Origin of the sequence: Pedobacter sp. MC2016-24 (assembly GCF_015223055.1) — a bacterium.
Classification (GTDB): domain Bacteria; phylum Bacteroidota; class Bacteroidia; order Sphingobacteriales; family Sphingobacteriaceae; genus Pedobacter.
The window spans coordinates 57672-288357 of sequence record NZ_JADFBX010000007.1 but is presented as its reverse complement, the minus strand read 5'-3'; the positions used below and the strand labels follow the sequence as shown (position 1 = coordinate 288357).

General features: G+C 41.8%; 145 protein-coding genes and 1 tRNA gene (2 of these 146 only partly in view). 45 read left to right on the top strand and 101 right to left on the bottom strand.

What is annotated here, in order from left to right; genetic code table 11:
- Positions 1–1214, top strand: partial view of a lactate utilization protein B gene (locus tag IM797_RS17835; protein ID WP_194128512.1) — the 3' portion only. Its footprint begins 166 nt before the window's first position; 1214 of the gene's 1380 nt are visible here — the last part of the coding sequence; the start codon falls outside the window, past its left edge; it ends in the stop codon at positions 1212–1214.
- A complete protein-coding gene (locus IM797_RS17830; protein WP_194128511.1) occupies positions 1207–1791 on the top strand; it encodes an LUD domain-containing protein in 585 nt (194 codons plus the stop codon). The genes IM797_RS17835 and IM797_RS17830 overlap by 8 nt, the downstream gene beginning before the upstream one ends.
- Here the strand turns inward: IM797_RS17830 and IM797_RS17825 are convergent.
- Entirely contained in the window at positions 1788–3032 is a 1245-nt protein-coding gene (locus tag IM797_RS17825) for an MFS transporter (protein ID WP_194128510.1), read from the bottom strand. The genes IM797_RS17830 and IM797_RS17825 overlap by 4 nt on opposite strands.
- Positions 3033–3288: 256 nt before the next feature.
- On the opposite strand from IM797_RS17825, the gene IM797_RS17820 reads away from it, so the two are divergent.
- The 12 genes from IM797_RS17820 (at position 3289) to IM797_RS17765 (ending at position 22613) form a co-directional block, all read left to right on the top strand.
- Positions 3289–4032 carry a FadR/GntR family transcriptional regulator gene (locus IM797_RS17820; protein WP_194128509.1) on the top strand — a complete coding sequence of 248 codons (744 nt, stop codon included), beginning with the start codon at positions 3289–3291 and terminating at the stop codon, positions 4030–4032.
- A gap of 59 nt (positions 4033–4091) precedes the next feature.
- Positions 4092–6227: an alginate lyase family protein gene (locus tag IM797_RS17815; protein WP_194128508.1), complete on the top strand. Its 2136-nt coding sequence runs from the start codon at positions 4092–4094 to the stop codon at positions 6225–6227.
- 5 nt (positions 6228–6232) lie between these two features.
- Entirely contained in the window at positions 6233–6574 is a 342-nt protein-coding gene (locus IM797_RS17810; RefSeq protein WP_194128507.1) for a cupin domain-containing protein, read from the top strand.
- Positions 6575–6592: 18 nt separating this feature from the next.
- Entirely contained in the window at positions 6593–7465 is an 873-nt protein-coding gene (locus IM797_RS17805; RefSeq protein WP_194128505.1) for an alpha/beta hydrolase, read from the top strand.
- 15 nt (positions 7466–7480) lie between these two features.
- Positions 7481–8764, top strand: coding sequence for an MFS transporter (locus IM797_RS17800; protein WP_194128504.1), 1284 nt, complete (start codon positions 7481–7483; stop codon positions 8762–8764).
- A gap of 11 nt (positions 8765–8775) precedes the next feature.
- On the top strand, positions 8776–9528 hold the full coding sequence (locus tag IM797_RS17795; RefSeq protein WP_194128503.1) for an SDR family NAD(P)-dependent oxidoreductase: 753 nt from the start codon (positions 8776–8778) through the stop codon (positions 9526–9528).
- A gap of 146 nt (positions 9529–9674) precedes the next feature.
- A complete protein-coding gene (locus tag IM797_RS17790; protein WP_194128502.1) occupies positions 9675–12722 on the top strand; it encodes a TonB-dependent receptor in 3048 nt (1015 codons plus the stop codon).
- Between the two features lie 15 nt (positions 12723–12737).
- Positions 12738–14132, top strand: coding sequence for a RagB/SusD family nutrient uptake outer membrane protein (locus IM797_RS17785; RefSeq protein WP_194128501.1), 1395 nt, complete (start codon positions 12738–12740; stop codon positions 14130–14132).
- Positions 14133–14175: 43 nt separating this feature from the next.
- A complete protein-coding gene (locus IM797_RS17780) occupies positions 14176–17379 on the top strand; it encodes a TonB-dependent receptor (protein WP_194128500.1) in 3204 nt (1067 codons plus the stop codon).
- A gap of 26 nt (positions 17380–17405) precedes the next feature.
- Positions 17406–18995 carry a RagB/SusD family nutrient uptake outer membrane protein gene (locus IM797_RS17775; RefSeq protein WP_194128499.1) on the top strand — a complete coding sequence of 530 codons (1590 nt, stop codon included), beginning with the start codon at positions 17406–17408 and terminating at the stop codon, positions 18993–18995.
- Positions 18996–19005: 10 nt separating this feature from the next.
- A complete protein-coding gene (locus tag IM797_RS17770) occupies positions 19006–20295 on the top strand; it encodes a hypothetical protein (RefSeq protein WP_194128498.1) in 1290 nt (429 codons plus the stop codon).
- A gap of 2 nt (positions 20296–20297) precedes the next feature.
- Positions 20298–22613, top strand: coding sequence for a chondroitinase-B domain-containing protein (locus tag IM797_RS17765; protein WP_194128497.1), 2316 nt, complete (start codon positions 20298–20300; stop codon positions 22611–22613).
- A gap of 21 nt (positions 22614–22634) precedes the next feature.
- Here the strand turns inward: IM797_RS17765 and IM797_RS17760 are convergent, their stop codons facing one another.
- The 11 genes from IM797_RS17760 to IM797_RS17710 form a co-directional block, all read right to left on the bottom strand.
- A complete protein-coding gene (locus tag IM797_RS17760; RefSeq protein WP_194128496.1) occupies positions 22635–24773 on the bottom strand; it encodes an ATP-binding protein in 2139 nt (712 codons plus the stop codon).
- Between the two features lie 138 nt (positions 24774–24911).
- Positions 24912–26390 carry a TlpA disulfide reductase family protein gene (locus tag IM797_RS17755; RefSeq protein ID WP_228098934.1) on the bottom strand — a complete coding sequence of 493 codons (1479 nt, stop codon included), beginning with the start codon at positions 26388–26390 and terminating at the stop codon, positions 24912–24914.
- 8 nt (positions 26391–26398) lie between these two features.
- Positions 26399–27733, bottom strand: coding sequence for a RagB/SusD family nutrient uptake outer membrane protein (locus IM797_RS17750; protein ID WP_194128495.1), 1335 nt, complete (start codon positions 27731–27733; stop codon positions 26399–26401).
- Positions 27734–27777: 44 nt separating this feature from the next.
- Positions 27778–31392: a SusC/RagA family TonB-linked outer membrane protein gene (locus IM797_RS17745; RefSeq protein WP_194128494.1), complete on the bottom strand. Its 3615-nt coding sequence runs from the start codon at positions 31390–31392 to the stop codon at positions 27778–27780.
- Positions 31393–31573: 181 nt separating this feature from the next.
- Positions 31574–32704: a FecR family protein gene (locus tag IM797_RS17740; protein WP_194128492.1), complete on the bottom strand. Its 1131-nt coding sequence runs from the start codon at positions 32702–32704 to the stop codon at positions 31574–31576.
- 113 nt (positions 32705–32817) lie between these two features.
- Positions 32818–33405, bottom strand: coding sequence for an RNA polymerase sigma factor (locus IM797_RS17735; RefSeq protein WP_194128491.1), 588 nt, complete (start codon positions 33403–33405; stop codon positions 32818–32820).
- A 176-nt stretch (positions 33406–33581) separates the two neighbouring features.
- A complete protein-coding gene (locus IM797_RS17730; protein WP_228098933.1) occupies positions 33582–34187 on the bottom strand; it encodes a hypothetical protein in 606 nt (201 codons plus the stop codon).
- Positions 34168–34977, bottom strand: a complete 810-nt coding sequence (locus IM797_RS17725) for a metallophosphoesterase (RefSeq protein WP_228098932.1) — start codon at positions 34975–34977, stop codon at positions 34168–34170. Before IM797_RS17725 ends, IM797_RS17730 begins: the two co-directional genes overlap by 20 nt.
- Before the next feature lie 14 nt (positions 34978–34991).
- Positions 34992–38180, bottom strand: coding sequence for an efflux RND transporter permease subunit (locus IM797_RS17720; RefSeq protein WP_194128490.1), 3189 nt, complete (start codon positions 38178–38180; stop codon positions 34992–34994).
- 6 nt (positions 38181–38186) lie between these two features.
- The gene (locus tag IM797_RS17715; protein ID WP_194128489.1) at positions 38187–39302 is read right to left on the bottom strand and encodes an efflux RND transporter periplasmic adaptor subunit; all 1116 of its coding nucleotides are present in this window, start codon (positions 39300–39302) and stop codon (positions 38187–38189) included.
- A 2-nt stretch (positions 39303–39304) separates the two neighbouring features.
- A complete protein-coding gene (locus IM797_RS17710; RefSeq protein ID WP_194128488.1) occupies positions 39305–40648 on the bottom strand; it encodes a TolC family protein in 1344 nt (447 codons plus the stop codon).
- A gap of 228 nt (positions 40649–40876) precedes the next feature.
- On the opposite strand from IM797_RS17710, the gene IM797_RS17705 reads away from it, so the two are divergent.
- Both IM797_RS17705 and IM797_RS17700 read left to right on the top strand, forming a co-directional pair.
- Entirely contained in the window at positions 40877–41965 is a 1089-nt protein-coding gene (locus IM797_RS17705; RefSeq protein ID WP_194128487.1) for a sensor histidine kinase, read from the top strand.
- 10 nt (positions 41966–41975) lie between these two features.
- Complete coding sequence (locus tag IM797_RS17700) at positions 41976–42734, top strand: LytTR family DNA-binding domain-containing protein (protein ID WP_194128486.1); 759 nt, start codon at positions 41976–41978, stop codon at positions 42732–42734.
- 6 nt (positions 42735–42740) lie between these two features.
- Here IM797_RS17700 and IM797_RS17695 read toward each other — a convergent pair whose 3' ends face one another.
- On the bottom strand, positions 42741–43466 hold the full coding sequence (locus IM797_RS17695) for a head GIN domain-containing protein (protein WP_194128485.1): 726 nt from the start codon (positions 43464–43466) through the stop codon (positions 42741–42743).
- Between the two features lie 286 nt (positions 43467–43752).
- Between IM797_RS17695 and IM797_RS17690 the strand changes: the two genes are divergently transcribed.
- Entirely contained in the window at positions 43753–45780 is a 2028-nt protein-coding gene (locus tag IM797_RS17690) for a glycoside hydrolase domain-containing protein (RefSeq protein ID WP_228098931.1), read from the top strand.
- Here IM797_RS17690 and IM797_RS17685 read toward each other — a convergent pair.
- Complete coding sequence (locus IM797_RS17685) at positions 45767–46516, bottom strand: hypothetical protein (protein ID WP_194128483.1); 750 nt, start codon at positions 46514–46516, stop codon at positions 45767–45769. The two genes, IM797_RS17690 and IM797_RS17685, sit on opposite strands and share 14 nt — an antisense overlap.
- Positions 46517–46603: 87 nt before the next feature.
- On the opposite strand from IM797_RS17685, the gene IM797_RS17680 reads away from it, so the two are divergent.
- Positions 46604–47824, top strand: coding sequence for a dicarboxylate/amino acid:cation symporter (locus IM797_RS17680; protein WP_194128482.1), 1221 nt, complete (start codon positions 46604–46606; stop codon positions 47822–47824).
- A 24-nt stretch (positions 47825–47848) separates the two neighbouring features.
- Here the strand turns inward: IM797_RS17680 and IM797_RS17675 are convergent, their stop codons facing one another.
- The 12 genes from IM797_RS17675 to IM797_RS17620 all read right to left on the bottom strand — a co-directional run bounded on the left by IM797_RS17675 (position 47849) and on the right by IM797_RS17620 (position 64904).
- On the bottom strand, positions 47849–48610 hold the full coding sequence (locus IM797_RS17675) for a glucosamine-6-phosphate deaminase (protein WP_370583091.1): 762 nt from the start codon (positions 48608–48610) through the stop codon (positions 47849–47851).
- Positions 48611–48620: 10 nt separating this feature from the next.
- On the bottom strand, positions 48621–49808 hold the full coding sequence (nagA, locus tag IM797_RS17670; protein WP_194128481.1) for an N-acetylglucosamine-6-phosphate deacetylase: 1188 nt from the start codon (positions 49806–49808) through the stop codon (positions 48621–48623).
- Positions 49809–52379, bottom strand: coding sequence for a family 20 glycosylhydrolase (locus IM797_RS17665; RefSeq protein ID WP_194128480.1), 2571 nt, complete (start codon positions 52377–52379; stop codon positions 49809–49811).
- Positions 52380–52402: 23 nt separating this feature from the next.
- The gene (locus tag IM797_RS17660) at positions 52403–53950 is read right to left on the bottom strand and encodes a family 20 glycosylhydrolase (protein ID WP_228098930.1); all 1548 of its coding nucleotides are present in this window, start codon (positions 53948–53950) and stop codon (positions 52403–52405) included.
- Positions 53951–54037: 87 nt separating this feature from the next.
- Entirely contained in the window at positions 54038–55546 is a 1509-nt protein-coding gene (locus IM797_RS17655; RefSeq protein WP_194128479.1) for a DNRLRE domain-containing protein, read from the bottom strand.
- Positions 55547–55558: 12 nt separating this feature from the next.
- Entirely contained in the window at positions 55559–57016 is a 1458-nt protein-coding gene (locus tag IM797_RS17650; RefSeq protein WP_194128478.1) for a RagB/SusD family nutrient uptake outer membrane protein, read from the bottom strand.
- 4 nt (positions 57017–57020) lie between these two features.
- The gene (locus tag IM797_RS17645; RefSeq protein WP_194128477.1) at positions 57021–60107 is read right to left on the bottom strand and encodes a TonB-dependent receptor; all 3087 of its coding nucleotides are present in this window, start codon (positions 60105–60107) and stop codon (positions 57021–57023) included.
- 136 nt (positions 60108–60243) lie between these two features.
- A complete protein-coding gene (locus tag IM797_RS17640; protein ID WP_194128476.1) occupies positions 60244–61029 on the bottom strand; it encodes a glycoside hydrolase family 16 protein in 786 nt (261 codons plus the stop codon).
- 128 nt (positions 61030–61157) lie between these two features.
- Positions 61158–61820, bottom strand: a complete 663-nt coding sequence (locus tag IM797_RS17635; RefSeq protein ID WP_194128475.1) for a carbohydrate-binding family 9-like protein — start codon at positions 61818–61820, stop codon at positions 61158–61160.
- A gap of 34 nt (positions 61821–61854) precedes the next feature.
- Positions 61855–63144 carry a sugar MFS transporter gene (locus tag IM797_RS17630; protein WP_194128474.1) on the bottom strand — a complete coding sequence of 430 codons (1290 nt, stop codon included), beginning with the start codon at positions 63142–63144 and terminating at the stop codon, positions 61855–61857.
- A gap of 141 nt (positions 63145–63285) precedes the next feature.
- The gene (locus IM797_RS17625; RefSeq protein ID WP_194128473.1) at positions 63286–64347 is read right to left on the bottom strand and encodes a substrate-binding domain-containing protein; all 1062 of its coding nucleotides are present in this window, start codon (positions 64345–64347) and stop codon (positions 63286–63288) included.
- A gap of 158 nt (positions 64348–64505) precedes the next feature.
- The gene (locus IM797_RS17620) at positions 64506–64904 is read right to left on the bottom strand and encodes a glyoxalase (RefSeq protein ID WP_194128472.1); all 399 of its coding nucleotides are present in this window, start codon (positions 64902–64904) and stop codon (positions 64506–64508) included.
- A 138-nt stretch (positions 64905–65042) separates the two neighbouring features.
- Between IM797_RS17620 and IM797_RS17615 the strand changes: the two genes are divergently transcribed.
- The gene (locus IM797_RS17615) at positions 65043–66020 is read left to right on the top strand and encodes a GlxA family transcriptional regulator (protein WP_194128471.1); all 978 of its coding nucleotides are present in this window, start codon (positions 65043–65045) and stop codon (positions 66018–66020) included.
- Between the two features lie 47 nt (positions 66021–66067).
- Positions 66068–66814 carry a trypsin-like serine protease gene (locus IM797_RS17610; protein ID WP_194128470.1) on the top strand — a complete coding sequence of 249 codons (747 nt, stop codon included), beginning with the start codon at positions 66068–66070 and terminating at the stop codon, positions 66812–66814.
- Between the two features lie 95 nt (positions 66815–66909).
- Here IM797_RS17610 and IM797_RS17605 read toward each other — a convergent pair.
- A tRNA-His gene (locus tag IM797_RS17605) sits at positions 66910–66986 on the bottom strand.
- A gap of 181 nt (positions 66987–67167) precedes the next feature.
- Here IM797_RS17605 and rnhA point away from each other — a divergent pair.
- Positions 67168–67641: a ribonuclease HI gene (gene rnhA, locus IM797_RS17600; protein ID WP_194128469.1), complete on the top strand. Its 474-nt coding sequence runs from the start codon at positions 67168–67170 to the stop codon at positions 67639–67641.
- 56 nt (positions 67642–67697) lie between these two features.
- On the opposite strand, the gene fbp is transcribed toward rnhA, so the two are convergent.
- The 3 genes from fbp to IM797_RS17585 are packed head-to-tail and all read right to left on the bottom strand — an operon-like array spanning position 67698 to position 70009.
- Positions 67698–68762, bottom strand: coding sequence for a class 1 fructose-bisphosphatase (gene fbp / locus IM797_RS17595; protein ID WP_194128468.1), 1065 nt, complete (start codon positions 68760–68762; stop codon positions 67698–67700).
- Between the two features lie 21 nt (positions 68763–68783).
- Positions 68784–69275, bottom strand: coding sequence for a metallophosphoesterase (locus tag IM797_RS17590; protein WP_194128467.1), 492 nt, complete (start codon positions 69273–69275; stop codon positions 68784–68786).
- Between the two features lie 29 nt (positions 69276–69304).
- Positions 69305–70009 (bottom strand): tRNA1(Val) (adenine(37)-N6)-methyltransferase, encoded by a 705-nt coding sequence (locus IM797_RS17585; RefSeq protein WP_194128466.1) that lies wholly within the window; start codon positions 70007–70009, stop codon positions 69305–69307.
- Between the two features lie 79 nt (positions 70010–70088).
- On the opposite strand from IM797_RS17585, the gene purL reads away from it, so the two are divergent.
- Positions 70089–73754 (top strand): phosphoribosylformylglycinamidine synthase, encoded by a 3666-nt coding sequence (gene purL / locus IM797_RS17580; RefSeq protein ID WP_194128465.1) that lies wholly within the window; start codon positions 70089–70091, stop codon positions 73752–73754.
- 39 nt (positions 73755–73793) lie between these two features.
- On the opposite strand, the gene tkt is transcribed toward purL, so the two are convergent.
- Positions 73794–75800 (bottom strand): transketolase, encoded by a 2007-nt coding sequence (gene tkt / locus IM797_RS17575; RefSeq protein WP_194128464.1) that lies wholly within the window; start codon positions 75798–75800, stop codon positions 73794–73796.
- Between the two features lie 35 nt (positions 75801–75835).
- Here tkt and IM797_RS17570 point away from each other — a divergent pair, with 35 nt between their 5' ends.
- Both IM797_RS17570 and IM797_RS17565 read left to right on the top strand, forming a co-directional pair.
- Entirely contained in the window at positions 75836–76042 is a 207-nt protein-coding gene (locus IM797_RS17570) for a hypothetical protein (RefSeq protein WP_194128463.1), read from the top strand.
- A gap of 41 nt (positions 76043–76083) precedes the next feature.
- Positions 76084–76722, top strand: coding sequence for a hypothetical protein (locus IM797_RS17565; RefSeq protein WP_194128462.1), 639 nt, complete (start codon positions 76084–76086; stop codon positions 76720–76722).
- A 22-nt stretch (positions 76723–76744) separates the two neighbouring features.
- Here the strand turns inward: IM797_RS17565 and pelA are convergent, their stop codons facing one another.
- From pelA to IM797_RS17540, 5 genes are all read right to left on the bottom strand, one after another.
- A complete protein-coding gene (gene pelA, locus IM797_RS17560; protein ID WP_194128461.1) occupies positions 76745–77890 on the bottom strand; it encodes a pectate lyase in 1146 nt (381 codons plus the stop codon).
- 59 nt (positions 77891–77949) lie between these two features.
- Entirely contained in the window at positions 77950–78570 is a 621-nt protein-coding gene (locus IM797_RS17555; RefSeq protein ID WP_194128460.1) for a GyrI-like domain-containing protein, read from the bottom strand.
- 310 nt (positions 78571–78880) lie between these two features.
- A complete protein-coding gene (locus IM797_RS17550) occupies positions 78881–79357 on the bottom strand; it encodes a hypothetical protein (protein WP_194128459.1) in 477 nt (158 codons plus the stop codon).
- Positions 79358–79595: 238 nt separating this feature from the next.
- The gene (locus IM797_RS17545; RefSeq protein WP_194128458.1) at positions 79596–79970 is read right to left on the bottom strand and encodes a hypothetical protein; all 375 of its coding nucleotides are present in this window, start codon (positions 79968–79970) and stop codon (positions 79596–79598) included.
- A 561-nt stretch (positions 79971–80531) separates the two neighbouring features.
- A complete protein-coding gene (locus IM797_RS17540; RefSeq protein WP_194128457.1) occupies positions 80532–80852 on the bottom strand; it encodes a hypothetical protein in 321 nt (106 codons plus the stop codon).
- 33 nt (positions 80853–80885) lie between these two features.
- Between IM797_RS17540 and IM797_RS17535 the strand changes: the two genes are divergently transcribed.
- The 7 genes from IM797_RS17535 to IM797_RS28520 all read left to right on the top strand — a co-directional run bounded on the left by IM797_RS17535 (position 80886) and on the right by IM797_RS28520 (position 93773).
- On the top strand, positions 80886–81449 hold the full coding sequence (locus IM797_RS17535; RefSeq protein WP_194128456.1) for a hypothetical protein: 564 nt from the start codon (positions 80886–80888) through the stop codon (positions 81447–81449).
- 146 nt (positions 81450–81595) lie between these two features.
- The gene (locus IM797_RS17530) at positions 81596–82117 is read left to right on the top strand and encodes an RNA polymerase sigma-70 factor (protein ID WP_194128455.1); all 522 of its coding nucleotides are present in this window, start codon (positions 81596–81598) and stop codon (positions 82115–82117) included.
- A 57-nt stretch (positions 82118–82174) separates the two neighbouring features.
- The gene (locus IM797_RS17525; protein ID WP_194128454.1) at positions 82175–83134 is read left to right on the top strand and encodes a FecR family protein; all 960 of its coding nucleotides are present in this window, start codon (positions 82175–82177) and stop codon (positions 83132–83134) included.
- A 177-nt stretch (positions 83135–83311) separates the two neighbouring features.
- Positions 83312–86659, top strand: a complete 3348-nt coding sequence (locus tag IM797_RS17520; RefSeq protein WP_194128453.1) for a TonB-dependent receptor — start codon at positions 83312–83314, stop codon at positions 86657–86659.
- A gap of 18 nt (positions 86660–86677) precedes the next feature.
- Positions 86678–88201: a RagB/SusD family nutrient uptake outer membrane protein gene (locus IM797_RS17515; protein ID WP_194128452.1), complete on the top strand. Its 1524-nt coding sequence runs from the start codon at positions 86678–86680 to the stop codon at positions 88199–88201.
- The gene (locus IM797_RS17510) at positions 88195–90063 is read left to right on the top strand and encodes an alkaline phosphatase (RefSeq protein WP_228098929.1); all 1869 of its coding nucleotides are present in this window, start codon (positions 88195–88197) and stop codon (positions 90061–90063) included. Before IM797_RS17515 ends, IM797_RS17510 begins: the two co-directional genes overlap by 7 nt.
- 152 nt (positions 90064–90215) lie before the next feature.
- On the top strand, positions 90216–93773 hold the full coding sequence (locus IM797_RS28520) for a PAS domain S-box protein (RefSeq protein WP_194128451.1): 3558 nt from the start codon (positions 90216–90218) through the stop codon (positions 93771–93773).
- 105 nt (positions 93774–93878) lie between these two features.
- On the opposite strand, the gene IM797_RS17500 is transcribed toward IM797_RS28520, so the two are convergent.
- The 15 genes from IM797_RS17500 to IM797_RS17430 form a co-directional block, all read right to left on the bottom strand.
- Positions 93879–96029 (bottom strand): hypothetical protein, encoded by a 2151-nt coding sequence (locus IM797_RS17500; RefSeq protein ID WP_228098928.1) that lies wholly within the window; start codon positions 96027–96029, stop codon positions 93879–93881.
- Between the two features lie 7 nt (positions 96030–96036).
- Entirely contained in the window at positions 96037–97266 is a 1230-nt protein-coding gene (locus tag IM797_RS17495; protein WP_194128450.1) for a polysaccharide lyase family 1 protein, read from the bottom strand.
- 58 nt (positions 97267–97324) lie between these two features.
- The gene (locus tag IM797_RS17490) at positions 97325–97825 is read right to left on the bottom strand and encodes a hypothetical protein (protein ID WP_194128449.1); all 501 of its coding nucleotides are present in this window, start codon (positions 97823–97825) and stop codon (positions 97325–97327) included.
- Positions 97826–97890: 65 nt separating this feature from the next.
- On the bottom strand, positions 97891–99603 hold the full coding sequence (locus tag IM797_RS17485; protein WP_194128448.1) for a RagB/SusD family nutrient uptake outer membrane protein: 1713 nt from the start codon (positions 99601–99603) through the stop codon (positions 97891–97893).
- Between the two features lie 18 nt (positions 99604–99621).
- Positions 99622–102819 carry a SusC/RagA family TonB-linked outer membrane protein gene (locus tag IM797_RS17480; protein WP_194128447.1) on the bottom strand — a complete coding sequence of 1066 codons (3198 nt, stop codon included), beginning with the start codon at positions 102817–102819 and terminating at the stop codon, positions 99622–99624.
- 16 nt (positions 102820–102835) lie between these two features.
- A complete protein-coding gene (locus IM797_RS17475) occupies positions 102836–104338 on the bottom strand; it encodes a fasciclin domain-containing protein (RefSeq protein ID WP_194128446.1) in 1503 nt (500 codons plus the stop codon).
- Positions 104339–104387: 49 nt separating this feature from the next.
- Positions 104388–106025, bottom strand: coding sequence for a fasciclin domain-containing protein (locus tag IM797_RS17470; protein WP_194128445.1), 1638 nt, complete (start codon positions 106023–106025; stop codon positions 104388–104390).
- 131 nt (positions 106026–106156) lie between these two features.
- On the bottom strand, positions 106157–107710 hold the full coding sequence (locus tag IM797_RS17465) for a RagB/SusD family nutrient uptake outer membrane protein (protein WP_194128444.1): 1554 nt from the start codon (positions 107708–107710) through the stop codon (positions 106157–106159).
- A gap of 11 nt (positions 107711–107721) precedes the next feature.
- Complete coding sequence (locus IM797_RS17460; RefSeq protein ID WP_194128443.1) at positions 107722–111024, bottom strand: SusC/RagA family TonB-linked outer membrane protein; 3303 nt, start codon at positions 111022–111024, stop codon at positions 107722–107724.
- Between the two features lie 15 nt (positions 111025–111039).
- Entirely contained in the window at positions 111040–113319 is a 2280-nt protein-coding gene (locus IM797_RS17455) for a fasciclin domain-containing protein (RefSeq protein ID WP_194128442.1), read from the bottom strand.
- Between the two features lie 166 nt (positions 113320–113485).
- The gene (locus IM797_RS17450) at positions 113486–117922 is read right to left on the bottom strand and encodes a hybrid sensor histidine kinase/response regulator transcription factor (protein WP_194128441.1); all 4437 of its coding nucleotides are present in this window, start codon (positions 117920–117922) and stop codon (positions 113486–113488) included.
- 1 nt (position 117923) lies between these two features.
- Positions 117924–119396, bottom strand: a complete 1473-nt coding sequence (locus IM797_RS17445) for a sialate O-acetylesterase (protein ID WP_194128440.1) — start codon at positions 119394–119396, stop codon at positions 117924–117926.
- Positions 119397–119528: 132 nt separating this feature from the next.
- Complete coding sequence (locus IM797_RS17440) at positions 119529–122927, bottom strand: DUF4450 domain-containing protein (RefSeq protein ID WP_228098927.1); 3399 nt, start codon at positions 122925–122927, stop codon at positions 119529–119531.
- Positions 122928–122944: 17 nt separating this feature from the next.
- Positions 122945–124363 (bottom strand): glycoside hydrolase family 28 protein, encoded by a 1419-nt coding sequence (locus IM797_RS17435; protein WP_194128438.1) that lies wholly within the window; start codon positions 124361–124363, stop codon positions 122945–122947.
- 124 nt (positions 124364–124487) lie between these two features.
- Positions 124488–124700: a hypothetical protein gene (locus tag IM797_RS17430; RefSeq protein ID WP_194128437.1), complete on the bottom strand. Its 213-nt coding sequence runs from the start codon at positions 124698–124700 to the stop codon at positions 124488–124490.
- A 244-nt stretch (positions 124701–124944) separates the two neighbouring features.
- Between IM797_RS17430 and IM797_RS17425 the strand changes: the two genes are divergently transcribed.
- The 5 genes from IM797_RS17425 (at position 124945) to IM797_RS17405 (ending at position 133668) form a co-directional block, all read left to right on the top strand.
- Complete coding sequence (locus IM797_RS17425; protein ID WP_194128436.1) at positions 124945–127464, top strand: DUF2339 domain-containing protein; 2520 nt, start codon at positions 124945–124947, stop codon at positions 127462–127464.
- Between the two features lie 2 nt (positions 127465–127466).
- Entirely contained in the window at positions 127467–128339 is an 873-nt protein-coding gene (locus tag IM797_RS17420) for a hypothetical protein (protein WP_194128435.1), read from the top strand.
- Between the two features lie 168 nt (positions 128340–128507).
- Complete coding sequence (locus IM797_RS17415; RefSeq protein ID WP_194128434.1) at positions 128508–130694, top strand: glutamine synthetase III; 2187 nt, start codon at positions 128508–128510, stop codon at positions 130692–130694.
- A gap of 84 nt (positions 130695–130778) precedes the next feature.
- Positions 130779–131960 carry an AIR synthase-related protein gene (locus IM797_RS17410; RefSeq protein WP_194128433.1) on the top strand — a complete coding sequence of 394 codons (1182 nt, stop codon included), beginning with the start codon at positions 130779–130781 and terminating at the stop codon, positions 131958–131960.
- 118 nt (positions 131961–132078) lie between these two features.
- A complete protein-coding gene (locus IM797_RS17405; RefSeq protein WP_194128432.1) occupies positions 132079–133668 on the top strand; it encodes a solute:sodium symporter family transporter in 1590 nt (529 codons plus the stop codon).
- 29 nt (positions 133669–133697) lie between these two features.
- Here IM797_RS17405 and IM797_RS17400 read toward each other — a convergent pair whose 3' ends face one another.
- From IM797_RS17400 to IM797_RS17350, 11 genes are all read right to left on the bottom strand, one after another.
- Positions 133698–134927: a glycoside hydrolase family 27 protein gene (locus IM797_RS17400; RefSeq protein WP_228098926.1), complete on the bottom strand. Its 1230-nt coding sequence runs from the start codon at positions 134925–134927 to the stop codon at positions 133698–133700.
- An 8-nt stretch (positions 134928–134935) separates the two neighbouring features.
- The gene (locus tag IM797_RS17395; protein WP_194128431.1) at positions 134936–136921 is read right to left on the bottom strand and encodes a sialate O-acetylesterase; all 1986 of its coding nucleotides are present in this window, start codon (positions 136919–136921) and stop codon (positions 134936–134938) included.
- Positions 136922–136951: 30 nt separating this feature from the next.
- Positions 136952–139159, bottom strand: a complete 2208-nt coding sequence (locus tag IM797_RS17390) for an alpha-galactosidase (protein WP_194128430.1) — start codon at positions 139157–139159, stop codon at positions 136952–136954.
- Between the two features lie 29 nt (positions 139160–139188).
- Positions 139189–141204 carry an alpha-galactosidase gene (locus tag IM797_RS17385; RefSeq protein ID WP_194128429.1) on the bottom strand — a complete coding sequence of 672 codons (2016 nt, stop codon included), beginning with the start codon at positions 141202–141204 and terminating at the stop codon, positions 139189–139191.
- 44 nt (positions 141205–141248) lie between these two features.
- A complete protein-coding gene (locus IM797_RS17380; RefSeq protein ID WP_194128428.1) occupies positions 141249–143576 on the bottom strand; it encodes a glycoside hydrolase N-terminal domain-containing protein in 2328 nt (775 codons plus the stop codon).
- 2 nt (positions 143577–143578) lie between these two features.
- On the bottom strand, positions 143579–145759 hold the full coding sequence (locus IM797_RS17375) for a glycoside hydrolase N-terminal domain-containing protein (RefSeq protein WP_228098925.1): 2181 nt from the start codon (positions 145757–145759) through the stop codon (positions 143579–143581).
- A 26-nt stretch (positions 145760–145785) separates the two neighbouring features.
- Positions 145786–146994, bottom strand: a complete 1209-nt coding sequence (locus IM797_RS17370; protein ID WP_194128427.1) for a DUF4998 domain-containing protein — start codon at positions 146992–146994, stop codon at positions 145786–145788.
- A gap of 36 nt (positions 146995–147030) precedes the next feature.
- The gene (locus tag IM797_RS17365) at positions 147031–148251 is read right to left on the bottom strand and encodes a DUF4959 domain-containing protein (RefSeq protein WP_228098924.1); all 1221 of its coding nucleotides are present in this window, start codon (positions 148249–148251) and stop codon (positions 147031–147033) included.
- Between the two features lie 22 nt (positions 148252–148273).
- Positions 148274–150211 carry a RagB/SusD family nutrient uptake outer membrane protein gene (locus IM797_RS17360; RefSeq protein WP_194128425.1) on the bottom strand — a complete coding sequence of 646 codons (1938 nt, stop codon included), beginning with the start codon at positions 150209–150211 and terminating at the stop codon, positions 148274–148276.
- Positions 150212–150231: 20 nt separating this feature from the next.
- Positions 150232–153510 carry a TonB-dependent receptor gene (locus IM797_RS17355; protein WP_194128424.1) on the bottom strand — a complete coding sequence of 1093 codons (3279 nt, stop codon included), beginning with the start codon at positions 153508–153510 and terminating at the stop codon, positions 150232–150234.
- A gap of 382 nt (positions 153511–153892) precedes the next feature.
- Complete coding sequence (locus IM797_RS17350; RefSeq protein ID WP_194128423.1) at positions 153893–154915, bottom strand: GntR family transcriptional regulator; 1023 nt, start codon at positions 154913–154915, stop codon at positions 153893–153895.
- A gap of 265 nt (positions 154916–155180) precedes the next feature.
- On the opposite strand from IM797_RS17350, the gene IM797_RS17345 reads away from it, so the two are divergent.
- Complete coding sequence (locus tag IM797_RS17345) at positions 155181–156155, top strand: hypothetical protein (RefSeq protein ID WP_194128422.1); 975 nt, start codon at positions 155181–155183, stop codon at positions 156153–156155.
- Between the two features lie 141 nt (positions 156156–156296).
- Here IM797_RS17345 and IM797_RS17340 read toward each other — a convergent pair whose 3' ends face one another.
- The 12 genes from IM797_RS17340 to IM797_RS17285 form a co-directional block, all read right to left on the bottom strand.
- Positions 156297–157064 (bottom strand): SDR family NAD(P)-dependent oxidoreductase, encoded by a 768-nt coding sequence (locus IM797_RS17340; RefSeq protein WP_194128421.1) that lies wholly within the window; start codon positions 157062–157064, stop codon positions 156297–156299.
- 83 nt (positions 157065–157147) lie between these two features.
- Positions 157148–158089, bottom strand: coding sequence for an AraC family transcriptional regulator (locus IM797_RS17335; RefSeq protein WP_194128420.1), 942 nt, complete (start codon positions 158087–158089; stop codon positions 157148–157150).
- 158 nt (positions 158090–158247) lie between these two features.
- Positions 158248–159561 carry a TlpA disulfide reductase family protein gene (locus tag IM797_RS17330; RefSeq protein WP_194128419.1) on the bottom strand — a complete coding sequence of 438 codons (1314 nt, stop codon included), beginning with the start codon at positions 159559–159561 and terminating at the stop codon, positions 158248–158250.
- Position 159562: 1 nt separating this feature from the next.
- A complete protein-coding gene (locus IM797_RS17325) occupies positions 159563–159901 on the bottom strand; it encodes a hypothetical protein (RefSeq protein ID WP_194128418.1) in 339 nt (112 codons plus the stop codon).
- Positions 159902–159910: 9 nt separating this feature from the next.
- Positions 159911–161041 carry a TlpA disulfide reductase family protein gene (locus tag IM797_RS17320; protein ID WP_194128417.1) on the bottom strand — a complete coding sequence of 377 codons (1131 nt, stop codon included), beginning with the start codon at positions 161039–161041 and terminating at the stop codon, positions 159911–159913.
- A 170-nt stretch (positions 161042–161211) separates the two neighbouring features.
- Entirely contained in the window at positions 161212–162603 is a 1392-nt protein-coding gene (locus tag IM797_RS17315; protein WP_194128416.1) for a RagB/SusD family nutrient uptake outer membrane protein, read from the bottom strand.
- A gap of 11 nt (positions 162604–162614) precedes the next feature.
- Complete coding sequence (locus IM797_RS17310) at positions 162615–166040, bottom strand: SusC/RagA family TonB-linked outer membrane protein (RefSeq protein WP_194128415.1); 3426 nt, start codon at positions 166038–166040, stop codon at positions 162615–162617.
- Positions 166041–166314: 274 nt separating this feature from the next.
- Complete coding sequence (locus IM797_RS17305; protein ID WP_194128414.1) at positions 166315–167580, bottom strand: FecR family protein; 1266 nt, start codon at positions 167578–167580, stop codon at positions 166315–166317.
- Positions 167581–167631: 51 nt separating this feature from the next.
- Positions 167632–168228, bottom strand: coding sequence for an RNA polymerase sigma factor (locus IM797_RS17300; RefSeq protein WP_194128413.1), 597 nt, complete (start codon positions 168226–168228; stop codon positions 167632–167634).
- Positions 168229–168391: 163 nt separating this feature from the next.
- Positions 168392–169894, bottom strand: coding sequence for a DUF5010 domain-containing protein (locus IM797_RS17295; RefSeq protein WP_194128412.1), 1503 nt, complete (start codon positions 169892–169894; stop codon positions 168392–168394).
- A gap of 121 nt (positions 169895–170015) precedes the next feature.
- Positions 170016–173372 carry a glycoside hydrolase family 2 protein gene (locus IM797_RS17290; protein WP_194128411.1) on the bottom strand — a complete coding sequence of 1119 codons (3357 nt, stop codon included), beginning with the start codon at positions 173370–173372 and terminating at the stop codon, positions 170016–170018.
- A gap of 66 nt (positions 173373–173438) precedes the next feature.
- Entirely contained in the window at positions 173439–174032 is a 594-nt protein-coding gene (locus IM797_RS17285; RefSeq protein ID WP_194128410.1) for a hypothetical protein, read from the bottom strand.
- Between the two features lie 222 nt (positions 174033–174254).
- On the opposite strand from IM797_RS17285, the gene IM797_RS17280 reads away from it, so the two are divergent.
- The 7 genes from IM797_RS17280 (at position 174255) to IM797_RS17250 (ending at position 187218) form a co-directional block, all read left to right on the top strand.
- Positions 174255–174995 carry a ThuA domain-containing protein gene (locus tag IM797_RS17280; protein WP_194128409.1) on the top strand — a complete coding sequence of 247 codons (741 nt, stop codon included), beginning with the start codon at positions 174255–174257 and terminating at the stop codon, positions 174993–174995.
- A gap of 21 nt (positions 174996–175016) precedes the next feature.
- On the top strand, positions 175017–176282 hold the full coding sequence (locus tag IM797_RS17275; RefSeq protein ID WP_194128408.1) for a sugar MFS transporter: 1266 nt from the start codon (positions 175017–175019) through the stop codon (positions 176280–176282).
- Positions 176283–176690: 408 nt separating this feature from the next.
- Positions 176691–180068 carry a SusC/RagA family TonB-linked outer membrane protein gene (locus IM797_RS17270; RefSeq protein ID WP_194128407.1) on the top strand — a complete coding sequence of 1126 codons (3378 nt, stop codon included), beginning with the start codon at positions 176691–176693 and terminating at the stop codon, positions 180066–180068.
- A 10-nt stretch (positions 180069–180078) separates the two neighbouring features.
- A complete protein-coding gene (locus IM797_RS17265) occupies positions 180079–182094 on the top strand; it encodes a SusD/RagB family nutrient-binding outer membrane lipoprotein (RefSeq protein ID WP_194128406.1) in 2016 nt (671 codons plus the stop codon).
- Between the two features lie 40 nt (positions 182095–182134).
- The gene (locus tag IM797_RS17260) at positions 182135–183403 is read left to right on the top strand and encodes a glycoside hydrolase family 99-like domain-containing protein (protein WP_194128405.1); all 1269 of its coding nucleotides are present in this window, start codon (positions 182135–182137) and stop codon (positions 183401–183403) included.
- Positions 183404–183456: 53 nt separating this feature from the next.
- The gene (locus IM797_RS17255) at positions 183457–184917 is read left to right on the top strand and encodes a BACON domain-containing protein (protein WP_194128404.1); all 1461 of its coding nucleotides are present in this window, start codon (positions 183457–183459) and stop codon (positions 184915–184917) included.
- 114 nt (positions 184918–185031) lie between these two features.
- The gene (locus tag IM797_RS17250; protein WP_194128403.1) at positions 185032–187218 is read left to right on the top strand and encodes a DUF5703 domain-containing protein; all 2187 of its coding nucleotides are present in this window, start codon (positions 185032–185034) and stop codon (positions 187216–187218) included.
- Between the two features lie 64 nt (positions 187219–187282).
- Here the strand turns inward: IM797_RS17250 and IM797_RS17245 are convergent, their stop codons facing one another.
- From IM797_RS17245 to IM797_RS17125, 25 genes are all read right to left on the bottom strand, one after another.
- Positions 187283–188251 (bottom strand): family 43 glycosylhydrolase, encoded by a 969-nt coding sequence (locus tag IM797_RS17245; RefSeq protein ID WP_194128402.1) that lies wholly within the window; start codon positions 188249–188251, stop codon positions 187283–187285.
- Positions 188252–188255: 4 nt separating this feature from the next.
- A complete protein-coding gene (locus IM797_RS17240; RefSeq protein WP_228098923.1) occupies positions 188256–191888 on the bottom strand; it encodes a sugar-binding domain-containing protein in 3633 nt (1210 codons plus the stop codon).
- A 35-nt stretch (positions 191889–191923) separates the two neighbouring features.
- On the bottom strand, positions 191924–193162 hold the full coding sequence (gene fucP / locus IM797_RS17235; RefSeq protein ID WP_194128401.1) for an L-fucose:H+ symporter permease: 1239 nt from the start codon (positions 193160–193162) through the stop codon (positions 191924–191926).
- 20 nt (positions 193163–193182) lie between these two features.
- Positions 193183–195144, bottom strand: coding sequence for a sialate O-acetylesterase (locus IM797_RS17230; RefSeq protein WP_194128400.1), 1962 nt, complete (start codon positions 195142–195144; stop codon positions 193183–193185).
- Positions 195145–195150: 6 nt separating this feature from the next.
- Positions 195151–196410 carry a glycoside hydrolase family 71/99-like protein gene (locus IM797_RS17225; RefSeq protein ID WP_194128398.1) on the bottom strand — a complete coding sequence of 420 codons (1260 nt, stop codon included), beginning with the start codon at positions 196408–196410 and terminating at the stop codon, positions 195151–195153.
- Positions 196411–196412: 2 nt separating this feature from the next.
- Positions 196413–198692 (bottom strand): GH92 family glycosyl hydrolase, encoded by a 2280-nt coding sequence (locus IM797_RS17220; protein WP_194128397.1) that lies wholly within the window; start codon positions 198690–198692, stop codon positions 196413–196415.
- A 97-nt stretch (positions 198693–198789) separates the two neighbouring features.
- Complete coding sequence (locus IM797_RS17215) at positions 198790–201012, bottom strand: c-type cytochrome (protein ID WP_194128396.1); 2223 nt, start codon at positions 201010–201012, stop codon at positions 198790–198792.
- 15 nt (positions 201013–201027) lie between these two features.
- Complete coding sequence (locus IM797_RS17210) at positions 201028–201384, bottom strand: c-type cytochrome (RefSeq protein ID WP_228098922.1); 357 nt, start codon at positions 201382–201384, stop codon at positions 201028–201030.
- A 296-nt stretch (positions 201385–201680) separates the two neighbouring features.
- On the bottom strand, positions 201681–204233 hold the full coding sequence (locus IM797_RS17205; protein ID WP_228098921.1) for a galactose oxidase: 2553 nt from the start codon (positions 204231–204233) through the stop codon (positions 201681–201683).
- A 50-nt stretch (positions 204234–204283) separates the two neighbouring features.
- Positions 204284–205144 (bottom strand): ROK family protein, encoded by an 861-nt coding sequence (locus IM797_RS17200; protein ID WP_194128395.1) that lies wholly within the window; start codon positions 205142–205144, stop codon positions 204284–204286.
- Between the two features lie 318 nt (positions 205145–205462).
- The gene (locus IM797_RS17195) at positions 205463–207664 is read right to left on the bottom strand and encodes a S46 family peptidase (protein ID WP_194128394.1); all 2202 of its coding nucleotides are present in this window, start codon (positions 207662–207664) and stop codon (positions 205463–205465) included.
- Positions 207665–207880: 216 nt separating this feature from the next.
- Positions 207881–208768, bottom strand: coding sequence for a hypothetical protein (locus IM797_RS17190; RefSeq protein ID WP_194128393.1), 888 nt, complete (start codon positions 208766–208768; stop codon positions 207881–207883).
- Positions 208765–209925, bottom strand: coding sequence for an AGE family epimerase/isomerase (locus IM797_RS17185; RefSeq protein ID WP_194128392.1), 1161 nt, complete (start codon positions 209923–209925; stop codon positions 208765–208767). The genes IM797_RS17190 and IM797_RS17185 overlap by 4 nt, the downstream gene beginning before the upstream one ends.
- A 7-nt stretch (positions 209926–209932) precedes the next feature.
- Positions 209933–210871 carry a DUF4434 domain-containing protein gene (locus IM797_RS17180; protein WP_194128391.1) on the bottom strand — a complete coding sequence of 313 codons (939 nt, stop codon included), beginning with the start codon at positions 210869–210871 and terminating at the stop codon, positions 209933–209935.
- Positions 210868–211566, bottom strand: a complete 699-nt coding sequence (locus tag IM797_RS17175) for a GDSL-type esterase/lipase family protein (RefSeq protein WP_228098920.1) — start codon at positions 211564–211566, stop codon at positions 210868–210870. The genes IM797_RS17180 and IM797_RS17175 overlap by 4 nt, the downstream gene beginning before the upstream one ends.
- Positions 211563–212243 (bottom strand): GDSL-type esterase/lipase family protein, encoded by a 681-nt coding sequence (locus IM797_RS17170; RefSeq protein ID WP_194128390.1) that lies wholly within the window; start codon positions 212241–212243, stop codon positions 211563–211565. The genes IM797_RS17175 and IM797_RS17170 overlap by 4 nt, the downstream gene beginning before the upstream one ends.
- 31 nt (positions 212244–212274) lie before the next feature.
- On the bottom strand, positions 212275–213561 hold the full coding sequence (locus IM797_RS17165; RefSeq protein WP_370583090.1) for an MFS transporter: 1287 nt from the start codon (positions 213559–213561) through the stop codon (positions 212275–212277).
- A gap of 36 nt (positions 213562–213597) precedes the next feature.
- Positions 213598–214992, bottom strand: coding sequence for a DUF5009 domain-containing protein (locus IM797_RS17160; RefSeq protein ID WP_194128389.1), 1395 nt, complete (start codon positions 214990–214992; stop codon positions 213598–213600).
- A 5-nt stretch (positions 214993–214997) separates the two neighbouring features.
- Positions 214998–216296, bottom strand: a complete 1299-nt coding sequence (locus IM797_RS17155) for an alpha amylase family protein (protein ID WP_194128388.1) — start codon at positions 216294–216296, stop codon at positions 214998–215000.
- 15 nt (positions 216297–216311) lie between these two features.
- Positions 216312–217223, bottom strand: coding sequence for a DUF5017 domain-containing protein (locus tag IM797_RS17150; protein WP_194128387.1), 912 nt, complete (start codon positions 217221–217223; stop codon positions 216312–216314).
- A 35-nt stretch (positions 217224–217258) separates the two neighbouring features.
- Entirely contained in the window at positions 217259–219058 is a 1800-nt protein-coding gene (locus tag IM797_RS17145; RefSeq protein WP_194128386.1) for a RagB/SusD family nutrient uptake outer membrane protein, read from the bottom strand.
- 17 nt (positions 219059–219075) lie between these two features.
- Positions 219076–222264 carry a TonB-dependent receptor gene (locus tag IM797_RS17140; protein ID WP_194128385.1) on the bottom strand — a complete coding sequence of 1063 codons (3189 nt, stop codon included), beginning with the start codon at positions 222262–222264 and terminating at the stop codon, positions 219076–219078.
- A 40-nt stretch (positions 222265–222304) separates the two neighbouring features.
- Entirely contained in the window at positions 222305–224182 is a 1878-nt protein-coding gene (locus IM797_RS17135) for an FAD-dependent oxidoreductase (protein WP_228098919.1), read from the bottom strand.
- Between the two features lie 23 nt (positions 224183–224205).
- A complete protein-coding gene (locus IM797_RS17130; protein WP_194128384.1) occupies positions 224206–225216 on the bottom strand; it encodes a phosphodiester glycosidase family protein in 1011 nt (336 codons plus the stop codon).
- A 184-nt stretch (positions 225217–225400) separates the two neighbouring features.
- Positions 225401–227269 carry a beta-N-acetylhexosaminidase gene (locus IM797_RS17125; RefSeq protein WP_194128383.1) on the bottom strand — a complete coding sequence of 623 codons (1869 nt, stop codon included), beginning with the start codon at positions 227267–227269 and terminating at the stop codon, positions 225401–225403.
- Positions 227270–227433: 164 nt separating this feature from the next.
- Here IM797_RS17125 and IM797_RS17120 point away from each other — a divergent pair, with 164 nt between their 5' ends.
- Positions 227434–228654 carry an ROK family transcriptional regulator gene (locus tag IM797_RS17120; protein WP_194128382.1) on the top strand — a complete coding sequence of 407 codons (1221 nt, stop codon included), beginning with the start codon at positions 227434–227436 and terminating at the stop codon, positions 228652–228654.
- Positions 228655–228657: 3 nt separating this feature from the next.
- On the opposite strand, the gene IM797_RS17115 is transcribed toward IM797_RS17120, so the two are convergent.
- Both IM797_RS17115 and IM797_RS17110 read right to left on the bottom strand, forming a co-directional pair.
- Positions 228658–229845 (bottom strand): copper amine oxidase, encoded by a 1188-nt coding sequence (locus IM797_RS17115; RefSeq protein WP_194128381.1) that lies wholly within the window; start codon positions 229843–229845, stop codon positions 228658–228660.
- 22 nt (positions 229846–229867) lie between these two features.
- Positions 229868–230686 carry the 3' portion of an alpha/beta hydrolase family protein gene (locus IM797_RS17110; protein ID WP_228098918.1) on the bottom strand. The gene runs 33 nt beyond the window's last position, so only the last 819 of its 852 coding nucleotides appear in the window; the start codon falls outside the window, past its right edge; it ends in the stop codon at positions 229868–229870.

Genomic DNA, 230686 nt, shown 5'->3' with positions numbered 1-230686 from the left:
TCAAGAACAATGTGCTTTCGAACCTGCACGATTACCTGGTTGAATTTGAAGAGAACGCCAGAAAAAATGGCGTGACCGTACATTGGGCTGCAGATGCTGCAGAACACAACCAGATTGTTCACAACATCCTAAAAGAACAGGGCGTAAACCGGTTAATCAAAAGCAAATCTATGCTGACCGAAGAATGCCATTTGAATGAATATTTAAAGAAAAATGGCGTAGAAGTTATTGATACAGATCTTGGGGAACGTATTGTGCAGCTTGCAGAAGAGCCACCCAGCCACATTGTACTTCCATGTATCCATAAAAAGAAAGAAGAAATCGGGGATTTGTTTCACGAGCATCTGGGTACACCGGCAGGCATGGCAGATCCGGTATTTTTAACTGCAGCCGCAAGAACACATTTAAGGGAAACCTTCATCACCCGCAAAGCAGCCATTACAGGAGTCAATTTCGCTGTTGCTGAAACTGGTGAATTTGTGGTTTGCACCAATGAAGGAAATGCAGACATGGGTGCCCACCTCGCAGATGTACACATTGCCTGCATGGGGATTGAAAAGATCATTCCCAAACGCAGAAATCTTAGTGTATTTTTGAGACTGTTAACCAGGAGTGCAACTGGACAACCGATTACTACCTATTCCAGTCATTTCAGAAAACCAAGACCCGGACAACAGATGCACCTGGTGTTGGTAGATAATGGCCGCACTACCCAATTGAGCAGACCTGATTTCAGAAACTCTTTAAAGTGTATCCGTTGTGCAGCCTGCATGAACACTTGTCCGGTTTACCGCAGGAGCGGTGGACACAGTTACCATACGGCCATTGCAGGTCCGATCGGCTCCATTTTGGCTCCGAACCTGGACATGAAAGAATATGCAGATTTACCTTTTGCCTCTACCCTATGTGGTTCCTGCAGCAATGTATGCCCGGTAAAAATCAATATCCATGAGCAACTGTATAAATGGAGACAGGTTATTGTGAAGGAAGGTTATGCTCCAGCTAAAAAAGCCATGGCCATGAAGGTGATGGAATTTACCTTATCCAGCCCTTTTATTTATAAAAACGCAGGAAAAGCTGGCCGCTGGTTCATGAAACATGCGCCATTTACGGTGAACAACAAATTGAACTTATGGTATGATCATCGGGAAATGCCTGAAGTTCCTAAAGAATCTTTTGGTGAGTGGTACAATAAAAATGTAAAGAATGACTAACAGCAGAGCAGAAATATTAGCCAAAGTATTGAAGAATCAGCCAGAATTACAGCCACTCCCGGCCGACCTGGTTACCGTTACGCACTACGATAATCCAATCGAAAATTTTAAAACCATATTGACCAATATCGGCGGATCGGCTGTAAATGTACCCGATTACCAAAGTATCCAGGACTACATCAAAACACATTTTCCCAATCAGCGGATCGTTTCAACACTCGCAGAATTGTCTGCTATAAGCGAGCAGGGATGGGAAAATCAGGATCCCCACAGCTACGAGAATGTAGACCTTGCAGTCATCAGGGCCCATTTTGGAGTGGCAGAAAATGCAGCTTTATGGATCACTGAGGATTTAATGCACCAGCGTGCCGTGCCTTTCATTTGTCAGCAACTTGCGGTGGTTATCCAAGCCAAAGACATTGTTGAAACGCTGCACGATGCTTATGTCAATATAGCGGATTCTGTTTACGGTTTTGGAACATTCATTGCCGGCCCTTCTAAAACGGCCGACATTGAACAATCGCTGGTACTAGGTGCACACGGTCCGAAAGGAATGACCGTGTTTATCCTGGACTAAACTTCCTCAATAAAATCAAGATCTTTATGATGTGTTTCCGGAATGGTTTTTACACAATAGAAACCTATTCCAAAACACAATAAGCCTAAAATACCGGCCGCGTTAAGCTCCAATACATGGGGCTTTAACGTGGTATATATCGTCGTCATCAAAACCACCGTACCTCTTACCATATTTGGAATCGTTGTTGCCGCAGTTGCCCTGACATTGGTTCCAAACTGTTCCGCACCAATGGTTACAAACATCGCCCAATAACCAATACCGAAGCCAACCCATAAGCACATGGCATATAAACCGGTAGCTGTACTGATCCCTCCATATAAATAAATCACGGTACCAATTGCTGTAAATATCATGAGGTAGGCTACCGCTCTGCGCCTGGATTCCAGCCAGTAACTGATCAAACCGCTCACCAGGTCGCCGCAAGCCAGTCCGACATAACACCACATCACGGCAAGTCCAGGTTTAATGGCTTCTTCAATGTGCAGCGCTTTACCGAACTCGTTACTGAAAGTAGCCAGGATTCCGATCACATACCAGGTCGGCAGACCAATACCTATACACTTCAGGTACAAGATCAATCGGCTTTTCTTAGTAAAGAAAGCCAGAAAATTACCCTTACTTACTTTAGTTTTCTCTTTCATGGCATTGAACATACCCGATTCAAAGACACCGATACGAAGTAATAGTAAGGCGATCCCCATACCTCCGCCAATAAAATAAGCATTTCTCCAGCTGAACAACTCCACGGTGAAATACCCAACAACAGCCCCCAAAAGGCCTACACCTGCAACTACCGAGGTTCCTATGGCTCTTAATCTTTTTGGTAAACTCTCTGAAACCAGGGTAATCCCGGCTCCAAGTTCACCCGCCAGGCCAATACCTGCTACAAAGCGCAATGCTTTATACACCGTCACATCATGTACAAAACCGCAGGCAAAATTGGCAATTGAATACGTAATGATCGATCCAAATAAAACAGACAAGCGTCCCTTTTTATCACCCAATACACCCCACAATATCCCGCCCAGTAACAAACCCGTCATTTGCCAGTTTAAAATACTCGCTCCTTCTATAGATCTTGCCGCTTCATCAAGTCCCAACTCCGTTAAACTGGGAATACGTACTATCCCAAATAATAACAGGTCATATATATCTACGAAATAGCCTAGTGAGGCTACAATAACAGGCGCACTAAACAGATAGGCTAGCGCGGTTTTCTCTTTTACAAGATTGCTCATTGGTTTGGTTGGTTGATTATTTAGTTAAAACTAAGCTATTTTTCTGATAGCTAAGATATATAATAATATTACTAACTACTTAATCATTTTAAAAAATAAAATTAAGTGGTCTGTTTTCTGACTGAAAGCTTTTACCCTACGCGATAAAAGGGCAAAAGTTTTTTAGTCTTGGAAAAGAACGCGCATTTTTTATTTTGTTTCCTCAAATTAATCTCTATATTTGGTAAACCAATTATTGGTTAACCAAATTATTTGTATGAAATCATTTATAGAGACGATCAAATCTATTGAAGTTGAATCTCCTGCAGACAAGATTATCGGGCAACTGAAACAACTGATTACTTCAGGACAATTACAACCGGGCGACAGGTTACCTGCGGAAAGAATTTTAGCAGAAAAATTTGGTGTTGGCCGGAGTTATGTACGCGAAGCCATATTGAAACTCGAATTCTACGGTTTATTAAAAACTAACCCTCAAAGTGGTACTTATGTAGCAGGCCTGAGCATCAAAGTGATGGACAACATCATTACCGATGTAATCAAATTCAACAAACAGGATTTTAATGCCTTATTGGAAGCGCGGTATTACCTGGAACTGGATGCTGTAAAATTAGCTGCAGAAAGAAGAACTGAGGAAGACCTGAAGAACATCCGTGAGGCCATGATCGATTATGAGAATAAAATCAATAGCGGACAAGATGCAGTAGAAGAGGATATGATCTTCCACATTAAAATTGCAAAGGCATCCAAAAACTCTGTGATTGAATCCATGATTCTCATCCTGATTCCAGATCTGATTAAAAACATTGTAGAAAATAAAATTTGCGGCGAGAACAGGGGAAAAGTAGCCATACCAGAACATCGGTTAATTTTAAAGGCTATTGAGGACCAAGATATTGATGCCGCCGAGAATGCCGTTGCTGCGCATTTAAATGACATGTTCCAGATCAGTAAGGCCGGATATGATGCGCAAAGTATAATTAACCAATCGTCTAACTAAAAAGAACAATTGCTGATTAAATAGATATTTTTCTTTTATAAACCTTTTTTACTCAAATTATGAACTATCTGAAAAAGCTGGTACTGTACTTCTTTTGCCTAAGTTTTCCTGCTGCATTAACGGCACAGGTCCACCCTTCTTTGATGTTGACCAAGGCCAATGTAAGCGCAGTGAGAAAAGGCATACAAGAATACCCATTGCTCAAAAAGTCTTATAAAAAGATACAAAGCGATGCGGATAAAGCATTAATGACCGAAATGAGTGTACCCCTGCCTAAAGATGGCGGAGGCGGTGCGAGCCATGAACAGCATAAGAAAAACTACATCAACATCCTGAATTGTGGTGTTGCCTATCAAATGACCGGTGATAAAAAATATGCCGCTTATGTAGGTAATCTATTACTTAAGTACGCAGCCGACTATGAAAAATGGCCACTACATCCCAAACGCAAAGAAGGCCATCAGGGTGGAAAAATTTTCTGGCAAAGTTTAAATGATTTTGTGTGGCAGGTATATACCATCCAGGGTTATGACCTGGCCTTTGATGCCATTCCGGCAAAAGACAGGAAGACCATCGAAGACCATTTATTTATCCCGATGCTGAAATTTTTCACCGTCGATTGTAAAGAAACTTTTGACAAAATCCACAATCACGGCACCTGGGACATTGCAGCGGTAGGCATGACCGGCTATGTTTTAAATAAGCCTGAATATGTTCAAATGGCCATTAAAGGTTCCAATAAAGATGGAAAAACCGGCTATCTGGCACAAATAGACCAATTGTTTTCTCCTGATGGATACTATACTGAAGGCCCCTATTATCAACGTTATGCTTTATTGCCATTCGTTATTTTTGCAAAGGCCATCAACAATTATCAGCCAGAACTTAAAATATTTGAATACCGCAAGCAATTGTTGTCTAAAGCCATTGCAACCTGTTTGCAACTAACCTATACCGATGGTGCCTTCTTTCCGTTCAATGACGCCATCAAGGATAAAACCTATGAATCTGCTGAGCTGGTATATGGCGTAGACATCGCTTATGCCGACATACAGGCCCAACCGGAACTGTTAGATGTAGCCAAAAAACAAAATGAGGTTATTGTGTCTGATGCAGGTTTAAAAGTAGCTGCCGATCTGGCTGCCGGTAAAGCCAAACCATTTGCCTATTTACCGCAGCTGATCAACGACGGCGCGAAAGGCGATGAAGGTGGCCTGGGCATATTAAGGTACGGCAGCAATGAAGATCAGCAATGCTTATTGCTTAAAGCCGCCTCTCAAGGCATGGGACATGGGCATTTCGACCGCCTAAACATCCTTTATTACGACAATGGTGTGGAAGTATTTCCAGATTATGGCGCAGCGAGATTCATCAATATTGAAGCTAAAAAAGGTGGAGATTATTTACCGGAGAATAAAACCTGGGCGAAACAAACGGTTGCGCACAACACACTCGTGGTAGACGAAACTTCGAACTTTAAGGCCAATGCCGATGCTGCACAGTTGAAGCACCCGGATATCCTGTATTTCAAAAACGACAATACCATCCAGGTGGTTAGCGCCAGGGAAACAAATGCCTTTCCAGGCGTTGAAATGACCCGCACAACAGCCTTAATCAAGGTTAAAGAATTAGATAAGCCATTACTTGTCGATGTTTTCCAGGCGATCTCGGACAAAAAACACCAATATGACCTACCCTTTTGGTACAAGGGACATATTGTGGATTCTTCTTTTAATCCTACTGCAGAAAGCACTAACCTGAAGCCCCTGGGCACTAAATATGGCTATGAGCACATTTGGTTAAATGCGGTAAAAACAGCCGGAGCTGAAGGCGGTTATGTAACCGTATTGAACAACAAACGTTTTTATACCACACATTTCGTGGCCGACTCTGCTTTACAGGTCAAATTACTTTCGCTCGGTGCCAATGATCCGGATTTGAATTTACTGGAAAGCAAAGCCTTTATGCTGAGTCAGCCCAATACTGCAAAACAAACATTTTTCAGCATTACAGAAGCCCATGGAAAAGTAAATTCAATAAATGAAACCACTACCGGAGCATCGAGTGCAGTATCCGAGCTCAAACTGATCAGCGCTTCAGCTACCCAGGTGACTGTATCATTTAAAGTTAAAAACAAAGTATATCACTATCAGATCGATTATAACAATAAGTCCCAATTCGTAAAATTAAATTAAGAGCTATGTTACAAAGCAGTTTATTCCAGATAGAAGCAGATACCGAATGGCAAGATTTAGGTAATGGCGTTTCCAGACAAATCTTCGGTTATGACGGTCAGATCATGTTGGTAAAGGCCCGGTTTGAAGCGGAAGCAATTGGCGTGCTTCATGAACATTACCACTCGCAGGTGACCTATGTAGAAAGCGGGCTTTTCGAAATGACCATTGGTGATGAAAAGAAAATGCTTAAAAAAGGCGATGGCTTTTATGCACCCCCACATGTAATGCATGGTTGTGTATGCCTGGAACCCGGAATTTTAATTGATGTATTTAGCCCGCACCGTGAAGATTTTTTGACCAGTTAACTTAATATAAACTAAAATATGAAACATTTTTTTCTAATGATCTGCCTGATTTGGGCGGGGCAGCAAAGTATTGCCCAGGAAATTAAGAAAGTAACGTATCCGGAGGGCTTCACAGAGCAACTTAATGTGACCTATACTACCGTAAACGGCTGGGAAGGAAAACTGGATTTATACCTGCCTCCTGCCGGTAAAACCACAACGCCACTGGTGATAAACATTCATGGTGGTGGTTGGAACAAAGGCACCAAGGAATCCCAAACCGGGTTCAGCAATTTCTTTAAAAAAGGCTATGCAGTAGCCAATATCGAATACCGCTTAACCGGCGCTGCAACCGCTCCTGCTGCTATAGAAGATACCAGGTGTGCTTTGATTTATCTCATTAAAAATGCAAAACAACTGAACATCAACACCGATAAAATTGTGATCATGGGCAGTTCGGCAGGTGCACACCTGGCCTTGATGGGCGGTTTATTGGAAAATGACCATATTTTTGACACCAATTGCAAAGGCACAGAAAACATCAAAGTTGCGGCAATTATTGACAAATATGGCATTACAGATGTGTGGGACTGGGGTTATGGTGTACACAAAACCAGCAAGTCGGCAACCAGCTGGTTGGGAGATAAAGCAAAAGACCAGGATTTCGCAAAGTCTGTTTCTCCGCTATACCAGGTTAAAAAGAGCAGTCCACCAACATTCATTGTACACGGGGATGCAGATCCAATTGTACCCTACGAACAATCTGTGGCACTTAAAGCCAAACTGGATGAGCTTGGGGTAAAAAACGAGTTTATGACAGTTAAAGGCGGCGACCATGGTAAGTTTAGTCCGGAAGACAACAGAGAAATGAACGCACGCATAATGACCTTTTTAAAAGGTTTGGGTATATAAATAATAAAAAAACTAATGAAGGTAAAAGGATTAAGATGGTACATCATTGCGCTGATAGCTTTTGCTACCGTAATTAACTATATAGACAGAAGTGCGATCAACATTATGTGGCCTTACATCTATAAAGAGTTTGGCATTGCCGATATAGACAACAAAAATGCATTGGCATTGATTACCACATTCTTTATGATTGCCTATGCACTTGGTCAAACTTTTACCGGTAAACTGATGGATGCCGTGGGTACCAGATTGGGTATGACCATTTCAATCATTGGCTGGAGTATTTCAATTGCTTTACACTCCTTTGCCAGATCGTTAATGTCGTTTAACTTGTTCCGTTTTATGCTTGGGTTTAGCGAGGCGGGCAACTGGCCGGGTGCGACCAAAAGTAATGCAGAATGGTTTCCGGCAAAAGAGCGGGCAATTGCACAAGGTATATTTGGTGCCGGAGCCTCTTTAGGCTCTGTCATTTCAGCGCCGATTATTGCCTTGTTATACATAGCCTTCGGCTGGAAAATGACCTTTGTACTGATCGCTGTGCTTGGCTTGATTTGGGTGATTCCATGGTTGATCATCAACAAAGCCACCCCTGAGAAACACCCCTGGCTGACGGAAAAAGAACGTAACTATATCCTGGATACAGAACCAGGAGCAGAAAGCCAGGTAGAAGTAGCCCCGGTATTGAGCTGGAAAGAACTGCTTCGTTTTAGAAATACCTGGGGAATCATTATGGGCAGATTCTTCATCGATCCTGTATGGTGGCTATTCGTCACCTGGCTACCTACCTTTTTAAAAGAACAGTTCCTTTTTGACATTAAACAAATTGGCGCATTTACCTGGTTACCCTATCTTTTTGCAGCCATTGGCAGTTTACTGGGGGGTTATCACTCTTCCATGCAAATCAAAAGAGGTGTACCTGCGGTAAAGGCGAGAAAGAATTCAGTGGCCTTTGGATGTGCAGTGATGCTGTTGTCGTTGGTCGCCATTGTGTACAAACTGGACACCTTAAAAGAACAGCCTACCCTGGCCATGGTATTGATCGGCCTTACTTTATTTGGATTTCAATTCCTGATCGGCAATATACAAACCTTACCCAGCGACTATTTCAATGGTAAAAATGTGGGTACAGTAGCCGGCATGGGCGGTACCGCAGCTGTGGCAGGCACACTATTAACCACCTGGGCAGTACCTGTGCTGACTAAAACCAGTTATGTATCCTTTTTTGTATTGGCCGCAGTGCTGGTACCAATCACCTGGATCTGTATCAAATATATAACCTCTAAAAAAATAAATTCTTAATACTTATGAACATGCGTTTAAAAAACAAAGTAGCAATTGTAACCGGTGGTTCCAGAGATATAGGCAGAGCAGTTTCTTTACAACTGGCCGCGCAAGGTGCCAAAATTGTGATCAATTACCTGAGTAATGTAGACAATGCCAATGAAACCCTCAACCAGATTAAAGCACAAGGTGGCGAAGCCATTATTGTGAAGGGAGATGTGACCAAATCTGCAGATGTTGCCCAATTGGTTGAAGAGAGCCGTAAAGCTTTTGGTGATCAGATCGATATCCTGGTTAACGTAGCTGGTGGTATGGTAGCCAGAAAACCAACTTTGGAATTGGACGAAGATTTTTGGGATACGGTGATGAACCTCAATTTAAAGAGTGTGTACCTGGCCAGCAAGGCAGTAATTCCGTACATGACTTCCGGAGGATCGATCATCAACCTGTCTTCCTTAGCCGGACGTGATGGCGGTGGCCCTGGAGCAAGTGCATACGCAGCAGCAAAGGGTGGTGTGATGACCTACACACGTTCCCTGGCTAAAGAGCTGGGGCCAAAAAATATCCGTGTCAATGCTGTATTGCCGGGAATGATTGCTACCACCTTTCACGACACTTTCAGTAAACCCGAGGTACGTGTAAATGTAGCCAATGCAACCTTATTGAAGCGTGAAGGTCAGGCTTCGGAAGTCGCAGACCTGATTGTTTACCTGGCTTCTGACGAATCCAGTTACATCACGGGGACAAACATAGACATCAATGGTGGCTTAAACTTCTCCTAACAAAAAATACAACCTGCAGGGATTCCAGGTATTCCCTGCAGGTTACAATACCTGCTTTGCTCTGGAAAGAAAAAGCGCAACGCCCAAGTTTTAATGAAAGCTGAAGCGATAATCACCAACAAAAACCAAATATAAATCGTACAAATATGAATTCGAAAGTTTACTTACGGAGTGTACTCCTCATTGTATTTTCCTGTTTTCTGATTTTTAAACCAGCGTTTTCTCAAACTAAAGTAATGATTCAGGGTATTGTAAAAGATGAACAGGGCGGCGTATTGCCCGGAGCTTCAATTACCGTTCAGGATACCAAACTTGGAACCGTTACCGATGAAAAAGGAAGCTTTTCCATCAATGCAGAAACTGGGAAAACCCTGGTCATCAATTATGTTGGCTATCAACAAAAAACGTACCTGATCAATAAAGCGGAAACCATCAACATTACGCTTGCCGCCTTAGAAAACACCATGAATACGGTGGTGGTTATCGGTTACGGTACCCAGAAGAAATCTTCAGTAACCGGTGCAGTGGCTAAGCTGACCAATGACAACCTCAACCAAATTCCGGTATCCAGAGCAGATCAGGCCCTGGCAGGTAAACTGGCCGGCGTGCAAATTCAAACTACAGATGCAACCGCAGGTGCAGCGCCTGTCATCAAAATACGTGGCGCAGCATCCATTACCGCCGGTACCAATCCATTGATTGTAATTGATGGCTATCCGGTACCTACCGACTTGTCGGCTGTGGACATGAACAATGTCGAAAGCATTGAAGTGCTAAAAGATGCCGCCTCGGCTGCTATATATGGTTCAAGAGGTGCCAACGGGGTTATCCTCATCACCTCCAAATCCGGTAAAAACGGCAAAACCGTAGTCGGAGTAAATACCTCTGCCGGTTTTAAAGATGTTTACCGCAGATTGGACTTCCCTACCCTTTCACAATGGTCTGATCATGTTAAATCTGTCAACAACGGTGTATTGTCCCCAGAAATCCTGGCCGCACAGCAATTTGATGTACCTACCGATCCTCAGGACATTGTATTCAGACGCGGCAATTTTTCAAATGCACAGGTGAATGTAAGTGGCGGCAGCAATACCATAAAATATTACGTATCCGGAGAAGCTTTGTTTGATAAGGGCGTAATTGTAACCAATGATTACAAGCGTTATGGCGGTCAGGCCAATCTGGACATTACTCCAAACAAAAAATGGAAGATTGGCATTAGCCTTACTCCATCCTATACCAAGCAAAATGCACCAGTTTATAAAATCCATGATCTACTAAGGGGATTTGCAACCTGGCTTCCATTGTATGCCACGCAAAGTATTTCAGATGCCACCGGGCTTCCAGTTGGAAACATTGTGCACCAAAGGGCCTTTGATCCGGCAACAAATACCAGGTACAAAGGAATCAACTTGTCTGCAACAGCCAACAACAATGGCTACACCAATTTGTACGGGATCGACAATGCCACCTTTATTTCAAAAACACTGGCTAATGCCAATGTCCAATACAATTTCTCCGATTACCTCTCTCTAAAAGTTTCTGGCGGTGCTTTCATCAGCAATTCCAGAAACGAGTTTTTCCAAAAATCATGGGCAACCCGGGATCCTTTCCTTCAAGGTGCTGCAGTAGCCCAGGCCTCAACCAAAGCTACGCTGGCCAATACAGAAACGATCGACCTTTTAAATGAGAACATTTTAAATTACACCAGATCGTTCAACAAACATGACCTGAGTGTCATTGCAGGATTTACAGCGCAAAGCACCAAGATCAGCAGCAGCAATTCTGCAGCAACCAATTTTGCGACGGACAATATCCCAACTTTAAATGCTGGAACGCTAAGTGCTTTAAGTTCAACTCAGGAAAGAAGTGCGTTAGCCTCAGTACTGTTCCGTGCAAATTATGCCTATGACAACAGGTATCTGATCTCTGTGGGATCCCGATGGGATGGCAGTTCCAGATTTGGTGCCGATAACCGCTGGGGTTATTTCCCTTCGGCTTCCATCGGCTGGAGGCTAAGTAATGAAGCTTTCTATCCACAGGAAGCCATTGTTAACGATTTAAAAATCAGGGCCAGTTACGGTGCTACCGGTAACAACAACATCGGCAACTACCGTGCATTTGCCAATGTTAGTCCCGTAGGTGCGATATTGGGCGACGGCACCAGCCTGGGCTTCAACTCCAGTTTTTATGACAACCCGGATCTGGGCTGGGAACGCAGTTTCAGTTTCAATGGTGGTATTGACATGGCCTTCTTTAAAAATAGGTTTACGCTAACCGTTGATGCCTACCGTTCTACCACCAAAGACCTGCTGTTTTTTCTGCCAATTAACACCATTACAGGGAGTAATGGGGTATGGACCAACATTGGCGAAGTACAGAACCAGGGTTTAGAATTTGAATTGAGTGCTAAAATTATTGATAAGGAAGATCTGAAATGGAGTTTAAGTGCCAACGGTGCAACCAATAAAAACACGGTCAAAGCACTGGGCAACAGCAGCTCGATCATCAGTATCGGCGATCCTAAAAGATTAAACTATTTCCTGGCCAAAGTAGGCCAGCCACTGGTGCAGTTTTATGGGTATGAATACGACAGTGACATCCAGGTTGGTGGCAACTTCTGGCCTACAAACGTACATTCCGACAGGATTATTGCCAGGGACATCAACAACGATGGCGTTGTCAATGAGCAGGACCGTGTGGTACTTGGACAGCCTACACCTAAATTTACCTGGGGATTAACCAGTAACCTCAAATACAAAGATTTTGACCTGAGTTTTGTCATACAAGGCTCGCAGGGAGCCAGTGTATTCAATGCCGATCCGAATTATTACGAAACACAGTTCTCCGCAACGGGAACCTCGGCTTATTTAAGCTTACCGACAGACCTGCAGGCCAAAACAAAATATAAAACAGAGAGCCGTTATTCGATAGAAGATGCCTCATTCATTGCTTTACGTAATTTAAATGTGGGCTATACGCTAAATGCGAAATGGTTAAAAGCCATTAATGCGAGTAATCTTCGCTTATATGTCTCTACAGCGAACCTGTGGTACAAATTCGCCAAAGGCTATTCCAGTTACAATCCTGAGGGTGTAAATGAGTATACAGACGATCCATTGAAAAACGGGTATCAACGCGGTTCAGCTCCAGTGACAAGAAACATCACTTTCGGTATAAATGCTAATTTTTAATTTAAAACTTAACCCATGAAACATACAATATTGATCGCAGCAATAATGATCTTAAGTTTTACCGGATGCAAAAAGTTTCTGGACGAAAAACCGATTTCAAACCTGATTGAAGAAACCTATTACCGCAATACCGATGAGGTGGAGACTGGTGTGATTGCCTGTTATGACGGCTTGCAAAAAGTATATGATATTGAATTTAAACTGACAGAAATCCGGGCAGACAATACTTCCGGTGTTTCGCTTGAAGGTGATTGGGGCGCCATTAAGTTTTTCAGAGATGCACCATCCAACTTCTTCCTGCTTGATTTCTGGCAACGCAGCTACAATACGATAGCCCGTTGTAACCTGGTGCTCAAATACCTGGATAATGTGACTGACCCTGTAAAAAAGAAATACTTTGAAGGTGAGGCTAAATTTATCCGCTCCCTCATGTATTTCAACCTGGTTCGCTTATATGGTGATGTACCTTTGCTTACTGCTTCCATCAAATACAACGATTTTGAGAAGTTTAAACGCATCAGCAAAGCGCAGATCTATACACAGCTCAAAACTGATCTGCTGACTTCAGTTGACGCTTGTCCGCCTTCCTGGCCAACAGCACAACTGGCCAGGGCAACCAGAGGCGCATCACAAGCTTTACTTGCCAAAGTATACCTGACCTTAAAGGATTATCCGAGTGCAAAATTGCAACTGGATCCCTTGGTTGGTACCAATTTCAAAGGCAGTACTTACCAGCTAAACCCTTCCTATGCTGCCATCTTCAGCACGGCTTCAGAAATGAGTAAGGAAATCATTTTCGCTGTCCGCTATAAAGCCAGTGCAAATGGCGAAGGAAATTCATTTTCATATGAATACAGCAATAATGGTGATGCCAGAAATGTGAAAGCCTCTGCGCCTTACCAGGCATTATTTGAAGCTACTGACCTGAGAAAAGCCAGTACTTTTAACAGTGCCAATGGCTTATGTACCAAATTTCTGGATGCAACAGCACCACAACGGGATGCCGGTAATGATTTCCCTGTGATTCGCTTTGCAGATGTATTGCTCATGTCGGCCGAAGTGGCCAACGAGCTTTCAGCAACGCCCGGAAACGATGTATTGACGCCGTTAAATGAAGTGCGCAGCCGGGCAGTAGCATCCATCTACAATGCAACAAACTTAAATACCAAGGAAGCCGCCAGAGCTGCCATACTTAAAGAAAGAAAACTGGAGTTTGGTTTTGAAAATCAACGTTGGTATGACCTGGTACGCTTAGAAGAAAGCAATACCATTTCGATTCTGAATGCGTATTTGGTTGCGACAGGAAACTCCAATATTACAGTGCCTGCATTCCGTTTAATTTACCCGATTCCACAAACTGAAATTGACTTAAGTAAAGGAAACTTAAGCCAGAATACCGGCTATAATTAATTAACGTTCAGGGCTTAGCCAAGCCCTTTAAAATGAAATAAACATGAATAGAAAAGTTTACATCAAGTGCTTTTTACTGGTTATGGCAAGCTGTTTTTGCTGTATCAGTTCAGCATTTTCGCAGAACAGGGTAAAAATTCAGGGCCTGGTAAAAACCGCTGATGGCGCCCCCCTACCCGGAGCTTCAGTTAAAGTGAAAGATTCAAAGCAAGCTACCGTAACCGATAACAAAGGAGCTTTTAGCATTACGGTGGACAATGGAAAGCTGTTACTCATCAATTACCTGGGCTATCAGCCGCAGGCCTATGCAGCAAAAAAGAGTGAAAGCGTGACCATTACTTTAGTTGAGCTGCAAAATAACATGGAAACCCTGGTTGTCATCGGTTACGGAACACAGAAAAAGTCGTCGGTTACGGGAGCGGTAAGCAAGCTAAAAAATGACAACCTGGATGAGATTCCGACAACGAGACTGGACAATGCCCTGATCGGAAAGATTGCCGGGGTAACCATCCAGAATGTAAGCTCAGAATCTGGTGCAGAGCCAATCGTACGTGTCAGGGGCTTCAGCTCCATCAGTGCCAATTCACAGCCCCTGGTAGTGGTAGATGGTTATCCGGTACCGGATGGTTTGTCTTTCGTCAATCCACAAGATGTGGAATCCATTGAAGTACTTAAAGATGCGGCTTCCAGTGCCATTTACGGATCGAGGGCAGCCAACGGTGTCATTCTGATTACCACAAAAAGCGGTGTTTCAGATAAGCCGAGGTATAGCTTCAAAAGCTATTATGGTTTTAAAAAACCATATGCACTTAATGAAATCATGAGCATTACCGACTATACCAAAATGCTATTTGATGAAGCCGCACTGCGTGAAAACGACCCCACTGTTCCGACTGCGCAAAAGAACCTGATTACACCAGCAGAAAGAGCGGCTTATGTAATTGAAAATCAAATCAGCGGCAGGCCGACAGACTGGCAACAGGAAGCCCTGCAAGATGCTTCCATACAAAACATTCAGGTGGGAATTTCAGGTGGTAAAAAAGAACTGAAATACTACATCTCAGCCAGCGGACAAAAAGATCAGGCGGTATTGAAGTTCAGCAACAACAGCCGTATCAATATGAAAACCAAACTGGACGGTACATTGGGTAAAGCAGTAACATTTAGTGTAAACTTTAATCCTTCTTACATTAAAACACAGCGACCAGCGGTTAATTTTACCGATTACTTCCGTTTTGGATCTTTTCTTCCCGTGCGACACAATGAATTCACTGCAGCATATGTTCACCAAAACGCACAATGGGCAGACATTTTACCAGGAGATTATGTACAAGCCAGGCATTTTAACGGTCTGCAATATTCGGGTACCATGCCCGATGGCACACTCTGGACCAGTAGCGGTGTGGTTGAACCTTTTGCTACCAGCAACAATACGCCGGTTTCCATTGCCGGAAGAGAAAACCGGGACCAGGAAACCTACAGAATGCTGGGTGGAGGTGACTTGAGCGTTAAAATATTACCCAATCTGATTTTTAAAACTTCTATAGGTGGTTATTATACCCAACAGGAGAACAATACTTTTACCCAGACCAGTGCACGTAAAGACGGTGATGTGAATGAAGCTACAATTTATACCCGCCAATACCTGGATCTGCTTTTTGAAAATACCTTAAACTACAGTCTGAAAAAAGGCAACCACAGCTTTACCGGATTATTGGGTTATACCACCCAGCAAACTAAAATTAAAGAGTCGACTATCGTAGGGCGGAATTTCCCGACAGAGAATTTCGAGACCTTAAACCAGGCCGGACAAATTGACCAGGCCTTAACCAATACCTTAAAAGACCGGGTTGGCCTGATCTCTTATCTGGGTCGTGTCACGTACGATTACAAAGACAAATACCTGTTATCGGCCAGTTTCCGTACCGATGGCAGTTCTTACTTTTACAAAGGGCAAAAATATGGCTCTTTCCCAGCCATTTCAGCAGGATGGGGAATTGCCAATGAGCCCTTTATGAAAAAGGTGGATTGGATCAGCAACATGAAACTTCGCGCCAGCTACGGTGCTACCGGCAATAACAAAATCCAGAGTTTCGCTTTCACCAACTTACTTTATCCTGGTAATTATTCCTTCGGTAACGGTACCGGATCGGTAAACCTGGGCCTTTCGCCAAATGGTGATGTATTGGCTAACCGCAACATCACCTGGGAAAGAACCTTTGAATACAATACCGGTTTGGATGTGAGTTTTTTAAAGAACCGTTTTTCTTTAACCCTGGAATACTACAGCTCCTTAACCGACCGATTGCTTTACAAACAAGCAACCCAATCGTTTAGCGGTTCTTTTGAATACATCAACAATGCTGGGAAAATCAAAAATCATGGTTTTGAAGTAGAGCTCTCCTCCAACAACTTCAAAACACCTGCTTTTCAGTGGACGACTACTTTGAACCTATCTGCCAACAGGAATAAACTGGTAGAGCTGGGTGGTGAGCCCTACCAGTACAATTATGGCGAGCGCAATGAGATTTATGCTGCAATTCTTGGTCAGCCTGCCATCCAGTTTTTCGGATACAAAACAGATGGCATCTGGACCTCACAGGCCCAGATTGACGAAGCTAAAGCAGCCGGACAAACGTCTACCCTATCCAAATATTTCCAGGCTGGCGGTTTAAAGTTTGTGGATGTAAATGGCGACAATAAAATTGACATCAACGACCGCACTACCCTGGGCAGTCCGTTTCCAGACTTTACCTGGGGCATCACCAATACCTTTAAATACAAAGGTTTTGACCTGAGCATTTTGCTGCAGGGCGTGCAGGGTGGCAAACTGATCAATGGCGACGCCAATTATAATGAATCCAGAAGATACAATGTGAAGTTCAACGAAAACCGATGGATCAGTGCAGCCAATCCGGGCGATGGTAAAACCCCGTATTATACCAATGGTGAAAATTGGTTGCTAACAGACTACGTATTGGAAGATGCGTCTTATGCTTCAATCAGAAACGTCATCCTTGGTTATGCCATACCGCAGAAGTTCAGCAAAAAACTTGGTCTTAGTGGAATCAGAATCTATAGTTCGGTAGATAACCTGCTGTACCTGATGGGCAGTTCTTATCGTGGCATTAATCCAGAAGCAAGGGCTACGTCTTCACAGTATGCATCACCGTTGATTGATGGTTATCAACGTGGGGCCTTCCCAATAGCCAGGACCTATACTTTCGGACTAGATGTTAATTTCTGATCATGAGCACCTTTAAAAAATCGAAAATGAAAAGTTTAAAATATATCACACTGGGGTTTTTATTGGTAGGAACACTCCATGCCTGCAACAAAATCATTGACATTGATCCAATCTCTAATGTTGGCGTAGACAACTTTTACAAAAACTACGAAGAGACAAAGACCGCATTGACGGGAAGTTATTACGGACTTCAAAAGCCTTTGGAATATGAGTGGATGCTGACTGAACTGCGCAGTGACAATTCCAAGCAGGGTGTTGCCAACAGTACCGCATCAATCAATGTGGAATTCAATGAGCTGGATATGTTTACGCTGAACTCGGCCCATGATAAAGTGTATCAATATTGGTTGAGTACCTATAAAAATATCCGCTCCATTAACTATGTATTGCAAAGCCTGGGCGTAAAATATACAGGCAATAAAATTGAAATCGGTGATGGAACGGCGAAAATGACTGCAGGTCAGAAAAATCAATTGGCTGGAGAAGCGCTTTTCCTGCGTGCCTACCATTATTTCAATATGGTACGCTTGTACGGGGGCGTTTTCCTCATTACAGAACCAGTTGACCCCCAGGAGTCCCGGAGTATCCAACGTGCTTCATTAAGTGACTGTTATACCTTGATCAAAGCAGATTTACTTGCGGCTAAAGACCTCTTGTCGCCCACAACCTATCAAAACACTGCCAATGGCGATGTTGGGCGTGCGACCACCTGGGCAGCTAAAGCATTACTGGCTAAGGTATACCTTACCTTACAGGATAAGGGAAATGCAATACCACTATTGGATGATGTCATCAGCAACAGTGGTTATGGCCTCCTTCCGGCATATGCCGATGTGTTCTCCATCAACAATGAAATGAACCGGGAGATACTTTTTGCGGTACGCTTTAAAGCCGGAGGTTTCGGTCTGGGTAATTCCATGGCCAATAACTTTGCACCAACCTCAAGCGGTAGTGCAGTCATCAATGGTGACGGTACAGGCTATAATTTTCCGACAAACGAGTTGGATGGAACTTTTAAAACACCTGCCACAGGTGCAACAGATCAGCGTAAAAATGTAACCATGGCCAAATATGGTTCAAAACTATATGTCAAAAAGTTCCTTTCCCCGGTATTGGTGAAATTTGATGCAGAGAACGACTTCCCGGTGATCCGCTTTTCTGATGTCCTGTTGATGAAGGCCGAGGCTACCGGTTACAACGGAGCCAGTGGGACTTCGGTAGGACTGATCAACCAGGTCAGAGAACGGGCTGGCGCGGTGAATTACGCATCTGGTGATTTTAACGCTGGTTTTTATAAATACCCTGGTGATGCCGCTGCAAGCGGGGCAATTACGGATGACACTAAGTTTTTGAATGCCTTACTCAATGAACGACGGGTTGAACTGGCTTTTGAAAACCAACGTTATTTCGATCTGATCCGTACAGGACAAGCCATCACCGTAATTAAAAATCATTTTGCCGCTGAGTTTGATTCCCATTATAAGGCCTACAGACCCGCAGTAACCCTGGCTGAACTGCAATCCAACGTGGTTGCCGATAAGTTGCTGCTGCCTGTTCCGCAACGGGAGATTGACACCAACAACCAAATAAAAATCACACAAAATCCAGGCTATTAATCAGAGGGATATGACTATAAAAAACACCTTAAAACTGTCTGTATGCCTCTTGGGTATATTGATTTGCAGTGCCTGTAAAAAGGATAAAACTGCCGCTTCAGTTCCGGACACCCTGAACACAAAAGATTTTGTTTTCAATACCGCAAACAAGCAAATTACACCGGATGCCGAAATTGGTGCGGAACTCAACTCCCCTGCCGGGATCCAGTTAATTTATGCCTACCTGGTTCGGAACAACACCACAGATTCACTCATTTACATTGGTACCCCAACTGTGGAACAGCAACATGCCTACGCATTTAAAATTCCTGCAGCCAACTATGCACAGGCAAAAATGCAGGCTGTAAAAGGAATCCGCATTATGGTGAAACACCTGGACAATACCTCTTATGAAGGATTTATCAAAGTTACCGCCTTTACACCACCCCTACCTAAGCTGGAAAATGTGCCGGCTAGTTTATTGCCGGATCTGAATGATAAAATCACCATTACCGGTAAAGCGGGTTCCGAAAATGGCTTAAAGGAAATCAACATTTACGATGACTACCAGGGTACTTTTGCATTGGTCAATAAAATTGCAATCAGTGGCAGTCCAAAAACTCAGGACATCAGTTATGTGTATACCTATCGTAAAAATGCGGCCAATCTCAAAATTGTGATTGTCGATAACTTCGATTTGACGGCCGAGGCTGCAATTAAAATCCCACTAAAGGCCTTCAACTTTTACCAGGACATCACCATGATGGCCAATGGTACCGCAGCGGCACCTTCTACCAACAGCTTCTTTGTTGGCGAAACCGGCACTACGCTGGGCACCTGTAATGTGAGCGGACAGGAAGCTAAGGTCGACTTTTTAGGCTACTGCACCAGCACCAGCATTTATACCATTTATACGCCAACCAATACCAGCACCATTGCCAAGAACTATAAATGCGGAACCCTGATCTGGGAGCCAAATACTGCTGACCTGAAAGCAACCAGGTTCAGGGTATTGATTCCAGGAACAGCGGATGCTGACCGCATTTACGCGGCTTACACAGCCAATACCATCACAGAACTCAGCGATGAATTCTTCGGAAATATTGCTGTTCCGGGTAGCAGTACTGCCAAATTTGATCCGATTGTAGCCAATCAGGCTGCTGCCGTATTTAACCTGACCCAGGCCTACCTCATCTGGATCAGGGTACCAAAGGCAGATGGCACCTTTACCAATCAGCTGATGCGAGCAAAAGAGGTTAACATTGCTTCTACCGCAGCGCTTTCCACGATGAAATTTGACATTATGGTTTCTAAAAAATAACGATGAGGATATTCGCAATATGTACCCTGCTTGGCCTGAGCTTAAATGTTCAGGCTAAGTCTATCCTGGTTGAAACGCCCCAGGAATTGAAAAATGCAGTTTCCAAAGCCATTCCAGGCGATACGATTTATCTGAAAGATAAAGAATGGAAAAATGCCGTCATTCAGCTCACAGGACGGGGTACCGCAGCAAAGCCGATTGTGGTGCTGCCGCAACATCCTGGTGGCGTAACCTTCAGCGGCAACTCCTATGTCCAGCTGGGCGCTGAATATTTAATTTTCAGCGGCTTTCATTTCAAAAACGGTTATACCCCGAAAAGAGAAGTCATTTCTTTCAGGATCAATAACGATCAGCTGGCCAATCACTGCAGGGTAAGCAATATTGTGATTGAAGATTATAGTCAGCCACAACGTTTCAAATCAGATACCTGGATTACACTTTACGGGAAAAACAACCGTATTGACCATTCCACATTCGTCAATAAATTGAATGCCGGTCCGGTCATCATAGCAGAACTGGACGACGAACGCAGTCAGCGCAATCAACATAGTATAGACAGCAATTATTTCAAGGGCAGGCAAAGATTTGGCAGCAATGGCGGAGAAACCATCCGCATCGGTGTTTCCAGGTACTCCCTTACCGCATCGCAAACCCAGATCTGTTACAACTTTTTTGAACGCTGCAATGGAGAGGTTGAGATTGTATCCATCAAATCTGGAGAAAACAAGGTCAGCTTCAACACTTTCCTGGAGTGTGAGGGTGGATTGGTTTTGCGGCATGGATCCGGAAATATGGTATCCGGCAACTTTTTTATTGGCAACAACAAACCTTTTACCGGGGGTGTGAGGGTCATTAATCCAAAACAAACTGTAGTTAACAATGTATTTTATGAACTTCAGGGGACAAACTTTCGTGCGCCGTTGGCGGTATTAAATGGAGTTCCCAATTCGCTCATCAACCGCTACTACCAGGTAAAAGATGCCCTGATTGAGAAAAATACTTTTATCAATTGTTCCAGCATTCTTTTTGGTGCAGGCAAAGACGCAGAGCGTACACTCGGACCTGAAAATGTATCGTTTAAAAACAACCTGATCTTAAGTAAAAACGCTACATTTTACACCGATGCCAATCAGGACAAAGGCATTATTTTGTCTGACAACGGACTGGAGGCTGGTTATCCGGGCCAGGCCGGGCCAGGCTTTAAAAAAGTAGCCCTCAAAACGGTGAACCTAAAAGGTTTCGATCTTCCGTACCATGCTTTTTATGGCGCAGACATCAGGAAATTGCCTTTGATCCAGCAGCAATTTACCGGTGCTACATGGTATCATCCTAAAACCATACCTCCTGTACGTAAATCGAAAAGCTTTAGGGTGAGTGCCGAAGAAAGCAGTTCACTAGCAAAAATTATTCATTCGGCTATACCTGGTGACACCATTGTACTGTCAAGCGAAGGGCGCTATAAAATGAGCGAAGAACTGGTGATCGACAAACCACTCACGATCATGGCAGACACCAGGTTAAAAAGCAGACCGATATTCGTCAATGGCTATTTTAAATCCTTCGATGCCTTCATCAGCATAGCCAATGGCGGTGACCTGGTTGTCAAAAACATTTCCTTCCAGGGAACGTATGAAAGTTTTTCAGCAGTAGATGCAGGTATCCGCTCTACAGATCTGCCAATGAACAGGCCCTATAAACTGACAATAGACCATTGCGAGTTTTACGATTTTAACGAAAGTACCAATGCGGGTTTTAAAGCTTCAAAAAGCACACTGGCCGATAGCCTTATCGTGCAAAACTCCATTTTCCACCACATGTCGGGCTCCGGCATTGACCTTTCTGCAGAGAAAGAGGACAAAGGAATTTACAATGCTGAAAACACCCTCATTAAAAATTGCGTGTTTACGAATTTACTGGGCAGTGCCATTAACATTTACCGTGGTGGAAACGATGAAAGCACTTTAGGGCCCTTTGTAACGATAGACCACTGTACGTTTAACGAAGTGGAGAACCGGGAACAAGGCACTGTAATCCGCCTGATTGGGGCACAGCAGGCTTCGGTTACCAATAGTAATTTTTCTTTCAGTGGTCAGGGCGGACGCTCTATACAGTTCCAGGAATATCGTTGGGATCAGCTGCTGGTTGACTACTGCAATTTTTATGAATCCGGTAAAGTAGAGTCCTTTTACAACAAAGCTACCGGCGGCCACGTTTACCATCAGAAACCCGGTTACGCTGATCCTAAAAACTTAAACTTTTTCTGGAAAGCAGCACCATTGGCCAATGACCAGCAACCCCTGGGCATCTTACCAAACTGATGCCCCTGATCCGGCAATGAATTAAGGCAGGTAATCCAGAATTTTCTCCATCAATTCCGTTTCGGAAAAAGGCTTGATGATGTAATCATTTAAACCGGAGGACAAATAAATCGCATGTGATTCCGCAGAAATCTGACCAGTAATGGCGATAATTGGCACATGCGATTTTGCGCGATCGTCAATCGCCCTGATCTTTTGAGTCAATTCTAAACCATCCATTTTAGGCATTTGGATATCTGTCAGGATCATATCATACTGTCGCCCTTCTATGCAGCTTAAAGCATCAAATCCATCCACAGCAGTATCAAAACTAATTCCCTGTTTTTTGAAGATCATTTTGATCACCAGCAGGTTCATTTCTGAATCATCTACAACCAGTAAATGAATATTTTTGAACCTGTCGCTGCTAATTACAGGAGCCTGTTGTGTTTCCATACCTGCTTTCTGATCTGCAGCAATGACATAAGGCAATTCCAAATGGAAGGTCGTCCCCTTGCCTACTGAACTTTCTACAGAAATCTTGCCTTTATGCAGGTCTACCAATTTTTTGCTGATTGATAAGCCAAGTCCCGATCCCTTTTGCCAATCTACCCGCTTGGTATTGATCACCTGCGAAAATTCGTTAAACACGACGCTCAGGTTGTCTGCCGATATGCCAATACCAGTGTCAATAACGCTAATCAGCAAGGTGACGTGTTCCGCATCCACTTCTTTCAGCCCCACTTTAATGGTTACTTTGCCTTTATCAGTGAACTTAATGGCATTTGCAGTCAGGTTCATCACAATCTGTTTCAACCGGTACGGATCACCATACAAAATCAGATCCTTTGCTTTGGTTTGGTCCAACTCCAGCAACAGGTTCTTCTGGTCGGCAAGTACTTTTGTCGTATCTACAATTTCTGATAAAATTCGTTTATAACTGAAAGGCGTCTTGGCTAAAGACAGTTTTCCGGTTTCCAGTCGCGAGAAATCCAGTACTTCGTTTACAGCAGACAACAACATGGAAGATGAGGTATCTAAAAGCTTGGACATCGCTTTTTGATCTTCATTTAAAGGTGTCGATTTGAGTTGTTCCGAAACGCCGATGATGGCGTTTAGCGGAGTTCGCATTTCGTGACTGATGTTGGTAAAGAAGCGGGATTTACTAACCACCTGTTCAGCGGCCAGCCTATTGGCTTTAAGTGTCCTGTCGTATGCGCGATAAAGCTTATAAAGCAACAACAAAATCACAACATAAGATAAAATATTCAATGCAAAGTTCATTTTATCTGAAAGATCGATAGCCGCCAAGGAGTTTTTAGCCTGGTCTTTTAATGCAACCGCCCTCCGTGCCTTTCCAGTTGCTTCGTTATCCTTAAACTCGTTAAACAAGCGTTTGATATTGGCAAAGATCCGTTCATTCAGTTTTAAAATCCGTTGTTCCTGATCAGTGAGTTTTACATAATTGTCCCGTTGCTTTTCCAGTAAGCTTTTATAATATTTGCTGATTCGTTCCAGCTGCTTCTTATTGTAGGCCTCAATTCCATTGTCAATATTTACATAGGAAGTTTCTGTTTTCTTCAGTGTCGCAGCACTGTCTTTTTGATCCGATTTGTTTAGAATTGCACTTTTTAAGCGTTGAAAAAATTTCTTCTTTTTCGCTTCCGGTTCCTTCTTTTTTTCTTCAACAACTACTGTTTTTCTATATTTTGGTATGGGATAAGGCTTTACGGTCAGTAGTCTTTCGTTGATGTCCCCGGTATTGATTTGCAAACTGATATTGGCTATCGAGTCAACCAGTTTTTTGATTTCACCATATAAAACCATCTGGTGACGCTTGCTTTTCAGGTCATCGACTATGGCACCGGAAATCTGTTCCTGATCCTGTTGCGCAATACGCTCCAGCATACCAGATATAAATTTAATTTCTGAAGTATACCTGACAAAGTATTCAGGTTTCCACAAAGCGGTATACATCCTGAAATTATTCTCGGCAGTTTGTAAACTTAAAGTAATGGTATCCAACCTGGAAACGTTGATATTATTGGTTTCCAATTCAGCTAATGTAGCGAGGAGCGTCTTTTGTTCAGATCTTTGAATGACAGAGTTTCTAAACAATAAGACAATAAACAAAATGATTAGCCCAAAGATCAGTAGAAAAGAACGTTGCTTATTTTTCATTATTTATTTGAAATAGTTCATGGAATGACCATAACACCTCAAAGTTAAGCATTAAAAATTAACAAAATCCCTTGCCGCCAGGGGAATTCTAATGACGACAAGGGATTGGTAAAAAAACAATGGGATATAAAAGCTGTTTTAGTTCAACAGCTCATCAAATTGTTTCTGTAATTCAGGATCTGAAGGTCTTTTGGCGTTTGCAGAGACAATTTTTCCTTTTGGATCGATCAATATAAATCTCGGAATGGAATTGATGTTAAATTTTTTAACGAAATCAGCATCAAAAGCGCGATCAGCGATCAACTGAATTCCTTTCAAATGATTATCTGCTACGAAATCTTTCCATTTTTGTTTGTCTTTCTGAACATCTACAGAAAGGCTCACAAAATGAATATTTTTGTTTTTATACTTTTCTTCTATTTCTGTCAGGTGCGGAATTTCACGTTTACATGGTCCACACCAGGTAGCCCATACATCAATGTACACATATTTTCCGAGTAAAGAAGTTAAAGATACCCGATCTCCATTGGGCTGTTCATAATCAAATGCTGGCGCCAGGGCATGATCAGAAAATCGTTTGTAATTGTTATAAACCTGTTCCAGTTGCTTTTTATAAGCTTTATTTTCAACTTTAGCCGCATAATCCAGGTATACAGAATCTATAAGTGCTGTATTTCCACCCTGTTTAATCAAATTGCTGATTTCATAATATTGAGCCGAAGATTTGATAAAAGGATTGGTCAGCAGATCATTAATGATCGCCAGTTCCACCAGGCCCCGGGTATTGCTTTTTAACAAGTTACTATATTTAGGCTTGTACTTCAACTTACCAATACCAGCTGTAACCAGGCTACGGTACATCGCAGAGTTGCGATACAATTCTTCATTGTTTAAATCCAGGCCCTCAGTAGTAAAATCTTCCATTTTCCGCTTTTCTTCAGCTGTCATTTTCACCTTGTACATGTCATTGAAAAGAGAATCCCATTTGAGCTTTGAATGATCTCCGGGAGCTTCCAGTATTTTATAAAAACGAGCTTGTTTTGCTGAATCCACGCCATAATACAAGGTATACAAACCTGAAACATCGCGTGTATACGCATCGGCATCACCGATCATAATCCGTTTGAAAAACTCATTTTTTGAAGCTGAGGCCAGCTTAGGTACCAGCGCTTTATAATCGGCTATTCCCGCAATATATTTTTGCACCGGAACATCATACAATTCATAATTCTCCCCTCTTCTTTTTACCGGAAGAAACCTGGTAATGGATTTTTGTATTTCCGGAATTAAGTTGTTTTCAAGTGCACCCTTTCCTGAAAAAGTATATCCTTTAAGCGGCGAAAATGCAACAGTCAAATCATATCCCGGCTCAAGAAATACATTACCTATTTCGGTCAGTGCGTAAAACCCTTTATTGATCTTTGGAAGATTGGCATTGAAAGTACCGTCTTTGGCAACTGGAATGGATTTGATCCGTCCGGAAACATCAGAAAGATACATGCTATCTAATCCTGGTTTTTCCAGCTTACCATGTAAACGTATAGATCCGCTTTGAGCAGCAGCATCAACAACACCCGCAAAACACAACAGGGCTAATAATTTAATTTTATTCATCATTGGTTTCTTTAATTGATTTCCATTTTAGGATTAAACTGTCTTACCCTCGCCGGTATCTGCAAAGTATACATTTTGCTATGCGGCTTTAAAGTGGCCAGCACCGCTCCGGTTTGCTTATTGGTCCGGATTACCTCAGGCATACGTCCTTCTTTATCCAACCGCTTCATATCCATCCACCGCAATCCGCTATAAGCCAGTTCCCTTCTGCGTTCAGCAAGTACAAGGGCAAGCGCAGCTTCTGGATTGGCTGCTGTGGCAGCCTGATAAGCCGCAGTTTTGATCCGTACCTTTCTGATTTTATTCAGCATCTCCATCGCTTTGCCAATGTTTTCTGCACGCGCAGCAGCTTCAGCAAGCGTTAGATAAAGCTCAGGAAAGGTCACACCAAAATTTGCCCGCCCGGGAGGAGCTGCCCGGTTTAAACCTTTGGAATTGCTTACCGTCAGAAAAGCATAACGGATATCGTTTGCATTAAAAAAGGTTTTCAACTGATCCGAATACAACATAAAAGTAGGCACGCCGTATTCTTCACTGGCCCGCTGCCACAAAATCTCTGGGTTTAAATCAGAGATCGGTATGCCGTTCTTATTAGAAATCGCATTGTAATCTATCAGGGCATGACTTGCTTTTAAAGCCAGATCTGCATATTTCGCAGCATTTGGGTAATCCCCCATGTACAGATACACCCTGGACAGAAAGCCCTGCGCCCCGGCTTTCGTAGCGCGATAACGGTTGACCGAACTTAAAGGCAGGTCTTTTTCTGCCTGTAGTGTATTGCTGATGATTGTATCCATTGTTGATTTTAATGTAGACCTGCCCGGAGCAGTTTCTGTGACAACAGTAGAGGAGACAAGTGGCAATCCCAAGTCGTTTACTGCTGTTGCTGGGTCATAAGCCTTGGCAAAAGCGGTAAGCAAGGTAAAATAGGCATCCGAACGAACCAATAGCGCTTCGGCAAGTACTTCTTTTTTCTTCTCCGTGCTGCCATCTTTTGCAGCCATCACATGCTTAACAATGACATTGGCATCGTAAATCACGCGGTACAACTGCCCCCAGATTACAGGACTTACCTGATCGTTCAGATCCAGTTCCTCGCGCCAGTAATATGAGTTTGCGGCAATACTTCTATCCACAGCACTATAATCCCCATAAAAGTCGTCTGTACAATATAACAAGGCTGAAGGGAAAGTCTGTGTCATGGTAAATGAGAACAGCATACTTTCGTAATCTGAAACCTTTTCAGGAAGGATTACCCCTTTCGGCTTTACTTCTAGAAAGTCCTTGCAGGAGCTCAGACTAAACAGCACAAGTGCACTAAAAATGCAGTATAATATTTTTTTCATGTGTTTGTGATTAACAGTAAAATATTCTAAAATAATATGGATCGTTAGAAGTTCGTTGACAAGGTTAAACTGTAGAACGGACGCTGTGGTAAACTCCGCTCACCAGTTCTTTTGTCGATAAACTCTGGATCCACATCATTACCACTAAACGTATATTTAAATGGATTCTGAGCCTGAAAACGGATCTGACTGTTGCTCAATCCAATCTTTTTGAGCATGGCATTTTTCAGGTTATAGGTCAAAATTACATCCCTCAATCTGATGTAATCGGCCTTCCTTACAAAAGTATCTCCATAGGTATATCCATATCTGGCCGCATAACTAAAATCCCCTGGAGTTCCGTACTCAGGAAATCCGGGTATATTGGTTTTGAGTTCATCCCCTTTTACTTTCCAGTAACCGGCAGAACCCTGTAGCGGGAAATTGTAATTCATATCATCCGGATTGGGTGCTTGTACGCGCATGATATGCCCTCCGTAATACATAAACAGGAAAGAGAAATCAAATGCGCCAATTGTGAATTGATTATTTAATCCGATGACATATTTGGGGGTTGTTGTACCGCTGTACTTCAGGTCTTCAAAATCCACATCGACGATGGCATCACCATAGGTGTTCATAATTTTAATGTCGCCATTCCGATCGTACACACCAGGTTGGCCCAATGCATTTAAACCTGCATATTTATAACTGAAAACGGCATTCATCGGATATCCTTTCTGAAGATCAGTTCCGGTAACAATGTCATAAGACGAAGTTTTGTCTTTAGGCTGAACGGCAAGTACTTTATTTTTATTGAAAGCAGCCGTCAAACCTGTACGCCAGTTGAACCCTGAAGTAGCTACATTCAAACTACTGATCATCAATTCCAAACCTTTATTTTCTATAGCAGCAGTATTCGCGTTATACTGGTTAAATCCAAGTGTCGGATCTGCAGACAGAATTCCGAATACATCCTTTGTTTTTTTATAGTAGACATCTACCGATCCCGTCAAGCGATTGTCCAATAATCCATAATCTAACCCCACATTGTAATTGTGTGTAGTTTCCCAACGGATGGATTGATTTTCCGGAGAAAGTACATCGTAAAATAACTCCGTCGAACTAAACATGGTATTCAATCTGGAATTCAACAACAAGAACGGGCCATTGAAACTACTTGGCACATTTCCATTAAATCCGGTTGCCGCGCGAAGTTGTAGCGTATTTACCCATTCCAGGGGCTTCATAAAAGCCTCTTCATTAATTACCCAGTTTAAGCCGGCAGACCACAATGGCTTGTTTTTATATTTTGGATCTACCCCGAAAAGGTTCGACTGGTCTATACGCAAGCTTCCCGTTGCCACATAACGACGGTCATACACATAAGTAGCCTGTCCATACAACGAACGAAACCTCCGGTCATCATAAGTTTCACTGTAATAGCTGGCACTGTTAAACCTGGATCCATAACTACCCACCTCAGGAAATACAGGGGTGATGGTAGAATTCAGAACCTGCAGGTTAACGGGTTTGTTGATGAGCGATTGACCATCATATCCAAAAAAAGTAGTTTTATAGGAGTCTGACTGGGTTTTTCTTTGCTCCATCCCTAAAATACCGGAGATGTTGTGCTTGCTGTCTTTGGAATAATAGTTGGCATTGAACTGTCCACGCAGGGTATAATCAACCTTTCTCAGTGTTTGCTTGGTTAAAAAATCACCTTTTGGCAAATCAATAAATAAAGGTGTACCCTTTACCGGATCTTTTTTTGCTTTAGAATTGATGAGGTAACGCACACTGTACGCTTTCTCCGTCCGAAGCTGATCATTTATCCCCTGCTCGTTTTCATAAGCTCCGCCCAGATCTAAATTCAACCAACTTGTAATTTTCGCATTCAAGCGTCCCTGACCTCTGAATGAATTTAAAGATTGTTTGTTGGTGTTGGCAAACAACTCTTCATAAGGATAATAAGCCTGATCATACAAACCAACTGCCTTAGCTTTGGCATTGTAAGCTGCATTGATGGCATAAAATGATTCCTTAAGCTCCCCAAATGTAGCTGGCAAGGCAGTTCCGGTGGCATCAATTAAACGATCATATGGAAGCAAATCAGCGTATGGTGCCGTTTTGCCAGACTCCTGTTGGTTATTGGTGTAAATACCTTTAAAATCAAAAGAGAAAGTTTTGTTAAACTGATAGGTATTGGCGACATTCAAAATGACGCGATTATTTTTAGATCTGATTTCGTCAGGTCTTTCACCTACATAATTCAATCCTAAAAGATACGTGCTTTTATCACCTCCGCCGCTTACATCCAGGTTGATTTGTTTGACTAAACGATTCTGATAAAACAGGCGTTTATAATCAGACAAATTATTGTAAGATCCAATGGCAGCAATTTTTTCATTGGCCTGTTGTTCTGTCAATAATCCATCCTCCTGATCAAACAGCACTTTCCTTACCGGATCCATTGGGGTATAATCGTCATAAAAATAACTTGCATCGTTACCTGTTTTTACATAATCCCTATTCAACTGCACAAATTCTTCAGAGCCCATGTATTTCATATAACCAAAATCCGGTTTAGATTGAAATGCGGAAGTGCTTCTGAAATTAAATACGGGTTTACCGGATTTACCACGACGGGTTTCTACAACAATTACCCCGTTAGATGCCTGTACACCGTAAATAGATGCGGCGGCGGCATCACGAAGTACGGATACTGAGACCACATCATTTGGGTTAATTGTACTCAGATCGATTTCAGTAGGAAAGCCGTCAACCACAATTAAAGGACGTTTAACAGCATCAAAAGTACTCACCCCCCTGATGGAAATCTCTCCAGAAATACCATTATAGACTAACCCAGGCACTTTACCTTCCAGATTTTCTAAAAAATTACCCGTTACGGCTACACGCTGGTTGTAATCCTTTTCACCAATGGTGCTTGCTGCTCCTGTCAGCTGGCTTTTATTTACTTTTTGATAACCTGTAGAAATAACGGCCACCTGCTGCAGCTGGGTAATATCTCTTTGTAAAACGACAACAATAGGCTTGTTTTCATTACCGTTGATCCGACGATCTACAGGTTGAAAACCCAGATAAGAAATCCGCAACACATCACCGCTTTGTACATTTTCAAGTATAAATTCTCCATTGCTATTGGTAGAGCGCGAAACATTTTGTCCTACAATTTTAACACTTGCACCTGCCAACGGGTTACCTACAGAATCAACAACCTTCCCCTGAACCCGCATCCGCATGAGGATGTCATTCACCTTATCCCAAATTGAGGCTCGCTTCTCGATGATGAGAATTGTCTTTTCATTGAAGCTATAATTCAAAGGTTGTGCTTTAAAAACATCATTTAAAGCATCCTTAATCACCACGTTATTCAGTTCAACAGAGACTTTATTGGCTTTCTTCATCAGCTCATTACTGTATAAGAAAGTGTACCCCGTTTGCTTTTTGATTTCTTTCAGTACATTTTCCAGCGCCACGTTATGCGCTTTCAAGGTAACTTTTTGTGCATATGTGGTGGCTCCAACCTGTAAACAGGCTATAAGAATGAGAACAGCAGTTAGCTTCATGATTCTTAGTATTCTTTTTAACTGCCCATTTTCTTTGGGCAATAGCGTTTGTAAAGCAATCTTTCGGGATTGCGTAAATAGTTTCATACCTTCGTTTGGTTTTGGGTTTTAATTGAGTTGGTTTCGCAAAATTAATCTCAGGAATGCCCAGAATTACGGATTTCGATGCCAGTCGGAGTCCGTTCTTTTTTAGAGGCAATTCCTGTCTTATTGGGGTTAGTAAATCTTTTATCCGCTTTATTTCTCCTTTCTTTTTTTACCGTTGTATTTATCTTTTATTCACAAAAACTGTCCTATTGTCAATTTTGAATCTTACAGATCCTGTCTCTTCCAGCATCTCCAGCACCTCTGATATTTTACTCTTACGTGGAATCCTTCCTGTATAATGGATGTCGGGTACAGCACCCTTGTACTTGATTTCCACATCATACCAGCGCTCCAATTGCCTCATGATAGAGGCGAAATCTGTTTCATCGAACTGAAAGGCCCCATTTTTCCAGGCCACCACCTGATCTACAGCTACAGGTGCAATATGGATCAGTCCGCGCTTAGAAAGTATGGATTGTTCGCCAGGAACAAGAACAGCCGCATTTACCTTGACCGATCCTTCCAGTAAAGTTGTGGTTACAGCAGCCTCATCCTCATAGCTATTGATGTTAAAATGCGTACCCAGAACTTCTACAACCTGCCCCGATCCCCTGACTTTAAATGCTTTACTTTTATCTTTGGCCACTTCAAAATATGCTTCACCACTTAAATCAACCTCCCTGCTTAAAGAACCTGCAAAGCTAACTGGAAATTTAAGGGAGGAGGCCGCGTTTAACCAAACCCTGGTACCGTCTGGTAACACAACTTCATATTGTCCGCCCTTGGGTGTGCTGATTTGAATTGTACGTTTTGCAACTTCATACGGTTCAGGAACATCGCTGCTGAGTAAAGTACCATCGTTATAGGTTAAGGCAGCAGCATTGATCACCACGCCTTGCTTTGCAGCACTTAATGCAATGGTTTTACCATCGGCCAAAGTCAATGTAGCCGAATTTTTACCAGGTGCGATATCCTTTCCAATTAAACGGGTTATTTTGAGGTCGCTGCCAAATGGATTGTATTGATTCACGTATAAGATCAGCCCAAGGGATAAGGTGATCAGCAAAAGGGCAGCGGCTGCATACCTGTAATTGAACCTAAACCCTCGTTTAACTTTTTGCAGGGGCAGACCGGCCTGAGTTCTTACCGACAACCAAATTTCTGAGCGCAGGTGTTCAAAGCCCTCAGCATCGCTTAACACTTGTTGATCAGCTTCCTTTAAATACCAGCGTTCGACCAAAGCAGCTTCATCAGCATTTGCCTTCCCTTGTAAATATCGTTCTAAAAGTACCTCGGTCTCTGCCTTATTCATTGCCTGTTGATAAAAAATTATTCCGCTTTAATAACAAAACACATGAAAACATCCCAGGGGGTATGCTCTGAACAGAAATAATTTTATTTTAACATTCAAGCGAAACAAAATGCTTAACGAAGCATCAACATCATGAATAATGAAGCACCGGTAACATCTTTTAAACCAGTTCTGATGAGCTTTAAAGATTTATTGATCTGCTTTTTTACCGTTTCATCAGAAGTTCCAAGTCGCGTCGCAATTTCTTTATGACTGAGATTTTCTTTTCGGCTCATTTCAAAAACCTGTCGCATCCTTGGCGGTAAATTTTGGATCTCACGTTCTATAGCCATCGCCAAATCCCTTTCATCCAGTGCTTCCAGGGTTACATTACTCATTTCTGTCGCAAAACCTGCCAGCGAGCCCAGGTAGTCATTGTGATATTTATGCTTTCTGATTAAATTCAAGACGCGGTTCCTGGCAGATACAAAGAGATAGCCGGCAATATTTTTGTTGTCCGGAATTGCCGCCGAATTGATCCATAAATTGCTAAACAATTCTTGTATGATATCCTTGGTTTCATCCTCATTCCTGATCATTTTGTAAACATGGGCATACATGATCCGCCAGTAGCGATCGTAAATTATGGTAAACGCACCTTCATCACCGGCTTTCAATAAATCGGTCAGTTCCGCATCAGAAACGTCACTGTATAATGGCATAGGATAAATTCAGGTCAAATTGTACCCCAATATTAAATATTTGTTTTCAATACCGCACCATGCCGGGCTATTAATCTGTCATCGCATTAGATTATCAACAGCGTAAATAAACAATTCCTACACATGAGCTCATATCAGTCCATAAAAAAGAGCAACAATGAATAACTTAGTATGGATTAGAATTTCAATTTCAGCCCCAAACCGAGCTGAAATACGTCAGGTAAGGATAAGGTAGAAGTATTCTGGAGGTAATTAATCAGATAATAGTCGTTGGTATTGAACTCGGTGTATACACTGATCGCTTTAAAGCCAGAACCGGGAATTAGTTTCCTCGCGTCCAGTTCAACCTCATTGGAAAAGGAAAGGTGTGGGCGCAAGGCTTCAGACCAGTAATAATAATCCTTAGCGTACCGGGTACGGTTAAAAATGAAGGACAGGTCTTTTTGAAAAGTATAGGTGGCAAAAAAGCCTGGGTTAATCGGATAGATCTTCCCCCAATCTTTCAACTTAATCACTAATGGCCGATAGGCAAATTTCGCGGTGACAATATTCAATTCACCGCCTTTGCTTTTTGGTACATAGCCGTAACTAAAATCCAGGCTTCCCCGCTGGTTCTTAAAAAGATCGTAGCCAATGCCGCCACTTAAATAGCCAATACTACCTGCAAACTGCACTACAGCAGCATCTGGCACTAGAAACCGGAGCTTTTGTGCCTGTGTTTTAGGAATCAAAAGCCCCGAAAACAACAACAGGCCATATATTTTAGAAAGATATCCGCTCAAAACTAACTTTATGATTAACAATTTCTACCAATAAAAATTCATTATTCCCTACTGCACTCGTAATGACATAAGGAATACCGGATTTATCGGGATAAAACAATTCGTAATTGTGTGTGTGCGCATGCAGTGATGCTAAAAAACCAGGCGTAGCTGCAAATGCAGCGGTATAATCTGTGACCAGTTTAGGATCAAAATCTTCAGAAATTGGTGGAACGTGTGATATGGTTACATAGTGCTCCACACCAGCTTCGGGTTTTAACTGGGTTTTTAACCAGTCTACATCAGGTACTTTGCCGTTGAAACCGTACTCGCGGCTATTGCTATCGTGACAGATGAATTTAATACCGCCATACACAAAAGAATAATTGAGCGGCCCAAACATGCGGAGAAAAACATCTTTGCCCCTTGAGGTCAGGTCATGATTTCCAATTACGGCAAGATAAGGCATATTCAATTTCTCCAGCTCACGGTCTATCCATTCCATTTCCTTGAGTACACCAAATTCAGAAATATCCCCGGCCACTACGACGAAGTCTATTCCGGGTATCTGATTTACTTTTTGATATAATTTTACCGTTTCGTCCCTGGATTTCTGGGTATCACCTGTCAGTACAAAGCGAACAGTATCATCCCCTTCACCTTTCCCAAGTGCTTTAAGGTTCGCCGCATTGATATCCTGTCGGGAGTCTTTATCAAAAATCTGGTTTGGGCTATATTCAAACTGATTGCAGCTGACAAGCACCAGGCTTGTCAGCAACAACATTAAACTTCTTTTACCGAAAATCATCATAGGTTGTCATTCTTTTAATCTTCTATATCCGGATCAGCATGTAAAGTATCCTGATGTGCTTCCGGCTGGTAAGCGGCTTCAAGCTCAGCTAGTTTTTGCTTGCCATAAGCCAGTTTTGTGATCAGTACAAACAAAACTGGTACGATGAAAATCGCCAATATGGTGGCAGAAAGCATACCCGCAGCTACCGTCCAGCCAATCGTTTGTCTGGACACAGCACCAGCACCTACAGATAATACCAAAGGCACAACACCTAAAATAAAAGCCAGTGAGGTCATGACAATCGGACGTAGCCTGAGCTTAACAGCCTCCATCGTTGCAGGGATGAGTCCCATTCCCCAATCCACCCTTTCTTTGGCAAATTCTACAATCAGAATCGCATTCTTTGCAGAAAGGCCAATCAGGGTGATCAGCCCAACCTGAGCATAAATGTTATTGTCCAGGTGCGGTAAAAACATTAAGGCAAGAATTGCACCAAACAAACCTAAAGGAACGCTGAGTAAAATTGAAAAGGGAACAGACCAGCTCTCATATAAAGAGGCCAATAAAAGGAATACGACAACAATAATTAATGCAAATATAACTGTGGTACTGTTCCCAGCTTCTTGTTCCTGCTGACTCAAGCCTGCAAAATTATAACTATAGCCCGCTGGCAAGGTTTGTGCAGCTACTTTTTCTAAAGCAGCCAATGCCTCACCACTACTTTTACCGGGTTTTGCGGCACCACTCACTTCAATGGACCGAAACAGGTTATAGTGATTGATTACCGAAGGATTCTCAACTTTTTTATAGGATACCAATGTGCCTAAAGGTACCGGAACACCTTTCATGTTTTTAACATACAACTGGTTCAAATCTTCAATCCGGCTCCTGTGAGCTGTATCAGCCTGGGCAACCACCCTAAAGCTTCTGCCGTACTTGGTAAAATCATTGATATAGCTGCTGCCAAAGTAGGCAGAAATGGTACTGTAAACCGCACCAATAGATACCCCCATCTTTTTAACCTGATCTCGGTCTACCTGAATCTTGTAATTGGGTGTATTGGAACTGAACAAGGTATAAGCCATACCAATGGCTGCGTCCTGATTGGCGGCGCCTAAAAACTTACCCACGACACCTTCAAACCTTTTGATATCACCTGCCTGCTGTTCCTGAATCTGCATGGTAAAACCGCCACTGATCCCCAAACCCGGAATTGGAGGTGGTTGCACAGCAATGATATTCCCCTCTTTATCTCCGCCAAAGGCTTTATATACATTGGCCAGTACCGCAGTTACATCTTTTTTACGGTCATCCCAATGGTTTAACTGTACAAAGAAAGTTGCCGCATTGGATTTGAATGAACTGTTTAAGATGTTCATCCCCGAAATAGAAGTGACACTTTTAATTTCCGGGTTTTCTTTACGAATCGTTTCGGTAATCCTTTTTACAAAAGCATCTGTACGTACAGCTGAAGCACCTTCCGGAAGTGTAGCCCCCATTAAAAATACGCCTGCATCTTCGTTGGGAATAAATCCAGATGGTTTGGTGGCAAACATACCGATGGTACCCACATAAATGCATACCAAAAGTACCACCACCAGGGCTGCTCTTTTCAAACACCATTGTACCCCTTTTGAATATTTGCTGGTTACCCGTGCAAACCACTGGTTAAACTTGTAGAAAAACTTGTTTAAACCCTTAGATTCTTTATCCAGATGTGTTGGTTTCAACAACAATGAACATAATGCAGGTGTTAAAGACAGGGCAATAAATGCGGATATGATTACGGATATCGCAATGGTAATGGCGAATTGCTGATACAACTGACCAACCATACCCGGAATAAAACCTACCGGAACAAATACCGCGGCCAAAATTAAAGCAATCGCAATAACCGGAGCCGTAATGTCTTTCATGGCTTTAAGTGTAGCCTCCTTAGCCGACAAACCTTCATGATCCATGTAATGTTGTACAGCTTCTACCACCACAATGGCATCATCAACCACAATACCGATGGCGAGCACAAAACCAAACATCGTCAATACGTTTACCGAAAAGCCGAGTATGGTAAAGAATATGAAGGTACCAATGATAGACACCGGAATAGCCAGCACGGGAATGAGCGTTGCCCTCCAGCTTTGCAGGAATAAGAACACCACAATCGTCACCAGCACCAAAGCTTCAATCAACGTATGTACAACACTATTGATGGATACATTGACAATAGAAACTGTTTCATAACCTATGGTATAATCCATATCAGCTGGAAATGATTTCTTCAGTTTATCCAGTGTTTCAATGATGGCATCGTAAGTCTGCACGGCATTCCCTCCTGGTGTCTGGTTCACACCCATCATGGCTGCCGTTTTACCATTAATCTCTGCTTTAATACTGTAAGCAAATTCACCCAATTCAACCCGGGCAATGTCTTTTAAATACACTGCAGATCCCTGATCTGATGTTTTGACAATGATATTTTTAAATTCCTCTTCTGTACTGAGGTCGCCATCCATAATGACAGAAAACTCAAAAGTCTGGTTGTCTTTTTGAGGCGGGCCACCTACACTTCCGCCCGGAATACGGGTGTTTTGTTCCTGAATGGCCGCAGAAACTTCTGCAGGTGTGATGCCCATTGATGCCATTTTGTTGGCATCTAACCAGATCCGCATACTAAATGGCTGACCAAAGGCCATCACATCACCTACTCCTTTTACCCTCAAGAGGGCATCTTTCAGATATAGATTGGAGTAGTTAGACAAGAACTTCTGGTCGTAGGTTCCCTTTGGCGAATATAAACCCAGTACCATCAACATGTCTGTGTTTGCTTTCTTGGTGGTTACCCCTAGCCTGCGTACGGCCTCAGGTAACGAAGGTTCGGCAATGCCTACCCTATTCTGAACATCCAGCGCGGCGACATCGATATCGGTTCCTACTTCAAAAGTCACCGTAATGGTCGAACGCCCATCGGCTGTACTTGAAGAAGTGAGGTATTTCATTCCTGGCGTACCATTAATCTGACTTTCGATAGGAGTTGTTACGGTTTGTTCCACCGTTTGCGCGTCTGCACCGGTATAGGTTGCGCTCACCGTTACAGTTGGCGGCGCGATATTGGGATATTGGCTGATCGGCAATCCGGTAAGCACAATGATCCCCACCATTACAATGAGTATGGAGATCACAATCGCCGTTACCGGACGTTTAATAAATACTTCTGAAATCATAATCTCTTATTTAGATGTTGGCTGTACTACAGCACCTGGTCTTAAATTTTGTGCACCTTCTGACACAATCACTTCGCCTGCTTTTAATCCGCTCAGTACTACAATCTGCTCGTTAGCCTGTACACCAAGTTTAAGGATCCGCTGCTCCGCTTTGCTACTGTCGCCTACTACGTAAACCATGTACTCGCCCAATTGCTCTGAAACTGCTTTATAAGGAATCGTCAATTGTTTATTTTCAAACTTGTTCAGCACTTTCACATTACAAGTCATGCCGCTAAATAAAGTGCCCTTAGCATTGGGGTAACTGATCCGCACTTTAATGGTTCCGGTACCCGGATCTACCGCACGGTCAATGGCCACAATCTTCCCTGGCAACTGGTAGCTGCTTTTATCCTGTAATTCGATACTGAAGACTGCATCTTTGACCACCGATTGGTCATGTTGCAATTTGCTGAAACGTGATATGTCATTCTGGTTTACCGCAATATCCACCGCTATCGGATCGTTTGCAGATACGGTATTCAGCAGGGTTGAGCCTTGTGTAACCAATGCGCCCGGTTTTACCTGCGAAATGCCAATCGTCCCGTTCATTGGAGAAAAGATAACCGAGCGGTTTAGATTCGCTTTTGCCGTGGCCAGACTGGCTTCAGCTACAGCTACCTGCGAAGCCGCGTTGGCCAGATCGGTCAATGCATAATCTACCCTTTGTTGTGCAATGGCTTCTTGTTTGGCCAGATTGGTATAACGCTCGGCATCCTTCTTTGCCTTGTTGTGATTGGCTTTAGAAACTTCCAGGTTTGCTTTTGCAGAATTGTAAGCTGCCAGGTAATTGGTGCGGTCTATTTCATACAGTTTCTGTCCTTTACTTACTTTTTGTCCGTCTTGTACAAAGATTCCGGTAATGTAGCCACCAACCTCCGCACGCAGTTCCACCTCATTTAAAGCGACCACCACGCCCGGATAAGCGTCAACTGTGCTAAACTCTTGTTCAGTTACTGTATACACACTCACTGGTGTTGCTGCAGGCCCGGTTGCCTGTGCTGGTTTTTCCGAACTTCCGCAGGAAGTTAAAACTGCTGCACTGAATAGTAAAATACCTGGGGTTATAAATTTGAATTTCATGTTTATTGCGTGATGGTTATTGTTCCTAAAGCCTGTTGCACATCCAGTTTTGCCGAAAGCAAAGTGTACAATGCATTTAAATAATTAAGTTGAGCCGTTCGCAGATCACTCTCTGCTGTCATCAGATCCAGATAAGTTTTAATGCCTTCATCATACTGAAGTTTGATTGTTCCATAAACCTGTTTGGAGATGTCTACATTTCCGTGAGCAGTTCTCCAATCGTTTAAGCTGGCTTTATAAGTAGCCATGGCTTGCTCGTATTGGCTATTGATCTGATTTTTTGAATTCTCCAGATCCAGATCTATGCGTTTTTCCAGCAATTGCGATTTGCGAATCTCCTGGGTACGTTTTCCACCCTGAAAAATCGGGATATTTAATTTCAGGCCCACGATAGCGCCCGGAAAGGACTGGTCATACAGCTTACTGAAATCATTGGCCATGTAGTTCCAGCTGTAATTTACAAAGCCGGACAGTTTCGGCATATAAGCCAGTTTATTGTAACTGGTGCTAATGTGTTGCAACTCACGTTGGGTCTGCAGCAAGCGATACTCTATCCTATTCTGGTGATTCAATACCTGCGCGGTATCGACCAATACGTTTTGCTCCATCGCTTCATTGTTAAAAGCCAGGCTCAAATCTTTCTCCGGCTTATAACCAATCAATGATTTCAAATAGGCATACTTGTATTTTAAAAGTTCCTGTGTTCTTTTTTGATCCGCTTTCGAATTGCTTAAACTGATCTGTGCACGCTGATAATCGGTTTTATCAACCAGCCCTACCTCATACTGTGCTTTTGCATCTCTAAATTGTTTCTCCAGTCGTGCAATGTTTTCGGCGATGATCTTAAACTGTTCCTGACTGGTTAGAATGTCATAAAAAGCTTTGCTCACCTCTACAATCGTATTGATTTTTACATTTTCGGCTGTCTGACTATATTGCTGTCTATAGTATTTTGCCGATTTAGAAGCCTGGATCAGTCCGGCGTTCAAAAACTGCTGATCGGCCTGCAATGTCAATGCAGAGGTATTCTTAGTTCCAAATGTGATGTAAGAAGTCTCGCCGTTTGTAGTCAGCGCATTGACCTGTTGTTTCAGATTGTGGTTAAAATTCGCATCCGCATTAATTTGAGGCAACCAGCCCGACAAAGCAGATTTGATATCACGTTCTCCAATTTCCTGATCAATTAAGGCCTGTTTCACACCGGGCTTATTTTTAAGGGCATAATTGATCACCTGGCTCAGATTGGCATTGGTTAAATCAAGCCCCGTACTGTCCGCCTGCGCGAAAACACTGGCAGGTAAAAGACCTGCCATCAGGAGTAAAAAAGTTATTTTATTCAGATTCATAGTATATGCAATGAAATTTCGATGGGCAAAAGTAGTCCGCAGCCCGGCTCAAAAACCCTAAAAGTTGACTGAACAAAACATATTAAAGACCGAAACGACCTAAAAGCGCACCCAACTGAGTCCGTAGATTCTCCGTTTTAGTCATGCATTTCATCTATTCAGTTAGTTTTGTATTTTAAAAGGAATGAATAAACCTTATTCTTGTAAAAGAACCAGATCGCATTAACGATGTCAAAAAAACAAAACAGAGATTCCTATAAGTATTTCCGCTTTATTATCCTGGCGATCATATTTGTAGGGTTTTATTTACTGGCCTTCATGATTGATCCATATCGCTCCTGGGCGGCGTTTTTCAATCGTGACGTAGCTGAAATTCTGAAGGAATGGTTTTTCGTATTGATGTTTTGCATCATCATTACAGAGATCAGTTTGTTTATTGCCCGAAAAATGGACAGCAGACTGCCTTGGGTTGATTTCCCCATTACCAGGTTCTTATTGCAGTTCAGCATCCAGATTGTGGCCACCATCGTCTTTTTATATGTGTATATGCACGCCACTTTATGGCTTTTTGGAGGAGAAACCAAGTTTAGCGATCTGAATGCACTCGCTTTGCGCCAGTCCTTTGTGGTCAGCGTATTGTTGTCAATCATGATCAGCGTCATCTATACAGGCAACTATTTCCTGGAACAATGGAAGGAAGCCATGCTGGAAAGTTCGAGTCTGAGTTTAAAGGCAGCCGAGCTGAAACAAATCGCCCTGGAAGCAGAATTAGAATCTCTGAAAATGCAGTTGGACCCGCACTTCATGTTTAACAATTTCAGCACACTGTCTGCCCTCATCACAGAAGACCAGAACGCGGCCCAGCATTTCCTGGAGAACCTGTCGCGCGTGTACCGCTATATGATCGTTAACGTTCATAAAAACGTTGTTTCTGTGGATGAAGAGATCAAGTTTGCAAAGGCTTATTTTTACCTGATCAAAATCAGGCTTGGCGAAAACATTAAAATGGAGATTGACCTGGATGATACGGTATTAAAAAAAGGAATTCCGCCCATTACGCTCCAGCTGTTACTTGAAAATGCCATCAAACACAATACGGCTTCACGCTCGAAACCGCTGATCATCCACATCAATGAAGACGAGGCAGGTAACCTGGTTATCGAGAATTCCCTGCAAAGACTCAGTTATAATATTCCTTCTACCTGTACCGGATTAAAAAACATTGAAAGCCGCTACCGGTTGTTGTCCAGTTCAGTGCCTGAAGTTATTGAAACCACGGAACTGTTTATTGTTAAATTACCACTAATGAACCTGTAAATTTAAGATCATGAGATTACTGATCATCGAAGATGAGATACACAATGCCAACCGTCTGCAGCTGATGCTAAAGGAGTTGGATCCTGAGATTACCGTAGTCGGAATTTTAGAAAGTGTTGCCGACAGCATTGAATGGTTTGACCAGCAGGATGCGCCCGATCTGATTTTAATGGATGTTCGCTTAGCTGATGGACTTTGCTTCGAAATTTTCTCTGCAAGAACCATCACCGCCCCGGTCATATTTACGACGGCTTATGATGAGTATGCCATCCGCGCATTTAAAGTGAACAGCATCGATTATTTGCTCAAACCCATTCACAAAACAGAACTGGCCGCAGCATTGGCCAAATACCAACAAATCCTGGATATCATTCAGCCCGATCCGGACATTTCCAACCTGGTCGAAATCATTAAGAAACAAGGTGTCGCTTACCGTTCAAGGTTCCTGGTACAAGTCAATGATGGGTATAAAACCATTGTGGTCAAAGACATTGACTATATTTACTCAGAATTTAAAATCACACACCTCGTTTTGCAAAACAATGGTGTACAGCCCGTATCTTATACCATGGATGAGCTGGAAGAGCAGCTTGACCCCGAAGTATTTTTCAGGGCCAACCGCCAGCACATCATCAGCATCAACAGCATTAAAGGCATACACAATTTCTTCAATGGGAAACTTAAGGTGACTTTAATTAAGCACCCTGCTGCAGAAATTCTGATCAGCAGGGAAAAAGCCGCTGCTTTTAAACAATGGCTGGATCGTTAAGCCGGCTTATTTTTCGATTACGCCTCCTGAACCAATCACGGTTTTCTTAATGTCTGGGTTACCAGTATAGTATACGTGTCCCGATCCGCTGACAAAAGCACTGATTGAACCGTCTGTTTTGACATTGATATTTCCAGAACCACTGATACGCGCAGAAAGGTTGTCAACCACTAGCGATTTACCGCCAAAATTACCTGGTCCGCTAAGCGTAACACTGGCATTTTTAGCTTTTCCACTGATGTCAATGTTTCCGGAACCACTCAGTACACCGGTAATTTTATCGGCGTCGACATGAAGTTTGACCGAACCAGAGCCACTTAAGGTAACGGCAAATTCTGCCGCAGTAACTGCACCAATTACGTTGATACTGCCGTTTCCGCTCATGGCGATGCTACTCAGCTGTTTTGCGGTCACATAAGCTGTAATTTTTTTATTCTCGTACTTTTTAGCCCAACTGGTCCAGCTGGTTTGCGGACGAATGATCAGGATGCTGCCTTTAACCTCAGTTACTAAAGTGGCTATTGCTTCCTTATCTCCTTCAAAACGTATACTTTCTTTGTCACCGAGTTTAACCACCACATCAATAGGCCCACCAGCACCAACCCCAGTGAAGTTCTTCAGTTCACGTTCATCACGTAAGGTAGTTGCGGTTTTGATCGGCTCCGAGGCAAAGGAGATCTGGTTTACGGTTAACAGGGAGGCAAGCGCTAATAAGGAATATATTTTGTTCATGTTGATGGATTAATTTTTCAAAGTTAAGCTGAATTATTAAATTTCAGTTATACAACGTGAAAACCTACCTTATTGTTGTAGGACTCTCATATCCCATTAATAGTGATAGGTATCGGCAATGTTATCATTTTGTCAACAATCCTAATTATTTGCACGTTATGCTATCTTTGCAAGATAAAACTAAATTGTTTTAGCTTTTGTATTTAATGATGTGTGATCTAGTATGTATATGCCTCTAAAAACTCCTTCTTTTCTACAGGTGATCTGTTCGTGTCTTTTCATTTTGATGACTTTAACAAACCTCGTCTTCGGACAAAAACGAACGGTAAAAAAACATGAATTGGTTAACGTTTTCCTGGGTTCTTCGGGAGATCATGGGCAGATGTCTCCGGCAGCTTCCTATCCATTTAGCGCATTAAGTATCGCCCCGCAGACCTATCCAACCACACATACAGGATATGAATACCTTGCTAAAGAGGTTTTGGGTTTTACGCACAACAGATTTGAAGGTGTAGGCTGTATGGGGAGTGGTGGGATTTTGCTGCTGAAGCCATTTCTTGGCACATACAATGAGGCTGAAAAACTGATCAAGTCATCAGAAAGCGCTGGTCCCGGGTATTATAAAATTGGCTTTACCAATGGCATCAGGGCAGATGTTGTGGTAAACAAAAACACGGGACTACATCATTACCATATGCCTGAAGGAAAAAAAGGCTTCATGATTAATCTGGGGCATGCTTTTAACGGTGCCTTTGTAAATGAAGCACATGTGATCAATGGAAATACCATTGAAGGTTGGATTCAAGCGAAAACCACCTGTCAGGAAGGAATTTATAAAGTATTTTATCACCTAAAATTTAATCGTCCTGTAAAGTGGGAAATTTTAGATGCACATCGCTTATTGGTTTCAGCAGCTGATCTGGATCAGGAAATCGGGATTGAAGTTGGCTTTTCTTCGGTTAATACGGATTATGCCGCTAAATCAGCCTCGCGTGCTACCGGGCTTAACAATTTAAAGCAATTGAGCACCAATGCCTGGGACGAGCTGTTAGACCAGGTTGAGGTGAAAGGAGATGCGGCAAGAACACGCTTATTTTATTCGTTGCTTTACCGCACCATCCAGTCACCTTATGTGATTTCTGAACCAGATGGAAGTTTTCGTTCAGTAGATGGTGGCCTGCACCGTTCAGACAGCACCCGGTATCATGGATGGGCAGTCTGGGACAATTATAAAACCCAGCTTCCGCTGTTATCCATTTTGTATCCTAAAAAATATGGAGATATCGTTGGTGCTCTGGCTAACCTGTATCCATACGGAAAGAAAAACTTCGCAGGAAAAACGGAACCTTCCAATACTGTTCGGACGGAACACGCAACGGTAGTTCTGTTAGATGCGCTGAAAAAAGGGTATACCATTGATTTGCCAAGCATTAAAGACTCGCTCCTAGCAGAAGCATCCCGTCTGGATTTTAACAAACCAGACAAAGCCCTGGAATCCGCTTATGACCTTTGGGCCCTATCAGGTATCTTTAAATTTATGGGAGATGCGCAGCTTAGCCAGGATTACCTGCAAAAAGCGGGGGGATATCAAAAATACTGGATCAAGGATTTCAAAGATATGACCGCAAAGGATGTAGATAAAATGGGCGCTAGGAATCTCTATCAGGGTACATTAAGACAATACCGCTGGGCAGTACCCTTTGATGTTGAGGGTTTAATTGCACTGACCGGGGGCAAAGAGAAATTCACAACAGAATTGGACGACTTTTTTGACCATGATTATTTCAACAGGACAAATGAGCCGGATTTGCAAACACAAATGCTCTATCTTGTCAGCAATAAACCCTGGAAGTATCAGAAGCTGGTACATCAACTCGCGGTAGATACCATCGTTCAGCACTACTTCAACGACAACAGCAGGGGAATCGGATCCTTTATCGACCGTGTGTACAAAAATGAACCTAAAGCTTACGTACGTACCATGGATGACGATGCAGGAGCCATGTCAGGCTGGTTTGTTTTAACCGCTGTTGGCATTCAACCGATCTGTGTAGGTCTGCCTATTTATGCGCTGAATGTCCCGCTATTTGAAACCATAGTGATTAAATCGGGTAAGGTCCCTTTAACAATCAAAGTAAATAATTACGGCGATGAAAATGTGTATATACAAAAAGTAACCTTAAACGGAAAGTCTCTGGACAGGACATGGATTACTCATGAGGAAATTAAAAACGGTGGAGAGATGATCATTACGGCATCAAAAACACCCAATATGAAGCTGGGTGCAAGCAATTTATGGACTAAGATTTTGTAGACATCAGCTCCCGTAGTGCCCGTCTTGACCAGGTTGCATTTCTTCTCCGCAGGTATCTTGGCAACAGTTTAATCTCGTCTCTGACTGCCTGAAATTGTTCACGTGCTTCGGCGTTACGTTGCTGTTTTTTCAAAAACAAGCCATAATAATACCTGGCTTCTAAAGAATGATGGATTCGGATGATCCGTTGATACCCATTTTCAGCAGATTCATATTGGCCCACGCCCTCTTCTGCCCTGACATACAACAGTTCATCTTCTGACATATTGAAACGGTGGCCATTTTTCAAATTCAACTGGTCAAAATACGCCAGACTTTCAGCATACTGCTCATTATAAAAGTATTGCCTGGCCAATTGCAGCAGGATTGCCGGATCATCACTATAAAGTCCTTTCAAACAGCTTAAAGAAAGTTCAATTGCCTTTTCATAATGTTTTTGCTCTGCATAAGCATTCGAAAGTCCGAGCTTATTGGTGATGTTGTCGGAGATCTGAACCTTTCGCTCCCATTCCCTGATCTTTTGATTGGGAAAAAAATACTTCTGCAAATTGCTAAAAAAGGTTCCGCTTGAAATTTCGGGCAGCAATTCAGAGAAAAAATAAATCACCGTCCCAATTATGGGAATGAAGATCAGGAGGTACAACCACTGTCTGCGCCCCGTTTTTAAGGCGTGTATAATGGCCAGAATTTGAAAAGGGATAGCGATGTAATAATAGTCATTCCAATAACCAAACATAATAAGATAACGTTAATCGGAATTGAAGGTAGAAAATAAAAATAATAATTTGGTATATTGGGACATATTAACGCAATTCATTGGCCAATGAAAGGATTTCTAAAAAATTACAGTGGTATCATCTGGTTGTTGACAGGAATCGCTTTAGGGAGTATTGTAGGCTTGGTCTTCGGGAAAAAAGTAGAAGTGTTAAAGCCGATAGGAGATATCTTTTTAAACCTGCTCTTTACGTCCGTAATTCCGCTGGTATTTTTCGCGATATCTTCGGCGATTGCCAACCTGAGACCTTCCGACAAGCTGAGCCGTATGATGACTGTTACTGCAATCGTCTTTTTAAGCACAATTCTGATTTCAGCCATCCTGACCATTGTTGCGGTTAAAATATTCCCGGTTCATGAATCTCTTGACACAACGCAGATCACTGAAAAAATAGCGGATAAACCATTTACAGAACAATTGACCAGGCTCTTTACCACCACGGAGTTTTACGAATTACTCTCCCGGAAAAACATGCTGGCCATGATTATATTCTCCATCATCATCGGCTTTGCGACGCTCCGGTCTGGAAAGGCTGCAGAACAATTTACTAATTTTTTAAATTCAGGAAACGAGGTTTTTAAAAATGTATTTATCCTGATTATGAAAATTGGGCCACTTGGTCTTGGTGCTTACTTTGCCTATCAGGTTGGGGTGTTTGGTCCGCAATTGTTTGGCACCTATGCCAAATCCTTAGGCTTGTATTATGGTTTTAGCGCGTTTTATTTCGTGGCCATCTTTAGCGCTTATGCATTTATTGCCGGAGGCATCAAGGGAGTCCGCAAATACTGGAAAAACAACCTGGTGCCTTCTGCTACTGCGGTAGGTACCTGCAGCAGCATCGCGGTAATTCCTGCCAATCTGGATGCCGCTAAAAAAATGGGTATTCCGGATTATATTGCCAATGTAACCATACCACTTGGTGCCACCTTACATAAAGACGGTTCCAGCATCTCTTCCATCGTCAAAATGGCCGTGGTTTTTGCACTTTTCGGCAAAGGATTCAATACTGCAGATGCAATCTTACTGGCGTTGGCCATGACTGTGCTGGTCAGCATTGTAGAAGGTGGCATTCCCAACGGAGGTTACGTTGGGGAATTGCTGTTCATTTCTGCTTATGGCCTTCCTCTTGAAGCGCTTCCACCTGCCATGATCATTGGTACATTGGTTGACCCGATGGCCACCCTGCTAAACGCGACAGGGGATACTGTTGCCGCCATGCTGGTGACCCGTTTTACAGAAGGCAAAGAATGGCTGACAAAAGCATCTTGATATCTTGACACATTAGCATCAAGATTACAAAATATATTTACTGCTGTCCGTATCCAGGAAAAGTACTGCTCCAGGATGTCTTCGTAAAATCGTAGACGGGAAATCCGTACAGATGGGCTGTGTCAACGTATTTAAAACTGCTTGTGCTTTCGCTGTTCCCGGTACCACACAATTGATTACTTTGGCCTGCATTAAAACCGGAATCGTTAACGTTAAGGCTTGCGTAGGAACAACTTCAAGACTTACAAAACACCCATCGTTCACCTGTTGCTGCCTGCAAGGTAAATCCAACGTAACCACCTTGACGATTTCCAGATCATCAAAATCGGCAACAGGCGGATCATTGAAAGCCAGGTGCCCATTTTCACCGATCCCCATACACACAATATCCACAGGATTGCTTTGAAGTAATTCAGCATATCTCGAACATTCTTTTTGAACGTCGTTCGCATTCCCATCCAAATAATGAACAGACTTAAAATTGAACCGGCTAAACAAACGTTCTTTTAAAAAATTTCCAAACCTTTGGTTTGCATCCTCTTCCAGATCAATATACTCGTCCATATGAAAAGCATTGACCTGCTCCCATTTGATGTTTTCGTAAAAAAGCGCGGCTAAAAATTCATTTTGAGAAGGCGCAGCGGCAAATATGATGTTCACATCATCCTTACTTTGCAAAACCTCACCAATTGCAATGGCTAATCGGCTTGCTGCCGCTTCTCCCATCGATTTCCTTGACTCGTAAATCTTAACTTCTGGTAATTTTAAATCTTCTGCTAACAACACGGGGTATCAATTAAATTGTTTTTGTATATATTCTTTTTCCGGAAACAATGGTTTCCATAATATTTATCTCCTCATCAAATATCACGAGATCTGCATCCTTACCGGCCACCAATGATCCTTTTCGGTCTCCGATTCCGATGATATTGGCAGGACTAAGGGAAGCCATTTTAACCGCATCTTCCAGCGTGGCATCTGCCATCACCATCATATTGCGCACCAGCCTGTCCATCGTGGCTACGCTTCCGGCAAAAGCGGACCTATCTTTTAATTTGGCCACATGATCTTCTACAATAACTTCCAGGCCATCGCGACGGCTCCCCAAAATACTGGGGCCCGGCGGCATACCTGCAGCACGCATGGCATCCGTAACCAATGCAGTTCGGTCTGCACCTTTTATTTTGAGCACCAGCTTCAGCAATGGCGGCGGGAGGTGAACACCATCGGCAATGATTTCTACGGTCATGGCATCCAGCAAATAGGCACTTTCAATCACGCCTGCGTAGCGGTAAGCATTTCGCCTGGAAACACCCGACATACAGGAATAAAAGTGTGTAGCGTGACTAAATCCTTTTTCAAAAGCTGGCAATACTTCTTCATAAATCGCATTGGTATGTGCAATAGATGGCAAAATGCCATTTTCGCAGAGGTATTCGGCAAATTCCAGGGCGCCTTCGAGCTCCGGTGCTGCGCTCCAGCGTTTAATTGCTTTAGAACGCGCAATAATTTCCCGATATTCTGCAGGAACCGGCGCCCTGATGTATCTTGGATCTTGTGCTCCCCGCTGTTCCATGGAAAAATATGGTCCCTCAATATGCAATCCTATAAATTGTGCACCATTGGTGTTTAAGGCATGTGCAGTTTCGTATACACTTAGCGTGTCCAGTAAATCCTGATGTTCGCTGCTTAATGTCGTAGGCATGAGTGCGGTAGTACCATGTTTGGCGTGCAACTCCGCAATAGCCAGGTAACCCTCAGCCTCATTATCCATAAAATCGTGCCCGGCACCACCATGCACATGCAAATCAATAAATCCTGGTGCAATGTAATTTCCATTTGCATTGATTTCCAGGGCATCTGCAACCGCTATGTTTTCCGCACTTACTGCTGAAATTTTTCCGCCTTCGATAACGATACAGCCACCTTTGATCACACGATGTGGCGTTACTATTTTACCGTTATATATCTTAATCTTTTCCATTTATGGTTCGTCATTTTTGGCAACCTTCCCTCCCCTTCCTAAATTATTGAAGGCTCGAAAACTAAGTTTTTTTAATTGTGGTACCGGTTGTTGGTACAGTTTACTTTTTACAGTTGGAACCGTACCATCGGTTGTGTAGCGGATCTGAAATCCGGGAACATCCGTATTGGCACTAACCATTCCTGCTGTTGAGCGGATTGCCGGTGTCGGAATCCTGTAGGCATAGCCACTGGCATAATGGTCCAATCTATTTAATTCGCGACCTACGGATTTGGTCAGCGTATGCCAGTCCCGCTCATATAACTGTCTGGCTTTAGCAGTATCCGGACTTACAGCCCATTCTGGTTCTGCGGCCCAAGCCTTCTCAGACAAGGCCAGAAGCCTTGGCAGATACATGTATTCCAGTCGTTCGGCAGTTTGCACAGTTTCAGACCAAAGCAGCCCTTGAATGCCGTATATATTGCGCTTTCCCGCCTCGGTTAAGGGTTCAAATTTTTGGAGCATAGACTTGGGCAATGGCCGGTTCACATAATCTGTATGCTGATTTTTCAGGTAATCAAAAGGAATAAATTTATAAGCTTGCTCCAGATTGATAAAACCACCCCAGTTGAAGCCCGGCTCATCAAACTCCCTGACGTAAGCCATATCGAAATAGAAATTGGTCACAAAAGAGAGGATGACCTTGTATCCGGAATTGGCGAGCCTGTAGGCCAGATCTTCATTACCAGACATGTTGTTCCATACGTTAACATGGAAGTTCTTGTCGAGGAATAAAGGATTGGGCTGCCATTTTTTACCCCCGGCGACAGTTGATTTTCGCAGTGCGGTTTCTTCCCAGCCAGAAAGATATAGTTTTCTTTGATCCAGCATCGCAGCAAGACGACCAAAAAAGTAGTCCCAAAGGTCTGTTGCGTCTTTAATTTCGGGATGCTCTTTTTTCAATGCATGAACAGAAGGAGATCCGGTCCAGACACCGGCGGGCACTTCATCTCCGCCAAAATGTATGGTTTGCAAAGGTGCACCTGCCTGTTTATACATATCGATAATTTCATCGGTCACTGTTTCTAAAAAGTGATATACCGAAGGCATGGACACATCCATCACATGATCATTCCATTGCTGTACAGAACGATAAACCGAGGTATCTGCTGTATCGCGGAGTAAATATGCTTTTGCAGCTGCTGTGTCACCAGTTTTAACCAGATTATTGTACCTGGCCTGCATCGAAACAATAGCGGCCCGGGCATGACCTGGTGTTTCTATTTCCGGGATAACGTTGATGTGTCTTCGTGCTGCATATTTCAAAATCTCAATGAAATCTGCCCTGGAATAAAAACCGCTTCCGGATGATTTTCCTGGTAAAGGACCCGATCCGTAGGCCGGCATCAGACTGTGCTGTTCGTTGACGCCATGACCGCGGTTGGCACCTACACTGGTCAGCTCAGGCAATGCATTGATCTGCAAGCGCCATCCCTCATCGTCATTGAGGTGAAAATGAAGTGTGGTAAATTTGTAGAGGGACAGTAAATCGATCAACTTCAGAATTTCCTGCTTTGACTGAAAGTTCCGGGCTACGTCCAGCATAATTGCCCTGAAGCCAAAATTGGGACGATCTTCTACCGCTACGCATTTGACCTGTATGCTTTTCGTTTTGGCCTGGGCAGCATAAGCAGCAGGATCTAAAAGCACTTTTAAGGACTGTATCCCATAATGGATTTCAACCGGGCTATTTGCAGAAATCAGGATACCAGATGGTGTTACACTGAGTTTATAACTATCTTTCTTAACCGATGGGTCTTTTTTTAAGCAAATGCCTGCCTGAGTTTTACTTCCATTCAGGACATTGGGTCTTTTTCCGACCAGTGACTTCAATTCGTCGGCAAACAATTGTGCTTCAGCATTAAATTCAGCGTCAGTTACGATGTTAACGGTTTGATCAAGTTTAAAATACCCAGGTGTTTCCCGATAAACCAATGGTGTAGGAAAGATTTTAGGCTGAAGCGCAGGTTGACTTTTACCGCGTTCGTTCAAGACGTAGCGTTGTGCTGAACTGAGTTCACGATCTCCGGCAAATCTGTCCAGCTGATGAAGTTCTGTTGGAATGGAGACCTTAACATCGTTTAAGGGAATTCCGGTACCTGGTGCATTGTCCCAAACCAGATAAAATCCCTGTGGGGCATCACTCTTATTGACTACCCATGAATTGGAAACGAATTGTTGAGCGACGCTTCCACCGGGAGCGAGCGATTTGAAATCTTTTCCAGGAGCAATATAGTAAAGACCGCCGTTAACGTGGTTAATCTTCAGTTGTTCTGTTCCGGCAATTGTAGTGACGCGTTTACCAAGATTGAAATAGATCCGCCAGCCTTGAGCTGGAAAGGCTTGCTTTGCACCATTGTGCATCCCTATCGAAAAAAGTGTCTGATCTTTCCCCTGGTAATGGTTTTGGTAAACCTGCCATTGGATGTCCAGTTTTTCGGGTGTTTGATAGGGTTGTGCAAAGGCATGACCGGCCGTCCCTACAAATAACGCTAAAAGCAGGTTGCTATATATTTTATACAATTTTTTCATGTTTAGATTGTAGATGAATTACATTATTTAAGCCTTTTCAATCTTTGGAGTAAGACCTTGATCTTCCCATTTCTGAGTTCGTTCTCCTGCACCAGCTCCGCCGGGTACATCACAGTTGAATTGAGTGCTGTAAACTTTTTATCCAGTTCTTTGGTATGCAGTGCTTCCAGTTCGGCAATCAGCGGTTTAAGTTGCTCAGCTGTCATTTCCGGTGCATTTGCCCTGGACTCTATGGCTTGGTAACTCAGGTACTGTACCCGAATAGCAGCCATTAAACGGTAATGCTCAAATTCTTTCACATTTTTTGCGGGTTTAAGTTTTCCAAGCATCGTTAATGCATTTTTGGTACTATCCAGCATTTGCGCAATACTCAGGTCCGTATCAATAGGTTTTCCCTGCGTAATTTCGTAAGGAACAGTTGAGATTGCTTTCCAAAACGTTCTGGCATCGTTCTCAGACAATCCATACTGCGATTGGGCATAGCCATTGATGAAACGTTGTGCATCAAGCGGTTTTGCCGTTTTGATGGATTCTAGAAAGGCTGCGATCAACATGTTAAACCCACTGATCGGGTATACACGTCGGATGGCATACAGATCAATGATGTCCCGGGTGGTTTCAAACACTGGCGAATACAATCCGGAGGTTGACCAGGAAGTCATGATAATGCCTTTATAGCCCAGGTCTTTTGCCAGCGGAACAAAATCTGTAATGTTTTTAAAGTGTTTTGCCCACTGGGTAAGGAAATAATTGTCCGGGTGACTTCTGATCGCTGGCGCCCCCCAGATCTCGAAACCGCTCTGCATCAGTTTTTGGTGGTCGCCAAACATATTGATGTCCCAACCATAATTCCAGTCGATAAAAATGGTTTCTTTAGGCAATCCTTTCAATGCTTCAGGATATTTCAAAGCAATATCTGCCCAAAGTACCGGTCTTTTTCCCAATCCAACCACCACATCGCAGAGCATTTTGATATAATCTCCATATAACCTGCCGATGCCAACGGCTTTAATTTTCTTTTTAGATTCTTCTGAATGGCCTAATAAATAGGTTTCATCACCACCGATATGGATGTAGGGCGAATGGTGTGTGGAAATCAAATCCTTATAAAGCGTGGTAAATAACTTTTTTGCCGCTGCTTCACGTATTGGATTAACCTGAGAGTAATCCTTCTGGTCTTCTCTCAGGTCTTTGTATTTCGGATTCCTCAGGATATACTCCACATGCCCAAAACTTTGTTGGAGCGGGATCACGTCCAGATTGATGGTTCCACAATAAGCGATAAAAGCTTTGACTTCATCCCTGGTATACGCAAAGCGATTGGGGATCAAGGGTTCTTCCTGAAAAGGGTAGGTACCCTCCCACTCCATCACGAGTGTATTGATACCGCCTTTAACCAATTGCAAAGCCAGGTTTTTAAGTGCCGGCATGGGAATCGCCTGAATGCGCAGATCGAGGTGAAATCCCCTTACTGGAAATGGTGAATCCGGATTGCTTAACTCTTTTTGAGCTGCCTTTGCATGCACAAAAAATGTGGTTAGCAACATCAGGAAAAATACTGTTCTTCTCATCTAATTATTGTTTTTATCCGTAATTTTCTTTCCTATATTCCTTTAAACGGTCAAGGTCTATTCAAACTTTAAAGGTTGAGCACTTAATTATTGAATTGCTATATCCAGTTTTAAAGGCGACTCAAAATAACCGCCGTTTTGATCTCTGGCTTCAAAAGTGATCTGATCGGTGCTACCTGATCCGTTATATAAGTATTTGATGGCACCTTTTGCAATATCAGCCTGAGAAAAAGAAGCATTTGCAGCCAGCGGGATGCCATATTTGACTAAGAATCCAGCTACCGGAACCTGTTTAACGGTATAAGTAATGTTTTTATCAGCGGTACCTTCCATTTTCAGATTGGCTAGCGATAATGGTACGATCTGCTTGGCAGCAGCCACGTTAAGTGTGCTGACCTGTCCAAGTTTTAACAGCGTTTGAGGTGGAGAACTCAGCATGATGTAAGCCGCAAAAAGACCATCCGAAAACTCTTTCGGTCTGAGTTTGATGAAATTATCCACGTTGTGCCTTAAAAACACATTGATGAAAGTTCCATTGTTGGCATAAAGTTGTGCAACTGCAGAGGTGATGTCAAAAGAAACCCATCCCACAGTGGCGCCAGGCACAGGTAACGTAGACATCGGAACGGCATTATAAGTTGGTGCATTGTTCCAGGTAATGGTATTCTCTACCCAATCCTTATTTTCACCCAAATGCGCAGAAAAAGAGAATGTTGTTGTCGGCGTTAGTCCGGTATTATAGATATAAACGTACATTCTGGCCGCGCCAATTTTATCGCCAAAACTTGGTTTATCCAATGGATACTGCATCACACCGATACGTCCTACAGTTGCATCTGCGGCACTGATGGCTTTCAGGTCCATGGTTGCCGGATCGTTAAAATTCGCGTTGTTATTTCCTGAACCACCACGGATATACACATCTTTAGCGACTTTGATTTTTTGAGTAATCACATTTCCTGCCGGATCAGCATCGTCTGGTTTATCGTCTAAAAGGCGGTAAAAAGTGAACTGTGAAGTTACTTGTGCCACACCGTTTTTAAATTCCAGGTCCTGCGACCTCACCAGTGCGGAAGAGGAACCCAGTGTTGGATTTTGATTGATGCTCAGCACGTATTGATCGGATGTATTTGCCGTTCTGGAGTAATAAATATAATTCCCATTGATGGTTTCTATTTTTCGCGTTTCATTGAGACTGAGGTCGGTAGATTTTAATTTCCCCCTGATGATCAGATCACCAAGCAGGTTTTTAAGAATAACCGGGGGTACAGCCTCTACGCTGGCATAACCAACGGTTGACAACAACTGTTTAACTCCTGAATTGCTCAGGAACACCACAGTATACTCATCGCTCTTGCCTAACGTATCCATTAAACCGGAGCGTTTAACCGCAGCCGCAAAAAGGTCAAGCTCTGACAAATCTGAGCTGTGGTCTGCCAGTAAAAATTGCTGAATGGTTTGCGATTTGAGGTTAGCACCAGCATCAGATCCATTACTATCCTCATTTTTCAAAAGGTCGAATTTGCCACAACTCAGCATCGTGAGCAGGTACAAACAGAGAAAAAGCGCTCTTGGGTAAAGATTTAATTTGTTCATCTCTTGATATTTTTATTGATAATATGAATTTTGATCCAGCAAAGGATTTAATCTGATTTCGGTAAGGCTGATTGGCCAAAGGTAATTTTCGGTCTGGCTAAGGCCGTTGATGGGTTGAAGCACTTTAATTGCTTTACCAGTACGCACCAGGTCAAACCATCTTTTCCCCTCGTAACAAAGTTCCCTGGCACGTTCATCCAGGATCAGGTCTTCAATCTGGTCGGTACTTAAACCGGCGTAAGCAGCTTCGGTATACGCTACAGCACCAGCCCTTGTACGGATCTGATTCACTATGGTCATTGCTCCGGGAACATCACCAGTTTTGTTCAAAGCCTCTGCACGCAGCAACAGGATGTCGGCCAGGCGGTAAACAATGACATTTTTATCGTCCTGCGTACCACGAACAAATCCTGATTTTTCAAAATATTTGACAATACCGGAATTGGTATCAAAGTTAATTTTAGAGCGCAGATCTGTTGAAGTAAATTTACTGGAAAGGTAACCGCTGGCTTTAAAGAAAGGCTGAAAACCGAGGTCGCCATATACAGTAATCAAAAAAGATCTCGTCGCCCGCTCAGCAAAATTATAGTCAACCTCAAAAATAGATTCTGTTGAAAATCCTTTAGTAAACATCTGCGCGTAAGCGGTATTGTCAATTAATGCAGGATTTACGTTGTAATCTACCGTTGATGAAGCACTGTAGAGTGAAGCCAGCGCGTATGTGGAGTTGCTCAGGATTTTTTGTGAGGCAGCAAGAGCATTCCTGTACTGGCGGCGCCACATATAAAAATCGGTATACAGCGCATTCACTGCACCTAAGGTAAACTGTGCCCGGGTAGCCGAAGATGTGCTGTAAGCCGCAGGAATAGGCATGACTGATGCAGAATCCAGATCTGACTGAATTTGCGTATACACGGCAGTGGTATCTGAACGTGCAATGGTCACATTCTGATTCGCATCCAGTAAAGGTTGCGTCACCAAAGGCAATTTGCCCCAGATTCGGGTCATGTAAAAATAACAGAAAGCACGCATGGCATAAGCCTGGCCACGCACACTGGCATATTCAGCATCTTTACCTAAATACAAGCCTTTGGCTTTCATTTCCAAGGTGTTTTTCAGGATCAGATTGCTCTGATTAACTACCTGGTAAAAGCCATTCCAGCTGGTAATCGGCAGACTCGAATTGAGGTTGTTCGTCAGCAGGTTCAGCGTTTGCGAACTTAGGGCTAGTGGATTGATGACCACATTATCTGCTCTTCCTTCTCCATACAGGACAAACTCCGGAGCCATGGCCCCTTGCAAAAGCGTATATGCTCCATACAAGGCTGCCGTAGCTTGTGGTGTTTCTGTCCAGAAATTGGAACTCGAATAGGAAGTTGTAGGGTCGATTTCTAAAGCTTTTTTACAGCTGGACAAGAAGATCAAAGTGATCAGGATCAGGCTGTATATTTTATAATCTTTTCTTTTCATGGTATTAAAGACTAAGGTTCAATGACAAATTATAGGTTCTGGTTCTAGGGAAAGATCCGCGGTCTACGCCAACGGCAAGTGCATTGGTTGATGAGCTGACTTCCGGATCATATCCTGTGTAAGCGCCAAATGTGAGCAGGTTAACTACCGAGAATCCAACAGTAGCATTGCTGATTTTAAATCTGTTCAGCATTTTGGCTGGAATTCTGTAATTGAGTGCCACATTTTGCAGCCTGATAAAGGAACCATCTTCTACAAAGCGATTCGAAATGGCATAGTTTAACATGGGATCTGTCTTCACCAATCTTGGAACATCCGTTACATCGCCTTGTTTTCTCCATCTTCTCAACTGATCCGTTGTTAAGTTCTGATCATACGGTGAGGCATCCAGGTTCCGCTTTACTTCATTAAACACATCGTTACCAAAACTGTAGGTAATTAAGGTAGTAAGCGAGAAATTCTTGTAACTGAATTCATTTTGAAAACCACCTGTGAAATCAGGATTGGGGTCTCCGATCACTTGTAAATCAGCATCGTTAATGATGCCATCGCCATTTACATCCTCCCAGATGACATCTCCACCTTTATAGATAGCTCCATTTGCAGAACCCTGACGGTAAGGTATCACAGCCCCTGTTGTAGCATTGCGCTGATAAACGTTATCGGTATCATAAGCATATACACCCAAAGCCTTCAGTCCGTAAAATACACCAGCAGTTTCGCCCACCCTGGCCATGTTGTAAATGTTTGGCCGATAATCCTGATTGCCTGGAAGAGCAAGTACTCTATTTCTGTTTAGGGATAAGGTAAAGGTAGAATTCCATTTAAATTCCCGATCCAGATTAACCGTTGAAAGTGTAAACTCCAGACCTTTATTTTCCAGACTTCCAAAGTTTGCAGGTACGGTAGCATAACCTGTCGTACCCGGAACTGCAACATCAAACAACAGTCCGGTTGTCTTTTTCAGGTAGGCATCTGCCGTAAAACGAATTCTGTCCTGAAGAAAAGCCAGATCGAGCCCGATGTTTGATTGTTTGGTTGTTTCCCATTTTAAAGAAGCGTTTGGCACACCGTTAGAAACAATAGCGACATTGCCCAGGTAAGTACCATTGGTATTCAGCGCACCCTGCCAGGCATAATTACCAATGGATTGGTTTCCGGTCACACCGTAACTTCCACGAATCTTGGCGTCTGAAATAAAGCTCAGTTGTTTAAACCAGTCTTCCTGTGATAATCGCCAGCCGGCCGAGAAGGAAGGGAAATAGCCAAACCTGTTATCTGCTCCAAATCTGGAAGAACCATCTGCCCGCATCACTGCAGAGAACAGGTATTTACCTTTGTAATCGTAATTTGCACGCGCAAAATAAGAAAGCAAACTGTGTTCTTCGATATTTTGGTTGTAAAGTGAAACAACTGAAGTACCATTGATCGAGGTAATTGTTGCATCAATTAAGCCCCTTCCGATCACATTCACATTGTTGTCGGTAAATTTCTGGTAAGACTGACCAAGCAGGAAGGTCAGGTTGTGGTTTTTATTTATCGTCCTGCGGTAATTTAAGGTATTTTCATTAATGAAGGAGTAATTTTTGCCTGTAGTAAGGTAAGAAGAACTGATCTGACCTTGTGGCAACAGGGCCTGTGGAGTGAAATTCGTTTCTTCCGTATTCGAATAATCAAATCCTAAAGTGGTTTTAAATTCAAGGCCTGTTGCAATTTTAACCCTGAAATCCTGGTTTCCAAACATACGCCAGCGGTTGATTTTATTGGCAGCCAGATCTGCGATGGCAATAGGATTGGGTTTACTCCCCTCCAGAAGGGGAATGAGTTGCCCATTGATCGGGTCATATGGACTATATACCGGCATGGTACTTAAAGCCTGGTATATTGCACTTTGATTGCTCAATCCGCTCAATATTCTATTGTAGTCGTTGGTAGATACGTTGAAATTTGTATTTCCTGAAATGGCTTTATTTACGGTATAGTAGACTTTTGCAGAAGCATAGGTCTGCTTGAATTTGGTATCGATAATGATGGGGTTGATGTCCTTATAACCGGCGCTGATGAAATAATTCATGTTGTTGTCTTTAGACGCCCCTTTGATGCTGACATCGGCTTTGTACTGTAATGCCGAACGATACATCAGATCCTGCCAGTTGTTAGATTTGGAATAGTAAGGATGCAAAGAATCGATAACGGAGACTTTCGTCGTCTGCGCCCCTGTAAAATTATAAACGGCATCCATAAATGCACTTCTGAACTGTGGTGCATCCAGCACGCCTATTTTCCTGGTGATGTTGGCTACACTACCATTGGCTGAAAACTGGATTTCCGGTTTCTTGGCATTTTTTCCGCTTTTGGTGGTGATGATGATTACTCCGTTAGAAGCCCTTGAACCATAGATGGATGCAGTTCCATCTTTCAAAACCTCTATAGATTCGATATCTTGAGGATTCAAATCGGCCAAAGGGCTAAAAGTAGAAGCATCATCTACCAATCCGCCGCCATACGTATCTGAATTGATGGGCACTCCATCTACAATGTATAGGGGCTGACTACTTCCGTTGATGGAAGATGCTCCACGAATGCGGACTGTGGCACCGGCACCTGGCTCACCAGAATTACTGGTGATCTGAAGACCGGCAATTTTTCCCTGCAAACTGGTATTGACATCTCCAAGCGCATGGTTGTCCATCTGTTTGGCAGTAATAGAGCCAACTGCGCCCGTTACTTCCTTAATTTTTTGAGTGCCGTAGCCTACATTGATGGTCACTTCAGAAAGCTGCTGTGCACTCGGGGCAAGTTTAATGTCTAAGCGTTTGCGATCGCCCACATTCAGGCGTTGATTCTGATAGCCGATATAGCTAACCAGGATCACCGCTCCGGGGTTCAGGCCCAGGCTAAAATTACCATTTTTATCGGTGGCTGTGCCTTTATCTGTTCCTTCCACGCGAATCGAAACACCAATCAAGGTTTCATTCGTTTTTGCATCAGTTACCTGGCCTGTCAGGGTACCCTGTGTGGGGTTGACCTGCGCAAAGGTACTCAACATGGAAAATACGACCATCATGGTCATTAGGTATATCCTTTTCATTAGCGATTTTATTTGATTTGATACATGGAACCGGCATGCGCCCTATCTGGCTCTGGCCTGTCTGATGTATGCTGTAAATTACTAAACTGAAGACCTAAATCGTTTACGTACACGACTAAAGGTCAAAAAAAATGTATTAGGGAGCGGGTGTAAATTTAAAACTCCTGATGACGATTTCCACTTCTTTACCATCGCTTGGCGCAAGGCCACGAAAACACCATAGGTTCATCTTTACCGGCATTTTGGCGGTTGGGATAACTGCTACAGGTGGCACGAAAGTATGTGTAAAGAACAGGTTTGTATCGTCATTATAAAAACCGTTCATACTTTTAAACACCACCGAGCTTGCTGTCCAGATATACCTGTGTGTACTGGCCGTTCCACCAGATTGTGCCCATTCTGTGGTGATGCGTTGCTGTTTTCCATTGGTTCCTGCCGCCGGATATACACTATAATTGACATTGGGTTTTGAAGCGTCGCCCCAGCGTGCAAATTCGACATCCAGTTCGTTGTATCCGTCCGGACCAGTATAATGGAAAAGCCCGGCCACAATATTTTTATCCAGCGTACTTAGCGGGCCTTGAACCTGCCATTGGTAGGTACCGTACCCAAAATTTTCCGTTGAAGTAATTCCTGCACAAAGCCATTTAGATGTCGCATTGTCGTAAGCAACTTTGAGGTGCAACAATCCGGCTGCATCTACCCAGGCATTTTGTGCCCCCCAGTTGTTTGGTCCGGGCCCAAGTCCTGCCCCACTTTTAACAATCCAGTTGTATCCGCTAAATTTAATCGTTGCAGATGCAGTCTGACCCGGTGTTGACACGGAGATCCCCGGTGGTTCTGATCCTTTCTCTGTTGTGGGCTGCACAACATCTGGTTTGCAAGTCCATATCAAAGGCAGCAAAAGTAAAAATCTCTTCATCTTGTTTGGTTATTTAGTTGATTAAGTAATGTGCTGAAATCTAATCCCGACTAAGATTACAACTATCTAAACGCTAATATATTAAATAAACGGGTACGTGCACGAATTTATTTTAAAAAAAAATGTATTTATGGGTTAAAACTACCTGATATCTCCTTTGCAGGCATAAATTGAAGGGTTCCAAAATGGTCCGGACGGTGAAAATCAGGCAGCGGCGACACGATCTTGTTCCAGCACAAAAAGTGAGGGTTTGGCAATTCATCTCCACATTTATAGAAATTGGCTCTCGCCATCAGACCCTCCAGACTTTCAATCTGGTGGTACACAAAAGTATCCACAGGAATACGCAAAATCATTTCCCAATTAAAGTCCCCATGACGATCATTAGCAGTGGTTACCGTCTGGATTTTCTGTATTATGGATTCCTGGAGCAATGTTCTGCCCAGCTTTCCTTTACCATAGCCTACTTTTCCAACCCCCAGGCAATTAAATTCTATATTGTAATAGTATCCGGATTGGTCAAAAGCAATGAAAAACTCCACACAGTTATCCAGGTGAACCGCGCCATTAACCGGCCTTTCTATAGCGCGAAAGTAATCGTGAGCCGTTGTAAATTTAATCAGGATCTCCTGTCCTGAATGTGCAATGACAAAATCTGTAATACAGTCAGTAGCAATCTGAGGCCATGAATCGTTGCTCAAATGATGTTTGGGATAGGTCGCTAATTTCTCCGAAAGCTGATCGGTAGCCGCACAAGAATCCTCATATAGGTAATAAACGTCTAAATTCATTTTAAAATGGATGATAACAAAATGGGAGTGATTTTTATGAATTGAACCAGCGTTCAAGTTTATAACCGCGGTAAGCGTAAAACAACAGGTATAAATAACAAGGCAGTAAAACCAGGTAGGCATTTTGCAAACCATACTGATCAGCAAGTTGGCCATATACCAATGGCATTACTGCATTTCCGGAAAGGCCCATGATTAGAATTGCGGCGCCTATTTTAATAAAGCGACCAAGCCTGTCCATAGACAATGGCCAGATGCCGGCCCATATCATGGAATTGGCAAAACCAAGCAATACAATGAACCATATAGAGATATCGGCCTGATGCCCCAATATGGTGACCCTGCCACTGCAGAAAACGATGCATAATGTAAACACGACGCCGAGCAGGATACATGCACGCAGGGCAAAAACCTGGGAAAGGTATTTTGGGATCAGCGAAATGCCTAAAATATAACCAACAATTGTCGCCGTAAGCGTATAAGAGGGAAATACTTTGGCTTCTAAAAGCGAAATGTCCATCGCATGTGCGTAACCAATAATGGTGTCCACTGCGATAACCTGCGAGCCTACGTGGACAAATATGGCAATTGCGCCGAGAATCAGGTGTGGAAATTGAAAAATGTTACTTTTTCCTTTATTTGACTCGGCTGTAACTTCATCTTCATTTTCTGTATTGATTTCAGGTAAAGAAGAGAACCGCACCAGGATGCCCAACAAAACCAGGATTGCAGCAACACATGAATAAGGGAGGATGACCCTTCTGATCAGCTCGTCCAGTAAAGGCGCACGTTCTACGGCACTCATGGTTTTAACCTGTTCAAACAAGGCCTGATCGGACGATTTAAGTATTACAGCAGCAAAAAGCAATGGGGCAAGAATACCTGCAAACTTGTTGCAAATTCCCATGATGCTGAAACGCATTGCAGCGCTTTCTTTAGGCCCCAATATGGTTACGTAAGGGTTTGCAGCAGTTTGCAGTACTGCCAGGCCTGCGCCCAGGGTAAACAGACCGATTAGAAAAACAAGGTAATTGCGCATCAGTGCTGCCGGGACAAATATAAATGCGCCAATGGCCATCACAAAAAAGCCAATCATCATTCCGTTCTTAAAGCCAACTTTTTTGAGCAGTAGGGAAGCTGGAAAAGAGATGAATAAATAAGAGATGTAAAAAGCAAAAGCTACAAAATAGGATTCGAGGTTATTGAGCTCACAACAAATTTTGAAATAAGGGATCAGCATGGCATTGATCCAGGTGACAAACCCGAAGACGAAAAAAAGTACAGCAATGATATACAGTGATTTGATATAAGTCTTATGGTCCATATGGTTTATTTTGCCTCAGGTTTAACGATCGTCGGGTAATTAACGTTCACGTACACGAAGAAACAAAACATTTGTTGTATTTCCAAATCAAGTACTTGAAATTACTTTTTTAAATACAGATGCACCGATGGATATGCTGACTTAATTGATGTAAAAATCGCAGTTTTCGCTGGTGATGATGTCAATTGGCATGAAATTGTTTTTCTCACCTGTTTTAGCATGCACCACGAACTGGTATAGCGCCATCAAGCCTTTGTAGCCCTGTTCCCTGGGTTTCTGGCAAATTAGAAAATCAATATCCCCTGCTTTCAGAAAGGCGAGGTTCTCTTTGGTGTAATCAAAGCCGATGAGTACCCTGCTGGAATCTCCGGTCTTTTTCAAATATTTAGCTACAGTGGACACCCTGGAATTGGTTACAAAAATAGCTGCGACCTGATGTTCCTGTAGCACTTGTTGAATAGATTTGCTTACATAGGCATAATCTGTTCGCTTGATGTCAATTTTCAGGATCGGATTTTCCAGTTTATTTTCGATAAAATAGTTTCTGAACCCCTGCTCTTTTCGCAAAAGGTGATGCTCATTATCAATCTCCTGGGAGATGTTTACAATCAGGATTTCCTCTCCCCTTTTCACCAGGTATTTGATGAGGTGTGCTGACAGGTATCCACTTTTGTAAAGATCAGGACCAAAGTAACTCAGGCTGTTGTGGCCTTGAATATCCGAATTGATAAACACATAAGGTATTTTTCTGGTTTCCAATTTTTTAACAAAGTTCGCTGCCTCTTCAATGAAGCTTGGTGCCAGGAGTACGCCCTGTACCCCATCCAGATCGATTGATGCGATCTGTTCCAGGAAAGCATTTTTATCGTTTACATCATAGAGATACTTTTTCAGGGTAATCCCGTAAGGACTGATTTCTGCTCCTGCTTCCTGTATGCCAAGAAGTGGTGCTTCCCAATAATTGGTTTCCTGCGATACATCTGGAATCAGCACCGCAAAAACAACTTGTTTTTTTGACGCCAGACTTCTCGCGAAAATGTTTGGCTGATAATCGAGTTCCTTAATGATCGCATTAACAAGATCCTTAGTCTTCTGTGATACACCTGTACGGTTATGAATCACCCGGTCGACTGTTCCTCTTGAAACATTTGCCCTTCTTGCAATTTCCTTAACACCTGTTAGTTCACTATCTTCTGCTGACATATATTGAAAAATTAGCTAAAGATAACAGATTTTATCGCTCAAAAAACAGCAAACCGAATAATCGCGCATGTACCTGATCAACAGATACCTACTTGCTTTTCATCCGGTCAAACCGCTTTATTAGAGCTTTTACAGCATTGGTGGTATCGTCTGACTGATTAAACCTGCAATATCCATCTTACATCAAAACTATCTGTAATTTCAATCAATTTGTCGTGATCATTCCTGGAAAAAGAAATCTTTTTTTGAGGTTCCAGTTTTTCAATGAGTGCTTTCCTAACACCGATAGTTGTACACTGAATAAAAATCGCCATGTAATTTCCGAGTATCCGGCCTTCGTTGTGTACCAGATCAGAGCCATGAATCGCGATACAGTCAGCAACAAGCGAGCCACTAAGAACAGGCATTTGTGTGTAGCCATGTAATTGTTTTTTGAAAGTTTCAAATTGGAGTATGCCACCAAAGCAGGTTTGGTAAAAGGTGAGTGCCTCTTTACAGTTTCCAGAAAAGGTGAGGAAAACTGCAGCCCTAAATTTACCATAATCAGGATTGGACATAACAGAAGGGTTAAGTAGTCAATTTTACAATCCAAAAGTAGCTGAGCGCTGAACAATATAGCTGTTGTAAAAACGACAAATAAGGGGTGAATTATGACAAAATAATCTCTACCTTGTGGTACCATAATATTTATTTATATGCAGATTTCTGTCTTTGTGCCTGAGTATGGGGTAATTGAAGCTGTAACTCCACCATACAGAACCTTCCTTACTGCCAACGAGTTTTTAACTGCATTTGGCAGAAAACCGATTTTCAAGGTTGAATATGTAGGCTTAAATGAATATGTACCTGCCAACAATGGTGAATACGTGATCAAAACGGATCGTTTACTCAAAGATGTGGCTGAAACAGATTTACTGATCATACCGCCTACCTTTGGCGATACCGCTAAAGGCATTGCAGCCAATGCAGAAGCTATACCTTATTTTAAAAAGCTACACAATCAAGGTTCAAGCCTTGCCAGTTTATGTATTGGGGCTTTTCTTCTGGCCGAAACGGGCTTACTCGATGGCAAAAAATGTTCTACACATTGGGCATATATCAACGAGTTTAAAGCGAGATACCCCAATGTGGGCGTAGCAGACGGGGCGGTCATAACAGAACACGATAACATTTACAGCAGTGGCGGGGCAAATAGTTTGTGGAATTTAATATTATACCTGGTCGAGAAGTTTTCGGATAGAGAAATTGCAATTATGGTTTCAAAATACTTTGCATTGGATATCGGAAGAGATAGCCAGTCTCAATTTGCCATATTCAAAGGTCAGAGAAATCATGGCGATGGCGATATTAAAAAGGTACAGGATTACATTGAAAAAAACTATAGCGATAAAATATCCATAGAAACGTTAGCTAAGCTCATTCATTCCGGTCGCAGAACTTTTGAAAGAAGGTTTAAAGAAGCGACAAACAATACCCCACTGGAGTATATACAAAGGGTGAGAATAGAATCGGCCAAAACTTTCTTTGAAGCATCCAGAAAAAATGTAACGGAAATCATGTTTGATGTAGGCTATACGGATACGAAATCATTCAGAGATATATTTAAAAAGCTTACCGGCCTTACTCCGATTGAATACAGGAATAAGTTTGCAAGGTTATCTGTAGAAGTGTAATTGCAGCAAGCAAAGGAAAATGTATACATTTAATAAAACCCCTCAACATGCAGTTCACAAATCATGGTATCTATTTATTCATTCTATTATTGATATCAACTTCGGGATTTGCACAGGATAAACTATCAAAAAAAGAATTTCCTGCGATTGCACTCACGAATAGAATTGATTTTGTAGAATCAAAATTCGATCAATCAAGATTTAGTTGTGGTTTTTTGATCAAATATCGTGCAGATACATTTGCTGTAACAGCTAAACATCTGTTGAAGATCATTAAAACAGATAAAATGCAAACATTGGTATTTGAAAATTACGTAAAAGACTGGATCTTATATCCCTTAGATAAAAAAGAGCAGATCGTGGTTACGGATAAATTACTAAATGAAAACAAATCAGCTTTACTCGACGATCCAGCCACATACAATCAGGATTGGCTATTATTTTCAATAAAAACCAATAATTCTAAGGTTAAACCTTTGGAATTCAGAACAACGCCATTAATCCCGGGAGAAAAATGTTATGTGATTGGTTGGACGCGGAAAATGGAAACAGGAACTCAGCGGGTTTATGAGTTTGAATATTACAAATCAATTGGAGATCGCCTTTTGTTGAAGGATGTTATCGTGCCAGAACAATTTGGTGGGTTAAGCGGTGCACCAGTAGTAGATGAACAAGGACTAGTTGTTGGTATCGTTTCGGGAGGAACAGTTGATCCTGACACGAAGAAAAAGTATTTTTCTCCTTGCAATATTGATGGTTTGATAAAATTCATCGCAAATCTTCCAGGAAAATAATGTGATCAGCGTTCTGATTCAGCTTGCCCATATGACAATCAATAAAGCACTTTAAACAAAAAAAGCAGCTCTTTTCAGAACTGCTTTTCAAAACTTGGGGTGGAATATGGGGCTCGAACCCACGACCCTCGGTACCACAAACCGATGCTCTAACCAACTGAGCTAAAACCACCATGTTTTATTTTTTGATGTCACAAAAGTACAACTAAAAACATTTTATTCAAATATTTTTAGTCATAATTCTTCATATTTATTTTAATCAACTATATTTCAATCAAATAAATTTTCAATAAAACTTTTACAGCCTTGTAAAAATTGCTTTTAAGGCGTAAAAAGTTAGATTTGCTGCAAATATGATTGAAATATATACAGACGGAGCAGCAAGTGGAAATCCCGGACCGGGCGGTTACGGTGTAATTTTAAGATCGGGACAACACTATAAAGAATTGAGCGCAGGCTTTAGAATGACAACCAATAACCGGATGGAGCTATTGGCGGTTATTGTTGCCCTGCAGGCTTTAAAAACGCCAGGTCAGCAAGTCACCATATTCTCCGACTCCAAATATGTGATTGATTCAATTGAAAAGAAATGGGTATTTGGCTGGTTAAAAACCGGCTTTAAAGGCAAGAAAAACAAAGACCTCTGGATGCGTTTTTTAGGCGTATATAAATTGCATGATGTGAAGTTTGTTTGGGTAAAAGGGCATAACAATCATCCCGAGAACGAACGTTGCGACCAGCTCGCTGTAGCAGCTTCTAAAAACAGGGCCGCACAAGGCATTGACACCGAATTTGAGGCAGAAAGAAATAACCCCGGAATGCTATAAGCACCCAGGGTTATCCTATTATCTCAAAACCAATTATCAATAATCTCTTTAAAAATCTAGCTTGCTACAGCCGTGCCATTCAAATTAATGGCGTGATTTAAGGGATTGTTCTTTTCCGAAGAAAACTCAACCATAAAATCTTCAGCTACTTTAACCATATCCGGCGATCCGATAAAAATCGAAGTACGCTGGTGCAATTCAGTAGGCTCAATATCCAGAATCCGGTTAAAACCATCAGAAGCTACCCCTCCGGCCTGCTCTATAATGAAAGCCATTGGATTACATTCATACAATAACCTCAGTTTTCCATTTGGAGAACTTGCGGTTGTCGGGTAAATATAAATGCCACCTTTAATCAGGTTTCTGTGAATATCGCCTACCATAGAACCGATATACCTTGAAGTATATGGCCTGTTGCTACCTGCATCCTCTTCCTGGGCAAACTTGATGTATTTCTTAACACCCGTAGGAAAATGAACGTAATTACCCTCATTGATGGAATAGATATTGCCGTTTTGCGGAATTTTCATATCCGGGTGCGACAAACAGAATTCACCAATCGAAGGATCTAAGGTAAAGCCGTTAACCCCCTTACCAGTGGTATATACCATCATGGTAGATGAACCATAAATGACGTAACCAGCAGCAACCTGTTGTGTTCCTTTTTGCAGTACATCCTGCAAAGTAGCTACCCCATCAACAGATTTACGTCTGTAAATTGAAAAAATAGTACCAACTGCAACGTTTACATCAATGTTTGAGGAGCCGTCAAGCGGGTCAATACACACAATATATTTCGCATTTTTGGATACTGGCGAATCGATCGGCACAAACTCATCCTCTTCTTCAGTAGCTACAATACAGCATTCACCACCACTGGTTAAGGCGCTGATGAACTGTGTATTTGCAAATACATCCAGCTTTTGCTGACCTTCGCCTTGAATGTTAGTCGTACCTGCCGAGCCTAAAATATCAGCCAAACCGGCTTTATTCACCTCTCTGTTTACAATTTTTGCTGCAATCCCGATATCTCTGAGCAGTCTGGAAAGCTCCCCTTTTGCATAAGGAAAATCGTTCTGTTTTTCGATGATGAATTGGCCCAGTGTTTTTATGCCTTGCATATACTTAGTGTACTTTATACGTTATCTATTACCTATTTCTATGGCCTCTAAGGTATGTATTTTTTCTTCCGAAATGCAAAATCTAATTAAAGTTTTTATTCTGTGCCAGCCAGAATTTCCCGCTGCACCGGGATTTATGTGCAAACAATTTATTTTTTTATCAAACATGACTTTTAAAATATGTGAGTGACCAGTAATGAACAACATCGGGGGCTTAGTGTAAATTTCACCCTTTATACGCGGCGCGTATTTTCCAGGATATCCACCGATATGCGTCATCCAAACCGCTACATTTTCGCAGTTAAACCTGAGGTCTTCCGGATATACCGAACGGATCTCCTGATCATCGATATTTCCATAAACCCCTTTTAATGGCTTAAAAGCGGCAAGTTGCTCAGCTACCCCCTGTCCAAAATCGCCAGCATGCCATATTTCATCACATTTATCGAAATGTTTAAACACCGCATCATCTAAAAAACCATGGGTGTCAGAAATCAGTCCTATTGTCTTCATCTTATGTCATTTATTAAAAGTATCTGGCGCTAAAAAGCCAAAAAGAAATCGCGCAACAGCGCCTGATAGCTGGCTGTATATACCCCTTGCGCCTCGTATATATATAAGTGTTGCTGCTTCGTTTCAACTGCGCTATCGTTCAAACAAACAATCTGTCTGAATTCTGGTTTGCTTTCATCAGAATGCAAATGAACAATTATTGCAGGCTTCAGTCCATAATCTGCAGCAATCTCAATGGTGCTTTGGGCTTGCTTTACCGGTAAGATCAACCAGAAAGACCCTTTAGGCCTTAACAGCGCCGCCACACGTTGGGTCATTTGTTCAAAAAACAACAAATCGGTATGCCTGGCCATTCCTTTTTTCGGTTCCTGGTTTTTCAGGTCATTCACAAAAAAAGGCGGATTGGAAACAATCAGATCGTACTGCTCTGTGGTCTGGTAATTTTCTATCGCCGTATGGATCACCTTAAAGCGCGAAGCATAGGCTGATGCCGCTCCATTTTTTGCCGCAGCACTGGCCGCCTGTTCCTCAATCTCTACCGCATCAACCCGGGCATGTGGAAAACGCTGGGCCAGCATCAGGGCAATAACCCCGGTCCCGGTACCAATATCAAGTATATTTTTCGCATCCATCTGAGTAGCAATCGCGCCCAGCAATACCCCATCGGTATTGATTTTCATTGCGCAACCAGACTGGTCTACCTCAAACTGCTTAAATTTAAAAATACTCCCCATACGTTTTTGCGAATATATTACATTCTATGCTCACGGTTTTAAAATTTTAACGCTAAATTTGCATCTTCAAAAAAAAAGCATGATCTATTTCTTCTCAAGCCTATCCAATACGGTTTTCGCTTTACAAACGGAGCAAACCTTATCCACTACTGATATTACGAAACTTCAATGGCTGTTTGGCGGTGCGCAATTAAAGCAAGAAACCGTGTTGGCAGACTTTTTTGTTGGTCCACGTGCGGCAATGGTTACGCCATGGAGTACCAATGCGGTAGAGATTACACAGAATATGGATATCCAGGGGATCATCAGAATTGAAGAATTTACCCGGGTAGCGGCAGATTTCGCGGATTTCGATCCCATGTTATCTCAAAAATACGATCAGCTGGATCAGGAAATCTACAGCATCAACATCAAACCAGAACCGATCCTTGAAATAACCGATATTTCGGCTTATAATAAACAAGAAGGTCTTTCATTAAGCGATGAAGAAGTAGCCTACCTGAATAATTTATCAAAAACACTGGGCCGGGCCTTAACCGACTCTGAAGTATTTGGCTTTTCGCAAGTCAACTCTGAGCACTGCCGCCATAAAATATTCAACGGAAAATTTGTTATCGATGGTGTAGAACAACCTACATCCTTATTTAAACTGATCCGTAAAACATCAGAAGAAAACCCGAACGATATTGTTTCGGCTTATAAAGATAACGTAGCCTTTATTAAAGGCCCAACGGTACAACAATTTGCACCTAAACGTGCCGATGTACCAGATTACTATGCGATCAGCGATTTTGAATCGGTGATTTCCATCAAAGCGGAAACGCATAACTTTCCAACTACGGTTGAACCTTTCAATGGTGCGGCAACGGGCTCTGGTGGTGAAATCAGAGACAGGCTGGCTGGCGGACAAGGCTCATTGCCTTTAGCTGGTACCGCTGTATACATGACGGCTTTATCCAGACTGGAAGAAAACCGCCCATGGGAACAAGGCGTAGCAGAAAGACAATGGTTATACCAAACCCCAATGGACATCCTGATCAAAGCCTCTAACGGTGCTTCAGATTTCGGAAATAAATTCGGCCAACCGCTGATCACAGGTTCGGTACTCACCTTTGAGCATGAAGAAGATTCCCGTAAACTGGGCTTCGATAAAGTGATCATGCTTGCCGGTGGTGTAGGTTATGGAAAAGCCAGTCAGGCGCAAAAACAAAAACCTTCAACAGGCGATCAGATTGTGATCCTTGGTGGAGAAAACTATAGAATCGGAATGGGCGGTGCCGCTGTATCTTCTGCAGATACCGGCGCCCTGGGTACTGGCATTGAATTAAACGCAATTCAGCGTTCCAATCCGGAAATGCAAAAAAGAGCGGCCAATGCCGTTCGCGGTATGGTAGAGAGCGACCACAATACCATCATCTCGATTCATGATCATGGTGCGGGTGGTCACCTGAACTGCCTTTCAGAACTGGTTGAAGAAACAGGTGGTAAAATAGACCTGGATAAACTTCCGGTGGGCGACCCTACCCTTTCGGCTAAAGAGATCATCGGTAACGAATCTCAGGAACGTATGGGTCTGGTAATTGGTAAAGAACACATTGACACTTTACAAAAAATTGCAGACCGTGAGCGTTCGCCAATGTACACTGTAGGTACCGTAACCGGCGATCATCGTTTCACTTTCGAATCGGCAACCACTGGAGTTAAACCGATGGACCTGGAACTGAAAGATATGTTTGGCAGTTCACCTAAAGTAGTGATGGAAGATCAAACGATCGACCGCAAATATCAATCGGTAACTTATGATGCCGGCAAATTAAACAGCTACCTGGAGCAAGTACTGCAACTGGAAGCTGTAGCTTCTAAAGACTGGTTGACCAACAAGGTAGACCGTTGCGTGGGTGGCCGTGTAGCCAAACAACAATGTGCAGGCCCTTTACAATTGCCTTTAAACAACTGTGGCGTAATGGCCCTTGATTTCCAGGGAAAAGAAGGTATTGCTACTTCAGTAGGTCATGCACCCGTATCTGCATTAATTGATGCTGCTGCCGGAAGCCGTATCGCCATCGCAGAATCACTTTCCAATATCGTATGGGCACCTTTAAAAGATGGTTTAAAAAGCGTTTCGCTTTCTGCCAACTGGATGTGGGCCTGTAAAAACGAGGGCGAAGATGCCCGCTTATACGAAGCTGTAAAAGCCTGTTCAGATTTCGCAATCAGTTTAGGAATCAATATCCCAACCGGAAAAGATTCCCTGTCGATGAAACAGAAATATAAAGATGGAGATGTGATTGCACCGGGCACAGTGATCATCTCTGCAGGTGGTAATTGTGATGACATCACCAAAGTGGTAGAGCCTGTATTGCAAAAAGACGGTGGCGCCATTTATTACATCAACTTATCTCAGGACAGTTATAAATTAGGCGGTTCCTCATTTGCACAGATCTTGAACAAAGTGGGTACTGAAACACCTGATGTGAAAGATGCAGCGCAGTTCAAAAACACGTTCAATACCCTTCAGCAATTGATTAAAGCAGATCAGATACAAGCGGGACATGACGTAGGCAGTGGTGGTTTGATCACAACGCTATTGGAGCTTTGCTTTGCCGACCGCAATTTAGGCGCAAATCTGGATTTGTCTGCTTTAGGTGAGCAAGACGTTATCAAACTGTTATTTGCCGAGAACATCGGTATTGTATTCCAGGCTGATGCTGCTGTTGAGGCAGTATTTGCAGCAAATGGAATCAATGCTTTAAAAATCGGTGACGTACAAGGTTCTGCTACGCTGAACATCAAAAACAACACAGAAAGCTTTAGCTTCGATATTGATCATTTACGTGATGTATGGTTTAAAACCTCTTACCTGCTTGATCAGAAACAAAGCGGAGCAGTAAAAGCAAAAGAGCGTTTTGACAATTACAAAAACCATGTGTTAAAATACAATTTCCCACTCACATTTGACGGTAAAAAACCGGTTATTGATGCTTCAAAACCGCGCCCTAAAGCAGCCGTAATTCGCGAAAAAGGAAGTAACTCTGAGCGCGAGCTTGCCAATGCAATGTACCTTGCCGGCTTTGATGTTAAAGATGTACACATGACTGATTTAATCAGCGGTCGCGAAACATTGGAAGACATTCAATTCATTGGCGCTGTTGGCGGCTTCTCTAATTCTGACGTTTTGGGATCAGCCAAAGGCTGGGCAGGCGCATTTATGTACAATGAAAAAGCCCGCATTGCTTTGGAAAACTTCTTTGCCCGTCCAGATACCCTATCTGTAGGAATCTGTAACGGTTGCCAGCTATTTGTTGAGCTTGGCCTGATCAATAAAGACCATGCAGAGAAACCTAAAATGCTGCACAATGAGAGTCATAAACACGAAAGTATATTTACTTCATTAACCATCCAGGAAAACAACTCCGTGATGTTATCTGGCTTAGCTGGCAGCACCTTAGGCGTATGGGTTTCACATGGTGAGGGACGTTTCCAACTGCCATATGAAGAAACGAAATACCGCATTGTAGCAAAATATGCTTATGAGAGCTATCCTGCCAATCCGAACGGATCAGACTACAACACGGCAATGATGTGTGATGAATCTGGCCGTCATTTGGTGATGATGCCACATATTGAGCGCTCCCTGTTCCAATGGCACTGGGCAAATTACCCACAAGGCCGTAAAGACGAAGTAAGTCCATGGATGGCTGCTTTTGTGAACGCCAGGGTATGGTTAGCAGAAAATGCCAAATAAAATAAAAACAGGCTGCATCAAAAGTGCAGCCTGTATCATTTAAGAAATTAGCTTCAACGCTCTTTTCACTACGTTATCCACCGTAAATCCGTAGGCTTTCATCAATTCCGCTGCGGGTGCAGATTCCCCAAACTTATCAATTCCAATAACATCCCCATCATCGGTAACATATTGATGCCAGCCTAAAGGCGAACCCGCTTCTACAGCAAGCCGATGCCTTAATGCCTTAGGAAAAATCTTTTCCCGGTAAGCCTGATCCTGTTTTTCAAATAATTCCCAGGATGGCATACTCACTACCCTCGCCGCTACGTTTTTAGCTTTCAATTCTTCCTGGGCAGCCAATAACAGCTGAACTTCAGATCCTGTACCGATTAAAATCAAAGCCGGATTTTCATGCGGTTCCGAAAGGATGTACGCTCCTTTTTCCAGGCCTGCAGCTTTACCATACTTATCCTGATCAATCACGGGTAAATCCTGCCTGGTTAAGATCAGTGCAACTGGCCCACCCTGATGCTCCAGGGCCACACGCCAGGCTGCAACCGTTTCATTAGCATCGGCCGGGCGGATCACCAGTACATTGGGTACAGATCTCAACCCGAGCAACTGCTCAACCGGTTGATGGGTAGTCCCATCTTCACCCAACCCAATGCTGTCGTGCGTGTAAATGAAGATCGGTTTAATTTTCATGATTGCCGCCAGGCGGATTGGTGGCCTCATGTAATCAGAAAATATCAAAAAAGTAGCGCCATAAGGAATAATGCAATGACTCAGGGCCATCCCGTTTAATATCGCCCCCATGGCATGTTCCCTGATCCCAAAGTGAAAAATACGCCCCTCACGGTTATCCGTAGAAAATGACCCGTAATTTTTCAGATCGGTATCCGTTGAGGGCGAAAGATCTGCAGAACCACCCATTAAATTCGGAATCTGATCTGCTATCGCATTCAACACCTGTCCGGATGCTTTACGGGTAGCCAATTTATCCCCGGCTTTAAACACCGGCAATTTATCTTTCCAGCCATCAGGTAATTTACCGTTTTTTGCCAGCTCATATTCCGCAGCCAGCTTTGGATATTTCTTTTTATACGCACTATATAAGGTATTCCAGTCTGCCTCTAGTTTGGAGCCCCTGCTGCCTGCCTCACGATAATATTTCAACACTTCAGCAGGCACCTCAAAACTTTGATCCGGATTAAAACTAAAATTCTCTTTCACCAATTTCACTTCTGCTTCACCAAGTGGTGCACCGTGTGCAGCGGCAGTATTGACTTTATTCGGACTACCAAAACCGATGTGGGTACGTACCTTAATCAGTGAAGGTCGTGCGGTTTCTTTTTGCGCATTTTTGATTGCGGCAGACAAAGCCTCCAGGTCATTTCCATCAGGCAGCACCTGCACATGCCATCCATAAGCCTCAAAACGTTGCGCCACGTCCTCATTAAAGGCCAGATCTGTATTTCCTTCAATGGTGATGTGGTTATCGTCATAAAGGTAAATGAGATTGCCCAACTGCAAATGCCCGGCTATAGATGCCGCTTCGGAAGTCATGCCCTCCATCATGTCACCATCACTGCAAATGGCATATATTTTATAGTCAAATAACTCAAATTCGGGTTTGTTAAAGCGTGCCGCCAAATGCTTTTGCGCAATGGCAAAACCAACACCATTGGCAAATCCCTGCCCCAAAGGCCCCGTAGTGACCTCAATGCCATCCAACAAACCATATTCAGGGTGGCCGGCGGTCTTACTGTTCAACTGTCTGAAATTTTTCAAGTCATCCAGGCTCAGGTCATAACCTGTTAAATACAAAAAGCTGTATTGCAACATACAGGCATGTCCTGCCGAGAGTATAAATCGATCCCTATTGGCCCATTCCGGGTTCTTCGGATTGTACTTCATACTTTCAGTCCACAACACATGTCCAATTGGCGCAAGGCCCATCGGTGTTCCCGGGTGCCCCGAATTCGCTTTTTGCACCGCGTCAATAGACAATACACGAACGGTATTGATGCCCAACTGTTGAATAGAATCTTCCTTTACACTCATGGTCAAATAAATCAAATGATATTGATTTAGAACAGTTGAGCTTCCCAAAAGTTTGCAAAGCAATCGGTTCATCGATTAGACTTTATGTTAACGACAAAAGCGAAGTCACAGCGCTCTTCACCACCTGCCTTACAGCGAAAGACCTGAATGACATTGAGCGGTCCTGGATTATTACACAACCCCTGAGCAAATACGTTCCCTCAAAAGCAACATTGAAAATCCCCTTAATGGAGGGTTATTAGTATCACTAATAAATTTCGTATATTTGTGAAACAAATCCTTAATGAAACAAATTAAAGATGAACTACAAACTATCATTATCGGAAATGGACAGGATGGCTTCACAAGCCAACTCAAAAAAGTCCACAATTTCCTTAGAGGAAATGAGAAGACAGGCTCAAAACTTGAAGAACAAAAGCGTCTCAAAAGTGAAGAAGAACAACTCTTAATTTCTTTTGCTCAAGAAGAAAATCTTATCTTTTCCGATGCCATATCAGACAACTTATTCATAAGTGAGGGGGCCGAACAAAGGGTTTATTGCTTTGATGATCATAGTGTAATCAAACTTAATGGCAGCATATTTTACGAATACTGGCTAGATTATTTTAACAGTTTATTGATTCATAATTATTTCTTTAAATCAACTTTATATGAATTTCTAGTGTTTAAAGTAATTGAGGGTACTCTTTTTGCTGTAGTCAAACAGGATTTCATACTAGCAACGGAGACAACTGACCTAAACGCACTCAAAGTTTTTCTTGAATATAATCAGTTCACCCACATCAGGAATAATGATTATTATAATACCAAATTGGGGATTATTTTTGAAGATCTGCACGATGAAAATGTTCTCTGTCGCGATGGTCTACTATATTTCATAGACACCGTATTTTATCTTACCCCAAATTTCTACGAAAAATAGCTCCTAATTATCAGCCTGGAATCTAATGAAATTTCTGATACCATTGCGTATATTTGTCCAGCACTTGCTGGGGCGCATACGTATACCAGGCATAGCCATCACGGCGTTCCCGGCCAATATCAGCCAAAGCATACACAATTTTGCTATCGCGATCACAAAATATAGGCTTGTGCGTTTTCAATTCGTAATAGCGTGTCCAAATTGCTGGAGCTGTGCTATCCGTTACCACAACACGGTCTGTATTGGACACCCGAAAAGGCGTAATGAATTTTTCGGCAGGAATTACTTTAACCCTCGTATTCAAGATTTTTGATTCCTCAAACCAGGTTACTGCATTTTCCACAGCCGTAACAATTTCTTTTGAGGGATGTTCCAGACTCATCAGGAACAGCACCAGATCTGCGCTTTCCTTATTACAAATGCTTGGCGGTTCAAACTTACGTGCCCATGCAGGCTGTAAAGTAACCTCATCATATTGCTGGCACCAGGCTGTTGGTTTCCCCGCGTCGTTGATCTGTGTTTTCAAAATACAAGGAAAAGCCCTTTGATACGCTTCTTTTAACTTTTTGCGATGTGTATCATCTAAAAAAGCATATTGCGGCTTGTCATCGTCGATATCTTTCAAAAGCCCCATAATGCCTTCAAAATTTCCATCGTTGTAGGTTACGTACCTGCTGTAATTGGATTCCAAGGGGTAAAACTGTGGCCAGCCGCCATTCTTATATTGAGATTTCAATATGTAATCCAATCCTTTTAAAGCGGCAGCTTTGTATTTCCCTATCTTAGTTACCGTATACACATTGGCCAGTACGGCGATTTGTGTATAGGTACTCCCATTATCGTAAGTGGTGTTTAAAACCGATTTCGCATGGATCAGGCTATCTTTTTGATCAGGAGTCAATATCGCCATCACATCGTAGTTTTTAGGCCAGCCACCATTGTCTTTTTGAAACAACAGGATGTTATCTGCAATATTCGTTAGTTCTGTAGTTTGATATTTAGGCTGATTGGGTTTACAATTGATCACATTGTGCTTGTCAAAACCAAAATACCAGTGGTTTGCATTGTCGGCAAAAGGACGTGGATCCACCGCTGTATATTTAAAGTCATTGGTTTGAGCCTTTGCAGCAATGGTTAAGCCTATGAAAAGTATCCATAAATATTTCATCTGTTCAAGGTATTAATTAAAACGTCAGAGTGACGGATTATCCTTGTAACAATTTAAATTCAGATGGGCTCTCTCAAAATTGTTCTAAGCTTTTCTGGCGGCGTTTTACGATAATCACTGAGGTAAATTTCATGATGTAGACCGGCTTTGCCAAATTTATGGCTATCAATAAAGTCTTTCATAGTCGCTAAGGTCTCAGGCTCGCTGTCAAAGGGTCCTACATGCAGCATCTGCACAACCTTTCTAGCTGGCAAATCAAATGCGACAACATCCTGTAGATGCTGAAAATCCTTTTTCAGTTTCAGCTTCAGTTTAGCACGCTCAATATCATCTGCTTTAACGAAATCAGGCAACCTGATCAATAATCGATATCGCCATTCACTACGGGGAATTTTTAGGGGTGCCTCATGCATAGGGACCAGACCATACCTTACTTCATCAAAATCCCACAATCCCTCCAGCTTTGAAACTATAAAATCTTTGCCTAATTCCTTGCAATGAAACTTTAGCGCATATGCTACAGCATACAAAGCCTGGATATGTTCTGCATACAGTGGACCTGACGGATCCCCTAATCCAGCTATGGAAACATAATTAGCCGCTTCAATGTTCAGAATCTGCGGTACTGCTTTAGCTGTGTAATAGCGCTTGTAGCGCTTGGTTAAATCAAGTTTTTCCATTTTTTCACTTTTCAGCTAAAGTAAAGCAGGTCACTGACAGCCCTATGTCAGTCTTTGGTTAAATGAAATATATTACTCTAAGAGCTAACTGTTTATTTACGCTATCGCTCTACCAATCAGCTAATTACAATATTAAAAATGATGTATCGATTCGAAATAAAGATGAGCAATTGCCGATTTCGATAATCAATGACTGAATTTCATCCAGCTTACAAATAAAATTCGGCCAGTCTTTTAATTGCCAATTATATTCCATGGGCCGAATAATTAGACTAATCAGCTCAAGCAATGATTCATTAGCGTATATCAACTATAAATAGGCTACCTGATGCACCGATCCATTAATCTCAACTAAATCTGGTCTCAGCTTTTCGGGATAAGTAAACATCATTAATCTTTTTACTTGCTCTTTGGCCTTAAGTTTCAAATCACTCTTAGCAGGAATCGGTATGATTGAAGGTTGGAATATGTTTACTACTAGGTATTTAGTTTTGTTTTCTGCATTGAGCAGAACAATTTTTGTAAGATCGATCAGTTGATCACTATTGCTGTTATTTGTCAATTGAACTGTAAGCCAAACAAAAACATGTTTTCTCGGAGGCACCAGTTTATAATTTGATCCTGCAGTTTGCTCAGTCCGGGAATCAACTTTCTGGATATCCACCACAATATCCTTTTCAAAATTGAGTTTATTCTCGGCAACTTTGTAATGAATAGAACATGCAGAAAAAGTGGTGATGAAAAAGAATAGTACAGAGCTGAGCCCCATTCTTAATTTGAGAAACATAATAGATAAATTAGAATGAGCAAAGTAGTAGTTTTTTACAATTTATTCTAGCTTTTTATTTCTCAAATTTAAAGGCATTGGCTTTTAGTTTTGGAAATGCTGAAAAATCTATGGAATGTTTGCTGTATGTTATTAAATCCAAGATATGCTCCTGAATACATAAGAGTCCCATTTATGTAATAGCTATATACTTTAATTTACGCCCTAATACCCCAGTATATGGTGGATGGTCTATAGCTTATTTTAGCAGCAAATCTGAGTATGCGTGATATGAATTTATTTTACCTTCTGCTCCATTATTTTGTTTTGTAAATCTTATAACCTCATCGGTTATTCCTTTATCATACACCACTTTCAATTTGTAGAAATAATCTGTTTCATTTTTCTTACCAGTGAAACATCTGGTATAGTGATCTTCTATAGTATAGCTTTTATAGCGACCGATTTTATTATTAATTGATTTCAGCAATTTACTTAATCCATCAGGTCCGGCTATTTGCTTTAAACTATCACTGACGATCTTATCTATCTTTTCAAAATCCCCATCCGAAATTTTTGTATAAAAGTCAGTTAGGAGAACTTTGCCTTTTTCATTATCTTCTTCTCGATTCAAGTAAACATTATTACATGAACAGCAATAAAGTAAAATCAGTATTATAAACAAATTCAAGTGTTTCATTATTATTCTTATTACTTACACAAAATCATCTTCCGGCTTCAACATCCTAACTCTTACTTTCTAATAAGTCGAAACGTAGTTGGCTATTCGGCATTCTATATTCAAATCTTACTAATTACAAAAACAGCTACGCGGAAAAGTCCCGGTAGGTCTTGTTTCTGATAATAGCCTCGGATGATTAAATTTGTCTATTCGAAAAATTTTTAAAGACGCTGCACATGAATCTAGGCTAACAGAATCTCCAACTTTTACATCTTCATAACCCATGATTGTATAATTCGAAAATAGGATCTTCCGATGGGAATCATCATAGAACACCTTCCTCATCTTTTCGTTTACTTCTATTCTAGTAATTTTGAAATGGTAAGTTTTCTTGTACTCTAGCCTTTCTTGCACGTATGTGTTTACCACCAGACAGAGAAATACAAATACAAAAAGTGACAGCAAAAAAACTTTTCTCTTCATCATTTTTAATAAAGCACTAATTTAACATTTTTATTTAAATTGAGATTTAAAAACTGGAGTAGAATAACTTAAACCGCCTGTGGCTCCAATTCCCTCGCCAATACCAACACTTATTCCGCTTGATATCCAACCAAGAGAAGTGTTTAGCCCGTCATAATTGATACCAACGGATCCATTTGCAGATAAATGTCCGCCGGCACCAAGGCCGATTCCACCATTGAAACTCCATCCCAGGAGATTGCCAGCTGCCTCCCCTTTCTTCAAAGACCTCATATCCAATACAGGGTAGTAACCAGAGGTCGTTCCGATTGACGCGTCGACATCCAATTCTGGCCCTTCGTGTGCCCCCAAGGCGGATGTTATATAAGGTACAAAACTAGCATCATGCCCCCTGGTGATAAAATCTTTGTCAAGAGCGAAATCAGAACAAAACAAGATCGGGAAAGGTTACATATCTTAGCCTCGAAATTCAAATTAGAGGATGAGTTTCTTGACGATTTATCGGTTCCCAATGAGACAGTGATTTTTTACGATAAGGCTTCAAATCTATTTGAGATGGCACTGATGTTGGGTGGTATGGGACTTGGCATATATCTTTTACTTGAAACAGAAAGCTATATAATGGGTTCTGTGGTGTTAATTTTCAGTGCTTACACTGCCTTTAAGGAATATAAAGAGGCGACTAATAAAACCCCGCAGATTATACTGAATGAACATGGACTACAAACTGTATCGGCAAAATTTCATGAATGGAAAGACATTATAGATGAACGTGCCATTACGGAAAGTTATGGAAAAAACAGCGAAGATTATTTAGTTTATCACCATCCAAGCGGCTATGAGCGTTTATCAATTGATGACTACAACACAAATAGAGACGCACTAAACAAATTACTCAGAATCTATCGCTGGCGTAACAAGAAGATAAAAAGATCACGCCAACTGTAACCAGTGTAGTCTACAGCGTTAAGAATTATTTAATATTAAGGGAATATTCCGGCTGTAGCTTTGTTAAAAATTTCAACATCGAAACAACGGCTACAACTCCAGGAACTGATCTCATAGCCTCATTGAAAAACGGGAATCATGCTGCTATGGAGCAAATCTATCGCATATATTGGTCTGACGTACTGGAAAGCGCCTACAAACGACTGCGGGATGAAGTGATTGCGCAGGACATTACACAGGAAATATTCATCTCTCTTTGGGAAAACCGTGCCCAGTTACAAATTGAGGGCAACCTGCGCGCCTACCTGGAGGGTGCGGTGAAATACAAAGTGATCAACTACTTCAAATCAGCCATCATTAAAGAAAAGCATGAGGAAGATCTGGCTTTGCTCATCCGGAACGAGACGGCGCTTTCTGCAGAAAAAACGTTGATGCTTAAAGATTTGGAGCAGGAGATTGATGCTGCGCTGCTTGAATTACCAGAACGGATGCGCCTGATTTTTAGAATGAGCAGGAAACAGGAAAAAACGATCCGTGAAATTTCTACCGAACTTGACCTCTCTGCACAAACGGTTAAAAACCAGATTTCTGCTGCACTGAAGTTATTAAAGGAGCGGCTATCCTATCTGCTGATTTTTGTGATTTTGATTTTATTAACACAAACGTAACTTAAGCTTAACCAAGCTGGTTAGTACCATTCTTCTTTTGAACTGACAGGTATGTAGATGACAAAAGAAGAGAAAGCACAGCTGCTGCTTAAAAAATATTTAAATCAGGAGGCGAGTCCGGAAGAGGTGAATCAGGTAGAAGCCTGGTACGCTTCGTATGAGCAGCGACCAGCCAGTTTAAATGAAGGAAGAAAAACACAGATCGGTGGGGAAGTATTTGCTGCACTACAGCTGGAGATGCAAAGCACAGGCAAATCAGCCCGGGTAATTCGCTTGCATCAGGTTTTCCAGATGGCAAAAATTGCCGCTGCAATTGTAGTGATTGCCGGATTGGGAATGACCTTCTGGATGGCAAGGAAACCGCAGCTCGTAGCGGAGCAACTCGTATCCATCAGCACGGCTAAACAGGAGATAAAGAAGATTGTGCTCTCTGATGGGTCGGAAATCATCCTAAGTCCTTCAGCACGCCTGCTATATCCCGCAAAATTTAAAGCAAACCAAAGGACAATCGAACTAGCCGAAGGAGAAGCGTTTTTTAAAATCGCACATGATGAACGCAGACCTTTTACTGTAAAAACAGCCGAAGGGATTTATACCAAAGTATTGGGTACTTCTTTTAAGATCAGTTCTTACCAGGCCAATAAAAGCATACAAATAGCTGTGGCCACAGGAAAAGTAGCTGTAGGGAACAGCAGCCAGGTCTTTGGTACACTGGTTAAAGGGCAGCAGGTGGTTTACGATAAAAAAGCACAACGTGCCACCATCAGTTATACACCGGCACCGATTTATGTAAACCTGGTATTTGAAAGGGCCTCCCTGCAGCAGGTGATAGAAAAACTGCAATACAGCTATGACATCCAAATTCATTTGGCTACTGCATTAGGCAACCTGAAATGCAGTGCCACCTTTAATACCAAACAAACTCCGGAAGAGATCCTGGATCTGCTCTGTAGTTTACACCACCTTCAATTCAAAAAATCAAATGATCAAAAAACCTTTAATGTCTATAAAAAATGAGGATGTAACAGCGAATTTATAAACCGGTACTGATCAGATCAGCACCGGTAATTTTTAAAGCCGGCTTCTAACGCCAATTGAACCGCCGGGCTATTTTAAAACACTGTTTAATGTTATAAAACGAATAAAAATATGAAAAAATCCTCAAATAAGAGGTTACCAGCTCTTTATAAAGCCATGAAATACTCAATATTAACTTTTTCAATACTTTGCACCTTTTGCGGAGCGCTCCTCGCCTCGCCTACCATGGCACAAAAACTGGAAAAAAGTACGGTTACACTCAACGCAAAAAAGGGCCAGCAAACCAGCAGGATCTTAAAAGTAATAGAAAGCAGCACCGGCCTGCATTTCATTTACAATCCGGATGCACTTGATCAGCAGAAAATAACTGACGATCAATATTTCAAAAATGAAAAGGTGGAATCTGTATTGAAAAAACTCGGATTCGACTGCCTGGAAAAAGGAGAACATGTGATCTTGAAAGTCGTTCCTCTCCCACAGAAAAAAGCAGACAGGACCATCAGCGGATTGGTACGTGATTCTGCAGGTGTAGCCATGCCCGGGGTTTCTGTTAAAGTTTTGGGTACCGCAAAAGCAACATCAACAGATGTTAATGGAAAGTACAGCATCGCTGTTGGCGATGAGGCTACCCTTTCATTTTCCATGATTGGTTATAAAACCAAGCTGGTTAAGGTAACAGATGTGGTTATTAACGTAACACTTCTGGAAGACAAATCACTCTTAAGCGAGGTGGTTGTGGTGGGCTATGGTACGCAGAAAAAAGCAACCTTAACCGGAGCCATCAGTACAGTTTCACTCGATCAGCTGGGATCACGTTCTGTAAATACACTGGGTGAAGTGCTTGCCGGAAAATCGCCTGGTGTTATCGTGACCAACGAAGGTGGTGATCCGACATCTAATCCGCGCATCAACATTCGTGGGTCAGGTGGTATTAACGGAGAAAGTCCACTGTACGTAATAGACGGCTCTATCGTGACCGGACCGCTGGTGACACGTCCGGATGGCGTGGTGGTACCGGGAGCACCGGTCATCAATCCGAATGACATTGAATCAATTTCTATTCTGAAAGATGGATCTGCTGCAATTTACGGAGCAAGGGCTTCAGGAGGTGTGATACTCATCACCACCAAAAGAGGAAAAGGCGGCAAAATGCAAATTAATTTTGATGCCAAGTATGGGGTACAAAATGCATGGAAGAAATTAAAGCCTTTAAACGCAGCTGAGCGTGCCATGGTAGCCGCTACCGCGGCAAAAAATGGAAATACAACCATTCTGCCTGCTTTTGACGCCACAAAATATCCCGATGGGCAGATTACCCGCACGAATTGGATGGATGAGGTTTTCAGAAACGGAAGTACCCAGGATTATAACCTGGACATTTCTGGCGGGACTGACAAGTCGACGATTTTCATGAGTTTCAATTACAGAAAAGCAGAAGGTATTGTATTAAACACCAATTCAAAGCGCTATAATTTCCGCATCAATTCAGATCACCAGCTGAGTTCATGGTTAAAGGTTGGAGAAAACATTTCCTTTAGCAGCACCAACGGCCAGGGCGCAAACACGAGCAGCGATTATACTGGTGCCCTGCTTTCAGCCATTTATTACCCGGCCAATGCCAGTCCTTACAATCCCGACGGTTCTTTTGCAGGTTTACCAGGTCCATTTCCGGGCGACTACGGTGATATTGTGAATCCCGTTGCAGAACTGATGCGCTTAGATGTCAATAAACCTGAAAATGTGTTGGTGGTTAACCCTTATGCAGTGGTGAACCTGGCAAAAGGACTAACATTCAGGTCTAACCTGAGCGTAACCAAAGGTTTCTTCAATTCGACCATCTTTACACCAAAACGTACCGAAATTGGAAAACCGGTATTGATCAATTCACTGGAGCAAAAGCAAACCACGATGAACGATCTGCTGGCAGAGCAAGTGCTTGCTTATAAAGTGGACATGAACCAGCATCACCTGGATTTAACCGGCGGTTTTTCTTTTCAGAAGCGTTCTTTTAAAGGATTTTCTGTTATTGGCCACGGCTTTGACGATGAATCTCCTGCAAAAAGATACCTGGTCAATGCCACCATATTTGAGCCTGCCAGCAGTTATTTAACATCAGATGCTTTATCTTCTTTTTTCTTAAGAGCAAATTATACCTATGCGGATAAATATCTACTGTCAATAATTGGCCGTAATGATGGTTCTTCTTTAATTCCATTGGCAAGCAACCGGAATAAATTCTATTATTCTGCTTCTGCAGGATGGGTGCTGAGCAAAGAAAATTTCCTGGCACAAAGCACCTGGTTAAGCGAATTAAAACTTCGTGGCAGTTACGGTATACTGGGCAACCTGGCCAGCCTGAAGCCTGATGATGTGAGTCCGTTGTTGCAAAGCACGGTGGCTTATTTCGGACAAGTTCCGGCAGTTCAAAACGGGTATGTATCTACTGTTCTGGCCAACCAGGATTTGAAATGGGCAAAATCGAAACAAACCAATATTGGTCTGGATTTAGGTATTTTAAAGAACAGCCTGACCCTGACCGCAGATTACTTCATTAAAGACATTGATGACATGATCCTCATCAGGCCTTTATCTGGAACAACGGGTTTGGACAAGCAAACCATCAATGCCGGTTTGGTTAGAGACAAAGGGATTGAGTTGGGGATTGGCTACAACAGTCAGAAAGACCGGGAATTTACCTATTCCGTAAATGCGACCCTGACCAAGTTGAAAAACAATGTGGTTAGACTGGCCTCAGGACTAAACAGCATTAAACCTGCAACCAATTTCAGGAATGAAGTTGCCCCCTTGTACATTACAGAGGGACAGCCATTATATAGCTATTATGTATTGAAAACACAGGGCATTTTCCAGAGCCAGGCCGAGGTAGACAGTTACAAAAATTCCCAAGGTGTTAAGATCCAACCCAATGCAAGGCCTGGAGATTTCAAATTTGCCGACCTGGACGATAGCGGATCTATCGATGGCAAAGACCGTTATTTTGCGGGCAGTGCTTATCCGAACTTTTCTTATGGTTTCAGCTTCAGTGCCAACTACAAAAACTTTGACCTGAACATTTTTGCACAAGGTGTGCATGGCAATAAATTGTTTAACGCGGTAAAACGTACTACATATAGCGCAAGCGGTCCTTCTTACAATAAATTATCAGGGATCCTGGATGCCTGGTCGCCGGAAAATCCAAATGGAAAAGTACCTATCCTTTCTACTTCTGATGCCAATGGAAACTTTAATGCTTCTGATTTTTATGTAGAAAGCGGCTCCTACCTGCGTTTGCGGAATCTGACCCTGGGCTATACCCTACCCAAATCGGTGACCAGCAAAATGAAAACAGGTGCGGTAAGATGCTATGCCACCTCAAACAACTTGTTCACCATCACCAAATATTCTGGTTTCGATCCTGAGATAGGCATGGACAACAATGGATTGGATGTAGGCCGTTATCCGCAATCGAGGAGTTTTCTGTTGGGACTGAGTGTAAACTTATAATTTTTAAAAAGAAGAGCAATGAAACAAAGTATAAAATATATGACCATTGGTGCCCTTGCACTGATGAGTTCTTGTGCCAAACAATTGGACATTAAACCTGAGGGTGCCCCATCGGCGGGTAATTTCTGGAAAACGAAGGAAGACGCACTGAAGGCAGAAGCCGGGATGTACGAAAAATATAATGATGAAAATTATTACGGCCGTGGCATGTTCTGGTTCATCAATGCCAGTGACGATATGGTAACCGGCAGGAACAAACCTGAGGCAGATAACATCAAAAACTTTAACCGGACTTATATTGGTGGCGGTTATACGGAATCGCAATGGTCTATGCGCTATGCCACCATCAAACGTGCCAATGACATCATCAAAAATGTTCCGGCAATTCAAATGGATGAAAACCTGAAAAAGCAAATCATTGGTGACGCGTATTTTAATGCCGGCCTGGTTTACTTTCAACTGGCATCAAATTACGGAAATGAAAAAGCCGGCGTACCGATCGTGAGTCCGGAAACCGACCCCGCAGCAGCCACCCCGCGTGCAGCCAATGTGAACGAAAATTACGATTACATTATACAGCTCTTGTTGAAAGCTGCTGACAACCTGCCTTATTTTACCGATATGAATGCTGCTGATTATGGCAAAGCACATAAAACCGCAGCCTGGTCTTATCTGTCAAAAGTATATCTGTTTAAAAAGGATTATACCAATGCAGCTAAATATGCCGACATGGTAATCAACTCTGGCAAACATGACTTGGTTAACACAGGTTTTGCCGATGTGTTTAAAGCAGCCAATAACTGGTCTAAAGAATACATCTGGTCGGTAGTTTGTACGCCAAATGGCGGTGGAACTGGCTGGGGAAGCAAATTACCAGGTGTGATGCTAACCAATAAAGGCTGGACATTATACAATGGCTGGGGTTATTATCTGCCGACAAAAGAACTGTATGATTCTTATGAGCCGCGCGATCAGCGCAGAGAAGCAACCATTTTAAAAACGGACGACCAGTTTATGTACTTTGGTCAGCTGCGCAGTTTTACCAAAGACGGTGGTGCAACATCTGACTACCAGTTTAAAAAATATATGGAACCATTTTCTTATGCCAACCCGATTCCGCTGCATGTAAACCCGAACGGGGATAATGGAACCACCGACCTGAATGTTCCATTGATGCGTTATGCTGAAGTGTTGCTGATTAAAGCTGAAGCGGCGATCCAATTGACTGGCGCTGGTGCGGGAGATCAGGAACTGAACAAAATCCGTGTACGTGCAGGTCTGTTGCCTAAAACCGGGATGGACCTGAGGGATCTTAAGCGTGAACGCAGAAATGAGCTTGCCGGAGAATGGGCAGACCGCCACCGCGACCTGGTTAGATGGGGAGATGCCCAGGCAACTTACGCCAAACCTTTACATGATTCTCAAGGTAATGTGATCTGGCCGGCCAGAACATTCAATCCACAGGTAAATGATGTATGGGCAGTGCCACAGCAGGAAATAGACAACAGCGGTGGTGTGATTAAACAAAATGCAGGATGGTAATTAAACACTTCATATGCCCGGCGGTACTTGCCGCCGGGTTATTTTTTAGCACTGGCGCTATTGCCCAGACACGGCTAGGTTATAACCGTGGACACAGTCACAACGACTACCACCAGAACATACCCCTACTGACGGCTTATTATGCCGGCATGGGTTCTATTGAGGCTGATGTATTTTTAAAAAACGGACAATTGTATGTGGCCCACGACACCACAGAGATTAGTCCGGAGGCTACGTTGAAAAAATTATACCTGGATCCGCTGGCCAGGTTTTACATGAAAAACGGGAACAGCGCTTATCAGGATACCAGTTTGGGTTTGCAACTCGTTGTTGACATCAAAAAAGACCATCAGCAGGTATTGCCGCAGCTCATTAAAGAATTGCAGGCTTACCAGGATATTTTCAACAGCAGCAAGAATCCAAAGGCCATAAAAATTGTGTTGAGTGGCGATGTACCCAGCCCGGCCGATTTTAAAAATTACCCGGATTACCTTTCTTTCGACGGTCGGCCAAACATTGCTTATTCGGAAGACCAGTTGAAACGGATTGCCATGATCAGCGATGAGTTGAAAGCCTATACTTCCTGGAACGGCAAAGGTGTACCCACAAAAACAGATGAGGCCAAACTGAGAAAACTGATTGAAAGCGCACACCAGAAACATAAACCTTTTAGATTCTGGGCCACACAGGATAGCCCAAATACCTGGATTGTATTGGAAAAACTAGGTGCCGACTGGATCAACACCGATCATCCGGAACGGCTTCACGAGTTTTATTTGCACAAAGACAAGTTGATGTATACGAACCCCAGGCCGCATCAGGTTTATACCCCGGATTACAAATCGGATGGCGTAAATAAAAGCGTAAAAAACATCATTTTTCTGATCGGTGATGGCATGGGCCTGGCTCAGATCCACGCAGGTTTGATTGCCAATCATGGCGACCTGAACATTGCCCGCATCCGTAACATTGGCTTCTCTCAAACCGGTGCGGCCAATTCTGGAAATACAGATTCTGCAGCTGGCGGATCCGCCTTTGCCATTGGCGAAAAAACCAATAACAGGTATATCGGGATGGGCACCGATGACCGGAAAAGAACCAATCTGGTGGACACCCTTGCGCAGTATGGCATCAAAAGCGGGATCATCAGCGCAGGCGACATTACCGATGCAACCCCTGCTGTTTTTTATGCGCACCAGTTAGACCGTGGAATGAACCAGGAAATTGCGCATGACCTGGTAGACAGCAAAGTGGACATCCTGGTAGGTTCGAACCAGAATGCCTTTATGAAAAATAAAGATACCAGCCTGATGGAAAAACTTACTTCGAAAGGATTTAAGCTGAGTAAGGGCCTGGCAGATTTTAGCAAAGAGCGCAGTGGTAAGCAGTTGGTGTTACTGGCCGACAAGGGCACCCGGCCTGTAAAAGATGGCCGCGGAGCGATGCTCAGGCAGTCGCTGGAGCATACAATAAAAATGTTATCTACCAATAAAAAAGGATTTTTCATCATGACCGAAGGCGCCCAGATCGATTATGGTGGACATGCAAATGACCTGCCCTATGTGGTTACAGAAATGCTTGATTTTGATCAAACCATTGAGGCCGCATTACGCTTTGCAGACCAGGATGCAGAAACACTGGTGATCATTACCGCAGATCATGAAACCGGGGGATTGACATTACTGGATGCTTCCGTAGAAAATGGAAGCATCAGCGGTGAATTCAGTACGAATGACCATACGAACATTATGGTTCCTGTTTTTGCTTATGGACCACAGGCCGATGAGTTTAAAGGAATTTATCAGAATAAGGAGATTTTCCACAAGATTTTAAAAGTGCTGGAATTGAATAAAAAAAAGTAATCGAGACAGCTATAAAAATAAATACATCAAAAAATCAAGATATATAGACTTCTAAAAATCGAAAAAACAACAACGCTGCTGAATGGGTATTTGGTAGCGTTGTTATTGCATTTAGCACAATAAATCGTATATTTCTATTATAAATTAGAACTGTGCGAGATAATAGCTTACCTATACCTGATAACGAACAAGAGCGTCTAAAGGCGCTAAAGGGTTATGAAATTCTCAATTCCATAAGTGAGAAAGAATTTGATCGAATTACTGAGCTCGCTTCTATCATCTGCAATACGCCGATTTCCCTCATTTCCCTCATTGATGAAAACCGCCAGTGGTTTAAGTCTAAAAAAGGAATTGACATTAGCGAAACACCAAGGGAAATTGCCTTTTGTCAGTATACCATTATGCATGACACGATCTTCGAAGTAGAAAATGCGTTAAACGATGAACGCTTTAAAGATAACGAGCTGGTTACCGGAAGTCCCGGCATCCGCTTTTATGCAGGTGTTCCGCTTACGGATCCTTCAGGCTATAATCTGGGTACGATCTGTGTCATAGACCAGGAACCAAGAAGCCTGACGGAAGCGCAAAAAAGAGCCCTTACCCTACTCTCACAGGACGTGACCGATCTGATTATAGAGCGACGTCAGAAAGAAGAACTGAAAAATTTTGAAAGTCTGTTTAAACTTTCACCGGACCTGATCTGCATCGCCGGTATAGATGGGTATATCATTAAGGTAAACCCTGCCTTGCAACAGCTGTTGGGGCAAAGTATGGCACAACTCATTGGCAGTTCACTCTATCAATACATCCATCCGGAAGATTTAGAAAGCACGGCATTAAAGATTACGCAGGTACGCGCAGGAGAAACGGTTCAAAGTTTTGTGATGCGCATCCGCGCGGCAGGGGATAATTACCGCAGTATACAATGGGCGGCTTCTCCGGAAAAGGGTACAAATAACATGTTTGCCGTAGGCAGGGATTTGACCGAAGACCTGGCCAGGGAAGCTCTCCTGGCCGATAGCGAAGCCAAACTAAGCTCCTTTTTTGAGAACTCGCAGGGCTTAATGACTACGCATGATCTGGACGGAAAATTCTTATCGGTTAATTTTGCCGGGGCAGCCATGCTGGGCTACACCACAAATGAGATCATCAACAAAACCTTATTTGATTTTATGCCACAGCAATACCATGATGGTTTAAGATCTTACCTGGAACACATCAGGCATACAGGTTCTGCCAAAGGTGAAGTAACTTTTCAACACAAAAACGGCTCTTTAAAAATCTGGATGTTCAATAACGTCATGCAACGTGGAGTCACTGGCCAGCCGTATATCATCGGCAATGCCATTGACATTACGGAACGGTACGAACTGGAGAAAAACTTGCGCCTCACCAAGAAGATATTAGAAGACACCAACAATGTAGCAAGGATTGGCAGCTGGCAGGCCGATCTGGAAAGTGAAAAATTATATTGGACGGCTGTGACCAGGGAAATTCATGGGATGCCGGAAGACTTTGAGCCCGACTTACAAACAGGGATCAATTTTTACAAAGCAGGAGAAAGCAGGGAGGAAATAGCCAGGGCGGTAGACTTAGCGATAACGACTGGCCAGTCCTGGGATCTGGAACTTCAAATTGTCAATGCAAAGGGTGAAGACATTTGGGTAAGGGCAATTGGCAGAGCTGAGATGAAAGACGGGCTTTGCCGGAGGTTGTTCGGTACCTTTCAAGACATCAATGAAAAAAAGAAAGCCCAGATAGAGGCCAATAAATCCAGGGCAGTACTTTCTGCTTTTGTGCAGCATGTACCTGCCGCAGTAGCGATGTTAGACAACAATATGGTCTACGTTGCTGTCAGTGATTCCTGGATCCAGGATTATAACCTGCAGAACCGGAAGGTGATTGGTGTTTCGTATTATGACTTGTTTGACTTCCTACCACCCGAAGCTACGCAAAGACATCAGCGTATTTTGCAGGGTGCAGTAGAACGCAATGAAGAAGATACCTTCCTTCGTTCGGGTGATCAGCATCAGCGTTATACGGAATGGGAAATGCGGCCCTGGTACCAGTTTGACGGCAGCATTGGCGGCATCATGATTTTTACGCAGGATGTTACCCAGAAAGTTGAACAGCGTGAGCAACTTAAAACCGCTAAAATACAGGCTGAAGAGGCCAGTATGGCAAAATCTGAGTTCCTGGCCAATATGAGCCATGAAATCCGGACGCCCTTAAATGGCGTAATCGGTTTTACCGACCTGGTGCTTAAGACCAAGCTAACGGATACCCAGCAACAGTACCTGACCATAGTAAACCAGTCTGCAAATGCACTGCTTGGTATCATCAATGACATCCTGGATTTTTCAAAGATAGAAGCCGGTAAGCTTGAGCTCGATATTGAGCAGGTTGACCTTTTTGAGATGAGTGCACAGGCTACCGACCTGATCAGTTACCAGATCCAGGATAAAGGCATTGAGATGCTGCTAAATTTGAAAGCCAACCTACCCAGGTTTATCTGGACCGACTCAGTCAGACTAAAGCAAATTTTAGTCAACCTGCTGAGCAACGCAGTTAAGTTTACGGAAAAAGGGGAAATAGAACTCAAGATTGAAGAACTGTCGGGCAGCGATGGGCAGTCACTGCTTCGTTTCACGGTGCGGGACACGGGTATCGGAATTAAACTGGAAAAACAAGATAAGATTTTTGAAGCCTTTTCACAGGAAGATGGATCGACCACAAAGAAATATGGCGGAACCGGGTTAGGCCTCACAATTTCAAATAAACTGCTGGGCATGATGAACAGCCGCTTAATGTTAATAAGCACACCGGATGCAGGCAGTACATTCTTTTTCGACATCCAGTTGAAGTCGGCCCAGGGGGAGCCTATAAATTGGGAAAACCTGGATCACATTAAAGAAGTCCTGATTGTAGATGACAATGACAACAACCGGGAGATCATTAACCAGATGTTATTACTGAAAAATATCCGGACAACGCCAGCGAGGAACGGTTTTGAAGCCTTACAGCTCCTGGCTGCAGGCATGCGTTTCGATGTGATCCTGATGGATTACCACATGCCCTATATGGACGGATTGGAAACCATAGCTAAAATCAGGGAGATGTTCTATCCTACTAAAGAAGAACAACCGATTATCCTGCTTTCAAGTTCTTCTGACACGGAAACGGTGGCCAGGAGCAGTGAGTTGCTCCAAGTAAGCCGTAAATTATTAAAGCCGGTCAAAATGCAGGATATCTATACGGCACTGTCCAGGCTTTATCAAAAAACGGATCAGGATGTTCAACAAACAATAGTAGAAACTACCTTGACCAATAAAAATGATTTCACGATTCTGATTGCTGAGGATAATGCCATCAATATGCTGCTGGTTGTAACCATTTTAGGAAGAATTGCACCAAATGCAAAACTGATCCAGGCAAAAAATGGTTTGGAAGCAGTTACGCTTTGCCTGGAAGCTATGCCAAGTTTAATTTTAATGGATGTGCAAATGCCCGATATGAATGGCCTGGAGGCTACGGCAAAAATCAGGAAGATCGAAGGCACGAAAGGTCATATACCGATCATTGCACTGACTGCAGCAAATGTTACTGCTGAAAAAGATAAATGCCTTGCTGCCGGTATGGACGATTTCATTGTCAAACCCATTGCCGAAGATACCTTGGTTAAGACATTGGATAAATGGCTTGAATTGTAGTTTTAATAGAAGTTTTCAAATGTAACCTTATACTTTAACGTATGATGTTACATTTGAAAACCGACTTTATTTAAAATCTGTCAGAAAAGAAAAGCGCTTGGCGTGTTACATCATTTTCTTTAAACCTTCCCACTTGACCTTCCAGGTACCGTCTTTTGGGAATCCCGGATTCTCTATGGTATTGCCATCCCATCCTGCACACATCATCGCCACTGCAGTGAGCAAGCCACCGTTTCCAGGAAGATAAATGGTTAAGCGGTCGTCCTGATAGTTGTGTCCGTTAACCAGGTAAGTATTGGTACGAATGTTCATGAGCAAGGCATCTACGGCTTTTTCAGGCATCCCTAATCGGGCTGCAGCCATTGCTGTCATCGGGAAGTCCCAACCCCAGGTATCGCTCCAGCTCCAGGTATCCCATACCAGGTTGAAGGTTTTCTTCATCACGGCTTTGTCCAGTAAATTGGTTTCCGGCAACATACCAAAGGTACCCAATACCGAGGGATGATCTGTTTTAAACTCCGGATTGGTGTAGGAATCTGTGGCACTTTCTGTAGCCAGGTATACCCCATCCTGCTTTGGCAAGGGAGATAATTTGTGCATCACCTCGTCCCATTTGGCATTACGTGGCATCCCCAGGCGCTCACGCCAGGCTTGTGCAGTTTTCAATCCCCATTCCCAATAAGCAAGCTCGTAAGTAGGGTTAAATGTGGTTTCGGCTTTAAAACGTTCCTGTGCAGGGATCAGACCCGGACCGAGCACATAACGTTGTTTAGCAGCATCGTAGTGTGCAAAAGAAGCCATAAAATCGGCCGTAGCAAAGACCAGATCTTTATATTTTTCAAGTGTTTTTGCATCTGGATGTGCCCGGTATTCCAGTTCCGTGAAGGTAATGATGTGCGGCTGTTGCCAGATGAGCATGGCACCTACCGAAGAAGGGCTTTCATTGCCCTGGTTATCGGTCATTTTTTGCCACCTCACCCCATCAAAACCTTGGCGTTCTGCCAGTTTTTTGGCTTTAGTTTTTACTTTAAAATACCAGTCTACACTATTGCTGACCAATTCTGGCCTGCCCCACAATGCAAAATGAACACCATGCCACCAGTGCATTTCCAGGTGTGGTTTACCATACCAGCTGTTATAGGTTAAACCGGTTTCCTGTGGTGGAAAATCTCCGGCACATTGAATTTTAGTGAGGTATTGTGACAGGATCACCCGACGCTCCAATTCATGGGCGCGCTTATCGGTACTACCAGAGAAATCAACCGCAGCACCTGACTGCCAAAAAGATTTCCATTTGTCGACGCTATTGCTTTTCACTGCCGTAAATAAAGGCAAGGCCTCTTTACTTTTTTGTGCAGAAAAAAGGCAGCTAAAATCAAATGAATTGGATTTTTGATCTGGCGTAATGATAAAATAGTTTCTGGATTTCGCAGCAATGCGTGCACCCGGTGTCCAGACAAAAGAAGTATAATAGCTTGCTGAATCCAATTGATTTTTAACGAGGGCTGCGCCTGAGCTGCTACTTTGAATGGTGGCTACATGCTGTTTTGGCGATTTCCAATTGTTACCAAAATCTGCCCAGTCTCCGGTTGGATAAGGAAATCTAAGCCTGATTTTTAAGCGGCCTGATTTAATCAGATCGGATTTAACCGAAGCGGCAACCACATCCCTGTCCTGGTGCGCAACGGTGGTTACCGATACCGGTATACCTTCCAGGGTAAAAGAACTGGTAATTTCTCCGGTCCATGGATCCAGTTGTTGTTTAATATTTTTAATGTCAGCCGGTCTGGCTGCTTTACCATTGGCCTTGGTTAGCTCAAAACCCAGGTTACCCATTTGCAAACGGTGTACATTCTGGCGAAAATAATTCACCGCCTCTACCACTTGCTCCGGACCTTTTAACTGAACCGTATAAGGTATTTTACGACCGTATTGATTGTAATATTTATAAGCCTGTTCAATTTTATAATGGCCGGTATTTTTAAAACTATCCCAGGCCCATTCGGACTGGGTACCTAGTGGTACACCTTTAGCGTAGGCATCGGGAAATGTTTGAAGTCCCGTAGCGTCAACGGTGAAGGCAAACCTGCCATTTCCTACCGATAACGAGGATAAGGAATCTATTTTATTGACCTGCACGATATGTCGCTGTACGAGTGCCTGGCGGTCAATTTGGGCATATGCACCTGCATATGTACAGAAAAGTATCAGGCATAGGCCTGCTTTGAGCTGCTTTTTAAAAAAGGGTATCTTCATATGATTACTATTTTGCCAGGCTATCCAGGTAGGCTTCCAGGGTTTTATAACGTGATTTCTTATTGTCGGGAACACCATCGCCGTTGGCATCTTTTACAGATAAAACGATTTCTTTTACGGCTTGTTGCCCGCCGGCATCCACTTCGCTCTTAAATATTTCGCCGGTTTTACCCAGGCTTTTCAGGTATCCGATGATCCGGGTATCTATCGCATCACGTTTTAAAGAAGAACCCGCTTCCGCCATCACTACATGACATGCTTCAGTTGCGGAACTGATTTTAACATTGCTTTGTGACAGAAGCGTTGGTTCTTTCAGGAGCGTAGCGGTTTCTTTGATAAAATCTGCATCGGTAACCAAACGCCCGTTCAGTTTTCCGTCTTTGTCCAGATCTACATAATTGTCTTTGTGATATACATGGTCTGTTGCTGAGAACATGCTTATAAAATTGTCAGTCGAATTTGGTCCGGCGATGAAATAATTACCGACCAGATCCTGATAGTGATTGGCGCTGGAATGTCCACCAACAAAGCCACTTTTGCCCCAGTTGTACACCACATTATTGATGAACTCTATTTTGGCTTTAGCCTTAGGATTACGACTTTGGTTGCCGGCAAACAGGCAATGGTGCATGGTTACATTTTCCGGAACTTCAAGCAATGCGCCGAAACGTTGCGGATCCAGGCTCTCGGCCACCATACAGTATTGCAAGGTTACATTTTTACTTTTCTTAATGTGAAGATTGTCCCAACGTCCCCATTCAATGGAAACATGGTCAAAAATAATGTCGGTCAGGTCATCTGCAACAACGGTACAGGACCCTTTAGACATGTTGATGCTGCCCCTAAAACGCATGTACCTGACAACGGTACTGTCTTTAAAGGATACACTATTGCCGTAAACCGTAATGCCATCACCAGGAGAAGTTTGTCCGGCAATGGTGATCCGCGGAGATACTGCAATTTTTGCTCCGACTTTAATGACCCCGGAAACGTCAAACACCACGGTTCTACCTGGTTTACTTACGGCATCTCTAAAAGAACCCGGACCAGAATCATGAAGGTTTGTTACGCGGTAAACAGCACCACCGCGACCACCAGTAGCAAAACGGCCAAAGCCCTCTGCACCAGGGAAAGCTAGTTGTTGGGCACTTGCCCCATAACCAAATAAGACAAAAAATAACGCACCGAGTGGGAGTTTTTTTAGACAACGTTTAGCTTTCACACAAATTCTCTTCATGATATTCTGATAAGGGTTCTTTTGATTAATATTTATTTTATTCTTTTGATTAACGACTTTACCATGGATAACCTAATTCATCATTCGAAATCATCACTGAATCTGATATCGTATCTCCAAACTCGTTTATATAAAAGCTGTAATCGGCTTGGATATTTGTCCAGTAATCATCATAATTACTCAGATCAATGGTGCCATAATATACCCGGCTACCATAGGGATAGGTTACTGCATCAAATGTGATGTTCATACTACCTGGAAACATCACATAAGGACTTCCAGGATCTGAAGGATTTGAAGGGTTGGAATTACTCGCCCAAAACTCAACATAGCTCTCAGGTGGATAAGGGCCGGTATCCATCATGATAAACGTCGTTGGCGTTGTCAAATCAATCATCCAGTACAAATTGTTTCCGTCCCGTTCCCACTTTGCCAATGCCACACCCGGCCGATCAATCAAAGTCCCATGCGGATTAGCAGGATTTCCAGGAAGCTGGGCTTCTGCTGAATTCAAAAATCCGCAAACCATTACCATTGCAACTACTAATAATTTTTTCATGAATAAGGATGATTATGAAATGATGCCTACTCTGTTCAAGATTTTCGGCTGCCTCTTTTAAACTCTTATTTCAATTTAAATGGCAAATACCAGTTCGCTTTATTGGACAGTCTTGATCGTACCTGAGCTGCAGAAGCAGCATCACCTGAGGCTTCAAATTTAGCGGCTATTTTATTGGCCAAATAATTTGGATCAGTACCTTGTCTACGTAAAGCAATTCTTAGCAAATCTTGCCAACGATAACCTTCAAATGCAGTTTCTAATGCCTCTTCATCCATAATTCTGTCCTCTATATCAGTAGTAGTTGAAGTCAAAGTAATTGGAACATCCTGGTTAACTGCACGGCCTCTGATTCCAGAATTACGGTACCAATTGCCACGAATTGCACCAGCATCTCCATTAAAGTCAAATGGATAAACATCTGGTGCACCATTATATGTAGACTTGGTCACAAATGCAGCTTTGATACCACTATTAATTAACGCACCCGCTAAGAGTTTACGATCCAATTGATTGGCCGCTTCTGCATAACGCATGTGTAAAACTGCAGCACGGTAAACTACCCAAATACCTGTTTTGTCAAATGGCAAGGTAATGCTGTAATTTTGGGTATATTTTAGCACTTCTGGTTCAACGCCATTTAGCAAACGGTAAGACATATTCAGCCCCCTTCTATCTGTTAAACTACCATCGGTACGAATCTGGTTATTCCAATTTCTTACGGACAATGCTGAAGGTTTCAAAAGGTAATCACCAGATATAGAGAACAGCTTTAACAGTGGATTTCCGGGTGAAAAATTGCTACTGAAAGGCAATGTCCACATCCGCTCCCAATTGGCAATTTTATCTGCTAGAGGGGCTGTAAAAATCTTAGTCCATGGATTGATAACAGCCGTTGTCTTTAAGGAATGATCTGTTGAATTGTCATCTCCAACCCGATAAGTATCATATAAATCAACCTGCTGAGAAGGGTTGTTGCTCAAATTTATTCCGGTTTCCATCACATCTTTGTAATAGCTAGCAGCTTTCATGTAATTACCTTTCCACAAATTCAGATCACCAAGAAATGATCTGCGTTGGATAAAGAATTTAAAGACACCATCTTTAATCGGATAGACATCCATTGGCAAAATCAAAGTAGGACTTGCTGATGCAGTATTCTGATCCAAGTATTCTCTTGGTGTGGCCTCTGTTTCAGCAATTAAACGTGATAATAAATCGTCAAATCCTATTTTTGGAAATTTACTTTCGTCTTTCAGGCTTTCAATATTATCTAATGCATCTGTTACATAAGGGATGTTACCGTAATGAATACCTAACTGGAGGTATAACCAACTGCGTAAAAATAAGATATCAGTATATCTTTGATAATACTGTCCATTATCCAGTAGTTTTTTATCCCTCATGACGTTAAAATTCTTCAAGGCATCATTGCAATTGAGAATAACCTCATAAAATGGCTTTGGATCTGCATATGGATTATCTATGGCTACGTTATGGGTACCCAGTTGTTTTAAATAGGCATTTGCTTTCGGTGTAACATCTAATAAATCTGCTCTCAATTCGTTCAACACCAAATACTTATCAGCTAAGCCTACAAATTTGCCATAAATCCCCAATATTGAAGCATCTGCATCGTAAACATTTCTATAAGTTTGGGATGCTTCCAATGCATCTTCAGGTTGGATATCAAATACCTTTTTACAGGATAAGACTGTACTGAATCCCAGTACCAGCAATATATATTTTGTAAATGTGATAGATAAATTCTTCTTCATATCTCTATTTCTTGTATTCTATAAACCAATTCTAACGCCTAACTGCATTGATCTCGAGCCAGGTTCCAATCCGGTATCCACTCCCCTCGCAAATACGCTGGTACCTGCACTAAACTCAGGATCATACCCTTTGTATTTAGTTAGTGTAAACAAGTTACTTGCAATCGCATATACTGTTGCAGAGCGAATAAACGCGGCCTTAACAGGAACATTATAACTCAGAGATATTGTTCTCAATTTCAGGTACGATCCGTCTTCCATCCAGCGATCAGAAAATCTTCCGTTAGCTGATGGATCAGCCCAGGAAGCTCTTGGAATATTGGTAACCTGCCCGTCTGTTCTCCAGCGGTTTACAATAGCCTGAGTCTGGTTGCTATATCCACTCATCATTTCTAAAGCTGCTCTCGTTCCATTGTAAATGTCATTGCCTTTACTAAACGTAAACAAGGCATCCAATGACCAACGTTTGTAGGAAATTTTGTTATTGTAAGAACCTGTAAAATCAGGGTTAGGATTTCCGATTATCTGACGATCATTTTCATCGATAACATGGTCACCGTTCAGATCTTGGAATTTCATATCTCCACCTTGAAAAGGAATATAAGCACCATCTGTTGTTTTGTTACTTAGCCCAGAAGCATTCGCTGCTGCGTCAGATTCGTAAACACCACTTGTTTTATAACCGTAAAATAAATTGGCAACTTGATTTACACGGGTGAGGATGGTTGCACCAGCATAATTGGTAATTAACTGATCATTACCTCCAAGATTGCTGATCTTATTCCTGTTCAGACTATAAATGAAGCCCATATCCCATTTTAAATCTGGTTTATTAATTAGTCGGCCACTAATAGCCAGCTCCAAACCTTTATTACGCATTGTACCCCCGTTGCTTAGCGCATAGCTAAAGCCCGTGGCAGTAAACAAAGGCTCATAAATGAGCATATCAGAAATTTTATTATGATACAAATCCACACTGATGTTTAAGCGTTCCTTCAAAAAGGAAGCATCTATTCCCAGGTTTAATTTTGCATTAGTTTCCCATTGTAATGCGGTATTTCCTATATTACCTCTTACTAAGCCTTGTTTACCCAAAAAGCCTTGGGATATATAATAACTTTTGGCACTATAGTTCCCAATGTCATCATTACCTGTCAAACCGTAACTGGCACGTAATTTCAAACTCTCTACAAAATTGTTATTGGCCATAAAATCTTCTGAGGATACCAACCACGAAGCAGCTAAAGATGGCATAACAGCCATTTTTACACCATTTAAATTCAATGCGTTTGGAATATCCTTGCCAAAACGTGAAGAGGCATCTGCAGCGATGTTAAACGAAAGGAAATACTTACTGTAAGCCTCATAGTTTAAATTGAAATAGTTATTTAACCAATTCCATTTACCTAAAGATCCACCGACAATTCTAAGTGTACTCTGTGCACTTCCTAAGGTCACAAAATCATCACTAGCTGTATTGTAACTCGTGCCATTATCTACTTCCGCACTACTGCTCTGAAAGCGAAACCCCAGATTGGCACTTAATTTACTAAAGTGGTTTAGATCTTTTTGATAGGAGACCCAGGTATCGGTATTTACGGCAAACAAGCGCTGTACACCTGCAGCAACTTTGTTATACCCAACAGCAGTTGGTAATACAACAGGTGCAATACCCAGTTGAGGTGTAAAGTAGTTTTCCCTGATTTTATCATAAGTAATACCAATGATGGTATTGGCTTTAAAAGACCTGTTAAAAGTATAATTAAATCCAATAGAACCGGCAAAACGGTAAGTCCGGTTTAAAGCCTGTACACTTTGTACTGCAGCGCTGGGATTACTAACGCCAAAAATATCAGTATCTGCCAGGTTCGGAGACTGTACTCCGGTTTCAGAAAGTTCATAAGGAGAAAGAAATGGTGCCTTAACCAAAGCAAGATATAAAGGGTTTGTTGCATAGGCCTGGCCCTGATCTCTTAAATTCTGTTCGCTACGTGTAAAAGCCAGATTGGCCTGGGCCTTTAATTTAGCAGAAAGATTCAAATTCGCATTAAACCTGGTTTGATACCGGGTCAAATCCGTATTGTCAGTAATCCCCTCATTACTCAGGTAGCCTAAGGACAATGAGTAGGTAGCGATATCATCACCACCAGTTACTTTAAGATAGTAATTCTGGCTGATACCACTACTCATTACTTTATCCTGCCAATTTGTATTTTGGTGAAAGCTGTAATAACCGGGATTGGGATTGTCATTCATATACGGCTCTGCCTTGATCAACGCATTGGTCATGCCAGGCTTGGTCATTAACAAATCGGATAAGAAAATGCGGTAGTTATCGGCTTGCATGACTGGTAAACTACTGACAGTTCCATTGTATCCACCATATGCAGAAAAATCCAAACGGGTAGCTACATCTTTTGCACGTCCGGTAGTGATGAGCAGCACCCCATTTGCTCCACGGGTACCATACATAGATGCGCCATCTTTAATCACTGTGATGTTGTCAATATCTTTAATATCAATATTGGCTAAGTGGTTGGTTTGGTGTCCGGAGATGATGGAACTACCATAAGTATTGATGTCGTAAATCACGCCATCTACTACAACAAGTGGTTGGCTAGCCGCATATAGAGAGTTGTATCCACGCAAATAAAGATCGGCACCGATGTCAGGTGTACCTGATCTTCTGATGGCTTCCAGTCCCGCTACTTTTCCTTGTAAATAAGAATCTGGTGTTTCGTTCGCACGCTCCCAGGTACCATTCGTATTGATGGTTGATACAGCAAAAGGAACACGGTTTTTCAATACGGAACCAAATGGCAAGACAGCAGCATCATATACAGAGGTATAACTTTCTTCAAACAAATCTGTATTTACCTCCTTTCGGCCCTTAAGCGCCACCTCTTTTGCCTGATAACCGGTAGCAGATATGACCAGAACAGATTTAAAATCCGGCACGCTAATTTTAAAACGACCATTTTCATCGGTTAATGCCGCCGAATAGCCTGTTACAGTTACATTTATGCCTGGCAAGGGTTTCTTTGTTGCGGCTTCGATTACACGACCGCTTACCTGCGGACCTGTCGGCCTTTTTACTTTAGTGGTAGTAACGGTACTTACCGAATCGATTTCCTGAGCTATAGCTGAATTACAGAGCGCAAGAAACAGCAAGCAGGGTAAAATTCTTTTAGTAACCGTTTTTGTATAGATATGCATAAGGTTATTTTATGGCTTAGTTAACTGGTTTTAATTTGATGTAATCTAATGAAAGTGCGGTCGGTGTTGCACTAGCGGCTCCAAGTGAAGAAGCTAAGAAAGTATAAAGATTTCCATATTGCTGAGCAGTATAGGTACCCAAATAAACTTCCTTAAATGCATCTTTATAAGGCTGTGATGTTTGATCCATACCAATAAGTGAGGGCAGACTCTTATATCCTAATGTCACCAATGGCAAAAGCGTACTACCGAATGATCTATCAGTATTGAAATCAACTTTCATGCTTATCGGAGCTGCTAAAATATCATTTACAGCCCTCCAGTATACTTCATATTTAACAGAATTAACAGTAGACCTATATCTGTAATAATAGAGCGGGCTTGGACTTGACGTGATACTCCCAGTTTGAAAATCAGTAAAACGATTTCCTGAAGGATCTTTCTTAATCCGGGTTACCGGATTTGAAGGTACGCGCAGAGAATCAGGAAATTCGCCCTGAATCATTACAGTTGGAATTTTGTTTTCCATCAACTTGTAGCCAATTTTATTTACCACATAGGCAATACCATTACTCAATAAGCGAGTCTCAAGAATGGAACTTTTATCTAAATGGATCTTCACTCCTGTAACGGTTGTCATGGAGTCAGGCAATTCACTTGGATTATATACTTTATTGACCACCAAATCCCGAACTACACTCCATTTGGTCAGAGTATCAGCATATAAGGTATTGGTATGCTTATAATAGGTGGCTAGTTTAGCTTTCTCCGAATCAAAAGCTGTATTATTTAAAATAATATAGGTTATTAAGCTGTCTTCACTACTGATATCGGAAATACCTTGAAAATATCTATTTCTCAACACCTTAAAAGTGGTTCCTTCCTGATAAATTCCTTTTTGTGTCACAGGATCTTTATACAGCAGTACTCCCTTGCTGGTATCCAATTCCAAATGCTCCAAACTTTTGATGAAGTCTCTTTGTGAACTTGCAGCAGTAAAAGTTTGCAGAAACTCCCAGGCATTTTGCTTAGGAGCAGATGCCGCATTGATAACATGCAAAACCCCATTTTTAACATAAACATCCGATTTCACGATACTGGCCTGTTCAAAAGTAGTCTTGGTGAAAATTGTGTTTTTCCCGTTTAACATCCGAATCACCAGACTGGGTTGCGCATTAGTGGAAAAATAACTCTGCTCAGCTATATAATTCCCAATAAATCTTCTCAATGCTGCTGTATCATTTAAAATAGCAGCATCGAGACTTTTTAAGGCCTCATTATCCGGAGCCCATACCGTAAATGCCTTAGACGATTTTAGCACACCATCGTAACCTGTTTTTATTACATAACTGGTAAAAGTACTTAGGCTCGCATCTGCACTGATTTGTTCAAAAAGAGTTTGATCAAGCCTTGTTATGTTCAGTTCAGTATGTTCTTTCCATGCATCTTTGCAGCCGGCAAAAGTTATGCCGGCCAGCATAAATACCATAATGAGATATCTTATTTTAAATTTAGTCATTTTTTCAGGTGGTATTATATTTCTATATCTTTAAGCTGTCTGATCTTATTTAGGGCGCCAATATCTTAGAACCATCTACATTGTATCTCCAATACTGCTGGTCGTCATTAATTGGAATAAATTGAATGATGTCAATGTTATTGGTAGTCTGCGTTCCGTTGATTGCTTTTAACCTAAGCCAGTAACGACCTGTTTGGGCCAAATCTGCAATCCCCATTAGTTTTGCAACCTGAGAACCAGTAGTCACTGCCATGTACGATTTAAATCCTATCGCTTCTTCTGCAACCGTATCTATTACAGACACGCCATTTAATGTTTTATTGATACCTGGACGTTTAACAATAAAACTTAGAATCCTTCCATTAGATAGAATCGAACGATCTGTAGTACCATCCAAGCCTATTGAAGCCTGAACTTCTGTTGTTGTTGTAGGATTAGATTGCTGTTGAGTGAAATATCCAACCCAAACCTTATATTTCCCTTTAATTAACAATGGGGTTCTAAACTCAACCCATTCAGCACGTTCAGAAGCACCACCAGTAGCTAGTGGAACAACAAGGACATCTCTGTTATGAGAAGTGTTTGAAGTACTTTGTCCGCTACCATAACGATAGATCAATTGTTTCTCTGGTCCGGAAAATTTAACATCTGAAATCGCCGCGGCCTCAGCTATTGAAAATTCATAACTGGCCTTTTTATATACTGCTGTATTCTTTAGTAATTCAGGAAATGCACAAACGTCAAAATCAACCCGGAAAGGCGAGCGTAATTTAATAGCGAAATGGGCCGAGGCACGATGCACTACACCATTTGTAGCTGTGATGTCACTTTTATCACGTACTAAGGAAAATCCTTGCTCATGAATACCATTAAAAGTATCGTCGTTCATCAATACAGTTTGACCTGACAATTTAGACGTCAACACCTCTAGTGGCGCCAGTGTATTGTGCGCCGACGAAGTGATGATATCCGCCAGGTATTTGGCATCATATAAAATATGATAGTCCAGGAACAGGTGTAAACTATCCGTAGTTAGTTTAGGATTACCTGTATTAGAGAATTTCTGTTTTAACTGTGCATAATTGCTAAATCCAGCAGCCTTTAATACATCGTCAGTTTCTGGGATTACAGTTAACCATTTCTTCTTTTCTTCCGGATTTGCCGAAGGCAAAATATTTAACTTTTCATATAGTCCGGTTTCTTTCAATGCCTGTGTAAAAATTGAATACTGTGGATCTGCTTCTATGGTCTGCGCAACGCTTAATGTAGCCGGAGAAAGAATATGATCAATGCTGTGAATTAAGCCATTGCCCACAGATATGTTGGGTTGTACAATATTAGCCTGACGGTTGACCCTGATTTTGGTGATCCCTCCTGAGTTCTCGGAAGAAGTTGTTAAATACTGTCCATACATGGTCAGGTCAAATAATTTTCCGTCGGTAAATCTGGATGTCGGAATTGAATCTTCCAGCAAATGTAGTCGAATAAAACTTTTCCATTCCGCTGCATCAATATCTTCCACATTGCTTTTACCTTTTTCCTGCAAATAAGCTTTAATTGCAGCATTATTAGGTGCAAACATCGTATATGAACCGTAAGCATTTAAAAAAGATGCCGTTTCTGAGCGTTCTAAAATTTTGCTGAGCTCAGAGAAATTATCAGGATTATTTTTAAAATATTGAGTCATGTTCACGGCGTTTGAAGTACCCCGAACCAAGGTATCTTTTTGGCATGCCAAAAGACACATAAACACGCTGCATAACCCGAGCAGCATTTTTGTAACATTCCGTTTCATAGCTTTATTTTTTGGTTAGCGATTTATTGATAAAATGGATTTTGAATTAGTGCTTTATTTGTCTGCAACTCATAAGAGTAAATTGGAAAATAATGGCTTCTATGATCCTTGTATTTGTTAATTACGGTTTGTTGTTTACTGGGATCAGCACTTGCAGAAACAATATCCAATAATAATTTTTCATTGGCATAATTGTTACGTTTGGCGTTACGCAGAATGTCATACCAACGCTTACCTTCAAATGCAAATTCGCGTGCACGCTCTTCGAATATGTATTGCGAAATATTCTGTGTATTTGCAGGATCTGGTGCTTCGATAGATTTATCCGCTACAAAACTCAAGGCATGACGCGCATTTCTAATCCGTCCAACCAAAGCAATTGCCTCAGCACCATTACTCGTATTACCAGGTGACAACCAGGTTAAAGCTTCTGCCTTCATTAACAAAACGTCGGCATATCGATATACAAACCAATGCGTATACGAAGTTGCATTGGTTCTTCCATTGATGTATTTAACAATCGTCCCATTCGCCTCCAACATCGAAGTATTATTTCCACGAACATCTCTATTTTCGAAATTTATAGCATCAGTACCAAAAAGATTACCCTCGGAAATCCAATTGGCTGCACGCATCTCCAGCCCAGAAAGACCAAACATATCGCCAAAAGGGTTTAGCTTTTGATTGTCGAACTGGAATTCAAAAATATTTTCCACTGAATTGCCATTCAAATATACATTCGTATAAAAATCGATTTGTGGCGTGCCTACCGGTAATAATTGATATTTTCCAGATTCAATGACTTTATTACAGGCATCTATACTTTTTTGATATTCTTCATTCCACAAATAAGCATCAGCAAGGGCAGCATAGGCAGTAAACTTGGTCATACGTCCACGGTCCTCCATCATATTACCATAGGTAACCTGTCCATTTTCTGCACCAAACATTAAATCAGTAATGATTTGCTGATAAACCTGCTCCTGACTGCTTTTGGCAATTGCGCCAATCTGAGAGTCGTTGTATGTAGGTTCCAACTTTAAAGGCACTTCTCCAAAAGAGCGCAGCAAGTAAAAATACATCAAACCGCGCAAAGCATGTGCCTCAGCTAAATAAGCATTTAATACTGTTTGAGATAGTGTTTTGTCTCTCGTGATCACTTCCGGAGCAAACTTAATCACGGTGTTACAATAGTTGATCGTTTTGTAAAGGGCCTCCCAGTTTACAAAACTATTGGTAGGCGCTATTTGCGTACGTATAATATCAAACTCATCCCGCATTTTAGCGTTTAACAGCGCTTCATCACCTTCTGAGGAAACATCAAGTCCAGGGACAACCATGTCGCCTCTTAACTCTCCCCATATAAAAAGGTATTTTGCCAGAGGTACCGTACTTCCCCCCAATAAAGACGCGTAACAGCCCATTACTGCGGCATCCAATTGTTCTTTAGTTTGCCAATATTCTTCTCTAATCAACCCGTCCTGGGGTTTCAAATCCAGCCATTTTTTACAGGAAGTTCCAAAAACACTAATCAGTGTAATTAAAACCAATATCGTATGTTTTATTTTTCTGTTCATGTTAAAATCATTTAAAATCCAACGGTTACACCAAGTGTGAAAGTTTTTGAAGGGGGTGTCAAAGCGTCGTCTTGTGCATATTTAAAAGGACTGCTGCTGCCACTGGAAGTCACATCAGGGTCTTGTCCAGTATAGTTTGTCCAGGTATATAAATTTTGTCCAGTTAGATAAATACTGGCACTTTTCATATTGAAACGCTTAAGCAATTGCTGAGTAAGATTATACCGTACAGTAACAGAACTCAAACGTACAAAAGAAGCATCTTCTACATAGCGATCAGAACCCAACCAGTTGTAGCCTGTTCCATATAATGCTCTTGGCATATCGGTCACATCGCCTGGATTTCTCCAACGTCTCAATACTGCAGTACTCTGATTACTTACACCATACATATTGGTGGTTGTAATTTTAGCCTTATTGACAATGTCATAACCGTAACGATAGCTAAAAAAGGCCTGGAGTTTTAAGTTGCCGTTGAAAGTGATACTCGGACCAAATCCGCCTGTGAACTTAGGAACAGAATTTCCCAGGTAAACCATATCTTTTTCGTCAATATTACCATCGTGATTGATATCTTCATAAATGGCATCACCAGGTTGGAACATGTAATCAATTGTTGGATAATTGTAACGCATATACACGGTTTGCCCGTTGGGACCAATGATTTCCCTACCATTTTCATCTCTGGCAATGGTTGCATCTTTATCTTTATAAACTCCTTTGTACTTAAATCCGTAGTAAGAACCAAAAGGATTACCTTCGATCAGGAAAGATTTGTATTCACCGATTTTAGGCAAACCGACAGCACTCTCTCTTGGATAAAACTCAGAAACAGACTGAATGCTATTGATATTTCTGGCAATGTTAAAATCGAAACCTACAACCAGTTTCTTAGTTTTAACCGGTGTAGTATTGATTCCAATTTCCCAGCCGTTGTTATTCATACTTCCAATGTTCATGTCAATTTTGCTATAGCCGGAAGTACTTGCAATGGCTAAATCGTTGTAAAACATATTCTTGGTTGTGTTTTTATAAATCTCTGCGTCTATTTTAATCCGGTTATTAAACAACCATAAATTGAAACCAACGTTTCTACCTACAACAGTTTCCCATTTTAACATAGCCAATTCAATATTGGACGGGTATACTGCCGCCCGACCAGCGTACGACCAGCCGAAGGGTGTATAGTTATTAAAGTAACCATAATTATCCTTAGGCGCTTTACCACTGGCACCATAACTTAGCCTTAAACTCAAGTCATCGATAAACGTATACTTCTTCATAAATGACTCACCGGAAATCCGCCATCTCGTAGAAATTCCTGGAAAAAAGCCAAAACGATTGTCAGGAGAGAACTTAGAATTCCCATCTACCCTACCATTCATATTGATGATGTACCGATCTAAAAATTCATATTGCGCCTGTAGCAGTACACCCATACTTCTGGATTGAGACTGGTTCGATTTTAAATACAAGCCTACGCCATTGGTAACAGATGGATTTGAAGGATCCTGGAGCTCTGAAGAGGCCGTATTGGAGGTCATCAAACTGTAACCTGCTGATCTTGTATCATCAGTTTGAAAGGACATTAAACCTTGTAAATTGTGTTTCTCTCCCAGAAATGGCCTATAAATCAGGTTAATTTTAGATTGAATGTTATAAGAATCACCATCTGCATCAGAAGCTCTATTTACGGTAGTTTGCGTACTTGGTTGTCCTGTTGCAATTTGAGGCAGAAACGTCTTGGATTTGGTATTATTAATGTCAAACTGAACGTCGAATGTGGAGAATAAAACTTTCGAGATGTCATATTGTAAATTAAATTTTGGCGTAATACGCTCCCCGACTAAGTGACTAAAACCTTCATTCGCCATGGCCAGAGGATTGTAAGTTCCCTTGATCTCACCTTTATCATTGATCGAAAACTGCCCCTGGATATTTGACAAAGGGGAAAAATAAGCTCCAGTTACGTTCCCGTATTCGTCATATTCAAAAGGCGCCATGTTTGGCATTTTGTTGATTGCTGTGCCCCGTAAAGATTTATCATAGTTTAGGTTATTATTTACGTGGGTATAAGTTAAATCGGTTCTGAACCTTAGTTTACTGGAAACGATATAATCCAAATTGATTTTAGTCGTAATCCTGGAAAGGTCTGTTCCTAAAGTTGTACCGGTCTGACCTAAATAACCAACTGAGGCATAATACCTTGCCTTATCACCACCACCACTCATGGAAATGTTATGATCGTGTGTATAACCTGTACGCGTAATTAAGTCTACCCAATTGGTATTGTTGCTGTAATTGTAATAGTAGTAAGCATCCGAAGGATCGTATTGGAAGGCTTTGTTTTGTCCGCCGTTACCTAAGAAATCAAGGGGTAAACCTGTTGCATTCATCACTGCTTCCGGAATCAGCATAGAATACTGATCACCAGTAAGAAAAGGGATAGGGTTCGGTTGTTTGGCCATGGTACCTTTAAAATTGTATGCAATGATCGGTTTGCCTTTATCTCCCCTTTTTGTATTGATCAGAAGTACCCCATTGGCTGCCCGTGAACCCCAAACTGCGGTAGAGGCAGCATCTTTTAATACTGTAATGTCTTTGATATCTGAAGGAGCAATGTTCAACAACTGCGCATAGCCCTGATCATCAGCTGTACCAAAATTGAAGTCGGATGGTATTTCTGTTTCATAAGGCATGCCATCCAATACGATCAGCGGTTCTGCGGATCCATTGATCGATGAGGTACCACGGATCCGAATGGACATGCCTGCGCCTGGATCCCCCGAAGTGGTACCAAAATCTACTCCGGATAATCGACCAGCGAGTGCCTGATCAATAGAAGATACGGCTAACTCCTCTAAAGCCTTGCCACTAACAGAAGCCGAAGCAATGGTAGAATTGCGTTCAGCAACATTTAAACCCGTGCCATTGTTTACCATTTTCTTGGCGGTCAGAACAACCTCATCCAAATCATTTGAACTTGGGTCCAAAATGATATTAATGGTTGTGCGATCGCCAATAACTCCAGCCTGAAAAGTTTTGTAACCTATGTAAGAAACGATCAACTGGTTTTTGGTGTTGGTAACGCGCAAGGCAAAATTCCCATTGATATCTGTACTTACACCGGTAATTGTCCTTTTATTTTGATCTACCTCAATAACAGATGCTCCGATTACACCTAATTTGTCTTTCTTATCTGTAACCTTTCCACGTACGGTAACTATTTGTTGTGCATAAAGTGATGGAGAATGCCACATCAGCAAAATGACAAAAGTTGAAAGACAGAAACTTTTGTATAAAAATCTTTTCATATTAAGCCTAGCTTATTATTTATTGTAATTGAGATAATTGTTAATGGAGTGAATTATAGTCCGATTTGACAACTGATTACTTGTATTCACTGTTACGGTAGCAGAGCGTCCGGCACGATCGGTAATTAATAAATTATTTGGTTCATTAAGAACATTTACCAATGTGTTATCACCCGATTCTGTTTGAAATAGAGTCAGGAAATTATCTGCTTTCTTACCGTCTGTCACTATTGATTCGCCATTAACTATATGATACAATATGAATTTTCTAATCATATCTTTTTGAGCCTCATTGGTAGGTGCCGCAGTCGGCAAAGCACCTGTCGCTTTAGTACCCGGTAGCAAACCATCTTTAATTGCCTGAGCAATGGCAGCATTATCTGGTACAAACATCGTATACTTGTTGTCAATACCTTGATTAACACCTGAAATTGCCTTTGTAGTTACATTATAAACATTTGAAGTCGAGACAAACCAGTAAAAGGATGCGTAGCTAGCAGGGTATTTTGTAGCCAGATTTTGTAAATGCTGACCTACGTTTTTTTCAGTAAAAGACAATACTCCATCGATATAAAAAACATTTCCATTTACGGAACTGACATCTGATTTAGTAACATTGAGGTCTACACCAGAATCTACTGTGCCGCTTGTTTGAATTTTACCGCCGTTATATTTGATATAATCTCCACTTTGTGACTCTACAATACCCGAACCTCCTAAACTACTCAATTCGGTTGTAGGTGTGATTAAAACGCCAGATTTGAACAATCTGAATACATTATCTTTATAGATCAAATTGTGCGCATAACTGGCAGTTGGAGAAGTTCTATATCCCCAAGCAGAAGTTGAGGTACCTGCACTACTTTCATTGTAGCGATATCCAGCTGCGATTAATACAGCGTCGGGCATAACCAATAAGGTTTGTCTAACACTTGGCTGGGTGATATACGGTTTAATACCTGTAGCGGCATCAGAATAGCCTAAAAATGTCATGCTTGCAGCTGGATCCAAATAAGGAACACCATACACAGTTCTAAACACATTGGCATATTGTGCCTGATTCACCCCATAAAAAATCGCATTACTCAAAATTTGTTTATCTACAGCATTACCAATTGTCAAGGTTGTTGGCTCTAACTGAAAATTTCTGTCCTGTACAAACTTACTTGGCCAAAGCATGGTTGACCACATATGTGAATTGATGAAATCGATTGCCACACTTGCGGGAGCGCCCTTAAAAAAAGAATTTCCATACTTTGATAGTATCTTTTTTCTGTATGCCCGGAAAGCTTCATTTGTTGGTGCCATGATAGACCAGCTCGACATTTGGGATTCGTTAGCCAAATAACTATTTATACCTGGTTGCTGATAGTTTTCACTGTTAATAGAATAAGCAAGTTGTCCATTGTATCCTTTTACATATACTGAATCTGTACTACCAGTAGCCACAAAATTACGATGCGTTTGATAAGCATTTGCACTGTAAAACTTCAGAGAATCCAATAGGCTCTTAAATTCACTGTAATTGCTATTGCCGCTTAAATACTGGTCTATGCTTTTCAAAGGCAGTGTTACATGATCTACCTCATGGATCATACCATTCTCTGCAGCTACATCCATATTGACTACCGATCCGGCTGCAACATTAAATCCTGTGTAACTGGAATTTGGATAAAATGCCTGATAATCCCCCTGATTCATTCCTGATGCAGACATGAATGAATTTGTGAAATAAGGAATGTATTTATTATTGTTATCACCGTCTATGTAAACAGAAACATTTACTCCTTTTTGCGACTGAACATTCCTGTTGGTGGCAATGACTTTACTTTTTACCCCATCCCCTTTTTGCTGAACCCAGTCGTAATACGCTGTTTTTCTTTTAAAGGCAAAGCCTGCACCGGCTTCAGACCCACCGGCCATTTGATAGGTACTCAACTGGTCTTTGCGATACGCATTATATACCAGGGCATACTTTACAATCGCAGCGGCTAAAGAATCACTGATGTTATCGGTTCCGGTTATGCTCTGGTCTTTGAAGAACTGTTCAAAAGCCGCATCATTAGGAGCAAAGAATGTCCACCAACCGGTTTTCCCTAAAATATCTTTGTAACCCGCCTTATCAATCACAGCGGTTAAGTGTTTAAAATTTCCGCGGGCCTGGAGCTGTTGATAAATGGGTTCGCCCAATCCCGCTGGGCGCTCGTAGAAAGAATCAAATTCTTTTTTCTGGCAACCCGATAATATTCCAAGAAAGAAAAGGAAATAACATGAACTTGTAAAAAGTCTGGTCATAGATCGTTTGGTTAATACAGTATATTTGGTTTATTGTCAATACAAATCTATCCGGATTGCGTATCCAGAGGTTTCAAAATTTGACGAAATGCTTTCATTAATTGACGAAAAAGAGGCTTAAATACAATTTAAACTCACATTAAACGTTGCTGAAGAATTTTAGAACTTAATTATCGCGCTGCTGCTGTTTTATTTTCTTCAAATACTCAGAAGGCGATACCTTATACTTCTCTTTAAAGCAGGTGCTGAAATAAGGCAGGCTATTGAAGCCAACCAGGTAGCCAATTTCGGATACGGTCTGTGATCCCGCATCGAGCATTTGCCTGGCACGTTTCAAACGCATATCCCGCACAAACTCTACAGGACTTAAGGCGGTCAGGCTTTTCAGCTTTTTATAAAAGGTTGTACGGCCCATGCCGATTGCAGCAGCCACATCTTCAATGTTAAAATCAGGATCGGTCATTCCTTCTTCAACAATTCTGATGCTCTCTTTTAAAAAGCTTTCATCTTTGGAAGTGATGACCAGTTCTCCAGGTTCAAGGTTGACGACCCGTTTGTCCAAAGTATTGGAAAGTTGTTCGAACAGTTTTTTCCTGGAACTGATCAGATTTTCCACCGAAGCCAGGAGATAATCGGTATGAAAAGGTTTGGTAATGTACAAATCGGCTCCGTATTGCAAACCTTCAATCTGGCTCTCTACCGATGATTTGGCAGTGAGTAAAATCACGGGTATGTGGCTGGTCCGCAAATCGTGTTTCAGCTGGTCCAGCATCTGTATGCCGTCCATATTTGGCATCATTACATCGCTGATGATCAGATCGGGTATGATTTCAATGGCTGTTTGTAATCCTTCCAGTCCGTCGGCAGCACTTTTAATCCGGTATAAACCTCTAAGTTTTGCAGAAAGGAAGGTACGGAGTTCTGGATTGTCTTCCACGATCAACACCAGGGGCACCTGGGCATCGCGGATGTTTTTAACCGGAAGTTCGGCAATGGCTCCTTCTTCTGCAACCGGGATAAATGGATCTGTTTTCAAAGACTGCTCCTGCTTTAAATCCGCTGGGTTGAAATGTGTCTTTCCGGATTTGAGTTCCAGTACGAAGGTCATCCCGACCTCTGGATTATGCTTAGCCCAAAGCTTGCCGTGGTGGCTGTTTGCCAGATCCCTGGCTAATGCCAGTCCGATCCCACTTCCATTCAGGTGACTTTCATGAGCTGAATTTCCCTCATAATAAATTTCAAATATCTCCTCCAGTTTATGCGCTGCTACGCCTTTCCCTTCATCAATCACCAGGACTTCCACGTCACCTTCGCCTCCGGCTACATAATTGACCACCACTGTGATCGAGCGGTTTGCAGGCGTAAACTTAAAGGCATTGGACAGCAGGTTATACACAATGATGTCGATTTTCTCCTCATCGACCCAGGCATATACGCTTTCAGCGGCCGAACGTACTTCAAAACGGATATTTTTCTCGGCTGCCATACCTGAAAAATGACTACAAATGCCGCGTACCAACGCAAGCAAGTCTATTTCACTTACACTCAATTGCATTTTACCACTTTGTATCTTTCTGAAATCCAGTAATTGGTTGATAAACCGGATCATGCGATTGGCATTTCGGGTTACAATATTGAGGTATTCTTTTCCTGCTTCCGATAAGGTTTCTGTTCTTGAAATCTCTTCCAGGGGACTCACGATTAAAGTTAGTGGTGTACGCAGCTCGTGGGAGATGTTGGTAAAAAACGACAGTTTTACTTCAGTCAGTTTCTGTTCTACCAATACCTTGTTTCTTAACCTGATCATGGTTAAAATGATGCGTCTTGCAATTACCGCCACAACAACAGCCAGGATCAGGTAAATGAGGTAAGCCCAATACGTGAGGTAAAACGGCGGTTTAACGGTAATTTTTAAAGTTTTACCAGGTGTATTGCTGAATAAATCCTCACTTGTTGCCTTTACTTTAAAAGTATATTCGCCAGGGGGAATATTGGTGTAAGTAGCTTTTCGCTGATCATTGACATGATGCCAGGTTTTATCGAAACCTTCCAGTTTGTAAGCATAGGTGATTTTGTTAAATGCACGGTAATCCAATACACCATAGTCAATGCTGATCACATTCTGATCGTGTTTCAGGACCAGTTCTTCCGTTTCATTGATGGCATATTTTAGTGCGCCCCCATCGGCTCCAGGTATCATCTCTTTATAATACAGCTGTATCCCGGTAAGGGCCATCTCGGCATGAAGTTTTTGATCGGTAACGTTTAAAGGGTCAAAAGAGATGTAACCATCAATACAACCAAAATACAGCTTGCCAGCCGGACCGGTAAAGCAAGTAGCCTCAGAAAAGCCTGCCTTGGGCAGGCCATCATAAGAATCATAATTTTTGAAGCTCTTATTTTTGGGATTAAATTTGGACAGACCGCCTTCAGTAGCCACCCAGATGTTATTTTGCTGATCCGAAGTCATACTCAATACCACGTCGTTGGATAGGCCGTTCTCTGTGGTAAAGACTTCAAATTTCAGGTGGTCAGCACCTGTTTTATCCGGGATCACGCGGTTTAGTCCGCCGCCAAAGGTGCCTACCCACATCTGCTGATGCTGGTCTTTGTAAATGTACTGGATACTGTTGTTGCCAAGACTGGAGCGGTCGCCCTTCACTTTGTGGTACCTTAAATAACGATATTTGTCATCTTTTACCGTGTTTGGGTCGAAGATCAGCAAGCCATAGCTGGTTGCAATCCAGATCCGGCCGTGTTCATCTTCATTCAAATGCCGGATGACATTGGCCCAGGAGAACGGGTAATTGTGAAAAGCATTGTCGTAGTTTTTAAAGGTAACCTTGCCATTATTTTCTACAAACAGATTGATGCCCCCGCCCAGGGTGCCTATCCAGATCCGGCCTTTTTTGTCGGCTATGACAGAATATACCAGATCACTGCTCAGCGAAGAGGGGTTTGATTTGTCATTCCTGTAATTGCTTAAGGAATAGAAAGACCTGTTGGCATCTATCGGACTGGCCTTATACAAACCATCGCCCTTGGTGCCCAGCCAGATATTCCCGTTTCGGTCTTCCATGATACTGTATACCAAACCAATCCGCTGCGTAGCATTGACAAATACGTTTACGAGCTTATTATGATCATACACATAAACTCTTGCGTCCTTGGTGCAAATCCAAAGGCGGCCTTTGGAATCATTCATCATTGCCCGGACGTCATTCTCTGAACGATTTTGCGGGGTGGCCGTCAGCCTTTTGTAATTGAATTTATCTTTTATGGATACTACTTTATTGATCCCGCCATCTTTGGCACTTAACCAAAGAACCCCTGTTTTATCAATTAATAAGCTGGTTACGATGTTGGAAAATTTCTGGTCTATGGAGCCAGGGCGGTCATAAAAATACTCAATATCATCACTAACAGGATTATAGTAACCAAAGCCACCCGCCTTCATGCTGGCCCATAAGGTGCCATTGGCATCCGTAAGCACCTGGTAATCGCGGCTTGAACTGATGATGTCCTTTTTTTGCGTGAAATATTTGTAACTCCCGTTGTGTGGATTGTATTTAATCAGTCCACTGTGCTCGGGTTCTATCCAAAGCTGTCCGGATTTGTCTTCATACAATGAAAAATAGGTATCGGTGGCGGACAGGCCGGAATAACTGGACTTTGCAGTCGGGGGATCAAAAGTAATTAAGCCTTTTCCACGGGTAGAAATGTACAGTTTTCCCGTTGGAGATGCACAGATCGCATTGAACAAGGTGCCTCTGCTCAACTCCTGTGCTTTAAAGGTACGCCTTTTTAAATCATAGCTCAGCAGGCTTCCATTTGCGGTACCAAAAAACAAGGTATCCCTGCGCTGGGCCACACAGGTAAAAATATATTTCTCCATCCAGGACGAAACCTGTGCTTTAAAATTTACCCTTACATATTCCTGATTACTGTTTTTTTGTAAACAACTCAAGCCCTTCTCCGTACCTAACCAGGTGCGGTTTCCTTGCTGATGTAAAAAGCTGACACGGTTACTATTGATTTCAAATATCCCGGTTTTATTTTGTGCATACTGCTGAATAAGGGGCGTACCTGAATCCTTATTCCTGGCGTACAACACCCCGTGATTTTCTGTGATCAGCCAAACCCCATTCTCCTGATCAGGTACAATCCGGTCGACCACCAGATCCTTAAACAACGTGCCATATGGCCCATCAGATATGGCTAAAAAGGTTTCACTTTTTTTATCGAACCGATATACTTTATTGTCATAGGTTTTTACCCAGAGATAGCCGGTTTTATCTTCTACAATACTGCGGATTTTATTGCTGGCCAGATTGGAGTTGTCGCCCGGTCTGCTTTTGTACACCACAAAATTATGTCCGTCAAAACGATTGATACCATCATAAGTACCAAACCACATGAAACCATCCCGGTCGCGTGTAATGCAAAGCACTCCATCATGCGATAAACCGTCTGCAGTAGAATACCGGGTTATATTGGTGTTCAATTGCGCGTGACTTAGCGCAAACTGCAATAGCAAAGCCAGGGTCAGAAATAACTTTCCGGCCCCCGGCACCACATAACGGTCGGGATGTTTTAGCGTCATTTTAATTTAAACCCTGTGTAGGTGTTTTCCAGTTGTCAGTTCTAAACGGAGAAGCAGGTAAACCGGCTGCATTGTATAAATTCGGCTTTGGTATATTTCGCCAGGCAAAACGTACAGCTACCGGATTTTTCAGGTCATCACTCCAGACCACTACCGAGTTCTGGTCAATCCTGGCCTTTGCAGGATGAAATACCTGGTCGGCACCGGCTATCGTAAATTCTTTCAGATCGCCCTGAGCAGCAAGTCCACTTTTTCCCGGCAGTTCAAAATAAATCCGAACCTGATCGCCTTCTACTTTCATCGATTTATAGATCGGGCCGGAGGCAACGCGTTCAGACCTTCCATAATCTTTGTTCAGGGCCCACAATGCCAGTCTTTTGCCAACCAGTTCTTTATTTCTCGGATGAATGTTACTGGAATCTCCATTGTCTGTGGTGACAACCATACCTGTATTTTTCATATGCTGCATGCTGAGCAACTGTGCTTCACGGATTTCCGGATTTTGCGATTTATGCGGTGAGATCTGTACAAAATAAAACGGAAAATCGCCCTGCTTCCATTCCTCACGCCAGCTTTCTACCATAGCCGGAAATAGCTTCCGGTATTGGTAGGCACGATCGGCATTGGATTCTCCCTGATACCAGATGGCACCTTTAATGGTATAGGTACTCAGCGGATGAATCATGGCGTTATACAATTTGTAGGGTGATTTGTTGCTACCTGCACTGACTGTTTGTTTGGCAAGGCCCTGATCATATCTTTTCAGGATCTCGTTTAATTCAACATCGTTTTCCAGTACCGATTTTCGTGTCCAGGATTCGGCAGGAGTACCGCCCCAGCTGCTGCTGATTAATCCGACAGGAACATGAATCTGATCATAAAGTTCGCGACCAAAAAAATAACCTACGGCTGAAAACCGGCCAACTGTTTGCGGATCGCAAACTTTCCAGCTTCCCGAGACGTCGTCCATTGGCTCCTGGCCTACTTTACGTTCAACCGTAAACATGCGGATACCTGGTACATTTGCTTTTTTGATGGTCTCTTCAGCGTTGACCACCCCATTTGACCAGGATGAAGCACTGTCTTTAGCCACTGTAAAGTTCATATTAGACTGACCAGAGCACAACCAAACTTCGCCGAGATACACATCGGTAATGTTAATGGTATTTTTTCCCTGAAAGGATAAGGTGTAAGGACCACCGGCAGTCAGCGTTTTTACTTTCAATAACCAGTTGCCTTTTGCATCAGCCTTTACGGTATATTTTTTTTGATCCCAACCGGGTATCACCGCTATTTGTTCACCAGGATCTGCCCAGCCCCATAAATTGATTGTTGTTTTTTGCTGTAATACCATGTGATCGGTCAGCAGTGCTGGTAATCTGACATTTGCAAAAGCCCCAGGTTGTACAAGAAAAGAAATGCAAACAAAAAGGACAGTACAAACAGCAACAGGGTTGAGTTTAAATCTGGTCATGCGTTTGGTTTATATTGGTCGTTTAATTATCGGGCTTAATTTGCAAAAAATAAATAGAAAAAGCATCCTGCCCATACCTGCTTTTATTCACAGATACGGGCTTTTTGCTCATCTAACCAATTGTATTTTTATTTATCTCAGTAAAGTAATCCCCATTAACCCGATCACCACATCATTACATACTGCAGAAAGTTTAATTTTTGCCAGTGTTTTCGCTGGATTTAAAGCGATCCCCAGGGCTGTTGCCGCCCCACCATCGATGTCTTTACCGTTCCACTGTTCCCCTTCGGCTGCTGTCACTATTTTCCCGGTCTTTAAATGGATACGCAATGGTCTTGGCGCACCAGTATCGAAGGCAAAACCATCTACATATAAATCTTTTTCAATGGGCCACCAATTCTCCGGGTTGCGAAGTGCCAGTGTGTCCGAGGTTCCATCGGTATAAACCACCTCTATCCTGCCATTTTCCATCCGGCTTTGCATGGTATTCGTTGAACCGGCCAGCATGAAGAAGGCAGCTGTAGCTTTTCCTGACAAAGGGATTTCCATCGCTGTTGGATAATTATCCCATTGTGAGGTATAGATTATATTTTTTAAATCTGCTTTGGAAGGCGTTCTAAACACAATTCCAGAAGGCAGTTGAATTTCATTTTTAGCTCCTGCCATATGGCGTAAGCCTTCGTCATTGATTTCTGGTTTTAAATTGGGGTGCGGCCAATCGCCAATACCTTGTACCGGCAATTGCAAAGTGGTGGTTTGCGGCCTTGGCGACAAATATTTATTGCTAAAAATCTGGCCCACCTTATCGTTAAAATAAGCAGAAAGATCCTGGGTCTCCAGCTTTTGGCCTTTCCAGTTCGCGGCGCTTAAATCAAGGGTATGATCTTTCAGAGCCTCTGCGGGTTTCAATTCAAAACACAAAGGAAACCAAAAACTTAATGCCGCTCTTTCCAACTGAACAAATACGGTACGGTTACCAGGTTCGCCTGTTAATGCCGCCCTGATTTCTCCACCTTTGATTGTGGCCTGTTTAAAAACCTGTTGCGGATCGAATATTTTAGTAATCCGGGCGTCAGCAAACCGGGTTTCAAAACTATCCCCCAATTTGTAGGTATCCTTTAGTACCGGCCTGGTCATTTCTTTGCCCGCCCACACCCATTCAATCTGGTACCTGGCCGCAGCAGGACTGCTGATTTCAATTTCAGGGATACCAATGGCTGAACTGACATTACGCCACTTTACAGGTTTGCCATTTACTTTAACTTCTTTTAAAGCGGCGCCACGTACTTTCACCCGCATTTTCAATTGCAATGCTTTTGAAAAGGTCGGTATCAGGGTATAAATATCGGTATTTCCGGTTCTTTTAAAAGTATAAGAAAGATCTGGAATTTTGAGGGAAGCATCATTCCATGCCGCTGGTAAACCCGGACGAATCAATAGTCTATGGTTCAGTGCATCCGGAACGATTCCGAAAAGGCCTTCTACCAATGCCCTGGAGTTGATCCCTACCGGGTCAGCAAAATCACGATACGCTTCACCACGATTGGCGTCATAGTGTGATATCTGGACAAAATTACCCGGACTACCGCCCATATACATGCTGCTTAACAATTCACTTTTCCAAAGTTTAAAGGCTTCTTCTGTGCGCCCCGCCTGCCAGTTGGCCAATGCCGTGTGGGTAGATTCGGCAAGCACCACATTGTTTAAAGACCATTCATAAGGCATCCAGTTGGTGGTGGAGACGGTATAGTATCCTTCATCCTTCAGGCCATTGGCACGTACACCAATATGGGGAAGTCCTGTATCTACATAACGTAAACTTTGCCAGGCTTGAAAAGCATCAGGCACATCAGAATCAATGCTGTGGTAAATGGTCCATAAAGCAGCCGAAGGATGCAATTGTTTTAAGCCCAGTCCGTCTTTATATTCCGCAAACCAACCTTTCGATGGCATCCAGAGCTGCTCATTCATTGCTTTCAAAATCTGATCTGCTTCCTTCTGGTAAGGAGCAGGATCTTCTCCCAACAGTTTAGCAAGTTTTGCGGCTGTAACATTAGCACGGTAATTGTAAGCAGAGGAATGTGTTACACTGCCACCACTGTATTGGAGCGCATCACTAGCCCAGATTACGGCGTAGGCATCATATAGTCCATTGTTATCCGGATCGAAAGTCCGCTTTTCCCAAGCCAGGTGACGTTGCAACATTGGCCAAAGTTCACGCACGTAATTCAGATCACCCGTCCAGTTGAAATGCCACAACAATTGATCAATAAAGACCAGGTTCATGTCATAATGATGCGGCCGGATCGATTTACCTTCCGGATCGCGACTGATGTAGCCGCTGCTGAACATGGCTGTGCCCATGGCTTCTTTAGAACGGGCCAGGTTTAAAGCCGTATCGGCAACTACTGGTCCGCTAGCCGGACTAAGCACCTGTGATTTCGCATAAGCACTGAAATGTGTTTTCGCCCGATCGTGCCAACCCAATGGATCAGCGGTATATGCACCGCGCCAGCCATTCAAACGCATGCGCCAGCCGATTGCGCCATGCATGTAAGAAGGACTTTCCCAAATTCCGTCAGAAGCGACACTTAAAGCCCCACCTACTGTATTCATGAAAGGATCTGGCGTATGCATCTGTACGCGGTCGGCAATCGCTTTACGCGAAGCTTCAGCCTGCTGAAACTGATTGACAACCGTCCAGTTTTTAGGGGCCTGGTCGCTCAGCGGGTTCTGGATCAAAAAATACCAATCTTTTGAATTTTGTACTTTCAGTTTACCGGTTATTACCGGGTTAAGTCCTGTCTTGGATTGATCCAGCTCCAGGGGACTGTTTTGCTGTGCAGCATCTGCAATTTTTAAACCTGCTGCCGGAAAAGATCCGATAAGTGTTTTATTGCTGCCATATTTCAAAGTAAAAGCATTGTTGTCGATGCTAAACACATTGTCTTTACAGTTTTCGGGTTTCAGGTAAAATACGGATTCCGGATCTGGCCCCATATCGCCATTGCGGCTGAAGTTCTTACCTGTGGCACCTCCAAATGCCCATAACAGGGTAACATCCTGATTTACATTATCAAACCGTGCCTGTAAAACCAAGCCCTCCGCCTTGCTTAAAGCCAGAATCACCAGGTGTAAAGTGCCCTTACCCAACATCGGGTCCTGAATGTCATAAATCATGGATCCGGCGCGGTACCGGGCTGTAATGTTTTCAGCTTTGATCAACCATTTGCTTTCTTTGCCTGCAATTAAACCCAGCTTCAGGTTTCCACCCATTCCGGGCATATACATGGCAAATTCCGGCAAATCACCGGCTTCAACTCTAAAAGCTGTATTTGTACCATATAAAGCACGCGTAAAACGTCGGTTCCCATTGCGGATCACAAAGTCTGTACCTTCAGGATGATACCGCAGTTCACGTTGTTCCTTATGCCAGTTACCCGGAATTAACTTAGGCGGATAAAGCTCCTGTGCAAAAACAGCACTTAGGGTGACACAAAAAAAGGAAAGCAGGCAATACAGTTTTTTCATAACCATGCTGTCGCGTTTTAAGGTTTTACGTTTAAGGAGTTTTCTACTTTAATTTTACTGCCATCGGCAGCTTTGATCACCACATTATCGAACTTCCAGTCTTGTGCAAAATTGATATCGCCAGCATTGGCAGTTTCTACAGAGATATTGCTCAGGTTGAAATTTTTTAAAATGCTTTCGCTATAGCCATTGGCGTTGACTGCTTTTTTTGCACCTGTTGCTTTTACATTATAAATATTGATATTTTGAATGTGTGGAATGCCTTTAGATTCCGGTTCTACATGTTTCAATAATTTGGTCCAGTGGCTTGGAATGGAATCCGGGTTATAGCCTGCCGGAAGTGTAGAATAGCTGTAGGCTGGGTTCCAGTTTGGATTAATCTGAACCACATTGCCTACCCCGTGCATGGTGATGTTACCGAAATACACATCTTCAACTGTTCCGCCACGCGTTCTGGCCGATTTGATATTGATGGAATTGCCGGTACCGTAGCCCACCAGGTCGGTAGCCCATACATGTCTGATTCCTCCGGAAGTTTCACTACCCAATGTAAGTAAACCTGCCCCTTTTCTGGCTACACTGTTGCGTACCACCACGTACTCTGTTGGCCTGTTTACGCGCAAACCATCCCAATCGCGTCCGGCTTTCAGGCAAAAGTTATCGTCGTTGCAGTCAATGTCGCAGTTTTGAACTAAAATCCAGGAAGAAGAATCGATATCGATGCCATCTGTACTAGGCCCATGCCCGTCTACGTTGTTGCGGATGGTAATTTTATCCACGGTTACATACGAAGCGTACAATATCTGTACTGTCCAGAAACCAGCCTGTTGTATATTTAATTCTTTTAAAACCACATCTTTGGCTGATTCAATTAAAATCGTCCTTGGGCGCTTCGCATCATAATCTACAATCCAGCGCAATCCCTTAGGATCGTATTCTTTTCTGAGGTTCCAGTAGTAGTCCCAGAAAGGTTTACCCTGTGCATTAATTAACCCGGTTCCTGAAATTCCTGCTTTTTCCTGTTTTAAGATATTGATTAAAGCTGCCGGCCATTTCATTTCGATGCCAGCTACACGGGTATCAATTTCAGGATAGTCTTTGATGTCCTGACTACCCAGAATTTCAACACCCTGACCTATGGTAAGATTTACACCACTTTTCACAAATAAAGATCCGGTCAGGTATTTACCAGGCTCAAATGAAACTACGCCACCACCTTTGGCTGCACAGGCATCAATGGCTTTTTGAATGGCTGTTGTATTTAATGTTTTGCCATCGTTTACAGCACCAAATTTGTTGACACTGTATATATCTTTTTTAAAGTTAAACTTTCTGGAACCTACTTTAGCTACCCATTCCGGAGTTTTAGGCTGGGCAAAGGCGGTTAAGCCGGATAATAAGCATACTGTAAGAAAAATGTAATGGATACGTCTCATTGTGCGGGAATATATTTGGTTAAACTTATTCTAACCGCTAACATATGAAGTAAAGTGCAGGAAGGCATCCTGCAGCATCCTGCCCTAACAAGAAAATTACATAGGGAAATAAGAATAATTTAGTTTAGATGGCATATTTCAGTTCTTCTGCCGAAATGCCTTTTTCTTTGAGCAAGGAACGGATCATATCCTGGCAAGGCACAGAGCTAAATACTTTCAGGATTTTATCTTCAAAAGCAAATAACCAGTTACTGCCAAACAAAAGATTAAAGACAGGAGCGATCGAGTTGATGTCCTGTTTACTTTTTACGGAAGTTTTGAAACTAAGCATGTTCATGATCTGTCGATATTGGGTTTATAATCTCTGTTCCTTTATTGTAATCTATCGTAAAGATGTGGATTAGCTTTAGGAGCTGAAATAAATTACTGGTTAAAGGGGACAAAAGACTAGGTGAACAGCAAAAAAACACCGGTAAAAAAACTTTGCATGGCTTTCATTGTTGTCCATAAATATTTAAAATGCATGATTAACCCTATTTTGTTTTTATTACCTTAGGCAAAAACTAAACATCTACACCTATATGTTTTTAGAAACAATTGTCCTTATTGCAATTATCATTTTGCTGTTCGTTGTCATGCAGCTGAAAAGTGCATTGAGCGAAAAGCTTGATTTTTTGTATCATCAGATTCAGGATCTAAATGCCAAACTGGCGGCAAAAGAGCAGCAATACCAGGCGCCTCAGGAGCAACGCCAGCCTGACGCTCAAATACAACCAGTCAATATTCCCATTCCGGTAGAAGAAAAGCCATTTACGCCTTACGTACCTTACCAAAGACCTGTTGAGCCGGTAGTTCCCGAGCCAGTAATAACGCCTGTCCCAGAGCCTGTCCTTCCGCCGGTAGCCGAAACCCCGGTTATTCCGGAACCAGCGGCTATTGAAGAAGAAGAATTTATCGCTGCTCCAGAGCCGATTGCGAGGATTGTTGCCGAAGCACAGGTTCAACCGCAACGGGAATATATACCTCCGGCACGTAAACCATCTTTCAGCGAACGTAATCCTGATCTGGAGAAATTTATTGGTGAAAACCTGTTTAACAAAATCGGTATTGTGATCCTGGTTTTAGGTATGGGTTTTTTCTTAAAATACGCCATTGATAAGGATTGGATCAATGAAATTGGCCGGGTAAGCATCGGTATTTTATGTGGCGGAGGGATGATTGCCCTTGCCCATCGGATGCGAAAGTCATTTGCAACTTTCAGTTCCGTTCTGGTGGGCGGCGGTATCGCTATCCTCTACTTTACAGTAACGATTGGCTACCAGCAATACCACTTGTTTAGTCAGACCGTAGCTTTCATCATTACCATTTTAATTACGGCATTCACCATCTTGCTCTCGATTAGTTACGACCGTAAAGAACTTGCCATATTTGCCGTACTGGGTGGCTTTGGCGCCCCATTCATGGTAAGCAATGGTGCAGGTAATTACGTAGTCCTGTTTACCTATATATTGACCTTAAACATTGGTATGCTGATTTTGGCCTATTACAAAAAATGGTCAGTCGTAAATATTGTTTGCTATATTTTCACCATTATACTATATGGTTCCTGGTTACAGTTTGATGTGGTACTCAGTAAAGGAAAGCCAGCTCCTTATGCGGGAGCCCTGATATTCGGCACTTTATTTTACCTGGTGTTCCTGGCCATGAACATCATTAACAACATCAAAGAAAAAACCAATTTCAATGCAATGGAGATTGGTATATTACTCAGCAATACCTTTTTGTACTATGGCGCAGGTATGTTTATTCTAAATCATCTGGGTGGTGGTGACTACCGTGGCCTGTTTACGGCCGCTATGGGTGTCATCAACCTGATATTTGCTTATGCCTTGTATAAACATGATAAGGTAGATAGAAACCTGATCTATTTACTGATCGGATTGGTACTGACCTTTATTACCCTGGCTGCTCCGGTACAATTGGACGGAAATTACATTACCCTATTCTGGGCTGCAGAAAGTGTACTGTTAATTTGGTTATCACAAAAGTCGGGCATTACCCTGATCCGGCAGGCTTCTATTGTTGTACTGGCTTTAATGGCTGTAAGCCTGGTGCTGGACTGGCAACAAGTATATTGGAGTACGCTGAACAGTAAATTGACACTTACCCCGATTGCAAATAAAGGTTTCGTGACGGGTGTTGTGGTACTGGCCGCTTTAATTCTGTATTCGCGTTTACTTAAAACAGAAATCAGGTCCATACTTTTTGACGAGGTTAAAACAGCAAGAACTATCATTGCCATTACCAGTACGGTACTGGGCTATTTTATCATCTGTTTTGAACTGAATTACCAGGCTGCAATTTATTTCCCACAAACCAAAGTACTTGTGCTGGGCGCTTTCAATTACCTTTACCTGATCGTGGTTGCTGCTGTAATCAAAGATAGACTGGAGGAATCGTACAAATTGATTGTAGGTGCCATCATTGCCGTTTCACTGGCATGTTACCTGTTCATGTTCAATTTCGAGACCATTGCCTTGAGAAACGCTTATTTGCAGGGTCCGAATGGATCATTTGCCAATTACCTGTTTCATTATGTACTGGTGATACTGGCGCTAATTGCTTTATATTACTTGTATAAATTTGTAAAAAATGGAAAATCCGCACAGGCATTACTCATTTTTCAATGGGTAGGGAGTTTCTTTATTTTATATGTTGCCAGTGCAGAGCTTGACCATTTGATGGTTACGACCCAATACTGGAAAACAAAATCTATCTATACCATACTGGACAACACGCACAAAACCGGATTTGCCATTTTATGGGGATGTTTTGCCTTCCTTTATATCTATATTGGCATGCGTTGGAAGTCTAAAAACATCAGGATCATTTCCATTACCCTGTTGGCTGTCACTTTGCTTAAACTATTCTTATTTGACTTGAGAAATTTATCCGAAGGAGGAAAAATTGCGGCATTCATTTCTTTGGGTGTTTTACTGCTGGTTATCTCTTTTATGTATCAGCGTTTAAAGAAATTATTGCTGGACAACGACCGAAAATCGCAAGAAACACAAACTGAAGACAAACCTGAACAGGATTAATTATGAGAACCTGCATTTTCATATTGCTATTATTTAAGGTCGCTGTAAGCAGCGGCCAATCCTTTAACTGGCAGGCAGATTTGGCGCCGGTGTCTAAAAGTGGCTTTTACAATGTGTTGTTAAGTCCTGAACTGGTAGCCAAAACGAAAAGTCTGGAATTGAATGACATTCGCATCTATCAGGGAAAAAGTGAAACTCCATACCTGCTGAGAAAAAAAACGGATACGCTGGACAATACGCCGATCCCGATGCCAACAGTGAGCACAAAGGAAGAAAAGGATAAAAAACAAACGGTCATTTCTGTTGCTTTTGATGCCGCTTACCAGATTGACAAATTGGAACTGGAGGTTCAGGGATTTAAATTTTACCGCAGAAATGCCTATATAGCCAGTGTCAATCCAGACTATAACAGCAGACGGCGCTATAGCGAGCCTTACATTCGCCTGGTAGATTTTGTCATTACTTCGGGTAAACCAACCCTGATTTTCCTTCCCGGCAGTTCCAGATATGAAAATTTATCTGTCATTATTGAAAATGAAGATAACCCCGCTCTGATCATCAAAGGCATCAAAGCTTACCAAAGCAATATGTACCTGACCGCTTACCTGGAAAAAGAAAAGCACTATGTGGTAAAGATGGGGCAAGCAGATCTGGAATTTCCCAGATACGATTTAAGCTATTTTAGCGACAGCATCAGTCGCACCGGCCCTTCAATTAAAGTACTGAATTTTAGAAGAACTTTACCGGAAACCGTAGTTAAGCTGGGTGTTTTCAGCACTAAAATATGGATTTGGTCTGCCCTGGCGCTTTTAATTGCGCTGGTAGGTTACTTATCCTTTAGAATGATCAAAGAAATCCAGCAAAGAAAAAGCTAAGAAAAGAGACTTTTTGGTTAAAATGCAATATTTAAAAGTTCAATTTCAAGAAAACAGTCAAAAAACTAACATTTTCTTGGAATATTTATTGACATTCGTATTTTTACAAACAATTTAATACAATTTATCAATAAAAAACTTATTTTTGACCAAACTTTAAACAAATAAATGAAAAGCTTAAGAACAATTGCATTAAAAGAGGCCCAAACAAGAATTTCACCAGAAGTGAAGTCTCCTTCGACTAAAATTTCTGAGTTTTTTGGCGTGAATGTTTTTGATAAGAAAAAGATGAAAGACTACTTGTCAAAAGAAGTATTTCAGAAATTAGTTTCATCAATTGACCAGGGTGAACTAATCAATCACGACGATGCCAATCACATCGCAACAGCCATGAAAAGCTGGGCAATGAGTAAAGGTGCTACACATTATACGCACTGGTTTCAACCATTAACAGGTACCACTGCTGAAAAACACGATGCGTTTTTTGAGCCAAGCGGAGACGGTGCAATTGAAGTATTTTCAGGAAGTGCATTGGTTCAGCAAGAGCCAGATGCCTCAAGTTTCCCTAACGGTGGTATCCGCAACACGTTCGAAGCACGTGGTTATACTGCATGGGATCCTTCTTCTCCAGCTTTCATTATGGAAAGCAAGGCTGGTAAAACACTTTGTATTCCAACCGTTTTTGTTGCATATACAGGCGAAGCATTAGATTATAAAGCACCTTTATTGAAAGCGCTTTCAGCGATGGATAAAGCTGCAGTTGATGTTTGTCAGTATTTCGATAAAAGCATCACTAAAGTAAATGCATCTTTAGGTATTGAGCAGGAATATTTCCTGGTTGACCTTGCTTTGTATAATGCACGTCCGGATTTGGCACTTACAGGCCGCGCTTTGTTCGGTCATATGTCTGCAAAAGGACAGCAATTGGAAGATCATTATTTCGGATCTATCCCTGAGCGCGTATTTACCTATATGGTTGACTTTGAAAACGAAGCCTTAAAATTGGGTATTCCTTTGAAAACACGTCACAATGAGGTGGCTCCTTCTCAATTTGAGTGTGCGCCGATTTATGAAGAAATCAACCTGGCGATTGACCACAACCAATTGTTGATGGACTTAATGGAAAAAGTAGCTTTGAGACATAACTTTAAAGTGCTTTTACATGAGAAACCATATGCAGGTATCAACGGTTCAGGTAAACACAACAACTGGTCGTTAATTACCGATACTGGTAAAAACTTATTGTCACCAGGTAAAACACCAAAAAACAACCTGATGTTCTTAACGTTCTTTGTAAACACCATCAAAGCCGTTCATGAGCATGCAGATTTATTGAGAGCAAGTATTGCTTCGGTAAGCAACGATCACCGTTTAGGTGCGAACGAAGCGCCGCCAGCAATCATTTCAATTTTCCTTGGATCTCAGCTTGCTGAAGTTCTGGATGAAATTGAGTCTTCAAGAAGCATCATTAAAAAAGTAAAAAGCGAAGATTCTTTATGGTTAGGCATTCCGAAGATCCCTCAGATCTCTTTTGATACGACTGACCGTAACCGTACTTCTCCTTTTGCCTTTACCGGAAATAAATTTGAATTGAGAGCTGTAGGTTCTTCTGAGAATTCTTCTGCACCAATGACTGTATTGAACGCAATTGTTGCTGATCAATTGGTAAAATTCAAAGTTGAAGTAGACAAATTGATTAAAAAAGGCGAGAAAAAAGATGTTGCCTTATTAACTGTAATCAAAAGATACTTAAAAGAGTCTAAAGACATCCGTTTCGAAGGAAATGGTTATAGCCAGGAGTGGGAAGATGAAGCTGCAAGACGCGGTTTATCTAACATCAAAACTACGCCAAAAGCACTTGATGCTTACGTAACTGAGAAAACTGAAGAACTGTTTACCAACACCAAAGTATTTAGCAAAAGAGAACTGCATGCCCGTCATGAAATCTTGTTGGAAAGCTATTACAAAAAGCTTCAGATTGAGGCCAGGGTAATGGGTGAAGTAACGAACAGCATGATCATTCCAGCTGCCATTGCTTATCAGAATACTTTGATTGAAAATGCAAAAGGATTGAAAGATCTTGGTTTGTCAGGTGCTGCTTTAGAAATGCCTTTGAACATCATCAATAAACTGTCTGAGCACCTTGGCGTGGTTAAAACCAGTATTGATGCGATGCTTGAACAACGTAAACAAGTAAATACCATCGAAGACAGTCGTGATAAAGCTATTGCTTATGATGAGAAGGTAAAATCACACTTTGATACCATCCGTTACCACTGCGATAAATTAGAGCAAATTGTGGATGACAGCGTATGGCCATTACCTAAATTCAGAGAGTTATTGTTTTTAAAATAAACCGAACCGATATACTAACTATTTTTAGTTTTATAACCTCTGTCTTAATTGGCAGGGGTTATTTTTTTCTATCTTTGCAGCAACATGAGTGATAACAGGTACAACCAGCGCGGCGTTTCTGCCTCGAAAGAAGATGTGCACCAAGCCATCAAAAATATAGATAAGGGCATTTTTCCACAGGCCTTTTGTAAGATCATCCCGGATATCCTGGGTAATGACGAAGCGTTTTGCAACATCATGCATGCCGATGGCGCAGGGACTAAATCTTCGCTGGCCTATGTTTACTGGAAAGAAACCGGAGATATTTCTGTATGGAAAGGTATTGCCCAGGATGCCATCATCATGAATATTGATGACCTGATCTGTGTGGGTGCTACTGATCATATTTTGCTGTCTTCTACCATTGGTCGCAACAAGAACTTAATCCCCGGAGAAGTAATTGCAGCCATTATCAATGGAACTGAAGAAATTCTTGCTGAACTTCGTGATCAGGGTATATCCATTTATTCCACCGGAGGTGAGACTGCAGATGTGGGCGATCTGGTAAGGACGATTATTGTGGATTCTACAGTGACCTGCCGCATAGAAAGAGATAAAATTATCAGCAATGACAAGATCCAGGCGGGTGATGTTATTGTAGGCTTATCTTCTTCAGGTCAGGCCAGTTATGAATCGGAATACAATGGCGGTATGGGCTCGAACGGCTTAACTTCAGCCCGTCACGATTTGTTTGATAAATCTGTAGCCAATGCCTATCCTGAGAGTTTTGACCCTGCAGTTCCGTTTGATCTGGTCTTTTCTGGCGGCAAGAAATTAACAGATCTGGTACAAATTGATGCGGATCATGCGGTCACAGCTGGTAAACTCGTACTCTCTCCCACCCGTACTTATGCACCGGTGATTAAGAAAGTATTGGAAGGTTTCCGCTCAAAAATTCATGGTATTGTACACTGCAGCGGTGGCGCACAAACTAAAGTGCTTCATTTTGTAAATGACAATGTTCACATCATTAAAGACAACCTGTTCCCTGTTCCACCATTGTTTCAATTGATCCAGGAGCAATCTGGTACGGACTGGAAAGAAATGTACAAGGTATTTAACATGGGACACCGGATGGAGTTGTATGTTCCTGCGGAAATTGCTGCAGAGATCATTGCCATTTCTAAAAGCTTTAATATCGATGCACAGATTATCGGCCGCGTTGAAGCCTCGGAACGTAAACAAGTAACAATTCATAGCGACAAAGGGGAATTTGTGTATAACTAATACCTCCATTTCTACTGAATAAATGATACAGAAAAAGAGCTGTGATACTTAGGTATCACAGCTCTTTTTTTACAGGACATATGCTATCTTTACGGTAACCATTTCCGAAAAAAAGAACATGACGGCTTTTGTCACCTTTATCACTGTAACGCTTCTTGTTGCCATAATTTCCTGGTTTAAAACCCGGAAGCATAAGATAACAACATCCGCAGGTCTCTTTTTAGCCAACCGTAATCTGAGTTTCACGGCAGTGGGCTGCGCGTTGTTTTTCACGAATATCAGTGCGGCCGAGTTTGTTGGTAACAGTGAATCGGTTTACCTGAACAATATGACCGTAATGGCATGGGGCGTCAGTTCCGTATTCGCTATGCTCATTGTTTCTGAATTTATCATTCCCATTTACCTGAAAGGCGCCATGTCTACCACGCCGGACTTTCTGGAAAGCAGGTACGATCCACAGACCAAGAAACTGGTTTCCTACCTTTTCCTGATTGGCTATATGGTTAACCTTTTACCTATTGTGTTGTATACCGGCGCGGTGGCCTTAAATGGTCTGTTTCATTTTTCAGATATCTGGCACATCAGTCATGGCAATAGCATCTGGATCCTGGTTTGGTGTATTGGCCTGATCGGAAGTTTGTATTCCATACTTGGCGGATTAAAAGCGATTGTCATCTCAGATCTTGTCCTGGGCATTTGTATGTTTACAGGAGCACTGTTACTCGCTTATTTTGGATTAAGCCATGTTGGAAATGGCAATTTTCAGCAGGGTTTACACACCATTCTGACTTCCAAAACAGCACACCTCAACTCCATCGGAACAGCATCGGATGCTGTTCCATTTTCGACCATTTTTACAGGGATGATCTTAATGAATCTTTTTTATTGGGGTACAGAACAGGTGATTGTACAGCAGGCACTGGCATCTTCTGATCTTGCCACCAGTCAGAAAGGCATTGCACTTGCCTGTGCAGGCAAACTGCTCGGCCCTTTACTTTTCATATTGCCTGGAATCATTGCTGTACACCTGTATAACCATATGGAAAATACCACAGAAGTATTTTCAAGGGTAGTGGCCGATGTATCTCCCCCGGTATTGAGCGGCTTTATTGCCGCGATTATTTTCGGCGCGGCAATCACCTCATTCTCACCCGGATTGAATAGCGCGAGTACTTTATTTGTCTTAAATATTTACAAACCTTTTAAAGAAAAAAAAGGAGTTCGGCTGACCGAAAAAGATTTACTCAGAAGCTCCAAACGGTTTGAAATGTTTGCCTCTCTGCTGGCCATGTTCATAGCGCCGCTGTTTATTTTTTCGACGGACAGCTTTTATACTTTTATGCAGAAAATCAATGCAGCATTCAGTATTCCAATCTTTACCATCATGTTTATTGGCTTTGTAACTAAGAAAGTCCCGCCCATTGCTGCAAAAGCAGGTCTCGTATTTTGTTTCATTGGCTATGTACTCACACAAATGGTATTTGATACCGGCATCCATTTTCTGCATGTACTGGCTATCCTGTTCGTGGTTACTTCGGCGCTGATGTTAATTGTCGGGCGCTTGTATCCGATGGAAAAAGCCTATGTAGCTCAGAATAAATCTGTAGTTGACCTGAAACCCTGGAAAAACAGACATTGGGTAAATGGCCTGCTGTTGATTGTCATGATCCTTTTGTTCCTGCTGTTTTCTCCGCTTTATTTTTCATAAAAGGAGAAAACAGCAGGCTCATGCAATCCTCAATTGGCTTTACTTAAACGGAATAATTTGGTTTCATGGGCATTTATACTACCCTTCCATTTCTTATCCTTTCCAACCAGCTTATGTTGCCATAAATCTCTGATCTGGTATTTACCATTCAATCCGAGGCTGGCAAAATCACAAACCGTAATTTGACTGGTATTAGTCCGGTTCAATATCGCCAGCGCATAATCTCCATTTTCCAGAGGTTTTAGCAAAATTGTCCAGTTTCCATTGTTCATTTTACGAATGGCCTGCTGGCCTAAAACATCCTGATTAACTGCAATAACCTCTTTGTTTAACAAAATACGTTTAGCGTCTTCACTCATATCCCGCAGGTCGTTGGTAGCAGCCAACGGAGCGGCCAGGATACTCCATAAACTCATCTGGCTTTGGTATTCTGTATTTGTACATCCCGTACCCCCGAGATCACCCGAAGGCCCCTTTTTACCATTCAGACCGACGACCAGCATGTCCATGTCATTCCAATGCCCTGGCCCGGCATATTGATGAAGGGAGGCGTTGAGGTCCAGGATATCCAATATGCCTTCGCCACCTTCTTCAGCGTTCCTTCTTTTCCATTTGTCACGCACATCATTGGTGGTACGCCACAATTGACCTCCGGCCTGAGCAGCCCATAACCAGGGTTTGCGTCCACCCCATTCACATATACCAAAAACAATGTCCCTACCGCTATTTCTTAAAGCCTGGCCCATTGTTTTATACCGGACCCCGGCAGTTTCCACATCATCGGGAGCATTACAATAATCATACTTCAGGTAATCTACGCCCCAGGAAGCAAAGACTTTTGCATCCTGTTCTTCAAAGCCCAGGCTTGCGGTATATCCCGCGCAGGTTAGCAATGCTGCATCAGAATATATGCCGAGTTTTAAGCCTTTACTATGCACGTAGTCGGCCAGCGCTTTCATGCCAGAGGGAAATTTCTTTGGATCAGCGATGATATTGTTTCTATTGTCTCTTCCGCCCTGCCAGCCATCATCAATAAAAACATAATTGTAACCCGCCTCAAGCATTCCGGTGCTTACGATCGCATCGGCCATTTCCATGATGTCTTTCTCATTGATTTGATCTGCAAAATAGTTCCAGGTCATCCAGCCCATAGGTGGCTTCGGCGCTAAGATAGTTCCATCCTTAGCTTTGATCTGGGCATAAGCCGCGGCGTTAAAAAGACAGCACAGGATTAAAATATAGATTGATCTGACTTTCATTTAATGTGTTATTTACGGCCAACAGTACTGTCTTCCCATTCATCCGTACGGAAGGGAGCAGCAGGTAAGCCGGACGCATTGGTCAGGTTACAAACCGGATTATTTGCCCAGGCGTATCTTACCGCAACCGGATTGGCTACTTCAGGACTGCTGACCAGCACTTGATTTCCTTTGATTTCGGCTTTGGCCCAGTGAAATTTCTGATCTGCACCGGCAATTGCAAAACCCTTTAATTCCTTTCCGTCACTGGTTTTTAAGCCTTGAGCGACAGCAAAGCTCAACTCGGTGACATTGCCCACCGTTTGAGCAGATTGATAAACAGGGCCAGTATAAGGGCTTTTAAAGCCATAAGTTTTAGCAAGAGCAATTAGCGCCAGTCTTTTACCCACATCCTGTTTGTTTTTTGGATGAATGTCATTGGCATCCCCGATATCAATCGTCACCGCCATACCTGTATTTGGAAGCGAAAGCGCAGCTCTTTGTGCGTCCCTCAACTCGGCCCATGCAGAGGCTACAGGCTCTGGCTCAGTTTTCATAAAATTGGCAAGTTGGACAAAGTAAAAAGGAAAATCACCTTGCCCCCATTGCTTTCTCCAATCTGTGATCATGGCAGGAAAAAGTGTACGATATTGATGGGCCCGATCTGCATTCGCTTCCCCCTGATACCAGATTACGCCTTTGATCGCATAAGGTAAAAATGGATGGATCATGGCATTAAACAGCACAGTTGGACGATTTGGGCCTTTTTGAGTGGCTGGTGTGGCTGCGATCGTTTTAAGATCGAGTCCGATGTGATATTTCCAGGTTCCACTTAATGGGATTTTCTCACCCAGTGGATTGACTAAATAAAGCTGTTCCTGGTTTCCATATAGCCCGCCGCCACCGCCTGTATCAAATACGCTAATGGTAATGGTATTTTCACCGGCTTTAACCAGGTTTCCTGCAATCTGGTATTTTCTGGGTTGATCATACCCCTGTGTTTCGCCTATTTGCTGGCCATTAAACCAGGTTATTTCGTTGTCATCAATAGGCCCCAGATTGAGCACTAAGGGTTTACCGGCTAAATGTTCAGGGACATTGATTTTTTTATGAAGCCAGATTACGCCATCAAAATTAGCCAGCTGTCCATCCCATAATCCAGGTACAACCATATCTTTCCAGCCAGAAACATCCTGACCATTGGCAGTCCACAGTGGCTTACCCTCCTTGTATCCCTGGTCACTACTCCTTACCAGGTCATTCCAGCCCTGGAGTTTTTTCAAGTATTCAGTTTCAGATTCATTGGCAGTCTCTTCGATTTCTTTTACTGCAGCCGAAAAATCAGACATGCTGCTGAGTGTACGGCCACTTGTCCAGGCTTCAGCAATGGTACCTCCCCAGGAAGTATGGATCAGTCCGATAGGAATTTTCGTTTTTTGGTAGATTTCCCTGGCGAAGAAATAGGCAACAGAAGAAAAGCCCTCAACAAACTGAGGAATACATGGTTTCCAGCCATTATTTGTGACTTTAACGTCTTCCAAAGCGGAATTGCTGGTGACGTGTTCAACTTGTAAAAGACTAATTTGCGGATATTTTGCGTCAGCAACCTCTTTTTCATAATTGTTGATCTTACCCCATCCAGCCAAAGGCATTTCCATATTAGACTGCCCTGAGCAAACCCATACTTCGCCAATCATCACGTTCATCAGGACGAGCGGCTCACCGTCAGAAATTGTCATGGCATAGGGCCCGCCGTATTTTGGTGTGGCAATACTCATTTTCCAGTTGCCATTCCCATCGGCCTTTGAAGTATAACGGGCACGGCTCCAGGTACTACTGATTGTGATGGTTTTACCGGCTTCCGCTTTTCCCCACACCGCTGCCCTGGTGTTCTGTTGTAACACCATAAAATTGCTAAAAACAGCAGGTAGTTTTACTTTAGCCTGCAGCGAAGTGCTAATTCCGAGCAGGCAAACAAGCGATGCAAAACTTAATATCTTAACATTCTTTTTCATTTGCGTTGGTTTAAATTTGAGACAATTTAACTATTTCAACTCTTCAATTTTTAGAATCACACTCGTTCTTGTCAAATTCAATTCGGGATTAAAACCAACTTTCATCAGAAAATCGCCAGAGTAAACCTGATCTGCAGGGATGGTGGATTTGGTTTCCGGATACAGGTTAATTTCACGGATCCGATATTTTTTTACTGGATCCAAGCCTTTTAACAAAATCGGAGCACTGCTCCCCGCACCATATCTATTGTTGGCAAGGTAATTAAAAATTACGCCCTCAGACTTACCTTCATTCAGATACAACATCGAAGCAATACCTGTTTCCCTGGGGTTGGCGAGACGATACTGATCTCCCTGCCAGATGATTGATTTTAATGCATCATAATTTTTAATGGCATCCTTGCAATACTGAAGATCTTTTTCATTCAGATGACTGACTACAATATCAAATCCCAGCTTACCCATCATGGCTACATCTGTACGGAATTTAATTGGCTGTTTACCCCAATCCGTAACGTGGTTTGAACTTGCAATGGCGGGATAGAAATAGGAATACTCCCATTGCATGAAGATGCGTTCCAAAGGATCGGTATTGTCACTTGGCCAAAACTCGGTAAAATATTGCAGGGCAGCATAATCTACGCGACCGCCACCACCAGAGCATAGCATCATAGGCACTTTAGGATATTTCGCCCTGATGCGCTCCAATACTTTATACAATCCCCTTACATATTCAATATAAAAATGTGACTGGTTTTTAAGTGTTGCAGAATGTGCATTGTAAATTACAGCATTACAATCCCATTTGATGTAAGCAAGTTCAGGGTTTTTGGTAAAAAGACCATCAACCACGCCATATACAAAGTCCTGCACCTTTGGATTGGTTAAATCCAATACCAATTGGTTTCTGAAATAGTGTTCCGCTCTTTTAGGTTGTTTGATGATCCAGTCGGGATGTTGCTCATACAACTGGCTTTTTGGATTAACCATTTCAGGCTCTATCCAGATTCCAAATTTCACCTGGTTATTTTTAGCTTCCTTAACCAAGGATGAGATCCCATTCGGCAGTTTTTCTTTATTTTCTTCCCAATCTCCAAGTCCTGCGACATCGCCATTACGCGGATATTTATTGGCAAACCAGCCATCATCTAACAAAAACAGATCCACGCCCAGTTTTTTAGTGTCCTTTAAAAGATCAGCAAGTTTTTGCTCGTTGAAATCAAAATAGGTAGCCTCCCAATTGTTCAGCAAGGTTAACCGATTTCCTTCTCCATCCAATAATTTATATTTTCTTGCCCAATTGTGTAAATTTCTGCTGGCCGCGCCTTTTCCTTCAGCGGATAATGTAGTGAGGAATACAGGGGTCACAAATGCTTCATTGGGCTTTAAAGTATATGGGGAAGCATAGTTATTGATGCCTGAAATGATCCGCAGGTTATCCTGGTAATCTACTTCAAGATCTGTACGGAAATTACCGCTATATTCAAGCAGACCAAACAACACCTGCCCTTCATTTTCCGTTGCCGGTTTATCGATAGAGACCATAAAAACAGGTGGTTGGAACAGATTTGCCCTGGTACCAAGTTTAGAATCCAAGGTTTTAATTCCATGAGTCAGCTTCGACTCTTCAGGTTGCATTTCCTTCGCCCAGTCGCCATGGTACTGGTTTAAAAAATATCCAGAGCCCTTGATATGGAGGTTTGCCGAAGCATATTTATGAAGGATGACGTTTCCCTTTTCATTGTGTTTGATCGAGGCCCATTGCTCAATTACGTCTTCCTTGTAAAAAACTTTATAGTATAGCGTAACCTGGAAATCGTACACCGGATCTTGTAGCACAATGCTCCATAAAGCAATATTTTCATTAACCTGGGTACGCTGGTGGCTTAGATATTTTAGATCCAGTGAGTTATTGCCATCTGCATGGGTTACCGAAATTGCCGGTTCGACCAAATTTCGGGAGCCTGATGCGGTATAAGCTGCATTCAGTACCCGGGTATAATCTTCAGTCTGTTTATAAGTACCAGGTACCTGTTCGTATTCGGTTTTGTCGGTTAGCTTTTTGCCAAAATAAATTGTTCCAAGATCTTTATTTGCCTCTGATTTCAGTACCAGTGCATTGCTCCGGGTTTCTATAGCAATGATCGTCTGTGCCTGTAAACCTGTAACAAAAAACGTAAATAAAACGGGGACCAGATAAAAAGAGAAAAGTTTGGGCTTCAATGTGATTTTTAACATAATATAAGGTGACTAGATGTGTATAATTGTTATGGTGTGATTTTAACTAGCAGTGCATTTCCAGGTGCGACAACGAAATTGTTCTGATCGGGGATGGCCATACTTTTATTGCTGAAAACATCGGTTATTTTACAACCATTAAAAGATTTCAAACCTAATGAAGCGGCCGTTACCTGGTAAGTTTTTTCTTCCTGTCCGTAGTTAAATAATGCCAGGTAACTAAAGCCCTTGCCTAGTTTAGTAAACATTTCTGAAACTTCTTTATCCTGATCAAGCGGTCTGAAAGCCTTACCGTCTTTGATTACCTCCAACAATTGCTGGTTTCCAAACAGGATTTTAGCACGGTCAGTCCACTGGCCTTTTGCAGAAAAATCATCCCCGACAGTGATTGTTCCAGTGACGATTGCAGAAAGCGTGCGAATCTTATTGACACCCAGGTTTTCAGTGCCCAATACCACATGATCTGCATCAATATAATCATACAGGTAGGTTTGCCACCAGCCATAGGTTACGCTATTTAAGGTGTATTTCGCATCATCTATAGATTTAAATGCATCGCAGGCAATCCTCCTGGTATGAATGTATCTGCCAGAGGCCATGGTTGGAGAAATTGCGGCATATACCAGCATTTTACCATCCAGTTGTTTCAGGAGAAAAGACATGCCCTGTTCATAGGCCTGCATGCCTGTACTCACTTTAGGATCGTAAAAATGATCTGATTCTACTGAAGCATGCCCGAGGAAATCAATTTTGATCATTTCAAATCCGCATTCCTTAAGTTTACCGATTACCAAGGCAATCCTTTGCTGTGTACCCGGATGTGTAGGATCCAGTGCCCGCGCACCATCTATGTCATTGTATCCCTTGCCTACTTTTGTCCATAGCTCTCCAAAGGTGTAATTCCCGCCCTCTGCCCTTCTTGACGGTCCTGAACCAAAACCCCAGTCGGTAAATGGTGCCCAATAAATACCAGGCTTCATTCCGCGTTTTTTAACATAACCTGCAAATTCCTTTAATTTGGAGTAGTCTCCTTCCAATCCACCTTTGAGCATATTGTCCCAATAAGAATCCAGGTCAATAAATAAAGTACCTTCACTTCTAAAAGTTTTAAGGCTATCGGCAAAGAAATCGGTTACACTGATGATCTTATCATAAGAGATTTTTTCCTGCATGACTCCCCAGCTGTTCCAGGTCATTGGCGTAGCGTCTTTCCAGGGGAAAACAATTGGTGTTTCTACAAGTCTGTTTGCTTTGGCATATAGTTCCATACCTAACCTCCAGTCCTTAAACAAACCATAAAAAATCATTGGTGATTTGATCACATTGCCGGTCAGAGCACCATGCGGGAGGTCATCCCTTGTGATGCTCTTTTCAGTAAAGCCCGCCTTGACACTGATGCTTACCTGCCCGGGAACATCCAAACCTGTCATTACCCCGGTTTTCCAGTTGCGGTGATTTAAGGAACCGGAAACCAATCCTTTGGCAGACAAGGTATGGTAAACCACGCCAACTTCGGCACTGGTCTGACCTTCATTTTTGCGCAACTGCCTGGCGTTATATCGGATAAAAGTGTCGTTATCGAAAGGGACAAACACACTTCTGATTTCATTTTCATTTCCAAATAGCGGAAATGCCCCCTGCAGGGGAATCATTTCATTACTACTTAAACCTACACCTGAGATTTCGATTTCACATAGAAAATAAGGCAATGCCTCATAGGTATAAAACACCTGTTTCATTGTGGGCATTCCGGCTCCCGTCAGCTCAATTACATGCTTCAATCCTTTACCCAAGGCATCTGACAGGTATTGGCTAGAATATTTACGGTTCGTATAGTCTTTTGAATTGTAGACATGATCTTTTTCTTTAAAGGAAGAAAAGCCATTTTTGAGGAATGCTTCTGTGTCCTGAAAAACATTAAATGTACCCGATTTCAGGTTGTAGTCTATTCTTCCCGATTTACCAAATTTAAAGGTCACCGCCCCAGCATGGTTCAACAGGAAAATCAGGAAGAACAAGCAGAGAAATACTTTGTTTTTAATCATGTTATTTATCATTTGTGTGTGTGTGTGTCGAAACTTGAATTTGATTAACTACGCTGCGCCACAATTTCCCTAAGCACCCCGTTCACCTTGACCTTTACCTTTTTTGCTACCGGTGATGTAATGCGATAACTGACAACCTTACCCGCTTTCCAGGTCATATCTACAGTAAAATTACCTCTTGCCTTCAGGCCTTTTACATTTCCAGTACTTTTCCATGCATCGGGTAAGGCAGGCAACAACTCGATAAAACCATCATGGCTTTGCAAAAGCATTTCAGCAATACCCGCAGTTGCGCCAAAATTGCCGTCAATTTGAAAAGGCGGACCGGCAGACAGCATATTGGGATATACCCCGCCGCCTGCGCCATAATTAATGTCCGTCCTCAACGTTGGTTTTAAGATTTCCTTCAGCAATTTAAAGGCGCGGTTGCCATCCTGTAACCTTGCCCAAAACAACAGTTTATAGGCAATGGTCCAGCTTGGTCCGTCGTCGCCCCTGACTTCCAATGTTTTCTTTGCCGCTTCTGCCAGGTCAGGTGTAGCAAGAGGACTGATTAATGATGCCGGATACAAACCGTACAAATGGGATATGTGCCGGTGTTCAGGATCAGTTTCTTTATAGTCTTCCAGCCATTCCTGGATGCGTCCATCTTTACTGATGACCCCTGCAGGCGGTATTAATTTTAATTTCTCTTGCAATTCATTTCTAAATCCGGCATCAACATTCAGTAGTTTTGATGCGGTAATGACGTTACCGAACAATTCCCGTACAATCTGGTTGTCGATGGTTGGCCCCATAGAAATACTGGCTGTTTTTCCATTAGGAAGATAAAACGTGTTCTCTGGAGAAACCGAAGGTGAAGTGACGAGCCATCCGGACTTTGGATCTTTAATCTGTGCACTTTTATAAAATTCAGCTGAACCTTTCAATATGGGATAAATACTTTTCAGATAGTTTAAGTCCTGGCTAAAGGCATAGTGTTCCCACAAATTGTTACATAACCATCCAGAGCCCGCGTTAGAAGCGCCCCAAGAAGCACTTTCTCCTGGCTCGGTAAATCCCCAGACATTGGTAATCACGTGTGCGATCCAACCATCGGCATTATAATAGGCCTTTGCTGTTCTTTCACCAGGTTTTACCAGGCCCCTGACCAGTTCTGCCAGAGGCAGGTTCAGTTCAGAAAGATTAGCGACTTCAACCGGCCAGTGGTTCATTTGTACATTGACATCGAGGTGATAATCTCCATTCCATGCCGTATTGATTTCTTTGGCCCATAAGCCCTGCAGGTTTGGCGGTAACAAGCCTACCCGGGTACTGCTGATGGTCAGGTACCGGCCAAACTGAAAAAACAGTGGTACAAGCGAAGGGTCATGTTCAAAGTTCTTATAAAAATCATTTAACCTGATATTTGTGGGCAGATTTGAAGCACTGCCAGTCCCCATATCCATGCTGACGCGTTTGAACAACTGCGCATAGTTTGCCATGTGCCTGCTTTTCTGTAGGGCGTAAGATTTTTTAAGCGCTACAGCAAGCACTTTCTTTGTATTTTCCTTAAACGGATTATTTTTAAAATCTGTTGCCGCAGCAATATAAATAGTCACTTCAGTGGCATTTTTAATCACCAATGCATTACTTTCAGCAGTCAATATTCCACCTTTTAGTTGTGCATTAACCCTGGCCAGGTACTGCATTCCTTTACCATCAGTACCATTATCCAGCTGTCCAAACATTTGCAATTCCTTCCCCTCCGTCTTTACCCTAAATCTTTCAGGTCTGTTGAGCATAATTTTAAAATTCAACTGACCAGGCCGATCAGCAGTCAGGCGGATCACGTTTACATCGTCGTCGAAACTGCTCAGGTACTCCCTTTTATAAGTCACACCATTTATCTGGAAACTGCAACTGGCCACAGCCTGATCCAATGACAATTCCCGATGGTACTGTTTGGCTACAGGTGCTTTGGAACCGATGCCCTGATAGTTAAACTCCAGTTCTAAAGCACCAAGGGTTTGATATTTCCCCCATTGTGCACCGCCGGAACCAGGTCCTTTACACACAAAATCTTTATTTACCAGATCCTGGGCCTCATCATTTTTTCCATCTAAAATAAGTTGCCGTATTTGAGGTAAACTTTTATAGGCTTCATAATTATTGGCATCCTGCGGACCGCCAGACCACAAGGTGATGTCGTTCAATACTATTTTTTCTTTTGACACTCCGCCGTCAGGAGTCATACCCAATCGTCCGTTTCCTAGAGGAAGTGTTTCCTCCCATATTTTTGCCGGTTCCTTATACCATAGCCTCAGTGGCTGTTGCGCCAAAATAGTTGTTGCACAACAGGTCAATATCAGGATGAAAACATTTCTCAACATCACTATACTTTCTTTACTTTAACCGTTTTAAAAATTCCGTTTAGTTTTATTTTTATGGTTGAGGCTCTTGGTCCAGTTAAACTGTAACTGATTACTTTCCCATGTACCCACTTAAAACCTACAGTAACGTTACCTCTGACTTTTAAGCCTTTAACTTCACCTGAACTTTTCCATTGATCAGGAATGGCCGGTAAAAAATCGATGAAACCTTCCTGGCTTTGCAATAGCATTTCTGCCACACCTGCCGTATATCCAAAATTTCCATCAATCTGAAAAGGTGGATGTGCACAAAGCAAGTTGGCATAAATACCACCGCCCTGGTTATAATCTATGCCTTCACCACCAACCAGCGTAATGAAGTTTTTTAAAATTGTATAGGCGTGGTTTCCATGATGTAACCTGGCCCAAAAATTCATTTTCCAGGCCATAGACCAACCAGTAGATTCATCGCCCCTGGCGGCCAGACTCACTTCAGCCGCTCGCGCCAGTTCTGGTGTTTTAGTTACGCTAATTTGCCTGCCCGGATGCAGTGCAAATAGATGTGAGGCGTGCCGATGTTTATCATTCGGATCATCTTTATCCGTTTCCCACTCCTGTAATTGCCCCCATTTACCAATTTTAGGCTTTAAAAGTCCGTCTCTAAGCTTCGCGATGTGACTGCGATAGTCTGCATCTATTTTTAAGGAGTCTGCGGCCTCCATATAATTGGTGAAAAGATCATATACAATTTGCTGATCATAACTTACACCGTCCTCTGTAGGGCCATGTTCTGGGGACCAGCCATTGGGTGCTACAATGGTGCCATCAGGTCTGCGTTTCAAATGATCATCCCAAAACTCAGAAATCTCTTTTAAAATGGGATAAGCGAATGTTTTCAGATAGATTTTATCCTGATTAAAAGCATAATGATCCCACAATGCCTGAGCGTACCAGGCGCTTCCAGGGGTATTCCATAAAAAGCTTTCGCCACCAAAAATATTGTTTTCTGTTTTTACAGTCCAACCACGAACACCAGGATATTGCTTTTGTGTGTTTTTCTTTTTAACCTCCCTCATGCTGTTGATGTAATCTACATACGGAACATTACTTTCGGCTAAATTTGTTGGTTCGGCTGGCCAGTAGTTCATCTGGATATTGATGTTTGAGTGGTAATCTGAACGCCAGGGCGGATTGTTGCTGTTGTTCCACAGACCTTGCAAATTGGCTGGTAAACCACCTTTCCTGGAGGAACTGATCAGCAAATACCGGCCATATTGAAACAAGAGGGTTTCTAAGTCGGGGTTTGTATTTTTCTTGTAATTCACAATTTGCTGAACCGTAGGGACCTGATCATTCATCTGATTATCCCCAATTTGTATGGCAACCCGGTTAAAAAGATTTTGATAATCCCTTACGTGGTTATTCTTCAAGTCCTCATATTTTTTAGCTACCGCATTTCTTAAATTTATAGCTACAATTTCCTGTGGATTTTTGCCCTTCCAATGTTTAGCGCTTTGATTCAGATAGTCAGTTGCGGCCGACAGGAATAAGGTAAATGTATTGGCACCTTCCAAATGGATTTGGCTGTTACCTTCAGCATCTTTATCTACAGATAAAGTACCGCCATCGTGTTTAATCGTTAAAGCCGCAGCATATTTCAATCCGTTATCCAAAGTTCCGCTAAAGGTAAGCTGCTCTTTACCCGCCTGCGTTTTACCGGCATGCGCATCTTTAAGTCTGATGGTTAACGAATAGGATTTTGTTGCTTTCGCTGTATAGTGGCAAACCAAAACCTGATCTGGATTACTGGAAAAATAGGTTCTGTTATAAGATTGGTTATTGTACTGGTAATTGATCTGATGAAGCGCATCATTTAAATTGAGCTCCCGCTTGTACTGAGTTGCTTTACTTTCATCAATGTTTTTGAAGTCCATAAAAATATCTCCAAAAGCCTGGTAGGCACCTGTTTCCTGTTCATCGCCAGTCCACAAACTGCTCTCGTTGAACTGGATGTGTTCTTCGGCTATGCCACCAAAAACCATACCGCCCAATTTGCCATTGCCAATTGGGTAGGCTTGTGTCATCCAGTCTTTTGCCGGTTTATTGTCCCAAACTTTTAAATTCTTGCTGACCTGTGCTTTTGAAAAAGCAGCAGTCAGCAAGAACATCATCCATAAATTCAGTGTTTTCTTTTTAATAATCATTACCAATCTTTAATGGGGTCAGTATTTTATTGCTTATTCCACAATCTGATTTCACTCATGTTACTATAATTTCCATCATTGGTGGTTACATGTTTGATCCGGATTCTGATGTACCGAATGGGTTTGCCGTTGTTGTCAAGCTCAGTAGTGTAAGCATTTTTTCCATCGTCAGTCCGCAATACTTCTTTGAGTAAAGTCCAGCCCTTTGCAATAGACTCATCCTTCCATCCCGAGGCGTTTGAAGGAAGCGTGGTTGCCGCATTTGTAATGTCTGCGATCCCCCATACCTCAAAATTGTCCGGATTATTGCAGCAATCCCTTCCAGTCTCTTCAATACGCGAAAGGTTATCGTATACTTTTCCAAGATCAAATGTCAGTGTGTGCGGCATGCCACCACTTCCGTTACTGTGGAAGATATTTGGATAACCTTGTGGTCCTACACTACCGTCCCACAGCTTACTGATACTCGTGCCGGATTCATAAGTACCCACATCATTTGGCAAATGCACTTCTTTAAACAATGACCTGTCGCACAGCACATAACTGTACACCCTTGGAAAAACAGAGCTGGTAGCTACAGTAAAAACATCCAGTGAATTTCTTTCCGGTACATAAGAAGAAAGGTATTGTATTTCGGTACCCAATTTATAGTTGGGGAGCACAATTGCGTTATTTTGAGGGGCAAGCGTTTGTTGCACTGTATTTCCTGAAGTATTGGTATACTTAATCACGGTACCGATATTTATCGTATCCGGAGTAATGAAATTCAGTGTAACCGATCCATCTGAATTTAAAAGATATGGATCGGCTACATTATATGCCCGGTTTAGCAAAGAATTTTTATAAGTCGGCCCATAGACCTTTATATTATTTACCTGCTTTGGAACAGATTTATTGCCTTTGCTATCGTAAGAATAAATGGTAAATGAATATACAAATTCCTGCAGGTTAGGAATGGTGACAAAAATGCTGTCTGTTTTCCCGGTAATGGCCACTACCTGAGAATCTGTTCTATTGTTCCAGTAAACCACATACTTGACAATACTTGGATCGGAACTCGATTTCCATTTCAACTGTGTCCTCAAATTTCCGGTCCGGGTAAGCACTTCGCCTGCACTACCTGTATAGGTAATTTCATGACCACCAAAAAAGTCCCGGAAATCAGTCTGTTGCTTTTCGCAGCTCGTCACAATAACGATTAGAAAAAGACCTATAAAAATGATAAGATGTTTCATCTTTCTATAATTTGATATGTAGTTCAATTGATATTTTTATTGAGGTGTTCCATAAGGAGTAACTTCCATAAGGTGGGCAGCGGCCTCATTTCCCCATACCGTGGCTACAGCTATTCTTAAATATTTAACTGAAGGGGCGACAAAAGGCACTTTAAAACTTACACCTTTCTTTACAAAGTCCTCATCTGCCGAATTACTTGCACTTGGAAGATTACCTGAAGGTGGGTCGGGGAAACGGAAATTACCTAAATTCACCCAATTTCCAATCACAGTTCCTTCATCTGCTTTCACAGGAAGTTTAATATCTTGTGGATTTGAGGAGTTTGACCCCCACAATGAGAACTCCTTAGGATTCGCAAATTTATACGTGTATCGATCACCAGTCCGTTCAAACACCACAAATCGACTCAATTTATAGGTTCTCCCAATGTTAAAACTGCAAGAATATGGCAGCGTTACACCATAAGCCGTATGCCAGCCGTTTCCATCCAGTTTATTATCCCACAGATAAGGTATGTACCATTCAAAAGCTGTCGGACTGTCAGTATTCAGGTTTAATACACTGAACTTGGTTTTATCCATTGCCTCTTCATATAGTGGAACAATGGGCTTTTGCAGGGTATCCGAAATATTACCCCATCTGTCGGTAATATATACACCAAATCTGCGCTCAACAGAAGCAAAGCCGGTTACTGAATAGTCAATCTTGGCGTTCTTGGTGAAGAATTGATCTTCAATCTCCATCAATTGCGTATTTTTATTGTAGCTCATCACCACAATGCCAATTTGTTTTTTTAAGGGATTCTCCCCGGTGACATTTACGCCACCAAAATCAGCAGATAAATTGATAGAAGGCCTTACTGACAGATAAACAGGCGTTAAAGGATTAACGGTTACCGTTACCGGATCTGACATTATATTTGCTCTGGTCACGGTATACAATGTTACTTCATAAGGCTTTGCTTTTGAAAAGCCCTCCACTACAACAGTATCCTGATAATAAGAAGATTTAGTTTCCCTGGCCACGTTGTCATTAATTTTATACTTTGCTAATACGTATAAAATATTTGGAGAATTGGGAAGATTGTATGTAATGTTAGCTCCACCATTGAAATTATCAATTTTCACATTAGTAATGGGCAACGGCTTAGATTTATCTTCGGAAATAACGGCATTGAAACCATTATTTTTCTTGCAAGCGGTAATGCTGGTCATCAGCATAATCAAACAAGGCAAGATGTATTTTTTTATGTTCATGATCATATGTCTTTATATTGGATTACCAAAAAGGATTTTGAACTAAATTGGGATTTACCGATAAATTATCAGCCTTAATAGGCCACAGATAATCTTTGGTATTAAATATCGGCACGAACAAGTTACGGGCACGATAGTAATTCAGGGCCTGGTCATCAAAAATGCTCCATCCCTGCATGGGTTTGGCCATTACTGTTTGTAATTCTTTCCATCGACGTAAGTCCCATCCTGGCATACATTCAAAAGCAAGTTCAATCCTTCTTTCCTGGTGAATGATTTGGCGAAGTCCCGACTGATTCGCATATTTTGCAGGACTTGTTGACAACTGGGCGGTCCATGCTTCTGTAACCGTTGGAATTTTTGCTCTTTTTCTTACTTCATCAATATAAGGCAATACCTCTGCGTAACCTTTACCTTGTTCATTCAATGCTTCTGCGTACAACAGATAAAGATCTGAAAGACGCATTAGCGGAAAATGGAAGTTTTCATAGGTCAGTCGGTCATTGTAAACGGTCATGTAATTTACCAGTTTTTTAGGCCAGTAACCTGAAATATTAGTGTGACTTTGATCTTTAGGTCCGGCATAACTTGTAGTTCCTCTGGCCTGTACATAATTTGCATTGGCGGGGTCTCCTAACTGTCCGTTTCCGTACCAAACGCCTCCGTCAAACGCAATAGAAGCATAAAATCTTGGCTCGCGTTTAAAATGCGCCTTTACAGTTTCATAACCATTGTGCACATAATACTGATCTTCAGCAGTACCAGTTTTTAAAGTATATCTATTTCTATAATCCCAGGTTTTGTCCTCATCAATTGGAAGTCCGTTATTGGTATAGAACAATTCCTGTTCGGCAATTGGCACGGCAAAAAAGCCCTGAGCACTACCTATGTTTGAGGCGGCAGCAGCTGTTAGGCGTGGTATAAACCGTTCTTGTTTTCCAAAACCAAAATTAGGTGCCATTCCCCAGATCAATTCTGTATTCAGTTCCCATTTTTCAGTAACCGCGGTCTGAATCGTTAACACATTGATCAGCTCCTGCGGAAGATTGGCAGGCATATTAGCGGTAGGTGTAAAGGTGTGTAACTTTAAGCCGGCAGCCAAACAAGCATTCAATGCAGTTGCGCATGCCTCTGCAGCGCGATCCCATTTCTTAGGATCTTTTTCCTGACTAAACAATACCTGTCCGTCTTTATTCTGGAATCCGGAATAATCAGGATTCCCGTTAAATAGTGGACTGGCAGCAGTCACTAAAATCTGAGCTTTTACGGAAAGTGCGATTAAACGGGTTATTCGTCCCAGTTCCTGGGTTTGATTTGAAATTTGATTCGGCAGGTCCGGAGTTGCTTCATCAATTAAGCGTACCATGTAATTCACCACAGAATCCACCGGGTTTCTTTTTACCCGCGTCTCCTCAATCGAACTGTTGATTGGTAAGTTCACATCAGTAACGGGTATCGGGCCATACATGCGGAACAGGTAAAAATGATAGTAAGCCTTTAAAAATTTAGTCTCTGCAATCCATCTTTTCTTTTCCGATTCGCCCAGGTCAATGGGTTTATCGATGTTTTCAAGCATCGTATTACAACGTCTGATGGCTGCAAACATGGCTTGTCCGCCTTCGTTACCATCCCAATAATTCAATCCAGGCGTACCACTGGTTTGCGTACCCCGCATCATGTTAAAGCCAACCGCATTGACACTCTGTGTATCGTCTATTTCTTTCGGACCAGGGAATACGATTTCCCCGGAAGTAGAAAATCCCGCGTCCATCCATGGATCCTGCAACTTCTGTAAAGTAGAATAGCAACCAAACAGATAATTTTCGGCCTCATTGCGGTTCCTGAAAGCATAATCTATGGTACCCACGTTATCTGGTGTAACGTTCAGATACTTTTTACACGATGTTAAGGACAAGGCCAGAACTACTGTGTATAAAAATTTTGAATATAATGACCTCATGTCTTTATTCTTTATATTAACTATAAACTAATATTTACGCCAATGTTATACACCTTTTGCAGGGGATAGGAGAATCCGTTACCACCAATTTCAGGATCCCACATGGTAAAAGGGCTCCAGGTGATCAGGTTAAGTCCGCTAAAATAAACCCTAAGATTTTTAAGTTTAATCTTGTTGGCGAGGCGACGTGGAAGGGTATAGCCTACTTCCAGAGATTTCATTCTCAGAAAACTACCGTCGCGCAACCACCATGAGCTATTTTGACGGTTATTTTCTATCACTGCCCCATTTATGCCAAGCCTTGGATATAAAGCATATAAATTTTGATTGTCCTCCGACCAGTGGTCATCTGCAAATTGTTGGATAACCTGGGTATTTCCTGTCAGCCAGGCATCAGGACTCTTAATAAACGGACTTGTTCTGCCTGGATCAATAACAAAGGACACTCCTGTTTGTCCCTGAAAGAATACGTTAAAATCAAAATTTTTATAGCCTGTAGACAATCCAAATCCATAGACAATTTCAGGTACTGTGGGATTTCCGAACCAGGTTTGGTCTTTTCCATCGATTACGCCGTCCCCATTTAAATCCCGGTATTTAATGTCGCCACCCATTGGCGCAATGCCATTGTTACTAAATATTTGTTTTGGCGAATTTTTAGCTTCATTATCGTCTACAAATAAACGTTCGGCGATGTAGCCAAAATTTCTGTTGAGTGACACCCCATTATGAAGGCGGTATTTCTCATCAAAATCAGGTTCTTCATATTGTGTATATTTATTTTTAGCAAGTGTAAAGTTGGCTATGGAAGATACCCAGAAATCACGGGTAAAATTATGCTTTCCATCGAGAGAGAACTCTATCCCCTGCGATTCAACTTTCCCGATGTTTGCAGATATTTTTGATTCCAGGCCCATTGTACTTGGAATATCTTTTCTTTCCTGTAGAATATCAGATTTATAATTTTTATAAACCTCCGTCGTAAATCTGAAGTTTTTAAGAAGTGTCAGTTCCAGTCCCAAATTGATCTGTCTGGATACTTCCCAGGTTACATCTCTGTTTTCATAATTATTGATACTCACCCCATTGTGCGAATATTCTAAATTAGTCCCAAATGAAGCTGGGTTACCTCCGTTTAAGTTTACATCAGACAGGTAGAAAAATCTCCGGTCGCTGATGGCATCGTTACCAACCAGACCATAACTGGCCCTCAGTTTCATGCGGTCTATTACATTGGCCAGGTTTCCATAAAACTTCTCGCCCGACACGATCCACGAAGCCCCAATAGTTGGAAAAAACCCAAACCTATGGTTTTCAGAAAAACGTTCGGATCCATTGTAACCAAAGTTGGCTTCCAGGAAGTAACGGCTTTTATAGGAGTAGGTAGCACGTCCGGACAAGCCCAGATTTCTAAAAGGCAATGAATTGAATAAAGTTTTTGCATTGGCATTTAACTGCTGTTGCTGTGTTCCAATCAAAGCCGCACTCACGTTATGGTTCTCACCGAGATCGGCTGAATAATCTATCACACCCTGTAGATAAAGGAAAGTATTGAGTGTACTTTCACCGGCATAATAATTTAAATATTCCCTTGCCTGATCCGGTTTATTATTGATCCAGTTTAGGGTGTATTGGTTGGAAGCTTTATCATACGACTGGACATTATAAAAATAAGGTGCGTAAGCCAGTTGCGATTCAAACCTTGCGTATCTGTTTGTACTGAATATGCCTTTAAAATTTAAGCCCTTAGTCAGGAAATCTAATTTCTGATTTAACTCCAGCTGAGCAAGCATTCTGGATTCAGAAAACCTTCTGTTACCTCTAAGCAAGGCAGCATAAGGATTGATATTTTTCACATCAGTTGAAGAACTGGGTGGCGTAGTACCATCGGGCAGTACCGTAGCGCTTGTATTGTTGCCAAAAAGAATGTGCTGTACGCCTGCATTGGCTGCATCCGGCTCATAATATGCTGGAAAATCGACCGGACTGGTATGCGTGGCGATATTGTAAAGATCTGTTGCAAATGAAGGATCATTGGTCATGGGCCCCACATATTCATTAAAATTACCAGACAAACGAACCACCAGTTCCGTCGTATTGGTCAGGTCTATATTAATGTTCGACCGCAACTGGTAATTTTTAAAACTTACGTTGTTATTGTTGTTGTTTCTGATGTCTGTTTTGAGTATACCATTGTCATTTGAATAGGATCCTGCAATATAATAACGGGCAACTCCCCCACCGCCTGAAATATTCAAATTGGCCCTTTCCGTTGTAGTTCGTTTTTTAAACAGCATGTCCATCCAGTTCACTGCAGGATAAACGTATGGATTACTACCCGGTGCGCCGTTCATGGATGCTAACGTATTCATTATTTTATTTGGCGTATACAATGCTCCTGGTGAATTCCTGGTTGTTAGCGCTTCATTATAAAGCTTCATATAGGTAATCGGATCTGCTATTTCCAAAGATTTAATGGCCTCAGAAGCTGAACCTTCCAGTCTGAAATTGATTTGGGCCTTCCCGGGTTTTCCTTCTTTTGTTTTCACCAGGATAACACCATTTCCGCCTCTGGCTCCATAAAGTGCTGTTGCACTTGCATCTTTCAGGATAGAAAAGCTTTCAATATCATCAACCTGCAAACGCGCAAGATCAGAAGAGGTCATTTCCACATTATCAATCAGAATTAGTGGCTCTCTTCTATAACCGAATGTGGTTACGCCCCTGATAAAGAAGTTAGAATTGTCCTGCCCCGGCTGTCCACTTGGCTGAAAAGCGATCACTCCAGAAATTTTACCGGCCATTGCTCCCGTTAAGTTGCTGGCAGGAACCTTTAAATCTCCGGGTCTTATGGTAGATACTGCACCTACAATGGCTTCTTTGCGCTGTTTTTGTCCCATAGCTGTAATCACTACTTCGTCGGCCTGAATGGCACTTTCAAGCAATTTGATATCAATCACATTGGTAGTGAGCGTAACGGTTACCTTTTGTTCGATGTAACCAACATAAGAGAAACGCAGTACAACACCCGGCTCCACGTCAAGCACAAACCTACCATTATTGTCTGTCTGTGTACCCAATTTCGGCCCGCTAGTAGTGGCAACAATCACCCCCGGAAGTGGTAATCCCATAGCATCGGTAACCTTACCTGTAATTGTTTTTTTACCACCAGCTTGAGCTGAAGCATCTGGTGTATTAAATAGCGTTAAAGAGATTATGATTAAACAGCTCAGTGTATGTAGGACACATAACTTTTGAGGTACCCGAAAGCACCTATAAAACCAGTAAAAATGTTTCATCAATTATTAAGTTATTAAAGTAAATGAGTTTTTATCCAGATTAAACCCTAAATGTGATAATTTAAGCAGATGCATCAATTGCATTATCGAATAAATTAATCAGGAAGAATTACACTTGAATAACAGCTGATAATTAGTTTGTAGTTTAGGTCTACCAGATCCTGTAAATGCTGACATTTTCATAATTTATATTTGGTTGGTTAGAATGGTTAGGATCAAATGCATAAAGCTGTACTATACTACACTATCCTACTACCAAAAGTAAGTAAATATTTTAGAATCCAAAATATATTTTCAGAATAAATAAATATTAAGATAAAATCAGCTGTGAGCTAGCCCTGTTAGTAGAAGGTTATGATAATCAAGGCGCTAAGGATCGACCTTACAATGAATTTCTACGAATCAGTTTATTCTCCATAATGTGTTTTACAGGCTTTCTGGATAAAACAAACTCAGCCGCCATTTCACCCATTTTAGCAAAATCAATAGAAAAGGTGGTAATTCCGTCAAAAATGATCTCTTTAACATTATCGTCGTTATGCGATAAAATACCTAAATCCTTACCCGGTTTTAATCCCTTAAGTTTAGAATCTTTAAGAATCTCCCACAATTCCAGATTATGGATAGTAAAATACACCTTATTCGGGGCTATGCTACCAGACTCATATTTACTTTTGATGATGCCATTGATGTCATAATCCTTTATAAATTGTTGAAATGAATCCAGCACATCATTTGGCTCTGCGGATTGCTGCTTGAAAAAGAATACAAACTGGTCAAATTCTTTAATGCGATCGGCCAGGGCTACAAAAGCCTGGTAAGAAGATTCCTTAAACTCCTGAACAATGTAAGAATGATCTTCATTTAAATTTAACTGCCTGTCTACAATAAGTAGTTTATTCATGGGCAATTGTTGCATCAAAGGTACAGCATCAGGCACATCAATGGGTGCGATCACGTACATGCCATATTTACCTTTGATGTTATTTATTGTACTTTCAAATACAGAAAAATTATTATGATGAAAAAAAACATCAACCTGGATATTTTCGCCGATCCTGTTTCTAAAGCTTTGATAAAACGTCTCCTGAAAGGTATCAAATGCATACAGCAATAAACACACTTTTAAATGCTGCTCCGTATCTTCCGTGGCAACAAAGTAACCTTTCCTGTTTTTAGATTCGATGATCCCTCTGCTTACAAGTTCTTTATATGCTTTGGCAATCGTTTCGCGAGCATAGCCGATTTCCGTGATCATCTTATTTACCGATGGCAAAGCATCTCCACGAACTAATATCTTTTGGTCCAAAGCATTGATGATTCCCTGTACAAGTTGTTCGTGTTTAGAAAATGTAGAGACCTCTTCTAAACCTTTAATTTCTTTAATTAATTGATGTAGCTTCATTCAGAAATGCGATAAAACAGCTGAGATTGATTGCGAACGTAATGATATTCGGCGGCTAATATATAAAAGTTTTTTTCATAATTGTTCCTTTATAAGCCTATTCAATTTACAACACAAGAAATATAGATATCTAAATACATAGAAATCTAAGCATATAGATGCCTCAAAAAGAACCAATTGCCAATGTGTGCAAACTAATTGGGACAGTATTTGTTGTTTGCTACAAGACCATTTTTAAATTGACCGCTTAAACCATTAACATTTCATGAAAAGCTTATTTTATGCGATACTACTGATCACTTCTATCAACTTTTCGTGTCAGAAATCCAGCAAATATCCGGCACTCTCCAATCAATTGGCAGATAGCATATCGAAGTTTGGCAATTCTGACATCAAATATGCGGGCAAATATGCGGTGTATGAAAATGTGACGTCTCAAGATGCCACAATCCAGGTAGACAAGGAATATACCAACACCTATTACCCCTGGAAAGTAAACTTAAACAAGCAAATGGTTGATGCCTTCCTGTCGCATCTGGAAAAAAACTTAAAGGTCGATTCTGTTTACAAAAGTTCGGCTGGAGAATTTCCGGACATAGAAGCCGAATTCGTTGAGGCGCATCAAAACTATGTGATGACTGATTTATTAAAATGTAAACTTGTAGGATACAATTTAACCAATGACCGCGGCGAAAAAATTATAATTGACGAAACCGATGTTAGCATCAACAAAAATGCGGGTGCCATTAGTTTTAATCCAGCCATATGGGATTTACAAAATCAAAGACTAAAAGGTAGTGTCACTTTAGAAATCTCCATTCCTTATCATATTGATAAAATTGAATTGAAACCCGGTGATCAACACAAAACATTTCCTTTTTCGGATACAAAAATTGAAATCATTGAACTGCAAAACAATGTATTACATTACAAAGTACAAAACGAAAAAGATTATGTTACAGAACCACTCGTTGACAACTGTAATGGCACCAAATCTATCTTAAGTTTTCCAGAATATTTTTATGATAAATTAAGAATGAAACCCAATTTATCCTTTAAAGAATTTGTAGCTGATTCGATCTACTTTGAATTGAATAAGCTTTGGAAAAAAGAAGTCAAAAATATTCATGTGATCTATTTCTATCAATGCAACCCTGACCTGATATATTTGTTTGGCTACAAAAAGTCTGAAATAGCGACCAAAAGAATTACCATTCCAATTGATGTAAAAATTATTTAAGTACCAGGCTGTACTATGTTTATCGCCATTTTGAATTTTTCAGGAGCAATATTATTCAAGAATGCTCCTGAAAAATTCGGAACGATGATGCATGCGGGTATACAATTACCAGTCTATAACCGGCACTTCTTAAAATTCTCTTTAAATATGAATACCTCCAGAAACTTCAATCCGCTGGCCATTGATCCATTTAGACTCATCTGTACAAAGGAAAGCAACCACACTACCAATATCATCAGGTAAACCGACCCTACCCAATGCAGTTTGAGAAGAGATCATTTGATTAATTCCCGAGATATCACGTACAGCACCATTTCCGAAGTCGGTAGCGATAGCTCCTGGAGCGATGGAATTTACCCTGATTTTTCTACTTCCCAATTCTAATGCCTGATATCTTGAAAGTGAATCAATTGCTGCTTTCATGGCACCATAGGCAGCATATCCAGGCATAGAGAATCTGGCCAATCCGGATGATGTATTCACGATGCTGCTACCATCTTTTAACAAAGGCAAAAGCTTCTGGGTAAGAAAATAAGGACCTTTAAAATGGATATTGGTCATCGCGTCCAATTGTTCTTCCGTGGTCTGCTCAAATTGTACATTGATGCCGACACCAGCATTATTTACCAATGCAGCTAATTTTTGGGCACCATATTGTGTATCTAAAATACCTTTTACCTCATTTACAAAATGATCAAAACCTGTTGTTGTCGCAATATCCAACTGCAAGGCATGTGCTTTTTGACCGGTAGCTTCGATCTCTTCCACAACTTCTTCTGCGTATTCTTTCTTGGTTTGATAAGTGATGATGATATCAAATCCCTTTTTTGCCAACTGTAAAGCCGAATCTTTACCCAGGCCACGACTTCCACCTGTCACTAAAGCTATTTTACTTTGATTATCTGCCATTTTTTTTGTTTTAAATTACTAAACAAAAATGGCAATGAAAAGCATTATGAAATTTGCGTAAATCAAAGAGATATTTGTAAAAATCAAACAATAAACATTTCTCTATACAACTGTGGCGACTGGCTGCTGTGCTTTTTAAAAAAATTAGAGAAATGTGCCACTTCTTCAAAACCAAGTGTAAATGCAATTTCAGAGATATTCCACTGCGTTTGTGTCAGCAATATTTTGGCTTCCTGAAAAATTCTGCTGCTGATAATTTCCCCGGTAGTTTTTCCAGTGTTTTCTTTCAGTACACGGTTCAAATGGTTGATGTGTATGCCTAAAGTACCGGCATAATCTGCTGGTGTTCTCAATTGTAAAAGCTGACTGATATTTTCAATAGGAAACTGCCGCTCAAGCAGTTCAATAAATAAGGTTGTCGTTCTTGCAGCAGCCGTTTTACCATTTTCAACTGGGAAGATAGGTTTTAACTTTTGCCCATAATGAATAAGTTCCATCAGATAATTTCGCAGCAAATCGTATTTATAGACGTAGTCAGAAGTTATTTCCGCATGCATATTTAGAAATACCTGATGAATCTGTTCATATTGAGCCGTTGAAATTTCATAAACAAAGTCACTCTGAGCTGAGAAAATAGGAAGCTGATCTACATCCATCCCCATAGCCGATTTTGATAAAAAATCCTTAGTAAAAACACAAAAATGCCCGGATTGTATCGGCCCCAAATGCGTGTAATTATAAGGAATTTTTGGCGAGGCAAACAAAACCGCACAATCTTTGATCTCTATTGTTTTATCGGCATATTCTACTTTATTGTGACCAGAAATTAAACTCACTTTATAATAAGTCCTTCTGTTGTACGGCATTTCAGTTTTAGCCTTTGCAGATCTGAATATCTCTGCTATATCAAACACATTAAAATGTCCGATGTCTTTATGGATATTTTCATTCAGAAAATGATCAATATCCGGGCAAGAATCACCCAAAATATCCTGGTAGAAATCTTTGATCGTTATCGCATTCATTGGCTTGCAAAAATCAAAGATACGGAACAAATGTGGTTTTTAACATCATAAGCTGCCGCCCCCTATGAAGAGCAGCGGCAACTTAAACTTATAAGCTATTTGATTACAAATAAGTGTAATCAAATATGCTAAATCATGTGCGGCAAAATTTGAAAGAGTTATTTGCCGGATTTCAAGGCCAGGTCGATCATAGCCGACAGCTCTGCAACCAAGTCCGCTTCATTTCCAGAAAATCCCGATGTCCTGAACCTTACACGGCCATCCCCATCGATCACAAGTTTGTAAGGGATTCCGCCTTCTGCTTTATAATTGGCATAAGCTTTATACATATTCAGATCATCCGTTCTCTCATCTAATAATACCTTGAAGGAATAGTTGTTTTTAACCATAAATTGCTTCACATTTTTCAAGGCGTCGCCTTGCTCCATCGTTGCAATAAACAAAAACTGAACGGAGGTATGATCACGGTAATGGTCTATTACTTTTTGCATCGCTGGGAAAGAAGCAATACAAGGCTTACACCAGGTTGCCCAGAAATCAAGAATGATCACTTTTCCTTTCAGTGCACCTTCTCCGATTGCCACAGAATTTCCGTTTAAATCTTTAAGACTAATCGAGTTTACAGGTTCATTGATTAGGTTTACTCTTACTTTTTCCAAAATTTCCGCTTGGCTCATAGTAGGCCCTGCAATAGCTTTAGGCAATTGATCTGGTTCTATTTTAACGGCTAATTTTGTGGCTTGCGGGCGCTTCGATTTGACATAATTGCCATCCGGAAAATTTCTGATCAGGAGTTGATCTAAAGAATCAGCCTGCTTTTTCCCGCCAAAATACGAGAGATACAACTGTGTCATCATCAGGTCCTCTTCCCGATCACTTTTAAAGGAATTCAAACGCTTAACTAAATCGACCTTATCTTCGCGATCCGGAGAATTAGCCAGCATATTGTAAAAAATGGACCGCAATGCCTGCTCACTTTCCGGGTGCACTTCCATTTCCTCCTTCATGTAAACAAGTGCCTGTTTATGATTTTTCTTTATTCCCGCAGCATCAGGGGGGCCAGCCCCCAACAGATCTGCCATACGCGCATAGGCAAATTGAATGGCTTTTCCTTGTTTATAAATTGGAAATAAATATCCTTTATTCTGGTTGTTATCGGTAGATTTAATATCTTCAGCATTGAAAACCAGACTCATCATTACAGCACTGTCTGGTATATTTAGACTTCCCTTCCAGCTTCGACCTTTGTGTTTCAATTGAAAATTTTCCATGGCCAACTGTTTCAACCGGTCATAAAAATACGCTCTTCCTGAAATCTGTCTGGCAGCAGAAAGTGTTGTGGAATCTGGAACATAAACTATATCTGTTTTTTTACCCTGCTCGGTATGAGCAGGAATTTTTAAGGCATTGTATTGTTGTGCAGAAACATTGAGCAGCAATAAACTGCTCATTACCGTAAGTATACTCTTCATTTTACGTAGTTTTAAATAGATAACTGTTCCCAATCTGGCAAAAGCTATAATGGCCGTTATTGATCCTGATCGGATATTTGATTTTGTCTTCACCATCACCGATGACAAGACAGACCGGTCTTTGTTGATCTCCCTGATACGAGAGTCGAAACCTGTCGTTTTGAATCAATACTGAACACAGAATTCCCTGACTCCCATTCTGTTCATTACATATCAGGTAAGCGCGCTGACCATTTTTCCCTGTTATGTTTCCGGTAAGCAAAAACACATTTAGAGCAGCTTTTGCAGCAATAAAAAGTAAAACCGCAATGATCAATAAGCAAAAAAACACATTCGTCACTTCTCCCCCTTATTTTAGCAATTCTGCAATTTTGGTTTCAAGCTCTTTATCTAACAGATTACTCGCTAAAATTTTGCCGTTCTGATCAATGATCACGTTTGCTGGAATGCCAAATATTGGGTATACCTTGGCAACACCACTACCAAACGCACGCAGATCTGATACATTAATCCAGTTAAATTTTTCTACCTCCGATGCTTTCTCCCAGTTGTATTTGTTGTCATCCATGGAGAATGAAACGATTTCGAGGCCTTTTGATTTATATTTCGAATACAATTGCTTTAATAAGGGTATTTCTTTACGGCATGGTCCGCACCAGGATGCCCAAAACTGTAGTAGCGTATATTTATTATTTTTAACTATAGGCGCGAGATTCATGCTTTCGCCTTTCAAATTAACTGCTGTAAAATCGGTAAACTGTTGCCCCAGCATCCCTTCATGTCTTCTGGCCAAAGCCGCAGCCTGCTGTTTTTCCATAGATCTTACCCTTCTCATCATGATCGTATTTTCTCCGACCTGCGGAGCAACTTTATTGATTATTTCCATCGTTTTAGCCGCATCAGGTTGCAGTTCGCACATGATGGCTGCCATAACTTTAACTTTTGGATCCGGATTGGATTTAACCAGATTGGCCAGATAACTACTCCTCAGGTCTTCCTTCTTTAAAAACGGTTCAATCATTTCCCACTCTTCTTTTGTACCTTTAATTGCAGCAATATTTCCACCTTTTGTCAGTTTTTTAAACAGGTCATCCGCAGCGATGAATGCTTTGTTTTTTAAAAAGCCATTCAATACCGTGGTGTATTTTCCACCTTCAGTTCCAAAGGTTCCGTCTACGGCCATGCTATACATTAAATGAGCAGGTTCTATGGCTACAGTACCGCCAAACTTTTTATCAATTTGGATTAAAGCCAGGCTGATCTCATCTACTGGTACGGAAATATGAAACTTTTCATTTTTTATTGTATCAGCAGCAAGATTTTGAATTGAGCCTTCAGTAAACCGGACTAACTCTACCTTTTGTCCATTTTTACCAGGTGCATTTCCCGAGATCGTAAACTTCTGTTGTGCAAAAACTTTGCTGGTTAAACTCATTGACAAAATGAGAACCAGGCATTTTAAATTTTTAATTGTTATCATAATTGCATGTTTTTAGCGTATACAAAGCACTCATCATCCTGATGATAAATTTATTACGCGACTTTCCGCTGCGCTTCAGGTCAGGATGACAAGCACTTAGTATAAGCTCTGTTTATATATTATTTAATTATTGTTATACGCGGTATTGCCGATGTTCTGGCTGATGCAGTTTACCTTGGATTTTGGATGATTTCTGGATTCAGGTCAATGTACTTTCTTCCAATGGGCAATACCGATCTTAAACTATTTGGAGGTAAAGTATAACTGGTTCCGTTAATGAAGTGGGTAACTGAAATATTATCGTTATCTATAATATTGTACCTTTTGATGTCAAACCATCTGATGCCGCTAAAGGCAAGTTCACGACGTCTTTCCTGCTTAACCAGTATCAGCGCCTGCGCCGGAGATGTAGCGGTTAGTAAGGTACTGCTCCCGGTTTTAAACCGACTTTTCCTTAGCGTATTTAAATCAGCCATTGCTTCACTCACTTTTTCGGTCCTGGCATAACACTCCGCTCGGGTCAACAACATTTCGGCAGTAGACAAACCTTTTGCCGGCGTTTTTCCAGACCAACCCGTACTGATAAATCCAAAGTTTAAACCAAAGGCAGCATCACTTGCAAACTTGGCTTTAAAACGAAGGTCATTTTGCTGATCATAAAGCCCAATCAATGCGTTACTTCCGTAAAAAAAGGATTCAGGGGAAGTTGGGCTTTTTAAAAGCAATACTTCTCTATTCTGTAGTCCAGTAAGCTCAGCAAGCGTACCTGGAAATGATTGTCCTGGAGCCAAAGTATTGTAATCAGTCAGGGTATTGTACAATTGGAGTGAACTGGTTGCATAGGTTAAGGCCGACTGGATATTGTTCATATATAGGTTAGTTCTTGCCAACAATGCATGACATGAAGCTTCTACAGGCCGGTAATTCAGGTTAAGCTGCGGTGTTGCAGGTAGTTTTCCCAAAGCCTCATTTAAGTCCTGCAAAATGTAATTGTATACTTCCTGTACACTCGCTCTAGGCAATTTCTCTTCAAAATCTAAGTTTTTTCGGATCGGCACCCCCGGATCAGTGGCTGCCGTTGCAGCTACGTACTGCCGGGCATATAAATTCACTAAAATCAGATAGGCATATGCACGATGAACTTTTGCTTCAGCGAGCAATTGGTTTTTCTCGGCATCAGTTCCACCCTCTGAATCCATGACCTCTTTAACAACCAGATTAGCCACATAGATTTGATTATACAAAGCTTCCCAATCCGGATCAGATTCGAAATCCTGATAAATGTGCTCGGCAAACATCAGTACATTTTGGGCTGCGGCTTTATAAAAACCAGCCGAAAAAGTATTGACCTCCATGTCATCCGACAGCAGTACATCGTTGCTAAAGCTTTGCGTGAAACCATTAGAGCTTCCCCTTGGTGAAATCTGATCCAGTAATAAACGATAGTCGTTGGTCTTTTGAGGAATAATTTTTCCTTTAGGCACAATATCCAGATACTTTTTACAGCCCGTTAAACTGATAGTAAGTACCAAAAGGAAACAGATATATTTTAAACTTCTCATATGCTTATGATTTAAAAGTTTGCTTTTAGAATGAGCGAATATTCAGGTGTTGGGGGCAAAATTGTCGTACTATTTTGCGTCGTAGTGGTAAAGTACTCCGGATCCAGGCCTGCTTTGTTAAATTTATAAGTGGCCAGATTTCTAACCTGCAGACCAATGGTAAATACAGACGAGGGATAGTTAGCTCTCGATTTTACCGGAAGTTTGTAATTGATCAACAACTCTCTGAACCGAATTATTGAAGCAGTTTCGACATTGACATCAGCATATTGCGTGTACTGATCATAAACATTCAGGCCAGTCAATACTGTTGGTGCCGCAGGCGTATTGGTAAACACCTCATCACCAGGCTTCATCCACCTTTTATCCCAGTCTGAGGAAATTTGCGATGCGCCTCCATAGGCCGTACTGTACTGAATTACCGGAACAAAGAAATGATGTCCCATTTTATAAGTAAAATTGGTGAGTAAAGAAAAACGTTTATAGCCAAACTCATTAATCAAAGCTCCATAATGCGGAGAGACAGCATTTCCCTGATAAATTAAGGCTAAAGGATTGGCCATTTCTGTTTTATACCCAACTGCTTCACCTTTTTCATTGTACACCTGGGGTGCCCCGGTGGCTGAAAGCCCGGCCCATTTATAACTGTATAAATAATTTAGTGGTAAACCGATCTGCGGTACACCAGCCAGATAAGAACCGACTGTTTTTTGTGGAAAATCGACCTTAGTAATCTTATTTTTATTGTAACTATAATTTAGGGTGGCCAACCATTTCAGTCCGTCACTTAAAATCAGGCCAGATAAGTTGACATCAATACCTGTATTTGTCAGACTAGCATAATTGATAAAAGCCGTATTAAACCCATAGGTCCCATTTACGGTAGCATTACCTAACAGGTCTGAACTACTGCGGTTGTAATATTCCAACGATCCCCTTAAACGCTGTTTCAGCATCGCAAAATCAAGTCCTAAATTGGCAACCTTTGTTTTTTCCCATCTTAGCAATGGATTGGTGGGATTGGACACGTAAGCATAAGGAAGGTTGTTTTGGGTATTGGTGGCCACATTGGCAATTAAAAAAGGGCTTGTAGATTTATTTACATTTCCATTGATGCCATAGGTTGCCCTTAAAATCAAACTATTAAAAATACCCATTTCAAAGAACCGCTCTTTGTGAAGCTGCCAACTCAAACCTGCAGACCATAACCAAACATTTTTGTACTGTTCGCTTGAACCGAAAAGATTGGTTTGATCAAGTCTCGCACTCGCATTTAGTGTATATTTATCATCATAGGTATAGCCGGCGTTGGTGTATATAGATACAAATCTGTTCAGATCGTCCTGAAAAACGGTTTCGTCAGGTATTAAATTTTGGGTATTCCCTCTCACATCGGTATAAAAAGCATTGTAATTTACGCGGGCAAATTGAAGACTTTGAGGGTCATAGCCATACTTAGTTTGATTGGAGGCTTTATTGCCAAGTTCTCTAACTTCAGTACCTGCAATGGCCGAAATGACATGCTTGCCATGCAAAAAATCTCCATCATATTTTAACATGCCCCGATAGGTCTGAGAATAAAAATCGTTGTTATACTCCTTATATATTCCACCTTTTGGAATGCCAGAAGTAAGGATTCCATTTTTTATTGTCGTGGCATAGTTTACACTGTTTCTAACCAGGTAAGTATCTTCGTTATAACTATTTTTGGTTATGGTATTGCCAGACTCATATTGATAGCCCAGATTTGCAGAAAGGCCCTTCAGAATTTCGTAATTTAAACCGGCTGTGACGTTGATGTTGCTGGTTTTTATCGTATTGTTTTTATTGTTAAATTCCTGCATCAGGTTATAATCCCAATTGTATGGATAGCCTGCGCTAACATAAGCCTGCTTGTCTCCCTGATAAAAGGTTTGGGCTTGAGGAATATATCCGCCATTGTCATCCAGAATGCGTTGGTATGGCAGCAGATTTTTCAAATCGGTATAATTCATTCCATTATTCAGACTGGTATTCATCGCATAATTCAATCCAACCTGTGCCCTTAGTTTTGAGGATATCGTCAGGGTTTCAAATAAATCCGTTACAAACCGTTTTGAATTGTTTTGCTTGAATTGGGCATTGGTGTTATCATAACTAAAAGAAGCCCTGTGTGTAGATTTTTCACCCCGGCCAGCAATTGCCAATGCATATTGCTCGCGGCTGGCTGAAGTCATGAACAAATCGCTAAACTCATCATAGGCATTGATACTTTTCAAGGGCTCAACCATCTGATTCGCATCTGCAGGATGGTTCAAGTACGCGTCAAGCACCGGAGAAATGGCCGAACGGGGAACCCCCGTGGTAAAGAGCGTGAGCTTATTGTCTACTTTAAATTTTTCAAATTCAATATAGGAAGCGCTGGATGCATAAGGTAGCTTATGGATATCGGCAGCAGGGGTAATGGAAAAAGTAGATGAAAAGTCGATATCGAGTGGCTTACGGCTTGAACGCCCTCTTTTCGTCTGAATGACAATTACCCCATTTGCGGCTCTTACTCCCCATATTGAAGCTGCAGAAGCATCTTTTAAAACGGTGATGCTTTCTACATCATTCGGATTAATGCTCTCTACATTTCGTTCAATAGGAAAACCGTCCAAAACAATCAGTGGGTCTTTATTGGAACTTGCGGCGATGGTACTTTGGCCGCGAATGGTTAGTTTACCATCGGCTCCGGTTAACAATCCGGTTACTTGTCCTTCCAGGTAAGTTAAAATATTGCTGTTACTGCGCTTGTCCAGATCTTCCTGTGTGACAAAGCCAAAAGAACCAGCGGCGCGCTCTTTAGGTAGGCGTTGATAACCCGTACTCACAATCACGTTAATTTCATCCAGTTTATTTGAAGCAAGCTCCATTTTAATGTCCGCCATTTTTGTACCTACCCTGACTTCCTGAGTCTTGTAACCAAGGAAACTGATTGTCAGTATGGCACGTTCATCAAGGCTATTCAAAATGTAGCGTCCATTAGCATCTGTAAGAGTCACTTTTGTAGTCCCCTTAACTTTAACGTTAGCCCCGACAAGCGCTTCTCCTTTTTCATTTAAGATTCGGCCGGTGACATTGATCAGTTTCAGGTAATCCGCAATATTTCCTAAAATCGATTTCTCTTTAGCTTGAACAATAATGGTTTTGTCCTTTATTACATAAGTCAAATCACTTCCTTGGAGTGCAGTGTCCATTACTGTCGTCAGTGTTGCATTTGAAAAACCTGCGGCTATGATTTTATCAGTACTGATTTTATCAGCCGGAAGTAATACATTATAGCCCGTCTGCGTACTAATTTCCTTGATGAGCCTTTCAAGTGTTATCTTTTGACGACGCAGCGTGACACGCTGCGCGAAAGATACTGCACTAACCTGCATCATGGAAACGATTAATATAATGGTGGTTAACTTCATTATTAAAAACGGTTTATACATGCAACGCCAGTTGCACATAATTTTAGTATAAATTTTATACATTTGATTGTCTTGTTAATCGTGAAAAATTGTTGCTCAATGATTCTCAGCCTTTATTGGCTTTAAGTTTAACGGACATCAGAAAGGGGGTGTGTCCAGCACTCCTTTTCTTCTCTGCCAAACTCTTGAATAAGTCAGGTTTCTTTTTTCTGGTCTTTCATTTTTAATTGTTTAGTTAAGTTGATTTTTGAATTTAAAGCGTTGGTTAGCCGCCTCAGTTCCTGATTACTGTAATTTCTTTTCCTTTTACCTCAAACTTCACCTCTTTTGTCAACGCGATCATTTCCAAAACCGCTGCTACATTAGCAAAACGACTTACCGTTCCGAAAAACTTAATATTTCTCACTGAAGGATCGCTATATTTCACGTCAATGGGATACCATCTGGAAAGCTTGCGCATAACCACGTCCATTGGTTCGTTATTGAACATGAAATTTCCATTTTTCCAGGAAATGACATCATCTGTCTGCACTTCAGCAACTTTGATGGAAGTATGGTCTAGTAATGACTGCTGGCCTGGCTTTAACAGCACCTCAGCATTACCTTTCCTTTCATCCCGGCGCAAGCCGGGATCTCCTCCTTGCATGATGGCCCTATTTGTAACGCGAACACTGCCCTCTAATAAAGTAGTTTTGGTGTTATTTTCATCTGCATAACTGTTGATATTAAAATGCGTGCCCAGTACCGTCACCTCCTGGTCTTTTGATTTTACAATAAATGGGTGAGCCTTATCTTTAGACACCTCAAAATAAGCTTCGCCATTTAGCTCCACAACCCTGGATGAGCGTTTAGAAAATTTTGCCGGGAATTTCAAAGATGAAGCGGCATTAAGCCAAACGGCAGTTCCATCCGAAAAGCGCACCTGGTAGGTTTCGCCTATGGTTGTAGCAATTGTATTGATCTGATCTGTTTCTGCCGCAGCATTTTGAACCTCGTAAACCAATTTACCATCAGTAGTTTTGACAATAACAACGCCGGCCTCTTTAGCCAGATTCCCGTTCGCTGATTCAGATAGTTTTATTTTCCTACCATCTGCTAAGGTTAAAGTAGCCGCATTTGTTCCTGGCAAAATATTGTTCACGGTGGAAATTGACTGGTCCAGATCCGGTTGAGCTGCATCCAGATAAAAGCGCAGCGCCATTCCCGAAATCAAGAGGATTAAAGCTGCAACAGCTACCCATTTATAGGTAAACCACGATTGGTACCCTATTACAGGTTTTACTTCTGGATCAATCACGTGATGAATCCGGTTGAGCAGCATTTTCATGGCTTTTTCTTCCTCGTCTGCGGACATGCCATCTGTATATAAAGGGGCCTCTTCAAAGGAATTGTACCATTGATCCAGTTTTTGTAAATCTTGCGCACTGGCTTCATTACGCTTTGATCGTGCGATGATTTCCAATAGCTGTTGTTCCTGATCTCTTTTATTGCTCCCCATATTATTAAGTACACGAACAAAAAACGCAAGTGTTCTATGCATTAAGCAAAATATTATTCAATATACTGAAATACAGTGAATTAAATTTAAAAATTAAGAACTCAAGAAGATGAGCAAACAGACAGCCAGTACATCAATCTGCTGGTCTTTAAAATCTTTACGCAAAATAGTCAGCGCCTTGTGCATGTGTTTTTTTACTGTGCTTACGGCAATCCCGGTACGTTCAGAAATTTCCTGGTTGGACAATTGTTCAAATCTGCTCATCAAAAAAACCTCCCGGCATTTATCAGGCAATTGATCCGCAGCCTTTCTAATTTTTTCACGCAACTCCTTATATTCAAATTCCTGATCAGGTTGTAAAGGTAAATGCTCCTGCTGGTCCATTACACTTTCCAGGTGACTCTCTTTTAGCTTCTGCGAACGGAAAGCATCTATTATCCGATATTTAATTGCAATCTTAAGATAAGCTTCCAGTGATGATTTGGGTTGAATCTGACTTCTTCTCAGGTATAGATTCACAAAAACATCCTGTACCACTTCTTCTGCATCTTCTTTTGATTTAAGGCGTTGAAAAGCTGCATTAATCGAGGTTCTCCAGTAACGTTTGTAAATCTCATTAAATGCCAGATGATCTCCGTCTCTGAGATATTCAGTGAGTTCCTGATCACTTAATGACTTATAATCGACCATAGCAATGCCTGCGTAATATTCTCTAAACTATGGGCAATAGTAACTAATTATTTTTGATTTTTACACTCAGAAATGAAGATGAGCAAATTTGACATAAAAAAATCTTTATGCTTAGATATCTAAACATAAAGATTCAAAATGGTTGAAATTAGCTAGCTCGGGATTATAATGTTGCCCGGTTTACATAGTTTACACTACACATACCAGAAACAACAGTGATCCTTAATGTATGCAGACTATTAGTGGCAAACACTTTTGAGCCAATATCATAAGTAGACCAAACACCATTCCCTGTAATGGGCAGGCTTACAGCAGGTAAATCTAAGCCATCTATTGAAATTTTAACCGTTGTAAGTTGACTGGATGAATACCGGATCTGATATTTAGAGTTCGGCACCATCGGTATCTCCTTCCATTCCAACCATTCATTAGCCTGGGCTGCAGTCACATGCCAGCCTCCACCGGCATCTGCGGTTTTGACAACATCAATATTTCCGTTGCGGAATATTCCGTTGTTACCTGGAGTAACATCATAGAAATAATCACAGGCTTCGGCTTCCAGCTTTAAGGTTGCTGGATAAGCCTGCTGGGTATATCTGCGTAAAATATTAATCCGTTGATTTGGATAATCGTAATAAAGAGTGTCGTTACTTCGCCATAATGCAGCACTTTCCGCCGCATCAGTAAAACCCTCTATTAAGGTTAATTTCGCACCTGCATTGACTGTATTTTCCAAGCCAGTAATCAATGTTTGCCCATGGTTGGGATTAATGTAGCTGGAGATACCGGAATATTGAAACTGAGGCACAGCACATCCGATTTTCACATTGTTAAATGTCCTTAATGACCATGAACCAGGCGGCACAAACCAATTGTGAACAGCGTCAACAATCAATGGGTCATTGCAGGTAACATCCCGAACCAGCCAGGACTGATCCACAATCAAGTAAGGGGTAAAACCAAATGTCGCCAGACATTTGGTCCGGATGTATTGCAAAATAGGTTTTAAATTGCCTGCCTGATTGGTCAGGAAAGGCGCATTGGCGCTCCAGAATATGATCACTGGCTTTCCATCTAGTTTAAACCTTTTGGCATCTGGTACTTTCTCAAAGCATAGTTTAATGTTATAATCCCAGATGTATTTGTAATTGGTGGTATCGGCACAATCAAATGGTGGATTATACCCGTATCCGCTTCCCTTGTCTTTATTTCTGTTGGCCGTCCAGGAAGCCGGTGTATCATCAAATATGGCGATCTTAAAAGCATTTCCTAAGCCCCGCCTATCCATAGCAGCACATAAATTGGCGAGCTTATTTGGATCACCTGCATCTATATTGGGGTAACTTGCAATAAATCCACGATCGATCGGTGCAATATAATCAACACCGCTCGCGGCCACTTCCTCCACCATATTGTCCCACCATTCGGCTTCGGTTGTATTGGATAAGAAGAAAGATTTGTTATACGGATATTGTGCACCCCCAGCACGTTCTGCCCCATTATAGCAGAGGGTAACGCCCAGATATCCTGTAGCGTTGCTGACTAAGGTACCCGCCCTGGCCGTTGCTGTTTGCAGCTGATTGACCGTATTTTGTTCTATTGTCTTTCTGCATGCAGAAAAAGAAAACAGGGTCAATAATAAACCCATTAAGATTGTATTTTTCATCGCTTAAAATATTTGGTTAGTAAAGTTTAGGATAGTGTTGAAAAATGAGCCCTCTTTTGATTGGTGATGCTGGCCCTTGCAATAAATCAGGATCAAATTCTCTACGAACTTGATCCTGACACTATGGTGCTTGTAAGGCCGAATCCATTTCAAAAAGGAACTCAGGCTGACTCGAAGTAAAATGGCCGCTAAACTGCCAGTTACCACCACCTTGAATTACCTTGATGACAATCTGGTTCCAGCCCTGGTGAAATTTAAGGGCATGAGCAACAGTTTTCCCTCCTTCTATTGGACCTGTTCTTATGTTTTTAGCGACCTGCTTGCCATTAAGCCAGATTTTGGCCGCATCGTCTACAGATACCTCTAAATCTACTACAGGCATATTGGGTTCAATCAAAAGATCATCCAAAGGTCTGGGACTGAATACCCAAAAACTAAAGTAAGCTTCAGCATCCTGCATTGGCCCTTCCATTTTCAGTTTTTTCAGATCGAACATTCCGTTCTCACTATTGACTTTCGTCCAGCTTTTGGACAGCATTTTGCTATCTTCTGTCACTTTACCTAAGGAGTTGGCATCTAAAATCTCTTTTTCTCCGGCCTCATTTACAGAAGCAATCGGGAAACTCCCCAGCATCAATCCAGAAACGATTCCACCGGTTTTAAGTACGGGTTTGCCGTCTTGGTTGATCTTTTTTAGACTTAAGCCCAGGTTACTCAACAAAGTACTGGTCACATGCTCCGCTTTTGAAGTCCTTGGTTCTACAGAAAGTGTCGTAATCAATAACCTGCCTTTACCTATTTCCTTTTTGATCAAAGCAGCGCCAGATGGTTTACTTTCCAATTCCGTTCTTAAAATCATTGCTGTTTTGGCATACTCGGCTTGTTTATTCCACTTTTGCCAATCCGTATCATTCGCTTTAAGTAAAACCACACTTTGTTCAACAATTGGTCCGGCAAGACAATTGGTCACTGCCGTTGATGGTTTTAGCTCAGAAAAGTAAAGATCTTTAGCGGTTAGTCCGAAGGTCACAGGATCTTTTACCACAGGTAACAAAGAGGAGGCTACACGATTGTTAAGCGCTAGTTTTGCTGGTAAAATCGCGTTGAGTTCTTTCTGCTTTTCTACTGTTGGATTAAGTACCAAAACGGTTCCTCCCTCAGCATACACTTTATTAATTAAGGTTAACTGATTAACTCCCGGTGGGTTGGCACCATCTACGATCAACAAAGCTGGAATTTCTGATTCGTTTATCCGTTCTGTATTGACTCCGATTAATTTCAGTTTCAAAGCCAATGTGCTACCGTTCCCACCTATGATTTTTACAGATTTAACTGCTTGGGGAGCTAAAACTGGTTCTTCAACTTTTTTTACAGTTGTCCACTTGGTAGGTTTGACCGGGTCAGCGCTTGCATCTCTGATCGCGTCAAACAATGGCCAGGTTTCATACAAGGGCAATGCACTATCATACCCAGGATTTAGCGTAGTTGTATATGGCCCAAGGCGCTCAGGCTGCACGCCAGGCTTACCTTCAATAAAAGAAGTAAAAAAGATGCCATCTGTTAAAGTAGGCGCCTTTGTTTTATCTTTTAGTCCCAAAGGAAGTGGCTTAAGGCCGTACCATGCCAGGTTAAATACACTGCGGTAGGCTGCTTTATATTTTGCCTGAGCAACCAATGAGGCATAAGAAGAGGCAGCAACGCCCTCCATTCGGCCTTCAAATGATTCATAAGCGCGGTTTCCATTGCTTTCTGAGACTTGTTCTGGTGTTCCGTAATAAGCGTTACCAGCTTCTCCTACTCCCCATGCTTTCCCGCTGTTTTGAGCGCTGTTCATTGCTTCATTGCCACCATAATGCACCAGGTAGACAGGTAAATGACCTTCCCCATCATCTTCCCCGTCCGCGGAAATCCAGGGACGTGTAGGATCTAATTTACGGCAGATGTCCGCCCAAATTGTATAATGTTTAACCAAATTTTCTTTCATGCCCGGAGGGTTTCGCATTACGCCACGAACAATTGGCATCACTTCGTTAGAAATGCTCCATCCAATTACACTCGGGTGGCTTCTATCTCTCAGAATCAATTCCTGAAGATGATTTTCGGAATCCCTCCAATAAGCCGGATCATCCAATTTAGGTCCACCATCACTTGCCCAAACGGCAGTTTCATCCAGTACCAGGATACCCATTTCATCAGCTACATCCAGGTAAAATGAAGGGTAAGGTTGCGCATGGAGGCGTACCGCATTTAAATTCGCAGCGCGCATGGCGGTATACCAGGCGTAAGGATATCTGCGTGTCATTTGCGGAATACCCATGAAATGCCAGGAATCTCCTTTCATCACAAAAGGCTTTCCGTTCAGTAAAAAATCTCCGCCTTTCAGGGCAGTTTGCCTCCAGCCGAAACGACTATATTTGCTATCTACAACTTTGCTTTCAGCACTGGTTTTAATTACCAAGCCGTATAAATTTGGCGCCGTAGGACCCCAGGTATTCAGCTTACCATTTACTAATGCAGACAGCGTTACCTTTGCTGTCCCCTTAGCCGGTACTTCAACTGAAACCGCAGCAATACGCAATGCTGATTTAGTTTCTAAAGTAGAACTTGGCGTAGGAGCATTTAAAACATCCTTACCTGCTTTAGAAATCCATTTATATACGTCTCCGTTTAAGGTGACTGTTTTTTTCTGAGCAGTAGTATTGATCAGCATAACCTCAGCTTCTAGTTTATTCTGATCCAGTAATGGTTTCACATATACATCAGTGATTCTGATTTCTGGCACAGCCAAGAGATAAACATCCTGCCAGATTCCGGCAATATGCTGTCCCCAGAATGAGCCAGCTTGATAAGTTCTGCGCCCATAATCACTTCGTTTATCAAACAGAGAAGGTTTTCTTACCCCTATGGTCAATTCATTTTCTTTACCAAAAGCAACAGCTTCAGTCACATCGACATCGAATGGAAGGAAAATCCCAAAATGCTGCCCTACTTCTTTTCCATTCAGCAAAATTTTCGCATCTCCGGCCAATGCTTCAAAATGAAGTAAAATCCGCTGACCTTTCCAGGTCGCAGGGACATTCACAGTTTTGCGAAGCCAACCCATTTTTACACCTTCCCAGCTTTTCGGGTAGCTGGGATAAGTTCTGAAATCTCCACCTTGACCATCTTTGTCGGCAAAACTATTGACGTTCCATGGAGAAGGAATTCTGATCGGTGTTTTTTCCCAGTTACCGGTTTTTGCATCTGTAAGCTTGGGTGTAGGATCTATACCCTCTTTAAAATTCTGAGGCAAATCTACTGGTTGAAATTGCCAGGATCCGTTTAAACAGATTTCTTGCCGGTAAGGTTTTTCCGCCGGCTTAACCAAATTTTCTGTTGGTGCAAATTCTACAGTAAAGGTTTTACTCTTGTCCTGGGTGTAACCTACAAAAGGAAAAATAAGCAGGGCAATAGCCCCACTTAATTTGTTTTTTATCATTTTCATTTAATTTACATCAAAAGGCATCAGCAATCTATACATTCAGTTTGTTGACAAAGTATATTTTTATTTAGCAGAAGCTTCTAATTGGGCTTTATCTGTGCTGAAACGAATGTTGTCAATTTTAATTTCCTGAGCAGTTAAATCATCTTTTTCATTGTAAAGCAAAATCCTGAAATAATTGATAGCTGTCAAATTGGGTTGATCATGAATATCTTTAAAGGAACTTAAAGGCGCGATTACATGATTCCAGCCAGCAACAAGTTTGGTTGAACCGATCTTCAAGCCGCCAAAAGGATAACCGTAAGCGTCCTTATCTGCTGAAGCATTACTTGAAAGGGCTAATTGTCCATTTCCATTTAACAACTCTGGTCTTTCCACAAAAAGCCAGAAAGCGATATAACCGTTGTCTTTGGTAACACCAGTATTGAATGGCTGTCCGTAAATTTTCCTTAGCCGTTCGGCCTTCTCCGTCTTTGCACTAATCGCATACGTTCCTTCTTTGTGGTCTTCACTTAATTTGGTCTGGGATCCATTGCTATACCACTGCGTAGGTTTCTCGCCTAAAGACTCACAACGATCCAATACTTGAACTTTCTGTGCATTCGCATAAGCGCAGGCAGCCAATAGCAAAACTGAGGTAAAAATTTTTTTCATCATGTTTATATTTGATTTGGTTGGTTTAAAACGAATCGATCGATAATGATGATCCGCTACCCTAAATTCAATTCTACCGATTAAAAAAAACATAATAATTCATTAATAAACCATCGATTGCGTAAATATTTTAAAAAAGCCAATAATCGCATCCTGTTAAGTTATTATTAAGACAATTTTAATCAGCCCATTCTACATTAGAAGAAAAACCAAATTGATTAATGTATGAAGAAACCAATTATTTTAGCCTTGCTAATGACGCTCAGTTTTCTGATCCTCAGCAATGCCTCAATTTATGCCCGTAAGAAAAAGGTCCTTGTATTTAGTAAAACGCTCGGCTTTCACCACAATTCCATTAAGCAGGGAATTGATGCCATCCAAAAGTTAGGCTTGGCCAATAAATTTGACGTAGACAGCACCACCAATTCAGCAAACTTCACACCGGCAAATCTTAAGCAATACGCAGCCGTTATTTTTTTAAGTACAACCGGGGATGTACTAAACAATGAGCAGCAAGCTGCATTTGAAAAATACATCCAGGCCGGTGGAGGGTTTGTAGGTGTGCATAGTGCCACCGACTGCGAATATAATTGGCCCTGGTATGGAAATCTGGCCGGTGCTTATTTTGCTGGCCACCCCAATCAGCAAGAAGCTGTTTTAAATGTAACGGATCGTAAGCACATCGCCACAAAACACCTGCCTGAACAATGGAAAAGAAAAGATGAGTGGTACAATTTCAGAAATGTTTCGAAAGACCTCAAAGTGCTCATCGCTATAGATGAAAAAAGCTATGATGCCGGGAAAAACAAAATGGGCGATTACCATCCCATTGCCTGGTATCACGAATATGATGGTGGAAGGGCATTCTATACCGGCCTTGGCCATACTGAAGAATCGTTTAGTGAGCCCCTTTTTCTTCAGCATTTATTGGGCGGAATTAAATACGCAATGGGCCTGAAAAAATAATACATATTTAAAATTTACATCATGCTCCAAATTCATAAAACTAAATTGTTCTGGGCAAGCTGCCTGGCCTTATTGGTGACCTCTCTTTCTTTTGGTATACGGGCCGGAATGATGAACCAGCTGGCCCTCGACTTTAACTTAAATGCCTCCCAGCTTGGTACCATTACCGCAACTGCATTCTGGGGCTTTCCCTTAGCCATTGTTATTGGGGGTTTTATCGTAGATGTGATCGGCATGAAGCGTCTGTTGATTATGGCCTTCATTTTTCACCTTGCCGGAATTGCGTTGACGATTTTTGCCCAGGGTTACTGGACACTCTTTTTTTCTACCTTATTAATTGGCATTGCCAACGGAACGGTAGAAGCAGCCTGCAATCCTTTGATCGCAACATTATATCCCGAGAATAAAACTACACGCTTAAACTACTTTCATTTGTGGTTTCCAGGTGGTATTGTGATCGGCACTTTATTGGTTACTTTATTCATACATGTAGGACTAGGCTGGAAAATTCAGGTGGCCATGATGGTAATTCCCACATTGGTATATGGATACCTGTTTTCTAAATTAGACTTCCCGGTTACAGAAAGAGTTTCTTCGGGATATACCATTTCCGATATGTATAAAGCCGTTCTGTCCCCTCTATTCATTTTCATGTTTATCTGTATGTTCGGCACCGCTATTACAGAATTGTTTACCGGGCAATGGATTGGGATGCTGCTCAAAAATGTAACAGACAATGCCATTTTATTACTTACACTAACCACTGGCATTATGGTAATTGGCCGGGCTTTTGCCGAACCAGTGGTACACCGACTCGCACCTCAGGGGGTATTGCTCTTTTCGGCAGTATTTGCTGCTGCAGGCTTATATATGCTCAGTACTTTTACAGGCAATTCAGTTTTCTTTGCAGCCGTCATCTTTGGCGTTGGCGTCTGCTATTTCTGGCCTACGATGATTGGCTTTGTAGCAGAAAACATTCCAAAATCCGGAGCATTGGGTTTAAACCTGATGGGTGGTGCAGGGATGTTTGCAGTGTCTGTCTATACCATTTTTATGGGGGGATTTTATGATCAACTGATTTTGAAACATCTGCCGCCGGGCGCTGAGGCATCTGAGGTGGCGATAGCAGGTGCTAAAAATCTGGCTGGCCCGGAGGTATTACAGGCAACCCTTGTTATCCCGGTGCTGTTGATCCTGGCATTTGCGGGCCTGGTTATTTATATGCGTGTAAAAACGAAAAAACAACCCGGCACTGTACCTGTTCCTTCCATAATTGAAAATAATTGAATTTAATTTCATTTTAAAGCGATAGTCGGGCGGTATTAATGCTTTATTATGGATTTATTAATCGGCCCAGACGTAATTTATAAAAGATTCAAAGGCGAAGTCCTCCAATCCCATTACATAACCAAATAACTAAATTAAACACAATTAAAATTTCAATGATGGAAAATTACTACCCATTTTACACGGAAACACTAACCAGGTTCTGTACCTGTTCAGTTGATGGACCGATTGCATTAAGTCATCAATTAAACACAACAGGTAAATATTTATAAAAATAAATCATTGGAACACTGCCAGTTTGAAAAATAGCCAAACTAAAATCAATAGACAAGTCCAATTGATAATGGCTAATTACTAAGTTTGAACAGGCCTGTCCCGCAACTATTAACCAATTATAAACCAAACTTCATGAAAACCTCTAAGCGATCCTTTCTGGACGAAGCCCATTGTTGTAGTAAAGCTATAGCATCCGGTTATAATTTGATGGAACTCAATCTAGGGATATTTAAGTATCACCTGCTCTTGCTCTTAATGATATTATCAGGAACCTTAAGCGCACAGGATAAGCAAATTACTGTTAGAGGCATAGTAACCGACAAAAGTCAGCAGACAATTGTTGGCGCTTCGATCAGCATCGTGGGGTCAACAGATCCCAAAAAAAATACCTTAACCGATGCCAATGGAAAATTCAAAATCAATACGAGCATCAATTCTACCATAAGAATTAGTTATATAGGCTTCGTTACACAACAAATAGGTATTAAATCGGATGCAGAATTAAAAGTTACACTACAGGAAGACCCAAAAAGTCTGAATGAAGTGGTTGTTACAGCTATGGGCATTAAGCAAGAGGCTAAATCCCTGGGCTACGGCAGACAGAATATTGACCCAACATCCATGACGGAAGCCAGGGGAACCAGTTTATTAGATATGCTTTCCGGTAAGGTTGCAGGCTTGCAGATTATCTCTGGTGGCGGCCCGGGTGCATCCACACGGGTAGTTTTACGGGGTAACAACTCCCTCACCGGTAACAACCAACCGTTATTTGTAATTGATGGAATTCCAGTACTCAATGCATCAGGAGAAAACGGAGATCTGGATTATGGCAGCCCGGTGAATAATATCAATCCTGACGAAATTGAAAACATTGAGGTGTTGAAAGGAGCAAATGCTTCTGCTTTATACGGCTCGGATGCAGCAAACGGTGTAATCCTGATCACTACTAAAAAAGCCGGCAGGAAACAGGGCCTTGGCATTAGTTATGCTTTTAATGCCATGTTCGGACACCTTTATAATTTCCCTACCTACCAGAATATTTACGGTGCTGGCCAAGGTAACGCTTTTAAAAGAGAGGGAATGAATTACTATGGAAATTCAAACAACGGTGTCAATTTCAATCCGGATTTACCTTATGGCATATGGAATCCGAATATGGGAAATCAAGACCAGCGTTCATGGGGTATGCCCATGCTGGGATTTGATATTGTAGGCAGAAATGGTGTAGTCAAGAAATATATACCACAACCGCAGACCATTGAAAACATGTACAAAACCTCGAATACCATTACCAATAGTTTCTCGGTAGACAAGCTAACCGACGCCATGAGTTTCAGGTTTTCCTACACCGGACAAAAGTCTGATGACATCCTGGAAAAATTCAACATCATGAACAGGCATAACTTTAACCTGAGAAGTACAGCAAAGGTTACAGACTTCCTGGATTTTGACGCCAACATCAGATATGTTTACGAAAATACAGACAATAGAGGTTTCCGGAATGCTTCCAATAGAAATCCATTGTATGTCATGGCCAACCTGCCAAGAGATGCTTCTTACGATGAGTTGGTACCCTGGAAACAGCTTGGTGGTACACCATTTAACTTCAATGGTTTTGTAAACCCTTACTGGTTACTGAATGAAACTGCAAACCAGGACGATAAGAATACATTTTCTGGAAACCTGACCGCAAACGTGCGAATCAATAACCTGTTTAAATTTAGATTGCGTGCTTCAACTGAAATGCAACAGGGAAAAGGATGGGATTTTACCAATCTGTACAGCCCTTTTGATGTGGATGGTGAATACAATAAATGGAACCGCACTGCCACCAATAATAACTATGATGGTCTATTGTCTTTTAACAAGAGAATTCAGAAAGATTTTAATGTCAATGCCAATCTGGGCGCCTCATTGCAAAAAATCAGAGCAGATAAAATTTCTGACAAAGCAATCATGCTCATCACACCAGATCTGAAAAGTCTGGCCAACGCCAAGGGAATTCTGGGCGGAATAGAAGAGCCGGAGAAGAAAGACAAACAAGCCATATTCATGATGAGTAATGTTGGCTACAAAAACTGGGCATTTTTAGAAGCTACAGCAAGAAATGAATGGTCAAGTACTTTACCACCAAGCAATCCTTCCTACTTTTACTATTCATTTAGCAGCAGTCTGGTTGTGACCGATGCCCTTAAAATAGACAAAAAGGTGCTTTCCTTTCTTAAGCTCCGGGCATCTTTTGCCCAGGTCGGAAATGATACCGGGTTTGACAGACTTTATAGCGGATATTACAGAGGTAACGATGGCTCTTTCCAGGGGATTCCCTATTTTACCGGAGAGGATGTACTCAAAAATCCGAACCTTAAACCAGAACAAACACAGTCATGGGAGTTTGGTGGGGAAATGAAACTTTGGAATGGTAGGGTGAACGCTGATGTGACCTATTACAACAAGCACACCAATAACCAGATTGTCGAAGCAGATGCGCCACCAGCAAGCGGTTACCGGAGAACCATCATCAATGCCGGCGAGATTAAAAATACCGGACTTGAAATCTCATTGATGATTAATCCGATCAAAACAAAATTCTTCAACTGGAATACCTCTTTCAACTGGGCTAAAAATAACTCAACAGTTCTTTCCCTGAATGATGGGGTAACCAGATATGAAATGGGTAGTGGCGACAACATCAAGCTTTTTGCCGAAGTAGGTAAACCATACGGTGTTTTTTACGGTAACGATTATAAACGGAATAGTGAAGGATCAATTTATGTTGGCATGGATGGAAAACCAACTTATCTGCCAGATCAATATTTGGGATCTATCCAGCCCCGTTGGTTTGGAGGCTGGCAGAATAGCTTCAGAGTTGGACCAGTTGACCTGGGCTTTATGATGGACTTTCAATCTGGAGGAAAAGTGTGGTCATATACTGCATTTAGAGGTGGTATTGACGGCAATACTGTAGAATCCTTAAACGGGCGATATGATGCGCTGGTCTCCGAATTGATCTTGGGAGAGAATAGTGATGAACGGAGAGGATTTCTTCAGCCTGGTAATACCGTAAAACCCGGAGCCAATTACCTTCAAAACTATGTATCTTATCCAGATGGATGGCGTCCGAAGGGTGTTCAATTGGGCAATACAGTCTATGATCCATCTGCAGTTGATCCATTTTGGGCGGGAAAGCCTTCCATGGCCTGGGTTTCCCCAATGGACCATTGGACGCACAACAATGCTTCCAGTGCTGCCAGGTACATTTACGATGCCTCTTATGTTAAACTAAGAGAGGTAACGGTTGGTTACAGCTTAAAAAACCAATGGTTTAAAGGTACACCTGTTAAAAGTGCCAGAGTGGCTTTAGTGGGACGTAACGTAGCCATCTTATATCAAAACACACCTAAAGGCCTTGACCCTCAGGCAACTTCTACTACGGGAAATGCACAAGGATTTGAGCGTGGTTTCAGTTTACCAATGGCGACCTGGGGATTTGATGTTAAACTAACATTTTAAACTTACTACGATGAAAAAATTAGCTTATATAGTATCTTTCATTTTCTTAGGCGCTGTCTTTCAAAGCTGTACCAAAGATTTTGAAGAAACAAACAGAAACAAGAACAAAATTTACACAGTTGAAGTCAATGATGTTTTCGCTGGTACCGTTGTTCGTACCATGAGATTGATACAGGATTTGAGTTTCAACAAATTAATGAATTTTTCCAGATATGCCGTAGTTGGTTTTGCGACAAACCCTTCTCAGGACACAGGAGATAATTATTTCAATCAATTTTATGTGGGTATTCTTCGCGACCTGCTCAAACTGGAAAAAGAATACACCGGTAAAAAGGAATATGCCAACCGTTTGGCTATGGTGAAAACCTGGAAATCATATGTTTTCTACATGTTAGCCTCCATCTATGGCAGCGTCCCGATGAGTGATGCCCTGGCAGTTGCCGGCGAAACAAAAATCAGCTTCAGATATGACTCAGAACTGGAGATCTATACCCAGATTTTGAACGACCTGAAAGATGCTGGTGACTTGTATGCAGTTTCTCAAGCTTATCCAAACGACCTGTTACTTCGTGACCCTGTATTTGGTGGAAGCACTTTTGGAAAATCAGACATCCTGAAATGGCAAAAATTTACCAATACCTTACGCTTAAATGTGGCTTTACATGCACAGAACTTATCCCTGGATCTGGCAAGAACGCACGCCACTGCGGTAATGAACGATGATACCAAACTCATTTCCTCCCTGGACGATATGGTAAAATTGCAATGGGGCTCAGACGAATCCCTGAGCGCCTCTTATTACTATACCCGCTTTATCAAGAACAACACCAGTTTCAGTGAAATGACGTACCCTGCCCTGGGCGAATATTTCGCGACATACTTGTTTTCTTATAATGATCCCAGAATAGGCGCTTATGCAATGAAAGCGAATCAAATGGCTCCAACGGGAGTTAAGCCTATGTTATACACGGATACCTTAACACGCCAGCACCTCAAGTTCTGCACACAAAAAGACTGCCCTACTTACGCAGCGCACCAGGCAGATGGCCTGAATGCCTCAAGGGTAGATTCCGTATTGGTAGATTATGCCATGCCATACGTTCCGCTTCCCGAATTAAACAGTCTGGCCTCGGGTTGGGAATGGGCCTTCATCCCTGGAAGGGATTTTCGTTATAGTGATCCCCTCGGCAGTAAAAATAGTCCTTATAATTTCTCCTTTGTACAAACTGATTTTGTGAAGGAAAACGCCAGTATGGTATTGCTTAACTGGGCGGATGCTTATTTCCTTAAAGCCGAAGCTGAAATGCTGTTTGGCTCGGAAGGAAAAGCACAACAGAATTACGAACTGGGTATCAAGGCTTCCTTTGCGCAATACGGTATGTCTTCAACAGTAGAGGATTACATGAAACAAAATGGCATCAAATGGAACACAGATGGTAAAGGATTTGCCGACAGGAGAATCCTTTACCGCGCCAATATCAGGGGAAAAGGTGGCAGAGAAAATCACCTGGAGCAAATTTACAAACAACGCTATTTTGCAGACTATTTAAACTGCCTGGAGGGCTGGAACCTGGAACGGAGAACCCGCGTACTCCGGTTCCCGCCGTTTTTCTCCAATGGCGCAGGTACCGATGCTGAAGGCTACAATCCTGTTTACAATTACTGGACTGAACGTTTCATCTACCCACTTGTAGAACAAACTAAAAATGCAGAAGCCTATTACCGCGGAATTGAAAACTTAAAAGCAGTAAGTCCATATTATAGGGCAAACAGATGGGGAGATAACATTTATACTTCCCTGGGTTTTACAAAATTGAATCCCGACCTCATATTCGCAGACAGAACATACGGAGGTAACAAAATCATCAAACCGAATTGCGAATACTTCAATAAGAAATATGGCAAAACCTATGAGGAAGTTGTGCTAACCGCGAAAAGAATGACCGGAGAAACCGATGAAACCCTCGCTTTAACCAAGGCTTTCAGTTACAATTTCAGGTCGCTGCTAAAGACTTATATCCCTTAACAATTTTGAAAAAACACAGATTATCTATATAGCAATAATCATGATGAAAAGAAACATTAGCATGGTATTAACAGGATTGACACTGGCACTTCTGGCCACTTCCTGTAAAAAAGACAAAGTTCCGTCTATTGATGATTACCCATTAAACTATGAGATTCCAAAGATTGCAGTAACCAATGACATCCCGGTAGGTGCCTATGTTTACGACCCGGCCTCGGCTTTGATCGGTGACGAAGTGAAGTGGACAAGAATCACAGAAAAATACGATGTCAGTACCGGAAAAATAGGACCATATGTTCAGCCAGAATTGGGACGTTATGAAGTAAAACCTACTCCTGTTGGCGCTGAAAAGCTAAAGCAGATTGTAGAATGGGCTAAAATGGCCAAAATTGATTTCTTGATCACCCCTGCAGTTAAGGAAAATGCCAACGCCTTATTTCCTGGTAACCTGAATGGCAATGATTCATTAATAGTAAATATGTTTGCTGAACATAACTTCAGCATACCCTCTATAGGCATGGGTGACATGAAATATGCCATCTCAGTAGACATACAAAATTTCTGTGCAGGTTTACTCAATACAGCACTTCTGGAAGCTGCTGCTCCTACTGTAATCAATGTTAACGGACAGAACATCACCATTACCCGTGAACAACGTTTGTACAATTTCCTGAAAAGAATTTCCATGTATTTCAGCGACCAAACCTATTATCATTATCAGGGGCGCCCGGTTCTGGTATTTATAGGACCAGACAAGTTATATACAGAAAACAGTAAAAAGGTTTATGACAATATCCGCCAGGTGATTAAAGAACAAACAGGAAAAGATGTTTACATCGTTGCCCGTCAATCACAATGGACCCCATCAGCACGTTTTGAGTATTTCTTTAACCAGGGTAAAGTAGATGCCGTTACCATGGATAACATGTGTAATGTAGGTGGTGGTGCCACCGGCTGGGACAGAACTTACTTACTGAGCCGCTTAATCAACGAAAATTACAAATTGAATAAAGATTACCTGTCTAAGAATTTTGGGATTGATTTTGTTCCCTCTGTCTCTCCTGCATACACTGGATACATCAACGCTTCAGGAGACTACAGTAGTCCCACGGTTAGAAAAAAAGAAAGTGATTTCAGAGAGCGGTGTAATGTTGCGAAAATGAATTTAGGGAACAACCGTATGGTATTCGTCGAGTCTATGAACAACTGGCAATGGGATTCACAAATTGAGCCAACAAAAGTAGATTACGGAGATGGCTACGGGACTAAATACCTGGATATCGTGCGTGAAGAATTCAAAGTTAAGTAAGGAATAAGCACAATTAAACCCAAACAAGCTAACCAGTTTAATTCAAACAAAAGATGAGAAGAACATTAATATTCAGCCTGTTACTCCTGATGGTGGTGATGGCTAATTGTTCAAAAGATACCAATCAGGGACCAGCTAAACCTACCCTAACTGTTGAAAAGGATTTATATGAATTTCTAAATACGGATAAGACCGGAACGGCGACTGTAACCGTGTCCGGAGACATAGAATGGACTGTGGAAACGCTGGCCGAGCAACCTTGGTTCAGCGTAGTTAAGAAAGGTGATCAGGCAGAATTTACCATGTCGGAGAATGCAAGTTTATACGATCGTGTAGCCAAGATAAAAGTGAGCAGTGCTGACAAAAGCTTAAGCAAAATCATTGTAATTAAACAACACGGAAACACTCCCACCCTGATTGTTGACAAGACTGCATTAAAGTTTCTAAACCCTGGCGACAATGCAGCAATAGAAATCAAGAGCAATATGACCTGGTCTTTAAGTTCAGCAGCAGATTGGTTAACCTGGGAAATTACAGGTAACCAGGTCAAACTGATTGCTATTGCCAATCCCAATCAAGGTGAACGTGTTGGCTTAGTTACAGTAAATGGCGATTCTCCAATTTTTAACCAAACCATTACTGTGACTCAAAAAGGAACAGTTGAGTTCGATATCAACACTAAAAATGTGCAGTTCACCAAAGAGGGGGGTAATTTTGTTTTAGATGTTCAAACCAATCAGGATTGGACCTATAAAATAAGTGAGAAAACAACCTGGTTCACAGCAGTTAGAGACGGAGGAAAACTGACTGTTACTGCACCCAAAAACAATTTCATGGACCAAAGCGGAACCATTACAATTACTTATGGCCTTATTAATGTTGTGGTTAATGTGAAACAGACAGGTATTCCAACAGGTAATGAACTGGACAGACAAATCCTAATTGCTTTATACAATACAATGGGTGGAGCCAACTGGACAGGCACAAAATGGAACATCACCGCTGCTTTAACAGAGGCCACAGCAGCAGCAAGCTGGAGTGGTGTAACCGTAGCAAAAGTAAATGGTGTGGACCGCGTAAAAGCATTAAATTTTGGTGGTAAAAACCTTAAAGGCCCTATACCACCTGAAATTGGTTTCTTAAGTGAAGTGGTAACCATTGACATGAACAACAACAACCAGCAACTAACCGGAACAATCCCGGCAACAATGGGTAATCTGGCAAATCTGAGCCAGTTGACTTTAAGCAGATCTGGTTTAACGGGTACCATTCCGGTTGAATTTGCAAATCTGACCAAATTAACTTCGCTTCAGATGCATACCTCTAATTTCACCGGGCCCATTCCAGCTAATGTTTTCAGCAAAATGCTTAATCTGGGATCACTGGAGTTAAAATTGAACAATTTTACTGGCCCGCTTCCAGCAGATTTGTTAAGCCATCCTAAAAAAGGAAGTTGGAATTTCACAAATATATGCCCTCAAAACCCTGGATTTGGTTTTACTAACTGTCCATAACCAGGAGATGCATCATCTCGAAAGAGTTTGATCATCTTCATTAAACCAAAACGACTTGTGAGCACTACTTACAAGTCGTTTTATTTAATTACCAATCTTCATAGAAACATCATTATGACCAGAATCAAAAGATACGACAAGTTACTCATAGGAATTTTTATACTGACATCTGCCCTCCATGTATCCGCACAACAATTAAAAAAATCAGCAAATATCAATAAATTAAAACCGGAAATACTGCAGTCGCTCAATAGCAATAATGTAGAATGGAATACGCCCGGGCCAACATCTGCTGAATCCATGCCCATAGGTAATGGTGACATTGGCCTCAATGTTTGGGTAGAAAAAAATGGGGACCTGATGCTTTACATCGGCAAAACAGATTCCTGGGGACCCGATGTTAAAGGTTCGAAAGGCCTGCTGAAACTGGCTGCTGTCCGGGTTTCATTTGGCTCCAATTTACTCAATAATGGCGCCCCTTTTCTACAAACACTAAAACTTGCTGAGGGCCTGATCGAAATTAAACAAGGTTCTGATCAGAATGGGTTACAACTCCGGATTTGGGTTGACGCCAACAATCCTGTCATACGCATAGAAGAAAAAAGTAAAACTCCCCTGGTGGCTAAAGTAACTTTAGAAAACTGGCGCAAAAAGCGTGACGGCGACACAGTCTTGACCGGCAAATCCAATCAGCTAGTATGGTATCACCGCAATGGACCTAAGGTAGAACCGCATGTGGCCAACTTAACTTTTGGCGGAATGATCAAGGGCGAGGGCTTAGTACAACAGAACGACACAACATTGCAATCCGGGGCATCTGACAAACACCTGATCTCTATCTATCCCTTAACTGCCCAGGTACCAACATCTGCTGCCTGGAAATCGGCATTGGATCAGCAAGTTCAAAAAGTGGACAAGCAAGACCTTGTAAAAACACAGTTGGCACATAATCAATGGTGGAACAATTTCTGGAACCGCAGCTGGATTTACATTAAAGGAGATAAACAGGCCAGCGATGTTACCAGAGGTTATGTTTTACAACGCTTCATTTCAGCATGTTCAGCCAGAGGCGCCTACCCCATCAAGTTCAATGGTTCCATTTTTGTAGTCGATAATCCTGAATTGAAAGAAGGGAGCAAGGTTATCAGTGTAAATGCCGATTACCGCAGATGGGGCGGGCAATACTGGTTCCAAAACACCCGCCCGATGTATTGGCCAATGCTTAAAGAAGGCGACTTTGAAATGATGATGCCGCTTTTTAAAATGTACGCGCAGGCAACAATTAACAATCAGCAGCAAATTAAGGAGTTTTACAAACACGGCGGGTCTTACCTGGCTGAGACCGCTCCTTTTTGGGGTAGTCTGAAGTACTGGGGGCCGGAAGTAAAGGAAGACTGGACCGGGCATTATTTCACACCAATTCTGGAGTTGAGCATGATGATGCTGGACTATTATGAATTTACAGGAGATAAGAAATTTGTAAAGGAACTCTTGCTTCCGGTAGCCTCCCAAGGTCTGGAGTTTTATGATAAACATTTTAGCCGTGACCAGCAGGGAAAATTACTGCTGGATCCGGTTAACTCAATTGAACAGTTTTGGAAAGTACATAATCCGGCACCGGATATCGCCGGCTTGCGCGCCATCACTTCCAGAATGCTTGCTTTATCGACTGAACTGACAACTGAACAATTCAGAAAAGATTGGAAACGACTACAATCTGAGCTTCCGGAATTACCTGTGGGTATGGATAAAAATCAGAAGGTACTGTTGCCCTATACAGGAGAGCAAACGGCTAAACCCCGCAACAGCGAAAATCCCGAGCTCTACGCTATTTATCCATTCAGGCTGTATGGAATAGACAAACCTGATTTAAACCTGGCAGTAAACAGCTTTAATCAAAGAAAGCAAACCCAAAAGGGATGTTGGGTGCAGGATCCCATACAGGCAGCCTTTTTAGGCTTAACAAACATCGCTAAAACTTATGTCGCTTTCAATTTTGTACGTAAAGATGCGCAGCTTAAATTCCCTGCATTTTGGGCCGCTGCAAACGATTATGCACCGGATCAGGACAATGGCGGTTGCGCCCAGCATGGCTTGCAGGAGATGTTGATGCAAACAGAAGGCAAAAAAATCCTGTTGTTTCCGGCATGGCCGAAAGAATGGGATGTAGATTTTAAATTGCACGCACCTTACCAAACGACAGTTGAGGGTATGATAAAGAATGGTAAACTCAGTAATCTGAAAGTTAGTCCTGCTGCAAGGTTAAAAGATGTGATTAATCTGATGGACCAAACCAAGTAATCTCTTAAAAAAAAAGCGCCTGAATCTATGATTTAGGCGCTTTTATAATGAATACGAACACCCTTTAATTTAGAATACCTTTTCCCGTTTGCTGTACCTTTTGTATGCTTCCATCTGGATTGAAATATAATTTATCCACACAAATAGACCTCAGGTTTCCCCTTCCGGAAAGTGCGCTATTGTGATAAAATGCGTACCACTGGCCTTTATATTCAACTACTGAACCATGACTGGTATCGCAACCTGTAGGATCCAGGTAAATACCCCCGTAAGTCCAGGGCCCTAATGGGTTCTTGCTTGTCGCGTAGCACAAACGATTTGCCCCCTTACCGTTTTCTCTATGGTTATCCGCATAGGTCAGGTAGTAAATACCATTTCTTTTAAATACCCAGGTAGCCTCATGGAAATCTTTTAAACCTTCCATAAAGACTAAAGGTTGCGCCAGTTCCTTCATGTTGTCTTTCAATTTGCCACCGGCACAACGGTCACCACCACCGTAGTAAAAATAAGACTGACCGTCGTCATCTACAAAGACACAGGGATCGATCATAGCGAAATTGTCATTGCCCAGTTCCAGATAGCCCTGAACTACAAAATCACCAGCAGGTTTTTTGCTAGTTGCCACGCCTACTTTCCAGGTTTTATTCCATTCTGTTCCGCTTGGATGAGGAAAATAGAAATGATACAAGCCATTTTTATATACACAATCGGGAGCCCACATAAACCCACCATCTTTACGCCCCCAGGAAACCTGGGAAGCGCGTAAAATTTCGCCATGGTCTTTCCAGTTGACCATGTCATTAGTTGAAAACACGTGATATTGGTCCATCAGATCACATCCACGCGGTGGATCCACATCATGAGAGGGATATACGTACAAACGGCCGTCTTTCCAAACACGGGCAGAAGGATCTGCCGTAAACATATGCCTGACAATAGGATTTCCTTCCGATTTATAAATTGATTTTTTTGAGGAACAACCTGAAAGTATGAGGCCGGCAAAAATAGAAGTTGCGAAAAGTAAATTCTTCATAAAATTAGTTGGCTGCTAAGTCTTTTAACATGTTAACAAATAGTTTTCCGGCTATAGGATCAGTGGTGCCTTTATCCAGCAGCATTTCAGATAAAATAGCCGTTCCTGTATTTTTGATTTTCACAATTGGGAAGCCTTTAATTTCATCGAGTTTCCTGGCGCGTTCAGTCATGTCCCCTTCCAGATATCCATGGATTTTAACAAAGGAAGCCAGTGGTTCTACGCCGGAATCCCGGTAAACTTTATAAGCATTTTTCATTACCCATGGATTCTCTCTTTTATTGTTGTTGAAATACCTCGTCTCCATGGGATCAATATCGTCAAACACTGTTGATTCAGGAACTTCTATCGATACAATTTCACCGTTCTCCTGTAAGATATCCCGGATCTGTTTTGGAAATAAGGAAATTGCCAGTTTACCAGAATTTAAGAGTAACAATTTACCACCCGAAGCTACAAAAGATTTAATCTGTGCAAGGTCAACATCTGGCGTATTTGCAGCCTCCAGACCACTCAAGATCAGGATACCTGGTTTCCGCTGGATCGCGTCAGCTAAGGAATTGCTCTTTTTGTAAGTTAAACCAACATAATCCGCAACCGCTGTAGTTTTTCCTGATTTATCCAGCAATACTATATTTTCTCCTTTTAAATCGGCAGCAGCCAGACCTTTTTGATCAGCAAGCGAAAATTCATAATCATTCTCAGAAATGACTTTACCATTTTCTGACAATTTCAAAACCAGTTTTGCATTGATTTTTGAACTGGATAAAGTGACAGGAAGGATGATTTTAGGTGCAATCCATTTACGGCCGTAATAGGATACCGGCTCAATGGTTTCTTTACCATTTGCTATAATTTTACCATTCGCATCCAGTACAGCCCATTGCAGTTCGGTTTCGGCAAGTGCTGTACCTTCATTGCGGTCATTCACCACATAAACCCGGACTGGTAATGTGCTGCCTGCATAAAAATGCCGGCCCCAAAGTTCTGCAGAGACCAGTACAGGCTGTAGTGCTTTTTTCATAGCCAGATAACTTGGATGTGGCGTAATTTTATCAGCCAGATAGATATTTTTAAACCAGGTCAATGCCGCGAAATGTAAAATTCCCGCAGCCCTTTCATTGGTTCTGCGTACTGCTTCTGCCGATTCCCTGGTGATAAATGTTTGCGCTTCTAAGAAATACTTCGGATTAGCAAACTCATAGGCATAATTGCCAACAAGTGATGCAGGATTTTGATGCACATAAGTATAAAAGCGTGTCGGGTGGCCGGTCTCACTGGCATAACCTGTAGAAAACTCCTGACTGATTAGCGGACGCCCTTCATTTTTGAAGTTTTTCTGCCATTCTCCATTGAATTCATTGAAAATAGATCCATGATACCAGTTGACGTACCAATGATGGTCATCAATATCTCCATCATCAATTTTGCTAAAGAAATCTTTACCAAATTTCTTCTCGTTCCTGGTATAATTGGAATCGAAGCATACTGGTCTTGTCGGATCAATCTGACGGACTCTTTTCACAACATCGGAGATAATTGCCATTTTAAGCTTGGCCTGTTCAAAATCCGGATCATTGTCGTAAAATTTCATCTCATTGTTAACAGTCCAGAACAACAAAGCAGGATGATTTCTGTATTTCTTAATCAGATCATAAAACTCATTCTTCCAAAGTTCTATCAATTTCTGATCAGGCATGCTGCTTTTAATCATCAGCCATGGCCAGCCACCTTCGTAACTCACCCCAACACCATTTTGATCAGAGGAAGATAGCCACAGTTCGTTATAAGGTGCCGTATGCGTACGCGTAATCATGATGTTACCGTCATGCAAGAGCTTATTGAACTGATTGGCAAGGGCTGTATCATTGGGTGCGAGGGACATTGGCGTGTGGTTCCCTCCTCTTAACCAGTATTGCTTGTCATTTAAATAAAAGAAATCACCTTTTGCCTGAAATGTCCTGAAACCGGATACGATCATTTGACGGTCTGCTTCCTTTCCAGCATGGCCCAATACAAAATTGAACTGGTATAAATTGGGCATAGCAGGAGTCCAAAGCAATGGTTTTAAATTATTGATGCTGTAGTTGAATGTTTTTTCTTCACCTGCGTTTAAGGACAGATCTTTTAAATTGGCTGCATCATATAAAGATGATTTTGTTTTAGCCGAATTAATCACAGTAGATAAGCTGATTTTTTGCACCGAGTTGCTGTTGTTTTTCACAGTAATCTCAAAGTCAGCTCCAGTTAATTTCGGTTTAATGTACACGTCAGTAATCCGAACCGGATCTGAAATCACCAGCGATACTGGTTGCCATATCCCCGCAGGATCATCGTTATAAAAACCATGGGCCAGGTCTTTCAACATCTTATTTGTAACGGGAACTGTAACCGCAACATCAGTTACTTTATCCGCATCTTTGATGTCTTTAACATAATCACGGGATACTTTAACCACAATCAGGTTTTTGCCAGGCTTAAGAAAAGGTGTAGCATTCACTTTAAATTCGCCGAACATCCCAATATGCGGATCAGAAGCCCTTTTTCCATTGATAAAGACCTCTCCAATCTTAGATACGGCGTCGAAGGTCAATTCCAGGTATTTGCCATCAATACCTTGTGGAAGTTCCAGCCATTGCCTGTAATAGCCAACATCCGTCTTTTTATAATCAAAGGTATAGGTTTCGCAGCGCTCAATTTCCTTCTGGTAATAATTATCCGAAACCCCTTTACTGGCCGTATTGTATTTTTCGCCATGTAACCATTCCCGGTTTGGGTTCCAAAATTGAGGAACAGTCATCACATGCCAGTTCTGGTCAGCGCTGGCGGGCGAAATCGCATCAGCGGTTTTTGACTCATAACCCGGGCTAAATAACCAGGTTCCATCTAAAGAAATCCTGGTTCTGGATTGACCAATGCTTTTAACTGGAATGGGTTTATAAGCCGCCCGCTGTTTTTCACGCAACTGACTTTTATCGGCCTGCTTAACCTGGTATTCTTTTACGGGCTGAGCAGCGAAAAAATCAGGATCCAATGACTTGATCTTCAGGTCATCAAATTCGGTGTTAAGCCAGCTTCCGCCCAACACAACTTTGCCTTTAGCTGCAAGTTGCCTATTCGGGTCCTGTACATCAATCCAGGGTAAAGTTTCATTATTTAGAAAAACCCTGATGCGGCTACCAACCACCTGAACTTTGATCTCATACCATTTACCAGGAATTAATGGAAAATCAAGATGTCTTAAGGCCAGGTGGTCATCTGTACCCATATAGCCTAATCTGGCCAGATAAAGGTCATTTTGAATACCACCCCTAAGACCTAAAATGTAACGGTCGTTCCGGTTTGAAGCCCTGAACCCAGACCATACTTGTACTTGTTTTTCATTTTCCGGCGTACGTGCCTTAAAGCTAAACTCGTAATTAACCATGTCGGCATCGCCAAATGTGGCATAAGCATCTTTACTTTTTATAACCCCGTTTTCTACTTTAAGCAGTCCCTTACCGATTTTGCTCAGCTTTATGCGCGGGTCACTAAACTGCTCCTTTAAATCATTTTTTGATTGGGCGTTTAATTGCACAGGAAAGCAAAAGATCAACAAGGACAGGGCTTGAAAAAGGGAAATTTTCATCTTTATCATGAAATGTGTATTAGTTTAATTTTTTATGACGTTGGTTAGTGTTTTACTTGATAAAACTTATTAGCGAACAAAAAGATCACTACATAACAAAGGATTGGCGCATAATAAGCATGCGCTATACCGAACTGGTCTGCCGCGTATCCCATGATGAACGGGAAAAATGCTCCCCCTACAACCCCCATGGACAGGAAAGATGCCGCCTGTTGAGTTCTTGAACCCATACTTTTAAGACCAAGGCTGAATATCGTAGGAAACATGATGCCAAAGAAAAAATTGATCATGAGCAATGCAACGAATGAGACCATACCCAAACTTTGCGCAACGATGATGCACATCATGATGTTACCTAAAGCAAAGCCTGCCAGTAATTTATTTGGAGCGATAAAGCGCATTAAAAAAGTACCTAAAATACGTCCCGTCAGCATCATGCCCATAAAAACACCCATAAAATAAGAGGCCTTTTCATCACTAAAACCGATAATTTCATGCACATAGTTGATAAAAAATGCCCATGTACCTGCCTGGGCCGCCACATTGAAAAACTGTGCAGCAACTGCCCAGACAAAGTGCTTGTGCTCAAAGAGTTTTTTATCAGGGGCAAGATCTACATTCAGGGCATCGGCATCTTCCAGACCGGCATGAGGATCTGTTGTGGCAGGTACTTTGACAAAAGAAAAAGACAGGGCAACCAGCAATATAACGGATCCGATTACTGCGTAGAGTATCTTAACAGAAGTCAGATCAGTGCTACCGGCAACATTGTTGCTCAATAGAAAGTATCCCCCAATCAGCGGCCCGATAATCGCGCCAACGGCATTAAACATTTGAGCAAAGTTAATGCGCAGGTCGCTGGTACGCTGATCCCCTAAAGCAGCAACAAAAGGGTGTGCAACGGTCTCTAAGGTAGACAAACCGCAGCCTACAATAAATAAGGCAATGCCAAAAAAAGCAAAGGAAGAAATATTCGCCGCCGGTATGAATAAAAAAGCACCCAATGCAAAAAGCGAAAGCCCGAGTAAAACGCCACGCTTATAGCCGTAGCGCTTCATAAACAGGCCTGCGGGGATTCCCATAACTGCATAAGCACCAAAAACTGCAAACTGCACAAAGGCCGACTGCGTTTTGGAAAGGCTCATGGTATGCTGAAAATGTTTGTTCAATACATCAGCCATGGTAATGGCAATACCCCAAAACATAAATAATGAGGTGACAAAGACCAGCGTGACCAGGAATTTTTTATCGGTAAAGGGTATCTTAATTTTTAAATCGTTCATATGGTTTGGTTGTTAATGGTTTATTTTTTTGGTCTGGACCAGTTGTCAGTCCGGAATGGACTGGCTGGTAATCCACTTTTATTGATCAGGTTACAACCTTCAGGATTATCAGCCCAGGCATAACGAACAGCCAATGGAAAAGGGACATCTGCTGAAGATACAGCTATGGTATTGTTCCCCTTAATCATGGCCTTAGCCCAGTGGAATTTCTGATCTGCGCCAGCAATAGCAAATTGTTTCAGAACCTGTCCCCCTTTTACGGCCAGTCCGGTGCCAGTATTGGAGAAAGTTAATCGGATTGTATTGCCTTCAGTTTTGCTGGATTGATAAACCGGACCTGAAGCAATCAGCTTTTTCTCACCGTAAGCTAATTTCCTCGCAGCCAGTGCCAGGCGTTTCCCAATATCCAATTTGTTTACCGGATGAATGTCCCCGGCCTCACCAATATCGATCCCAACTGCCATGGCTGTATTTGGAGAACGTTTGGTAGTCAGCAATTGCGCTTCCCTGAGTTCCGCCCAATCACTTTCGGCAGGCTGCTGAACGGCCTGTCTGAAATTCACCAGCTGCTGAAATATGAATGGAAAATCACCTTGTTTCCACTTTGACCGCCAATCTGCGATCATGGCAGGAAACAAGTCGCGGTACTCCAATCCACGTGTACCATTACTTTCACCCTGATACCAAATAACGCCCTTAAAGGCATATGGAAAAAGCGGGGCAATCATGCCGTTATAAATGGAAGTAGATAAGTCCTGAACATTATAATTTCCAGGGAGTTCTTTGGTTTTTCTACCGGTTTCATATTTCCATTCACCGTTTAAAGGCACTTTCTGAGTTCCAAAATCCAGTACCATAGGCATGTCACCAGCAAATCCGCCCGGCCCATTCCAATTGATGACCCTGACCGCAATTGTGTTTCTCCCTGCTTTAATCAGTCGGCCCGGCACCTGGTGTTCCCTTGCTTTTTCCCTGTTGGCATAACCACCAACCCGCACCCCGTTGACAAAGCTTTCATCCTCATCATCAACACTGCCCAGTTTCAGGACCGCATATTTTCCACCAAGACTTTCTGGAACATCAATCTCCCTTCTGAACCAGATTACTCCGAAGGTATTGTTCAGCCCTATTTTCTCGAACATCACAGGCAATTGTGTACTTTTCCAAAGCTTATCGCTAAATTCCGGAGCTGCCCAAGCCGCCTGATTTCCAGTGTAGCCTTTATCTTCCGTTTTGTTTTTCAAATGCCATTCCGAAACCATCAGCTGACGCTGCTTCCTGTTTGCTGCAATTTGAGCTGTATCTTTCAAAAGTCTGACTTCATTTTCAAACTGGGGAAAAGCTTTAATTCCCTCCTCACTAATCCAGGCTTCGGCTTTAGTGCCACCCCAACTTGTATTGATGAGGCCTATGGCTACTTTATTTTTCTGGTAAAGTTCCCTTGCAAAAAAATAGGCTGCTGCAGAAAACCCATTCAAAGTCTCAGGTTTTGCCAATTTCCATTCGGCTTTGTTAAATTGATCCAATGGAACAGGGCTGGTCGCTCTCGGCACTAATATTTGTCTGATCTGATCATTGGCTGAAGCGGCAATGTCCTGAGCATATAAGGCTCTGGCCCTGCCATTGTTAAAATCGAAGACCATATTAGACTGCCCAGAGCAGATCCAAACATCACCGACCCATACATCTTTAATGACAATTTGTTGTTTTGTTCCTTTCACCAACAATTCAAAAGGGCCTGCAGCAACACTTGGGGCTAAGCTCAGTTCCCATTTGCCCTGTTGATTGGCAACAGCCATATAGGTTTTATTTTTAAATGTGATTTGGATAGGTTCTCCAGCTGTAGCCCAGCCCCATACTGGAATCTTCACGTCCCTTTGCAGTACCATGTGATCTGCAACCAGTGAAGGCAAACGCAATTGGGCGCTGACTGTCATTTGGCAAAACAACAGGCCCAGGCTAAGTTTATAAATAAGTTTCATCTGCATTTATGGTTTACTTTTAGGAGCTGGAATGTCATTTTGAAAAGGAATTTCTTTCCTCAGCATTTTACCCGCATACCCACTCAGGTACAAATAATAATCAGATGGGATGCCTTCCTCCGGTTTGACAAATTCCGTTACACCAACTGGTGGATTTTTACTGACTTTGAAAATTGCAGTGCCCTCATCTACTTCATCAAACATGGCGACGTACAGCATCTCAGCACCAATCTGGATGCTACCTGAAAGTTGTTTCCAAAAGAACTGGCCCTTATTTCTTGGGATCTGATCTAACGGCGACTCCGGCTTCATGTTGTGCCAGCTAAAACCAGGATATACAACCGGCACATAACCAATGTGATATTGTTTGCACCAGGCAAGATCAGCCTTGATACGTTCCATCATTTTAGGAAGCCGGGATTCGATGAAGCGCCCAACAAACCAGGGATGTATGATGTCTATTTTTTTAAAGGTTTCCAATAATTCCGGATCTGGTTCTGTATCGCCAGCTAGTTCACGCCATTGCGTTGGTACACCCAGAAGAATTGAACAGCCTCCATATACCGGGTCTTTTTGTAAAAAGTCGATGATCGCTCGGACATTTTTTAAGGAATATTTTCTATTGTCATTAAAACCAACTCCCCAAAGCGCAACCAGGGGTTTTCCATTGTGGTACAAATAGCTTTGGCTATTGCCGCGATTGGTTAACTTCATGCTATCCACCAGTTTTTTAAAGTCCTCAATCACCACCTGCTCATCCCCATCATGCATGCCCGAAAAATCGTACATGATGGCAATTGCCCTTTTGTATTTCTCTGCAGCCTCAAGTGCAGAAGAAAGTACTTTATTATTGTGATTTATGCCTTTGGCATACTTTAGGTTGCTGACGAAACGCTGTACAAACACACCATCTATGCCATATTGCTGCATCCATTTAAAATGGAGTTTAACGCTGGACTCATCGTATGAACTAAATAAATAGGCATGATCTCCATTGGCCAGTTTAAATGGCGTTTTATAGGTTTTTTCATATTCAGCAATCTCCGGCCAGATTTCTACCCCTATTCTTTCTTTATCGATATTACCATAATGGTTCCAGCCACGATCTGCACCATCACCTTTGGCATTAAACCAGCCTTGATAACCAGCCATGACCAATCCTTTATAACTTGGAAATCTGGATTGTTTAGCGTGTTTATTTTGAGCATGACCATACAAGGTCATACTTAAGCCAAGAACAATCAGATATAATTTTAAATGCCTCATATTTATTTTGAAATTTCTAACCGCTGACCTGTTCCCCAGGTCTTATTTGGTAGTGGTCCCATTTCCAATTCCAGTTTTCCACCAGCCACAAGCTGTTGGTGAGTAAACCAGGGCGTATCCAGGATTTTACCATCAAATTTTGCACTTTGAATATATTTATTAACTACTGAACTTTTATTGGCAATCACTTGAAAGGTTTTTCCATTTGGCAGGTCAATCGATACTTTATCAAATACCGGACTACCAATGGTGTATACCGGGATACCTGGTGTAACCGGATAAAAACCCATGGCAGAGAACACGACAAATGACGTCATCCCGCCCCCGTCTTCATCGCCGGGAATACCAAATACGTCATCTTTAAACCAGGTGTCTAACAGAAAACGGATCCTTCGCTGCGCTTTCCATGGAGAAGCCGTATAATTGTATAGGTACGGAATGTGGAAACTCGGTTCATTTCCCATCGAAAACTGCCCAACTATTCCGGTTACATCTGGAAATCTGGCCTGAAACTCATACTGGCTTCTACCTAAAGGCTCCCGGAACAACTGATCAAGCCGATTTTCAAAGGCGGTTTTTCCACCCATTAATCCTATTAATCCACCCAGATCATGTTGCACCTGCCACATGTAAGTCCAGCCATTGTTCTCATCATAATAATCTCTGCCACCCATACCACCATCGAACTTCGGATCTATATTGACCCAGTTACCCTGGTTGTCTTTAGGTAAGAACAGTTGTGCTTCCTTGTTCCAAAGATTCTTGTAATTCCCACCCCGAAGATTAAATTTCTGGTAATCCTGCGGCATGTTCAAATCTTTAGCCAATTGCCCCAGTGCCCAATCGTCGTAACTGTGGCCTAAAGTGACCGCTACAGCCTGGCGCTTTTCGAATTTATCTACGGCAGGTACATACTCTGCTTCACCAATCTTTAAAGCGGGGAAATAACCTTTTTCATGGTAAAAATCATCCAACTCATTTTTCGGCCCATTTCGCCAGGGCAGCATGGTTGCTTCGTTGGCATTTTTAGCCAGTCCCGCATAAGCTTTATTCAAGTCAAAGTTTTTCAATCCCTTTCTATGCGCATCTAAAAAACTGACTGTAGAATGAAACCCATTCATGCAGGCATGATCGCCAAACAACACAGGAAAGGTAGGCACCCAACCGCTTTGTTCATACATCTGTACGTATGAATTTAACATGTCTTCTTCCTGTGCCGGGTTTAAAATGATCCGTAATGGATGATGTGCCAAATAGGTATCCCAGGCCCAGTCATCTACGTAAAATGGACGGTTACTCGTGTGAATTTTATTATCGAAACCGCTAAAATACTGTCCATCTTCATTGATATCGATCATCCGCTCGTAACAACGATACAAAGCTGTATAAAAAGAACGTCGTTGCGCTTCTGTAGCCCCGGTTGTTTTAATCTGATTGATTACTTTTGCCCAGGCTGTTTCTCCCACCGCTACCTGCTGATTAAAATTCGTATTTTTTAATTCGTTGAGATAATTCTTTTTAGCTTGTGCAGGACTGACATAAGAGATCGCATACTTAAATTCAACCAATCCGGTCGTATTTTGTGGAAAAGTGATCCAGGCTTTAGCTGCTGTCCCACTTACTTTAGGAAGCGCAGATACCTGGTTATCCTGTAGGGTTCCAACAGTGGCGCCATCACTAAAAACGCCATAAAGGTAAACCTTGATGTTGCCATGATACATTTCTACCCCAGTTACTTCTGTAGCTGAAATGAAATTGAACTCATTTGCTCCGGCGTTGTAATTTTCCAGAAGCAGATTTTTAAGCCCCTTGGCAGGGAATTCGAATTTGTAATAACCTGTCTTCTTACCAGGTGTATAACTAACTTTGATGTCATCATCGATCAGATAGGTACTGTAATACCAGGGGCGATTGATTTCCAGATCATAATCGTAAGTCATCTTTCTTTTCCAATTGCTGATTTCTATTTTTTGACTGGAGGGTTTCAGGGCAAAGACTTCTCCTAAACGATGAGAAACCACATTTAAAGGAAAACTGGCGATCTGATCATCCATATAATCCTTTCTCTGGGGAAACATTCTGATCATTTGATTGGGCAATTGAACCGTCGGCCTTGTAGGCTGCAACAGGTGCCCCACATTGCCGATCAAAGGATCAACATATTTTAGATTGCCAGACCCTGCGTAGGGTTTTTCCTGTCCAACCGCACAGCCATTGTTAAAGAACAGCAGGGTTAAAAACAAGGCATTTCTGGTCGTAACTTGAATAATACGCTTTATCATTCTGAAGACTTAAAATTTAATATATAGGTTATTTTTAGGCAAAGCATGGCCATTTGGCCGCTAAAAGAGGCCATCCAGCGCATCATATGTGGGTTTGTTATTTTTTTGTACTTTCCAGTTCTTTGATTGTCCAGTTCTTCGTGCGACCCTGATTTACTTCCCTTACTTTTTTAACATCCAAAGGCTTAACTACGGAAGCTTTATTGCCGAGGTCATTTCTGATATAACTCAGCACCGAAGCTATGTACTCGTCGTCGTTGCTACCAAGTGCCGGCATGGCATCGGCATAGGTTTTACCATCAACTGGCCCGGATAAACCGTGAAGTAAGATTTTGATGAGTTTTTCCGGGTCGCCAGTCACATCTTTTGCACCGGCAAGTGGCGGTGCAGGCATTTCTTTTCCGCCGATTGTTACCCCTTTTCCGTCTTCACCATGACAAATGGCGCAAAGCTGCTTAAAAATTGTTGCGCCTTTCAACACCAGTTTTTTATCTTCTTCGGCCATTGCGGCAGCCTTTTTAGCGGCCAGCGCACGGGCATTGTTGTTGTTTTCAAAGCTTTTTTGCGATTCAACCAGCATCTGATTGTCCGGATATTGGGCAAGCATATACTTAATGATATCCTGGGCTTTTTCCGATTTGCTAAACCTCAAGCTCAGCGCAAGTTGAAAACGGACATCGGCACTCGGGTCATTTTTAAGAAATTCCATCAGCTGCACAAGCCGCTCATCTCCTTTTCTAACCAGATCATCACAAATCCAGACCGCAGTTTTACGAACGGCAGGATCATTGTCCTGAAATGCCTGTTTCAAAGTCTCCTGATCTATGGCTTTTAAACCGCTTAAGGTCCACAATGCATGGATACGGCCAAGCTGGTTTGTATTTTTATCCAGGGCCATGGCTTTCAATGCAGGAACAACAGACTTGTTGCCCCGAACCACCATCAGTTTCTGTGCATTATCCCGCCACCAGCCATTTGCATGCGCCAGGTAAGGAACCAGTTTATCGGTACTCAGATTCAATAACTTTGGTACATTACGATCTGGTTTCAGGCCATCATAAACTACGCGGTAAATCCGGCCCCTGCCAATATTTTTATCAAATTTCTTTTCATCTATTTGTTTCCTGAGGTAAGTACCTTTTTTTGTCCAATTACCTTCCTGTATAATTCCGCGGTACATATCCACGATATAAAGGCACCCGTCAGGCCCGGTTACACTATTTACCGGTCTGAAATTCATGTCTGTAGACGCGATGAATTCCTCTTTATTGTACGCGTTTTTCAAAGTTGTTTTACCATTGGTATTGATCACCTTAGCGCGTCTGATCAATCGGCCTACCGGCTCACAGATAAATAAATCTCCTTGCGCATCCGCAGGCAAGGCAGTACCTCTGAATACAGACTGCCCAGTACAAGCAGTAAAATGGTTTAGCGTACTGTCCGGACGCAATCTATTTAAACCACCCTGAACATCGGGTGTGGAGATAATCGGCCATACAGCTTGAAACTCATTGTCGTACTGGTCTTTAAAATCAAATCTGCCGTATGAAGGATTCTGTTGAAAATTAAGCGCCGGAGTTTCTGATCCTGCGGCAGAAAAAAACAATCTGCCATAATTATCACTGGTTAGGCCCCACTGCCCCCCAGGTCCCTCATGTAAATATTCAGCTTTAAGCATACCATCTTCATATACATATCGCTTATTCTCCACAGTGACATATATTTTATTGTCGAGGTTCCACATCAAGCCGCTTTTTTGATGCTCCAGGTTGCTGGTACTGATCTCATCATTTCTAAAAATCAATTTCTTTTCATCTGCTTGTCCATCACCATCGGTATCCCGGTAACTGTAAATGTTATTGGAATTTGTTTCATTGATCAAAATCCGGTCATCCAATGCCAAAATCATTCTTGGCAATAACAACTTGTCTATAAAAATGACTGATTTGTCCATTTTCCCATCGCCGTTGGTATCTTCCAGTCGTTTTACCGTACATACTGCTTTCATTTCACCGGTGCCTTCCGCATCCTGCATATAGGTATTCATCTCTGCCACATACATCCTGCCGTTCCCATCCCAGGTAATGGCTACAGGCTCATGAATCATCGGTTCACTGGCCACCAGTTCCAATCGATACCCTTTAGGCATATGCATCGTTTTTAAGCTCTCCTGCGGAGATAAATAAGCTGGTGAAGGATTCTTATTCACCACAATGTTCCCGTTGGCATCGCGTTGTACAACCGGCATGGAAACCTTACAGGTATATACCAGCATGGACAGGCTAAGTATACTCAGCACCAAAATCTTGTTTCTCTTCATAATTCGGTTCCTGTTTTACTTAAGCGATAAAATATACTTGGCCATTTTTTTCGCATCAGCAGGAGATAACGTAGCATGTGGTGCCATGGGAATCTGTCCCCATACACCGCTGCCTCCAGCTATGATCCTGGCCGCCAGCGAGGCGTAATTGGCGTCGTTTGCAGGATATTTTGCAGCCACCTGCATAAAGGCAGGACCTACCAATTTGATATCCAGTTTATGACAGGTCATGCAATCTGCTTTTTGGATGAGCGCTTTTCCAGCTTCAATATCTGCGGCAGATGCAGTTGCAGGACTCGCTTTTTTAACAGGGTTTGTTTTTTTCTTTCCGGTTTGTCCGAAACTATAAGTTGCAAGGCTGAGCAGAGCCATACAACAAATGCATTTCATAGAAATCTTCATTAGTAATTGGTTTCAGTTGTGTTTATTATTTGGTTAGTACTAGTTTACAAATGCAATTGGTTCATGATTAGTTTGTAGACCAAGATTACGCATCTCCGATTAATTAATGCATAATAAATCATTAATAAGACCGTATTTCCTCAATTAATTGTAACTGAATTACAAATGTTACATAAATTGCTACGCCAGCACTGATCTTTTCTCCTGCATGCTTTTAATCAAAATAACCTTTGGCATAAAGTATAGAGATCAAAAAATCAGGAGATCTAAGTTTGATCAGAAAGAATATCATTAAAGCTTTTATCAAATTCTTCATCATATAAAAGCTTATACTCTTTACAAAAATTCTCATAGGTATTTTTTGCCTGGGAATGCTTACCCAAATGTACCAGCGCCTTACAGGTGATGCTCATGGCTTCTTCATTGATCGGGTCAAAATAGAAGATATAATTGGCCAGTTCGATGAGCCGGTCCGGATCATCAGCAATGACAATGGAATGCGCAAAATGAAGATAAGTATCAATGATCTCATTCGAGATTTCCGCCTTGAACTGATCCATCCATTCATAATTGGCATTAGGTAAAAATGCACCGCGCTTAATGATCTCTGCCAATTCAGCTACTTTATCTTTATCTGGTTTATTCCGGTCTTTTATTGTCGCAAAACAATGGTAATAATCCACATAAGTATGTTCAAAATCACAATTGATTTTCCAGTAGCCGGTTTCTTTTGAAACCATACAATGGTCTAATTTCTCCAGGATACTTTTCAATTTTGCAATATTCACAGACCTGTTATTTCGGGCACTCTCTTCCGATTTATCAAACCACAGCAGTTCCTTAAGTTTTTCAGAACTGATTCCCCGTTCCCATCTGATCGTATACAACAATATAATCAGAAAAAGCTCTTTGATTAATGGCGTAAATTGTTTCGTTATTTCCCGGCCTTCTTTATCAAAAACCTGCATATCCCCAAAAAGGAAAATGGAAGATTTAAACGCTTTAACAACATGTTTAGATGAAACCTGGGGCGGAGCAGTATTTACAACGGCTTCTGTAGCAACTTCTGCCAGCAATGCCTCAGCTTTTGGAACAGCTTTTCTTCTTCTAAAGTAAACCAGACCTAAGGCGGCAATAGCCAGCAATGCGATGGAAACAAACAGGTAAATACTTTTATTTGAACCAAGGTTAAGCTTTGGATCCGCATTAATCGGCGGACTGGACAGGGAATAAACTTGAACATTGGTATGATCTGTTTCATCCCTGAATAAAGCTACGGCGATAAACTTTTTGCTTTTCTCACAGTAGAAAAGATCAGCAAAAGAGTTGATGTCATGAAATACAAAAGGAATGGGACTCCCAAAAAGCTGGTATTCTGGTTTTAGTAACGAACCGCGAATCAATTGCAAATGCGATTTATACTTATGCTTAGGAAATGTAAGTGCATAATAGCTATTGGTTTTCTCGTCGATAACCAATGAATTGGCAAATACGAAATGTTCACCTGCGATTTTCAGTTCATATATTTTCCTGAAGGATTTACTTTTAACATCAAAATAAAGCAAATCATATAAATTCCGTGGATTTAACATTTGCTGTCCGGTAGAACTTCCATAACCACCTAAAACATAAGCGCCCCCGGCTGTACTACCCAAAGCTGCAAGGTATCTTGGCGTAAAGGTGCTGCCTGATACTTTTACGATTTGCCAGGTTTTTGTCGGAAAATGATAGCGTTGAACCTGATTTTTATAAAAGAAATGCCCATATCCGCCAATTAGGTATAAAGATGAATCTGCTGCAGAATAAAATTTATTATACTGCCAAAAATCAGTAATTGGGGTATTCAGACTAAAATTATGCGTCCATTTTTTATCAACGGTATCAAATATGCTGACGATCTTCTGATCAATATATACATTCATTAAGCGATTATTCCGCTCATCAAATAAGGATTGGTTACCACGCATCAGATTCTGAGGGCCCGACAAATAACCAACCGATGCCAGCTTGCCTGATCTCACGCTGTACTTATATAAAGAATCTGAACTGACTACGTTTACCACTTCATTTTTTTCATCAAAAGCAATACTTGCAGCACCTTTTACAGAGAAACGCTGGAGCAATTGCCATTCATGATGTAATTTTTTCACCCATAGGGGATTGACTACAGTAGCAGCTTTATTCCCCATCATTTCAGTTACTGCAGCACCGTCATATTCATCCAGTGGCCAGCTATATTTAGTATTGTCTTTTTCAGAGATCTTAACATTCCGGATTTTCATAGGAGGCACGTCCGTAGTTTTGAATCCTAAATATTCATTCGCCCCAAAAAGTATTTTGAAACAGTCACTCGTTTTAAGCGCTAAGCTGCTTGTTGAAGAGAATTTACCATAAGAAAGCTGTAAGACCTGCTTTTCGTAGTCAAATTTAAACTTTACTGTATTCCAGGAGCTGTATAAAAGCTCAGCAGGAATGTTGAAAGCGATTTTAGAAAACTTATCGCCAATAATGAGTTTAAAATGATTCTGCTCCTTTGGATCCTTATCGTAAATCAGATCTATGTTTTCATTGTTGTTATCTACAAAACGAAGAATGTAACCGAAATAATCATCGCGGTTAGGCATAAAACTGAGGTCAAATGTCAGTTCAAAACTAGAACTGAAGCATAAGGTTTTACCCGGACTTAAATCCAGTCCGGTTCGCTGATCCTGGACCACTTCATGACTATAAAAACCAAGACCATAGGATTGCGAAAAGCCTTTGTTAACAAAGAAGGCAAATAAAACGGATAAAGTGAATAGCAGGTATTTGGTTCTCATAGTTGGGATTACGAATATAATATATATCTGTTTAGATTAACAGAGATATTTTAATTCGCCGACCCTGCCCCCAATAAAGCGGCTTTCTCTCCCAAAACAGATTTTTTTATGGGTAGGCTATATCCCATAAGTGTAGCCAGGTGTCTTCTGGTATTTTCTATAAAATGTGCGTCAGCATGGGCAATGTTACCGCCTAAAACTACTGCCAAAGGCATTTTCTTGCGAATAAACTTATGGATAAAATTAGCCAGATTTAAACTGAATTCGGAAAATACAGCATTAAAATGAGGGGTACCGGCGTGGTTATCAATCAGATCTTTAACGTCTTTGATCGTTATCCCACTCAATTCCGCAAAGCGGTTGATGAACCATCGCGTAGAAATGTAATCTTCTGCTATACCTTTTAAAAAAGGCATACACCATAAGCCGGAATCAACGGCCTTACCATTCACCAGGTAGGATGTACCAAGGCCTGTCCCTAATGTTAAACCTATAGCGTGATCATAACCTTCCAGACTTCCGCTAAAAACTTCACCTCTTAAAAAGCATGCCGCATCATTTATAAAATGGATGGCAGAGGGCTTTATGCCGAGGCGGTTCGCCAGCAGCGCCTTAATATTCAAGTTATAGAGTGCCTCATATTTACCCTGGTCTTTAATTTTACTGATTCCTTTACCATAATTCATAGGTCCCGGCATGGCTATATTGACTTTAAGCGAAGTCATGTCATAACCTTTACAGGAATTCTCTAAAGTTTGGGCCCAGGCTTCAATGATATCTGCTGCACTAGCTTGAGAATCCAATTTTGATCTTGACCATGAATCTTTGACTTCTTGTTTTTTTTCCAGATCTATAAGTGCGGCAGTGATGTGTGATCCGCCGATATCAGCGCTTAAAATAATTTTCTCCATAGTATTTGTCATTTAGATTTCATTTGTGACGAAGCTGGCACAAGCCTGTAGTCAATCGATTGCGTAACGGGTATTACTTCGAGCATATATTTTAATTTCTATTTGGTTGGTGATTACAGTTCAAACTTAAAATGGATTATTAATAAATGTTTAACAAATGATTAATAGAACCAAAAATAAGAAAATTAATCGCTTTAAAAACGCAAAAAGAGGATGATTATGATCATCCTCTTTTCATACCTGTCATGCTTCATTACTTACGCGTATTCTGCACGAGAACTGTGTTAAGTTACCGGTTATTTTCCAACAATATCTGGACTATTTCTTCGCTTTCACTTTTTTAACAGGTTCAACTCCCGCTTTTCTGATGTCAAGCTCATCAATGATGTTTTTAGCACCACCCAAAACGTCAATACACCACAATACATAGCGTACATCCACACAAATGGTACGTTTAAACTTCTTATCGAAAGCAATATCACCACTCATGGCTTCCCAATTACCATCAAAAGCTAAACCAATCAATTCGCCATTGCCATTGATCACAGGTGAGCCTGAGTTACCGCCGGTAATGTCATTGTTGGTAATAAATCCTACGGTTAGTGTACCATCGTTACCATACTGACCAAAGTTCTTTTTATTGTAGTTTTCGATCAGGTTAGCTGGCAAATCAAACTCGCTATCGCCAGGAATATATTTTTGCATTACCCCATCAATAGTGGTGGTCGTTTTATACACCATACCATCTTTTGGAGAATAATCCTGCACATTACCATAACTTAAACGCATGGTAGAATTGGCATCGGGATACATGATCTTTCCAGCATTTTTTTCCAAAATAGCCTTCAGGTAAGAATGATCCAGTTCTGCTTTTTTCTTTTCAAAATCTGCTACTACAGACCCAAAATTGGCTTTGATGTATTCTGCAGGAATGATATTTAAAGCATACTGATATCCTGGATCTTTTGCGATCGCCTCTGCCGAAGGATTTGAAGCCACAAATGCTTTCAATTTCTCCGGTTTGATAAAGTTACTGTTTTCCCATAGGTAATTGGCATATTTATCAAAAGTAGCCTCCGGGCTGCCACTCCAATATTTCTCTGCAATTTCTGCGAAAAATTTCGGCTGGGATTTTACCGGAACGTCTTTATAAAAAGAAGCCAGTATCTGAGAGAAGATTTTTTTGTCTGCCGTTTCAGTATAAGTCTCTTCGTAAGCAGCAAGTGCAGCGTTTATATTACCCTGAACCTGTTGCACATAAGCGGCATCATCTTTTTTCTTGGAAACCGCGATCAAAGCCTTACCTAATGGACCTGCATTGGCAGCCCATTGTGAAGCCTGGAAACCTTCATTGATGTAAGTACGTTGTACAGAAATCGGATCAATGTCTTTATAAATCTGATCATATTGCTCCATTAAACCAGCAAACTCAGTTTTTTGAGCAGCCCATTGTGTAAAGGCTTTCTCTTCTGTTCTTTTTGATTCGGCAACTTTCAGACGTTTCAATTGCTCAGTCTGACCGATAAAATATTTCCAGTAATTGGCGATTTGCGCATATTTGGAAGAAAGTTTTAAACGCAGACTCACGTCTTTATCCATCTCTGCTTTCCAGGCTTTTAAGCGAATGTCACGCAACTTCACGATAGTCGGACTCACCTTTTGCGTTGCCAGATCAACTCCGTAAGAAGTCAGGTACCTGTCTGTACGACCAGGATAACCATAAATCATCGAGAAGTCGCCATTTTTAACTCCTTTGATTGAAACCGGAAGGAATTTCTTTGGTTTGTAAGGCACATTCTGAACGTTATAGTTCGCAGGCTGGTTGCCTGTTGATGAATATACACGGAACACAGAGAAGTCACCGGTCTGACGTGGCCATTCCCAGTTGTCAGTATCACCACCAAATTTACCAATATTTTGCGGCGGTGTACCCACCAAACGAACATCATCAAAACGTTCGTATACAAACAGGATAAACTGGTTCGATTTATAAAAATCCTTTACATTCGCCTCAATTGTCGGACCTGTAGTTGCAGCTTTAGCAATTTCATTGAATATCTCGGTCATTTTAGCATCTTTAGCAGCACCGCTTAAACCTTTGGTTGCTGCATCAACTTTTGCAGTAACATCTTCCATCCTTTGCAGGAAACGAACAAACAATCCACTGATTGGTTTTTCTTCGCCATAGTTCTTCGCATAAAAACCATTGTCAAGGATGTTATTTTGAGGCGTGGAATTTGAAGCAATTGCATCGTAACCACAATGGTGATTGGTGAAGATCAAACCTTTGTCAGAGACGATCTCTCCAGTACAGAAGCCACCAAAATGAACGATAGCATCTTTTAAGCTTGAACCATTGGCGTTGTAAAGATCTTTAGCAGTAAGCTTGAAACCTTGTTTTTTCATCTGCTCATAGTTTTTACCTATCAGCATAGGGATCCACATCCCTTCATCAGCTTTTACCGCATTGGCAAAAGACAGTAACATTACGCACAACAGCAAGTAAACTGTTCTTTTCATATGATAATATATTAGTTAGTGTTGGCGTCAAATATAATAATAAAAAATAACCATTCTCTTTGGAGTCTGGCATCTGTTGCGGAAGGGCAAAAGCGCCTAGGCTTCCTCTGAGCAGGTGATTTTTTTCCAGGCAGGGCGGCAAGAGCAATGTAAAAAATTACCAGATAAATGTTGAGCAGGTAATTTTTTTCTAAAACACAAATGCATTAGCGGGGTTTAGTTAGGGACGCCAGAGATATTGATGGTCTCTGCACCTATCGCCTGTTGTTTTTTATCCGCTTTGATGTTAAAATACTTCACATCTGGACAACGCATATCGGTAAACCGGTATTGATGCATGGGAACTTGAATAACTTTTCCAAGATGTAACCTGAACAGATTTGTTTTCTTCCAGGTTGCCCCCTCCACTTTGGTTGCTGTAGGTTGAGCTGCCTTCCCCTCGTTACCAACCTGATCAATCGCGTTCACGCGTTTAAACTCGCCAATACCATTCATATGGTACCCGTCACTTTCAAAATCAGCTTGAAAGTGTTTTCCAGCACCTTCTACAACAAACCTGAGTTTGCCTTCTGCAATTACCTGAAGCGACATTTGAACTTCTTCTCCAGGATACCAATAAAACTCCTTTTGAGCCGGTGCATTCTGCCAGATATCCTTTTGCCCCGTTTTAGCAAAAGCTGTCCTTCTAAAAAACGGACGAAAGGCTTTTCTTTCTGAACTAATTTTACCGGCTTCATCTTTGATCACAGCCCAGGTCAGTCCCACATCCGTTTCCTGTTCATTCATATTCCCGCCCATGTAAACAGACGGGTTGTCTAAAAACTGAGCTGGATTTCGCTTATTCCGTCTGGTTTGATCAAAAGTAATCCTGGGAAGTATAACGGTACCGGATATGCCCAGCCACACATCTTTACTCGATACTGCTTTCCGATAATAAGCACCGTTAAAACAAGGCTTGCTTTTATCTGGCTTTACCTCATTTTTAAAAAAAACCGAATCACCCGGACTAACCTGTATTGCTTCAATAGCTTTTGGAATAGGACCTGAATAAGCCAAAGCAGCTACGGAAGGGATAATCAATCCCAATAATAAATTCCTCATCATGCAACAACCTGTTTCATAGTTTGAGCAATCTGGAACAGGGCTCTTGGCACATGAAAACAACACTTCCATTTACCTCCCTTTAAAGGCAATAAGACTTCTCCCCTTCTGTTCAGATAAGCGAACCATTCACCATGCTCCGGATCGCGGAAATGGGACCAGGTGTACGCATGTAATTTTTCAAACCAGTCTTTACACTCCGTTCTTCCGGTAAGTGCATAGCCTTTCGCCATACACACCAATGACTCCAGGTGCACCCACCAGAGTTTCTGATCCCATTCCAATTGTTGAACCGGCTTATTTTTAATATCCAGGAAATAGAATATACCGCCAAACTCTTTGTCCCAGCCATAATCCAAACTTTTCAAGGCGATATCTGTAGCTTTTTCAATCAGTCTTTTATCGTTTAAACGAACACCAAGATCCATCATGAACCACATGGCCTCAATGATATGTCCCGGGTTTACCAACCGCCCATCAAACGAGTCTGAAAAAGAACCGTCCAGATTTACATTTTCAAGAATCAGCCCAGTATCCTGCTGATAGAAAACATCCATAACTTCATGGATTACATCTTTCAGCAGTCCGTCAACCACCTGTTGATCCAACAAATGCTCCATCTCTAAAGAAAGGTTGCTTAAAATCATCGGCAAGGCGAAATTTTTCAGTGCCCTTGTACCTGGAAAAGCCTTATTGTATTTTCCTTTCGGATTGGCTCTTCTTTTTAAAATATTATCGAACGTACTTTTCGCAATTTCCGCGTATTTTGGTTGCGGATCTGCTTTGTATAATGCTGCAAATGCCATGCAGGCGAAGCAGTCGGAAAAAATATTGTACGGCTGCACCAGTGGATTGCCAAACTGATCCAATGAAAAGTACCAGTTTCCGGCTTCATCCCGGCCATGTGATTCTAAAAAATCAGCTCCGTGTTTAGCCGCAGCCAGCCATGCTGGTTTCTGCTCCTGTTCATGATACAAAGTAGCAAAAGTCCAGACTTCCCTGGCTTGCAACCACATAAACTTATCGGTATCAAACACATTTCCAAAACGGTCTAAACAATTGAAATAACCACCATTCTCTTCATCTATGGAATATTTCATCCAAAATGGCATCACATTATCTAATAACTCTTGCTCGTAAATTTCACTGTAATTCATCATCGCTCACTCAAATTGTCAATCCTTGTAGGTATTCTTTATATCTGTTAAATAAATGTCCGGCTTGTGTGTAGGCAGACTGCGGACTCATAAAATGCGAAAACTCAAAAGTGATCGCCTTATCGTAACCGGCACGGCGTGCAGCATCTAATTTCAACTTCAGTTTTTCAAATTTTATGGGTAAAAATTTAATCGGCATGTCGCGGTCAAAACTCTCGGCATTGGTCCAGCATTGCAAACCATACTGATCTGCGATCTTTTTGTTTACCGCAAAAAAATCATCCAGCTCATGATAGTCAATATGCCCGTCCTGAAAGGCTACAGCATCAACAGCACCACTAATTCCTTCAAATATTTCGCCCCATTCTTTTTCATGTTCCTGAAGCGATACTGCATCTTGCTTGGTTAAATCAGCAGAAGCTGCCATGACTGCTTTTTTACCATCAATCCAGGGCGAAATCAGGGTAGGCAAGCCGTCACTTACCCCTTTACACTGCAAGCCCAGAGTTCTGAATGCTTCTGTAGCGCCTTTTGTACGCCTACTGATCTCCATGCTCAGGTACCAGCCGCCAAAGCTCTTATAATGTCCATATTGCTTCCATACCTCATCAATGACATAACGGTTGGAATCAATTTCATGCTGCAGGTTTCCGGTATCCCAATATTTGCCGCTATCGTACAAACCGAAATAAAACTTCATCTGATACTTATCGGCCAGTTGCAGAAATAGCTCCACCAAATCAACAGGGGGATGGTAACAACCAAAAGTATCTTTAAGGTAAGTTGAAGGATAAGTAATGAAACGGCGGTATCCGCTCCTGATCAGGATGACGGTATCGATACCCACCGACTTCATGTGGGCAAAATCCCTGTCCCATTCCATCCGGCCCCAGTTTTGATGCGGAATATCATGAGAAATCTCGTCTATAAATGTTCCTGTGATCTTCATAAGTATTTTTGTGCTTTTAAATAGGCTACCCAATCCATATAGGCGCTGGCTTTAAGATGCACACCGTCAGGTGTAATCTCTTTTTTTAAATTACCAGCTTCGTCCTGAAAAACCGGGCATATGTTTATATAAGTAATTTGTTCTTCGAGCGCCATTGCTTTAATCTTTTCATTGAGCAATGGAACCAATTTATTGCGCCCCTTAGTATAAGGCTCTTTGGTCATTTCTTCATTAATGGGTAAGGCACTTTCTATGTAAATCTTTGTTTTCGGTGATTTTAGCTTAATCAACCGGACAATTCGTCTATAATTATTGACACTCACCTCATTTGGTAATTTCCTGAACAAATCATTAATGCCGTCCATTAAAAAAATGGAATGTGGCTTTGCCTTAAGAATGCGGTCCATCCTGGCTAAAATACCGAAGGAATTGTCACCACCAACTCCCCTGTTGATGATTGGATAAGGAGAACCTGATAAAATTTCCTGCCATTCCCCCCGTTCTGTAATGCTGTTTCCCAGAAAGATGATGGCATTTTTTGGAATGGACATCTGGTTAAAATATTCAACCCTTTGCTGATAATAGCTATTGGCATAATTGCTATCAATTTTTACGGTTTGCTGCGCTTTAACGCTCGCCGCGCACATGAGCGCGACGCCTATCATGAAGCTGCTGTAGGTTAGCTCTTTTATCATAATAAATGTTCTTTCTTTAAATGAGCTGCCCAAATGATATATGCTGCAGATTTAAGATGTAATCCATCAATGCTCAACTCTTTTTTTAATTCACCATTTCCATCAGCGAAAACGGCGTGTAGATTTACATAATGTAGCCCGTAAGCTTTACAAAGTGCGTTTAAACCTTCATTTAAGGCAGATATTTTTGCATTAGAAAGCTTTTCATAGGATTTAGGCAGCATTGCAATATTCACTGGCAATACACTCTGAAAATAAATCTGTGTTGCAGGCGACTCGGCTTTGATCTGTTTAATCATACGCAGGTAATTGGCCAGGATTACCTCATTGGGCGTTCCTCTTTTCATGTCATTAATGCCACACAACAGAAAGATCTTAAGCGGTTTCGAAGCCAATACTTCGTCTAAACGCGCCAGAATACCGTAAGTAACATCACCACTAATTCCCCTGTTAACGACGTGTTTGTTGGGGATTAATTCCTGCCACTTCCCCCCTTCGGTAATGCTGTTACCTACAAAAGCGATTTCTTTCTTCTGATTGGGCATTTTCTTGAAAAAATCAAGCCGCTGCAGGTAATGCCCATTGGCATAGCTACTGTCTATCGCAAGCGTGTCCTGGGCATTCGCAATACAAGGGAATCCAAGAAATAATAGCCCGGTAAAAAACAATCTGTTCATCTTAAACTTGTTTATCAGCATGATACAACGATTACAACGTTACTTCTTCAGTTTTTTCTTCAGTTACCGGCATCAATGGAACCAGCCAGGTCACTATAAAGGCAGGAATTGTGGCGATCAACACCCAAATAAAAAACTCCTTATAGCCAAGGTAGTCACTCAGCAAACCACTAATCATTGACGGGATCATAAAACCCAGGTTCATCAAACCACTACCAAAAGCATAATGGGCCATTTTGTATTTACCAGGGGCAATATTTTGCATCATGAACAGGATCAGGCCTACAAACCCATAGCCGTAACCAAAATATTCAATGGCTACAGCCGAGGCAATGATGTACAAATCATGTGGCATGGTTACAGCCAAAAAAGCATAAGCGGCAAATGGAAGGTTAAAAAATGCGCACAAGATCAGCAGGGTTCTTTTGGTTAAACCTTTATTGGACACATAATATCCGGCAACAATAGAACCCAATACGAATGCGACCGATCCAAAAACACCGTAAAGCAAACCAATTTCGGAGGTGCTTAAACCCAATCCCCCACTCGCTCTGGAAGCTTTAAAAAATAAAGGGACAATTTTAATGGCCTGTCCTTCTGCAAACCGGTAAAACACGATAAAACACAAGCTAAACCAAATGTTTTTCTTCTGGAAAAAAGTGATAATCACATCTTTTAAGGTGACAAAACCTGCTTTAACAGAACTTACCTTTTGGGTTTCTTCACCTGCAGGTAAAACACGCATGTTGTATAACCCAAGTAAGATCATAATAATACCGTAGGCAAACATGACAATCATCCAGGCATTTTTTATCCCGATTTCCTTTTCCAGTTGTCCGGCAAAATAAACCAGGACACCGCCGGAAAAAACCTTGGCAATGTTATAAAACGCACCCTGCCAGCCCACAAATTTCGCCTGTAACTTCGGCGTCAATTCGTTTAAGTATACACCGTCTGCAGCAGTATCATGGGTAGAACCACTAATGGCAATGATGGTTAAAATGGCAATTGAAAAACTAAAGAAATGGTCCATCTGCAAGGTCAAAGCCAATAGACCAAACAATACGCCAGTAAAAATCTGGGTGGTATAAACAAAAAACTTTCTCGTTTTATACATTTCTAAAAATGGCCCCCATAATGGTTTGATGGTCCAGGGAAACATAATCAGAGAAGTCCAGAAGGCAATCTGCGTATCCGAGATGCCCATGTTTTTATACATGATGGAACTTGCGCCCGACAAGGCCACAAAAGGCAAGCCCATAGCGAACCAGGTGGTTGGAATCCAGTAAATCGGGCTTATATTTTTTAGTTTTGACACAGTGAATTTGTTTTAAAATGAGTTTAGATGGAAGACTTAAGTTTTCCAGAACATTCTGGCGCGTGTACAGCATAAGGTGATTATGGAGACGATACCTGTAAAAACCAGTCCCCGTAAAAAACCACCAGTTGGTAAATTGGCCAATTTATCCAAATAAGCTTCTGTTCCCGTAAGTTTCAGTAAAGGAATAAGGAATAAGTTTCCGGCTGTATAAGCTACCATGGGGTTTTTACCCTGATTACCAAGGAACGTAATCGTGGCTGAAAAATACCCCAGTCGTTCGAAAATATTCAATGACAGCAGCACTAAAAAAGCCAGCCCGGTGCTTACAAAGTAATAACTAAAGGTAGAGATGTCCTTTTTAATCCCGCCTTCAAATGCCTCGAAAAACAGGCCCAAAACCAACAGATAAACACCGGTATTGACAAATTTTGAAAATAAGGTTTTGTCAGCTCCCTCAGGCATTTTCTTTTGTAATTGTAATAACAACAACGAAACCGCCACAGTTAAGAATAGGTTTGGAGCCAGCCAACGCATATACAGACAAACTACATTACTGATCAGCAAAAACATACATAAACCAGCAATGCAAAGCAGTTTTGTTTTAGTTCCTGTCAATACATCCTGTATCGGCACAGCAGTTCTGTTGAGGAGCCACTCACCTGCAAATGTTCCAGGTAATACGATAAATAAGTACTTCAGGTAATATAGTTTATACATCCAGGGGGCCGGCGACCAGTTAAAAAGCACGCTATTCCAGCTTCCCGCATCTTTTGATGTCAGCAATATGGCCATCAATACAGGTAAGATGCCGATCCTGAGTAAAGGTTGATTCCGGGTAAACCACCAGATTAATGTTCCGAAAAAAGCCATATTGGCCAGCACAATGATGATGATGTCACTGGAGGCCAGACTAAACCCGTTTTTAAAAGGATACCAGATCAAAAACGCCCCTGCCAAAGCGAAACCAATAATTTTAACCGTCACTGCCATTTTAATATTTTTGAGTCCGCTGAAACGGGCATACATCAGGAACAACACAAAGAAACATCCGATAGATAAAAAATATTCTTTCCAACCCGGCGTTCCACTCATTACCCAGGCACGTGCATAAAAAGTAAATAATGCAAACACGACCAATAGCAAATAACGCTGGATAATCTGCCCCACTGTTTTGTAGACAGGTTGTGCAGTCAGCTTTTTTTGTAATGCCAAAGGAATAGCAGCCCCCATAGTAAAGAGGAAGAATGGAAAAACCAAATCTACCCAGGTGATTCCCGGAAGTTCCGGTTTAAAAACATGGTATGGCGGCGGCACCTGGGCATGGTACATCCAGGCGGGTAAAATACCAAAGGAAACACTGCTAGACAATACCATCAGCAATATCGCCAATCCCCTCAATGCATCTAAAGCTTGTTCTCTCTTTTTCATAAAGACTACAGTGCTTCTGTTAAACCTCGTTTCAAGCTCTCCCACCAGTTCTTTTCGATGACATGTACAATATCAAAAACCATCACCCCATCAGATTTCTTACGACACATTTTCAATGCTTTGACAAACTGGGCTTCATCTTTTTTGTATTGCTCTACATAGATACCTGCGTAAACCGGCACTTTACCCTTTGTAATTTTCATGGCCATTTCAGCCGAACCTTCCACAGTATACCAATCGTCTTTTCCCTTTCCCTGCCCCGCCTCTATCCTGCTCACTTTACTCAGATCAATATGTTGGGCTTCGGATTTATTTACTTCATAATAATAACTTCCGGTGGTATACAAATCAAGTGCTTCTGCATAGCCATAATTTTTATATTCTGGAGTTGCCCAATCAAATGTTGCTGCCGGATCATAATCCTTACTAGCCCAATTCACGCCAACTTCGTAATAAGTTGGATACCAGGAACCGGTATAATCGCCAAATTTAATTTGCGGCTGACTCTTTTTTAACGCCGCTTTAGCGGTATAAAAAAAGTCGTGGATTACCTTTGCACGCCACGCTATCCATTTTTTGTAATGTACACCTGGAATCCGCTTTTTATCGGCATCATAAGTGTAAATGTCAGCAGGAAAATTATGGACTTTAACACCTATATATTTTTCAAAAAGTTGTTGAGACAATGGCGAAAAATCAGCTTCTATACTGTCGTAACGCACACGGTCTAAAATGATCCCATCCAGTTTCGGATACATGGCTGCAAGTTCCAACATCACAGACAACTCATAATCCTGTACTTCCTTATTGGCCGGATTGACCATTGCAGACCATTTATTTTTAATTTTTGTAATGGGTACTAATCCAGCAGCAGTATAATTTAACGACTGCCAACCGCGTTTCTTTTTATCGCTAAAAACAATCCCTCTTTTAAATTCATTATGACCACCACTAAAAATATTAATCGTAGCGTGTACAGTAAGACCCAGCTTGTGTCCTTCGGCAATAAAGGTTTCCAACATGTCAAAACCACCTTTTTTGGTGTACCCCCGCCATTCTTTCATTACAGGTGCGATCTTACTGGGATACAATACCTCTCCAGAAATTGGCTTTACATCGATGATCACATCGGTAACACCAGCTTGTTTCGATTTCTGCAGATAGTAAACGATAGAATCTTTATCCGCAAAGCGCTTGTAATTGGCCGTTGCATCGAAATATAAAAGATTCTTCTGCTGCGCTTTCAACAGTCCGCTAAGACCGATGAAAACGCAGATAAAAGTCAATTTGAGATATAGTTTCATTTGTAGGTATATTGCTTATTTAACCGTAATCGTAAATTCCTTCACAATTTCTTTTAAGCCCAGGTTATTGGTATTCTTGGCGATAAAAGTTACCGTATAAACACCAGGTGAGTTAAATGCATATTTAAAATCCTTCACTTTGTCCAGATACCCTTTAATACCTGTACCTGCATCAGGCGTTACGGCCGTTGGAAACAAGGCCCTGCTTATTGCCCAGTCTTCCGATGGCAATAAAGTACTTGCCGGAGCAAAGAATAAAAATGGCGTTGTCGTTTGAATCGTCCATTTATTTGCAGTATTCAATACATCAACAGCTAACCAACCTGCCGAGGTAACGGATGCAATACTGGCGTTCCCCCCAGGTGTTTTATTGAATAAATTGAACACGGTAATTCTCCAGGTTCTACCACCCAAGGCCGCAGATGTACTTTCCTGACCAATCCATTTCCATGCGAAATAAATAGGCTTACCAGAAACCGGAAGATCAGACAAATCCACGTCGCCAGAAACTGTGGCTACACCAACAGCACCTGCTGCAGCTGAACACAGAGTAAACCTATTTGTGATATCCGTCCAGGTTGCCGCTTTGATCCCATCGGTACTGTAAGTATTGTTGAAATCTGTGGAGTACATCAGGTGCAGGTTATCTGCCTGGGCACCAAAAAGTACCTGTGTCGTGATGTTCAAATTCAATTTAGCATCTGCAGATTCAATTCTGTCCTTGTACCGATATTCCTTACCGGGCTCACCGGAATAAAAAGAAATGATATCAGCGTAACCATTAATGGAAAAAGTCACAGAGTCCCCTTTATTGTATTCCAGTTTTGAAGTTTTAACATCGAACGACGGTGTCACTGGCTCATTTTTTTGGCAGGCTACCATCAAAGGCAAAACAAAGATGCCCAGTAAATATCTTAATGTATTCATTTTCTTAATTTTATGAATTAAATTTACAATTACCATTACCAGCCTTTATTTTGGATGATGGCCTTATTCAAGTTAAGCTCTGCAGCAGGAATAGCAAACAAGGTATCTTTTTCAGAAACATTTTGTCCGGATTTAGCAGCGTAAGTATAAGTTGATGGGGCTGTAGTTACAATCTCATTGGCAACACTTTTCATTGCTGAGTAAAATTGTCCCCAACGAATCAGGTCAAAGCGCCTCAGGCCTTCATAACCGAGCTCAAGGGATCTTTCTTTACGAATTACAATCCTTAAATCATCTTTACCAGCGGTCTCCGCTGCAGTAAGGTCAAAATTAGTGGTCGCAATTTTAGTAAGCGTGGCAGTTGCTGTAGCTCCCCCTGCACCTGTACCCCCTGTAAAGGTTATTGTTGGTGCAGAAGTATAACCTGTACCACCACTAATCATGTAAATTGCGGCAATTTTACCAGACGCCACAGCAGCCGTTGCAGCTGCACCTGTACCGCCCCCACCTGTGAAAACAACAGTTGGAGCAACAGTATAAGCACCACCATTCACTACAGCTACTGATTTCACCTGCTCTAAAGTACCCAGGGTTTTTCCATGCGCCCGGCGTTTCACTTCATTCACAGCATCTATGGCAGTTTGCGTTGGCCCATTCATCTCATTTTCAGCTTCAGCTAGCATCAACAGCACATCAGAATAGCGCAATAATGGAAAGTTAATGGAGGTCGTACCATTAAATTTAGGCAGCGCCGTCTCGTATTCACGCCTCCATTTGGCATCATAACGATTATAAATCTGTGACGGAGCATAAGCAACTTTACCGTTGTTCGTATCGTAGGCATAACCACTGATGTTCCAGTCTCTACGCAAATCATTATCATCAAATGATTTATAATAACTCTCCGTAGTATGCTTAGCACCATAACTGAAACCAATGGTTGCATTTGCCCCAATGCCATTTATTGCAGCAACAGAGCCTTCCTCATCCTGGGTTCCGTTCTTTTTACCAAATTCAACCTCCCAGATCACTTCTTTGGTATCGTACTTATCCTGACACATGTTTATAAATACCTGCTTGTAATCCGGATTAAGACTGTGACCTGCTTGTTTCACTTTTTCTGCCCATTTTTTCACTTCGGCATAACGAGAAACATCCCGCATTGGCGCACCAGCCATTTTTAAATTTACACGGGCTAAAATACCCCATACAACAGACTGTGTAACCCGGCTACCGTAAGTATAACTGGAAATCGGGTTTACCATATCAGCTGCTTTTTCCATATCGCTAACCACCTGCAGGTATACTTCTTTATATGGAGTATTGGCATTGTTAACTTCTGAAGCCGAGGCTGTTGAAGTAAGTTTCAAAGGCACATTACCCCAGTTATTGGCCAGTATAAAATGATAATAACCGCGTAAAAAGTAAGCTTCACCTAAAGCGACCTTTTTCTTTGCAGGATCCATTGTTGCCTGGTCAATATTTTCTATCAGCATATTGGCCCTGTTGATGCCGTTATACAAGGCAATCCAGGCATCCGTCAACTTGGTATCAGAAGGATTATAATTGTAAAGACCGATGTCCTGTGTCCATGACGATAAAGCAATAAAACTATCGTCAGCAACATCCATTTCAAAATAGAAGCTCCGACCGTAGGTTGCTGATTTCCCCAATACATCATAGATACTGGTTACCGCAGCATTGATATCGGCCTCATTTCTGTAAAAGTTTTTAGGGGATAAAAAATCTGTTGGCGTGGTGTCCAGAAATTTCTTACATGAAGATGAAGTAAGTACCAGTCCGGATATGATTATGCTATATAAAATACGTTTCATAAATCTAATTTCTTTGGTTAAAAAGTAGTGTTGATTCCTAAGGTAATTGTACGGGCCCGCGGATAAGCAGAGTAATCAAATCCTGGCGTTAATGCACTATTCCGAACAGAAACTTCAGGATCATATCCTGAATATTTAGTCCATGTGTACAGGTTCTGTGCTGAGGCATAGATACGTCCTGTTTTAAAGACCTTGGATTTCCTTACAAAAGCAGGCGAAAAATTGTAGCCTAAAGAAACTGTTTTTAATCTCAAAAATGATCCGTCCTCAATAATTCTGGTTGAATAAGCTTTTAAAGATGATCCTTTTCCTGCAGCAACACCTGGTATATTAGAACCCGTGTTTTCCGGGCTCCAGCGGTCCGCATAAGTTGCATACTGGTTGTATCCATATTTATATGAAGATTCAAATAAGATCCTGTTGGCATTGATGATGTCATTCCCGTACGACCACTGCAAGAACACATTCAAATCAAAATTCTTGTAAGTGAAATTGTTGCTCATACCACCGGTGTATTTAGCATATGGACTTCCAATAACGGTTTTATCACTTTCTGTAATTTGAAAATCCCCATTAAGATCTTTATACTTTACATCTCCGGGCTTTACATTTGCTCTCGCTCCACCATTAGAAGAAACATTATCTTTCAACGTATAAACATCCCCAACCTTAATGAAATCATCATAACCATAAACTCCATCGAAGATCAAACCATAAAACTGTGCTATCGGACTACCGATTTTGGCTACATAGCCTGGAATATTTTTCCAGTCGTCACCCCAGCTTTGACTGGTCACCAATTGCAATTGATTTTCTGTCAATTCAAGTATTTTATTCCTGTTGAAGGCAATATTGAAAGAAGAAGACCAGCTAAAGTCCTTATTTTGAACCGGACTAAAACCTACGGTCAATTCAAATCCGCGGTTTTGGGTAGCGCCAATATTCTTAATCGCCCTGTTGTAACCTGTTGTAGGCGGTAAATTTGCATTCAACAAAAGATCAAATGTCTTTTTCTGGTACAAATCAAATTCAAATGTTAGTCTTTGCTTAAAAAAACCAAGGTCTAAACCTAAATTGGTTTGTTCTGTCGTCTCCCATCTTAAGTCGGCATTACCCAAACTTGAATAAATCACCCCTTTGTTATCGCTGTTGTTAAACATGTAACCAGGTGAATTGTTGATTGGATATGAACCATCCGGATTTGCGTAGTTCAAACTCGGATAAGCGGCAAAATTAGAGACCTGGTTGTTACCGGTTCTACCCCATGAAGCCCTCAGCTTAGCGTTGGAGAGCGACTTTATATTTTTCGCAAATGACTCATTATTAATTTGCCATGCGCCGCCTAAAGATGGAAAGTTACTCCATTTGTTATCTCCTAAAAATCTCGACGAGCCATCCCTTCTGATTGTTGCTGTAAAAATATAGCGGTCAAACAACTTGTAGTTGGCCCTACCAATAAAAGATGCTTGTGTGGAGTTTGACGAAAGTGAACTAATAGCCAATGGGTTACCTTCATCCAGGCCGCTTAAGCCCAAACTTTCACTTGGTAAAAGCACTGCGGTAGCTCCTAAAGAACGGCTCTGGTTACCTTCAAAAGACACGCCAGCCATTACGTCGAAATAATGTGCTTTATTTAGCCTTTTAGCATAAGTCAGTGTATTCGCATTCTGCCAGCCGGTTGAGTTGTAATAGGTTTGCGTACCATTCACCAAATAATTTCCTGTCGCCGCACTTCTGGACATCGAACCATTAAAAACATCCGCCCTTCTTAGTCCTCGGTTAAATGATGCTGTAGATTTGAACTTCAGATCTTTCATGATGGTATATTCCAAATAACCATTGGCTGTAAAACTTGTGCCATAGGTTTCACGCAACTCATTTTTAGTGGTCAATACCGGATTGAAAGTAAAGTTACCACTTTGCTCAACTTCCGGGTCATTCGCTAAATCCAATAAATTGAGATCCGGATTTACAGCTACCGGCCTAAAAGCCCAAACGCTAAACAACATATTCAGCTCATTGCTGAAATTACCAGTTGAAGTTGGGCTACCATAGGTTTTAATATCTGCATAGGTTGCGTTAAAACCAACTTTTAGCTTGTCAGAAACCTCTTGATCCAAGCTCATTTTGCCCTGAGTACGTTTAAATCCAGAATTCAGAATAATACCATCCTGACCTACATGCGATAAGGAAACACTATATTTTGTTTTTGCAGTCCCACCCATAACCGACATATAATGATTTTGCATAGGTGCAATCCGGGTAACCTGATCTTCCCAATTGATACCAGCCAGATCTTTATAACTATCCAGTGTTCTGCCATCTTTAAAATAAAGTGCTTTTGTACGTATCGGATCAATCTCATTCTGTAGCTTAACAAATTCATAAGGTCCTAAAAGACCCATTCTTTTGTTATTTTCCTGTAAACCATAATAACCGTTATAGGCAATTACAGGAGCACCCTGTTTACCTCTTTTTGTGGTTACCATAACCACACCATTCGCTCCTCTGGCTCCATATATGGCTGCTGCTGAAGCATCTTTCAAAATATCAATAGATTCTATTTCATTGGGATCCAATGTATTTAATGGATTCACAACACTATTGTTAGGGTCTTCCATTGGAAAACCATCAATAACCACCAAAGGATAATTTAATTGAGTAATCGAGTTATTTCCACGAATCGTAATTTCAATTGGAGATCCGGGTTGTCCTTCACTTGAGGTAACCTGAACACCAGCTACCCGGCCAGCCAAAGCCTCATCAAATGATTTTACCGGCGCCTTTTGTAAATCGGCAACTGTCACACTACCGACTGATCCGGTGAGGTCTTTTCTTGCAGCAGTACCGTAACCAATAACAACCACATCATTTAGCTGTGAAACAGACTCTCTCAGGGTAACGTTTACTACGGTTTCCTGACCAAGGCTAACTTCTTTATCTTCAAATCCAATGTATTTAAACTGTAATACCTGATCAGCAGGCGTCAATTTAATCTGAAAAGCGCCATTATTTGAAGTGTTCACCATTGTTTTACTTCCTTTAATCAGCACTGTAACACCTGGCAAAGGCAGCCCTTTCAGGTCTTTGACCTGGCCCGTAACCGTTCGGGTTTGCCCCATCACGGCAAAAGACATGCACATGAAAAGGACGAGGCACATAAAGCTGAGCAGCCTCTCCTTATTTTTTGTAAAAATTTGTTGCATAATGTTAATTGGTTAGATTATATGATTCAGTTTGTTTTTATTAAATTTTTGGCAGCCCGTTAAAATCTATGGCTATGGCAAAAGGGTTTAAGAAATGATCTATCAAGACAGCCAGGGATTCGCGCGACAGGATTGTATTTGCACGTATACTTTGGTTTAAGGACAGTGCCGCAGCTACCTTGGAAAAATCTTCAACCGAAATTGTTTTTTTTGACAATGCAGTGCATACACTTGCAGCAAAATCTGCTGTAACCATTTTTCCCGAAGGGAATATTCCATCCATTACCGGATAATAAGATTTCAGTCCGGAAACAAGATCATACTCGTTTACCGGCTGTTCCGGATAAAACCAGGTTTGATTTGCCCATTTAAATGGAATACCAGTTCCCTTCAATATCCCGGTAGCACCAATGCGTTGAATCGCTTTGAAGTGCTTTTGATCAGGCTTTACATCGATAAAAGGCAGCAGGTATACCCCACTTTCCAGCAATGCAGACTGCACCTCCCTGATTTTAACTTCAGCTGGCTCAATTTTATGTTTAATGGCCACCGCAGCAAGCGCACCCGCTGCCTGACCAATACCCAAAACAACCGGCTGTAACCTGCTTGCACCTGCAACAATATTGGTCACGCTGATGCTCTTCTCGGCAACAATGATACCCGGGGTATTTTTAGGCACCAAGGCACCTAAAGGAATGTTATAAGAAGGTACTTTGATTTTGATGAAATCAATTTGAGGGGCATTTATATTTTTCAAATGATGGTGGTCAATCGGATAATCGCCAATGGCAATTCCCGTTCTATACAAACTTGTTTTCTGTGCATACGGGGCAGTCAGATCATTTACGTTTAAGGTAACCTGGCCATCCAGTCTTCTCGCTTCCCGGTGGTATGGAATCATCGGCAAATGATCTGCTGTAGGAAATTCGTCGTCAGCAATTCCCAGATTTTTAAAACCCAGCTGGGTTTGTAAATGATAAACAAACCGTAAGCTATGAAGTTTAGCTTCCTTTAAAGCAGCTTCACGATCTTTTTGATTCAATTCAATAATGTTCAGATAAATGTCATTGCCACATTTTGGCCAATTGATCATATACTTATTATTGGGCAGCTTTCCGTAAGTGATCATCTGATTACAGTCTATTTTTGGTTTTTGATCTTCAGCTGCTGGATCTGCCACATCACAAGCACAGGCAAACTCTTTTGGATCATATCCTGCTGGTCTGGCAATTGTTTTGTCGGCACCTTTTCCAAAATCCTTAAGCACCACCACATAAGTCATGTCCTGAATGATATCATTGGCTTTTTCAGGCGCAAAGATCTCACCTGTATCAAATCGGCTATCCATTCCTACGCGATATGGCATTTTTAAAAAGCCCATTACATCGCCCAATTCCGTTGCATCAATAATCAGTTTCGCGTAAACTGTAGTCAATTTACCATTGGCCTTCAACTCCACTTTCCATTGATTCGCTACCCTGCTGATATTTGTCCAGTTTGTTTGATACCAAATGGTCAGGTTCGGATGCTGAGCAAGTTCTTTCAACATTTTATTGCCGATTGAGGGTTCAAACAAGGTGTTGCTCACCCAACCTGTTTCTACAGCCTTAGGCCCGCCATAATGACGATATAACTTCTCCCTGAACTCGCCCCATAAACCCGACGGCATATTGTGATTTCCATCTATTGCTGAAACTCCCGCAGAAGTCAGCATGCCGCCCAACCAGGTAGTTTCTTCAATAACCAATGTTTTCACACCCATTCTCGCAGCCTGAATGGCTGCTGTGCTACCACTGGCCCCACCGCCTACAATTAACAAATCTGTGTGGTATTCTTTTACAACAGCCGCAAAAACGCGCAGGTTAAAAAACAATAGGAGAATGCTTAAAAAAGTTAGTTTTAAAAGTAATTTCATCATTCGATGTTCATGTTATGTATTGATTATTTTTCTTTTAGAATGAGTGCCGTCATTACCCCCCGTTCAGTTCCATCTGAAGGTTTGACTGTTTGTTTTCCATTAATGGTCAGGGTTGTAGAACCTCCGCCATCCAGATTTAAGGCAGCCACACAGCCCATATCTTTCATCAGCTGAGCCAATTCTGCCAGATTTAGACCCGCTCCACCACTACTGTTATTTCCCTCTACAGCCAGTACAACCACTTTATTTTCTTTGGTGTAACCTATAGCTGATCTCGCCCTCGATGAAGTGTTATCGATAACGATAAGCTCCTCATCGTCAGTAATTTTGATTTCATTATTTTTAATCAGTACCGGAGAACCGCCGATTGCAGATTTCACATTCCAGCTGATCGCCCCGGCAGGAAATGTAGCCGAAGGAACAGCAAGCGGAGCTGTATTCAATTTAATCGCTGCCGGAGCCGGGTAACTATACAATGTACTGTTTCCAGCACCAACATGATAAACCCAGGTGACATCAGGTACAGAAGTATCATTAAGACCAAAAGCACCCCTGGTTGGGTAGTAAGTTGTATTGACCGAATTATATGGCCGGGTTAAAGATTTGATATTTATCGCATCCACTACACCCTGGTACATAGACAAGCTATATGAGGCATTCGTTCCAAAAAAACCTCCATTTATACACGCATATTTTACACCAGGCTCTTCATTATAAAAGTCAGTTACTTTTTTATTGGCAGCAGCAAGCACAGGTTTAAAATCAATTATTTTCGGATCAAAAACCACAGCATAAGCCACTACAGCTTTGCCGTTGATTGGAGTTTTATTTAAATACACCTGAATACCATTTGGGAAATCAGCCATTAAGTTTACCGATTTTTTCCAATTGGAAGAAAGGCTAATTAAAGGAGTGGAGTCAATTTTGACCTCAGGTTTTTCCGGATGATATTTCGTATCTCCATTTCTACTGCATGACATCAACAATACGCCCAATAAAACAGCAATCAGAGAAAATTCTAGTTTTCGGTTCATAGCGGTTTGGTTATGCAGTAAATATAATAACTTTATTAAAAATATTAAAAACATTTGTAAAGTTTTAACAAATTATTTTTAACAATAACTAACTTATTACATAATAAGCCATTAACACCCCTTTTCAGTATACAATTAAAACAAATGAATAAGTTCCCCTGGGCAAAACTGGGACAATTTGTATTTAAGGTGTCCTGCGTTCAAGTTCGGTTACCGGAATTTTGAGTATCCTACCCATAACTTTTCCATCCCGATAGGTAACTACACGCAGATTTTGTGCTCCTTTTGGGATATCCAGTGGCATTCCTTTATACATCGGATAATACTGATCTGGATCGGTATCATCGAATGAATAATATATTTTTAAATCTTCCAGCTCTGCAGCAAGTTTAACCTGCAGGGTTTTATCCGCAGCGCGCAGACCAGAAACAATGGCATCATAAAAGTACCTGGAGTAATTAACCGTATCGCGATCCAACCTTGGCAAATGTGCTTCAATACGCTTCACAAAATCAGGAAATGACGGTTTTGGAGCGGCCGACCATAAAGTCTGGCTTAAAGAAAATGCCCTCGGCCAGGTCATAAACTGTAATTTACGTTCATTAGGAACCTGTTCCGTCCACAAACTGCCTTGTCCGCCCAATACATTTTTCTGATCAATTCCTGCTGGCAGCGGATCAAACTGGTATGTGGTACTCAACCGGTTCACAGAAAAAATGGCATTTTCCATAAAAGGATCACCCTGATAAAAATCAAGATAAGTGAATGCAGCAGGCGTCATTACAACCTTATGCCCTTTATTGGAAGATGCAATTCCACCTTTATCATCTTTCCAGCTCATCAGCGCCATTTCAACTGGTAAGCCACCCGGCAATTTCTCATACCAGCCCATTGGAATTTTACCTTTTGACAAAACAATCTTAGCCACACGCTTAATAAAATAAGATTGCAATTCTTCCGAACTTTTTAAATGTTCATCACGAATGCGCTTTTGGCAGGACTCACATTTATCCCAATACGCCCGGGATACTTCATCTCCACCTATATGAATGTACTTTGAAGGAAACATGCCGGCCATTTCCCCAATAATCTGATCCAGTACCACGTATACACTATCATTTCCTACGCAAAGCACGTTTGTCCTGGAAGCATTCCATGGATCACCGGCTAAAACCTGTTGTACTGTTTTAGTGCAGGAAAGCTCAGGATAAGATGCGATCAAGGCTAAACTATGCCCGGGAACATCGATTTCAGGGACAATATCGACAAAACGCCTGGCGGCGTAAGCAACCATATGTTTAATGTCTTCTGCTGTATAATAACCGCCTAAGGTAGCTTTCTCTCCCGGCTCAGGTGCTTTCTGACCGCGCCAGTAACCCGTTCTCGGCACACGCCAGGCACCTACTCCAGTCAATTTAGGTAAAGCTTTAATTTCTACCCGCCAACCCTGGTTGTCTGTCAGGTGTAAATGCAAAGTATTCATTTTATACTTTGCCATTTGGTCGATGTAGCGCTCAATCACATCTCTGGTAAAAAAATTCCGGCTCACATCGATCATCAAACCCCGCCATTGAAAACGAGGATAATCTGTAATAGTTAAACAAGGTATTTCCTGACCAAATATCAATTGCTTTTGCCCATTTTTATAATTGGCCTGCAGGATCTGTAAAAGTGTTTGCATGCCATAAAACCAACCTGCTGGTTGTGCGGCAAGGATCTGAATTTCTTTTGGATTAACAATTAACTGATAACCTTCCGCATGTCCAGCTGCTCCGGGCAATAACCCTCTCAACAATTTGATTTTTCCCTTTTTTTCTGAAGCAACTGCCGTTTCCAGACCTCCAGTACCTATACTTTTCAATTGAGACGCCAATAGCTTGGCCAAACCCAGGTCTGCAGTATCCGGGCAGGTAATAAACATACCGGTTTTCAGTACAAAATGCCCAGACTGTACTGCTACATGCGCAGGCTCCGGGATCAGGTTCAATGGCCTATGCTGCGCATGGACAGATATAACCAGGCAAAGCATGGCAAACAGAAATATTTTCTTCATCAACGACTTCTTTATAATTTTAAACATGGAAAGCAGCTATAGATAACACAATTGTTTTATTTAACTTTGCGTAAATTACTAAGTTTTTCAGAAGCTTTCTAATGTTATTCAATTTTTTTAATAAGTAAGCTAAATTAATACAACTCACAATAAAGAACCCCTATATGAAAACAGCTTTTTTTGATGAACATGATGATAACATGTCGGGCGTTGCCTACAAAAACATCCATATAAGGAAAACCATTATTGCTTATTTTGCTGATACAGGTAATGCCACCATTGCCGAACTTTGTAAAGAAACAAACCTCAGTGTACCTAAAGTGACAACCCTGATTGCCGAACTTATAGCCGATGGACTGGTAAAAGATTTTGGAAAAGTAGGCTCAACAGGTGGCAGGAGACCTAATATATATGGATTGGTTCCAGATTCCGGTTTCTTTTTAGGTGTTGACGTGAAACACAACCACATCAATATTGGCTTGATCGATCTTCAAAAAAAACTGATCAAAATTTCTAAAAACGTATCCTATAAACTCAACAATACGGAAGAATCCTTAAAAGAACTCTGCCGTCTGATTTTAACATTCATCAAAGAAACTGCCGTAGCAAAAGATAAAATATTAGGTGTAGGGTTAAACCTTTCGGGACGAATCAATTACGCGACAGGATATAGCTATAGTTTTTTCCATTTCAATGAAGATCCGCTAAGTAAAGTTTTGGAACGCGAGCTTGGATTGAAAACTTACCTGGAAAATGACTCCAGAGCTATGGCTTACGGCGAGTTTAATTGTGGCGTTGTCAAAGAAGAAAAAAACGTATTGTTCCTTAACCTGGATTACGGTTTAGGTATGGGGGTAATGATCAATAATGAGTTGTATTATGGCAAATCAGGCTTTGCCGGAGAACTCGGTCACATCCCCTTATTCAATAATGAGATCATCTGTCAGTGTGGAAAAAAAGGTTGTCTGGAAACAGAAGCTTCAGGCCGCGCGCTAATCACCATGTTTAGAGAACGCCTTGAAGCAGGATCTTCAAGTGCCTTAAATAAAAAAGCCGGCGATGACATACAAATGGAAGACATCATTAAAGCAGCAAATAACGACGATGTCCTTTCTATTGAATTGCTGGCAAAAATAGGCGAAAAACTAGGACGCGGCATCGCACTGTTGATCAATATATTTAACCCTGAACTGGTGATTCTTGGTGGTGCACTGGCAGAAACCGGGGAATATCTGCACTTGCCAATCAAAAGTGCAGTCAATAAGTTTTCATTAAGCCTGGTTAATAGCGATACGCAGCTCAAAGTATCTAAATTAGGTGAAGAAGCAGGCGTGATGGGTGCCTGCCTCCTGGTTAGAAAAAGATTGTTAGAATATTCTTTATAAAATCTACTTCAGGTCTACCGGAATAAACACCAATGGTGTAGGTAAACAGGAAGCACCGGGCGGAGAATAGGTCAGTTTAATGGTCTGCTCTTCGCCATTTTTTGCTGGTGGAAAAACCTGGATCAGTACAGCTTCTGGTGCGGCTTTAGTAACCAAACGATCACTTGGTAACTGCACAATCCCCTTTTCAAACTTGCCCTTACTCACCACCATTGAAGCTGCCATCCCATTACACCATTTGTTATCTGCAGAACGGGAGTTCCAGGTCACAAGGGCCAATCCCCTGCCATCTGTACTTTTCCATTTCAGCTCAATATCGTACATGACACCATAATTACCTGCCAAAATTGACGGTGCAGCTCCAAAACCAACAGTTCCCTGCACCCAAGGGTCTTTTTGGCCATCTGCGACAATAATTTCGGCAGCCCCATTTTTGGTATCCAGGACTTCTTTAGCGGTAACCTTATAATTACTTATTCCAAATAATCCCCTGCCCGCATTATTGTGACTGGTGGGAATGACACTGCTGATTCTTTTTAAAGCCACCGGACCGGCTGTTTTCAAATCTGTCTGAACAACGCTGATCTCCCCAGGCTGATCAATCACAAAATCATAAAAACCATGGCTGAGTTCATCATATTTAACCACGTTACGCTCCAGTTTCTCATCAATGGCTATGGCCTGACCAGGTTCAATTGTCCTGATTTTCTGATCACCATTGGAGGCAAAATAGTCAGCTAAGCCCTGCTTGCCAATTTGAAAATAATTTGAACTTGGCTTTTGAGAGGAATACCTTAACATCCGCAAATGCATTTTTTGCGCACCTGTATTTTTGATAACCGCAGTAATTTTACGGTCAATTTTCTGTGGTTCTTTAACACCGTTTACATTATACACATATAACCTCACTGCACCAGGCTGTACAGCTTCCTGCAAAGCAATCCCTTCAGGAATTCTAATATATTCGGGATCATCTGAAATGATAAACTGTGGTCCAGACATCACAACTTTGTGATAACTGATTTCGGCTGGCCTTGTAGAAAAGAAATCCTCAAGCAATACGACATTACCCTGCTTGGCGCTTAACAATTGCCTTACCTGTTCAGGCTTTAAAGTTTGTGCCTGCAGCTGCATAGCTGAGCTGCACAACAAAGCCAGGCTTAACGTTGTTCTCAAATGTTTACTGATCATGTTTGTTTTGTTCTTATGTGGTTTATTTGATTGTTTCCTGTTTATCTCTCAGCAACTGAGCAAAGAAGCGAAAATGGCCGACAATGCTTTTGTTCCAGTAACCTCCGGTATGCGCACCTGGTTGACTCGTATAGGTTGCTTTGATTTTCAATGCATCTAAATTTTGCCTGAATTGATTGTTGGCCTTATACAGGTAGTCTTCCGTCCCACAATCAAAAATGAGCGTCTTTTTGGTATCCTTAATTGCAGCCAATTGATTGACAGGAGAATATTCGTCAAAAAGCTTATTATCCTCAGTATAAGGTCCCAGCAAATAGGCCAGCGTAGTTTTCTTAAATCCCGAATGTCTTAAATTAAGCACTCCAGAGGTACTGCCCGCACTTAAAAAAACTTCCGGATACTTAATGAAATAATACATTGCCCCATAACCTCCCATGCTATATCCGGTGACAAACAGCTTAGCCTGATCGGTTTGATATTTCTTATTTACCTTGGGTAACAATTCCTTAAAGAAAAAATCTTCGTATTGAGCACTGTCTTTATTGGGAGAATTTAAATACCAGCTCTTTTTCAAACCATCGGGGCAAACCAGGATAAAACCATATTCATTAGATAAGGCCTGTAAATCCACCAATTTAGCCCAGGAGCGAAAATTACCCGAATGCCCATGCAGCATAAAAACTGTAGGGTATGTTGAATTTGCATGGTAATTGCTCGGTTTATATACAAAAACAGAATCGGTGGTTTTCAAATTTGGAGATCTTATCGTCAGCAAATCCTGAGCTTTAACCTCGATGCCCTGAAACAAAACTACCATCAGCACCATGCAGGCTGAAACATA

Excerpts from the sequence above, each read along its gene's own strand:
- IM797_RS17755 (WP_228098934.1), bottom strand. The coding sequence starts at position 26,390 with ATGATGAATAAAATTAAATTATTAGCCCTGTTGTGTTTTGCGGGTGTT.
- IM797_RS17425 (WP_194128436.1), top strand. The coding sequence starts at position 124,945 with ATGTTTTTAGAAACAATTGTCCTTATTGCAATTATCATTTTGCTGTTC.
- IM797_RS17190 (WP_194128393.1), bottom strand. The coding sequence starts at position 208,768 with ATGATGAGGAATTTATTATTGGGATTGATTATCCCTTCCGTAGCTGCT.
- IM797_RS17370 (WP_194128427.1), bottom strand. The coding sequence starts at position 146,994 with ATGAAACATCTTATCATTTTTATAGGTCTTTTTCTAATCGTTATTGTG.
- IM797_RS17530 (WP_194128455.1), top strand. The coding sequence starts at position 81,596 with ATGGAGCAAATCTATCGCATATATTGGTCTGACGTACTGGAAAGCGCC.
- IM797_RS17735 (WP_194128491.1), bottom strand. The coding sequence starts at position 33,405 with ATGCCATTATACAGTGACGTTTCTGATGCGGAACTGACCGATTTATTG.
- IM797_RS17330 (WP_194128419.1), bottom strand. The coding sequence starts at position 159,561 with ATGAAGAGTATACTTACGGTAATGAGCAGTTTATTGCTGCTCAATGTT.
- IM797_RS17350 (WP_194128423.1), bottom strand. The coding sequence starts at position 154,915 with ATGAAGCTACATCAATTAATTAAAGAAATTAAAGGTTTAGAAGAGGTC.
- IM797_RS17790 (WP_194128502.1), top strand. The coding sequence starts at position 9,675 with ATGAATTCGAAAGTTTACTTACGGAGTGTACTCCTCATTGTATTTTCC.
- IM797_RS17185 (WP_194128392.1), bottom strand. The coding sequence starts at position 209,925 with ATGATGAATTACAGTGAAATTTACGAGCAAGAGTTATTAGATAATGTG.
- IM797_RS17490 (WP_194128449.1), bottom strand. The coding sequence starts at position 97,825 with ATGAAAAAATTATTAGTAGTTGCAATGGTAATGGTTTGCGGATTTTTG.
- IM797_RS17400 (WP_228098926.1), bottom strand. The coding sequence starts at position 134,927 with ATGAAAGTCAGATCAATCTATATTTTAATCCTGTGCTGTCTTTTTAAC.
- IM797_RS17620 (WP_194128472.1), bottom strand. The coding sequence starts at position 64,904 with ATGTCCAATCCTGATTATGGTAAATTTAGGGCTGCAGTTTTCCTCACC.
- IM797_RS17160 (WP_194128389.1), bottom strand. The coding sequence starts at position 214,992 with ATGAAAAAGAGAGAACAAGCTTTAGATGCATTGAGGGGATTGGCGATA.
- IM797_RS17225 (WP_194128398.1), bottom strand. The coding sequence starts at position 196,410 with ATGAGGCATTTAAAATTATATCTGATTGTTCTTGGCTTAAGTATGACC.
- IM797_RS17495 (WP_194128450.1), bottom strand. The coding sequence starts at position 97,266 with ATGAAGAGAATTTGTGTGAAAGCTAAACGTTGTCTAAAAAAACTCCCA.
- IM797_RS17640 (WP_194128476.1), bottom strand. The coding sequence starts at position 61,029 with ATGAAGAGATTTTTACTTTTGCTGCCTTTGATATGGACTTGCAAACCA.
- IM797_RS17685 (WP_194128483.1), bottom strand. The coding sequence starts at position 46,516 with ATGTTTGGTTATTGGAATGACTATTATTACATCGCTATCCCTTTTCAA.
- IM797_RS17550 (WP_194128459.1), bottom strand. The coding sequence starts at position 79,357 with ATGTTTCTCAAATTAAGAATGGGGCTCAGCTCTGTACTATTCTTTTTC.
- IM797_RS17465 (WP_194128444.1), bottom strand. The coding sequence starts at position 107,710 with ATGAACAGAAAAATAAAACATACGATATTGGTTTTAATTACACTGATT.
- IM797_RS17795 (WP_194128503.1), top strand. The coding sequence starts at position 8,776 with ATGCGTTTAAAAAACAAAGTAGCAATTGTAACCGGTGGTTCCAGAGAT.
- IM797_RS17295 (WP_194128412.1), bottom strand. The coding sequence starts at position 169,894 with ATGAAAAATACAATCTTAATGGGTTTATTATTGACCCTGTTTTCTTTT.
- IM797_RS17195 (WP_194128394.1), bottom strand. The coding sequence starts at position 207,664 with ATGAAAAGAACAGTTTACTTGCTGTTGTGCGTAATGTTACTGTCTTTT.
- IM797_RS17245 (WP_194128402.1), bottom strand. The coding sequence starts at position 188,251 with ATGAAGAATTTACTTTTCGCAACTTCTATTTTTGCCGGCCTCATACTT.
- IM797_RS17275 (WP_194128408.1), top strand. The coding sequence starts at position 175,017 with ATGCTCCAAATTCATAAAACTAAATTGTTCTGGGCAAGCTGCCTGGCC.
- IM797_RS17120 (WP_194128382.1), top strand. The coding sequence starts at position 227,434 with ATGAAAACAGCTTTTTTTGATGAACATGATGATAACATGTCGGGCGTT.
- IM797_RS17740 (WP_194128492.1), bottom strand. The coding sequence starts at position 32,704 with ATGAATAAGGCAGAGACCGAGGTACTTTTAGAACGATATTTACAAGGG.
- IM797_RS17720 (WP_194128490.1), bottom strand. The coding sequence starts at position 38,180 with ATGATTTCAGAAGTATTTATTAAACGTCCGGTAACGGCGATTGTGATC.
- IM797_RS17375 (WP_228098925.1), bottom strand. The coding sequence starts at position 145,759 with ATGATTATTAAAAAGAAAACACTGAATTTATGGATGATGTTCTTGCTG.
- IM797_RS17455 (WP_194128442.1), bottom strand. The coding sequence starts at position 113,319 with ATGACCAGACTTTTTACAAGTTCATGTTATTTCCTTTTCTTTCTTGGA.
- IM797_RS17255 (WP_194128404.1), top strand. The coding sequence starts at position 183,457 with ATGAGAAGAACATTAATATTCAGCCTGTTACTCCTGATGGTGGTGATG.
- IM797_RS17480 (WP_194128447.1), bottom strand. The coding sequence starts at position 102,819 with ATGCATATCTATACAAAAACGGTTACTAAAAGAATTTTACCCTGCTTG.
- IM797_RS17380 (WP_194128428.1), bottom strand. The coding sequence starts at position 143,576 with ATGTTGAGAAATGTTTTCATCCTGATATTGACCTGTTGTGCAACAACT.
- IM797_RS17140 (WP_194128385.1), bottom strand. The coding sequence starts at position 222,264 with ATGCAACAAATTTTTACAAAAAATAAGGAGAGGCTGCTCAGCTTTATG.
- IM797_RS17155 (WP_194128388.1), bottom strand. The coding sequence starts at position 216,296 with ATGAAACTATATCTCAAATTGACTTTTATCTGCGTTTTCATCGGTCTT.
- IM797_RS17300 (WP_194128413.1), bottom strand. The coding sequence starts at position 168,228 with ATGGTCGATTATAAGTCATTAAGTGATCAGGAACTCACTGAATATCTC.
- fbp (WP_194128468.1), bottom strand. The coding sequence starts at position 68,762 with ATGCAAGGCATAAAAACACTGGGCCAATTCATCATCGAAAAACAGAAC.
- IM797_RS17805 (WP_194128505.1), top strand. The coding sequence starts at position 6,593 with ATGAAACATTTTTTTCTAATGATCTGCCTGATTTGGGCGGGGCAGCAA.
- IM797_RS17710 (WP_194128488.1), bottom strand. The coding sequence starts at position 40,648 with ATGAATCTGAATAAAATAACTTTTTTACTCCTGATGGCAGGTCTTTTA.
- IM797_RS17250 (WP_194128403.1), top strand. The coding sequence starts at position 185,032 with ATGACCAGAATCAAAAGATACGACAAGTTACTCATAGGAATTTTTATA.
- IM797_RS17525 (WP_194128454.1), top strand. The coding sequence starts at position 82,175 with ATGACAAAAGAAGAGAAAGCACAGCTGCTGCTTAAAAAATATTTAAAT.
- IM797_RS17285 (WP_194128410.1), bottom strand. The coding sequence starts at position 174,032 with ATGATGAAAAAAATTTTTACCTCAGTTTTGCTATTGGCTGCCTGCGCT.
- IM797_RS17515 (WP_194128452.1), top strand. The coding sequence starts at position 86,678 with ATGAAACAAAGTATAAAATATATGACCATTGGTGCCCTTGCACTGATG.
- IM797_RS17115 (WP_194128381.1), bottom strand. The coding sequence starts at position 229,845 with ATGATCAGTAAACATTTGAGAACAACGTTAAGCCTGGCTTTGTTGTGC.
- IM797_RS17135 (WP_228098919.1), bottom strand. The coding sequence starts at position 224,182 with ATGATGAAATTACTTTTAAAACTAACTTTTTTAAGCATTCTCCTATTG.
- IM797_RS17810 (WP_194128507.1), top strand. The coding sequence starts at position 6,233 with ATGTTACAAAGCAGTTTATTCCAGATAGAAGCAGATACCGAATGGCAA.
- IM797_RS17500 (WP_228098928.1), bottom strand. The coding sequence starts at position 96,029 with ATGAAGATACCCTTTTTTAAAAAGCAGCTCAAAGCAGGCCTATGCCTG.
- IM797_RS17215 (WP_194128396.1), bottom strand. The coding sequence starts at position 201,012 with ATGAAGAGAAACAAGATTTTGGTGCTGAGTATACTTAGCCTGTCCATG.
- IM797_RS17630 (WP_194128474.1), bottom strand. The coding sequence starts at position 63,144 with ATGGACCATAAGACTTATATCAAATCACTGTATATCATTGCTGTACTT.
- IM797_RS17320 (WP_194128417.1), bottom strand. The coding sequence starts at position 161,041 with ATGATAACAATTAAAAATTTAAAATGCCTGGTTCTCATTTTGTCAATG.
- rnhA (WP_194128469.1), top strand. The coding sequence starts at position 67,168 with ATGATTGAAATATATACAGACGGAGCAGCAAGTGGAAATCCCGGACCG.
- IM797_RS17760 (WP_194128496.1), bottom strand. The coding sequence starts at position 24,773 with ATGAAAAATAAGCAACGTTCTTTTCTACTGATCTTTGGGCTAATCATT.
- IM797_RS17555 (WP_194128460.1), bottom strand. The coding sequence starts at position 78,570 with ATGGAAAAACTTGATTTAACCAAGCGCTACAAGCGCTATTACACAGCT.
- IM797_RS17180 (WP_194128391.1), bottom strand. The coding sequence starts at position 210,871 with ATGAAGATCACAGGAACATTTATAGACGAGATTTCTCATGATATTCCG.
- IM797_RS17315 (WP_194128416.1), bottom strand. The coding sequence starts at position 162,603 with ATGAGAAGTTTAAAATATATCTGTTTCCTTTTGGTACTTACTATCAGT.
- IM797_RS17360 (WP_194128425.1), bottom strand. The coding sequence starts at position 150,211 with ATGAGGTCATTATATTCAAAATTTTTATACACAGTAGTTCTGGCCTTG.
- IM797_RS17365 (WP_228098924.1), bottom strand. The coding sequence starts at position 148,251 with ATGAACATAAAAAAATACATCTTGCCTTGTTTGATTATGCTGATGACC.
- IM797_RS17240 (WP_228098923.1), bottom strand. The coding sequence starts at position 191,888 with ATGATAAAGATGAAAATTTCCCTTTTTCAAGCCCTGTCCTTGTTGATC.
- IM797_RS17230 (WP_194128400.1), bottom strand. The coding sequence starts at position 195,144 with ATGAAACTTATTTATAAACTTAGCCTGGGCCTGTTGTTTTGCCAAATG.
- IM797_RS17145 (WP_194128386.1), bottom strand. The coding sequence starts at position 219,058 with ATGAAACGTATTTTATATAGCATAATCATATCCGGACTGGTACTTACT.
- IM797_RS17310 (WP_194128415.1), bottom strand. The coding sequence starts at position 166,040 with ATGAAGTTAACCACCATTATATTAATCGTTTCCATGATGCAGGTTAGT.
- IM797_RS17645 (WP_194128477.1), bottom strand. The coding sequence starts at position 60,107 with ATGAAAAGGATATACCTAATGACCATGATGGTCGTATTTTCCATGTTG.
- IM797_RS17695 (WP_194128485.1), bottom strand. The coding sequence starts at position 43,466 with ATGAACAAAATATATTCCTTATTAGCGCTTGCCTCCCTGTTAACCGTA.
- IM797_RS17585 (WP_194128466.1), bottom strand. The coding sequence starts at position 70,009 with ATGGGGAGTATTTTTAAATTTAAGCAGTTTGAGGTAGACCAGTCTGGT.
- IM797_RS17205 (WP_228098921.1), bottom strand. The coding sequence starts at position 204,233 with ATGAGAACCAAATACCTGCTATTCACTTTATCCGTTTTATTTGCCTTC.
- IM797_RS17335 (WP_194128420.1), bottom strand. The coding sequence starts at position 158,089 with ATGAATGCGATAACGATCAAAGATTTCTACCAGGATATTTTGGGTGAT.
- IM797_RS17665 (WP_194128480.1), bottom strand. The coding sequence starts at position 52,379 with ATGAAAAAATTGTATAAAATATATAGCAACCTGCTTTTAGCGTTATTT.
- IM797_RS17470 (WP_194128445.1), bottom strand. The coding sequence starts at position 106,025 with ATGACTCAATATTTTAAAAATAATCCTGATAATTTCTCTGAGCTCAGC.
- IM797_RS17410 (WP_194128433.1), top strand. The coding sequence starts at position 130,779 with ATGAGTGATAACAGGTACAACCAGCGCGGCGTTTCTGCCTCGAAAGAA.
- IM797_RS17565 (WP_194128462.1), top strand. The coding sequence starts at position 76,084 with ATGAAACAAATTAAAGATGAACTACAAACTATCATTATCGGAAATGGA.
- IM797_RS17405 (WP_194128432.1), top strand. The coding sequence starts at position 132,079 with ATGACGGCTTTTGTCACCTTTATCACTGTAACGCTTCTTGTTGCCATA.
- IM797_RS17125 (WP_194128383.1), bottom strand. The coding sequence starts at position 227,269 with ATGAAGAAAATATTTCTGTTTGCCATGCTTTGCCTGGTTATATCTGTC.
- IM797_RS17305 (WP_194128414.1), bottom strand. The coding sequence starts at position 167,580 with ATGCATAGAACACTTGCGTTTTTTGTTCGTGTACTTAATAATATGGGG.
- IM797_RS17705 (WP_194128487.1), top strand. The coding sequence starts at position 40,877 with ATGTCAAAAAAACAAAACAGAGATTCCTATAAGTATTTCCGCTTTATT.
- IM797_RS17660 (WP_228098930.1), bottom strand. The coding sequence starts at position 53,950 with ATGAGAAGAACAGTATTTTTCCTGATGTTGCTAACCACATTTTTTGTG.
- IM797_RS17260 (WP_194128405.1), top strand. The coding sequence starts at position 182,135 with ATGATGAAAAGAAACATTAGCATGGTATTAACAGGATTGACACTGGCA.
- IM797_RS17725 (WP_228098932.1), bottom strand. The coding sequence starts at position 34,977 with ATGATGATTTTCGGTAAAAGAAGTTTAATGTTGTTGCTGACAAGCCTG.
- IM797_RS17420 (WP_194128435.1), top strand. The coding sequence starts at position 127,467 with ATGAGAACCTGCATTTTCATATTGCTATTATTTAAGGTCGCTGTAAGC.
- IM797_RS17830 (WP_194128511.1), top strand. The coding sequence starts at position 1,207 with ATGACTAACAGCAGAGCAGAAATATTAGCCAAAGTATTGAAGAATCAG.
- IM797_RS17430 (WP_194128437.1), bottom strand. The coding sequence starts at position 124,700 with ATGAACATGCTTAGTTTCAAAACTTCCGTAAAAAGTAAACAGGACATC.
- IM797_RS17440 (WP_228098927.1), bottom strand. The coding sequence starts at position 122,927 with ATGAAAAAACTGTATTGCCTGCTTTCCTTTTTTTGTGTCACCCTAAGT.
- IM797_RS17625 (WP_194128473.1), bottom strand. The coding sequence starts at position 64,347 with ATGTCAGCAGAAGATAGTGAACTAACAGGTGTTAAGGAAATTGCAAGA.
- IM797_RS17650 (WP_194128478.1), bottom strand. The coding sequence starts at position 57,016 with ATGAAAAGAAAAGATTATAAAATATACAGCCTGATCCTGATCACTTTG.
- IM797_RS17280 (WP_194128409.1), top strand. The coding sequence starts at position 174,255 with ATGAAGAAACCAATTATTTTAGCCTTGCTAATGACGCTCAGTTTTCTG.
- IM797_RS17270 (WP_194128407.1), top strand. The coding sequence starts at position 176,691 with ATGAAAACCTCTAAGCGATCCTTTCTGGACGAAGCCCATTGTTGTAGT.
- IM797_RS17345 (WP_194128422.1), top strand. The coding sequence starts at position 155,181 with ATGAAAAGCTTATTTTATGCGATACTACTGATCACTTCTATCAACTTT.
- IM797_RS17815 (WP_194128508.1), top strand. The coding sequence starts at position 4,092 with ATGAACTATCTGAAAAAGCTGGTACTGTACTTCTTTTGCCTAAGTTTT.
- IM797_RS17690 (WP_228098931.1), top strand. The coding sequence starts at position 43,753 with ATGACTTTAACAAACCTCGTCTTCGGACAAAAACGAACGGTAAAAAAA.
- IM797_RS17765 (WP_194128497.1), top strand. The coding sequence starts at position 20,298 with ATGAGGATATTCGCAATATGTACCCTGCTTGGCCTGAGCTTAAATGTT.
- IM797_RS17590 (WP_194128467.1), bottom strand. The coding sequence starts at position 69,275 with ATGAAGACAATAGGACTGATTTCTGACACCCATGGTTTTTTAGATGAT.
- IM797_RS17415 (WP_194128434.1), top strand. The coding sequence starts at position 128,508 with ATGAAAAGCTTAAGAACAATTGCATTAAAAGAGGCCCAAACAAGAATT.
- IM797_RS17395 (WP_194128431.1), bottom strand. The coding sequence starts at position 136,921 with ATGAAAAAGAATGTTAAGATATTAAGTTTTGCATCGCTTGTTTGCCTG.
- IM797_RS17390 (WP_194128430.1), bottom strand. The coding sequence starts at position 139,159 with ATGTTAAAAATCACATTGAAGCCCAAACTTTTCTCTTTTTATCTGGTC.
- IM797_RS17655 (WP_194128479.1), bottom strand. The coding sequence starts at position 55,546 with ATGAACAAATTAAATCTTTACCCAAGAGCGCTTTTTCTCTGTTTGTAC.
- IM797_RS17780 (WP_194128500.1), top strand. The coding sequence starts at position 14,176 with ATGAATAGAAAAGTTTACATCAAGTGCTTTTTACTGGTTATGGCAAGC.
- IM797_RS17450 (WP_194128441.1), bottom strand. The coding sequence starts at position 117,922 with ATGACGCTAAAACATCCCGACCGTTATGTGGTGCCGGGGGCCGGAAAG.
- IM797_RS17715 (WP_194128489.1), bottom strand. The coding sequence starts at position 39,302 with ATGAAATTCAAATTTATAACCCCAGGTATTTTACTATTCAGTGCAGCA.
- IM797_RS17610 (WP_194128470.1), top strand. The coding sequence starts at position 66,068 with ATGCAGTTCACAAATCATGGTATCTATTTATTCATTCTATTATTGATA.
- IM797_RS17510 (WP_228098929.1), top strand. The coding sequence starts at position 88,195 with ATGGTAATTAAACACTTCATATGCCCGGCGGTACTTGCCGCCGGGTTA.
- IM797_RS17820 (WP_194128509.1), top strand. The coding sequence starts at position 3,289 with ATGAAATCATTTATAGAGACGATCAAATCTATTGAAGTTGAATCTCCT.
- IM797_RS17775 (WP_194128499.1), top strand. The coding sequence starts at position 17,406 with ATGAAAAGTTTAAAATATATCACACTGGGGTTTTTATTGGTAGGAACA.
- IM797_RS17460 (WP_194128443.1), bottom strand. The coding sequence starts at position 111,024 with ATGAAAAGATTTTTATACAAAAGTTTCTGTCTTTCAACTTTTGTCATT.
- IM797_RS17200 (WP_194128395.1), bottom strand. The coding sequence starts at position 205,144 with ATGGAGAAAATTATTTTAAGCGCTGATATCGGCGGATCACACATCACT.
- IM797_RS17340 (WP_194128421.1), bottom strand. The coding sequence starts at position 157,064 with ATGGCAGATAATCAAAGTAAAATAGCTTTAGTGACAGGTGGAAGTCGT.
- pelA (WP_194128461.1), bottom strand. The coding sequence starts at position 77,890 with ATGAAATATTTATGGATACTTTTCATAGGCTTAACCATTGCTGCAAAG.
- IM797_RS17770 (WP_194128498.1), top strand. The coding sequence starts at position 19,006 with ATGACTATAAAAAACACCTTAAAACTGTCTGTATGCCTCTTGGGTATA.
- IM797_RS17435 (WP_194128438.1), bottom strand. The coding sequence starts at position 124,363 with ATGAGACGTATCCATTACATTTTTCTTACAGTATGCTTATTATCCGGC.
- IM797_RS17785 (WP_194128501.1), top strand. The coding sequence starts at position 12,738 with ATGAAACATACAATATTGATCGCAGCAATAATGATCTTAAGTTTTACC.
- IM797_RS17520 (WP_194128453.1), top strand. The coding sequence starts at position 83,312 with ATGAAATACTCAATATTAACTTTTTCAATACTTTGCACCTTTTGCGGA.
- IM797_RS17475 (WP_194128446.1), bottom strand. The coding sequence starts at position 104,338 with ATGACTAAATTTAAAATAAGATATCTCATTATGGTATTTATGCTGGCC.
- tkt (WP_194128464.1), bottom strand. The coding sequence starts at position 75,800 with ATGAGTGTAAAGGAAGATTCTATTCAACAGTTGGGCATCAATACCGTT.
- IM797_RS17535 (WP_194128456.1), top strand. The coding sequence starts at position 80,886 with ATGCCCCCTGGTGATAAAATCTTTGTCAAGAGCGAAATCAGAACAAAA.
- IM797_RS17175 (WP_228098920.1), bottom strand. The coding sequence starts at position 211,566 with ATGATAAAAGAGCTAACCTACAGCAGCTTCATGATAGGCGTCGCGCTC.
- IM797_RS17385 (WP_194128429.1), bottom strand. The coding sequence starts at position 141,204 with ATGATTAAAAACAAAGTATTTCTCTGCTTGTTCTTCCTGATTTTCCTG.
- IM797_RS17800 (WP_194128504.1), top strand. The coding sequence starts at position 7,481 with ATGAAGGTAAAAGGATTAAGATGGTACATCATTGCGCTGATAGCTTTT.
- IM797_RS17700 (WP_194128486.1), top strand. The coding sequence starts at position 41,976 with ATGAGATTACTGATCATCGAAGATGAGATACACAATGCCAACCGTCTG.
- nagA (WP_194128481.1), bottom strand. The coding sequence starts at position 49,808 with ATGGAAAAGATTAAGATATATAACGGTAAAATAGTAACGCCACATCGT.
- IM797_RS17290 (WP_194128411.1), bottom strand. The coding sequence starts at position 173,372 with ATGATAAAAAACAAATTAAGTGGGGCTATTGCCCTGCTTATTTTTCCT.
- IM797_RS17355 (WP_194128424.1), bottom strand. The coding sequence starts at position 153,510 with ATGAAACATTTTTACTGGTTTTATAGGTGCTTTCGGGTACCTCAAAAG.
- IM797_RS17445 (WP_194128440.1), bottom strand. The coding sequence starts at position 119,396 with ATGACCAGATTTAAACTCAACCCTGTTGCTGTTTGTACTGTCCTTTTT.
- IM797_RS17150 (WP_194128387.1), bottom strand. The coding sequence starts at position 217,223 with ATGAATACATTAAGATATTTACTGGGCATCTTTGTTTTGCCTTTGATG.
- IM797_RS17130 (WP_194128384.1), bottom strand. The coding sequence starts at position 225,216 with ATGAACCGAAAACTAGAATTTTCTCTGATTGCTGTTTTATTGGGCGTA.
- IM797_RS17210 (WP_228098922.1), bottom strand. The coding sequence starts at position 201,384 with ATGGCTCTGCTCAGCCTTGCAACTTATAGTTTCGGACAAACCGGAAAG.
- IM797_RS17485 (WP_194128448.1), bottom strand. The coding sequence starts at position 99,603 with ATGAAGAAGAATTTATCTATCACATTTACAAAATATATATTGCTGGTA.
- IM797_RS17680 (WP_194128482.1), top strand. The coding sequence starts at position 46,604 with ATGAAAGGATTTCTAAAAAATTACAGTGGTATCATCTGGTTGTTGACA.
- IM797_RS17745 (WP_194128494.1), bottom strand. The coding sequence starts at position 31,392 with ATGAAACTATTTACGCAATCCCGAAAGATTGCTTTACAAACGCTATTG.
- IM797_RS17635 (WP_194128475.1), bottom strand. The coding sequence starts at position 61,820 with ATGAATTTAGACGTTTATTACCTATATGAGGATTCTTGTGCGGCTACC.
- IM797_RS17220 (WP_194128397.1), bottom strand. The coding sequence starts at position 198,692 with ATGATAAAGCGTATTATTCAAGTTACGACCAGAAATGCCTTGTTTTTA.
- purL (WP_194128465.1), top strand. The coding sequence starts at position 70,089 with ATGATCTATTTCTTCTCAAGCCTATCCAATACGGTTTTCGCTTTACAA.
- IM797_RS17750 (WP_194128495.1), bottom strand. The coding sequence starts at position 27,733 with ATGAAAAAAATATTATACTGCATTTTTAGTGCACTTGTGCTGTTTAGT.
- IM797_RS17265 (WP_194128406.1), top strand. The coding sequence starts at position 180,079 with ATGAAAAAATTAGCTTATATAGTATCTTTCATTTTCTTAGGCGCTGTC.
- IM797_RS17170 (WP_194128390.1), bottom strand. The coding sequence starts at position 212,243 with ATGAACAGATTGTTTTTTACCGGGCTATTATTTCTTGGATTCCCTTGT.
- IM797_RS17825 (WP_194128510.1), bottom strand. The coding sequence starts at position 3,032 with ATGAGCAATCTTGTAAAAGAGAAAACCGCGCTAGCCTATCTGTTTAGT.
- fucP (WP_194128401.1), bottom strand. The coding sequence starts at position 193,162 with ATGAACGATTTAAAAATTAAGATACCCTTTACCGATAAAAAATTCCTG.
- IM797_RS17615 (WP_194128471.1), top strand. The coding sequence starts at position 65,043 with ATGCAGATTTCTGTCTTTGTGCCTGAGTATGGGGTAATTGAAGCTGTA.